Annotated in this window: 213 protein-coding genes, 5 tRNA genes, 1 other RNA gene and 1 CRISPR repeat array (2 of these 220 running past the window's edge); of the genes, 58 read left to right on the top strand and 161 right to left on the bottom strand. The window is 43.3% G+C overall.

The annotated features are described in order from the left end of the window. From der to ffs, 11 genes are all read right to left on the bottom strand, one after another. A protein-coding gene (gene der, locus LU361_RS13730) for a ribosome biogenesis GTPase Der (RefSeq protein WP_233089402.1) crosses the window boundary here: on the bottom strand, nt 1-53 show its beginning. Its footprint begins 1,345 nt before the window's first position; only the first 53 of its 1,398 coding nucleotides appear in the window; it begins with the start codon at nt 51-53; its stop codon lies beyond the left edge, outside the window. A 213-nt stretch (nt 54-266) separates the two neighbouring features. Then, complete coding sequence (gene bamB, locus LU361_RS13725) at nt 267-1,409, bottom strand: outer membrane protein assembly factor BamB (RefSeq protein ID WP_233089401.1); 1,143 nt, start codon at nt 1,407-1,409, stop codon at nt 267-269. A gap of 4 nt (nt 1,410-1,413) precedes the next feature. Further along, nucleotides 1,414-2,097, bottom strand: a complete 684-nt coding sequence (locus LU361_RS13720) for a YfgM family protein (RefSeq protein ID WP_233089400.1) — start codon at nt 2,095-2,097, stop codon at nt 1,414-1,416. 156 nt (nt 2,098-2,253) lie between these two features. Then, nucleotides 2,254-3,534, bottom strand: coding sequence for a histidine--tRNA ligase (gene hisS, locus LU361_RS13715; protein WP_233089399.1), 1,281 nt, complete (start codon nt 3,532-3,534; stop codon nt 2,254-2,256). 88 nt (nt 3,535-3,622) lie between these two features. Then, nucleotides 3,623-4,732 carry a flavodoxin-dependent (E)-4-hydroxy-3-methylbut-2-enyl-diphosphate synthase gene (gene ispG, locus LU361_RS13710; RefSeq protein ID WP_233089398.1) on the bottom strand — a complete coding sequence of 370 codons (1,110 nt, stop codon included), beginning with the start codon at nt 4,730-4,732 and terminating at the stop codon, nt 3,623-3,625. A 35-nt stretch (nt 4,733-4,767) separates the two neighbouring features. Continuing rightward, nucleotides 4,768-5,895 (bottom strand): helix-turn-helix domain-containing protein, encoded by a 1,128-nt coding sequence (locus LU361_RS13705; RefSeq protein ID WP_233089397.1) that lies wholly within the window; start codon nt 5,893-5,895, stop codon nt 4,768-4,770. Continuing rightward, complete coding sequence (pilW, locus tag LU361_RS13700; protein WP_233089396.1) at nt 5,888-6,661, bottom strand: type IV pilus biogenesis/stability protein PilW; 774 nt, start codon at nt 6,659-6,661, stop codon at nt 5,888-5,890. Before pilW ends, LU361_RS13705 begins: the two co-directional genes overlap by 8 nt. A gap of 224 nt (nt 6,662-6,885) precedes the next feature. Continuing rightward, nucleotides 6,886-8,049 carry a dual-specificity RNA methyltransferase RlmN gene (gene rlmN / locus LU361_RS13695; protein ID WP_233089395.1) on the bottom strand — a complete coding sequence of 388 codons (1,164 nt, stop codon included), beginning with the start codon at nt 8,047-8,049 and terminating at the stop codon, nt 6,886-6,888. Between the two features lie 43 nt (nt 8,050-8,092). Beyond that, a complete protein-coding gene (gene ndk, locus LU361_RS13690) occupies nt 8,093-8,518 on the bottom strand; it encodes a nucleoside-diphosphate kinase (protein WP_233089394.1) in 426 nt (141 codons plus the stop codon). Nucleotides 8,519-8,768: 250 nt separating this feature from the next. Further along, entirely contained in the window at nt 8,769-9,920 is a 1,152-nt protein-coding gene (locus tag LU361_RS13685; protein WP_233089393.1) for an IscS subfamily cysteine desulfurase, read from the bottom strand. Nucleotides 9,921-10,175: 255 nt separating this feature from the next. Beyond that, an RNA gene (ffs, locus tag LU361_RS13680) (signal recognition particle sRNA small type) lies at nt 10,176-10,272 on the bottom strand. 416 nt (nt 10,273-10,688) lie between these two features. Between ffs and LU361_RS13675 the strand changes: the two genes are divergently transcribed. Then, nucleotides 10,689-11,522, top strand: a complete 834-nt coding sequence (locus LU361_RS13675) for a 6-carboxytetrahydropterin synthase (RefSeq protein WP_233089392.1) — start codon at nt 10,689-10,691, stop codon at nt 11,520-11,522. 307 nt (nt 11,523-11,829) lie between these two features. Next, entirely contained in the window at nt 11,830-12,789 is a 960-nt protein-coding gene (locus tag LU361_RS13670; protein WP_233089391.1) for an AEC family transporter, read from the top strand. 134 nt (nt 12,790-12,923) lie between these two features. Here LU361_RS13670 and LU361_RS13665 read toward each other — a convergent pair whose 3' ends face one another. The 7 genes from LU361_RS13665 to LU361_RS13635 form a co-directional block, all read right to left on the bottom strand. Next, on the bottom strand, nt 12,924-13,379 hold the full coding sequence (locus tag LU361_RS13665; protein WP_233089390.1) for a YHS domain-containing (seleno)protein: 456 nt from the start codon (nt 13,377-13,379) through the stop codon (nt 12,924-12,926). A 1,031-nt stretch (nt 13,380-14,410) separates the two neighbouring features. Beyond that, complete coding sequence (gene prpF, locus LU361_RS13660; protein WP_233089389.1) at nt 14,411-15,589, bottom strand: 2-methylaconitate cis-trans isomerase PrpF; 1,179 nt, start codon at nt 15,587-15,589, stop codon at nt 14,411-14,413. Nucleotides 15,590-15,813: 224 nt separating this feature from the next. After that, complete coding sequence (gene acnD / locus LU361_RS13655; protein ID WP_233089388.1) at nt 15,814-18,417, bottom strand: Fe/S-dependent 2-methylisocitrate dehydratase AcnD; 2,604 nt, start codon at nt 18,415-18,417, stop codon at nt 15,814-15,816. A 188-nt stretch (nt 18,418-18,605) separates the two neighbouring features. Then, a complete protein-coding gene (gene prpC / locus LU361_RS13650; RefSeq protein ID WP_233089387.1) occupies nt 18,606-19,733 on the bottom strand; it encodes a bifunctional 2-methylcitrate synthase/citrate synthase in 1,128 nt (375 codons plus the stop codon). A gap of 92 nt (nt 19,734-19,825) precedes the next feature. Beyond that, nucleotides 19,826-20,704 (bottom strand): methylisocitrate lyase, encoded by an 879-nt coding sequence (gene prpB, locus LU361_RS13645; protein WP_233089386.1) that lies wholly within the window; start codon nt 20,702-20,704, stop codon nt 19,826-19,828. Nucleotides 20,705-20,711: 7 nt separating this feature from the next. Beyond that, the gene (locus LU361_RS13640) at nt 20,712-21,383 is read right to left on the bottom strand and encodes a GntR family transcriptional regulator (protein ID WP_233089385.1); all 672 of its coding nucleotides are present in this window, start codon (nt 21,381-21,383) and stop codon (nt 20,712-20,714) included. A gap of 690 nt (nt 21,384-22,073) precedes the next feature. Continuing rightward, entirely contained in the window at nt 22,074-23,594 is a 1,521-nt protein-coding gene (locus LU361_RS13635) for a hypothetical protein (RefSeq protein WP_233089384.1), read from the bottom strand. Nucleotides 23,595-23,677: 83 nt separating this feature from the next. On the opposite strand from LU361_RS13635, the gene LU361_RS13630 reads away from it, so the two are divergent. Continuing rightward, nucleotides 23,678-25,285 (top strand): DUF2201 family putative metallopeptidase, encoded by a 1,608-nt coding sequence (locus LU361_RS13630; RefSeq protein WP_233089383.1) that lies wholly within the window; start codon nt 23,678-23,680, stop codon nt 25,283-25,285. Further along, complete coding sequence (locus LU361_RS13625; RefSeq protein ID WP_233089382.1) at nt 25,273-26,085, top strand: ankyrin repeat domain-containing protein; 813 nt, start codon at nt 25,273-25,275, stop codon at nt 26,083-26,085. The genes LU361_RS13630 and LU361_RS13625 overlap by 13 nt, the downstream gene beginning before the upstream one ends. A 102-nt stretch (nt 26,086-26,187) precedes the next feature. On the opposite strand, the gene LU361_RS13620 is transcribed toward LU361_RS13625, so the two are convergent. From LU361_RS13620 to LU361_RS13540, 17 genes are all read right to left on the bottom strand, one after another. After that, the gene (locus LU361_RS13620) at nt 26,188-26,565 is read right to left on the bottom strand and encodes a nucleotidyltransferase family protein (RefSeq protein WP_233089381.1); all 378 of its coding nucleotides are present in this window, start codon (nt 26,563-26,565) and stop codon (nt 26,188-26,190) included. Further along, nucleotides 26,558-28,495, bottom strand: a complete 1,938-nt coding sequence (locus LU361_RS13615; RefSeq protein ID WP_233089380.1) for a DUF4132 domain-containing protein — start codon at nt 28,493-28,495, stop codon at nt 26,558-26,560. The genes LU361_RS13620 and LU361_RS13615 overlap by 8 nt, the downstream gene beginning before the upstream one ends. A 459-nt stretch (nt 28,496-28,954) precedes the next feature. After that, on the bottom strand, nt 28,955-30,454 hold the full coding sequence (locus tag LU361_RS13610; RefSeq protein WP_233089379.1) for a peroxidase family protein: 1,500 nt from the start codon (nt 30,452-30,454) through the stop codon (nt 28,955-28,957). Between the two features lie 338 nt (nt 30,455-30,792). After that, complete coding sequence (locus LU361_RS13605) at nt 30,793-31,731, bottom strand: formylglycine-generating enzyme family protein (RefSeq protein ID WP_233089378.1); 939 nt, start codon at nt 31,729-31,731, stop codon at nt 30,793-30,795. Nucleotides 31,732-31,755: 24 nt separating this feature from the next. Next, the gene (locus LU361_RS13600) at nt 31,756-31,992 is read right to left on the bottom strand and encodes a hypothetical protein (RefSeq protein ID WP_233089377.1); all 237 of its coding nucleotides are present in this window, start codon (nt 31,990-31,992) and stop codon (nt 31,756-31,758) included. Then, on the bottom strand, nt 31,979-32,458 hold the full coding sequence (locus LU361_RS13595) for a Tse2 family ADP-ribosyltransferase toxin (RefSeq protein ID WP_233089376.1): 480 nt from the start codon (nt 32,456-32,458) through the stop codon (nt 31,979-31,981). Before LU361_RS13595 ends, LU361_RS13600 begins: the two co-directional genes overlap by 14 nt. A gap of 125 nt (nt 32,459-32,583) precedes the next feature. Further along, nucleotides 32,584-35,547, bottom strand: a complete 2,964-nt coding sequence (locus tag LU361_RS13590; protein ID WP_233089375.1) for a formylglycine-generating enzyme family protein — start codon at nt 35,545-35,547, stop codon at nt 32,584-32,586. Between the two features lie 15 nt (nt 35,548-35,562). Beyond that, entirely contained in the window at nt 35,563-36,498 is a 936-nt protein-coding gene (locus tag LU361_RS13585; RefSeq protein WP_233089374.1) for an AAA family ATPase, read from the bottom strand. Beyond that, on the bottom strand, nt 36,495-38,105 hold the full coding sequence (locus LU361_RS13580; protein ID WP_233089373.1) for a hypothetical protein: 1,611 nt from the start codon (nt 38,103-38,105) through the stop codon (nt 36,495-36,497). The genes LU361_RS13585 and LU361_RS13580 overlap by 4 nt, the downstream gene beginning before the upstream one ends. Next, on the bottom strand, nt 38,089-38,598 hold the full coding sequence (locus tag LU361_RS13575) for a DUF4231 domain-containing protein (protein ID WP_233089372.1): 510 nt from the start codon (nt 38,596-38,598) through the stop codon (nt 38,089-38,091). The genes LU361_RS13580 and LU361_RS13575 overlap by 17 nt, the downstream gene beginning before the upstream one ends. Nucleotides 38,599-38,854: 256 nt before the next feature. Beyond that, the gene (locus LU361_RS13570; RefSeq protein WP_233089371.1) at nt 38,855-39,220 is read right to left on the bottom strand and encodes a hypothetical protein; all 366 of its coding nucleotides are present in this window, start codon (nt 39,218-39,220) and stop codon (nt 38,855-38,857) included. Between the two features lie 185 nt (nt 39,221-39,405). Next, on the bottom strand, nt 39,406-40,707 hold the full coding sequence (locus LU361_RS13565; protein ID WP_233089370.1) for a sensor histidine kinase: 1,302 nt from the start codon (nt 40,705-40,707) through the stop codon (nt 39,406-39,408). Nucleotides 40,708-40,721: 14 nt separating this feature from the next. After that, nucleotides 40,722-42,164, bottom strand: coding sequence for a sigma-54-dependent transcriptional regulator (locus LU361_RS13560; RefSeq protein ID WP_233089369.1), 1,443 nt, complete (start codon nt 42,162-42,164; stop codon nt 40,722-40,724). Between the two features lie 21 nt (nt 42,165-42,185). Continuing rightward, nucleotides 42,186-43,421, bottom strand: coding sequence for an ABC transporter permease (locus LU361_RS13555; RefSeq protein WP_233089368.1), 1,236 nt, complete (start codon nt 43,419-43,421; stop codon nt 42,186-42,188). 8 nt (nt 43,422-43,429) lie between these two features. Continuing rightward, nucleotides 43,430-44,746 carry an ABC transporter permease gene (locus tag LU361_RS13550; protein WP_233089367.1) on the bottom strand — a complete coding sequence of 439 codons (1,317 nt, stop codon included), beginning with the start codon at nt 44,744-44,746 and terminating at the stop codon, nt 43,430-43,432. A 15-nt stretch (nt 44,747-44,761) separates the two neighbouring features. After that, complete coding sequence (locus tag LU361_RS13545) at nt 44,762-45,475, bottom strand: ABC transporter ATP-binding protein (RefSeq protein WP_233089366.1); 714 nt, start codon at nt 45,473-45,475, stop codon at nt 44,762-44,764. A gap of 19 nt (nt 45,476-45,494) precedes the next feature. Then, nucleotides 45,495-46,757: an efflux RND transporter periplasmic adaptor subunit gene (locus LU361_RS13540; RefSeq protein WP_233089365.1), complete on the bottom strand. Its 1,263-nt coding sequence runs from the start codon at nt 46,755-46,757 to the stop codon at nt 45,495-45,497. Nucleotides 46,758-47,255: 498 nt separating this feature from the next. Here LU361_RS13540 and LU361_RS13535 point away from each other — a divergent pair, with 498 nt between their 5' ends. Next, on the top strand, nt 47,256-50,285 hold the full coding sequence (locus tag LU361_RS13535) for an ExeM/NucH family extracellular endonuclease (RefSeq protein WP_233089364.1): 3,030 nt from the start codon (nt 47,256-47,258) through the stop codon (nt 50,283-50,285). Between the two features lie 98 nt (nt 50,286-50,383). On the opposite strand, the gene LU361_RS13530 is transcribed toward LU361_RS13535, so the two are convergent. From LU361_RS13530 to LU361_RS13510, 5 genes are all read right to left on the bottom strand, one after another. Next, the gene (locus LU361_RS13530) at nt 50,384-50,605 is read right to left on the bottom strand and encodes a hypothetical protein (RefSeq protein WP_233089363.1); all 222 of its coding nucleotides are present in this window, start codon (nt 50,603-50,605) and stop codon (nt 50,384-50,386) included. 34 nt (nt 50,606-50,639) lie between these two features. Beyond that, complete coding sequence (locus tag LU361_RS13525; protein ID WP_233089362.1) at nt 50,640-51,281, bottom strand: DUF2589 domain-containing protein; 642 nt, start codon at nt 51,279-51,281, stop codon at nt 50,640-50,642. A 6-nt stretch (nt 51,282-51,287) separates the two neighbouring features. Next, nucleotides 51,288-51,824, bottom strand: a complete 537-nt coding sequence (locus tag LU361_RS13520; protein ID WP_233089361.1) for a DUF2589 domain-containing protein — start codon at nt 51,822-51,824, stop codon at nt 51,288-51,290. 206 nt (nt 51,825-52,030) lie between these two features. Beyond that, the gene (locus LU361_RS13515; protein ID WP_233089360.1) at nt 52,031-52,675 is read right to left on the bottom strand and encodes a DUF2589 domain-containing protein; all 645 of its coding nucleotides are present in this window, start codon (nt 52,673-52,675) and stop codon (nt 52,031-52,033) included. A gap of 297 nt (nt 52,676-52,972) precedes the next feature. Next, nucleotides 52,973-53,242 carry a hypothetical protein gene (locus LU361_RS13510; RefSeq protein ID WP_233089359.1) on the bottom strand — a complete coding sequence of 90 codons (270 nt, stop codon included), beginning with the start codon at nt 53,240-53,242 and terminating at the stop codon, nt 52,973-52,975. Between the two features lie 932 nt (nt 53,243-54,174). Here LU361_RS13510 and lhgO point away from each other — a divergent pair. Then, nucleotides 54,175-55,440: an L-2-hydroxyglutarate oxidase gene (gene lhgO, locus LU361_RS13505; RefSeq protein ID WP_233089358.1), complete on the top strand. Its 1,266-nt coding sequence runs from the start codon at nt 54,175-54,177 to the stop codon at nt 55,438-55,440. Nucleotides 55,441-55,603: 163 nt separating this feature from the next. On the opposite strand, the gene LU361_RS13500 is transcribed toward lhgO, so the two are convergent. Further along, nucleotides 55,604-56,878 (bottom strand): NAD(P)/FAD-dependent oxidoreductase, encoded by a 1,275-nt coding sequence (locus tag LU361_RS13500; protein WP_233089357.1) that lies wholly within the window; start codon nt 56,876-56,878, stop codon nt 55,604-55,606. A gap of 246 nt (nt 56,879-57,124) precedes the next feature. Then, complete coding sequence (locus LU361_RS13495) at nt 57,125-57,661, bottom strand: DinB family protein (protein ID WP_233089356.1); 537 nt, start codon at nt 57,659-57,661, stop codon at nt 57,125-57,127. 326 nt (nt 57,662-57,987) lie between these two features. Here LU361_RS13495 and LU361_RS13490 point away from each other — a divergent pair, with 326 nt between their 5' ends. Then, complete coding sequence (locus tag LU361_RS13490) at nt 57,988-58,692, top strand: hypothetical protein (protein ID WP_233089355.1); 705 nt, start codon at nt 57,988-57,990, stop codon at nt 58,690-58,692. A 317-nt stretch (nt 58,693-59,009) separates the two neighbouring features. On the opposite strand, the gene LU361_RS13485 is transcribed toward LU361_RS13490, so the two are convergent. Beyond that, the gene (locus tag LU361_RS13485) at nt 59,010-60,953 is read right to left on the bottom strand and encodes a DNA topoisomerase III (RefSeq protein WP_233089354.1); all 1,944 of its coding nucleotides are present in this window, start codon (nt 60,951-60,953) and stop codon (nt 59,010-59,012) included. Between the two features lie 703 nt (nt 60,954-61,656). Between LU361_RS13485 and LU361_RS13480 the strand changes: the two genes are divergently transcribed. The 7 genes from LU361_RS13480 to LU361_RS13460 all read left to right on the top strand — a co-directional run bounded on the left by LU361_RS13480 (nt 61,657) and on the right by LU361_RS13460 (nt 65,768). After that, nucleotides 61,657-62,274, top strand: a complete 618-nt coding sequence (locus tag LU361_RS13480; RefSeq protein ID WP_233089353.1) for a BRCT domain-containing protein — start codon at nt 61,657-61,659, stop codon at nt 62,272-62,274. A gap of 3 nt (nt 62,275-62,277) precedes the next feature. After that, on the top strand, nt 62,278-62,976 hold the full coding sequence (locus LU361_RS13475) for an ion transporter (protein WP_233089352.1): 699 nt from the start codon (nt 62,278-62,280) through the stop codon (nt 62,974-62,976). A 357-nt stretch (nt 62,977-63,333) separates the two neighbouring features. After that, on the top strand, nt 63,334-63,468 hold the full coding sequence (locus LU361_RS20215) for a hypothetical protein (protein ID WP_286206478.1): 135 nt from the start codon (nt 63,334-63,336) through the stop codon (nt 63,466-63,468). Between the two features lie 360 nt (nt 63,469-63,828). Continuing rightward, entirely contained in the window at nt 63,829-64,020 is a 192-nt protein-coding gene (locus LU361_RS13470; protein ID WP_233089351.1) for a hypothetical protein, read from the top strand. Then, nucleotides 63,954-64,211 (top strand): helix-turn-helix domain-containing protein, encoded by a 258-nt coding sequence (locus LU361_RS20360; protein WP_350338015.1) that lies wholly within the window; start codon nt 63,954-63,956, stop codon nt 64,209-64,211. The genes LU361_RS13470 and LU361_RS20360 overlap by 67 nt, the downstream gene beginning before the upstream one ends. Before the next feature lie 132 nt (nt 64,212-64,343). Further along, nucleotides 64,344-64,706 carry a hypothetical protein gene (locus LU361_RS13465; RefSeq protein ID WP_233089350.1) on the top strand — a complete coding sequence of 121 codons (363 nt, stop codon included), beginning with the start codon at nt 64,344-64,346 and terminating at the stop codon, nt 64,704-64,706. Between the two features lie 129 nt (nt 64,707-64,835). After that, nucleotides 64,836-65,768 carry a DNA/RNA non-specific endonuclease gene (locus LU361_RS13460; RefSeq protein WP_233089349.1) on the top strand — a complete coding sequence of 311 codons (933 nt, stop codon included), beginning with the start codon at nt 64,836-64,838 and terminating at the stop codon, nt 65,766-65,768. Between the two features lie 660 nt (nt 65,769-66,428). Here LU361_RS13460 and LU361_RS13455 read toward each other — a convergent pair. From LU361_RS13455 to LU361_RS13415, 9 genes are read right to left on the bottom strand one after another with little or no spacing between them, the layout of a single operon-like run. Then, complete coding sequence (locus LU361_RS13455; protein ID WP_233089348.1) at nt 66,429-67,781, bottom strand: hypothetical protein; 1,353 nt, start codon at nt 67,779-67,781, stop codon at nt 66,429-66,431. Further along, complete coding sequence (locus LU361_RS13450) at nt 67,781-69,532, bottom strand: baseplate wedge 1 family protein (protein ID WP_233089347.1); 1,752 nt, start codon at nt 69,530-69,532, stop codon at nt 67,781-67,783. Before LU361_RS13450 ends, LU361_RS13455 begins: the two co-directional genes overlap by 1 nt. Continuing rightward, nucleotides 69,529-70,728, bottom strand: a complete 1,200-nt coding sequence (locus LU361_RS13445) for a baseplate J/gp47 family protein (protein WP_233089346.1) — start codon at nt 70,726-70,728, stop codon at nt 69,529-69,531. Before LU361_RS13445 ends, LU361_RS13450 begins: the two co-directional genes overlap by 4 nt. Beyond that, nucleotides 70,721-71,080, bottom strand: a complete 360-nt coding sequence (locus LU361_RS13440; RefSeq protein WP_233089345.1) for a contractile injection system sheath initiator — start codon at nt 71,078-71,080, stop codon at nt 70,721-70,723. The genes LU361_RS13445 and LU361_RS13440 overlap by 8 nt, the downstream gene beginning before the upstream one ends. Next, entirely contained in the window at nt 71,077-71,721 is a 645-nt protein-coding gene (locus tag LU361_RS13435) for a Gp138 family membrane-puncturing spike protein (RefSeq protein ID WP_233089344.1), read from the bottom strand. The genes LU361_RS13440 and LU361_RS13435 overlap by 4 nt, the downstream gene beginning before the upstream one ends. Then, complete coding sequence (locus tag LU361_RS13430) at nt 71,721-72,647, bottom strand: baseplate hub protein (RefSeq protein WP_233089343.1); 927 nt, start codon at nt 72,645-72,647, stop codon at nt 71,721-71,723. The genes LU361_RS13435 and LU361_RS13430 overlap by 1 nt, the downstream gene beginning before the upstream one ends. After that, a complete protein-coding gene (locus LU361_RS13425; RefSeq protein ID WP_233089342.1) occupies nt 72,640-72,897 on the bottom strand; it encodes a hypothetical protein in 258 nt (85 codons plus the stop codon). The genes LU361_RS13430 and LU361_RS13425 overlap by 8 nt, the downstream gene beginning before the upstream one ends. Next, on the bottom strand, nt 72,890-73,174 hold the full coding sequence (locus tag LU361_RS13420; protein ID WP_233089341.1) for a phage baseplate plug family protein: 285 nt from the start codon (nt 73,172-73,174) through the stop codon (nt 72,890-72,892). The genes LU361_RS13425 and LU361_RS13420 overlap by 8 nt, the downstream gene beginning before the upstream one ends. Then, on the bottom strand, nt 73,171-73,806 hold the full coding sequence (locus tag LU361_RS13415) for a phage baseplate protein (RefSeq protein WP_233089340.1): 636 nt from the start codon (nt 73,804-73,806) through the stop codon (nt 73,171-73,173). The genes LU361_RS13420 and LU361_RS13415 overlap by 4 nt, the downstream gene beginning before the upstream one ends. A 231-nt stretch (nt 73,807-74,037) precedes the next feature. Here LU361_RS13415 and LU361_RS13410 point away from each other — a divergent pair, with 231 nt between their 5' ends. Both LU361_RS13410 and LU361_RS13405 read left to right on the top strand, forming a co-directional pair. Next, on the top strand, nt 74,038-74,442 hold the full coding sequence (locus tag LU361_RS13410) for a hypothetical protein (RefSeq protein WP_233089339.1): 405 nt from the start codon (nt 74,038-74,040) through the stop codon (nt 74,440-74,442). Continuing rightward, nucleotides 74,366-74,893 carry a hypothetical protein gene (locus LU361_RS13405; protein WP_233089338.1) on the top strand — a complete coding sequence of 176 codons (528 nt, stop codon included), beginning with the start codon at nt 74,366-74,368 and terminating at the stop codon, nt 74,891-74,893. The genes LU361_RS13410 and LU361_RS13405 overlap by 77 nt, the downstream gene beginning before the upstream one ends. A gap of 2 nt (nt 74,894-74,895) precedes the next feature. Here LU361_RS13405 and LU361_RS13400 read toward each other — a convergent pair whose 3' ends face one another. The 41 genes from LU361_RS13400 to LU361_RS13200 all read right to left on the bottom strand — a co-directional run bounded on the left by LU361_RS13400 (nt 74,896) and on the right by LU361_RS13200 (nt 101,018). Continuing rightward, nucleotides 74,896-76,179, bottom strand: coding sequence for a helix-turn-helix domain-containing protein (locus LU361_RS13400; protein ID WP_233089337.1), 1,284 nt, complete (start codon nt 76,177-76,179; stop codon nt 74,896-74,898). Nucleotides 76,180-76,329: 150 nt separating this feature from the next. After that, nucleotides 76,330-76,716 (bottom strand): hypothetical protein, encoded by a 387-nt coding sequence (locus LU361_RS13395; RefSeq protein WP_233089336.1) that lies wholly within the window; start codon nt 76,714-76,716, stop codon nt 76,330-76,332. After that, nucleotides 76,713-77,135, bottom strand: coding sequence for a hypothetical protein (locus LU361_RS13390; RefSeq protein WP_233089335.1), 423 nt, complete (start codon nt 77,133-77,135; stop codon nt 76,713-76,715). The genes LU361_RS13395 and LU361_RS13390 overlap by 4 nt, the downstream gene beginning before the upstream one ends. Continuing rightward, entirely contained in the window at nt 77,135-78,271 is a 1,137-nt protein-coding gene (locus LU361_RS13385) for a DUF3383 family protein (protein ID WP_233089334.1), read from the bottom strand. The genes LU361_RS13390 and LU361_RS13385 overlap by 1 nt, the downstream gene beginning before the upstream one ends. Continuing rightward, nucleotides 78,261-78,782, bottom strand: a complete 522-nt coding sequence (locus LU361_RS13380) for a phage neck terminator protein (protein WP_233089333.1) — start codon at nt 78,780-78,782, stop codon at nt 78,261-78,263. The genes LU361_RS13385 and LU361_RS13380 overlap by 11 nt, the downstream gene beginning before the upstream one ends. Next, entirely contained in the window at nt 78,775-79,122 is a 348-nt protein-coding gene (locus tag LU361_RS13375; RefSeq protein WP_233089332.1) for a hypothetical protein, read from the bottom strand. Before LU361_RS13375 ends, LU361_RS13380 begins: the two co-directional genes overlap by 8 nt. Then, a complete protein-coding gene (locus tag LU361_RS13370) occupies nt 79,106-79,576 on the bottom strand; it encodes a hypothetical protein (protein ID WP_233089331.1) in 471 nt (156 codons plus the stop codon). The genes LU361_RS13375 and LU361_RS13370 overlap by 17 nt, the downstream gene beginning before the upstream one ends. Further along, the gene (locus LU361_RS13365; protein WP_233089330.1) at nt 79,573-79,986 is read right to left on the bottom strand and encodes a DUF4054 domain-containing protein; all 414 of its coding nucleotides are present in this window, start codon (nt 79,984-79,986) and stop codon (nt 79,573-79,575) included. Before LU361_RS13365 ends, LU361_RS13370 begins: the two co-directional genes overlap by 4 nt. After that, nucleotides 79,986-80,201 (bottom strand): hypothetical protein, encoded by a 216-nt coding sequence (locus tag LU361_RS13360; protein ID WP_233089329.1) that lies wholly within the window; start codon nt 80,199-80,201, stop codon nt 79,986-79,988. The genes LU361_RS13365 and LU361_RS13360 overlap by 1 nt, the downstream gene beginning before the upstream one ends. 9 nt (nt 80,202-80,210) lie before the next feature. Further along, nucleotides 80,211-81,191 carry a DUF2184 domain-containing protein gene (locus LU361_RS13355; RefSeq protein WP_233089328.1) on the bottom strand — a complete coding sequence of 327 codons (981 nt, stop codon included), beginning with the start codon at nt 81,189-81,191 and terminating at the stop codon, nt 80,211-80,213. A gap of 4 nt (nt 81,192-81,195) precedes the next feature. Next, the gene (locus tag LU361_RS13350; protein WP_233089327.1) at nt 81,196-81,681 is read right to left on the bottom strand and encodes a structural cement protein Gp24; all 486 of its coding nucleotides are present in this window, start codon (nt 81,679-81,681) and stop codon (nt 81,196-81,198) included. After that, nucleotides 81,681-82,808, bottom strand: coding sequence for a DUF2213 domain-containing protein (locus LU361_RS13345; protein WP_233089326.1), 1,128 nt, complete (start codon nt 82,806-82,808; stop codon nt 81,681-81,683). Before LU361_RS13345 ends, LU361_RS13350 begins: the two co-directional genes overlap by 1 nt. A gap of 1 nt (nt 82,809) precedes the next feature. Beyond that, nucleotides 82,810-83,676, bottom strand: coding sequence for a phage minor head protein (locus LU361_RS13340; protein WP_233089325.1), 867 nt, complete (start codon nt 83,674-83,676; stop codon nt 82,810-82,812). Then, complete coding sequence (locus LU361_RS13335; RefSeq protein WP_233089324.1) at nt 83,612-84,982, bottom strand: DUF1073 domain-containing protein; 1,371 nt, start codon at nt 84,980-84,982, stop codon at nt 83,612-83,614. The genes LU361_RS13340 and LU361_RS13335 overlap by 65 nt, the downstream gene beginning before the upstream one ends. Before the next feature lie 213 nt (nt 84,983-85,195). Then, on the bottom strand, nt 85,196-86,659 hold the full coding sequence (locus LU361_RS13330) for a PBSX family phage terminase large subunit (protein WP_233089323.1): 1,464 nt from the start codon (nt 86,657-86,659) through the stop codon (nt 85,196-85,198). A gap of 8 nt (nt 86,660-86,667) precedes the next feature. Beyond that, a complete protein-coding gene (locus tag LU361_RS13325; RefSeq protein ID WP_233089322.1) occupies nt 86,668-87,138 on the bottom strand; it encodes a DNA-packaging protein in 471 nt (156 codons plus the stop codon). Continuing rightward, a complete protein-coding gene (locus LU361_RS13320; RefSeq protein WP_233089321.1) occupies nt 87,135-89,651 on the bottom strand; it encodes an SGNH/GDSL hydrolase family protein in 2,517 nt (838 codons plus the stop codon). Before LU361_RS13320 ends, LU361_RS13325 begins: the two co-directional genes overlap by 4 nt. Further along, a complete protein-coding gene (locus LU361_RS13315) occupies nt 89,651-89,914 on the bottom strand; it encodes a hypothetical protein (protein WP_233089320.1) in 264 nt (87 codons plus the stop codon). Before LU361_RS13315 ends, LU361_RS13320 begins: the two co-directional genes overlap by 1 nt. Beyond that, entirely contained in the window at nt 89,907-90,437 is a 531-nt protein-coding gene (locus tag LU361_RS13310) for a glycoside hydrolase family 108 protein (protein WP_233089319.1), read from the bottom strand. Before LU361_RS13310 ends, LU361_RS13315 begins: the two co-directional genes overlap by 8 nt. Then, nucleotides 90,437-90,958, bottom strand: a complete 522-nt coding sequence (locus LU361_RS13305) for a hypothetical protein (protein WP_233089318.1) — start codon at nt 90,956-90,958, stop codon at nt 90,437-90,439. The genes LU361_RS13310 and LU361_RS13305 overlap by 1 nt, the downstream gene beginning before the upstream one ends. 166 nt (nt 90,959-91,124) lie before the next feature. Continuing rightward, nucleotides 91,125-91,574 carry a hypothetical protein gene (locus tag LU361_RS13300; protein ID WP_233089317.1) on the bottom strand — a complete coding sequence of 150 codons (450 nt, stop codon included), beginning with the start codon at nt 91,572-91,574 and terminating at the stop codon, nt 91,125-91,127. 21 nt (nt 91,575-91,595) lie between these two features. After that, nucleotides 91,596-92,237 carry a recombination protein NinG gene (locus LU361_RS13295; protein WP_233089316.1) on the bottom strand — a complete coding sequence of 214 codons (642 nt, stop codon included), beginning with the start codon at nt 92,235-92,237 and terminating at the stop codon, nt 91,596-91,598. Continuing rightward, nucleotides 92,230-92,667: a NinB/YbcN family protein gene (locus tag LU361_RS13290; protein WP_233089315.1), complete on the bottom strand. Its 438-nt coding sequence runs from the start codon at nt 92,665-92,667 to the stop codon at nt 92,230-92,232. The genes LU361_RS13295 and LU361_RS13290 overlap by 8 nt, the downstream gene beginning before the upstream one ends. Nucleotides 92,668-92,681: 14 nt before the next feature. Then, on the bottom strand, nt 92,682-92,996 hold the full coding sequence (locus LU361_RS13285) for a hypothetical protein (RefSeq protein ID WP_233089314.1): 315 nt from the start codon (nt 92,994-92,996) through the stop codon (nt 92,682-92,684). 6 nt (nt 92,997-93,002) lie between these two features. Beyond that, nucleotides 93,003-93,452, bottom strand: a complete 450-nt coding sequence (locus LU361_RS13280; protein WP_233089313.1) for a hypothetical protein — start codon at nt 93,450-93,452, stop codon at nt 93,003-93,005. A 29-nt stretch (nt 93,453-93,481) separates the two neighbouring features. Beyond that, nucleotides 93,482-93,706 (bottom strand): hypothetical protein, encoded by a 225-nt coding sequence (locus LU361_RS13275; RefSeq protein ID WP_233089312.1) that lies wholly within the window; start codon nt 93,704-93,706, stop codon nt 93,482-93,484. A 43-nt stretch (nt 93,707-93,749) separates the two neighbouring features. Then, nucleotides 93,750-93,920 carry a hypothetical protein gene (locus LU361_RS13270; RefSeq protein WP_233089311.1) on the bottom strand — a complete coding sequence of 57 codons (171 nt, stop codon included), beginning with the start codon at nt 93,918-93,920 and terminating at the stop codon, nt 93,750-93,752. A gap of 2 nt (nt 93,921-93,922) precedes the next feature. Continuing rightward, complete coding sequence (locus tag LU361_RS13265) at nt 93,923-94,513, bottom strand: replication protein P (RefSeq protein ID WP_233089310.1); 591 nt, start codon at nt 94,511-94,513, stop codon at nt 93,923-93,925. Then, nucleotides 94,485-95,354, bottom strand: coding sequence for a Lin1244/Lin1753 domain-containing protein (locus LU361_RS13260; RefSeq protein ID WP_233089309.1), 870 nt, complete (start codon nt 95,352-95,354; stop codon nt 94,485-94,487). The genes LU361_RS13265 and LU361_RS13260 overlap by 29 nt, the downstream gene beginning before the upstream one ends. Nucleotides 95,355-95,488: 134 nt before the next feature. Further along, nucleotides 95,489-95,674: a hypothetical protein gene (locus LU361_RS13255; protein ID WP_233089308.1), complete on the bottom strand. Its 186-nt coding sequence runs from the start codon at nt 95,672-95,674 to the stop codon at nt 95,489-95,491. 366 nt (nt 95,675-96,040) lie between these two features. After that, the gene (locus tag LU361_RS13250; protein ID WP_233089307.1) at nt 96,041-96,352 is read right to left on the bottom strand and encodes a hypothetical protein; all 312 of its coding nucleotides are present in this window, start codon (nt 96,350-96,352) and stop codon (nt 96,041-96,043) included. Nucleotides 96,353-96,368: 16 nt separating this feature from the next. Then, entirely contained in the window at nt 96,369-96,776 is a 408-nt protein-coding gene (locus LU361_RS13245) for a YoqU family phage-derived protein (protein ID WP_233089306.1), read from the bottom strand. After that, nucleotides 96,766-97,191, bottom strand: a complete 426-nt coding sequence (locus LU361_RS13240) for a hypothetical protein (protein ID WP_233089305.1) — start codon at nt 97,189-97,191, stop codon at nt 96,766-96,768. The genes LU361_RS13245 and LU361_RS13240 overlap by 11 nt, the downstream gene beginning before the upstream one ends. Before the next feature lie 196 nt (nt 97,192-97,387). Continuing rightward, nucleotides 97,388-97,672 carry a hypothetical protein gene (locus tag LU361_RS13235; protein ID WP_233089304.1) on the bottom strand — a complete coding sequence of 95 codons (285 nt, stop codon included), beginning with the start codon at nt 97,670-97,672 and terminating at the stop codon, nt 97,388-97,390. Between the two features lie 2 nt (nt 97,673-97,674). Continuing rightward, entirely contained in the window at nt 97,675-97,872 is a 198-nt protein-coding gene (locus LU361_RS13230) for a hypothetical protein (protein WP_233089303.1), read from the bottom strand. A 406-nt stretch (nt 97,873-98,278) separates the two neighbouring features. Next, on the bottom strand, nt 98,279-98,581 hold the full coding sequence (locus LU361_RS13225) for a hypothetical protein (protein ID WP_233089302.1): 303 nt from the start codon (nt 98,579-98,581) through the stop codon (nt 98,279-98,281). Nucleotides 98,582-98,758: 177 nt separating this feature from the next. After that, nucleotides 98,759-99,619, bottom strand: a complete 861-nt coding sequence (locus tag LU361_RS13220; protein ID WP_233089301.1) for a DNA cytosine methyltransferase — start codon at nt 99,617-99,619, stop codon at nt 98,759-98,761. Between the two features lie 29 nt (nt 99,620-99,648). Continuing rightward, entirely contained in the window at nt 99,649-100,071 is a 423-nt protein-coding gene (locus LU361_RS13215; protein ID WP_233089300.1) for a hypothetical protein, read from the bottom strand. Further along, nucleotides 100,064-100,330, bottom strand: a complete 267-nt coding sequence (locus LU361_RS13210) for a hypothetical protein (RefSeq protein WP_233089299.1) — start codon at nt 100,328-100,330, stop codon at nt 100,064-100,066. Before LU361_RS13210 ends, LU361_RS13215 begins: the two co-directional genes overlap by 8 nt. An 83-nt stretch (nt 100,331-100,413) precedes the next feature. Next, nucleotides 100,414-100,617: a hypothetical protein gene (locus LU361_RS13205; protein WP_233089298.1), complete on the bottom strand. Its 204-nt coding sequence runs from the start codon at nt 100,615-100,617 to the stop codon at nt 100,414-100,416. Nucleotides 100,618-100,802: 185 nt separating this feature from the next. Continuing rightward, nucleotides 100,803-101,018: a helix-turn-helix transcriptional regulator gene (locus LU361_RS13200; protein ID WP_233089297.1), complete on the bottom strand. Its 216-nt coding sequence runs from the start codon at nt 101,016-101,018 to the stop codon at nt 100,803-100,805. An 87-nt stretch (nt 101,019-101,105) separates the two neighbouring features. On the opposite strand from LU361_RS13200, the gene LU361_RS13195 reads away from it, so the two are divergent. Further along, entirely contained in the window at nt 101,106-101,426 is a 321-nt protein-coding gene (locus LU361_RS13195; RefSeq protein WP_233089296.1) for a helix-turn-helix domain-containing protein, read from the top strand. Between the two features lie 498 nt (nt 101,427-101,924). Next, entirely contained in the window at nt 101,925-102,233 is a 309-nt protein-coding gene (locus tag LU361_RS13190; RefSeq protein ID WP_233089295.1) for a hypothetical protein, read from the top strand. Here LU361_RS13190 and LU361_RS13185 read toward each other — a convergent pair. Continuing rightward, nucleotides 102,230-102,550, bottom strand: coding sequence for a type II toxin-antitoxin system HicA family toxin (locus tag LU361_RS13185; protein ID WP_233089294.1), 321 nt, complete (start codon nt 102,548-102,550; stop codon nt 102,230-102,232). The genes LU361_RS13190 and LU361_RS13185 overlap by 4 nt on opposite strands. Then, the gene (locus LU361_RS13180; RefSeq protein WP_233089293.1) at nt 102,547-102,924 is read right to left on the bottom strand and encodes a hypothetical protein; all 378 of its coding nucleotides are present in this window, start codon (nt 102,922-102,924) and stop codon (nt 102,547-102,549) included. Before LU361_RS13180 ends, LU361_RS13185 begins: the two co-directional genes overlap by 4 nt. Before the next feature lie 700 nt (nt 102,925-103,624). Between LU361_RS13180 and LU361_RS13175 the strand changes: the two genes are divergently transcribed. The 10 genes from LU361_RS13175 (at nt 103,625) to LU361_RS20210 (ending at nt 111,468) form a co-directional block, all read left to right on the top strand. Beyond that, nucleotides 103,625-104,056, top strand: a complete 432-nt coding sequence (locus LU361_RS13175) for a hypothetical protein (protein WP_233089292.1) — start codon at nt 103,625-103,627, stop codon at nt 104,054-104,056. Between the two features lie 10 nt (nt 104,057-104,066). After that, a complete protein-coding gene (locus LU361_RS13170) occupies nt 104,067-104,558 on the top strand; it encodes a hypothetical protein (RefSeq protein WP_233089291.1) in 492 nt (163 codons plus the stop codon). A 143-nt stretch (nt 104,559-104,701) separates the two neighbouring features. Beyond that, nucleotides 104,702-105,454 carry a hypothetical protein gene (locus tag LU361_RS13165; RefSeq protein ID WP_233089290.1) on the top strand — a complete coding sequence of 251 codons (753 nt, stop codon included), beginning with the start codon at nt 104,702-104,704 and terminating at the stop codon, nt 105,452-105,454. Next, nucleotides 105,451-106,977: a YqaJ viral recombinase family protein gene (locus LU361_RS13160; protein WP_233089289.1), complete on the top strand. Its 1,527-nt coding sequence runs from the start codon at nt 105,451-105,453 to the stop codon at nt 106,975-106,977. Before LU361_RS13165 ends, LU361_RS13160 begins: the two co-directional genes overlap by 4 nt. An 11-nt stretch (nt 106,978-106,988) precedes the next feature. Beyond that, nucleotides 106,989-107,480 carry a single-stranded DNA-binding protein gene (gene ssb / locus LU361_RS13155; protein WP_250647683.1) on the top strand — a complete coding sequence of 164 codons (492 nt, stop codon included), beginning with the start codon at nt 106,989-106,991 and terminating at the stop codon, nt 107,478-107,480. A 16-nt stretch (nt 107,481-107,496) separates the two neighbouring features. Further along, nucleotides 107,497-108,048 (top strand): hypothetical protein, encoded by a 552-nt coding sequence (locus LU361_RS13150; protein WP_233089288.1) that lies wholly within the window; start codon nt 107,497-107,499, stop codon nt 108,046-108,048. A gap of 47 nt (nt 108,049-108,095) precedes the next feature. Then, complete coding sequence (locus LU361_RS13145) at nt 108,096-108,290, top strand: hypothetical protein (RefSeq protein ID WP_233089287.1); 195 nt, start codon at nt 108,096-108,098, stop codon at nt 108,288-108,290. A gap of 49 nt (nt 108,291-108,339) precedes the next feature. Beyond that, nucleotides 108,340-108,918, top strand: coding sequence for a nucleoside triphosphate pyrophosphohydrolase family protein (locus tag LU361_RS13140; RefSeq protein WP_233089286.1), 579 nt, complete (start codon nt 108,340-108,342; stop codon nt 108,916-108,918). A 317-nt stretch (nt 108,919-109,235) separates the two neighbouring features. Then, the gene (locus tag LU361_RS13135) at nt 109,236-109,979 is read left to right on the top strand and encodes a hypothetical protein (RefSeq protein WP_233089285.1); all 744 of its coding nucleotides are present in this window, start codon (nt 109,236-109,238) and stop codon (nt 109,977-109,979) included. Nucleotides 109,980-110,361: 382 nt separating this feature from the next. After that, nucleotides 110,362-111,468 carry a tyrosine-type recombinase/integrase gene (locus tag LU361_RS20210; protein ID WP_233089284.1) on the top strand — a complete coding sequence of 369 codons (1,107 nt, stop codon included), beginning with the start codon at nt 110,362-110,364 and terminating at the stop codon, nt 111,466-111,468. Nucleotides 111,469-111,536: 68 nt separating this feature from the next. On the opposite strand, the gene LU361_RS13125 is transcribed toward LU361_RS20210, so the two are convergent. Together LU361_RS13125 and trmJ are read right to left on the bottom strand one after the other, a co-directional pair. Next, nucleotides 111,537-111,613: transfer RNA gene (locus LU361_RS13125), tRNA-Arg, on the bottom strand. 113 nt (nt 111,614-111,726) lie between these two features. Then, on the bottom strand, nt 111,727-112,548 hold the full coding sequence (gene trmJ / locus LU361_RS13120; RefSeq protein WP_233089283.1) for a tRNA (cytosine(32)/uridine(32)-2'-O)-methyltransferase TrmJ: 822 nt from the start codon (nt 112,546-112,548) through the stop codon (nt 111,727-111,729). Nucleotides 112,549-112,730: 182 nt separating this feature from the next. Here trmJ and LU361_RS13115 point away from each other — a divergent pair, with 182 nt between their 5' ends. Beyond that, nucleotides 112,731-113,534 (top strand): inositol monophosphatase family protein, encoded by an 804-nt coding sequence (locus LU361_RS13115; RefSeq protein ID WP_233089282.1) that lies wholly within the window; start codon nt 112,731-112,733, stop codon nt 113,532-113,534. Nucleotides 113,535-113,538: 4 nt separating this feature from the next. On the opposite strand, the gene LU361_RS13110 is transcribed toward LU361_RS13115, so the two are convergent. The 6 genes from LU361_RS13110 to queA all read right to left on the bottom strand — a co-directional run bounded on the left by LU361_RS13110 (nt 113,539) and on the right by queA (nt 123,636). Beyond that, nucleotides 113,539-115,692, bottom strand: a complete 2,154-nt coding sequence (locus LU361_RS13110) for a PAS domain-containing protein (protein ID WP_233089281.1) — start codon at nt 115,690-115,692, stop codon at nt 113,539-113,541. 18 nt (nt 115,693-115,710) lie between these two features. After that, the gene (locus LU361_RS13105; protein ID WP_233089280.1) at nt 115,711-117,873 is read right to left on the bottom strand and encodes a hybrid sensor histidine kinase/response regulator; all 2,163 of its coding nucleotides are present in this window, start codon (nt 117,871-117,873) and stop codon (nt 115,711-115,713) included. A gap of 359 nt (nt 117,874-118,232) precedes the next feature. Next, entirely contained in the window at nt 118,233-119,216 is a 984-nt protein-coding gene (gene secF, locus LU361_RS13100; protein ID WP_233089279.1) for a protein translocase subunit SecF, read from the bottom strand. Between the two features lie 60 nt (nt 119,217-119,276). Further along, the gene (gene secD / locus LU361_RS13095) at nt 119,277-121,151 is read right to left on the bottom strand and encodes a protein translocase subunit SecD (protein ID WP_233089278.1); all 1,875 of its coding nucleotides are present in this window, start codon (nt 121,149-121,151) and stop codon (nt 119,277-119,279) included. A 210-nt stretch (nt 121,152-121,361) separates the two neighbouring features. Next, nucleotides 121,362-122,489 (bottom strand): tRNA guanosine(34) transglycosylase Tgt, encoded by a 1,128-nt coding sequence (gene tgt / locus LU361_RS13090; protein WP_233089548.1) that lies wholly within the window; start codon nt 122,487-122,489, stop codon nt 121,362-121,364. Between the two features lie 46 nt (nt 122,490-122,535). Continuing rightward, on the bottom strand, nt 122,536-123,636 hold the full coding sequence (gene queA / locus LU361_RS13085) for a tRNA preQ1(34) S-adenosylmethionine ribosyltransferase-isomerase QueA (protein WP_233089547.1): 1,101 nt from the start codon (nt 123,634-123,636) through the stop codon (nt 122,536-122,538). A 374-nt stretch (nt 123,637-124,010) separates the two neighbouring features. On the opposite strand from queA, the gene LU361_RS13080 reads away from it, so the two are divergent. Together LU361_RS13080 and LU361_RS13075 are read left to right on the top strand one after the other, a co-directional pair. Then, nucleotides 124,011-124,097: transfer RNA gene (locus LU361_RS13080), tRNA-Leu, on the top strand. A 658-nt stretch (nt 124,098-124,755) separates the two neighbouring features. Continuing rightward, nucleotides 124,756-126,585, top strand: a complete 1,830-nt coding sequence (locus tag LU361_RS13075) for an AMP-binding protein (RefSeq protein ID WP_233089277.1) — start codon at nt 124,756-124,758, stop codon at nt 126,583-126,585. 145 nt (nt 126,586-126,730) lie between these two features. On the opposite strand, the gene LU361_RS13070 is transcribed toward LU361_RS13075, so the two are convergent. Together LU361_RS13070 and LU361_RS13065 are read right to left on the bottom strand one after the other, a co-directional pair. After that, a complete protein-coding gene (locus LU361_RS13070; RefSeq protein WP_233089276.1) occupies nt 126,731-127,387 on the bottom strand; it encodes a TetR/AcrR family transcriptional regulator in 657 nt (218 codons plus the stop codon). 132 nt (nt 127,388-127,519) lie between these two features. Beyond that, on the bottom strand, nt 127,520-129,091 hold the full coding sequence (locus LU361_RS13065; RefSeq protein ID WP_233089275.1) for a methyl-accepting chemotaxis protein: 1,572 nt from the start codon (nt 129,089-129,091) through the stop codon (nt 127,520-127,522). 957 nt (nt 129,092-130,048) lie between these two features. On the opposite strand from LU361_RS13065, the gene LU361_RS13060 reads away from it, so the two are divergent. Then, entirely contained in the window at nt 130,049-130,456 is a 408-nt protein-coding gene (locus LU361_RS13060) for a hypothetical protein (RefSeq protein WP_233089274.1), read from the top strand. 249 nt (nt 130,457-130,705) lie between these two features. Here the strand turns inward: LU361_RS13060 and pgsA are convergent, their stop codons facing one another. The 11 genes from pgsA to LU361_RS13005 form a co-directional block, all read right to left on the bottom strand. Beyond that, nucleotides 130,706-131,275, bottom strand: coding sequence for a CDP-diacylglycerol--glycerol-3-phosphate 3-phosphatidyltransferase (gene pgsA, locus LU361_RS13055; RefSeq protein WP_233089273.1), 570 nt, complete (start codon nt 131,273-131,275; stop codon nt 130,706-130,708). Nucleotides 131,276-131,594: 319 nt separating this feature from the next. Then, nucleotides 131,595-133,451 carry an excinuclease ABC subunit UvrC gene (uvrC, locus tag LU361_RS13050; protein ID WP_233089272.1) on the bottom strand — a complete coding sequence of 619 codons (1,857 nt, stop codon included), beginning with the start codon at nt 133,449-133,451 and terminating at the stop codon, nt 131,595-131,597. A 29-nt stretch (nt 133,452-133,480) separates the two neighbouring features. After that, entirely contained in the window at nt 133,481-134,125 is a 645-nt protein-coding gene (gene uvrY / locus LU361_RS13045; protein ID WP_233089271.1) for a UvrY/SirA/GacA family response regulator transcription factor, read from the bottom strand. A gap of 449 nt (nt 134,126-134,574) precedes the next feature. Beyond that, nucleotides 134,575-135,186, bottom strand: a complete 612-nt coding sequence (locus LU361_RS13040; protein WP_233089270.1) for an alpha-ketoglutarate-dependent dioxygenase AlkB family protein — start codon at nt 135,184-135,186, stop codon at nt 134,575-134,577. A gap of 345 nt (nt 135,187-135,531) precedes the next feature. Then, nucleotides 135,532-136,545, bottom strand: coding sequence for a UDP-N-acetylmuramate dehydrogenase (murB, locus tag LU361_RS13035; protein WP_233089269.1), 1,014 nt, complete (start codon nt 136,543-136,545; stop codon nt 135,532-135,534). 17 nt (nt 136,546-136,562) lie between these two features. Beyond that, complete coding sequence (locus tag LU361_RS13030; protein ID WP_233089268.1) at nt 136,563-137,051, bottom strand: low molecular weight protein-tyrosine-phosphatase; 489 nt, start codon at nt 137,049-137,051, stop codon at nt 136,563-136,565. Between the two features lie 84 nt (nt 137,052-137,135). Beyond that, the gene (kdsB, locus tag LU361_RS13025; RefSeq protein ID WP_233089267.1) at nt 137,136-137,930 is read right to left on the bottom strand and encodes a 3-deoxy-manno-octulosonate cytidylyltransferase; all 795 of its coding nucleotides are present in this window, start codon (nt 137,928-137,930) and stop codon (nt 137,136-137,138) included. A 202-nt stretch (nt 137,931-138,132) separates the two neighbouring features. Further along, entirely contained in the window at nt 138,133-139,173 is a 1,041-nt protein-coding gene (gene lpxK, locus LU361_RS13020) for a tetraacyldisaccharide 4'-kinase (RefSeq protein WP_233089266.1), read from the bottom strand. A gap of 5 nt (nt 139,174-139,178) precedes the next feature. Then, entirely contained in the window at nt 139,179-139,610 is a 432-nt protein-coding gene (locus LU361_RS13015) for an ExbD/TolR family protein (protein WP_233089265.1), read from the bottom strand. 15 nt (nt 139,611-139,625) lie between these two features. Then, on the bottom strand, nt 139,626-140,252 hold the full coding sequence (locus LU361_RS13010; protein ID WP_233089264.1) for a MotA/TolQ/ExbB proton channel family protein: 627 nt from the start codon (nt 140,250-140,252) through the stop codon (nt 139,626-139,628). A gap of 186 nt (nt 140,253-140,438) precedes the next feature. Further along, on the bottom strand, nt 140,439-142,832 hold the full coding sequence (locus LU361_RS13005) for a DNA internalization-related competence protein ComEC/Rec2 (RefSeq protein ID WP_233089263.1): 2,394 nt from the start codon (nt 142,830-142,832) through the stop codon (nt 140,439-140,441). A 373-nt stretch (nt 142,833-143,205) separates the two neighbouring features. On the opposite strand from LU361_RS13005, the gene LU361_RS13000 reads away from it, so the two are divergent. Further along, nucleotides 143,206-143,733: a DUF2062 domain-containing protein gene (locus LU361_RS13000; protein ID WP_233089262.1), complete on the top strand. Its 528-nt coding sequence runs from the start codon at nt 143,206-143,208 to the stop codon at nt 143,731-143,733. Here LU361_RS13000 and LU361_RS12995 read toward each other — a convergent pair. From LU361_RS12995 to LU361_RS12985, 3 genes are all read right to left on the bottom strand, one after another. Continuing rightward, entirely contained in the window at nt 143,730-144,995 is a 1,266-nt protein-coding gene (locus LU361_RS12995) for a lipoprotein-releasing ABC transporter permease subunit (protein ID WP_233089261.1), read from the bottom strand. The two genes, LU361_RS13000 and LU361_RS12995, sit on opposite strands and share 4 nt — an antisense overlap. A 63-nt stretch (nt 144,996-145,058) precedes the next feature. Further along, nucleotides 145,059-145,811 carry a lipoprotein-releasing ABC transporter ATP-binding protein LolD gene (gene lolD, locus LU361_RS12990; RefSeq protein ID WP_286206477.1) on the bottom strand — a complete coding sequence of 251 codons (753 nt, stop codon included), beginning with the start codon at nt 145,809-145,811 and terminating at the stop codon, nt 145,059-145,061. A gap of 93 nt (nt 145,812-145,904) precedes the next feature. Next, the gene (locus LU361_RS12985; protein ID WP_233089260.1) at nt 145,905-147,167 is read right to left on the bottom strand and encodes a lipoprotein-releasing ABC transporter permease subunit; all 1,263 of its coding nucleotides are present in this window, start codon (nt 147,165-147,167) and stop codon (nt 145,905-145,907) included. A gap of 284 nt (nt 147,168-147,451) precedes the next feature. On the opposite strand from LU361_RS12985, the gene LU361_RS12980 reads away from it, so the two are divergent. After that, nucleotides 147,452-147,793 carry a hypothetical protein gene (locus LU361_RS12980; protein ID WP_233089259.1) on the top strand — a complete coding sequence of 114 codons (342 nt, stop codon included), beginning with the start codon at nt 147,452-147,454 and terminating at the stop codon, nt 147,791-147,793. A 45-nt stretch (nt 147,794-147,838) separates the two neighbouring features. On the opposite strand, the gene dnaQ is transcribed toward LU361_RS12980, so the two are convergent. The 3 genes from dnaQ to LU361_RS12965 form a co-directional block, all read right to left on the bottom strand. Then, a complete protein-coding gene (gene dnaQ, locus LU361_RS12975) occupies nt 147,839-148,564 on the bottom strand; it encodes a DNA polymerase III subunit epsilon (protein ID WP_233089258.1) in 726 nt (241 codons plus the stop codon). 26 nt (nt 148,565-148,590) lie between these two features. Next, nucleotides 148,591-149,031 carry a ribonuclease HI gene (gene rnhA / locus LU361_RS12970; RefSeq protein WP_233089257.1) on the bottom strand — a complete coding sequence of 147 codons (441 nt, stop codon included), beginning with the start codon at nt 149,029-149,031 and terminating at the stop codon, nt 148,591-148,593. Nucleotides 149,032-149,100: 69 nt separating this feature from the next. After that, entirely contained in the window at nt 149,101-149,955 is an 855-nt protein-coding gene (locus tag LU361_RS12965; protein ID WP_233089256.1) for a class I SAM-dependent methyltransferase, read from the bottom strand. A gap of 208 nt (nt 149,956-150,163) precedes the next feature. Here LU361_RS12965 and gloB point away from each other — a divergent pair, with 208 nt between their 5' ends. Both gloB and LU361_RS12955 read left to right on the top strand, forming a co-directional pair. Beyond that, entirely contained in the window at nt 150,164-150,997 is an 834-nt protein-coding gene (gene gloB / locus LU361_RS12960; RefSeq protein WP_233089255.1) for a hydroxyacylglutathione hydrolase, read from the top strand. Nucleotides 150,998-151,246: 249 nt separating this feature from the next. Beyond that, nucleotides 151,247-152,893, top strand: coding sequence for a LysM peptidoglycan-binding domain-containing protein (locus LU361_RS12955; protein ID WP_233089254.1), 1,647 nt, complete (start codon nt 151,247-151,249; stop codon nt 152,891-152,893). Between the two features lie 68 nt (nt 152,894-152,961). Here LU361_RS12955 and LU361_RS12950 read toward each other — a convergent pair whose 3' ends face one another. The 8 genes from LU361_RS12950 to LU361_RS12915 form a co-directional block, all read right to left on the bottom strand. Then, nucleotides 152,962-154,830: a SurA N-terminal domain-containing protein gene (locus tag LU361_RS12950; RefSeq protein ID WP_233089253.1), complete on the bottom strand. Its 1,869-nt coding sequence runs from the start codon at nt 154,828-154,830 to the stop codon at nt 152,962-152,964. Between the two features lie 580 nt (nt 154,831-155,410). Next, nucleotides 155,411-155,689, bottom strand: coding sequence for an HU family DNA-binding protein (locus LU361_RS12945; protein ID WP_233089252.1), 279 nt, complete (start codon nt 155,687-155,689; stop codon nt 155,411-155,413). A 590-nt stretch (nt 155,690-156,279) separates the two neighbouring features. Beyond that, a complete protein-coding gene (gene lon, locus LU361_RS12940) occupies nt 156,280-158,700 on the bottom strand; it encodes an endopeptidase La (protein WP_233089251.1) in 2,421 nt (806 codons plus the stop codon). A 224-nt stretch (nt 158,701-158,924) separates the two neighbouring features. After that, nucleotides 158,925-160,217, bottom strand: a complete 1,293-nt coding sequence (clpX, locus tag LU361_RS12935; RefSeq protein ID WP_233089250.1) for an ATP-dependent Clp protease ATP-binding subunit ClpX — start codon at nt 160,215-160,217, stop codon at nt 158,925-158,927. A gap of 292 nt (nt 160,218-160,509) precedes the next feature. Further along, nucleotides 160,510-161,142: an ATP-dependent Clp endopeptidase proteolytic subunit ClpP gene (gene clpP / locus LU361_RS12930; RefSeq protein ID WP_233089249.1), complete on the bottom strand. Its 633-nt coding sequence runs from the start codon at nt 161,140-161,142 to the stop codon at nt 160,510-160,512. A gap of 250 nt (nt 161,143-161,392) precedes the next feature. Next, entirely contained in the window at nt 161,393-162,703 is a 1,311-nt protein-coding gene (gene tig / locus LU361_RS12925) for a trigger factor (protein WP_233089248.1), read from the bottom strand. A gap of 162 nt (nt 162,704-162,865) precedes the next feature. Next, nucleotides 162,866-162,950, bottom strand: a tRNA-Leu gene (locus LU361_RS12920). Nucleotides 162,951-163,267: 317 nt separating this feature from the next. After that, on the bottom strand, nt 163,268-163,816 hold the full coding sequence (locus tag LU361_RS12915; RefSeq protein ID WP_233089247.1) for a helix-turn-helix domain-containing protein: 549 nt from the start codon (nt 163,814-163,816) through the stop codon (nt 163,268-163,270). A gap of 412 nt (nt 163,817-164,228) precedes the next feature. On the opposite strand from LU361_RS12915, the gene LU361_RS12910 reads away from it, so the two are divergent. Next, nucleotides 164,229-165,218: a GlxA family transcriptional regulator gene (locus LU361_RS12910; RefSeq protein ID WP_233089246.1), complete on the top strand. Its 990-nt coding sequence runs from the start codon at nt 164,229-164,231 to the stop codon at nt 165,216-165,218. Between the two features lie 8 nt (nt 165,219-165,226). On the opposite strand, the gene LU361_RS12905 is transcribed toward LU361_RS12910, so the two are convergent. Next, the gene (locus LU361_RS12905) at nt 165,227-165,895 is read right to left on the bottom strand and encodes a class I SAM-dependent methyltransferase (RefSeq protein ID WP_233089245.1); all 669 of its coding nucleotides are present in this window, start codon (nt 165,893-165,895) and stop codon (nt 165,227-165,229) included. A 432-nt stretch (nt 165,896-166,327) separates the two neighbouring features. On the opposite strand from LU361_RS12905, the gene LU361_RS12900 reads away from it, so the two are divergent. The 3 genes from LU361_RS12900 to LU361_RS12890 all read left to right on the top strand — a co-directional run bounded on the left by LU361_RS12900 (nt 166,328) and on the right by LU361_RS12890 (nt 168,792). Beyond that, nucleotides 166,328-167,173 carry a tetratricopeptide repeat protein gene (locus LU361_RS12900; protein ID WP_233089244.1) on the top strand — a complete coding sequence of 282 codons (846 nt, stop codon included), beginning with the start codon at nt 166,328-166,330 and terminating at the stop codon, nt 167,171-167,173. Between the two features lie 134 nt (nt 167,174-167,307). Beyond that, entirely contained in the window at nt 167,308-168,375 is a 1,068-nt protein-coding gene (gene hemH / locus LU361_RS12895) for a ferrochelatase (protein WP_233089243.1), read from the top strand. A 30-nt stretch (nt 168,376-168,405) separates the two neighbouring features. After that, on the top strand, nt 168,406-168,792 hold the full coding sequence (locus tag LU361_RS12890; protein WP_233089242.1) for a sirohydrochlorin chelatase: 387 nt from the start codon (nt 168,406-168,408) through the stop codon (nt 168,790-168,792). An 86-nt stretch (nt 168,793-168,878) separates the two neighbouring features. Here LU361_RS12890 and LU361_RS12885 read toward each other — a convergent pair whose 3' ends face one another. From LU361_RS12885 to LU361_RS12840, 10 genes are all read right to left on the bottom strand, one after another. Next, nucleotides 168,879-170,792: a beta-ketoacyl synthase gene (locus LU361_RS12885; protein ID WP_250647680.1), complete on the bottom strand. Its 1,914-nt coding sequence runs from the start codon at nt 170,790-170,792 to the stop codon at nt 168,879-168,881. 189 nt (nt 170,793-170,981) lie between these two features. Next, nucleotides 170,982-172,115 carry a patatin-like phospholipase family protein gene (locus tag LU361_RS12880; RefSeq protein ID WP_233089241.1) on the bottom strand — a complete coding sequence of 378 codons (1,134 nt, stop codon included), beginning with the start codon at nt 172,113-172,115 and terminating at the stop codon, nt 170,982-170,984. A 77-nt stretch (nt 172,116-172,192) separates the two neighbouring features. After that, a complete protein-coding gene (locus LU361_RS12875; RefSeq protein WP_233089240.1) occupies nt 172,193-173,815 on the bottom strand; it encodes an AMP-binding protein in 1,623 nt (540 codons plus the stop codon). A 938-nt stretch (nt 173,816-174,753) separates the two neighbouring features. Beyond that, the gene (locus LU361_RS12870; RefSeq protein ID WP_233089239.1) at nt 174,754-175,170 is read right to left on the bottom strand and encodes a hypothetical protein; all 417 of its coding nucleotides are present in this window, start codon (nt 175,168-175,170) and stop codon (nt 174,754-174,756) included. Nucleotides 175,171-175,195: 25 nt separating this feature from the next. After that, nucleotides 175,196-175,801, bottom strand: a complete 606-nt coding sequence (locus LU361_RS12865) for a transglycosylase SLT domain-containing protein (RefSeq protein ID WP_233089238.1) — start codon at nt 175,799-175,801, stop codon at nt 175,196-175,198. Nucleotides 175,802-175,899: 98 nt separating this feature from the next. Next, on the bottom strand, nt 175,900-177,933 hold the full coding sequence (gene ligA, locus LU361_RS12860; RefSeq protein ID WP_233089237.1) for an NAD-dependent DNA ligase LigA: 2,034 nt from the start codon (nt 177,931-177,933) through the stop codon (nt 175,900-175,902). Nucleotides 177,934-178,073: 140 nt separating this feature from the next. Next, nucleotides 178,074-179,093 carry a cell division protein ZipA gene (gene zipA, locus LU361_RS12855; protein WP_233089236.1) on the bottom strand — a complete coding sequence of 340 codons (1,020 nt, stop codon included), beginning with the start codon at nt 179,091-179,093 and terminating at the stop codon, nt 178,074-178,076. Between the two features lie 83 nt (nt 179,094-179,176). Next, nucleotides 179,177-182,674 carry a chromosome segregation protein SMC gene (smc, locus tag LU361_RS12850; RefSeq protein ID WP_233089235.1) on the bottom strand — a complete coding sequence of 1,166 codons (3,498 nt, stop codon included), beginning with the start codon at nt 182,672-182,674 and terminating at the stop codon, nt 179,177-179,179. Between the two features lie 638 nt (nt 182,675-183,312). Beyond that, the gene (gene ccmI, locus LU361_RS12845) at nt 183,313-184,575 is read right to left on the bottom strand and encodes a c-type cytochrome biogenesis protein CcmI (protein WP_233089234.1); all 1,263 of its coding nucleotides are present in this window, start codon (nt 184,573-184,575) and stop codon (nt 183,313-183,315) included. Further along, complete coding sequence (locus tag LU361_RS12840; protein WP_233089233.1) at nt 184,575-185,090, bottom strand: cytochrome c-type biogenesis protein; 516 nt, start codon at nt 185,088-185,090, stop codon at nt 184,575-184,577. The genes ccmI and LU361_RS12840 overlap by 1 nt, the downstream gene beginning before the upstream one ends. A gap of 491 nt (nt 185,091-185,581) precedes the next feature. Between LU361_RS12840 and LU361_RS12835 the strand changes: the two genes are divergently transcribed. The 5 genes from LU361_RS12835 to LU361_RS12815 all read left to right on the top strand — a co-directional run bounded on the left by LU361_RS12835 (nt 185,582) and on the right by LU361_RS12815 (nt 188,632). Further along, nucleotides 185,582-185,657 (top strand) — tRNA-Val (locus tag LU361_RS12835). A 45-nt stretch (nt 185,658-185,702) separates the two neighbouring features. Continuing rightward, nucleotides 185,703-185,779, top strand: a tRNA-Asp gene (locus tag LU361_RS12830). A gap of 247 nt (nt 185,780-186,026) precedes the next feature. After that, entirely contained in the window at nt 186,027-186,281 is a 255-nt protein-coding gene (locus LU361_RS12825) for a type II toxin-antitoxin system HigB family toxin (RefSeq protein WP_233089232.1), read from the top strand. A 6-nt stretch (nt 186,282-186,287) separates the two neighbouring features. Then, entirely contained in the window at nt 186,288-187,505 is a 1,218-nt protein-coding gene (locus tag LU361_RS12820; RefSeq protein ID WP_233089231.1) for an ImmA/IrrE family metallo-endopeptidase, read from the top strand. A 2-nt stretch (nt 187,506-187,507) separates the two neighbouring features. After that, a complete protein-coding gene (locus LU361_RS12815; protein ID WP_233089230.1) occupies nt 187,508-188,632 on the top strand; it encodes a beta family protein in 1,125 nt (374 codons plus the stop codon). Between the two features lie 161 nt (nt 188,633-188,793). On the opposite strand, the gene LU361_RS12810 is transcribed toward LU361_RS12815, so the two are convergent. The 6 genes from LU361_RS12810 to LU361_RS12785 form a co-directional block, all read right to left on the bottom strand. Continuing rightward, complete coding sequence (locus LU361_RS12810) at nt 188,794-188,952, bottom strand: hypothetical protein (RefSeq protein WP_233089229.1); 159 nt, start codon at nt 188,950-188,952, stop codon at nt 188,794-188,796. A gap of 43 nt (nt 188,953-188,995) precedes the next feature. After that, on the bottom strand, nt 188,996-189,220 hold the full coding sequence (locus tag LU361_RS12805; protein ID WP_233089228.1) for a hypothetical protein: 225 nt from the start codon (nt 189,218-189,220) through the stop codon (nt 188,996-188,998). Between the two features lie 41 nt (nt 189,221-189,261). Next, nucleotides 189,262-189,654 carry a recombinase family protein gene (locus tag LU361_RS12800; RefSeq protein ID WP_233089227.1) on the bottom strand — a complete coding sequence of 131 codons (393 nt, stop codon included), beginning with the start codon at nt 189,652-189,654 and terminating at the stop codon, nt 189,262-189,264. Nucleotides 189,655-189,770: 116 nt separating this feature from the next. Beyond that, a complete protein-coding gene (locus LU361_RS12795; protein WP_233089226.1) occupies nt 189,771-190,712 on the bottom strand; it encodes a type VI immunity family protein in 942 nt (313 codons plus the stop codon). An 11-nt stretch (nt 190,713-190,723) separates the two neighbouring features. Then, nucleotides 190,724-191,482, bottom strand: coding sequence for a VRR-NUC domain-containing protein (locus LU361_RS12790; RefSeq protein ID WP_233089225.1), 759 nt, complete (start codon nt 191,480-191,482; stop codon nt 190,724-190,726). Between the two features lie 217 nt (nt 191,483-191,699). Continuing rightward, a CRISPR array of direct repeats spans nt 191,700-192,399; the repeat unit is 29 nt; unit sequence CGGTTTAGCCCCGCGTGTGCGGGGAACAC. A 557-nt stretch (nt 192,400-192,956) separates the two neighbouring features. Then, nucleotides 192,957-193,097, bottom strand: coding sequence for a hypothetical protein (locus LU361_RS12785; protein ID WP_233089224.1), 141 nt, complete (start codon nt 193,095-193,097; stop codon nt 192,957-192,959). A 309-nt stretch (nt 193,098-193,406) separates the two neighbouring features. Here LU361_RS12785 and LU361_RS12780 point away from each other — a divergent pair, with 309 nt between their 5' ends. From LU361_RS12780 to LU361_RS12770, 3 genes are read left to right on the top strand one after another with little or no spacing between them, the layout of a single operon-like run. After that, nucleotides 193,407-193,697, top strand: a complete 291-nt coding sequence (locus LU361_RS12780) for a hypothetical protein (protein WP_233089223.1) — start codon at nt 193,407-193,409, stop codon at nt 193,695-193,697. Between the two features lie 13 nt (nt 193,698-193,710). Then, the gene (locus tag LU361_RS12775) at nt 193,711-194,220 is read left to right on the top strand and encodes a hypothetical protein (RefSeq protein WP_233089222.1); all 510 of its coding nucleotides are present in this window, start codon (nt 193,711-193,713) and stop codon (nt 194,218-194,220) included. A 16-nt stretch (nt 194,221-194,236) separates the two neighbouring features. Then, complete coding sequence (locus LU361_RS12770) at nt 194,237-194,686, top strand: DUF5063 domain-containing protein (protein ID WP_233089221.1); 450 nt, start codon at nt 194,237-194,239, stop codon at nt 194,684-194,686. A gap of 70 nt (nt 194,687-194,756) precedes the next feature. On the opposite strand, the gene LU361_RS12765 is transcribed toward LU361_RS12770, so the two are convergent. The 3 genes from LU361_RS12765 to LU361_RS12755 form a co-directional block, all read right to left on the bottom strand. Further along, a complete protein-coding gene (locus tag LU361_RS12765; protein WP_233089220.1) occupies nt 194,757-202,901 on the bottom strand; it encodes an autotransporter-associated beta strand repeat-containing protein in 8,145 nt (2,714 codons plus the stop codon). Between the two features lie 1,429 nt (nt 202,902-204,330). Then, the gene (locus tag LU361_RS12760; protein WP_233089219.1) at nt 204,331-204,747 is read right to left on the bottom strand and encodes a GFA family protein; all 417 of its coding nucleotides are present in this window, start codon (nt 204,745-204,747) and stop codon (nt 204,331-204,333) included. Nucleotides 204,748-204,757: 10 nt separating this feature from the next. Then, nucleotides 204,758-205,180: a MarR family winged helix-turn-helix transcriptional regulator gene (locus tag LU361_RS12755; protein ID WP_233089218.1), complete on the bottom strand. Its 423-nt coding sequence runs from the start codon at nt 205,178-205,180 to the stop codon at nt 204,758-204,760. Nucleotides 205,181-205,516: 336 nt separating this feature from the next. Between LU361_RS12755 and LU361_RS20355 the strand changes: the two genes are divergently transcribed. From LU361_RS20355 to LU361_RS12740, 3 genes are all read left to right on the top strand, one after another. Beyond that, a complete protein-coding gene (locus LU361_RS20355; RefSeq protein ID WP_233089217.1) occupies nt 205,517-206,257 on the top strand; it encodes an AraC family transcriptional regulator in 741 nt (246 codons plus the stop codon). A 77-nt stretch (nt 206,258-206,334) separates the two neighbouring features. Beyond that, on the top strand, nt 206,335-207,240 hold the full coding sequence (yddG, locus tag LU361_RS20350) for an aromatic amino acid exporter YddG (protein WP_233089216.1): 906 nt from the start codon (nt 206,335-206,337) through the stop codon (nt 207,238-207,240). A gap of 157 nt (nt 207,241-207,397) precedes the next feature. Next, nucleotides 207,398-207,910 carry an Mpo1 family 2-hydroxy fatty acid dioxygenase gene (locus tag LU361_RS12740; RefSeq protein WP_233089215.1) on the top strand — a complete coding sequence of 171 codons (513 nt, stop codon included), beginning with the start codon at nt 207,398-207,400 and terminating at the stop codon, nt 207,908-207,910. Here LU361_RS12740 and LU361_RS20345 read toward each other — a convergent pair whose 3' ends face one another. Next, complete coding sequence (locus tag LU361_RS20345) at nt 207,911-208,048, bottom strand: helix-turn-helix domain-containing protein (RefSeq protein WP_350338018.1); 138 nt, start codon at nt 208,046-208,048, stop codon at nt 207,911-207,913. Beyond that, entirely contained in the window at nt 208,020-208,337 is a 318-nt protein-coding gene (locus LU361_RS12735) for a Crp/Fnr family transcriptional regulator (protein ID WP_233089214.1), read from the bottom strand. Before LU361_RS12735 ends, LU361_RS20345 begins: the two co-directional genes overlap by 29 nt. 498 nt (nt 208,338-208,835) lie before the next feature. Here LU361_RS12735 and LU361_RS12730 point away from each other — a divergent pair, with 498 nt between their 5' ends. Together LU361_RS12730 and LU361_RS12725 are read left to right on the top strand one after the other, a co-directional pair. Next, nucleotides 208,836-209,978: a plastocyanin/azurin family copper-binding protein gene (locus LU361_RS12730; protein ID WP_233089213.1), complete on the top strand. Its 1,143-nt coding sequence runs from the start codon at nt 208,836-208,838 to the stop codon at nt 209,976-209,978. A 5-nt stretch (nt 209,979-209,983) separates the two neighbouring features. Beyond that, nucleotides 209,984-212,101, top strand: coding sequence for a serine/threonine-protein kinase (locus LU361_RS12725; protein WP_233089212.1), 2,118 nt, complete (start codon nt 209,984-209,986; stop codon nt 212,099-212,101). Nucleotides 212,102-212,199: 98 nt separating this feature from the next. On the opposite strand, the gene LU361_RS12720 is transcribed toward LU361_RS12725, so the two are convergent. The 9 genes from LU361_RS12720 to LU361_RS12680 form a co-directional block, all read right to left on the bottom strand. Next, on the bottom strand, nt 212,200-213,504 hold the full coding sequence (locus LU361_RS12720) for a type VI immunity family protein (RefSeq protein ID WP_233089211.1): 1,305 nt from the start codon (nt 213,502-213,504) through the stop codon (nt 212,200-212,202). A 9-nt stretch (nt 213,505-213,513) separates the two neighbouring features. After that, nucleotides 213,514-214,551, bottom strand: coding sequence for a VRR-NUC domain-containing protein (locus LU361_RS12715; protein ID WP_233089210.1), 1,038 nt, complete (start codon nt 214,549-214,551; stop codon nt 213,514-213,516). Between the two features lie 16 nt (nt 214,552-214,567). Then, nucleotides 214,568-215,182, bottom strand: coding sequence for a type VI secretion system PAAR protein (locus LU361_RS12710; RefSeq protein ID WP_233089209.1), 615 nt, complete (start codon nt 215,180-215,182; stop codon nt 214,568-214,570). 375 nt (nt 215,183-215,557) lie between these two features. Next, entirely contained in the window at nt 215,558-216,139 is a 582-nt protein-coding gene (locus tag LU361_RS12705; protein ID WP_233089208.1) for a hypothetical protein, read from the bottom strand. 408 nt (nt 216,140-216,547) lie between these two features. Next, the gene (locus LU361_RS12700; protein ID WP_233089207.1) at nt 216,548-219,691 is read right to left on the bottom strand and encodes an efflux RND transporter permease subunit; all 3,144 of its coding nucleotides are present in this window, start codon (nt 219,689-219,691) and stop codon (nt 216,548-216,550) included. Then, nucleotides 219,688-221,289 carry an efflux RND transporter periplasmic adaptor subunit gene (locus tag LU361_RS12695; protein WP_233089206.1) on the bottom strand — a complete coding sequence of 534 codons (1,602 nt, stop codon included), beginning with the start codon at nt 221,287-221,289 and terminating at the stop codon, nt 219,688-219,690. The genes LU361_RS12700 and LU361_RS12695 overlap by 4 nt, the downstream gene beginning before the upstream one ends. A 71-nt stretch (nt 221,290-221,360) precedes the next feature. Then, nucleotides 221,361-222,722: a TolC family protein gene (locus LU361_RS12690; protein WP_233089205.1), complete on the bottom strand. Its 1,362-nt coding sequence runs from the start codon at nt 222,720-222,722 to the stop codon at nt 221,361-221,363. Nucleotides 222,723-222,967: 245 nt separating this feature from the next. Further along, nucleotides 222,968-223,345 (bottom strand): hypothetical protein, encoded by a 378-nt coding sequence (locus LU361_RS12685; protein WP_233089204.1) that lies wholly within the window; start codon nt 223,343-223,345, stop codon nt 222,968-222,970. Between the two features lie 357 nt (nt 223,346-223,702). Further along, nucleotides 223,703-224,989, bottom strand: coding sequence for a PepSY-associated TM helix domain-containing protein (locus LU361_RS12680; protein WP_233089203.1), 1,287 nt, complete (start codon nt 224,987-224,989; stop codon nt 223,703-223,705). A gap of 186 nt (nt 224,990-225,175) precedes the next feature. Here LU361_RS12680 and LU361_RS12675 point away from each other — a divergent pair, with 186 nt between their 5' ends. The 5 genes from LU361_RS12675 to LU361_RS12655 all read left to right on the top strand — a co-directional run. Further along, nucleotides 225,176-226,444 (top strand): ActS/PrrB/RegB family redox-sensitive histidine kinase, encoded by a 1,269-nt coding sequence (locus tag LU361_RS12675; protein WP_233089202.1) that lies wholly within the window; start codon nt 225,176-225,178, stop codon nt 226,442-226,444. A gap of 81 nt (nt 226,445-226,525) precedes the next feature. Continuing rightward, entirely contained in the window at nt 226,526-227,062 is a 537-nt protein-coding gene (locus LU361_RS12670) for a response regulator transcription factor (RefSeq protein WP_233089201.1), read from the top strand. Between the two features lie 239 nt (nt 227,063-227,301). Beyond that, nucleotides 227,302-228,372 carry a radical SAM/SPASM domain-containing protein gene (locus LU361_RS12665; protein ID WP_233089200.1) on the top strand — a complete coding sequence of 357 codons (1,071 nt, stop codon included), beginning with the start codon at nt 227,302-227,304 and terminating at the stop codon, nt 228,370-228,372. 34 nt (nt 228,373-228,406) lie between these two features. After that, the gene (locus LU361_RS12660) at nt 228,407-229,654 is read left to right on the top strand and encodes an ABC transporter substrate-binding protein (RefSeq protein ID WP_233089199.1); all 1,248 of its coding nucleotides are present in this window, start codon (nt 228,407-228,409) and stop codon (nt 229,652-229,654) included. A gap of 9 nt (nt 229,655-229,663) precedes the next feature. Further along, nucleotides 229,664-230,686, top strand: partial view of an ABC transporter permease gene (locus LU361_RS12655; RefSeq protein ID WP_233089198.1) — the 5' portion only. The gene runs 672 nt beyond the window's last position; 1,023 of the gene's 1,695 nt are visible here — the first part of the coding sequence; its start codon is at nt 229,664-229,666; its stop codon lies off the right edge, out of view.

The raw sequence follows: 230,686 nt of genomic DNA, 5'->3' as shown, positions 1-230,686 counted from the left end.
AGCGTGGATTTACCAACATTAGGGCGACCCACAAGGGCAATAACAGGCAACATTTATTATCAATACCAATATGATTACGTAAATTTAGGCTACACGAATAACGATCATGCAGTTTCAAATATAGAATTATGGGGAGAGTTTAACATCAAGAGGAATTGTGTGTGAGTGTTCCAACAGATAAGCCATAAAATAGAAAACTGCTCATTCACCATTCAGTGAAGAGCAGTTTTGAAATGTTTATTCAGTAAAACAATCAAAAACGAGATTTATTGCGCGATTGCTTCAACCTGATAGGCGTGTAAAGTACCGCGATTATCCAACACATAAGCGGTATCTGCGAACACAACAATTGGCGCATTCACACCAGAACCAGACACTTTACGTCGACCTAAATAATCGCCAGATTCAGCAGACAATACGTGTAAGTAGCCCTCACTGTCGGCGATTAATACGTAATCACCCAATACCGCAGGCCCGGTTAACTTACGTCGCAGCATTTGGTCGTTGGTCCAAACCGGCTCACCGTTGGCCACGTTATGAGCTTTGACTTCATCGTTATCAGCGGTGACAAACACGGAGTAGCCGTTGGTTGAAAGACCGCGATAAGTAGAAGTATCTACTGCCCACAAACCACGACCAGAAGAACGACTGACGGCAACCATTCTACCTTGGTAGCTGGCAGCGAATAACAAGTCACCCAACATAACCGGTGAACCGTCGATATCAACCACGCGCTCTAGATCGGTTCGGCCTTTCGGAATGGCCACTCGAACATCCCACTGAGCAATGCCATTGCGAGGGTTTAAACCAATCACTTTGCCGTTATCAAACCCAGCAGCAACGATAGTGTCGGTAACTAACGGCGAAGATGTGCCACGAAAAGTCAGCAAAGGCGCCGTGTTGTCGTAGAGCCAAACTTGCTCGCCCGTTGTTACGTCAAGACCGTGAAGGCGACCATCAATGGTGTGCACGACCACTAATTTGCTGTTCAACTGAGGCGCAGATAAGACTTCGGTACTGACTGTGACTCGCCACAATTCTGAGCCATCGTCTGCATTTAACGCGATAACTTCACCGTCATAAGTACCGACGGCAACCGTTGTAGTATTGGCACCAACACCACCAGAGATGTTTTTACCAACCTTTTCTTGCCACAGTTTTTTTCCAGTCGAACTGTCAAAAGCGTAAACACGACCTTTGATATCAGCGGTGTAAGCTCGACCATTAGCTAGCGCAGGTACGATCTTGGCCGCTTTTTTATCGTCGATTTTGCCGCCAGACTTGGACCAAAGCTGATTCACTTTGATTTGCTTACTGACTTTCACCAGCGGCGAAGGCTGAACTTCTTTCGGGGTACTAGAACAAGCGGCAAGCGCAAATATCGCCAGCGCAACAATTACTAAACGCATCAACTTACTCTGCCTCTGCCAGCTCAGGCGAAATTGAACGTTGCTCAGAAAGCTTCATATCAATAAAACGACGACGATTAAAATCGGACTCAGGTAGGTTATCCAATGCGATTTGATAAGCTTTTGCGGCTTCATCGGACTTATTTTGAGCTGCGAAAATATCACCGCGAATTTCTGCGTAAGAGCTTTTTGCAGATTCTTCAGGGCTGGTTTTCACCAACGCTAACGCTTTGTCGTATTCACCCATAGCGTACAAAACGCGAGCTAATCGCTGATCAATCACAAAATTCAGCTTTTCGTTGGCGTTGTCTGTTTTTGCCCACTCCAATTGCAATTTGGCTTCTTCCAAATTGCCATCTTCGGCAGCCAGTTTAGCCATAAGTAATGCAGCACTGGTCGAATAGAAGCTACCGCTGTACTCGTCTTTGAGTTGAGAGCCTAAGCTTCTCATGCGGTCAGCGTCTTCATCGGCAATTTGGCCATTTTGGCTTTCAGAACCGGCTTCGATCATCGATTGAAATAAGTTTGAAGCACCTTCTTTTTGCGCGACTTCATGGGTCTTCCAAGATTCCCAACCAAAATAACCAGCAACAGCAACGACGACAGCACCGACGGTAAACATGCCGTTTTCTTTCCACCAGCGTTTTAACGCTTCAATTTGTTCTTCTTCTGTTAGGTGTGACGCCACACTTCTATCCTCATTTCTGTTCAATCACGAACGGTTACTTTTTATACTAAGTAATCGATCGCGATTACCAATTCAAAAAATACACTCGATGCAGCCATAAAAACCAGCTCGCTATTCTAGCGATAAGCGATTGATTTCGGGAGTATTTATTATTAATTAATGTACTTTTATTAAACTTTTAAGCTTTTCTACGACTTCACTGACCGGCAGAAATTCCTGTTCGGACGCCTGACGCAAACTTTTGAAGCCAACTTGATTATTTGCGACTTCATTTTCGCCAACAATCAGAGCCCAATCGGCACCTGATTTATCAGCTTTTTTCATTTGACTCTTAAAGCTGCCACCGCCACTGTTGTTCAAGAGTTTTAAAGACGGTAACTCATCGCGCAACTGCTCAGAGAGCTTCATGGTGAATTCATCAACTTTACCGGCAGCAACAAGATAAACCTCAGCCTGCTGATCTAAGCCTTTGGGTACAAGATTCAATTCTTCTAATAAAAGAACCAAGCGCTCTGCGCCCATACCAAAACCAACTGCTGGCGTTTCACGACCACCCAGCTGCTTGGTTAAACCGTCGTAACGACCGCCAGCACAGACAGTGCCCTGAGCACCCAACTTATCGGTCACCCACTCAAAGACGGTTTTGTTGTAGTAATCCAACCCACGCACCAAACGCGGATTGATTTTGTATGAAATACCTAACGAATCAAGCAGAGTGCACAAACTCTCGAAGTGCTCTTTGCTGTCGTCATCGAGATAATCCATTAAATTTGGCGCATCATTGAGCAATACTTGGGTTTCTGGATTTTTACTGTCCAAAATACGCAAAGGGTTGGTGGTTAATCGGCGCTTGCTGTCATCATCGAGCTGTTCTTTAAATTGGCTCAAATACTCAACCAGTGCCGCTTTGTAGTTGGCTCGGGATTCCAAACTGCCAATGCTGTTAAGCTCCAACGTAATACAATCAGAAACACCCAATTCACGCCACAAACGTGCGGTCATAGCGAGAATTTCAACGTCGATGTCAGGACCGTTGAAACCAAACACCTCTACGCCAAACTGATGGAATTGACGCAAACGGCCTTTTTGGGGGCGTTCGTGACGGAACATCGGACCGAAATACCAGAGTTTTTGCGTTTGATTGTACAACAAACCGTTCTGCTCACAGGCGCGAACACAAGCGGCGGTTCCCTCTGGGCGCAACGTTAAACTGGTGCCATCTAAGTCATCGAACGTGTACATTTCTTTTTCGACGATATCGGTTACTTCACCAATAGATCGCTTAAAAAGCTCTGTTTTTTCCAGAATTGGGAAACGAATAAGGCGATAACCGTATGACTCGAAAACGCGCTGTATTTTGCTTTCCAGGTATTGCCAGGTAGCAGAATCCCCCGGCAAAAGGTCGTTCATGCCTTTAACAGATTGTATTTTACTCAATGTTTTTCCTAACGTTATTCTTTAATCAGTGCTGCCATCACCGAAAATCGTCGGCAATGAAGAATGTATTCTGCGAATACAGATAATATTAGCTTTTAGCGATTAACTGATCCAATTCGACTTGCTTGTCTTTCGCGCGCGTACGAATCATTTTTTCCAAATTATCGACTAAATTCTCATTGGTTAGCTTTGAATCAGGATCACCGCCAACGTAAATTAAGTTTGGCTGACCACCCGCCAAGCCAATATCGGCTTCTTTTGCTTCGCCCGGACCATTCACTACGCAGCCAATAACTGCCACATCGAGAGGTGTGGTGATATCTTCCAAGCGCACTTCAAGCTCGTTCATGGTTTTAATTACGTCGAAGTTTTGACGAGAACAACTCGGGCAAGCGATAAAATTAATGCCTTTGGTTCTGAGCCTTAAACTTTTTAATAAGTCCCAGCCAACCTTAACCTCTTCCACGGGATCGGCAGCGAGTGAAATACGCAAGGTATCACCGATGCCGTCCATTAACAGCGCCCCCAAACCAACTGCGGATTTCACGGTTCCACCGCGCAAACCACCGGCTTCGGTGATGCCTAAATGCAGCGGTTGCTCAATTTGAGTGGCAAGTTTACGGTAGGCAGCAACGGCCATAAAAACATCGGATGCTTTTACCGACACTTTAAAATCCTGGAAATCGTAACGATCTAGGAATTCAACGTGACGCATCGCTGATTCAACCAGTGCATCAGGCGTGGGCTCGCCGTATTTCTTTTGGATATCTTTCTCTAGAGAACCGGCATTAACGCCAATTCGAATGGGGATATTTTTGTCTTTAGCTTTCTCAACGACAGCCTGGATACGCTTTTCACGACCGATGTTACCGGGGTTGATACGCAAACAATCAACGCCCAAATCAGCAACGCGCAGTGCAATGCGGTAATCGAAATGAATATCGGCAACGAGCGGAATATCCACTTGTTTGCGAATTTCCCCAAACGCTTCCGCAGCATCTAATGAAGGCACAGAAACTCGAACAATATCGGCGCCTGCATCCTGAATTCTTTTAATTTGACCGACTGTTGCTTCTACATCCGTCGTTTCTGTGTTGGTCATGCTCTGAATAGAAATAGGAGCATCACCACCCACTGGGACATCGCCCACCATTATCTGGCGCGATTTGCGTCGAACAATCGGAGATTGGAACTGCATAGTAAACTCTGAGTGATTATGTTTGATGGGCCTAATTATTGGCCAACTTGAAGACGAAGTGTGTTGCGACCAGCAATAGGATTGATCGCTACTGTTTCACCATTATGAAGCAAGGATACCACTCTCGCATTTCCTAGCCTAATCGCAAATGGAGACTGACCATTTACTTCAACCGATTGGCCGGAGTTAGCAACGCGAGACACTAAAACATCACCGTTGGCATCTCTGACTTCGAGCCAGCAATCACCGGTAAAGCTAAAAGTTAAAGTATCTTGTGAAGAGGTAAACGCGGTATTAGCAGGTAAAGTTTCTGTTGTCGCAGCAACACTTACCTGAGACTCATTAGAAATTACATTAACTGTATCTGACGCAATCACAGGGCTTTCGAGTGAATTATCACTGCTGCCGACACTCTCTGCAGAGCCATCAACAAGGCGAGCGCCTGAGTCTGAATTTTCTGTAATCGCTTGGTTATTTTGGTTGCTGCTGACTTGGTTATTGCTGAGCTGCTGATTGTCGAATTGAGCGCTGTCTGGCGCACTATCAAGAGAATCTACTGAATCAAGAGCATCTACCGAGGAAGGCACAGAAGAGGCATTGGCAACCAGAGGGTCTACAACCACTTCGTCGACTGTAGATTGAGTATTTGCACCAACTGAGCTATCTGTGGTTTCGATCACGGCCTCATCGCTCGGCGCACCAAATGCCCAAGCACGGAGATTATCACCCCACAGAATGTAGCCCGCAATCAACAACAGAACCACAGCACCAATAGCTAACGGCCAACGCAACTCAGGGAACGGTTTTTCAATGGGTTCTAATCGAGAAACCGGCTTGGCTTCTGGGGCTGCGGTTTCGGAATCGCCACTGATGTGATCGTATCGACGCACAATGTCATCGACATTCAGATTTAGATAACGGCTGTAGGTGCGCAGATAACCTTTGACAAAGGTGGGAGAGGCTAATTTTTCGTACTGCTCAGTTTCGAGCGCGTGCAATTTAGATTCGGGAATTTTGAGTTCATCGGCGACCCGCTCCAGAGAAACTCCGAGCGCTTCGCGAGCTTGGGACAACAAACTGCCTATTGCAACGACATTATCCGCTACGGATTCTTCGCCGCTTTGCTCGTCATCAGTTTGTTGATTCAGTGCTACATTATTCATCCAACAGACGCTTATATTCTAGGTACTCTGCCGAGTAAGGGTACAAATTTTTTAAGGCTAAGGCTAGGCTTGCCTCTTGATCTTTGTTGCCGAAAATTCTTTCCAGTCGAATTCCTAACCAAAGTGCTCTTGGATTTTGCTTGGCGACTCTGGCATAGCGATCCAAATACGACTTCGCCGCAGAATAATTTCTGTCTTTAAACTCCAATTCAGCCAACTCTAAAAGTGGCGTTCCAGAACGAGAATTCAAACGTACTGCATGCTCAAAACTCGCTTTCGCTTTTTCTGGCAAACCCAATTTTAAAGACGCTTGTCCTAAATTGGTCAAGGCCACATCGCGGCGATCATACTCCAAATTACTGGAGGCCTGCTCAAACTGGTCGTAAGCCTCTTGGTTTCGACCATGACTCGACAAAAATACTCCGTAATTATTGCGGGCAGAGGAAAATTCAGGTGATTTTTTCAGAGCTAATTTGAATTGCGATTCCGCCTGCTCCGGCTCCCCTTCTAACTGATACAGAAGCGCAGCAGCGTTGTTAACGCGAGGATCGTTCGGATTTAAGTCGCGAGCTTTATTGAGGTTGATTCGGGCGGAATCTCGACTTCCCTGGCTGATATAGCCCAACGTGAGCTGTATGCGGGTTTCAAGCGCTTTTTCTTTATCGACTACGGCATCACTGCTACTGGTCGTTGTGGTCACGCAGCCACTCAAAAAAAACGACAGTAAAATCACAAATGCGCTGCATTGAACAGATGTGTTGCTCACAAGTGCTTCCCTTTTCATCTATCGACTTCAAATAAACAATCGTAGGTGCGACTTTAACAAGACTGTACGCAGTAGCAATGGGTGTAGACTCAATTCCTTGAATTATTGATAACTTCTGCCCTAATTATTTTTATAAATAGGCGATAATGTCCGAATTAGCCCAAAATTCGTGCTATTCAAATTAGGGAACACTAATAGCACGCTGACACATTATTTTGGAACACTTAGGCGAAGGGAATAATTCTCACCGGTTCTTGCCCTGCTTTTGCGAGATAGCGCTCTTGTCGGCGAGTTTTATCGTTCACACTGCCAGCCAACTGACCGCAGGCGGCATCAATATCATCGCCACGTGTTGTTCTTACTGTGGTTGTGTAACCGGCTGCCATCAGAATGTCTTTAAATCGATGCAGCGCATTGTTGCTAACCCGCTTGTAGTTGGACAGCGAAAACGGGTTAAACGGAATAAGATTAATTTTTACCGGGACTTCACGCAGCAGTTCCGCCAATTCATAGGCGTGCTCAGGGCGATCATTCACGTGATCGATTAGCGTGTATTCGATGGTAATTTTGCGATGAGTATCGGGTAGCCCTTGAATATAGCGCTTGGCACTGTCCAGAAGCTGGGCAATTGGGTATTTTTTATTGATGGGTACCAACTGATTTCGCAGCTCGTCGTTGGGTGCGTGCAACGAAATCGCCAGACAGGCATCCGTGTATTCACCGAGACGATCTAAAGCAGGCACAACGCCAGAGGTGCTCAAAGTCACGCGCCGCTTAGAGATTCCGTAAGCGTTATCGTCCATCATTAAGTGTATGGCATCGACAACGTTATCGAAATTGAGCAATGGCTCGCCCATTCCCATCAGTACCACATTGGTTACTTTACGCGGACCTTTTACTTCTAACTGACCAAAAGATTTTGCAGCAATAAAAACCTGACCAATAATTTCCGCAGCGGTAAGGTCACGATTAAACCCTTGCTTACCGGTCGCGCAGAAACTGCAATCTAAAGAACAACCTACCTGAGAAGAAACACACAGTGTTCCACGCTCGCCGTCCGGGATAAAAACCGTTTCGATGGCACTGCCACCGCTGGCTTGAATCAGAAACTTACGGGTTCCATCTTTAGAGTCGAACTGCTCGATGACTTTCGGCGGCTCAATAACCGCAAGCTCAGCGAGTTTATTGCGAAGCCCCTTACTGATGTTGGTCATTTCTTCAAAATCAGTCACGCCAAGCTGGTGAACCCATTTTAATAATTGGGTCGCTCGGAATGGCTTTTCACCAATTTCTGCAAACCATGCTTTCAACTTGTTAGGAGACATTCCCATCAAATTGACTTTTTGGTTGTTATCGCCAGTGGTTGGTGTTTCGAAAGTATCAGTCATCAGCAAGGGCCTGGGTATCAATATACGAAAGTCGCGCGTTTAATTAACGCTCGCAAAGTTCTTCTTCAGAGAAGAAGTAAGCAACTTCACGCTCAGCAGACGCTGGAGAATCAGAACCGTGAACAGCGTTTGCGTCGATAGACTCAGCGAAATCAGCGCGGATGGTTCCAGCAGCCGCTTCTTTAGGATTGGTAGCACCCATCAATTCACGGTTAGCAGCGATAGCATTTTCGCCTTTAAGAACTTGTACAACAACAGGACCAGAAGTCATGAACTCAACAAGCGCTGGGTAGAACGGACGCTCTTTGTGCTCAGCGTAGAAACCGCCAGCTTTTTCGTCGTCAAGCTTGATCATTTTCATGCCGACAATTTGTAGACCCGCCTTTTCGAAACGCGCGTTGATTTCTCCGATAGCGTTTTTAGCAACAGCATCAGGTTTGATAATCGACAACGTTTTTTCAACTGCCATTTAATTCTCCAAAATATTCAAGAAGCAGGGATAAGATATACAAAAATTGCCCGAAACGATGAACACTTCAGCTGCTCGATTTTATCGAACAAAAGAAGGAATATCCCGAAGCAACATTTGTGTAAATTTAGCTCTATTTTTGATCAAATCCAAAAAGATCGCGGATTATACGCACTATCTGAGCCCTTGCCTACGTTTGTGACGTAAACCGAGCCCAACAGCGTTGATAAGCGTGATTAGCTGACTTGAGTTACAACTTTTTAAGCTTGCAAATGCCTTCACGAATAATCTCAATCGCTCGGTCAATCTCTTGCTCTGTGGTGAAGCGACCAAAGCTGATTCGCAAGCAACCATGCGCATCTTGATCGGACAAACCAATCGCTCGTAACACATGAGAGGGATCTAAACTTGCCGAAGTGCATGCAGAACCAGACGCAACAGCAAGGTCTTTAAACACCATCATCAATCGATCCGCTTCAAAGCCCGCGAACGCCAAGTTGGCAATATTAGGTACAGATTGTGCGCCGCGCCCATTCAACGAAACACCATCGATTTTCAATACTTCGCTAAGAAACCTGGAAGACAGAGCTGAAATTTTTGCGTGATCAGCTTTCATATCCGCCGCTGCCACAGCAAATGACTCCCCCATTCCAACAATTTGATGGGTCGGCAGGGTACCCGATCGCATACCGCGCTCATGACCGCCGCCGTGAATGAGTGCTTTAATTTGCAGTGGCGGCCGACGGCGAACATAAAGCGCACCAACGCCTTTGGGACCGTATACTTTATGGGCGCACATCGACAGCATATCGATGGACATAGATTTAACGTCGATTTCGAGTTTTCCGGCACTTTGCGCCGCATCCACATGAAAACAACAGGATTTACTCTCCAACAACTTACCTATTTCGGCAATATCATTAATCACGCCTAGCTCATTGTTGACGTGCATTAAAGAAACAAGAATGGTGTCGTCTCTGAGCGCCGATGCAACCGACGACGCACTGATTACGCCCTGCGCGTTCGGCTTTAAATAAGTAACCTCAAAACCTTCGCCTTCCAACCATTCAAAGCAATCCAATACAGCTTTGTGCTCCGCCTGAGACGTAATAAGGTGCTTGCCTTCGTCCTTGTGGTTCAGCGCGTAACCTTTGATGGCCAAGTTATTGGCTTCGGTTGCACCGCTTGTCCACACTATTTCGCGAGTATCCGCTTGAATCAAATCAGCAACCTGGCGCCGAGCGTTTTCAACGGAGGCCTCTGCTTGCCAGCCAAACATATGGCTTCGAGAAGCCGGGTTTGCGAAATTTCCATCCATCGTTAAACAATTGCACATTGCTTCAGCAACGCGTGGATCAACAGGTGTGGTGGCGGCGTAGTCCAAATAAATCGGTTTAGTCATAAACGGTGTCGCAATGGCAAGTTTCAAGTACTGACGAGATTACGAAAGAACACCCGTCGGTTTCATCAAAAATAAGTGATTGCGTAACACCAAATGGCGAGAACAATCATCGAGCTTGTTTGACGACGACTTGAATGATTAATTCATCATGTTTTTACTAATAAACACAATCGACGGTGCATTAACAGAAATAGATGTTAACAGAGAAGAGAGATATAAGAATTGTCTGGCAAGAACTGAGAATTGGGTGGCGGTCCTAACCAGCCACACCTCGGCACATGAACTCACTACTACCGTTGCTCCCTTCCGGGCCTGGCGGGGTTCGCAGCTAATCATTGCGAGGGGACCGGAGAGGACCACCATTGCGTTGAGCGGCGCATTATGGTGATTTTCACTGGACAATGCAAGCCACTACTTTGACCTTTTTCATGAGTTTTTTCTCTTTTGAATAGAAAAAAAACAAACTGTTCACAAATAGAGAGCTTTGCTCAAAAACAAGTAAGTATTTGGCCAACAACAAACCCATCACCGCTACACAATACAACCAAAACAATGCGCCAAACTTTTCATTCAATGAAAACAAATCGATCATTCAAAAATATTTTCAGTAAAAACTGAGAAATAACATCGCCGATCCATTCCTTGTGGGCAAACAAGAACCCAAACACATAAAGTTAGATTAGGCTTTTACGTGAAAGTCTTGGTACTATTCGCGCCCTGTTCGGTCCATACCCTTGTTTATTACCTAACGCTAAAACCACTGTTTTTATGTACTTATTTGTAGATCAACTTACCAATGTCGATTTCAGCTATCTAGATCCCAAACGCGGTCTGGTGGGAGAAACCTGGCTGGCCGATTTTGGCTTACAAGGTGCGCTTGATCAAAACAGCATGGTGTGCGACTTCGGTATTGTGAAAAAAACCTTTCGCCAATGGTTGGATTTAACCCTAGATCATAAATTGCTGGTACCGAGTCAATCGCCTTGTCTATCGTATCAGCTTAACGACGCTTACATTGAATTAAGTTGGAAATCCCAGCGCGGCGAAATGACACTTTCAGTCCCTGAATCTGCCATTACGTTAATTGATGCCGTTGAAATCACACCTCAGTCGGTCGCCCACTGGTGTGCTGATCAAGCGAAAAAGTTGATGCCAAATTCAGTATCGCAATTGGATATTGAATTTAATCCAGAAGTTATTTCAGGCTACTCTTATCACTACAGTCACGGACTCAAAAAGCACGACGGCAACTGCCAACGTATTGCCCACGGCCATCGCTCCACCATTAACATCTCTAAAAACGGTATTCGTGATTTTGACCTTGAACGTCAATGGTGCCAACGTTGGAGCGATATTTATGTCGGCACCAAAGAAGATATTATTTCTGAAAGCGACGCTCAGATTCAGTTTTCTTACCAAGCAGAGCAAGGCAAATTTACGCTGCAGTTACCCAAACACTGGTGCTACATCGTGGACACGGATACTACCGTTGAGCAAATTGCCAAACACATTGCTTGCACGCTGAAACAGCAAAACCCGCAAGATGAAATAAAAGTAAAAGCGTTCGAAGGTATCGGTAAAGGGGCTATTTACATTTGCTAACGCATAACACGCAATGGATGAAGCCACTCAACCAACGATAACAAACTACACGATTGCAAACCTCGCCTCACTTCACCTTGTTTTTTGTATAAACAAAACCTTACCTATCGATAAGCTTCCATTATCGGTAGCCTTGCTTTTTTTCTAGGCCCACTGATAGAGTTCGCTTGAATTTTTTGTACACCATTGATTAAGCGACGCAATTCAAGATATTAGAACCCGCCTCGTCTTAGTGTTTGCCGACATCCAGAAACAACAAAAGCGACTGCCACAGCTGCGCACGCAAGACACGAATAAAGGAAGTAACATGGTTAACAGCCTAGCCAGCATTGAATTTGCGTTGGGAGTAACAGCACCCATCTGCGTTGTTATCGCAATTGGAGCGCTTTTAGCAAAAATAGAATTTATCAAAGAAGACTTTATTAATACCGGTAGCAAACTAGTCTTCAATATTACATTACCGGCACTTTTATTTGTCAGCATTGTTAGCGCAGACATTCATTTGGACAAAAGCGTTAGCCTGGTCGCTTACGGGGTTATTTCCACGATTATTGTTTACCTGTTATTGGAAATAATTATCCCTAAAATTGTTAAAGTTCCCTCTGATCGAGGCGTTGTTATTCAAGGATCGTTTCGATCGAACATGGGGATTGTTGGGTTAGCGTATTGCGTTAACGCTTATGGTGATGCAGCCTTTCCAGCAGCCGCAATTTTTCTGGCATTCGTCACAATCACCTACAACGTATTGGCCATTATTACCCTAACCCGATGGGGCCAATCTGAGAAAAATAACGCTGGGGGAGTTTCACAGTTTTTTAAAGCCCTTGCGACCAACCCGTTAATTATGGCAATTACCGCAGCCCTCACTATTAATGCATTGTCGATTCCATTGCCAGATTTTGCGATACAATCGGGAAAATACTTTGCCCAAATGACACTGCCTGTCGCACTGCTATGCGCAGGCGCGAGCTTAAATTTAAAAATTAATAACGAATTTGGCAGCGCCGTAATTGCATCGGTGGCGAAATTACTGATTATTCCCACAGCCATTACCACTGGAGCTTACTTACTTGGCTTTAATGGCGTAGAACTTGGGATTATTTTTCTAATGACTTGCGCACCTTCGGCGTCTGTAACATTCGTAATGACCAAAGTTCTCGGTGGCAACTCCACACTGGCAGCCAACATTATTGTGATTACGACGATATTTTCATTAATAACGACAAGTATCGGCACCGCAATATTACGTCAACATCAGTTGATGTAATGTTGATAATCGATTTTTCAGATAACTGAAATCCTACTGAGCAGCCACCTAAAAATTAAAAAATAGAAATCCACACACAAAAAAGCAGGGCTTAATAAACCCTGCTTTTTATTTGAAGCCGTAGAAAAAGATACTTATAGGCTAGGCTTATTTAAAGCACTTGGCCAGTTAGACAAACCTTTTTCGATTTGTGCGTCGAGTTTACCCAACCAAATTTTGTGAGAAACAGGGTTGTTATTTAAGTAAAGTTTATCTTCAACAATGGTCCAGCTGTCTGGACGTGGTGGTGCAGTAAAACCTTTCGCAACAGCAAAAGCGCAGTAACCACCAAATTGAGGAACGTATTTTTCTGGGTTATCAATAAATTTTTGGCGGTTTTCATTGTTTGCGAAACGCCAAGTTGCACCGCCCCACTCATAAGTAATCGTTTCTGAACCCATAACCGCTGGGGCTCCAGGCTCTAATCCAAAATAGGCAACAACGTCCGCACCTTTTGCTGCACCGCGAGTTTTGTGTGAATAATATTGTTCTGTCGCAGCAGCTTGTACTGCGAAAAGTAAGGTAATTACAGCTAAAATTCGAGCTAACATGTTAGTCTCCACGATAATTTATAATTAATTTTTAAATTTATTGTGCATCAAAAGAAGTTGACGCCCCTGAAACCCCAAACTTCCAAGCAGTTTACATAGAAAATAAAAACTTCATCGCCCCAAACAAGCGCCATATAAAAAGCCGGAAATTAATACCTTTGCTTTTAACCGTCGAATTCAACTTAATAGTCAATACATCGAATTGTGAGAGTGGATCAACCAAAAGAAGTTCTTCACTAATTCAGAAATTTAAAAGGCTATTTCTTAAATTAACTATCACGAAAGAATTTCGATAAATCACATCTACAATATTTAATGAGCGATCAAAATTGAAAAATACCCGATAACACACACTGCATAAAAGTAATCTATGGAACTTTTACATAAGTTAATTTAGTAAAAACGTTTAATATTACTTTTTGTATACCTTTAGCTCTATTTGGCGAAATAACTGCCTAAAAGAGCCACCTACGAATATATTTTCAGTAGAAAAGAACTAATCAGGTGCCAATATTATAATCACAACCTAAAAAATATCGTATTTGTTGAAAAATTGAATGTGTGAACAAATTTGGAAAAATAAGAGCTATATCACAAAATTAAGAAACTCAAAGTGAGACTTTTTATCTTCGCTCACAATTCGAACACTTAAATTTCGCAAATTACAACCATTGTGATGAAAAATTAACCCCAAGCTCAAATAGTATACTTTGATTTTTAAGAGCCATTTTCTGACAAAAATCAAGTCGCATTAATGTTTAAATAAAGAGTCATTTATTAAGCACAACTCAATACGATAGGAAGTTTTTAAAAAGTGGATTTAGCATTTAAACAAATGACTATTTAACGAGTCCGTTAAATAACAAAGCGCGTACTTGGAACTTTAAAGAATAGATAGAAAAAAGATATGAGGGAAATAGAGATTAAGTTCTGGAAATAAATAAAAAGTGTTGGCAGCAAAGCTGCCAACTAACAGAGATAGAATCCCCGGAGTTAAATCGTAAATATTTGACGTGTATAAACAAAAGAAATTAGAAGCTATCGCCCGGTATTCTTACCCAGCCTTCCATTAACACTCTTGCACTTCGGCTCATAATCGCTTTGGTGGCAGTCCACTCACCATTAGCTATTTCCGCCTCAGCACCAACTTTTAACGTGCCAGAAGGATGACCAAAGCGAACTGAGTTTCGCTCACCACCACCAGCAGCTAAGTTGACTAACGTGCCCGGAATGGCTGCAGCAGTCGCGATTGCCACCGCAGCGGTGCCCATCATAGCGTGATGAAGCTTACCCATTGACAGTGCTCGAACCAACAAATCGACATCGTCAGCATTAACCGTTTTACCACTGGAAGCGGTGTAGTTCATCGGTGGAGCAACGAACGCAATTTTAGGTGTGTGCTGGCGAGTTTTAGCTTCTTCAAGATCAGTGATTAAACCCATCTTAATGGCACCGTGCGCTCGGATTGTTTCGAACATTTCCAAAGCAGCCGCGTCATTATTAATGTCATCTTGTAATTCAGTACCTTTGTAACCAATGGCTTCTGCATTAACAAAGATTGTTGGAATACCTGCGTTAATCATGGTCACACTCAACGTACCAATACCAGGCACATCAAGATCATCAATCAGATTTCCGGTAGGAAACATAGAGCCTTCGCCATCAGCAGGATCTAAAAACTCAACTTGCACTTCTGCTGCTGGGAACGTCACACCATCGAGAACAAAATCCCCAGTTTCTTGTACTTCACCGTTGGTAATAGGAATTTGTGCAATGATGGTTTTTTTGATGTTGGCCTGCCAGATGCAAACCGTGGCGATACCGTTTTCAGGAATTTTGTCGGCGTCGACCAATCCGTTGGTAATCGCAAAAGCACCTACTGCGCAAGATAAGTTTCCGCAGTTACCGCTCCAATCAACAAAAGCTTTATCAATGGACACCTGGCCGAATAAATAATCGACATCGTGATTGGGTTGAGTACTTTTACTTAAAATGACGGTTTTACTGGTACTGGATGTTGCACCACCCATACCATCAATTTGTTTGCCGTAAGGATCTGGGCTACCAATGACACGCAGCAATACTGAATCGCGAACAGAACCAGGAACCTGAGCCGCTTCTGGTAAATCTGTTAAATTAAAAAATACCCCTTTACTGGTACCACCACGCATATAGGTAGCTGGAATTTTTATCTGAGGCACTTGAGACATTGAAGATTCCTAATTTGATAAAAAGCGACAATAATGAATTGAATTGCGATTAATGTTGGACAATCTGAAGAGATAACAATTAATCAGAAGAAAAAATAGAATTTTTTAACACTTAAAAACGCAAAGAAAAGCAGTCATTGATCATTAAAATAGTTACTTTTCTTTGAGCTTTTACAGATAGAACACAAAAAGAAAAACCCGCGACCCGAAGGCCGCGGAAAGGCTTAGGCAGTATCTTTTTCTAAAAAGTCTTTCGCAAAGCGCTGTAAAACGCCGCCCGCTGAGTACACATGTACTTCTTCTGCGGTATCCAATCGGCAAGTGACCGGTACTTCGGTAACGTCGCCGTTTTTGCGATGAATGACTAATGTTAATTCCGCACCTGGCGCCAGATCACCTTTTACGTCGTAGGTTTCTGTGCCATCAATTTCCAATGTTTTACGGGTGGTTCCAGCTTTAAATTCAAGTGGTAACACGCCCATTCCAACCAAGTTAGTTCTGTGAATACGCTCGAAACCTTCAGCAGCAATGGCTTCAACACCAGCAAGGCGAACACCTTTTGCAGCCCAGTCACGAGAAGAACCCTGACCGTAATCAGCACCGGCAACAATAATGAGCGGTTGTTTGCGATCCATGTAGGTTTCAATCGCTTCCCACATGCGAACCACTTCACCTTCTGGTTCAATACGCGCAAGCGAACCTTGTTTTACTTCGCCGCTCTCATCCAAACACATTTCGTTCAACAGTTTTGGATTCGCAAGCGTTGCACGTTGAGCCGTTAAGTGATCACCACGGTGAGTCGCGTAAGAGTTAAAGTCTTCTTCCGGCAAGCCCATTTTTGCTAGGTATTCACCGGCAGCACTGCTTGCCAAAATCGCATTCGACGGTGACAAATGGTCAGTCGTAATGTTGTCTGGGAGTACCGCTAACGGACGCATACCTTTTAGTGTACGTTCACCAGCAAGGGCACCTTCCCAATACGGTGGACGACGAATATACGTACTTTGTGGTCGCCAGTCGTAAAGTGGGCTTTCCGCTTCTTCAACCGCACCCAAATCAAACATTGGAATGTAAACTTGGTTGAATTGTTCAGGCTTAACCGACTCTTTAACGATAGCGTCAATTTCTTCGTCACTTGGCCACAAGTCTTTCAAGGTAATCTCTTTACCGTCGACAACACCAAGCACGTCTTTTTCAATATCAAAGCGAACGGTACCGGCAATAGCATAAGCAACAACCAACGGTGGTGAAGCTAAGAATGCTTGTTTTGCGTATGGGTGAATTCGACCATCAAAGTTACGGTTACCCGAAAGAACAGCCGTTGAATACAAATCGCGATCAATAATTTCTTGCTGGATTTTTGGATCAAGCGCACCGCTCATACCGTTACACGTAGTACACGCATAAGCGACAATACCAAAACCGAGTTTTTCTAACTCAGGCAATAAACCAGACTCTTCCAAATACAAGCGTGCAACTTTAGAACCTGGTGCGAATGAAGATTTCACCCAAGGCTTACGAACCAAGCCCAATTCGTTGGCTTTTTTCGCAACCAAACCTGCGGCAACAACGTTGCGTGGGTTACTGGTATTTGTACACGATGTAATTGCCGCGATAATGACAGCGCCATCAGGCAATTTACCTTCGGCTTCTTCTGCTTTCGCTTTTTCTAAATCAACAGCAATACCGCGCTCTGCCAATGCAGTGGTTGGTAAACGACGATGCGGGTTAGATGGACCTGCCATGTTGCGAACAACGGTCGATAAATCAAATTCTAGAACACGTTCGTATTCAACGTTTTCTAGATCATCAGCCCATAAACCGGTGGTTTTTGCGTAATTCTCAACAAGCTCAACTTGTTCAGCTTCACGGCCGGTTAATTTCAAATAATCAATGGTTTGTTCATCGATGTAGAACAGACCAGCAGAGGCACCAAATTCTGGTGTCATGTTTGAAATGGTAGCGCGGTCACCAATGGTTAAACTTTTCGCGCCTTCACCAAAGAACTCTAAGTAAGAAGAAACTACACGTTCTTTTCGTAAAAATTCGGTAATGGCAAGCACGATGTCTGTTGCAGTAATACCAGGGTTACGCTGACCAACTAATTTCACACCCACGATGTCTGGGAGACGCATCATAGATGGACGACCCAACATAACGGTTTCTGCTTCAAGGCCACCGACACCAATTGCAATCACACCCAAAGCATCAACGTGCGGCGTGTGACTGTCGGTACCAACGCAAGTATCTGGATAAGCAACGCCGTCACGTGCTTGAATCACGGGCGACATTTTTTCCAAATTAATTTGGTGCATGATGCCGTTACCGGCAGGAATCACATCAACGTTTTTGAACGCAGTTTTGGTCCACTCAATAAAGTGAAAACGGTCTTCGTTGCGACGATCTTCTACCGCACGGTTTTTCTCGAACGCTTCAGGATCGAAACCTGGGTGTTCCACCGCCAAAGAGTGGTCAACAATTAATTGCGTTGGCACAACAGGGTTTACTTTAGATGGATCACCGCCTTGATCGGCAATGGCATCGCGTAAACCGGCTAAGTCAACCAATGCCGTTTGACCGAGAATATCGTGACAAACAACGCGCGCTGGATACCAAGGGAAATCCAAGTCGCGTTTAAAACCGATAATTTGTTTTAGAGAATCGGTTAAAGCTTCTGGATTGCACTTTCGAACCAATTGCTCGGCTAAAACACGGGAAGTGTAAGGGAGCTTTGCGTAAGCTCCAGGTGAAATGGCCTCAATGGCTTCGCGAGTATCGAAGTACTCCAACGAAGTTCCTGGTAAAGATTTTTTGTAATCGGTATTCATACTGAGGGAATCTCTAATCTTACTAATCAGGCGTTAATAGGTTTAAAACGTATTTCGAAATCAATGAATTTTTTATTTTGAAATAAATTCTAACTCTTTCAAAACCGATAAAACGACTTAATAAAAAGTGATCTAGCTAAAAGATACATTAAAAAAGGTGACTCTAATGAGCCACCTTTTAAGACCAATTAACGCTCAGAAATTGGTGCTACTTTACGAGAACCTGGGCCTGTGTATTCAGCGTTCGGACGAATAATACGGTTGTCCGCACGTTGCTCAAATACGTGAGCTGACCAACCGGTGGTACGCGACATTACAAAAATCGGCGTGAACAATTTGGTTGGAATTCCCATGTAGAAGTAAGTTGAAGCATGGAAGAAATCGGCGTTACAGAATAATTTTTTCTCGCGCCACATAACTTCTTCACAACGCAAAGATACTTGGTACAAAGTATCGTCAGGAGCATCTTGAGAAAGCTCTTTAGACCATTCTTTAATTACGGTGTTACGTGGGTCAGACTCGGTGTAAACCGCGTGACCAAAGCCCATAATTTTTTCTTTGCGCTCAAGCTTACCAAGAATTTCTTTTTCCGCTTCTTCAGCAGATTTCCAATTCTCGATCATGTCCATTGCAGCTTCGTTCGCACCGCCATGCAAAGGACCACGCAAGCTACCGATCGCACCAGTAATACAACTGTGGTAATCAGACAACGTAGATGCACATACACGAGCAGTAAAGGTAGATGCGTTGAATTCATGCTCTGCGTAAAGAATTAGCGAGATGTGCATGACTTTTTCGTGCAATTCGCTTGGCGCTTTGCCATGCAATAAATGCAAGAAGTGACCACCAATGGATTTTGCACCGGTATTTAAGTCAACACGAACACCGTCGTGGCTGAAGCGGTACCAGTAACAAATGATGCTTGGTAGCGCAGCTAACAAACGATCAGCGTGTTCGCTTTGCTCAGCAAAACTTGCTTCGGTTTCAAGGTTACCTAACATTGAAACACCGGTACGCAATACGTCCATTGGGTGAGCGCTTGCAGGAATGCGTTCTAGAACTTCTTTTAAAGCAGTTGGTAAATCACGCTTGTCTGCCAATTTTGCTTTGTATTCTTCAAGCTGAGTCGCGTTTGGTAATTCACCGTTAAACAGAAGATATGCAACTTCTTCGAACTCACAATTTTCTGCTAGATCTTCAACTTCGTATCCGTAATAAGTCAGGCCAGTGTGACCCAGGGCTGCAACTGTACAAATAGCGGTCTTGCCAGCGACTTGACCGCGCAAGCCTGCGCCTTCTAATTTTTTCTGCGCCATGATTTAAGACTCCGTTAAGTTTGCTAAATCGTCTAGGATTCAATTGCTTTATTCTGGTTGAATTTTTTATCGTTCAACCAGAACTTTAATTATTATTTATTCTTTGCGAACAACTCATCGAGCTTTTGCTCGTAGTCGTGGTAACCAAGATAATCGTACAAGTCCATGCGAGTTTGCATGTTGTCGATTTGGCTCTTTTGATCGCCTTCGGCTAGCAAAGAGCGATAAACCGACTCAGCCGCTTTATTCATTGCACGGAAAGCTGACAGTGGATAAAGCACCATATCAGCACCCCACTCTGCCAACTCAGAACAGTTGTACAACGGGGTTTTACCGAATTCGGTAATGTTGGCAAGAATAGGTACATCCAAGGCTTCGCGGAACGCTTCGTAATGCTCTTTTTCATTAACTGCTTCAGCGAAAATGCCGTCTGCACCGGCTTCAACATAGGCTTGTGCACGTTCGATAGCAGCGTCAAGACCTTCGGCTGCGAATGAATCGGTACGCGCCATTAAAAAGAATGAGTCATCGAATTTAGCGTCTGCCGCTGCTTTAATTCGATCGCACATTTCTTCTTTAGAAACACACTCTTTATTTGGACGGTGACCACAACGCTTTTGCGCTACTTGGTCTTCAATATGAACCGCTGCCGCGCCGGCTTTGATCATATCTTTAATGGTTTTAGAGATGTTAAATGCACCACCCCAACCGGTATCGATATCAACCAATAAAGGAACGTCTGTCGCGGAAGTGATACGGCGAACATCGACTAATACATCGTTTAAAGAAGTCATACCAAGATCAGGCAAACCGTAAGACGCATTAGCAACACCACCGCCAGACAAATAAATGGCTTTGTGACCAATGCGGTCTGCCATCAGTGCTGCGTAGGCGTTTATCGTTCCAACAATCTGTAAAGGTTTACTTTCCGCGAGTGCTTCGCGAAACCGAGTACCGGGCGTTTTCATCATAGGGCTCTCAATTATTTAACAATTGCTGTTCAATGTTTTCACGGGCACGCACAATATGTTTGCGCATAATTAATTCGGCGAGTTGTTCGTCCTTTTGTTCAAGCGCTTGAAATAACAATTGATGTTCTTTAAACGCTTGCGAGGAACGCGAAGGCTGCAAACTGGATTTATACCGATACATTCTCACCAAGTAATAAAGTTCTTCGCACAGTGTGTGAATTAACATTTGATTACCGCTGGCTTGAATAACACAGTAATGAAAATCAATGTCGGCTTCTGCTTGAATGTAAGCTCCGCCGGTTGCTGCCATATGATTTTCAGCAATCACCAGTAATTCTTTTAATTTGCTGATGCCTTCGTTATCAATATTTCTCGCCGCCAGTGCCGCAGCTTTACCTTCAAGCGCCTCACGGATGTGATAAATCTCAATCACCTGAGGCAACTCTAAAGTAATTACTCGCGCTCCGCCGTGTGGAACATATTTAACCAACTTCATGCTCTCTAATCGGCGGATGGCCTCACGCAGAGGACCACGACTGACGTTGTATTCTTTCGCGAGTTTAGGCTCGCTCAGTTTACTGCCCGGCTCAATATCACCGCAGACAATTGCATCGCGCAAAGTTTGGGTAATATTGCTTGCCAACGTGTTTTCGGGTGTTGCGTTATCAGTAATTGCCATTGATTAGCTCTAAATTAGGTTTCACAAAATACATATTGCCAATCATTCAACAAAACAACATTGAATCCAACCAAACACTAAGCAGTGATTTATTTTCGCCCAGCCAAGCTTTTTTATCGTTTTAATAATTTGTAGACATATCTATGAAGCCCAACTAAACATTCATGTCTTAAACAACTCAGAAACACCAAGATTGTCGACAGAATGCTTCTCAACTGTGACTCCATGCGCTAAATACTACGCCCAAGAGCCAATATTGTCTACACTTTTTAATATTAGACCTTAATCTAAGCCCATATTTAATTATAGTTACAAAAAAGTGTCGACAATTTTGACAAAAACCCCACCGCAAGAACCAATACTGAATAGAATGTCGACAATGTTAAGAAGAAGGAGCATGACAATGGCGAAAGCCATAATAGGAATTCAAGATTATTGAAAGAGTTGGAGAGAAGAGATAGAAAGATGGATAGAAAGAACGAACGGCTTGAAACGCCCTCCTTGATTCCGATACGTAAACGACACCAAAATTCTACAGCCAACGCATCATTCGGAATCCATTCCTCGATGGAATAGTGAGCCACACAATCCCATTGTTATATTTCGAGGGGCTTACACTTACACCTGAAAAAGAAAAGTGTTTAAAAAAAGAGAGTAACTCGAAGTGACTTATTAAGAATGAATGAGCATCTACAACCCATAACCCTTAAAGTTACTGACAATTTGGCAGAAGGTTTCATCCATTAAACGTACGCTTCTGCCATTTTCACCCGATTCCAACAATTCGTTAGCAATGGGCATATCTGCCATCGTTTGCGCCAGCAATAAAACAAAGCTTTCATTAAGATTAGGGCGACCTTTATCGTCGAGCTCACCTATTTCTTGGGTATCAATATCCATTGCTCGGGCTAATAAAATAATTCGCAGGGCAAAATAATTGGCACCGTAGCAAATTAGCGCGTGATCAATACGCTCACCATAAAGACCTTCTGCCAAGGCTTTTGCGATTTTTTGCCAATGCTGTTTTTCGGGTAAGTCGGCGAGAAACGCTTTGGCGACGTAATCGGCAACAGCGGTCATAAATTGATAACCAAATTGTTGCGAGATGGCAGCGTAGCCGCGCGCGTATTGTTTTTTAAACGATTCCCGCGAAGATTCAGACCATTCACCGCTATCAACCAGTTCTTGTGCCAACGGATCACTGGATTGCATAAACGATAAATAATAACTGGCGAGCTTATTGGCGACTTCTAACCCCAAAAATCCAGCGGCTTCAAATTCAAGTTCATCAAACGGAAACGGCGTTTGCGGATTTTGTGCTTTTAATTGTCGATGAGAAAATAAAATTTCTCGCAATTTAGGCACAAACAATGTCCACGAACGTGGGCACGGATAAGGCACACCGTCACGGCTGCGCTTCGGCATATGAAATAAATCCGGGTAACGCGTTAAAAATCCGGCAATACCGCCATCACCCACTTCATCAGAAAATTCCTGACACGTTCGAGTTACCCAGTGTTCTACCGTATCGGAAACTAAAAAGTTAGCAACTCGCGTTACAATCGCATTTGAGGTAGCACTTACATGAGTACCATCGCTGGTGCCGAGGTTACCGGTCGCACCCACCAACGTATTGCCCAAATTTAAGCCTTGAAAGCGATTTTCAGTCAGAATCGATAACGCCACGTTTTGAATGTTGGCTGAAGCGTTGGAGAAATCATCCAACAACAGCACCGAGGCACCGGCGTATTGCAACGCGGCTAAGCGTTTGTTGGCAACTTTGGTCATAAACGGTTGTTCGATGCCCGATTGCGTTCGAAATTGCTGCACGTTTGGAATACCACCAAAATCCACCGCTGAAACCTGGCCCGATAATTCCTGCACAACAAACAACAACTCTTTGCCGGTGGGGACAAAATCGTCACTGGGATTCATCACAAACTGCAAACCAATTAACTCCGCTACCGCTTGTGCCGCAACTCGATAACTGGTGGTTTTGCCCTGCCCCGGAAACCCACGCAAATAGGTTGGCGTTACTGTTCTGGGTAAAAACTCAACGCCGCGCAAGGTCTGCCAAGCCAGTTGGATTTTCTGATCAATCTCAACATTCACGCCGTGCGTATAAAACCGCTGGAGCATATCCAATATAAGACGATCAACAATTTGGTCTGTGGTGGCTTCTTTGATGGCAATTTCGGGTTTACTGATCATTTCTTAAACTACGCCTAGGGCTTACAACAAAAAATTTGTATGATTATACGCTTTAACCGCCGTTCGGATGACAGTCTAACTTCATGAGCCAACTGGATTTATCACTCAAACCCGCGCAAAACACCGCTAACGCCAATGGCAGAAAGGCCGTGTTAAACCGGCAAACCGCCTGGAATACCAAGCTGCAAGCACTGCGCAGCCATATTATTCAAAGCGACGAAAAAGGCTTACCGCGCTTTGGCGTGCTGTCGATTTTGGCTCGGCGAGTGCCCTTTCATCTTTACGATCACCCCGCTTTGGCGCGCATGTGTGATACCGCGTTTACCGACGGCACTCACGTTTTTGTCAATACCGAGTTCTTTAAAGAAACCACGGCGCAAGACAATCAACGAGATTCTTCCGGTTTAAAAACCCACTCCATGGTGCTGATTTTACTGCACGAACTCAGCCACATTTTGTTTCGCCACCACGCACGCTTGCCGCCGAAAGCACCGCCGTTGTTATGGGCCATTGCCTGCGATACCGCCATTAATGCCCGGCTGTTAACGGGGTATCCGCAGTTGCGACCGGGGCCAGTATTCGATAACGCCTGGGGCACCAAGCGCGATGAAATCGACACTTACTTAGGCCAAAGCGAAGAACACATTCTGAACGCGATGTGGGAAGAACCCAACGACAACGCCCGTGAGTTTGTGAATCAGCTAAAAGCCAAACTTAACGACGAATCCGAACACTCAGTAAAACCCAAAGACGACCAGCGCGGCGAACCCCAAGACATTCACAACCACATGGTGACACCAGAGCAACTCGCCAAAACTCTGGATAAAAACGGCTTGCGCCACATTCGCGATACCTTACAACTGCCCGATCCTAACGATAAACCGGCCTATCAAAACCTAAATGCCTTGTTTGAACTCAACTTAATGAACGATTTAGACAAGGCCAAAGAAATGCGCGAACTCCACCCCATTGGTCACGCCATGGCGGGAGATCACCTAGAAACCAGCTCATCGGAATGGGTGGACCAAAAATACCGCGCCCAAGTAGAGTGGAAAAATTTATTGCGGGAACTGGTACTAGGCGACGGTATTCGTTACGAACATTGCGACGAGCTGCCCAGCGATATTTACTACGTACCACCAGAACACATGCAGTTAGAAGCCCCTTTGTTTATTGGCGAACAAATGCCCGCCGCCAACGCTGGAGTTATGTTGGTCATTATTGATACCTCAAAATCCGTGAGTGTGGATTTATTGGCAACCTTTATGGGGGAGCTGGCAGGCTTAATTGAGCAAGAAAACACAAACGCCAGCCAGCTGTATTTAACCAGTGCCGACACCACTTTTCGTGGCGACATGCTGAAATTCTCGCAACAGGATTTAACCAGCCTGCCAGAAAAACTCTTACTCCAAGGGCGCGGCGGCACCGACATCACCAATGTTATTAATGAAGCCCTCCATTGGGCCGACAACCAACACGAATTTAACCCCGAAGAATTAAAAGCCATTATTTATTTTTCTGATTTATTAGATCGCCCACCTAAGCGAGAACAACTGCCAGAACATTTACCACAGTTGTTATTTTTAACGCCGCCATCACTGGCGATAAAAGCCTTTAAAAAACACATCGAAGACTTTGCCACCTTGGCAGAAATTAAAGAAGGCACCGTAGTGGATTTATGCCAGAGCTAAGAACCCAACTGGAAATTGCCGTACAGCGCCAAGATATTGATGCCATTAACCATCGGTTTAACCAAGGCGATACCGCCAACGATAAAAATCACTTAGGCATTCCAGTATTTTACGACGGTTTAAAAACCAATAACCGAGCGATTTTAACGGCATTTTTACAGGCCGGGGTTGATATTAATATTGCCTACAACCACAACGGTTACACACCGTTTATTTACGCGTGCTTGTATTGCGATAAAACCACCATTCAATGGTTGTTAGACCAAGGCCAAAATATTAACCAACAAACCGCATTAGGGGTAAGTGCCATTCACGTTGCCGTGCAACGCGACAGCGTGACTATTGCCGAATATTTGGTACAGCAAGGCGCCAATGTATTTTGCGAAACCCACCACGGCGAATCGCCATTATTAATCAGCTTAAAATCAAAAACCGGGTTAAACACGTTTAAATTTTTACTGCAATGCTATCAAGATCACCAACACAGCTTGTCCGATAAATTAATGCCGTGTTTGGCGTATATTTTTGAAAAGCAACAACCCGATGCTATTGAAGCCGCACAAGCACTGCTGCCCTTTGCCGAATCCATTCCGACGGAAACCGACATTCGCAACCACATGGCAAAACCCGGCAATTATTCTTCGTCACCACTGCGAACGTTAGAAAATACGTTAAACAGCAAACTTAGCGCGGCGTTGTTTGCATTATTGAAGGCAGAAAAATTGTCGAGACAAGCCAGAGACAACCACCAAGCCTCTGGCCTATCCACCAATTTGTGGCAAGACACTGGCGGTTTGTAATGAGAGAGAAAGACAAAAGCAAAAATAAACGTAAATTTTGTACAGTCTACTAACCAATTAAATCTTACTTAACCGCTGTTGTGCGCTTAAAAAGCGCAAAATTTACCCGGCCTCTGAATGATTAAAAACCGACACTTTATAAAGCTCAAGATAACGCTTAAAACCTGGATCGGTGGCATTTTTCTTCAAAACCAAATCCACCGGCCGAGCATAAACACTCTGCAAGGCAAGCCATAATTTCAACCAATATTCATCAAGCAGTAATGGTTCTAAACATCCGAAATCAACTAAAAAATCTACATCACTTGTCTCATTCGAGAAACGTCCATCGACGGCAGAGCCGAATAGATAGAGCTCTTGCACCCGAAAACGAATACACAAATCACGTACCTCTGGTAATTTTCGAGCGACTAAATTGGCTATATCCGGGTTAACAAGGCAAGAGTTAGTAAGGTCAGCGCTTGCAGATGAACTACTCATTGATCGAATCCATAACCTTACCGTAAAGTTTTTCGATAAAGCCATCATCCAGACCAGGTAAAAATCGAATTTTTCTGCCTTTTTTCGGCTTATAGTCAGCGACGTTGCCTTCAAACGTTAAATCGTCAGCATAAATATGACCAAAACCTACGTGAATTCGCGTTACCCCTTTCGAATTTTTAATAAAAATAAACGGCTTTTCAAACTGGAATTTATTGTCGACACCCTCAGCGGTGCATATTCTCATTAGAAAATTCAGTCGGAAATCAAATTGCGGACTCCAATACCATTTGGCAGTATTTTCGTAATTGCGCTCTTCCTCAACATCCAAATACAGCAAACTCTTAGCAACAAATAAGTCAATATCACGCATAATTTCAGAAAAATAGGTTGCGGGTATTGATTGTAACGAAATAGCTTTCTTGCCACTGACAAACTGCAAACCTTTGCTGACAATATGAGCACTGCCACGAACCTTACTGTACTCATCCAAATATTTCTCTTCCACTAAAAATTCAGCCACAAGCTGTGAATCCTGAAATTTAAAACTCACACGATCAGAATCTTCACTGGATAAACCCGTTGTTGTCCAACCTTGTGCCTTAGCCAGAGCGGCAACCGTATCCTTTTTTAATAAATAACCAGAGAAGTTCGCCATATCACCGTCAGCGATGTTGTCGCTGTCTGGTTTTCGATAAAACTCCCTAAACAATTGCTTAAAAGGTTGCTGAAGGTTATTGGCAAAATAAACACGTTGCCAACGCTCAAGCTCCTGTTCATTGGCATTAACCGGATGCCATAAGCTAAGCGTATCCTGCCCGCTTACCGCAACCGGATTATTATCAGCTCCAACAAACTGACCATCATTCCAACGGGCCACTTGCGTACCAGTGGAGCCATTGATCACCCACAATAGATTTTTGGTAGCAATGGCCATCAAAGAATTATCAACATACACCTTTGTCCAAAATGAGTAGCTCACGCTGTAATCCTGGCGGTAAACATCACCCAGTTTTTTAACCCGATCAGCAATCATCGCCTGTATAGATTTAACGTCTTTTTTAAAGCTTTTTAAATTTTCAGGAAACTCTTCTTTTAAGGATTTTGGTGGCGATACACTGCTCGTACCATCGGGCTTAATGTAAGTAAAACGCACCGATTTATGACTGTCGATTTGACAGTGCAACTTGTAACCATCGATCGTTTGGCTGTACTCACCAGTCACAGATAAATCAAACTCATTAGGCGCTAACGCTAAAATATCGTTGACACTGATATTGTTAACATCCGCCAGCTCAGCCAGAGCTTTATCAATTTTCTTTAAAATACTTTTGGTCTTTACTTTGGTTCGCAAATACAAAATTTTAGGAATGGCTTTATCAGCCTCTTTTTGCATATAGATATCAACCAAATCCGGACATTCATCGGCGTGGTCATCGAGAAACTGGGTGACTAATTCGTCAACGTCTTTAGACTCAACCAACGCACTGGCGTGTAAAAAACCACGCATGATCCGACCACCAATGGTGTTGTAAAAGTAGTTTATAAACCCGTTAGTGCAGCTTGGATTTTGAATAAATTTATCGTATAAAATCTGGTCACCATAAACATCCACCACCCACTTTGGCAGCTGACCGGTGGGCGATAAATCTTCACGCATAACACTGTCGGCGACGGCCAATCCGTAATATTCTGCACCAGCTTTAGTTTTCGACTTTTCAATACTGTGCTTAAGCCAATGCACTCCCTTATCGATAAATTCTTGTTCACCTATATCAGAAATCTTGGCACGTGCAGTTTTGTACCAACCCTTTAAAGGCGTTGCCGTTTTGGGTTTAATCTTCATAAAGTGGAGGAATAGATCTACCCACTGCTCGTTCACCACAAAGTGATCATTGGCAAAATAGATGGTGTTATCCAGTGAACTCATTGAAACTCCTATTAATATTCAAATCTTATTTCCTCCACACGTTAAAAAATAAGTACAACGAATAGGTACGATGATAAATTGATACCTGCAATCAATACCGTACCGTAAACTCAACCGTTTTCTATTCCAACGTTATTTATCTCGCAAATTTTATCTCATATAGCCACAGCTGTACCATAGTTTGGCAGCCTAAGATCAACGGGTTGATTTTTATTGAAATATGACAGAGTGAGCAAGTAATACTCAACGAGTCACTCTACGTAATTTGTAGCCTTGATAGCGTTATTTCACCAAGGTTTCCAAATCACGTTTGGATGTCGGTTTTAGAAGTTATTGAAATGCGGTGTGATGATGTGACAAAGCCTGAACCTCTTACTGTTCAATCGTTTTTTTGCAAAACCATTGTACAACGGAGATTCAGGCTTTCTTATTTATCCGAGGTGCTACTAATGCTGACAATCAATCCCCTTCTACAAACCGAACTACATCGGCTAGTTCAAACGGGAAGTAATCGTCTCGTTCAATTAATGCTTTGCGATTAAAGCGTTCTTGATATTCCGATGCCCAACGTTTACTGCGCATTTCCTTTGAGATACATGGGTCTGGATTCCATTCTTTTTCGGCGTTTATAAAGCTTTCGCAGTTATTTAACATACCGCCGAATACTTCTAATAAAATGGCCGAGCCTACCGGTCCAAACCTCTCGCCTTTGTGCAACACTTCGGATTCACGTAATACGTAGTAAAATAACGGTGTGTTATCACGCAGTGGACTTTTTTCGCCATCGGCGATTCGATCTAAACGTTCCCACCCTGGAATACCGTCCAGTTCTAAATTGGTAACCTCTATAGGATAACCGGCCGCTTTTAACGCTTTGGCGGCATCTTGGCCGGAAGGCAAACCCAAGGCGTTACCGCGCAATAAATTGCGGAATGCTAAAGCGCAATCATTCGGGCTGTTGCTGTTTACCACAGGTAACGGCAGCGATTGTAATTCATTAGCGAGTTTTTCGTCGACAGCTTTGGATAAACGCGGACGAATGCATTCATCAACATCTAACATATAGCGCCAATCGACCACCAAATCTTCTGGATAACCGCTAAAACCCAGCGTGCCAAAACGTTCGTCGAATAATTCAACATCCAAATTATCCGCATTAACCGCGTATTCAGAACGAACCAGTGTGTGACCAACACGATAAGCCGCTACGGAAAATTCCACGGGCATTGTCAGACGGCCACTTTCATCAGGATCAAAAAGAAACGGATATTCTTCGGTTTTTTTCAAAATTTTTGGCACAGCAAATTTATACACTTCGCGGTCACACAGGCGTTTTAAAAAATCAAACAACACCAACCACTGGTAGTGATACCGAGTTTCTTTTTGCGCTTCTTCAAAACGCTCACCGCCTTCAACACGTTCGTTATAAATGCGATTATGAAACCGATGAAATAACAATTGCATTTGTGCGACAAAAATATTTTCGTCGTTGCGCGGGTCACCAATTAAAGCAACGCCACCGGGCGAGCGCGCCAAATCAAAACCGTTGGGATTTACCGCTAAACGCCCTGGGCGTTCGGCATCGTAAATATGAGGGCTTGCCTCAGGACCAAAACCGTACACACAATCTAAATCTAAACTGGCAGAACGAATATTCGGAAGCTCGCTCACCTCTTTTGCGTTTTTCGGCGCATCGCGTAATCCCGACGTAGTATCTAAAGTAACGTCGTGATCAATAAATTGCGCGAAAAAGATATAACCGGCGGGAATGGGTGAATCTTCAGTGGAACCATCAAAATCATGCATTAACCCACCGGGACCACCAATAATAGCGGCTTCTTCTTCGGTTAGGGTTAAATTGGGAACGGAATCAGGAAATAATCGGCTAAATGTTGTGACTGCCACGTGACCACAACCACTGGCTTTTGATACACCATGATGCTTAACAGGGCACTTCATCGGTAAGACTCCTTGTATTAATTATGGACGACAGAAATTCCTATAAAAATAGTTACATCACAATAACAATACGTTATTTAGTATCCGAGAATACGGAGTATAGAAGCGCCCAGTAAAACACAAAAGAGAACATCAAAATACATACCCGTTATATCAGTTTTGAGTAAAAATTTTGATAAATAATGACAGCTTGGGTAAACGCTAAAGGTTGATTCAATTAACGATTTTAATAAACAAAAATTGGCAAAACACTAAATGTAATTAAGTGGCCCAATTAAATAAGAAACAGAAAATAAAAGCGGGCTCGCGGTGCAGCACCCAGCCCGCTGGGTGCAAGCCTACCGCTCGCGGGCAGCCTCTGGCTGCCCCTGCTGGCCAGTGGTGGAACAGGGGCGCACGCCGATGATGCGGCTGCGGGCATCGCGGGCGAAGGCGTAGCGGAAAGCCGACCGGCAGAGCCCGGCGTCGTAGATCCAGCAGCCACCGTGCAGCGCTGCAAGCTCATGCTCCAATGGGCCAGTTGGGTCTAGTTTAAGAGTTTTGGAATTTTTAGGGTATTCACGCTTGTAATCCAAACACCATTCCCACACATTGCCATGCATTTGGTACAAACCCCAAGTATTCGCTTGAAAACTTTTTACCGGAATAGTGCTGCCCCTTTTCTCTCCTTTAGGGAAATTTGCGTAGGATGAGTCACCATTAAAATTTGCTTGCTCAGTGGTGATATTTTCCCCGGTATTAAACGGTGTAAGGCTGCCTGCACGACAGGCGTATTCCCATTGGGCTTCGGTAGGAAAAGTTAACTCTAATGAGGGTATTAATTGATTTAATTGCTTAAAAAATTGTTGGCAATCATACCAACTCACCTGTTCTACCGATAATTCTTCTTCGGAAGTATCGTTAACTTTCTCATTTACTTCTGGGTTAAAATAGCTAGGATTCTCTCCCATCACTGCCCTCCATAAGGCTTGGGTTACTGTCGTTTCTGCGAGCCACAAGCCTTGGGTGATTTCTACAGGGTGTTGGCGTTCGTTATCTGCTCTTTCTGGCTCATTTTCTGGCGAGCCCATTAAAAATTGCCCTGGCGGAATGTAGCGCATTTTTAAAGGAATACCTTTTACCGCAAAGGTTTGCCATAAACCGTATACATCTGTGCCCCACTCCACCGCCCAAGGTGCTGGAAATTGCGGTGGTGGCCGTAATTGCCAGCGCTTTCGGGTATCGAAGGTGGTTAGATCGAGTGGGTTTTGGCTGAATTCGTATTGGTTTATGGTCATAGTTTTTAAAGATTAAACAATGTATTAATCAACAATTTTATAATTAATAATTTTTTCTAAAGGTAGTAAGCTGCTATCTAATTTACACGCTTCTTTGTACTTTTTAGCTAATTGATTTATCGCTAGCTCATACCGATAATTAATTTCTTCGTAATCGTCTTTATCGACTGTTTCAGACTGCGATAAAAACTCGTTATATTCAATGGCTCTTTCTAGCGCTTGTAAACACAACGTTAATTGCCCTGAATCAATGGTTACCATTTTTTCTTTCCTTTACTTTAATTCCCGCATTATGAGCTAGCACATCAAGTGCACGCAAATATTTTACTTCCGGCATATCATAATTAGGTGAAATGGAATAATGCCAACACTTTTTTCGCTGCATGTAGTGATCTTTTGTAATAATAATTTCCTTAGGGATAACGGTTCCTGCTGGAATTACGAGGTAATCCCAGTTTTTGTACCCAAAGATACCTTCCTTATCAACAATTGATGTACCCTTCCCTAGCTCTGCCTTTACATACCAAATACCGTTTATTTCTTTACGATTTACATCCGGATCACGAATTGAACCTGAAGGCAATTGACGCTGCTCTAAATCTGGATATAAAGGGTTAGCTCGATCATCAGCCAAATTCAAACCCCGCCAGAAATACAGAGTAGTTGTACCCCGAAATATTTTTTCCACCTCACCTTTACTAATCAAAATATCTTCTAAAGTGATCATATGAAACCTTTCTATTGATTTTAACACTATCCAAATTTAATTCGAAAAACACAAATTGAACCTTATCATAGATTGAACTAAACCAAGTTTACATGCTGGACACCATTTCTCATTTTAAATGCTTACTAATTCTCTGAATGATCTGTAATTGGGATACAAAGACGAACTCCAATACCATCGTAGCTACTATCATGATCAAGTCCCCCTCGACTAGCCGAACGACACTCACCTGCTGGGGCTCTCCAGTGCCCACCTCTCAAAATAGCCTGTTTATTGTCAAAACCACCTAATGGATTTTTTATAATACCCTCCTCTACTTCTGGGTATTTTCGAAATCCATCTAAACACCACTCATTCAAATTGCCATGCATTTGAAATAAACCCCAATCATTAGGGGCAAATTGCAAAACTTGAGCGATCTTACCCATATGTTTTTCGACTCTAAAACCTGTATAAGGAAAAGCCCCATTATAATTAAATTGAGTAGCGGTAATGTTGCCACCAAAATAGAAAGCCGACTTAGTACCAGCTCGACAAGCGTACTCCCATTGAGCTTCTGTAGGAAAAGTTAAATTTGCACCTGAAATAAATTTTTTTAGCTTTTTAAAAAATGAGTTGCAGTCGTTCCAATTAATGGAATCAATTGGTAAATTAGCCTCCTCAATGAGGCTAAGATTTTCACTATCATCAGCATTTTCATTCACATTTGGAGGAATATAACTACTTTTAATTTTTCCCATGATCACCAACCATAACAATTGAGTCACGGTAGTTTCTGCCAACCAAAACCCTGATGTTAAGTGGACCGGATGCTGGTGTTCACTCTCGTGTCGCTCAGATTCATCTTCTGGAGATCCCATTAAAAAACTACCCGGCGGAATATACCGCATTTTAAAAGACACATTTCCGACGGTAATTTTGCTAAAGACTCCATATTTATCTAGTTGTGGCGGAAAATCATTTAGCCATTGGGGGGCGTTATCGTAAACAATCACCTCAAATAAATCTCTTAGCAATAGACCGTCACTCGGATTTGGATTTCGCCACTGTATTTCAAACTGTTCTGCGGTAGCTTTTACACCCTGTGGTGTTTGTTGTATCGATTTTGCCCAGTAAAAATCATTGGAATTATAGGTTTTAAGCGTAATGGTTTCTTTTAAGGTTTTAAGTGTGTGCGTTGATCCCACGGCAAGTTTTATTTGCTGTTTACCGTTAATGTTTGAAACAGACCCTGAATAAATATTGGTATTTTTTACATTGGCAATAACCTGAGTGTTGATTGTGGGGTTTGCATCTAGCTCTTGCTGGCTAATAATTTCTAACGTAACGGTTGGGTGTGAATTTTCTGTAGTTTTGGGCAGTATTGTTGATTGTTTGGCAAGCACCAAGGCGCCGCCTTGGTTGTTGTTAATGACGTCTTTATTTAAGCGCCGATAATAGTCGTCATCTAATACCGGAATTTCCGGCACCTGTTGTTGTGTGGCCTGTTGCCAATGGTGTTTGGCAGAGGTAACCACGGTTTTTAAGGCATCAGGAATAACAGCACTATCAAAATCCGCAATATTTAACCGTAAGGCTTGGCTTAACCAAAATTGGGTTTCGTCGATAATATTTTTATTATTGTTTTGAGTTTCAGCTTCTGCTTGGGCTTTTTCAATAGATGCTATTGATTGTTGGTAATAAGTGGTCACCTCACTCTCAAGGGTTTGTTTTTTATGGTCTGTCAGTAAATCTTGAGCGTGCAGTAATACCAATACTTTAAATTCAATAATAAACGAGGTTAACTTTTTTGGAATGTTGCTTTCTATCGTTTGGCAAACCGTATTAAGCAACTCAACTCCATTTGAGTATTTACTGTTTAGCGTTGCAAACTCATTAAAACATTGATTGATTTGTTCTTGATAATCTACTACACCTTCAAACCAACAGCCTACATTTTGGCTATGCCACCAATTTACATTGGTGTGGTTTATTATTTCCAATTCGAAATCAGGACCTAGTTGAGTAAACTCAGTGCGTAAATTGCGAATGATTGCCAAACTCAAGCGATGCGGAATAAGACTTAATGCTGCCCATAAAAATTCTTTTTGTTGGTTTTCGTTTTCTATCGATAAAGCGGCTATTGTCGATAGATTCGTGTTGGCTTGGGTAAAACTTAAAGGAACGAATAAAACGGTAATGCGTTGTTGGTGTAACTTTTGGCTAAACTCATTCCAAAAATTTGCAGCGGTTTCGACTAATACTTTTTTAGGCGCGCAAATAATCACAGAGCTACCCGATTCAGGCATCGGCAGCTCGCTGTATTCGGTGATGTATTCAAAGTATTCATCAAACTTGGCGGATTTACGCCAATGGCACTGATTAACCTGCTTGGCAGATACCATTCTATGTTTGGAATTCGGTAACAATTCAACCGTTTGCGCAATACCTAATGGGCCAACGTAGGTTTGCAAGTTTCTATACAATTCTACATAGGTATCGTGAAAACAATAACCACTGTGGGTTTTATCAACGTATAGCCAAAGCTCTGCCGGTAATTTATGAGTTTGTAGAAACGGCAGCTCACCTATCGGCTGCTTTTGTGCCATTTGCACAGCAAGCTTGGGAATATCCAACTGTTGATGGTTTTGTACGTGCTCTAAAAACTGGTGTAAGCCATTTTTTACGGCCTGCTTTGACCAAAGACTGGGTGTGTTGCGGGCATCTTGCTGGAGTAATTCGTCGGTAGAGACTGGCTCGTTATCCAAGGGTTTGATTTCATGTTCCGGCTTTTCCTGTTGGGTTTGGTCTTCAACATCATGCAACTCATAGGATTCCACCACCACAATGGGAAAACTCCATGGCGGCTTTTCACGATCTTGCGCTTCGCCGCTCTCCTCTACTAAGTAGCTCGTCTGTTCTTGATCAACCAGGGCTTCTTGTATTTTGGGTGCAAATTCAGGGGGTGGTATAATATCCTGTTTGGATTTTATATTAGCGATGAATTCGTCGGGCTTTTCGACTCCAAGCGCTTTAAGCATAAACGGCAATTGGGAGTGGTCTTCGCCAACCTGGTTAATCAATTCCAATACAGCAGCGTAATCTGTCATAGCGGTTCCTTGGGGTTAATTACGCTGTTGTGTTTTTGTGATCAAATGCTGCTTTAGGGTTTTGAGTTTCATCGCTCGTTCTTTTTCTGCAAACTGGCTTAACGCGCGCAAGGTATCTAAAAATTCCGAAGTACCTGGTTTATAATCTTTCGCGTGTTTGCGCTGCTCAAAAATAAAATCAGCGACCTGCTTTACTATATCGTCAGATAATTCAGCCAATTTTTCATCGTTGGATTGATGAGCGTTATAAATGGCAATTAATTGCTCTTTGTTATCTAAGGTTAAATCTAAAATCGCACAGCGGCGAATAAACGCCATAGGCAGTAAACGTTCTTCGTTAGAGGTTACCACCACCATGTATGGGTGTTGTTCTTGACTCGCTTTAATCGGAAAATTTATATACGGACAGCTGATTTCGCCGGTATCCAGTACATCTAGTAAGGCATTGGGTAACGAAGAATCTGCTTTGTCGATTTCATCGATTAACAACACTGTCCCACCTTTCTCGTGTGGTGGTTTAATATCACCATCAACTTCGGCCGCCAACTTGTCCAGCGAATTTGGCGCAATCGCCTGCCAAATTTTTCCGGGCTTTAAAAAACGATTAACGGATAAATTTTGCTTGCTTTGTGTTCGCAAATTCGCGAAATGCAAACGCTCGATATGGTCTACGTCATACAACAAGCCTTCTACCGAAGTGTTGTATTGCACCACCGCTTTTACCACCCCCCAATCAAGAATAGAGGCAATGGCATAGGCTAGTTGGCTTTTGCCAAGGCCGGGGTCGCCACGGACTAGAAGTGGACGATTGGAAAGAAATGCTGCTTGGATGGCACCAATGTGTTGATCAGTCAGATGATAGCTACCATGCTCAATATCTTCTCTATGAAAACTAATATTTTCTGATTTTTGAGTAAATAATGTTTTTGAAGCCTCTTGATACTCACTCATAAAAATACCTTTAATACTTTTTGCACAAGTTTTCTAATAACCATCTGATGCTGATTAGTTGAAATCAGTTGAACGTTATGCCCTCCCTCCATAGTGTGGAGAACCACTAAACCAAATTTGATTTGCTCTGAAGGCTCAGCTCCCGCATTAAATACATCCATCACCTGCTTAACAGTAGACTCCCATTCTTCTTCGGTGAGAGAGTCGCCCGAGGCAAAAAAATCAGGCTTGATTAATATTCTAAAATCGGTGATTTTTCCCGTATCGTCATACTGTTCATTAACAAACAGTTCTGACCTGATATCAGACGCGACATAGTCCTTATTTTCATTCATACGACGAGCCAAATCCGAACTGTCGCGGTAATAACCTGGCATCAACCGATTTACTATTTCATAGAGTATGTTATTAAACCAATTAGAAGACTTAATCTCCTCCCTTGCTTTCGGGAGTTCAGTAATATCAAAATAATTACTCACCGAAATACCTTTTTCAGTTACGGATTCCAACTTTGGAAGAGAATGATCAATGGCTTCAGCTGCAATTTGACAAAGGAGAATTTTGTCTTCGATATTACCATTTGAATAAGCTAACTTTATTCTTAATCCATTCCGAGATGCTAAACGCATGTCGGTCGCCCAATATTTATCAATAGTTGTCAATAACAACAATGCGCATAACGATTTAATAGATTCAACATCACGCTTATTTGCGTGAAATTCTTTACCCTTTGGTTCTTCGTATGTTTGCTCGATAAAACGTATAAAAGAACGCAGCTCAACGAGATCTAACCCTGAAAAAATTTTATTTTGATTAGCATCATTCAAATAATTTTCTTTGCACCACACACCCAATGATGTTTTTAACCAATTATCAACTGCACGGTTATAAAACTTCTCATATTGGACATTTAATTGTGAAAAAACCGCAGCGTCAATAGCTTGGGAGTATTTAACAAGTTGGATCGCTTTATCCAATAATTGCTCTTCTTTATCGTCATACGACCCTACCAAAAACAATCGTTTCTTTGCTTCAAATAAATATTTGTCAAACTGAGCTTTAGGATCTGTATTCGCCGGAAGATGAAAAGCAGGTGAGAAAGACGGAGCGATAATTTTTTCATAAATTAGAGTAAGTAACTCAGCCAAATAAAATTCACCGACGACGGGTTCTTCGGAAGTAGCATCCATATCTAATTCTATGGATATTTTATCATTAAAAACATCTACACCACCTGTATAACCTAGCATTAAAAATGCTAAATCTACGCCCTGACTCACTATTAAGCTGCAAGTCAATTCCATCAAGCAGTACACACTCTTAAAATAGCTATCGGAAAGGACTAACAAACGCCTTGGAAACATTCCAATAACATCAACGAGATCCGTAATTTTGTCATTCAAATTGAGCAAATAGGTAACCTTAGAAAGCTCAAGATTATCAATGTCATTGTAATCGCCGTATTGTAGATACGACTTAGGATCAATCTGAAATTCGCTGACCTTGTTATTTTCTAAAATGACGGATATTAATTTAAGAATATATCGCTTATCACCACCAGAAAAACTAAACCACAATGGACGAGGGTAATCACTTTTTAGGGTCATTTTTTGCACCCTCTTTAACAATCACTTTCCAGCTTTGATGCTCTTTGTTAACAACCTGCTCTATGTTTTTCACAAACAGATGAAACTTTTCTGATTGATCGATGAATTTTTGATATTCACCTGAATCCGCGCGATAAACTCTCAGCTCACTTTCTAAAATTTGACAAATATTACGATGATGTAACCAACGACTGTTGTATTGGCCAGCGCTGTGCAAAGTTGCAATCGCTGAAAGGAGTACGCCCGCGCCACCAACAATATAGGTAAGATACGAATCATCGGACACTCCCTTGGCGATAAATATTCCTGTAAGAGTAATGCCGAATGAGACAATAGATTGTACCGCAAACAGTGACTGGTAAATTATCTTTGAACGCTTTGACGCTGTGTTGTGATAATTAATTTGTTCACAGACAAATTCTAAGTAAGAACTGTGTCTGTTACTGTCGTTATTATCTAATTCGGTGGAGCTTACCGTTGATCCATCCGCCATTTCGATCTTCCTTCGTGGTAAAAAACACCATCAGAATTGTTTACATATCTGAACCAAAGTTCTAACAAGTATTTTATCGAATGGCAATATGAGAGATGGTTTATATTTCTGAGATTTCTAATGCAAGGAATTGGCGACTTAATACTTTAGTTTACCTAGACTGGCAGAGCTTGACGTGAAAACTTTTAATTAATAATCAATGAAAAATTAAACGATTAAATTTTGAGCCGCCACCGCGGCTCATCCTATTATTATTCTAACGCCACTCAAACGTACTGTTTACATTCATGGGATAAAACAGTTGTCGGTAATCGGGTTCGCTGTCTTTTGCGGGTTTAAATTCAATGTTGTACGTTGATCGTTTGAATTTCTCGACGTTGGTTCTTTTTAGATCGTCTTTTTTCCAATCAATAATTTGAGATTTAACCACTTTACCGTTGCGATCAACCATTAATAAAAAAAGAATTTCTTTGTGTGACTGGCGAAAACTCTTTCGCGCGTGCGATATGGCTTCTTCGGTGTATTTAAAGTCTGGAAGTTGAGGTTTTGATGCGCATGCTGCGATAAATCCAATACAGGCGAAGGCGGTTAGGTTTATTGTTTTTTTGATAAGAGATGGCATCCCTGTGGTAGCTCCTATTGTTACTGTTTAAAACAGCGCTGGAGTATACCGTTATTGTTTCGAGGCACCAGGAGATTTGTGTGACAATTTTATTAAATCCAATAATAAACAAACTTTAGTATTAACAGCATAATAGTAACGTACATACTATTGATACCACCGAATATCTAAAGAGTTAATTAACACTAGAGCGAAACATTTTCTACTGCGCGTTTTGGAAAACTGAGTACCACACAGGTTCCTCCACCTTCGCGTTTATTGAGTACAATTTTTCCGCCGTGGGCTTCGAGAATTTCGCGGACAAGTGCCAACCCTAAACCATTACCGGTGCGCTTGGTGGAATAAAATGGCAACAACGCTTGGTTAATAATGCCTTCTTGTATGCCTTCACCTCTGTCACGCACTTCTAATTGCCAGGTGTTTTTTTGCATTTGCCAATGAATGGAAACATCACTAATTTCCGAACCGGCTTCAAGCGCATTTTTTACCAAATTAATTAATGCTTGTTCGATTTGTCCTGGGTCGAATTCCACTGCGGTATTTGTTGAATTTAATTGATAATTACATTCGAGCGCTTGGCAAATGGAATTTAAAAAGGGTTCTATCTCTGTGAGCTTTTTTTCTGGATTCGGTAATTTGGCGAATCGGGCGTAACCGCGAATAAAATCATTTAAGTGATGAGCGCGTTCTTCAATGGTATCAAACACTTTTTTTAGGGCTTCGTAATTACCGCGTTCGGCCAAGGTTCTGCCAGTGTGTGACAAAGACGATACCGGAGCCATGGAGTTATTGATTTCATGGCTCATAATGCGAATAATTTTTTTCCAGACAAACACTTCCTGTCGGTTTAACTCACGGGTAATTTGACGAATTAAAATTAAATGATGGTGCTGGCTGTTTAAAATAAATTGTGACCGAGAAACATGATAAGACTCCGTAAAATCACCCTCGATGGTGCAAATACTGTCACCCGATTTTTGAACAGCGGCATGGAGTTGCTCTGGTAATTTTTGGATCACATCTGTTAACGAAACACCATTTAAATTGCCGCCTTCGTTGAACCATTGGCTTGCCGCAACATTGGCCAAAATAATGTGGTCGTTGTGATCGCACAGTAAAACTGCCATTGGGCTGTTTTGGATTACCGTTTGCAGTAACAACTCTCGTTGAATCAGAGTTTGGCGTTCGCGCCTTAATAAGTCGCCAACTGAGTTAAGTTCGCTCGTCAATTCAGCGAGTTCTTGCGCTTTCGGTTTGTGAATTGATATACCAAATTCGTTGTCGCGCCAACTGGCAACCATGCTGGAAAGCGCGCGAATTTGTTGTCGGTAGGGTTTTTTCTCAAAATAAAACGCTAAAAACGACGCCGCCAATAATAATGCAGCTGTTGTAATCCAAAAGGCATTGCCCATCAGATTGCTGTATACAACATGATAAATGCCTAAAAAAACGACGAATATCAAAAACCAATAAACCGTACGTATCATTGTTATTGTCCGTATTATTTTTTCTTGATATCAAAGCGTTCCATTCGACGATACAGCGATTGCCGAGACAAGCCGAGCATTTGTGCGGCGTTGGCAATTACACCGTGTGTTTCGGCCAGTGCTGCTTCGATTTCGTCTTTGGTTGGTTCTTTTTTTGCTTTTGGCTTTGGCGGTGTGTGAGATTCTGTAGCACTTGATTCAGTAACATTCGATTCAGCAACATTCGATTCCGTAGCACTTGATTCCGTAACATTCGCTGATGAATTTGCTTCGTTCAGAGCACGTAACCCTAAATGCTCAATCTCTACTTTATTATTTGAACACAGCAATTGCGCGCGTTTAATGGCATTTCTGAGTTCACGCACATTGCCAGGCCAAGGGTAATTTAATAAAGCCTGCTGTGCGTTTGAGCTTAATTGTTTCTCGCCGTCTAAGAAAAAATTAGCCAGTGGCAAAATATCTTCCGGGCGATCGGCCAAGGGTGGTAATTTAAGTTCAATCACGTTTAATCGATAATACAAATCTTCTCGAAACTCACCTGCTTTTATCATTGCGGGCAAATCGGCATTGGTTGCTGAAATAACGCGTACGTTAACGGTTTTGGTTTTAGTGGAACCCAAGCGTTCAAACTGTTGGGTTTCTAACACGCGCAGTAATTTCATTTGTCCCTCTAAAGGGAGGTTACCAATTTCATCGAGAAACAGGGTTCCGCCATCTGCTGCCTCAAAACGGCCAATTCGAATTTTATTGGCGCCGGTATAGGCACCCGCCTCGGCACCAAACAGTTCAGCTTCAATCAACTCTTTTGGTAATGCACCACAGTTAACGGCTATAAAGTTGTTGTTCGGATTGACTGAATTATCGTGAATTAGCTCGGCAATTTTTTCTTTGCCGGCGCCGTTAGGCCCGGTTATTAAAATAGGAATGTCAGACTTAGCAACTTGGCACGCTAAACGAATCAGATTTTCGGTAAGTGGGTCTTGAAAAATAATGTTGTTAAGCGTGTATTCCTTAAATAAAGCGCTGCGAGTTTGGTTGTTCCGCTCTTTTAACCGCAGTAATTCTTGGGTGGAATCAGAAAGCTCTAATAAATTACGAATGGTGGTAATCAGCTTTTTATCATCCCAGGGTTTGGCAAGATAATCCGCGGCACCGCCGCGAACCAAATCTACGGCGGTTTCAAGGCTGGTCCACGCGGTAAGCAAAATAATGGGCAAATCGGGATACTGTTCGCGAATGGTGTGAAACAGTTCGATGCCCTCTTCGCCCGAGGTTTTATCGGCTTTGAAATTCATATCTTGAATGACAAGGTCGACGGACTCACTCTTTAACGCACTTAATCCGTCTTCGGGCGTGGTTGCGGAAATGGTTTGCCAACCTTCAAGGCTAAACAGTAATTCCAGTGCGGTTGATACCGCGGTATTGTCGTCAATAACCAGTAGCTTTCTGTCATTCATAGATATTCATTAATGTTTTCGTTATACACTGCGCGTAGCAACCGCTGGCTGAACATTCATCGCTCGCATCGCCGGTGCACAAACCGCTATCATGCCCATTAAGATTAACAACAATGCGCTGCCTAATAAGTAACTCATGGGTAATTTCGAGAGCGAAAACGCAGTTACTAACCAATTATTTAATGCCATAGCCAGAATAGAACCAATAATAACGCCAATGCAAGTAATGATCAGATTTTCAGTTAAAAAGTACGTTAATATATCGAATTTAGTGGCACCTAGAGCACGACGGGTACCAATCTGTTTGGTTCGTTGGGTTACCCAAAAACTCACCAGGCCGATGATGCCTAAGGCGTTGATCAATAACAGCAATACAATCACAATCGTTAACGTTGTGGCCATTCCTTTGTCGTTTCGGACAAAAACTTCACGAATATCAGAAAATGGTCTGGGCGGCCGTATAACGCGTTGATCATCAAAATTCGATAATTCTGTTTGGATATTTTTTACCAGATTGTCGAGTTGGCCGTTTTCGGCTCGAACTACGTAGCGCGAAAATTTACCAAATATCGGCTTATGGGGTACGTAAATTACACGGTTAAAGATTGGTTCAGACCAGCCTCTCCAAGGCGCTTTAATGTCATTAATTACACCAATAACTTCAGCAAATTTAGGGTTCTCAACGCCACCGTACCAGATCTTTTTGCCCACAACTTCTTCTGGATTATTTAAATCAGGAAATAAAGTAAGAGCCAAATCAGCAGATACAATACAGACTGGAGGTTCCAACTCATCCGATAAATAATAATAAGATATTTCTTCAGAACGAAAGCTACGCCCTGCAATCAGGTCCACCCCCAGTGTGTCTACCAAGGTTTCATCGGCAAAATAAAATGCAGAACCAATCTCCACACCTTTGTAATCTGATTGAGAACTGACTCCGCTTGACCAACCGGAATTAGACAAAGGCAAAGAATTAGTCGCCATTGCAGAATTAACACCCGGTAAGCTTTTAAGAAAGGCTAAATCATTGGCTATGGCGTTTTCCATATTGTAGCTGTCCGACAAGCTGGAAAAGCTAATCATTAAGGTATTATCTTCATCAATACCTGATTTTACTGAAATATTGTCGAGGCGTTGATTAATGATAAACAATGAATTAACAATAATTGCCAAGGTTAACGCCACTTGTGTAGCAATTAAAACTAGCCCTACCGGGTTTCTAATCAATGTTTTGAAGATCGGCTTAATATCCATAGTAACCTCTACTGTGACTTTAACTGACGAGCTGGGGTAATTTGGCAAATCCGCCAGGTCGGATATAACCCTGAAATCAAACTCGTTATAATGGCGACTGCAAAAGCAAATAATGAAAGCTTGAAATCTAAATGCGTAAGTACGGCGATGTCGGGCGAGAAACTGCGAACCATCAATAAACCAAGCCACGCTAAAGCCAATCCTAAAATTGCTCCAACAATACCCAAGGTGGCCGATTCTATTAGGTGCTGATAGAAAATTTGCGCACGACTTGCCCCAAGTGCTCGACGAACACCAACATCGCCCGACTTTTTGAGAAATTTTGCCAGCATTAAACCTACAGTATTTAATAAGCAAACGATCAGAAACGCGCCGGACAACCACAATTGAATATGTGTATCGTCAGTTACAACTTCACGAACTTCCAACCAGTCCATCACATCAGTTATTTGATTATTTAGTGGCCGAGGAAAACGACCTAGATTTTTTTGATCGATAACATAATTGTCTATAAATTGCTGGTATTGTTGTTTATGATCTTCATCTTCTAGTTGAACCCACATATTAATCCATACACAATCAGATTCTAAATAACCTTCGTAGCTTGCTGTTGGCAATGGTTTCCAACAGCTATTATTACCAGCCGGACGTAGCTTTAAAAAATCATTAAGAGTAAACGGTAAATAGAAATCTTCCGTATCGCCAAAATCTTGAGAATTAACTAAGTCATAGTATTTCGGTCTTGGTGCAAAATCATCTAGGACACCAACAATTTTGTATTCGTGATCGTTCAGCCGAAAATATTTTCCAACGCTGTTTTCACCACCAAAGACTCTTTCGTTCATGTCTTTACTTAACACAATCACTCTATTGCGTTGTTGATCATCGCGCCGAGTCCACGCCGATCCGTATAAAAATTTCGGTTCGAACATCGGGAAAAAATCACTGTAGGTTACTAATCCTTGTGCTCTCAGCGGTTTTATATCTGGATTTTCAGGCTGTGCTGCCATAATCACACTAAAAAAAGCCGTCTGATAAGTGGCTTCTTTGGATTCGGCTAAAAAATGGGAATCCCGATACGTTAGGTGTGGTGGTGGTCGATTATTCTCATCGTCCCACGCGCTATCTGGCGCCCAATTATCCAACTGCACTGTAAACAGCTTGTCACTTTTATGAGGGATTGGATCACCCGACATATAGTGGAATACAGTATAAGTCGTCATAAAAGCGCCAATACCTAAAGCAATGGCTAATACCATTAATGCGCTTAGCCAAGGATTGCCTTTTATACTTTTTAGAGACAACCAAAAATAATATCGAATCATGATATTTCCCTCGAATTAAGCGGTTTCTGCTGTGCGCTCTACGTTGTCATTGTTAAAAACGGTTCGCAAATCGGTAACTTGTCCATCAATAACATGAACATTACGACGCGTTCTTGCCGCTAATTCTGGGTCGTGGGTCACCATAATAATGGTGGTGCCGTTGGCATTAATGCTTTCTAATAATTCCATCACTCCACGAGCCATATTGGAATCAAGATTTCCTGTCGGCTCATCGGCCAGCAACAATTTTGGTTCACCCGCGAGTGCACGCGCAATGGCAACACGCTGTTGTTGTCCGCCGGATAATTCCGACGGAAAATGCTTCATTCGCGATGCCAAACCCACCTGTTCTAATGAGGTTTCAATGCGTTGTTTGCGTTCTTTGGCAGAAAAACCGCGATAACGCAGAGGAACATCCACATTATCAAACAGATTTAAATCCGGAATTAAATTAAACCCTTGAAAAATAAAGCCAAGTTTTTCGTTGCGCAACGCCGAGCGTTTACGGTCGGATAATCCGGTAAGTTCGATGCCATCCAATTGATAACTGCCTTCAGTGTGCTCTTCTAATAAACCGGCAATATTCAAAAATGTTGTTTTGCCCGAACCGGAAGGGCCGGTTACCGCCACAAATTCGCCTTCATCCACCGTAATACTGAATTCGCGTAGCGCGTGAGTTTCTACCAAATGCGTGCGATAGACTTTACTTAAACCATTCATTTTTAACATGATATATACCTTAATTTTTTTAATTCAGACGCACGCGGTCGGCGTTATTGAATAATTCGATACTAGAAATAACCACTTTGTCGCCAGGATTAAGCCCCTCTAAAATTTCTACTTCGGCAACGTTTGAAATTCCGGTTTTAATCGACAGACGTTCTGCGTAATTTCCTGCCACTAAATAAGCGATTCTACCGCCGCCATCGTTCATAAAAGGACCGCGCGTTAAAACCAGAGTGTTATCGCGTGACTCTAACAACACTCGTGCTTGTAAACGCTGGTTTTGGCGAAGCTCTTGCGGGAGTTCTTCATCAAAACGAATGCGTGCTGCCACTAGGCCGTCGTCAACTTGGGGGGAAATCGACGCAAGGTGACCGCGCACTTGGGAATTCCCCATTCGGATGATTGAATCTAAGCCAGTGCTTAATGCGTCAGCGTATATTTCTGGAATTTGTGCTTCTAGTTCCAATTGGGTTAAATCCACGACACTTAAAATTCCTGCATTGCTGGCAATAACGGCTTTTTCATCGACCATTAAATTACCCACCATGCCGTCAATGGGTGAGACAATATTTAGCGCCTCAACTTTTCGAGCCAAATCCGCAACCAGCAATTCTTGCTGACGTAATTCTAATTCGCGTACTTCTTGTTCAAACTTCCAGCTGGCTACGTTTAAGTCAGCTTCTTCTAACGCATGAGCGTATGCGATTTCTGCGCTGGTTAGTTCGTCTTTGGATTTTTGATAATCCACTTCGGTAACAGCGCCTTTTTCCCACGCTTTTTCATTGCGTTTTTTCTCGCGTTTTGCGGTAAGTAATGTTCGGCGCGCTTCTTCCAATTCTTTTCTGGCGATTAAATCGTTTTTTTGGTTTTCAATGGTCTGACGTTTTACTTCTATGCTCAATCGATCAAGAATGGCTTGCTCTTGTTGCAATTGATTTTGTAATTCGGGACTTTCAATAATTGCAACTATTTGATCTTTTTTAACCTGCTCGCCCGCTTTAACGTTAAAACTGACAATACCGGAATTCGACGAATACAAAACCGGGCTAAAACCGGCGACGACTTTTCCGTTGACCGAAACGTCACGCACCAAATGCCCGGTTTTAACTTCTGCAATGCGCAAGCGATCTAAATTCACTTCAGGTGTTGTGTCTATAAAGCGATTAAAAGTAAATCCGATTGCAACAATAACGGCAAACGCGATGGTAGCCATAGTAAGCCATCGTTTGGTGTTGTTTTTTTGGGCTCCAACGATGTGGTCTTGTGCTGAAGTATCTTTAATCATGTGTTCACCTTTGAATTGATACTGGTGAGATTGCACACGCTGTGCCAAACAACAAACGATTAAATTTTGCCTTTAAAATCAAATAGTTAAAAATTACATTAATTATTTTGTCTGCTTGGTACAGTCCGGACATTCAAACCCGGACAGACTATTTATAAGTTCGGACACAATCGGACACTTGCGGACACAACTCTGTACAAACCTCGGCAAAAGAACATGTCGCCTACGTAATCATAAAAACTTTTATTACTAAAATAATTTTTTAATCGACGGCTAATCGTTGATTCGATATAAACTAATTTGCAATTTGCGTCACTTTTATGTGATTGCGGCAGATTAATCACATTCGCTTCACAAGCCTATTTTTCCGGTTTTAATTCGCTATACTGCCGAGCCATATATATCTATTTCGTTATATTCTAATATTTTTTAGCCTCTCAGCTTTTAAATGTCTGCCCATTTCCTCACTAACAAAGCCCTAGAAAGGTACTCAACATAATGAAGAAAAATCACTTACTTGCTGTACCCATGTTGTTAGGCGCGAGCTTTGCCGCAAACGCTAGCATGGTAATCACTGGCGCCTATGATGGTCCGTTGGCCAATGGTTTACCGAAAGGAATCGAGATTTACGTTACCGAAGATATTTCGGATATCACGCTTTACGGAATCGGCTCAGCCAATAATGGCGGCGGTAGCGACGGTGAAGAATTCACCTTTTCCGGCACCAGCATTAGCGCGGGCTCTTATATTTATGTGACTTCCAACATTGTTGGGTTTAGCGATTATTTTGGCTTTACACCTGAGCATATTTTTGAAACGGGTTTTGCCAACGTTAACGGCGACGACGCGTTCGAATTATTTGAAAACGGCCAAGTCATTGATGTATTCGGAGAAATCACCATTGATGGAACCAACCAGGCGTGGGAATACATGGACGGTTGGGCTTACCGAATCAATGACACCGAAGCAAACGCCGGTATTTTTGACATCAACGATTGGTCATTCAGTGGCCGCAATGCCTGGGATGGCGAAATCACCAATGCCAGTGCCTCTGTTTCAATGCCAGTCGGTACATTTAGCGCCGGTAGCACAACGCCTCCTCCCCCACCGCCACCATCAACAGCGGCACCGATGACAATTACCGCAGCGTTCGACGGCCCTTTAGCTCGCGGCTTACCCAAAGGCATCGAAATTTATATCGGCCAAGACATCGCCGATTTATCCATTTACGGAATAGGCTCAGCCAATAACGGCGGCGGCACCGACGGCCAAGAATTTACCTTCCCAAGTATTGCCGTAAGCGCTGGTAGTTATATTTACGTAACCTCCAATATTGCCGGCTTTGATACTTATTTTGGTTTTACTCCCGGTGTTATTTTTGAAACTGGGGTTGCCACCATTAATGGCGACGACGCGGTAGAGTTGTTTGAAAACGGTCAAGTGATTGATGTTTTTGGCGAAGTAAATGTTGATGGCACCAACCAACCTTGGGAATATTTGGACGGTTGGGCTTACCGAATCAATAATACCGATCCTAACGGTGGCACTTTCGCAATTAACGATTGGTCGTTCAGTGGCCGTAATGCCTGGGACGGCGAAACCAGCAACGCAACCGCTGCCTTCCCACTACCGATTGGTACGTTTACATCAACCGGTGGCAGTACAACACCACCCGTTGCCATCGGTGCGTGTTTTGATCCGGCCACATTAATCAGTTCGGTTCAAGGTTCTGGCGCAACAGTTACGGGTACTGCCGACGTTGTTGTTGAAGGTATTGTTACCGGTATTCGCGGCACAGGATTTTTCTTACAAGAAGAGCCCAGCGATTCTGATAATAACGCCAATACCTCTGAAGGTATTTTTGTGGTCGGTACTCCAGTTTCAGGCCTTACCGTTGGCGATGTTGCTCGAATTTCGGGGACGCCATCGGAATTTTTTGCCAACAGCCAGCTGACGTTAATCGAGCAATTGGATTGTGGCGTTGCCGCTGAAACAATTTTGCCGGTGTTTATTCCGGTTCCTTTCGAAGGAATTTTCGACTTAGAAACTGTGGAAGGCATGGTTGCTTCGGTATCAAACGCAACGATTTTCAGTTTGGATAATTTCACGCGTTTTGGTGAAATGTTCTTAAGTGACTCCGTAAAACGCACGCCAAGCGATGTAGCCGTTCCACTAAGTCCAGAATACGACGCTGCCGTAACAAATTTAACCGCTAATATTATTTTAATTGAAGATAATAACGGTTTAACGTTCCCAGCTGAAATCAGCTATTACTCCACACCAACATTCAACGGCCTGAATTACGATAACGCACCGCGCGTGGGTGATTCTGTTTCTGCGACTGGCCCAGTCCAGTTTGCGTTCGGTAATTACCGCATTAATCCGACACAATCGACATTCAGTATTAATTCAACCCGCACACTAGCGCCAGAAATTGTTGCCGGTGATGTTTCTATTGCGAGTTTCAACGTGCTTAATTACTTTAACGGTGAAGTAACAAGCAATGGCGTAACGTTTGATTTCCCAGAAAATCGCGGCGCAGCCAATGCTGAAGAATTCGCGTTGCAACAAGCTCGAATTATTGAAGCCTTGGTAACCATTGATTCTGACGTTGTCGGTTTGATTGAAATCGAAAACGACGGATTTGGTAATGACAGCGCAATTAAACAACTGGTCGATGAATTAAACGCACGCTTAGGCGCAACGATTTATGATTACGCGCAATCGAATGACACAAGCATTACTGGCACCGACGCCATCAGTAACGCGGTCATTTATAAGCCAGCAGTGGTTACGCCTGTAGGGGCACTGGCAGGCATTCCTCTGCCGACACAAGAAAATGGTAATCGTACGGTTCGCCAGCGTAACAGTTTAGTACAAACCTTTACTCACAATGCCACGGGTGATCAATTCGCGGTTGTGGTAAACCACTTTAAATCAAAAGGTTCGACGTGTTTTGAAGATGACAACAGCCCAACCGAGCTGGATTTAATTCAAGGCAGCTGCGGTGCGTTCCGTGTTTCAACAGCAATTGAATTGGGTAATTCATTGGCGGCTATGAATCTTCCTGAGAAATTATTAATTCTTGGTGATTTAAATACTTACTCGCAAGAAGACGCACTCGCCATTCTTACCGATTACGATCCGGCCACTCGCGGTTACACCATTACTACGGCGGTTAATACAGAGTTAGACAACGGCAATTCTGTGCCGGTTACCAACACCTTTGGTTATCAATCCGTTGCTAGCGCGTTTGATCCAAACAATTTCTCGTTCTACTTCTTTGGTGATGATCAAGTCGGTTCGCTCGATCACATTTTAGCGTCGCCTGCGGCGTTTAATTCTGTGGTGGATTTAACCCATTGGAACATCAACAGTATTGAATTGTTTGAATTGACTTACGACCGCGCACTGGCGTTTTACAACCCGGCCAACGGCGATTTAATTGATTTCACCACTGTTGGGCCATACCGCAGCTCTGACCATGACCCCGTCATTGTTACCTTGCAGTTAGGTACGCAAAACTAGCCGAATCTATAACGGCATAACTCGTACAAAAAAGGAGGCTTCGGCCTCCTTTTTTAGTGTTAATGTAACTGTATTTGCAATTAACTATACGTTTGCAATTAGTCAGTATTTTGCGCCTGGGACAAACTCTCTTCTTTCAGTTTTTCGAATTTTTCAAACGCCGATGTTACGGTTGATACGCTTTTTGGATCGTCCAATGATATCGCCACAGTACAATTTACATTCGAGCACCGAAAACTTCCTCCGGACAACAGCTGCGTGGATTCAATTAAAATATCAGATCCGCAATCAGGACAGGGAATGGAATGATGGAAACTCATGGTTGCTCTCCGTTGTTTATCGTTAAAAATTTAATTATTCATCTGAGTTTTTATCATCGGTTGCTTTTAATTGAATGGGTGCAATACCTTTTGCAAACATATCGATGATGGTGGTAATACCTTTGGCCAGCGGCAACTGCCCTGCTTTCATTGTAATTTCGTAGCGAGCAGAAGAATTGTCCTTAACGGCACTACTGCCAGAGGATTCGGATTTTCGGGACCTAGCGAGCGTGCCGTGCATTTCTACTGAAAATTTATCGGATTCATACGGGCTGGAAATATCACCCGTGGCTTCGTTTTTCTGCTGCGACTGAGATTTGTGAATGTATTCCGTTGAGTTTTTTACTTCCATTTCGAACGCAACGTTTAATTCCTGCACAGCAAGAGAATTCATAGGAATGAGCGTCATCAATGGAATCGAGATTTCCATGCTGGCCTTTTTGTCGGCCAAGCTTCCGTCGGCATTAACAACGCTGCGTTCTAAATTGAAGTTAAGCATTTTTGGTCGCAGTTTACCGTCGACGGAATCAAAACAGGTTGACAGCAAAAACTGAGTTTGTGATCGGGCAAGCATGGCGTTGGCATCAGCGGTGGCTTTTAAAGGCGCACCAATAAGTGCTTTTAATGGCAAGCCACTGAAATCTCCCGCCATGACTTTTTTGGGTTCATCAGCCATTAGCAATTACCCTGGAATTTGGGCACGCAAGGCCCGCTCGTAGCCATCAATGACTTTTTGCAAACCTTCGGGTGATTCACTGGCCTCGATCGTTAACTCGATGCGGGTATTACCCACGGGTTCACCCGATTTGAGCCAGCTTTTTTGGGATTTGGCAAAATCGACTTGAATGTTGCCTTCTTTATCAGAGCTGACGTTCATTTCAGCGGTGAATTTTGCCTGGGTCACTTTCGGCGTGCTAATCGGTGAAAGCACAATTAAAGGCACTTCTACTTCGACGATTTCTACACTGTCTTCTTTACGAACCGGAAATTCCATAGAAACCGTTTTGGGCTGATAACGGCCACCGGTTTTAAACTCGCGAACAGGTTGATGTTGACTGCCGTCAGTGTGATCGTCGGCTTCATCAGGAATTGGCTCGCCTTTTTCATCAACCTGATAAAAGAATTTTTCCAGATGGCGAATGCCATCGGCCTCAACGGATTTAGCGGCATCATTAATGCTTTTATGAATGGCCCGTACAAGAGATTCAAATTTAATCATGAAACTCGTATAACCCCCAACACACAATTTACGGCAATCATAACACAGCTGTGCAGGTACGATTGTAATGGAATATAGAAGATACCGTTAAGCTTAAAATGATTTGCAGCTACAGGTAAACGCAAATTTGTGTTAATAAAAATATTACGCACCTGAAACGAAACCGCAGTTAATTAAAGAACAGGTGCGTAGTGTATAACGGTTGGTTAACCGTCTGTTGTGGTGGTAGTTGTTGAGCTTTCAGGCTTGAGCATAATCGGCGCAACGTTTTTGGTAAACGCGTCAATAATAGTGGTTACACCCTTCGGCAGTGGCAGTTGCCCGGCGTGAACATCGACTTCGTATTTTGCTTGATTTGACGCCTCGTAATGTTCTTTGGTGGATGACTTCGATTTGGAATCGTAAGACACTGAAGCATGCGCTTCGACAGAAAATAAACCGGCGTTGTATTTTGCTGTGATGTCAGCAGAAGCCGCAAGGCTTTGCTCTTTCGATGTTTCTTTGTCGGTAGAGTGTGAGCTTTTTACTTCCATTTCGAAGTGAACCTTAACGTCGTCAACCGCTAAAGAATTCAATGGAATAATGGTCAACAGCGGTAAATCGAATTGCAATTCTACCGGCGTACCGGCGGTACCGTCGGGTTTTACAACCGAGCGCGTCATTTTAAACGTGATCATTATCGGCGTTAATTGGCCGCCAGAATCTTTATCGAAACACGTCGACAACATAAATTGCGTCTGCGATCGAGCCATGCGCCCGTTAGCATCTGTTGCAGCATTGAGTGGAGCAGAAATTAAAGATTTGATGGGAAGCCCACTGAATTGCTGGGCCATTGAAACTAAACCAGTCATATCGCCACCTTTTGAATATTTTTATAGAACTGCGACAACCAGAGTCTGTTTACGGTAAAATTTTCTGCAATTAACGTGCGCTGCTTCGATTTCGATAACAATACGTCAAGAGATCTAAACATTACCGCTCAGATCAGAATTAAATGGATAGGATAGGTATGATTACTCTGTGTATCCTGACATTGAATCAACCATAACCTTACGTTCTTTCAATTAACGCCGCAAGATTCACCGAAGAATAAATCCTACTTAAGTGCAAATTTTATTATTTCTAAAGCTAAGGACTGAATTAAAGGTCTAAGATAGAGATCGAATTGAGTGCAATCTGGCGCCTTTTTTTATCAGTACGTTCACGGCGAAACGTTGGTGTTCACATATGTCTTCAGGGCCTAAAGATAAAACAGAAACGTCATCGCTTTGGTAAGCTTTTGGTGGCACCACAACAGGAAAAACACTGGGACGAACAAAAAGCTCAGTCGTTGTTTTGCGATTTTTAGTAGAAAAACGCAACAAATAGGGGGTTAATTTCTGAGAAAAAGCCTTTTTAACCTGGAGAAAAATTCCCATTTCAGTTTCCTAAAAAAGAAAAATAAGCCCGGTAGGCATTTTAAATACAGAAATATACCCACTAATTAAAGCAATATAAACCGTCATCTTGTAATTTGTTGTTGGTGATTTCGATTTATAATAAAACAGCCCATTGTAGTTTTAATTAATTCTATAACCCGCCGGAATTAATAAATAAATTGACCGACTGGTTATCACCCATGTTGTTTTGGCAATAACAATTACCAAACTAATTACCGCACACATGAGTTTTAATGGCTGTTGTTGATAACAAATAGTAAATAACAAACAGTAAATACCGAGCATCAGCTACCGATGAAAAAGGTAACACAGGCTCAGATCAGTGAATACCTGTCTGCTGTCTAACTGACAGTATAAACAGAGGCGAAAGTTAGCTTGGCTTTGTAAGTGTTCACTGTCTTTCAAAATTCGGTTTTATCGGTAAACTGAAATTCCATAACATGTGTTTTGATATCAGAAAGGTTTAACGTGAGTTTTTACAACCTGGTAGTTTTATTGCTCTATCGGCATAAAAGAATCGGGTCATATTTTTTGAAATAGATGAAAACACAACGCCAATTCACGATATTGTTTATGTCGAATAAAGGTTAACCGTTCAAAGTAAACCGGTTATTACCCGCCCTATTCTTATAATGTGGTTGTATGTCATGGCAGAAAACTCGATCACCATTGCATTTAACGACACAGATGTTTATATTTTTAACCACAGCAACGTACAAGCGCTATCCATTAAACCTTTGGCTAATTGGTTGATTTTTCTGTAGATTCTAAGTTGACATTCCAAAACTGAACAATCGCACAGCGAAAACTTAGTTGTTCCCGAAAGTTAGTCGCTCCTAAAAATAGCTGTTCCTAAAAACAAGGAGAAACTGGAACCCTTCAAATACCAAAGGAATCAGAGGCTCCTGACCATGCATAGCGAAAACTTCGATTATTTAATTATTGGCGGCGGAATTGTTGGTTTATCGACCGCAATGCAACTCCAGCAGCGCTTTCCCAATAAAAAAATTGCCGTTATCGAAAAAGAAGCACAAGTCGCGCAGCACCAAACCGGTCACAACAGTGGTGTTATTCACGCCGGTGTCTATTACGCTCCGGGCAGCTTAAAAGCCGATTTTTGCAAACGCGGTGTTAAAGCCACGATAGATTTCTGCCAGAAAAACAGTATCCCATTTGATCAGTGCGGCAAGCTGATTGTTGCCACCAATGAAATCGAACTTCAACGAATGCAGGCGTTGTTCAGACGTTGCCTAAAAAATGGCATTGAAGCTAGCTTACTCAGTAAATCCGATTTAAAAGAGCGCGAACCTAACATTGCAGGCTTGGGTGCTATCATGGTGCCGAGCACAGGTATCGTGAATTATTCTGAAATTGCCAAGGCGATGGCACAAACTTTCGAAAGTGCCTCGGGCACATTAATTCTGAATTCGGAGGTTACGCAATTAAAAGAAGATTCAGAATCCATCACCGTACATCTTCAAAATCAGCATAAAACCCACGTCATTCAAACGAAATTTCTGGTTTCTTGCGCAGGCTTAATGGCCGATCGCATTACCAAAATGCTCAATATTCCTACGGATTTTCAAATCATTCCCTTTCGCGGCGAGTACTATGTACTGCCAGAAAAATACAATCGCATAGTCAATCACCTAATTTATCCGGTTCCCGACCCCGATTTACCCTTTTTAGGCGTACATTTAACACGCATGATTAACGGTACTGTCACCGTTGGACCGAATGCTGTTTTAGGGTGGAAACGAGAAGGCTACGGAAAGGTTAACATCAGCGTTAAAGATGTTGCCGATATGATGTCGTTTAAAGGTTATTGGCAGGTTATTAAGAACAACTTTAAAACCGGGCTTGAAGAATACAAAAGCTCTTTATGGAAACCCGGCTACCTCAAACGGGTTCAAAAATATTGCCCTGATCTAAAACTGGATGACTTACAACCCTATCCAGCAGGTGTAAGAGCACAAGCGGTATTAAGCGACGGCAGTTTAGTGCACGACTTTTTGTTTGCCCAAAGCCCACGCAGCTTGCATGTGTGCAATGCGCCCTCGCCTGCGGCAACGTCGGCAATTCCAATTGGCGAATACATTGTCGATAAAATTACCCAACCGAATTGCACCGACAAAACAAACACTACCAACGAAAACAAAAACGTCGAACCCGCTTAATATTTCGACGTTTTATATTTCTATATTTTATGTTTTATATTTCTAGGTTTTACACACGTCAGATACGACATTAAATACAAGCTCAAGCACTCAATGGCACAGACCGCCGATCTGTGCCACTGAATTTATAGAATCATTGAGTTTATACAGCAAAGTTATCCGATTATTCGGATTTAAGTTTTCCTATTTTCAGAGTTTTCATCACAAATTTTTCGTATAACGGCTCACTCACGCCGGATTTAATTTTGTGCAGAAAATATTTTTCGAAACCTACTTTGGCAAGGTGTGCCCATTTGCCGCCTTTCATCCAGCTTACGTTTCTAGGAGGAATTTGCGGCATGGCAACAAACGCGATGCCTGTGTCTCCCATGTCGGCCAAACAAATCGCGTTCCAGGTTGCTTTTTTGGTTGGTTCTTTTCCGTCCAAGCACGCTCGAATATTATGCGCCGTAGCAGTAACCATACTCTCGATCATAAAGCCGGTTTTTGGCACACCTGTTGGTACCGGTGTTGGTTTTGGTGGCGCAATGGCAACCGCTACACCAATACCCCAAATGTTATTAAACGTGGGATTACATTGGTGGTCGTCAACTACAATAAAACCACGCGGATTTACCAAACCTTCAACATTGCGAACCGCATCAATGCCGGTAAACGCAGGGAGCATCATCGAATAATCAAACGGAAGTTCGTGTCGTTTTTTCTCTTGGCCAGATTCATCGCACTCAATAACGTGCATGATGCCGTCTTCTACTTTGTCGACTTTTGCGTTGCAAATCCAATCAATATGCCGCGAACGCATCTCAGATTCCATAATCGATTTACTGTCGCCCACGCCATCTAGCCCAAGGTGTCCCGCAAACGGTTCTGAGGTAACAAAGGTCATAGGAACTTGGTCACGAATCTTACGATTACGAAGATCTTTATCCATGATAAACGCGGCTTCATAGGCTGGGCCAAAGCACGACGCCCCTTGCACCGCACCGACAACCACCGGGCCAGGTTTCTTAACAAACTCCAACCATTTATCGCGCGCTACTTCGGCGTGATCAATATGACAAATGGATTGGGTAAATCCGTTGGGGCCCAAACCGTCAATTTCATCGAAGGCCAACTTAGGACCGGTTGCAATAACCAAGTGATCGTAGCTTAAGGTTTCGCCGTTTTCGAAGGCGATTAAATTGTCTCTCGGGTGAACCTCGGTGACCTTGCCAACTTTAAAATCAATTTTGCGCCGCTTAAGCGGTTTTTCTATCGCTACGGTAATTTCTTCTCGCTTACGCCAATCCACCGCTACCCAAGGATTAGAAGGAATAAAATGATAATAGTCTTTGTCACTGACTACTATGATTCGATCTTCCGCACGGGCCAGGTCTTTCATTTCATAGGCCATTGGCAGTCCACCAAGCCCTGCGCCTAATACCACAATATCAGCCATTATTTTAGTCTCATCGTTAATGAAGAATCATACTATTTCAGATTATTCTAATTCTAATATAACTAATATAAAAGAGCTTATACTGTATTTTCATAAATTAAAATTTTCTTAATTATTTGGGCGCTACCTGGCAGATAGGAAAACAGTCACAGTATTAATGAGAAAAAATTGCTAGGGCTTGTGAACAATAAAAACACAAGCTCACTGGAAGAAAAGGATCAACAATACAGAACCAAAGATATTGGCTTAACGATCCAATGTAGGAATGTCCATTAACAAATCACTGACAGCAATATTGATTCCGACCTCAGAAAACAACGCCGATGCCCTTCCGCGATAATAGGTTTGCGTGTTGAAAAAGTGCAGCAACAAGTGACCAAACAACTTGGTATTCTTTTCGCCGCGCACGGTTTTGTAGGTCATTGGAGACGCAACAAGGTTATCTGACAATTCTTGAACAAACTGGATAATCATGGCATCGATTAAACGACGAATTCGAGACAGTTCGTAGAAGTCTTCGTAGAGCACAACATCGGGAGCAGAAGGATTATCCAACGATTGAACATACTCCAACGAGCTGAGCTTAGCTGGATGCTGTGAGAATCGCTTGAGCCAGATGGTGTCGCTCACCAATATATGATTTAGTGTACTGATTATTGAAGTGAATGTTTTATTGTTGTTGTGGGGTAATTGTTTTTCGGCAAGTCGAGAGGCAGCGTCGTAAATATCGTTATTCATTCGCTGATTGTGATTCGCCAATAGCCGAAAATAAGACAAAGGCATTGTGCCTCCTAATGTGTCAGAAATAATACATCAGTGCCTGGAAATATGAGTGTAGATGAAACCCACACATTCCGAAACCATATTTAACGTCTCTGATTAAAATTAAACCAATTAATAGACAACCAGAAAACAAAGAAAGTGTAATTTAATACCGATTAAATACTTAGTCATTAAAGTAAACTAAACGTAAATTCAGGGTAGACCACTCAGAAATTTTAAACATTAGTGCAAATTGATGGTTACATGCATTCAGTTACAATACTCCAATAATTTGGATTTAGACCATTGATTAACATCGGTACTGTAAGACCAGAGTAGATTTAAAAATGAGCCACATAAACCTATTAAAAAACACATTTTTCAAAGCTTCGCTATCAGCATCGTTAATTTTATTGACAGCGTGTTCATCATTACCGCAATCACTGGTGGGTTCATCGCTGAGCGAAAAATGGATGAATCCAGAACCCGACGAAGGTGTATTATTTGATAATCACACAAAAGATTTGGATTTTTACATCACGTTTAAAGCCATCAATAACGATGAACTGCCAGCCGCCAGCTGTTATGAAATGGAGTTTATTAATCCTCATAAATTAAAAGACGTGGCATACAGCGATTGGCAAAAATATTCCGCCTCCTGCGAAGCCGTAAAAGCATTTTTTAAAGCGCCGGAAAAATCCAAAAGCTATTTTCCAGAAACCTTGGAACAAATTAATATTGCAAAACTTACTGCGGCAGCAAACCCTTATATTGGTGAAGAAAGCCTAGAACTCATCCAAAAAAAATCGCCGTTAATTAATAAAGATAAAACTGTTAAAATATTAGAAGAAAACAAAACACTGGTTTCAGATGAAATCATACAATCGCAATACGTACTGCTTGCCCGTGGCGACTTTAATTTTGACGGCTACGAAGATTTATTTTTACGCATTGATTGGACATTAATTGACGACAACTTCGAAGACTCCGACTGGATAGTTATCAGCAAGCGTTCACCCGGAGAAAAACCTTATTTGTTGTGGCGCCAGTAAACTGCCGTCACACAGATATACGGCTTAAAGTTTATAGAATTTTAAGCCGGATAAACGCTGCGAGTTTTAATTACGATTTGTATAGAGGTACGGTAGAAGTACGGAAATGAAGGAATTCGGCAATAGTGGCTTGATATTTCGGTTTTGAAATTTATCCTTTATAATGTATGCGTGTACCCTCTTAAATTAGGCAACTAGAGTAGGTGGCTTCGAACCACTTGGTCGGCTTAAGCTTATTTAACTCGGTTCACTACTGGTAGAGCCTCGGATTGTGATTCCGGTCGTCGAAGCCTAGATAATTCCGGTATTCGCCATATTCAAGCACTAGCTTTCCGTCGTCTTCGTTTTCCCGTGGAAGGTTTTTTTCTTACCCAGCTTTTAGTGCCCTTACCAGCTAAGCCATCAAAACGAACTTGGCTCACCTCATCGATAAGACTGGTAAGGCTTTGTACCATCGGCGTCATAAAGTGGTCGTAACGCAATGCGCGTTGGCTGATACTTTCTAACTGAGATTCCCATTGAGCGGTCATATCGGGTGTAACAACACACTCAGGAAGCGCCTGAATTAATTGTTTACCAATATCAGTTGATCGAATTTCCTTACCTTGTCGTGCAAGAAAGTTACGCTTAAATAACAGCTCGATAATTCCAGCCCTTGTGGCCTCGGTACCTATGCCGTCGGTTTCACGAAGGATTTTTCGAATTTCGGGATCGGTTACGTAACGGGAGATTCCTGTCATTGCCGACAACAGTGATGCATCATTAAAACGTTTCGGCGGAGTCGTATTTTTATCGAGAATTAATGCATCAGTACACGTGACTGAGTCACCCACTTTTAATGTAGGCATCTTGCTTTTAGCGTAATTATCGTCTTCTTTGTCGCTATCTTTGGATTTTGTGCTATTGAGTAACGCTATTTTCCAGCCTTCTTTAACAACTTCTTTTCGCTTCGAGATAAAAAGGCCACCCTCAACAATTGAATCAATCTGTATTTGTCGGTAATTAAAGTGATCGAGAAACTGCATTAAATACTGACGAGCGATTAAGTTATAAACTTTCGACTCTGTTGCAGATAACGTTGCGCCGGACTTTTTGCGAGTAGGAATTATGGCATGGTGTGCATCGACTTTTTTGTCATTCCAAGTTTTGGATTTTTTCTGTGTATCGGCCTGATTCGCGATACTAGTTAAATTCCCATCAACCGATGTTATCGCCGCAATAACTTGATTTGCTTCTTTGAAATGATCTGCAGGAAGATACCGATTATCCGATCGAGGATAGGTAATTAATTTGTGCTTTTCATACAAATTTTGGCAGGTATCGAGTACCTGTTTTGCACTCAAACCAAATAACTTTGCCGCATCAATTTGCAACGCGGATAGGTTATACGGCAACGGCGGAGCTTGCTTTTTAAGCTCATCAGAGTAATTGGCAATAGCACCGGTTTTATTGAGCACTCGGGAAGCGACGTTTTCAACCAGCTTACGAGATAATACGCGATTTTCTTCGTCCATATAGGGCTGACAAGCGTCACTCGGTTTCCATTTCGCTTTAAACGTAAAACCCTGCTCGGTTGTTAGACTTATTTCTAATTCATAGAAAGGTTTGGATACAAAATTTTCAATCTCCAAATCACGCTTAACGACTAAGCCTAAGAGCGGAGTTTGAACACGGCCAATCGATAAAACTCCGCTAAAACCAGATTTTTGACCCTGCACCGTACACAGCCGAGTCATATTCAAACCATACAACCAATCTGCACGCGCACGCGCCAACGCCGACGTTGCCAACGGTATAAAGTCAGTATTATTGCGCAGGTTTGCTAACGATTTTTTAATAGACGCAGGGTTTAAATCACTGATAAGGCAGCGCTGCGTTGAGGCTATTTTAGATTTGGAGACGCCACAATAATTAATGACCTCATCAATTAAGAGCTGACCCTCGCGATCAGGGTCACCAATATTAACTAATACATCCGCTTTTTTGATGAGCTTTTTTAGCGTAGTGAATTGTTTTCGGGTTTTGGATTTTACCTCTAATTTCCACGACTCTGGAATGATTGGGAGGTGATCAGAGTTCCATTTTTTATAATCTGGATTATAAGCTTCTGGTTCAGCTTGTTCGAGCAAATGCCCGATGCACCAACTAACGACATCACCATTGCCCAACTCAATAAACCCATCACCGTTTTTATAGGGTTTAGGCAACGCCTGTGCAACTGCACGACCTAAGCTCGGCTTTTCAGCGATATAGAGAATCATTGAGGGCCTCAAATGAATTTTTAACGTTGATTATCGTTAACTTTTTTGTCAGTGGTTCGCTTTGAGGCATAGCTTGGGTTCGTCTTTTATACCATTAAATCGATTCAAATCACGGTTCTTTATGAACCTGCAAAATACCAGTCAACCACCCGACCTTCAATCCGTACTGAATTCAGAAAGAAACACACAATACTGTTTATTTATACAGTATAACACTTTTATAAACATATCATGCACCATAATTTCATATAAAATTGATCATTTACGCACACTTTCGATCAATTAAAATACACTTAAGCTAAATTTCACTCTAAATAGGCTGCGGCTTCTCAATACCCTTTCCAATCAATTATACTGTTTATATATACAGTATAATTGGTATTTCCGCTCCAAGAGCTTAACCTGTACAAAAATTAACCTACACTTTCTGCGTATAGTAGAAGATATATATCATCAAACTGACACTTCAATGTATAAAAATCGATCAAAAAAAACGCCATCAATTTATCGCGAATTAATTTTTCAGGTGAAGTGTTAAGCCTGTTCTCAGCGTTATAAATACAGATAATGTATCGGCTTGTGTTTATTAAATAGTTGTAATACACGCCAAACCCGCTAAATCCAACAGGGTCCGCAAAGAGAATTAACGTTCGGTTTTATTTATGATCCAGGCATCACTAATATCTAGCAAGGAAATTAACGAATGGATTTTTCACTATTCACTCGATACAACAGCAAAGGAATTCAAGACCGTCAAACAGACACACTAATTGGTTTAGCAAAGGGATTGATAGCCGATGGCTCCATCAACCAAGCCGAAGTAGAATTTTTGCTAACCTGGTTGATTCAAAACTCTTCAACTACTGAGAATCCAATAATTATCAATTTACTCGACAAAGTTAAAGATATTCTCGAAGACGGTGTCGTAGATCAGTCAGAAGCGCAAGAACTTTTTAACATTCTACTTAAAATTTCTGGGGACAAGTCCGAAATAGGCGAAATCTGCAAGAGCACGAACCTACCAATTGATGAGCCACAACCGGAAATAAATTTCCCTAACAACAAGTTTCTACTCACAGGAACTTTCGTATTTGGTACCCGTAAGAAGTGTGAGGAGAGAATTAAAGATCTCGGCGGGGTTATTTCTAAAAATGTGACGTTAGACTTAAATTACTTAGTTATCGGACAATACGTTACCGATAGCTGGGCACATGAAACATTTGGTCGTAAAATTGAAAAAGCCATGGAGTATCAAAGCAAAGGTGCTCCAATTGTCATTGTAAATGAAGACCATTGGGACAGTGAAATTTTAAAGAAGTAAGTTATGAGTTCTACGTTTATTGCAGTTCGAAATATTCTAAACACCCCAGAACACGGTATAGGTAAAAAATTTGCTTTAACGATACAAGTACTTATTATTGTATCGTTAATTAGCTTTTCAATTGACACATTACCCAATCTTTCAAGTACTACAAAATCAGTATTAGACATCATTGAATTGGTTACAGTACTCATCTTTACTGTTGAGTATCTGCTTAGACTAACCACCAGTGAACGTAAAGTAAGCTACCTATTTAGCTTCTACGGAATTATTGATTTAATTGCCATACTGCCTTTTTATTTAGCAACCACAATCGACTTACGGGCAGTTCGCATATTTAGATTATTGCGACTCATTCGAATATTAAAACTACTGAAGTATAGCCGAGCGATAAATCACTTCTCTGCAGCGCTAAAATCAATAAAAGAAGAATTAATTTTATTTGGTTTTATGTCTGCAATTATGTTGTACCTATCAGCCGTAGGAATCTACTACTTTGAACACCAAGCTCAACCCGAACTCTTTCAGTCAGTTTTTCATAGTTTATGGTGGGCAGTCACAACATTGACTACCGTTGGTTACGGCGACATGTACCCCATCACAGTAGGCGGCAGAATATTTACGTTCTTTGTACTAATGATTGGATTAGGCATTGTTGCCGTTCCAACTGGATTAATTGCTTCGGCGATGAGTAAAAATTAAATATATAATGAATTTGGCGCGACATACGCAACCATCACGAGTTTAGAAAAATGGTTAAAAACTCGATTGTCTAATTTTAGAAACATTTGGCACAGCAAACCAACTAGAAAGATATATGAAATGGGCAGGTATAAATCCACCATCAGGATTAAAAGTAAGTAATACAAGAAGACGTTAACGTTTGGGCAAACATAAGCTTTGATTTTGTTTGGCTGAAATTAGAGTAAAAAGCTGTTGATACTGATATCGGTTTACTGCAAGTGATTTACGTACAAGAGCTTTTAGTCTTTACAGACAAATAAAACGATAAAAGAACCTGCATCCGATAACCCAAAAAATAAAACCAACGCAGTAAGCGTGGAACATTTTTTATTAGACGATTCGCGATTTATTAGACACTGGGAATTTTTAGAAACGCTAGGTACCGCACGAAATGGCACACCCGGAGGGATTCGAACCCCCGACCAAGTGGTTCGAAGCCATATCGTCTGACAAATGAGATTCATAAGTTATTGATTTATAAGGAATTAAAATTACCGATTGACAGGTATTTGTATATAAATGTACGCAATTGCACTCCACCATCACGCGAAACTCACGGCGATATTTGATTGCTTTTTAAGCTTAATGCCGGGCTTTGGGGAGTGTATCACCTGTATTGCACCTCATTTAACAGCCATACAATGTGGCGTATAGTTGAGCATTATCACTGTATATTCATACACGTATAAAAACTGAAAGATTGATAAAAATAAATTACAGTATCCTCATACAAACTAGAACAAAGTTCTTGCGCGAACTAGAACTCTGTTCTATAGTTACATCATCAAACAACGAGACGGAGAATCGAAAATGCTTATTAACGATCTTGAAGGAAAAGTAAAAGAGTTCGCAACAGCTTGCTTTGACATGAACAGTATTGAAGAGTTAGAAGCTCCTCATGCACCAGAGAATGCCGATGAGTCTGACTGCGCAGAATGGGGCATTACAGCCGAAGAATGGAGCCAGGCAATCGAGGCTGCGCTAAACGAAAAAAAGCAGTAATTTTTGAGAGGGGGCGCGAGTTGCTCTCCCTCTCTCAGCCTGAGCTTGCTAAAGAGCTGGGTTGGTCATCGAAGCAAGTTTCAAATATCGAAACAAGATCTCGTCCCCTGCAAAAGCAAACTTTACTAGCCATAGAATGCCTACTCAGAAGAAAGGGACTCTGGAATAAAATTAATACTCAAGGATCATAAACCACAATATCAAAATTTCTGTGCCCTCTCTGCCTGGATGATCCACCTGTGGTGAACCCCAAAGCATTTCTAGTGCTCAAATGTTAAGCTTTTGATCAACCTTTGTTTTAATACATATTTTTGGGATTATTTATGTGGGGCAGTATTAAGAAATATAGAGTTGAGTGGGCGCTTATTGCATTGGCGTATTTAACAATGATCATACCTGGCTACTTCAAACCGGACATAGTGCTGGAGCCAATAGAGGTGTGGTATCAGAGGTCTGGAGCGCTAGTGGTAATGCTCGCAATAATGGTGGAGTTTAGACTTTCATGGGAATCTCATTTTAACCAATATTTCTCAAGACCTAATGACGGCGACTTCAGTAAAATGGTGGAAATTTGGAATGAGGAGGGTCGCCCACTGAGTATCATTCATGTATTTGTTAACATTCTTTTGGTTTGGGGTACTATCACTTGGGCCTATGGCGACCTGATTCACCCATTGATTTTCTAATCCTGCCAATTTGGATCAATAAAACGTAACAAAATCAATGGTCTCGGGGCAATTATAATTCCACTTCAATATTTGCCCCCTACCACAAAACTTCTTAGCATCACGAAAAACCCAATAAAAGGTGACGTGATGAAATACCTGCCATTAATACTCTCAATAATTTCTGTAAATGCATTTGCGATTAGCCTAAATGATTGCACCCTCTCAGAATCCCAAGAAGAGGACAGTATCGCTGAACATTTGTGGGGCGGCCCTCTTGATAATTCTGAGCTGTTCGAAAGGCGCGCCTATGTGTTTTCCTACAATAAAGAGCACCTGGTCCCTCGTTGGGCCGCATGGCATGCCACAAAACCCTACCGCGACACACCTAAACGAAAATCACGCTGGAGTACATTTCGTAGAGATCCAGAATTAACAACTGTATCAACCAAAGATTATGTTGGCTGGTTTCACTCTGATGACAACTTTGCCCGCGGACACATAGTTCCGTATTTTATTTCCGGTGGCGATCGAGATCATGACGGTTTGGATGCAGAGATTGAGGAAACGCTAGCAGTAGAGGACATCGACGATGCCTGCACTGTATTGGAGATCAATTCAATGGCAAATATCGCCCCTCAGTATCACAGCAGATTCAATGGGCAACCTGGATTGTGGTGGCTATTAGAGTCTGACGTTAGAAATCTAATCGATAACGGTAGAGACCTGCAATTGCTCGCCGGTACCGTATTTATTGATGATGTGGAAGTGGAAAAGATTGGTAATAGAGAAAAGTCCAAAAGCAAATGGAAAATTGGCGTGCCACATGGATTTTTTAAAGTTGTCGTTGATCCCGATCGAAATGAGGCAGTGGCATTTCTATTCGATCACTCGGGCGATGTTGAGGGTGGCTGCTCGATTGATGATCCAGCAAACAAATGGCCGTCTGAGTGCATTGTGTCAATTGATGTAGTTGAGGCAGCAACGGGACTGAGCTTTTTTTCTGAGATCGAGGAGGGCAAGAAATTACTACGAGAATCGAGCACAAAAGGCACCTGGCTTGAGTGGCTGGGGATTGAGTAGTTAGAAAGGTTGGGCGGAGAAGCTGCCACCTCTTCCGCCCAGAATACGGTGCACGCGCGATAGGAGATCAGACGGAACCGTAGATTGAAATGTAACACATTGAGTTAAATCTAAAAATACTTTTTATAGCCAACCGCCCCGGATGAAAAATATTTTAATATTTAAATTATCATCTTTATTACCAAGGGTTCTTAGTAAAATTTCTTCTTAAAAATTTATTAAATATAAAAATTCCAGAATCAAATGTACTGTCAATAGCCATTAAAAGTTATAAGTTTTTTACACTAAGCAAAATGGTTATAGACGGAAGGCTGTACTTTTCTTTTTCTTTACCTGCAAAACCAATTGATTTCTTGACATTGGGCAGCGACTAATCATTTAATTATATGCGTAACATGAAGGCTGCCACCATCTGTTACGTTTCTTTTATTACATCTAAGCGCGAGCGTATAGGAGATCAATATGAAATCAATTCTGTTATATTTCATGAGGCTCATGCGGAGCTTATGGCCACCGCCCACAACAATCATCCCGCTCTTAATTCGATCATACATATTAGTGAAGGCACTCGTTTGCTTATGTATTCGAATTTTTAAAGACTGGATTTAAAAGAAATTTAATTTTTAATTCGAGGTGCTCTTCTTGCAAAGGGAGAGCTATCTACAATCTTCTCTCTGCATGAACCGTAAATGAAAAATCAGAAATTGACCGACTTGTAGAATTCCCGTTAGTGCCAAATACAATTATGCCGTCAGATCCAGCCTGTATCGTTATCTGTGTTGATGTCCACAATATGATGGCGCCATGCTCTGAGCTGTAATCCGATAAAACAAGTTCCTGTCCCACGCTGTATCCATCGCGAGCAACAAGCGCACGAGCGACAATCCACGCCCGAGTTGGCGCACCTCCTAGCCCGTGGTTAAACGTATATCTACCGCGAACCGCATAAGCAAATGTTCGGGAAAAATTACGATGCATTAAATCAAGTTGGTCAGGTGCAACAAATGCCGTGACATTGGAATAATTTTGCACCTCAGAATTTGTCGCCTGCCGAGGAATATCGCTAGGTCGCGGGATTGCGTCGACATTAAATCGATTGCTTATCTGAGAGGGTGTGGCGAACGGTGGCAAATCTCTCGGCCTTAAAAATGCAAGCGCAGTCGATCGAGAATCAACTTGAGCAGCGCTTGCGAATGGCGGTAGATGCGCTGGCCGTAAAAATACATCCAGCCCGGACCGAGAATCCACCTGTGATTGTGTTGCGAATGGGGGCAGTTGGTCAGAGGTGATATAGGCGCCTGAATTTAACCGCATCATCACCTCATTGCTTGTGGCCTGTCGAGGGACGTGATTCGGCCTCATGTACGCACGCACACTTGATCTGCTCGCAGCCTCTGCCGAGGTAGCCTCCCTGACCGCCCCAACTAATCCAGATGTTGCGCCCGGAAGCAATCCACGGTCAATCTGGTCGACAATTCTGCTTGATGGCGTTACCGGTATTTCAAACCGGTTTTGTTCGGCATTATAAATAATAGTAACTATGCGATTTAAATCCTGAGCATTTAGCTGATTGCCATTACTCAAGAGAATCTCTCGATTACCCAAGCCAAAAGCGTTTATTCGAGTGTTAACGCCAACCAGCGCGTCTGTGCGAAATGTTAACGCCATCCCATCAAAATAACTCTGCGGCTTTTGTTGTTCGGGAAATGGATTGCTTAACTCAATGACAGAGCCGTTTGTGGTTACCGAAACAAACTGGCCTCGACCTGCGATCAACTCAAGCAAAACCTGGAATCGCTGAGAGTTGATTGCTGTGTCCGCGCTCCCGCTGGGTGCCAGACCAACAGCCACTAAAAATGAATCCAGGAATCCTAAAAAATCGTCACCCCAGGCTGTGCCGACAGGCGTTCCTCTCGACACATCGCTCTGCCGATCTTTAAAACTTCCGTTGGGATATTCTGGCGTTGGTAGCGTGGCTCGCTCACCATATGCATCAGATAAAGAATTAGCCATTAATTAGTACCGTCGTTGTATCCGTTGAATTTAACTCCATGCGCGATTGGCAGAATTTGAGCCCCAAATAAATCGAGTATTAATTTTTCGATTCTCGATAACGCATTGGAAAAATTCAGAGAAAGTGATCGATCGCCATTATCGATAACCGTGCAAGTGTTACTTGGAGCAATAATATTTGCAGCAGTGATCAAGCTGTCAACCGTTGTATTCGAATTATTTTTATGAATTTTTGCTCGAATCAATATGCGAAATAATCCGTCGAAAAAATCGATTGATGTATTGGCAAATATTGGCTCAAATTCAGATTCATCGCCGCCAAATTCGTCACCATCATTACCAAACTCAGTGTATGCAGTTTCAATAACTGCCGACACTGCGCGCGGCAAGACAACGATTCGGCCGATCACATTAAGTGCTTCGCCGCCAACGAAATCAATTTCGTACGAGCGTCGAACCTCTTCAATTTTTCTATAAAGTTTTTCAGCAATCGTGGGGTTTATTTGTAGCCATCGCTCAATGTTTGGTTTGCCGCGATACTGAGCGTAGTTTCTATTGGGAAAATTTGGATTTGAAACCGGCTCCACTTCTGGAGTGGGAAAATCCTCGAATGTATTCCCACCTATTACCACTGGATCTGGTTCTGGCTCCGGTTCAGGATCGGGCTCTGGATCAGGCTCCGGCTCGGGTTCTGGTTCAGGAGTCGGCTCCGGGTCGGGAAGTGGCGGCGGAGGCTCGGCTAGACTGGCCTCGATTCGATAGATTGTTGATCCAAACGTTACATAGAGCCCGCCACTGAATACGACTAGCGGGGCGGGTCTGCCCAGGTTGCTGGGCTGTCTATTTCCAACGGAAAGTGATTTAAACTCTTTAGAATTAATATCATAATATTCCAGTCTCGAAATCGATCGACCAAATAAAATTCCATTGAATTCGATAAAGTTCGTAATGACATTTTGACCGGGCTCACTTGAGCCGATAGCGCCAAATGATTCTCGCGGTATATTCTCCAGGTCGGTCAGCGGGTCACCGATACTGCCGGCTTTTCGAATATTTGCCGTTGGAGTTAATGAGCTAAAAAATTCTCGGCGATAATAAGCTCCAGCGGCAACAAACGGGAATCCGTCATCATCAATTGAATCGGTCACAACTAATTCAAAATTACCGCCAGATCCAGCGGTTAAGAATTTTTGATAGTGGTCGTCTTGGTAGGGCGCAATTCTGAAAAATCCGCTTAGGTCATCCGAGTATTGCAGAGCGCCGTCTGACTCTTGAACTCGCGAGACAAATTCACCACCAGTCCACCGCACACCATCGGTCGATTCGAATAGCCGCCCCATTCCCTGAAATTGAGGGTCAGTTTCAAGGCCGACTGCAATAATTCGGTCGGAACCAACCGCAAAGTTCATGAATCGCGTCGATGATGATTCTAGATCATTGGATTTCTCCCAAGTCAGCCCATCATCAGAGAAATAAAACCCATGGTCCGACGATGACCGGTTAAATTCAGACTCAGCAATAAATCCAATCAGGCGACCATTAAATGAAGCGAGCCCGTTAAATTCTCTGGCATTGGGTATGTTTGCAGTTAAAAATGCGGAATTCTCATCAACACCCAATCTGATCAGTCGAGGAGAGCTTGACGCAGACTCACCCAGAGAAAAATAGAGGTTTCCGTCAAATACCGCGGCATGCAGATACTCCGCTTCGAAAAATCTATTAACAAATGATGAGGTGTAATTAATCGTCATTGAACAACGCTCACAATGATATTGGCGCGAGTCCAGCGGGAGGTTTGGTTGTACTGGATTGGAACTACTTCACCGGACGACATGCCGTTAACAGTGAGTGATTGAATTGAGCTATTTCCAAAAGCTCCGATAATTTGGTTGATTGGTGTACTTAATCGAGATACGGGCACATTATCACCAATACCAAAACCGCTAGTATTAAATCCATCCTGTATTTCATTGGCATCGATGTAGCGCAGTATGGAATTTTCGATAAGGTTAGAGGCTGTGCCTGGAAGAGTTCCGTCGTTATCCACAACTATCCGCACCTCCATATCCGCATACAAGGGGCGGCTAAATAAAATATCAGTAAATTGTTGCGGGTATTTAAGAGACTGGACGCGCTCAATAATTGGGGTGCCCGCTGCGAAAAGTGGCGACCCGGCCGAATGCTTGGAATAAATCGCACGGGCAATTTCCGCATTATTTCCACCATCAACAATGATGTAGGTTCTGCCAATGGGTACACCGTTCGAATCAATAGGATCGACCGTGATGTTGTGATTGGCAACAACAGATCGAACGCCAGTAACCGCAAAAACCTCGCCAATAATTGAGTCGAGCTGTCCGTCTGACGGTCTACCCACAGTCAATTGCCGTTCTCGACGAAGAGACGCGTTGCTTTGTCGACCTCTTCCGGGCGTGGCGGGCTGTATGTTTGAAACGGATTGCCAACCGCCGGTCACCGTGATAATTCGGGTTACAGTACCGGGAGGCGCTTCAATTGCACCTAGCGTGGTCGCCGTCGCTGTCACCACGCCAAACCCACCTGAAATGTTCACATCTCGATTGGTGGACCAGCGTGTGCCATCCTCTGACTCTACCAAGCTGCCCTCTTCGATCGTGGTTCCATCAACGCCGAAAACACGAATTTCAACCGTACTGAATGATCCTAAATCGCGCTCCGTTCCGGTTAGAGAGCAAATAGTATCAAGGTCTCCGTCTCGGGCTTGGCTCGGATCTTTGGAGTTGTAAGCCTGTTGAAGAGCCTGGTCGAGTATAGAAAAAATTTCGGCATCGCTCGCCGCTTTTAATCCATCCGGTGTTGACGAGTCTAAGTTCCAATTTGGATCAATTTCTCGGTAGAGGGCGATCTCTTCTTCGAAATATTCATCCTGGGTTTTTAATAAATACCCATTTGATAAAACATCAGCCATTAGGCACCTCATCCAAAGTCAACGACAGCTCGCCAAACTGCGTTAGCACACTGGCAAAAATAGAATACGTTCTTGATTGAACATCAAAGGTAGGCTCGAATCTCAGCACCTGAATAACGCCTTGAGTACGAACAATTCGAGTTTTTAATATTGCGTTAATTTCATCGGGGTTGGGGTTTTTAACTAATATTCGCTGAAACCAAGGCGTGCCCTCGCTGACGTCTCGAAAATATTCACCAAGAAATAATTTCCAGCGAGTTCTAATTGTCTGTGCAACCTCGTCGATGCCTGAGATAAATTGCTGGCTGGAAGTTGCGATATCACCATCAGGGGTGAGTCTGCGTACAGTCATGCGTTTGCTGGGTCCGTATTGCCTGATCCGCGATCCACCCCGCCGTGATTGTGGCTTTCACCAACATCAATATTGTTGTGAGTAAACGAATCGGCGTTAACATTAAAGTTGTTGGCGTTAACGGTAAAATCACCGGTATTAAATTCGGTGTAGGAGGAGCTGAATTGAATTCCACCGTCGCGCTTAAGCCAGATAAATTGATTGCCTGATTTATTCCTCAACCGAATTCCATCATTGGCATGGTTGGAAATCTTATTCGGCTGAGAGCGTACGCCCGGAAAAAACATTCCATCATTAAAGCCGTGGGTGCCGCGAATTAAGTTATCAGCAAGCCCGCCGCTATTCTTCCAATTATCAATGCAGCGCTGAGAGAAAAATACAACGCCCTCGGTATTGGGCAATATTTGATTCTCGATAAAATAATCGCTGTCACCGTAAATAAACACAGGCACATTAATCAAAATATCATGCGGGACTTGTTCGCCATCAATGCGCTGATTAATCCCTGGTTGAAATTGGACGTATTGAGTTTCTGGGTCAAACGCCTTTACGTGTCCAACTATCGATGTATTCAGATCTTTGATCAGTTCCAGAAATACAACCCTGTGCAGTTCTGTAGGATCTATAAGTTTAGTATTCATTAATTGGGGCGTATACACTCAAGATTGGTTGTGTACAAATCACCCCAGCTATCACCAGAGTGCTTAATTCTGAAAACTTTGTATTGTCCCGATCCTGCATTTGCTGGGACATCCTGCAAATAGAGATTACTAAAATTAAACGTTTTTAATCGAGACTCGACTTCAATTAAATCATTAATTTTAATATCGGGAGAAAGCCGTAAATTTACATCACATCCAATTTCAGTGATTTCCGGTATGCCTTCCATGCCGGTGAGGTAGCTTACCCTTCTGACACTGCCCTCTCTTGGCTCTCTGGTTTTTGTTACAACTAACTGGCCTTGATCTTCTATGTACGTAAAATCGAACGAGCGAGCCAGGATGTTCAATTCTCTTCTTGGATCAGCATTTAATCGTCTGCCAGATAGAAAAACTGGATCACCCGCAAAAGAGTTTTTGTTAATGATTAATTCCAAGCCCATCGCATCGGCGCAAAACTCAATGGCATCAACTACCGTTGAATTATTGGGTATGGTTTTATTTAAAACCCCGGCTATTGCCCCGCTTCCTGCGATAATTTGAACCACTCTGCTTGGTGGGTCATACGTTAAAAAGGCGTTGCGAATACGGCCCGAAAAAATAGAACCAAAGTTATCAACGTAACCGGCGGACAGCTCAATAACCTTTCCTGGAATTGCTTTTCCGTTTGAGTCCCTAGCGGGGGTTGAATTCAAAAGCGTTTGAACCGATTGTTCCGATAATCCCCAGATTTTTAAATCAAGATACGAATTAAAAGAGCCTGCGTCGAGAATAACATCGAAGGTTATTTTAAACTCTCTGGGAATGGAAAGTAAGCTATTTTGCGTGTTTTCTCTGGGATTTAAAGGGCTAATAAACGGCGCACCATCCAGAAAGATAGCCCACCGCCGACCAAAGTAATTAGACATTCACACCGCTAATTATTGATTGATATTTTTTAAAAGTGTTATCCAGGGTTTCTTTGATTTTCGGATCAACGTCCGCCAAAGCTTCACCGGTAATATTTAGGCTACCGAGCTTAACCTTGATTTGACTAAAGGATTCAAGCTCTGACAAATAATTTTCTTTTTCAACCATGCCGCACTCATCAAACGCTAAAGTGGCATGCATTAAATTTTCAATTGCTCGGCATTGCGAAAATGCATCTCTATTATTCATTGGGTACCCATATTAAGCGATTATTAATTCCAAGATTGGTAAACGTGGTGTCATCACCAATAAAAACAAGAGAGCCGATTCCTAAAAATCGACCTCGCGTCAAATCGACACCAGATTCCAACATAAGACCGGCGGCAATTAATTCTTGCTGGCGGTATAAATTCATAGACCACTGCCCAGACTGGACATAATTTAATTCAAATGTAATTCGAATTCGGCCTAGTGAGACATCAAATTGCTGAAACGGAATTCCAGCGGTGAGTGGTATTTCCATCATAAGAAAATGCCCAGCACGTCGTTAACTTCTTCGTTGATTGTTTCACCAACCTCGCGAAGAGAAACTAAACCTCTATTAACTCGATCACCAATGGAGGTTGCCGAGGGTTCGCTCATATCCGTAGTGGGCCGCTTTATGCCTGTTCCCCCCTGCTGCTGTATTCGGCCCAAGCGCGGCAACTCTTGAAGCTCGACCTGAAAAATCAACGCTCCTTCATTGTCGATATCGTTGGTACGGCTTACCTTCACAACCGACATGTTTACCAGAGTTATATCACCGGTAACGACATCAAACTCCTCGCCACTCGCCCAAAGGTCCAACAATAGCGAATACATAGCCTCAGAAGTTCGAGTTTCGGCGGGTCCAGATAAAAGCCCAGCAGCCAATCCAAGGCCAAGTTGAGCGGCGCCATTCCCAATTAAATCGCCGATGCTGTTCTCAACAATATCACTCAGCAAGCCAGTGAAATCGGTCGCCGATATGCGCAGCGGGTTATTTGATAGTCCACCGGTCATTGTCCATTTAATGGGCGACAGCACTCGGTGATCAACAACGCTGACGCCAGATTCGGCGGTGTAGCCAGTTAATTGCGCCTCAGCATTCACCGTCTCCTCAAGTACAGCATCAAACATTAGTGAGCCTAATTTGGGTGACTCACGAGTTAATAGTGTCGTTATAGGCATAAACTAAAGTGTTAAATTGAGATTGGTCTAGCATTTACTGATAATTTTTTCATTAAAATCAATGACTTATAAAATTCGCGCCTAAGGCGTAAAAGTTCGATCATGAACATTTCCCGGATCCCTCTTTCTTCCATACAAGTCTTCTTATATCTTGAACCTTTATTTTGGACTGAGGTTAGCATGGACAACAAACAGCCTGTAATTCTCGTAAAGCTAAACGAGGATCAAATTAAGAGGGCCAAAGAAGCAAATGGACCGAGACTAAGAATTACTCACGCTCTACTTTGCGGTAAATATGGTCAAATTTTTGGAACCGAAAACCAATGCAGAAAATACTACAACTCCTGGGGGCCGAGAAAACTTTTTCCGCACATTCTTGGCGACGCCTACGAGACGGACGACCAATCAATATCCAACTACGAAACAACCGATGAGCTGGTAACAGTCCTCATTAAAGCTAACGACCCAATTGAAAGAAAAATGCAGTTCGAAAAGATCGGCATCGACTATGACAAATGGGCCGAAAATGGAGAAATTAAGACAAAAAAACGATCTCTCCTATCAAGAATATTTGGGAAAAAGTAAATACCATATGAAAAATTCGATGTTTAAAAAACTAGCATTAACTATTTGCGCGCTGCACCTTTCAGTCTCCCCTGCTCACGCCGGACTTGAGGACACTTACCTCTGTGTAGCCGAGCAGTCCACAGGATTTGCCAAAGAGGATGGAGTCTGGAATACAGCTAAATTTAAAGTCGACGAGATTAAATACATCCTAAAGCCTGTAGACAAAAGCAGCCCTCGCTACGATAAGAGTGTGCCATTTTCTGCAACAGAAATCGGGAAAGACAAGCCAGATTACTTATGCCGGGTATTTTCAAAAAAATATCCGTTTGGCTTGTACTGCCTTTCCAACAGGGGCTCCTTAACTTACTCGTCCGAAACAGGCAATTACATACGGACCAACACCACAGGCTATTGGACTAAGGAGTATGACACCCCACACATTGAAAGAGGCAAGTGCTCCAAGCTATAAAGCTAATCAACTGGAGATCTAATATCCTCAATTACTTTGGCATTCATCTGTCTTATGTGCGTATCGATGATGGTTTTAATTTGCTGCCCATCCAAATAAATATTGTTTTGGATAGGCACCTTGTCATTAACTGCTTTAACTACGATTTCAGGGATTACTATTTTTGGCGCTTGAGCTGCCTGTATATCCTGAAAAAGTGCCTCTGGACCCGGCACCATATCTGACATGATGTTTGGGTCTAGTGTCTCCGTTTCATTCGGATCATGACCATTGAGTACGGCAGAGAACTCTATCGGGTCGACCTCTGGAGCTGCTAGCGCCGGCACATCGTCAAAATCGCCATTGGAGTAATTTAGCCCCCCGTAGATTGTCGGATTTTCCAGTGACTGCTCATACAGATCTTGGGCTCTTAGATTTTCTTTTGCTGTTTCCGATCCGAGAAATGCGGCAGCATGATCAAAGACACTAAACACGTCATCATCAGACGGCAAGAATGGTGTCGTTATATTTGATCTTGCATACGCCTTAAATGGGTTATTGGCAACCTCCCCTATCGCCTCCCGATTTTCATCAAAGAATTTATTAACATCGCCAATAAAACCCGTTAATGAATTAGCCAAATTATTACCAATAATATCGGATACGGCACCGACGTTTTGTTCGAGCAACAATACCGCATCATTGAATGCCGCTGCATTTTTTGTCATTTCATCCGTTATCGGCCGAACCTCTTGGAAGTAATCAATAGTCGATCGAACATTTTCAGAGCCGCTAGCAAGGAACAATTGGCTTGCCTCGGAAAGCCCTAGAGCTTTGGTAATTGCATTTACGCGTTCAGCATTATCAAATTTACTAAGCTGATCAGCGATTACCAAATAAGCTTCAAGGCTATTTGTCGCCTCGCGAATCGGCGCTGTACTTAGCCCCAAAACATCTGCGGCATCCCTGTATTGCCCCGATAAAATTTCCTGCCGAAGATCAGCAATGGTTCTTAGCTGAGAAATAGCCTCTCCCGGCGCACCATTAAACCCCTGCAATGCAGCATCAAGCGCGGAAACTCCGCTAGCCGACACGCCAATAGTTTCAGAGAATTTCCCAAAATCATCGTTCCGCTCAGCGAAATCAAATGCCAGATTTTTTAATCCATTTACCGTAAAGGCGCCTGCTAATACAGCGCCTAAACCTTTCGCTTTGCCAACAAGAGAATCAAGACCAGACTCTGCATCTTTCGCCCCTTGGTTGTCGTAGTCGTAACCAAGACCAATTACAAAATTGTCGATTTTCATTTTACTTCATCTCTTTAATCGCATCTTCAAGCACGTAATTAAATAACATTACGTCTGCTATCGAATAAGTGCCATTGTTTAGCTCAGACCACGAGCAAAGCGGCGGGGAGTAGTTAGGAATTCCCAGGCAAGGACGCATTAAGAAGTAATTTACTGGACCGCGCTTGAGCTTGGAGGGTTTATGCCTTTTTTTGCGTTGTCCAGCGATATAAAAAAATCTTGCAGGTTCACCCGTATCGCTTCTGCAAGCAAGGTGTAAAACATGTCGATCTGCCCCTGAAAGAATTCGATGCCCACAGGCTCGCTTTCGCCACTCAGGTGAATTCGATCAAACACAAGAGATTTAATTTTCATTAAATTATCTGTGCCAATTGTTATCAGCGAGCCTTTAATTAGGTTAACGTCGATCGCGTTATCAGACTTTGAGCTGGAAAATGCAATTCTCCCACCGGCCACCTGAATTAACTCAGCCTGCTGCACAGCACTCGCTTGAGGAATATTAAACGTTTTGTCTTTAATAGTTACTGATTCAATCATTCGTTGCCGCCTTTAGTTGCGTTCCATAGGTTAAATTCAATAGTAAATTGGTCATCCGAAATATTGGGAGCCTGACCACCGCGACCAACAGTGCCGTCGTTGGTGATCACGCCTTCAGTGCCAATGGATTTTTCAAGCGTTCCAATCTGCACTCGGGTTAAGCTAACTGTTGCGCCAGAGTTAAATAGCCCCTGCAAAAAGGAGGCGTCTGAAGTTCCTGGCATAACATTAATGGTTATGGTGCGCCCCGGATTATCTCGCTTAGTTTTAATTGCATTTTTGTTTGTCCCGCGCTTCATTGCATTTTTAGGGTCGATTGGCGCATCCGTATACGGGGGGTCACTCTCGCCCCAGCCTGTAATTTCACGGCCATTAACATGAACAATATTGCCGGAGGGAGAAAAGTCTGTTAGAGCCATTAGAAAATATCCATTGTTAGGTTAACGCCGTGAATTGCTCCGGCAGGAAAAACCAACTCACGCATAGGCGCTGCGAGTCGATCGCGACGATCTTCGTTGGGTATCGATAAGATGTCTTCTGGTTGAGTTAAAATCTCGTATCCGCGAGTGAATCGCTGTAAGCCGGTATCGATATCGGTGTATTGGCGCTCTCCGAGATAACCGTTAGCAATGTACTGCTCGCCAATCAGCTCGCTTTCAGAAATTAATAGCTGCTGCCCTGAAATAGTTTGCGGTAATTTATTCGGCTGATTTGCAATGGTGTTATACAGTCGAACTTTTTTCGCATTAATGTAAGCGTCAAGATCAACGACACTATCGATGTATTCATCAAAGGAGGAGTGAGTAATTGAATTAATTACCCGGCCATTGTCGGTTTGGCCTTGCAAATCCACTACACCATAAAAACCGACTTTTTTCGCCTTCATGGCTTTTACGGCGGAACTTGATAAACTTTCTTCTTGCACGCCCGTTAATTTTTTATATTCACCGGTGATAGTTGAGGCAGCAGCGCTGTAATTCACTGAGGCAAACCAGGGCGCCAAGGCAATGCCGGCGTAGGGATCGGTTGCGTGCGTAAATGTATGGGTGCGACGGAACCCTTGACTTGTAAATTCGCTGGCCATATCCGTGGTTGTATTAATGTCACGAATAGCTGCGGCGGCATCACCGGTTTGGCAGTTGATAAAAAAACTGTCATTGGCAAGATGCCAATCAGAAATATCACCGACCATTGCACCATTGCTGTATACGGATGCCGTAAAAAATGTCCAGTACCAATAAAATTTGTCCCGAGCCTCATTGAGAACGTCGGCAATATTGGCCTCATCTTGGTCGTAGGTGTAAACAGTGACTTGTCGACCGCGCGGGATATTGCCAAACCATCGATTTAACGCCTGGTAGGTTTGAGTTCCGGTTGCGTAATCTGCGCCTGACTCTGACAGACTGGAATACACGCGTCTATCACCTGGCGATACTCCAGACGGGGATTCGCCGCTAGGAGAAAACATGGTCGCAGAGCCGAAATTAGCGAAGCCAATCCCGGCCGGATTAATTCGCGTTGTCACTGGGATGAGTTGATCTACACTAACGCTCATTGAGGGTTCCTGTATCGATTAATGTTTCTTGGTTACCTACAGTCAAACGAACGCGCTCAATGTAGTTAATTACATGAGGGTTGGATGTTTCGTACGTGAGGTAAATGGATATTTGCGATCGAGACTCTTTTCTGTGAGCCTGCAACGCCGTTAAATTTCTGATATCACTGGTGTGGCTCCAGCCTAACTTGTTGAGAATTAACGCACCCATGACATCGGAGCGATAATTTGCGTCGAGTAATAGTTTTGGAAATTCGAGCGCATCTTTTCGATAAAAATTAATAGAGCATTCCGCGATTATTTGGGCGCGAACATCTTCTGTTAACACATCGCCTTCGCACTTATAAACCCGCCGACCCTTGCCCCACTTTCGAATACTCTGTGTCGGCTGAATCGAACAGTAAGAGCCTTTCGGGGCATCATCATTTGGATTTGCAAGAATGCAGTTAGGAACACCGGTCACCGCTTTAACAATGGGCGAAATGATGTTGAATATTTCTTCGTTAGTCATCGATTTTAGAGATGGTGATTTTGCAGCGCTTAGAAGCTAATCGCTTATCCATGACAATGGCTCGATATTTTCCGGTGCGATCTGACAGCTCCCAAAAATCACCATTTTCAATATCAAGCAGCGGGCCGGAACGAACGTAAATATTTAAAACTTCAATGGTTCGCTCGCCGCCCGACTCAATAAAATTAATTTCTTTGGGTGTAGCCGGTCGAACTTCAACGTCTCTAATATCAAGTTTACTTTCTGGTAATTTTCCGCTGTTAACTTGATTCTTTGGTGTTCGAATTGCCCGCACCAATTGCGAGTTACGGTCAACGTGCGGATTATTCAGTGGAATCATTTTTGCCATGCACCTTGTAGGTAATTGACCCCCTAAGCTCTCCATCTTTAATCAGCGGGTTATCCTTGCCCCCTTTTCTTTTAATTGTTTCAGGAGTGTTAGGAGGATCTCTTAAATCAGTCATGTAAACTTGCGCAGCGGAAGCCGCTAGACCGCCAACAGCCTCTGCGATTTCGTCTGGATGCTGCCCGCTTTCGAGCCCAGTCGAGATGGTTTCGGAGTACTTTTTTAAATCCTGGGAAACGCCGACATCCAACCAGGGGCGAGCTGGCACAATGTCGGTACCAAAATGGTGAGCTGCGCCCAACTCGGCATTTGACAGCTCACCATCAGGTCTGCCGCCCTCCTCTTCATGAATGCCAATCGTGATTTTATTTTTTGGCTCACGCTCAGCGATAAATTGCCTTAGGCGGTTTTTTATTTTCTGAGACCCAGCAGTAGAGACTTTAATCATACGACCAAAGCCCCTATGCCTATACGCTTTTTCAGTCGCAAAAATTCTTGTCCGAACTGCGTTGAGCCTAAAAAAGCGCTGTCTTGAGTTGTGGCCGGGGCGACGGCATACGATGTAGATTCATCACCAACGGATCGAGACGAGACCTGCAGGGCGGGTGAGGCATTTACACTTTTATTGTCACTCGCCCCATTAGGGTAATTTACTGTTAGCCAGTGCGCAGCAAAGAAAAACATTCCTCGCTGCTTGCTGGATCGATTTTGATAAATACCCCAACGCTTGCCGCCTGTCTCCGTATCAGCCTCTTCCAGTGCAATTTGCAGCACTGAATTAGGCCAAACCGAAGAGTCAGAAAATAACGCCTGTCTCGCCCGAAAGTCTCGGATGATTTGAGGGGTTATATCTAACATTATTTCTTTTGAGTCTTGGCTGGTGGGTCTTGCTCTACTGCAACCAAATCGCCAATATCCAGCATTTTTTTAACGAATGGCAATTCCTTAGCTTTGTCATCAACTTCAACCAGATCACCGGCCGGCTTGATATCGTACTTAATTGGCTTGTCTTTCGCGGTTGCAGGCGGAAAATTGATTGAAATTAATCGGCGAGAATTATTTTTTAGAAACATGAAAACTCCTTATTGGAAATCTCGATAGTGAGCGGCGACCGGGTAACGAATCTCGACACCACCAAATTTATATTCAGCCGGAACCAGTACAGTAAGACCGTCAGGCTGAGGCGTCAGTGAGCGCCACGGCATGGGCATACGCATTGTTAGAACTTCAGGGTCTCTCACGTACGCAATCATTCGATCGACACCACCAACACCCCCTTCTTCGAGCTCCAAAAGAGGCTTTATATCAAGGGGTTGGTTGGTCCGAGAAGTAAATAGGTTGTTCTTTTTGTAATACTCAAGAACAGTTGTATCCGTGCCTGTGTCCATTTTCTTTTCGGTAATAATTGCCCACCGATCAGATGATAAGAGCTGTGTATCTGGAATTTGCGAATTCGCAGTATTTTTCCATACGCTACGCAATTGCCCGTTCATTTCGGATACGATTTCTTGACCTGTAGCGGCCTCCCAGTCTGTAATAATTGCATTATCAAGAGGCACGTTAGGATTGTTGATTAATCCCGTTATATCGCGCTCATCATCACCGAAAAATGCAACCTCCTGCGCGTGCTCCTGGAAGCCACGGAAGGACATTTTGCCTTTAGTTGCATCAACCGGAATGCGCAATTGCTGTGATTTTCGCAACTCGTCCAGAGAATAACCGTAGGAGTTACCACCATAAAATACCGGGATTGTATTTTTCTGAGATTCAATATCCGATCGGGGCAAGTCAGACGCGCTGGCGCCAACAAACTTACCAGACGTGACTGCGTCGTAACTAATATAGGTTACCTCGTCCACCCATTCAGGGTCTGAGGTGTCAATAGGGATGTACTCTTGGTAAACAATGTGGCGGTACTTAACCTCATAAATTTTTTGCTCAAGGTTTGATAATTGCGAAACAAAAAAACCAAGTCCGTCGTCAGCAGTGTCGATATGGCGACCAGCATCGTAAGTGTAACTTTGGCCCGTATTATGATCTGTAACAGTAACTAGCATTGGCATTAGATTAACCTCCTAACCCTAAAGAAATTTTAACTAACTGCCCCGGAGCCGCTTCACCCAAGAATTTAGCGTTCGGAATTTGCACGGAAGCTGTTGCCCCGGTGCCAGCAGCGTTAGAAAAGTCGCCCGTCTGAGTTTCGCCAACCCGCAAAAACACAGGGTCACTTCTTGTTACTGCGCTTGCGGCGACAACCCAAACAGCGCCAAAACTGATGGCTGTAAACTCATAATTTGGAACCGCGCCACTAACAACGCCGTCACGATGAGCGCGGTTTAATTCGTACATGACAACGCCGCAAAATTCTGCCGCAGTAGAAGAACTTGTTGGAAGCTCCGCGCCTATTTCAGTGCTGGATACCACTCCCTTTCCATAGGCAATCGGCTCATCAGAAGTGTTCAACTTCGAAACTTTATTGCAAAGCTGTAAATCAACCGGCATGCCTGCGTAAGCGGAGTTGTGCGTAGTGGAGTAGCTTGTTTGTACTGGCATTACTTGTCCTTCCAGGCGGAGGTTAATTTTTTCTCAAATGAATCACGGAACTCACTGGCTTTTGCAGGCTTGATCTTCTCTGCATCGCCAGCTAAGCGACGATACGAGTCATTTGCTTTTTTCTTTTCTTCCATGTCTTCGTCCGACTCCTCTTTTTCTGCTTCCATATCGAAAGCGGCCGAAATGTATGCGTTAGATTTAGAATCCCAATCAACAGATTCACGAGCGATAGAGAGCGCAGCTTTTTGAATTTCAACAACATCCAAGCTGTCACAAGAAAATTCACCGCCTGCAATTTTTTTTGCTGTGTCGCGAACTTTAATAATCTCGCCCATTCGCTTAGCAATAGCCGCATCGGAAGATTTTTTCTTTTCCTCCTTTAAATCCTCCTTCATTGCGTCCTTTTCGGCTTTTTCTTTTTCCATGCCCTCTTCCATGTCGGACATTTTGGACTTCATGTCTTTGTTTTCTTGTTTTAGCGATTCAATCTGGCTATTAATTTTCATAGCTGCAGCTTCGTCCGCGACCTCGACCTGAGTCCCTGAGTCGAGCGTTACAAAATATGGCATTTTTTTATTGCCTCCTGGTTTGTTGTCAAATAGTCGAGCTTGGGGACCAGCCCTAGCCGCATCTACCAGCGCAACATGATTAATTCGAATGTCACGCTGAATAAATTCGTAATCCGCGCCCTCTGGCACGTTGTTATCATAAAAAGAGGTGTAACCGGCGCTGAGTTGGACTTTGCCTTGCTCAACAGCCTTAATAGCTGCCTTGTCTTTAATGATTAAATCGCAGACAACAAAATCGCCGTCTGTAGAACCGACGCTTTCCGCATGACCAGCGGAGACTTTTTTGAAGGTTTCTGTGTCAACCATTTTGGCTGGATGCTCAATGGTGACATCGACGCTTTTGTAGGTGTCTAACGACTCCTGCTTAAAAACTTCTTCTGGTGGCCGGTACACGCGAACAATGTCATTTGGATTGCGATCTTTTAAGCCAAGCTCGCTCGCTAAATATTCCTGAATGCCCGTCCTTGCGACGCGCCCAGGAACTCGTAAATAGCCGTTATCCAAATAGACACGCTCCGTAATTACATACGAAGCGCGATCATTAACTAAAATTCTCATATCAATTTATTTCTGAGGGTAATACCGGTTGTGCAATGCATCGACACTGATAATCATGACCTGGAAATATCGGTTGACCGCTATCGCTGAGTGGTAATTCGTCATAGCGATAAATGCCAATTCCGTATTTGGTTTTTCTTTTTGCGATGTTGCGATGTCGACTTCTAACACGGATATCTTTTGAGTCGATCCAGCGGAAATACTCAAATCCCGCCGACAGGTGTCGACGCTTGCTTAAATCAGCGTTTAATTTTGCCGTTTGGTCGCGAGCAATAAACTTTGCTCTATTTACTGAAACGCCATGCGACTGAATTAATTGCTTGGCGATGATCGTCGAGCGGTTACCGGCTCGTACATTTGCAGACACAACAGATTCGACGTTATCCAAATATTGAGAGGAAATGGATTTAATAAGCCGCACATTATCGCTCACAGCCTCTTCCATGTACGCCCTTAAATCAGGTTCCAATGCATTAATGCCGAACCTATTTAAATCCTCACGAACGCGCCTTGCATTGATTTGGTTTGTTTCGGTTACAAACTGCAAAGCCAATTGTTCGGCAAGTAATTCAAATTCAGGGCTTACCCAGCGCTCTCGAATTGGCCTGATTGAGTCGCCACTTAAATCATCCAGTGTGATAATTTGAGGGTTTACACTGTCTGCAATTACGAATTCATTTTCACGACGTTTTAATTCAGGAATTAGAATTCGATTTATATCTTCCTGAATTTGATTTATTAATGAGCGTAGGCGCGCACGAAAACTATTTTCACTTTGTCCAGATGCCTTTATGCCTCGGGGTTTACGCTTCGTTTGTAGCTGGCTCAGCAGAAGCGCCTGGCTCGGACTCTGTAAAATCAAATTCATTTAGCAACTTTTCTTCGGCGGCTAGAACGTCATCATCATATTGGTAGTGTTCTTGCGCCTGTAACTCACGTTTAACCTGGACTGAACTGGCAACATTCATATCCATGTACATTTGGTGGGTTTGCGCTCGCAGCTGACCGGCTTGAGCGGTTTCCAGTTCATTTGGCTGGGCCAATGGATTCCACTCGTAATCAAAATCATCAGGAAAATCACCGAGCGCCGATCTCACCATGACCTCATCGAGATCACGCATGGGAATTTCTAAATCATTGGTTTGGTGAGAACGAATATCGTCGTAATAGGTTTTTAAATCACCTTCACCCGTGGCATTCATGCCTTTTGCAGAAGTGCCAAACAATTTGGTTACCGGTATTTTTGCCGCGCCAGAAATCCAAATCATCAGGGTTTCCAATACAGGAGCAACACCCGATAAATTTAGCGTCATTCGGTCCATGGTTTCATCACCATCGAGCAGAGCTAAATTAAAAATGGATTTCATCATTTTAAAGAGCTGGTATCGCTCTTGTATTTTTTCGTCCTCCTCGCTAGATAGCGCATCAGCCAGCCCTTCGCGAGTGATCGTGTCGATATTTGCCTCATGCATTAATTCAGCAATACCGTTTTTCGCAGCAATGGCATCGGTGACCTCCTCCATCGCCCGACGAAGAACGGAGTCACCCCAACCGTTTGTTTGGTCTAGCTGCCGCCTTGGTAATTTGTACCCCTCAAACCTAACAACATGGCTGTGGTGAATTTGTTGTTGCCCACCCCACACGGTATAAAACTCTGGCTTAAGATAATTTCTGGCAAGCACGTCGTGCGTGTTTAGCGTGTGTGCACCAAGTTCAAAACGGTCGAATACTAAGAGTCGCTGCAAGTCGCCCTTTTTTACCTGACTGATTTTTAGTGGTTTGCCTAGATCCTGGCCGGTAAGCATTAATATTCCGCCACCACCAAATAGCCGACCCCATTGAACGGCCTCTTGGACGCTGGACATAACACACAAGCGTTTTTCCTCACGCTGTATCTCTTCGGCATCCTGGCATTTAATGCGACGCCATTCACGCGTCATATCCTTAGCGGGAACATCAACGATCTGAGAGGCTATCCAACTTTCCTGATAGGCTGCGTCCAATTGATGCCAATCATTTAATATTCCATAGGCCCAACGATTGTTGGAGCGCTTTGTTTGCCCCTCAATCATTCCAGAGACAACATTACGCAAGCCGTCCATGTGCGCACGTACGCGAGTGCGCGGCTTGCTGTCTTTGGCGAGCTGGTTGTAATTATTCAGCTGAGTCACCATGAGAATTAAACGAGCACCGGCAATCAGAAGAATCCAATTCTCGCGGCGGCCTTACCTTTGGCATTGGGGTTTTGCTATTAACCCCTGGCAAGCCGTAATGCTTCCGAGACTCACTAACAATTTCACTCTTCGGCATAGGGGGAATTTTTGACATGATCGCCCACCCTGTTTTTTTAGGCTTAAAAACAGCTATGAAAAACCTTTTAATAAAATTCATAGCATCGACCCAATAGAAGCGGGTAATTTAGGTGTAGAGGTCATCACCATCGCTTCTGCAATATTCGGTGATGGCTGGCCGGTTCTTTTTTCCATATGGTCTTTGTCTTCAACTTTTTTCTTGCTGTTGGTTAATGACTTCATCCAAATAGGCGTCGATAGCTCTTTAGCCATTTTGTTGAATGTGTCGTTATCGTCGATGTCGAAGGAGATCATATCTTTAGGGTCAATATCATCTTCATTTAATTCGATGAATCGATAAGTGTTGTATACCTGCTGCGAAAACCGAGCCCATGTTTGAGCTTTTAAATTGGTGTACATTTCACCGTTGGTTTTTTTGGTACCAGGAATTTTTGCATCAGGGCGATAAACCGAATTACCTGCATTAAAGCCCTGTATTTTTAGCTTTTTGAGAACCTGCTCTTCATGAGTCATTTTCTCAGCTTTGTATTCTTTGAGCAGTTCTTTCTTGGCGTCTTTAACGAAGATATCTACTCCATCACCGTAGCCACCGCATTCATCATAAATAAATGCTTGGCCTTGCTTGGCCAACAAAAAGGCCCGCTTACTTGCCTCTCTCAAATCAGGCGACTTTAGCCACTCATCAACATGAGTAAATATATTTCCGTCCCGATGCACAGCACAGTTATAGTCTCGCCCTTGTCCGGCAGGGTCATAACCGACAATGCGGCGCCCTGTTTTTTTCCAGCGCGGATCGTTTGAAGTAAACCGAGCGACTTTGATCCAATCCAACTGAATAATGGCATCGTCACCCGTGCCTTTTGGCACCCCTTCCCATATGTTGTCGTACTCAGACTTGGGTAGAGTTTTTAGTGCGTGTAACCGCTGCTCGTTTAGGTGATCAGGAAAATATTTGTTATCTCGCCAATTTACCTTTTTGACGATCGCGCCGTCAGGCGTATAAACAATAAATCGCTGATACGTATCGTCCAGCTCATTGTCTGGGTTGAACAAGACAATGATGGCTGGATGGGGTCGATTTTTGGGTCGTATCGACGGCAGAAGAATATCCCATGATTTCTTGGAAATATTTTCCGCCTCTTCACACAAAACAATATCAACATTGGAAATCGACTTGATCGACTTAATATTGTTTTTAATGCCTTTGAAAATAAACTCAGAGCCATTAAGCCCTACAATTTTATTTTCAGTGATCTTGAAGAATGACTCTAAGCCACGAGCCTTAATACAGTCTTCAATCTCATTCTTAATTGATTCGTCAATGGAGTTTTGAAGCTCACGCGTGACGAGAATTCTTACCTTGCCTAGAGTTGCCTCAACTACTAGCGCATCAGCCCACTGATAGGTTTTACCTCCACCTCGACCACCATAATTAATGTGGTAGGTAATACCGGGCTTTAGGATGGATCGAACCGCAATAATTTGGTTCGATTCCGTTATAAAATGATCAGCAAACGCCCTCTGAGGAAACCAACTCAAACACCCCATTAATCACCGTCGACACCTGACTTGATTTCTGAGAATGGTACTAAATCACCGGTAGCGGTAATGTCCTGTTTATCCGCCAAACCAAGATCGCGAGCAATGATATTCGGGTTCAATTGTCCAGCGGCTGCACCTTCAAACTTCTGGGTGTAGATAACCATTTTTATCCAATCCGTGACTTCCAAAAAATCGGGCTTTTCGCAATAGTTATCCCAAGTGCCTCGACTAATTTCTAGCCTGATCAGCAACCCCTCAATGGTGAATGCTCGCAATTTAGCGAGAGGCACATGCTCGTTCATCCCTTGAAACGAACAAACTTTATCTTCATACAGAGGGTTGTCATGACACCAGTTAAAGTAATCGATTGCACCCTCTTCCAATTCGTCAGGAGATTCGAAAATAGGCTTTCGGCCGTGACTTGATCGCTTCTCCCAGAACTTATTTCCAGGCTTAAATTTAGTGTCTTCTGTCATGAGGTATGAAAATCAAACTTGAGGCGACTGCTCTCAGAATGCACAAGCACTTGGCCTTCTGGACGCTCTGCATCGAATACGATCAGGGTTAAACCCGTACCGGATAAACTGCTCGAAATGCCACCAGGGAAATCAAAACTTAAAACCGGCACTTCTCGACCATTCAAATCGAGAATATTTTCAGCCTGTATTGATCCGCCCGTTTGGTCACCGATAATGACTTCGCCGTTTTGGTCTTTTAGTTCAAATCCAGAGGCGCGGTTAAAATCAATCGCTTCATCAAACTGGGAAAATTCAACGTAAACCTGGTTGTTTCTGCCGGGGTCAACAAAAATTGATTCTTCATTAGAAAATGGATTTCTTAGCGTAACTTCATCGGTGTGAATGTTGGGTATGGTTCGTTCCCCACGAGCATCAATTACAGTGATTTCTAGTGTTTCGGTTACCGGTGGGTTAATGCCATCATCTGCAATAATGTCGATAGTGTCTTCTTGGATGAGAGCAATGTCGTATGCAGGGGCTCTTAGCTGCCATTGGTTATCGCCCGCACCGATTAATACGCCTTGACTGGAGGTTGGAGTGCCGCCATCAAAATTAATAATGGTGAAATTGGTTACCAGTGCTTGACCGTCAACAATGCGTATCGGACGAATAGTAATTCTTGGAGCGGGCTTTCTGGATACCGTGATCACTTGATTTAATGGTGCTGCGTCGGCCAGCGTTAATCGAATTCTATTTTCGCCTTCTGCCAATGTTCCGATGTTGTGACCGGTTGCATTGGTGCTTTCTAGCCAATCGATAATTTGTTGGTTGGAGGCATTAACGGTCGCTTCTTCTGCAACGGATAAATTCAGCGGGCCCGGATCGTCGATTATGTTTTCCAGAACGTTTTCAATGGTTAAATTAATAGCGTGATTAATTAGGTCAAAATCATTGCTTGCGGTAATTGTTAAAACAGCGCTTGGGGTCTGCTCAAAATCAATGGTATTTGGAATCATCAAATTGTATCCACTCCCAATACCATTGGGCGTTATTGTGGCGCCCTCCAGTCCAGATACTCGCACCTCTCGCGCATTGGGAATATTAACTACCAAAGCCGCACCTTGATTTTCCGTTACCGTTAATGCGGTGGGCGCATCAGTGGTAATGGTTTCATCAATGCGTAATGTAGCTGTTGAGAAATACCCAAACCTAACGGAGTTTGGTGTGGCATTGTAACTAAACCCAATGCTACCCGTTTCATCCAGTTGGACCTGTACCTCTCTTGGCTCAGGAGGCACAGAGGCGGATTCTATGGTTTCCAATGCAGTTACTAAAGGCTCGTTGGCAAATGGGTCTACTGAAATACTAAAATCGGTCAGCCTGGAAGGCGACCCGTCTGGGTCTCTCGCACTAGTAATTTTCAGTAGCGCAGTTCTATTTGCGTAACTTGGACCCGCGCTGACTCTCACGCGGCCATCTGGAGAGACGTCGGCAACAAATGCTTGATAGGTGCCTGCTGCATAATGATTTGCATCAGGAATATACTCATGCGCATTTAGGTAGTCCGGTATATTTGCGGCCGCAGGAACCCCTTCAGAATTCGCCGTTCCTAATCCTTGCCACGTTACATTTGAGCCCGGAATAACTCGACCATTAATGTCTCTTAGGTTGTTTGCTGTTCCCGTATCACCAACTAATGCATTTGTATTTGCTAATGCCGTACTTGGTACAACTGAGTTATTTACTGTTACGGTAGTGATCAGTGCTTTTGGTACAGGTTGGAATTGAAAATTAGGATTGCTTTTAATTCTTTCTGCAATGTAGCTTTGCAGAACGGTGATGCCTTGTGGTCCTGGGTGAATACCGTCGACCAATGGATCGACAAAATAAATTCCTTGCTGGTGAGCCTGAAATGATGCGGCATGCAAATCAATTAAGGGGCGCCCGGCGTCGAAATCATACCAGTTTGCGCTAAACTCTCTGGCGAACTCGTCTACCAACTCACGGTAAACAACGCTAGCCCTGTCTTCGCGAGTTAGTGCTAATACTTCCTGCTCTGCATCGTACGCGCGAAATGTGATCGTAGGGATGATAATTTCAACGCCAGCACTTTGAAGCTTCTCACACAGCCTTCGAGTAACCGCGCGAAATTCATCAATCTGAAATTGAGACCAACCGCCTAAAGAGCCATCCTCATTTACGATTAAATCATTGTTTCGAGAGATGTTGTTGCCCCACCAGTGGGCCAGCATGAAATGCTGAAATGATGACCCGTTGATGCTGCGAATAAATTCATCAACCTGATCTTCAATCAATCCGCCGGATGCAGTTTGTGTGGGGTCGTTGTAGAGTGCCGAGCCACTTACAGCAAAACTTCTAAATCCGGCGTTAATATTTTGGGATCGTAACGCAGTTAGAAAATCGCTACCCTCGTAGGTGTTGTTTGCGTCATCGTCTCTACTGGTGGTCTGGTCTAGTACCGAAGCGCCGATGATTGCCAGTCGTAATGGAATTAAATCAAATTCTTCCATCAACTATCACCCATCTCTTTTTTAATCTGTTTTGCCTTGAGAATATTTACTTTAATTGCGGAGGCACCAACAAGCGCACTCACAATCATCCCCACTAGAATGCTCAGCGTGCTAGCGTTATCAAAAATAAATGGGGAAATAGAGCTGAGAAAACATACGGAAACAGCAAATATGGATTGCATTACTCTGTGGGGCTCATCCATTGCATGGGCGCGAAATGTTAGCCCCATAAAGGTTAAAAACAGAATTACGTTTTTATGCACGAACGACTCGTCTTATCCAGCCGTAGAAGTATTTTTTGCTGGTTTCACGGTTTTCTACGATCTCAACGTATCGTTCCGTCAACAAAATTTTATACCGGCTAACAAAATACTCATCAACAGCGGTATTGATAGCGCTCAGGGTATTTTTGCCAATAACTCCATCATCTTTGGCCCGCACAACTCGCTGAGCGATCTTAGCCGCTGCACCAACTCCCATATTGACAGAAAAATTAAAGATAATGTTTGCTATGCGCGATGAATGGATTTCATCACAGCGCAATTTATCCCAAAATTCCTTTTTGTAAAAAGCTTTCACTAGCCCAGACAAATACTCATCTGACTCAATTTTATTGCAGAAATTAGCCGTTTTTTTAACTTTGTCGATTGTTACCCACCCTTCCCACATAGGGAAGTTTTTACGGCTAATGCCTTTGAAGGTTTCACCGCCTGGGTCATCAGGGTCAAATACGTAGCCACCCTCGTCCTTGAGGAGGTGGTCGTAAGCTTTATCAAAATTGGACATCAACTAGAACCTTTTCGTGGAATTGCATTAGAAATAGAATCAACGCCCTTTCCGATTTGTCGGAGACCGGCGTATGCCCACGGCAACGCAAGCAGAAGCAACAAAACTTCTGAGGTTGGATTTTCGTGCAAAAATATATAAACGAATGCTGCAATTAACGAGGCCCATGATTGACCAGGGCGAGTCCAGCGCACAAATCGATCATCCGCTTTATCTCCGGCACGAATTGTTTCCTGGGTAATGGAGTGGCTCTCCATTTCGTATTTTTCCATTACTTCAATATGATTCTGAATGGAAACCTTTTCCTCTAGCTCAATTTTTTTCAACTGAATTAGAAGCTCCGGGTCTTGCTTTAATTTTTCTAGCGCTTCTTCTGGGTCATTGGTGCCAGTTACGCGAGAAATAATAGCGGCACCAGCAGCAACGGCACTAGGGACCTTCCCGGCTAGCAGTGAGCCAATTAACTTACCACCATCACTGGCGTTGGATTTAATCCACTTTCCGACGTTGGACCATTTCATAAGCAAATTTCAGACATAAAAAAGGCCGCAATTAAGCAGCCGAAAGATAAGAAAGAGAACGAATAATACAAAGGAGTAAGCACTTTGGGAAAAATCCCAACATACAAAAATCATAGAAAAAAACGTAACCCCTGTCAACCTCGACACTGTATTAAATTCAATGTTTTTAAATACAGTTGTCCGCTTCTTTGTGCCACCGTGTTAGCCAACCTAAAATTAACGAGACTTTTGGCCCCCATGTTTTTTGGTAGGCTTGCCGTGATATTTCCAGCATGCGACCTTTGTTAGTGTCAGTGCGAAAACCTGGATTTAGAAACTCATCTACTGCGATACGGGCTAGATCGCGCTCTCGGCCATTCAGTTGCCAGTTGTATTGCGCTCCATGAGCGACGATGCGATCCTGAACATATACTATTAACTGGTCGAACGCGCCGGCATCTTCATTTCGAGCCCGCATCAACAGCTTGGCTGGATGTGATAGGTTGCTAGACTCCCTGTAAAATTTAGGCGGATTAGAGTATTTGTGATTCTGTGACTCTGTACCGGTGGCAGTTAGCCCGTCATTAAATCGATAGGAGGTAATTTCTTGTTGAGGTTTGAGTATCGTGGTTGGCATGGTTACCTCGCATTGAATTTATTACAGATGCAATCGCTTTTCTAAGATTCGAACTTTCTTTCTGAATATCCTTGCAATCCTTTCGAGGTATTCACGGTTATACCCAGCCAGTTCATTATTGGCTTCCAACTCCAATACAGCGTCCAGGTCGATTTTTTCAATTAGATTCTTGCGGTAGGCGGATCTGACAGAAACCCCTTTGGCGACATTCAGCTTTTCGCCGCCATTGCAACTTTTGCACTGCTTGTGAATGTTCTTGAGGTTAAATCGTAGCTGCTGAGCTGCACCGCGTGATCGATAATGTCCAGCATCCCAAACACCACCATGCTTATAGCCCTGCTCTTGCTCAACCTCTAAATTTGACTTTCCGCAACTAATGCATGGCCGATAATAATCTCTTAGGCGAACATACTTGTTTACAGCTGATTGAGCCTCATCAGTTAGCTTGGGTATAGTTTTTAACGCCTTCTTCTTTTCACGAACAGCTTTGCGGCGCTCCTGAATTTGCTTTTTCTTTGCTGTGTTAATCTTCCTTCTTGCCTTCTTAGCTGAATACTCCGCAGCACATTCAATGCTATGAAAATTTCCAGCAGGTAATTTCAGCATTTGTTCTCTGGGGAAGTACTGTTTGCAGCCTGTGCATTTCAAGGTTGAGTTAGCCATCTACAAACTCGCCCCTGCCTTCCAACACCAAACCCTGTTGAGCAAAATGAACTTGCATCGCTGTGAGATAGCGCTTCATCTGGTCTTTGCTCATTCGACTGGTAACCGGTAACACATCCATCATTTTCAGTTTTTGCTCGTAGGTGTAACGACCTTGCTTTAATAGCTCCAGGGCATCGTTAAATTCGGAATCCTCAACTCTTAGCATCGGTACGCCAAAATGATATTTGCAATAGCGTTTGGCTTCTCCAACTTGTAAGTGAAAAGCTTTTTCAATTTCCGAATACCAAACGTGACTAAGGGCGTTTTGAGAAAGACCACGCTTGCCGCCGACTTTAATTTCAATCTCTAAGTATCGCTTTAGACCGAAAGTTTCTTTGATTTCGGCCAGCGCTTTATCTAAGGATTGGTCACTATTTACTGTTAGCATTATCTAAAACCGCTTTAACCTTTTAGGCACTTCGGCTTATCTGGCGTGTATTCGTATGCATGAAAACTACTAGGGTTAAATATTACAGTTTCATATTCTACCGGCTCCCGAACATCTGCAATTCCTACATCAACAGCCAAGGCGTGCGCCTTATATTTGAGTTTTTTTACGTGCATTGCCTGCCAATTTGTATCGGTGCGTGCCTTTTCAGACTGCTTTGGCGACAATTCAGGGTTACTGGATTTTTCAGATAATTTTTTAAACTTTTTAGATTCTTTTAAAAGCTCACATACTACAGACTTAAATTCTTCAAGCTCTTCAATGTTCATTTCTGGTCACCAACCTTGCGCATAAGGGTAAAGCTCAAAATTAAGCGATTCAATTGATCTAATCACTTCTCTGTACTGAGCCTCAAAAATCAAGCACCCAGCCTTAGCCTGACTAAAATAATATGGGCAGCTCTCATCAACATCGGAGGATTCCCTTATTTTTTTAACCAGCGGCTTTAAAAATAATGTAGGAATTTCAGCTTTTGTCTTATTTGCAGGTGACCATGATCGGCTAGCATCCACTTCCGAATCGAACAATTGATAACGAATACCATAGGCATGATAATTAAAAAAACTACGATCCATAGCGAGCTCACGCTCCATTAAAGTGTCACCAAACATCATTTTACTTGGCACAGGCCACGCAAGATCTCTAATTCCCTGCATCATTAGAGTATCGTCAAAATTGATCCCTTCCGGTAAAGACCACTCGTTACTTTTGCTTTCTTTCATCATTCCCCTCTAATCTCCAGATGGTTAAATGACTAGACATCACCCCGTATCAACCTTCTCATCTCTGGCATCCAAACGTCATAGCCTTCCGTGCCGTAATCTCCCTGATCATTCCACCAAGATTGCAATTCATCAGCAGCTCGGGTAAGCATTTTTTCTAAATCTTTCATTCGTTCAAATGTTTCGACCAAGACGGCAGGATCTCTATCTAGCGGATGAAGCTCAATATCACGCTTAACTTTTTCGCCTAAACTCATCGAATTAATCTCCAGCAGCTAATAAGGTATGATTTCTTTTGTACTAATTCTCATCACTCTTCCCTTTCAGCTCTTCAATAAATGGACCGTCTAACATGCTTTCACCTAATGCCTGCTCCACAACGGTTAATGGAGGCTTGTTATCTTTAGGGTTTGATTCGAAATCACCATCAACAAATATTTCTCTGAATTTATCTTCGAAGTGATCATCCATAATTATTTCTCAAGTAGATCACGAATAGAATCCAGCTCGCTGAGCGCCAACTCTTTATTTCGCTGAGCCGTGGTTATAGGTTTGTGCTCGACGCGCTGTGTCTTGGGAATCTCAAACTCGTAACCTTGGAGAGCTTTTTTGCAATTATCGGCGTATACCTCTTGAAAGTATTTGAATATTTTCGATTCTTGCTCGTTAGCCAAATCAAAAAAACCAACCTCTCTAGCCGTTACGTAAATAACTGGATTGCTCCACTCTCGAATATCAGCCCGTTTGCCGCTTTCAGTGCTGGCAATTCGATACGCTTTCAGTGATGACGGCAATCCAATATCTTCTGGTTGAGTTCTGCACCAATCTGCAAACTTGTGCGGAGGTGGCATGAACGGATTTTTCTTTGAGTCTTCACGAGCACGCGCAATTCCGATATCCAACATTTCCCGAGTGGTAATCTTGTTTTGCACCACAGCAAGAATAAATTCTTTTTTGTAGCCAGCAAGACGGCTCTCATCTCGCAATTGAGAGTATCCTGACGGATAAATCGATTTTAGTTTTGCAAGATACTCGTTAGCCAAAGCCTCCATTGCTGATTGCATTTCCGAGTTCACGGTTGAATTCTGGGTCGTCGAAAATGTCGGTAGATTGCCCTGGCTGATTTGGTTGATAACTTGTGTTCCGTGCTGCATTGCGGTCACCTGCTTTTTTGTTTCGGTAGTTTAATTTTGCATTTAGCGCTCCGTACCAGCTCTTGTTAGTTGCATCCCTAAGCTCAAGATCTAGCTGGTTTAGCTCTGTAACCAAATCGAGGTTTGGATAGGTTTTTAGAAATCTATCGTAATCTCTCTGGTTGAGTTTAATTCTCGATCCACAGTACGCATAAATCTTGTCTGAATTTTTTGGAGGATCGACGGCTTTGCCGGAGATAGGTTTTTTATTATCTAATCTATTCTTATCTAATCTAATCTTATCTGGCCGGACTTCTTCGGAGTTATTCGGAGTTTCTCCGAGCGGTTCCGATTCCATCTGAGTTTCTACAATTTTTTCAGGAGCCTTCGGTAATTCTTCCGTATTATTCTGAGTCTTCCGTGAGGTTAGCTTTTTTATCAGCTCCTTGATTTGAGGGTTTTTAGCGTTGGTATCATCCAGGCGCTTCGCCAACTTAAGGCAAGTGATTTTATTGTTCACCATCTCAAATAGACCGAGATCGCAAAAATAACTAAGAATGGATTGAACTTGAGATTCTTCGATGCGCCATTCGTATGCAATGGTTTCTGCATCTTCTTCAAGTTCAAATGAAATGTTGTCTTTATCGACGGTGCCGGCGATTTGCTCTACGCAATACCAGTACAAGCCGAATCCTGTTAGACCATACCGCTGCTTCACCTTTTTTAGCTTGGCATCAGTACTAGCGTCAGTGTCGTGTTTAAACCAGCGCACGCTTATCTCCTGCATTTATCTGGTAATACGTCTGTACGCGTCCTGCGTGAATAAATCCTTGAGGTGTATTTGGAGGGTGTTCTACTGACAAAGCCCCAATGAAGGGGCTGAAGGAAATGCAAGATAGTCAACGGCTATTCATTATGACTTTCAAGAAGTGTTATTTTTCTTATTTTTGCGTTCGGCTCACTCTCTAATAGAATTTCTTTAGCTTCATCTTCGCTAAAGTTGTCAGTAACAACAGTGGATGTGTGCATCGAGAAACCAAACGAGGTTTCATTTGTTAGGTTTTCTGTCCACTCAATTTCCCATTCAAACATAATTAATTCCTGCTGATTAAATTTAAACTTACAGTCTTCTGCACCGACTTAGCCCCAATGAAGGGGCGTATTAATGATTATTGTGTGCAAAATTTAAATGTACTTTTTAACCCATCGCCTAACAGTTAACTCGCAACCGCTCATCATTGCGACTCCATTAGCCAGCCCAACGTGAGTCGATCTTTTCCCGCAGCAATCACAGCGCCTTCTACTAGTTGAGGGAGTCTTACCCATTGTTCGCTTGTCTAAATCTGCATCCGCAATAATCATTACCAATAACTCCGGCTAATAGTTAAATTTACAACCTTTTGCACCGACTTAGCCCCAGTTAAGGGGCTTGATTATCTAAACTAAATGAGAGTGCCATTATTTTCCCGTTATTAACACGGTGTTAATTTTATCTTGAAAATTTCTGAAGTAAGTTTCTTTCGCTTTTCTTTTAGCTAGATCAAAAGCCTCACGAGCCGTTAGCCATGGTAGCCCATTGGCTGTAAACGGGTTTGGAGCATGCCAATACGGTTCCCAATAATAATTATTTGTCGAGCCGTCAAAAACAATGCTTTCGCCACGCTTATGCAATTTCTTTGCGCGTTTTTTTGAAATTTTTCTGTATACGCCAATATCAAGCATTAACTGAAATTCTGAGGGTAAGGCTAAATTGTAAGAAATTCTAAACAAGATGACTCTCCAATAATTACCGTGCACAAGCATCAATTTTTTTAGCCACTCCAATCCTAATAGCTGCGTCATGCACTATCAGGATGTCATTGCCATAACCCCAAGGGTTTTCAAAGCCGTTCGGAAGTACAGGCCGAAATCTCCAAGCGGACAATCTCTGTCCATGCATAATAAATTCGCGAAGAGCTATAATTAATCCTTTGAGCGTCCCTCCTCCCGAAAAATTTTTCCATTCTTGGTTATCGATATGGGTATAAACTTTCTTTTGCGTCCACTCATCAACAAGAAATACTCGCCCATGCTCAGACAGAACAAATTTTGCAATTACGCCATTGTTATAAAAAAACCGTCGCCCACATCCAGAAACTACTTCTATAAACTCATTGGCCTTTTCTAGCCGCTCCAGCTTTTCTTTATTTTTCATCTTTGCTCTCGCCCATAGCCGCATCAATTGCATCATCTAAATCGACGCCATTTAGAACTACGTTATCTGGTGTTTTTCCTGCGAAGATTCCGCCGTTATTGATAGAGTGAACATCGGCTTGTCGTAAAAATCTATAGCGCTTCGCGTCGCGCTCAAGACTATCAATTACAATATCCGAGTCACCCTGTATTTCCAGGAAATCGTCTATCGCATTGTTCATCTCTTTACGCATATCATCAGCAATATCGTAGGTTCCTCCAATTCGCTGAAGAGAAAAGGCCAATTTTCCTGAGCAACTTTTTAGGATTTTTAATTCACACTCCAACTCTTCAATAGCTTCTTTGGCAAGCTTTAATGGGTCGCTGTGACCCATTCGCTCAGAAAACCACTTTTTAAATTCGTTTGCTTTGCTCATCGACTTATTCCCAATCTTCAAATTTATGACCACAATCTTCACACCGCATGTGCCACGTAGTAACCTGGGTTTCATCGTCATACTCGAACCCAGTTATTCTTACTAATTCGCTCATGCATTCAGATTTAGGACATGTAATAATATCTGTTGCTATATCGCTCATTGCGTCTAAAGGTGTCATTGGTTTAATCCTGGGTTATATTTCTGTCGGCCTAACACGGCTAATAGCCGTATCACGAGATACATCACCCTCTATCAACCCAGACAAAACATCCTTTTCCAATTGACGGCCAAGCTTAGATTTTTCTGCCCAATATTTATCGTATGACGCGCTATCAACAAGTTCAGCAATGCGGCCAGCACCAATGATCGCCCCCTTATAGGTGCCCGAACTAATCTCATTCGCTATCTGAATAATGCGTTGCGCAATACCACCGCGACCTAAGATTTCACCAGCCTTGCGCTTTTCCTGTATCTTCATTGCTAAACTCCCCAAATCCATACCAAAAACGTTAATAAAAATACTGAGTTTAAAAATATTAAAGCTCGACCAAGTGGTGTCACTTTCATTTTCGAAAACCCCACCCGAAGATCTTTTTTAAATGCCAAGCAAAAAAATATTATCGCAAGTAGTGCCATTAGAGCGATCAAAATTATTTTTAATACTATAAAGGTGGTCATTAATTATTTCCTAAATCCCTCGACGCTCGCCGAGGGATTCACGAGTTCCAATTTTTAATCTCTAGAATACTATTTCGCGTTACCGTTACCCTAGCTAACCGTATTCGTCTATGTAGGGCGAGCTCACCGGAACATAGAATTTGAATTTCTTACTAATTTCGTTTTGAACGCTGGGTAACTGGATGGCGAAATTTAGTAGTATGAAAAATAGGATCACTTTGCGCCCTTAAAAAAATACGACTTAATTTTAGGTCCGTATTTATTAAGAAATATTCCGATATAATAAATTGAACCCCAAAATAACAACAAAAATACAATTGGGATAAACAATATAATTTTCCCTTTTGTGGTAAACTTGTTCCAATCTGACAGCTTCTTGCACTTCCAGATTAGGGCTAGCAAAACCCTACGCTTTCTTGCAATCCATTTTTTCACTGTTCCCCTCCTGGGATATTTGCAATTTTAATTTTTTGTGTGAATCCAGAACCCATTTCAATCGGCTCAGCTCAGATTCTAGATATTGAATTAAATGGTCGACAGCCTCTAACTTTGTCTTGAAGTAGCGCACAATAACTCCTCCCGCCTCTAAGGTGGGTGTATTGCATTTAGTATTGTCGCTAACTTCAACCAAAGAAATGGTTTCCATTACCGGCTCAACGCGCCAGAGCTTCACTGTGGTCTCGCTTTCCTGGGGCAATCTATTTTCCATTGATAGTTTTCTCGATTAGGCGCCAATAAACGGCTATTAGTCCTAATGTGATTCCAGCACTAGAAAATCCAATTGGTATTAAATTGCGCGGATCTAATGCAATGGAAACATTGGCAGCAATAGAAATAACGACAACCCAAATTAGCAAGCTGAGGATTAAGAAAAATAGTTTTGGTTTCACTTAAGAGCCTCCATAGCTACTTCAATGAACGCTTGCGCTTGCGGTGCGACGATAGCGTTACCATAACCGCGCAATCGTCCCACTCTGTTGGCAGGCCTATGAGCCAGCGGGAATGTGCCGGGTTCAATTGGCCGATATTTTCCGTCTCTGCAAAAAATCCACTCGCAGTCATCCCAGAAACTTGTTGAGCCACCATTGGCAATCCGCTCCTTGGGTCTGGCGCTAATTTTCCGCGCTTCTCCGCGTCGTTTGCTCTGGTGGTCGGCCAGGCAGACAACAGAGCTGCCTCGATTAAATTTGTGCCCCACTGCCGCCGATGAATGTTTTTGCTCGGACATCGATGGTTGTTTGCTGTTGTTGTAGGCCATCCAATACGCTCGGTCTCGCATGTGCGGAGCACCGACGCTCGCAGCCGGAAACGGCACACACCCATAGGCGTAACCCATCCCTTCCAGGTCAGTTTGTACAGCGTCGAACCACGGTTCTGTAGTTTTGCTCGCAACCTGCTCTCCAAAAATGACTGGAGGCTTGCACTCGTTAATGAGTTTTGACCAGGCTGGATACAGATGTCGCTCGTCGTCGAACCCGTTTCGTTTTCCTGCGTTACTGAATGGCTGGCATGGGCATGATCCTGTCCAAACATGTCGATCGTCTGCCCAACCTGCGTTTCGCAATACATATGACCAAACTCCAATACCTGCAAAAAAATGACACTGGGTGAATTCTTTTAAATCATCAGGCGAAACATCCTTAATGTCTCGCTCGTCAACTTCGCCTGGTGCGATTAAATTTTCTTTAATTAATTCGCGTAACCACTGAGCGGCAAATGGATCGATTTCGTTGTAATAAGCTGCCATGGTTTATTCCCAAATATCACCGCTGTTATTTAAATAGAATCTGTAGCGTCAATATAGTCTCTTGGGTTCACGCTAATGGTTCGGACGGACTTATAGTTGGTCGGCTTAAACTCTTTTTTTACAGCATCAATAATGGACGCCCGAATAATTTCGAGTCTTTCCTCGGAAATTTCAAACTCTCCAAGCTGATCTTCGCATACGTAATATTCATCGAGATACTCGTAAAGCTCTTCTGTTAATCGGTCCATAGCGCTGGTCGCGGCTGCATCATAATCAACAGGTAGAGGCTCCCAGCATAAAACCTCTATGCTGTCGGGAATCTCTTCTTCTAAACCAAGATTATCAAACCATTCGGTAACAGCCGTTTCGATTTCTTGTGCGGTTAAAACGTCGATTTCGTCAACCGAATAATATGGGTAGCCATCAATACCTCTATCGGGCATCCTATCCATTTTTTTTATCCCTCAAGAGAGTTTCGATTTCCGCCTGGACCTTTGATAGAACAAACTGAATTATTGCGGCAAATATTGCAGGATTTATTGTTTGCCCTGGGCGCAAGCCAAATTCGTTCACAACCTCTTCATTAACCATTACGCGCTGGCCCTGCCAAATAACAAAATCTACTTCTCCGTTATCCATTTTGCGCTCTGCCTCGGCTAGCATTTTTATGTGCTCTACGCTAAATGCATTACTAGAATCAAAATTATCCATTCTCTTATCCTTCAAATTTATCAATAAATTAATTTCGGGCTGAAATTGGTCTAATGCGCTTTTATTTTCAGGCTATAAATTAATTAGGCCGAGAGTTTGCACATTTCCGTACTGTTGTTACTCGATTCGATTTGAGACGATACTCCTGCCAGCAAAGCCGCTTCTTTTAACATTCCACGACGTGCTGCGCTGGCTAGTGTTTCAATGTCACCGATTGACCTTTTTAAAAATTTAAACTGGTCTTCGGTTACCTGAAATTTAATTTCAATGTCCTTTTTTTGGTTCATTTTCATCCTTGAATATTGAGGTTTATATTTTGTTTTGAATAAATATAGAAAGTCGACACACTCTTATCTTTGTGTCGTATTGTCACTTTGATGACTCGTTTTAAAAGAAACTTAGTAATTCTTTCTGTCACCAAATAACTGCCAACACATGAAATTAAAATCCATATGAAATAGTTCATTTGGGTTTAACCTGGCGGTGGGAAAACATCGTCGATAGAGCATGATGCCCCCAGTTTATTTAACTGAGAGACGATGATTCGCATATCGTTTAGCTTGGGTTCGCGGGAGCCAGTTTCGTAATTAGAAAGTCTTACCTGACCTTTTTCCCATCCGCATTTAGTTGCGAGTGCTGTCTGGCTGATTCCGAGCTTTTCTCGGTAGGCCTTAATTTTATTGATCATTGGTCACCAACAAATAAAACGTTTTGTTGTATTTAACAAAACATTTTGTTGTTAGTCAAGAACTACATTTTGTGATTTTATCCGCCCATGAAATACAAAGACGCAATAAAACTACATCGTAAGAATTTAGGGCTTACCCAGGAGGAGCTGGCCAAGCTGGTCGACTGGACTCAAGCCAGGCTTTCTAATTATGAGAGAGGGATTCGTGAGCCAACTCAAGATGATTTGGAGCTATTAGCCAAGGCTATGAATTTGACAATGATTGAGTTTCTTTGCTTGGAACCTCAAAGCAACAAGCTAACTGCTCAAGAGAAGGAGCTTTTGACGATTTCTCGACAACTGCCAAAATCCGTTCAAGCGCTCCTACTTGATCTTGCTCAGAACCTTGCAACAAAACAGTCTTCTTAATCACAAAAGCCATTACCTCCAAGCTGGATTCGTTTAGATCTTCCAATAAATTAGAAATATCCTTTGCAGTCTCCATTTCCATCATAAAACCTTTCAAGCCAAACCGATTGAATAATCAAACTATCCTCCGACCTATACAAACTCAATCTCAAAGTTTAAAAAAGTGCAGTTTTTAAAACTGCTGTCGCGTAAATAGTTATCAATTCCATAAATGTGAATTATTGTTCCAATGGCGATGATTTTATTGAACAATTATTAATAGTCAAACTGGTACAAAGTCAGGAATTTTATTTTTTAGAGGCGGGAACTTTTTGTGTTTAGCGTATGGAGTGCAAAACGCAAACGACAGAATGCGGGCTGTAGAGTAGGTTTTTTGCACTTTTTGGCACAGGTAGGTTTTTCTACTGATTTAAAAGTAATGGTTTTTACAAGTTTTTAATATAAATTGATCTATCAATTGGCGCCTAAATCATCTTTTGTGGTTATAATTAGTTCATTATGGAACTGGTTCACACATTACAGGCGGCTCGGAAAGCAAAATTTCGCAGCATTTCAGAGGCTGTTGAGGCTCTACAAAAAGCCGGGCTGACTATAAATTATCACCGTTACCGCCGACTCGAAGCTGGGGCGTGGCCGAAAGAAGACGAAGCGCGCGCCATATCAGAAGTTTTTAATATTAGATTGGGTATGCGATTGGCTGAGGATGAGTTGGTCGCGGAGTTTATTAGGCTGGTCCCCCTATTAGACGATTCCAATAGAGGATTGATTCGAGCGGCAATTAGAAGTTGGATTGAGGAGCTGGGTTAGTCTTGATCCACGCTTGGAAGCAAAAACCTCAGCAGTCCGCGCTTGGCCTTTTTTTGCCCTTCTTTTGAACAAAGCTCGTATAGCTGATTGACGTTTTTTAAGCCTGCCTGACTGGCAATGCTTTTCAAAATTTCGCCGCGAAATGGCTCATTGTGTGGCGACAAAGTGACCTTCCTGAAAGTAGCTTTTCCCTTGCTGTCTAAGTCTGTTCTCACCCACTGTTCATGGCCGGTCGCCTTTTGAGGACGCTTCTCAAAGCCTGCAGCAGCAAGCCCCTTTTGCACCTCCCTGGCAGATAAAGGGGTTTTTCGGGTCATACCTTCGTTCTAGAGTCCAATAATTCTGAAATGTTTTGAATAAAAGAAAGGCCGGAATAGCCCTTTGGTGCATTCGCTTTCGGAGCATCAGGCTTGGCTGAAGCTTTAGACTTAAGTCCAGCGGCAACCCTTAATAGGTGATAAGTGACTCTTTGGGAGAGAGGAGCCTTTCTACTTAGAAGGTACTCCATGTGCTCTTTATCTTCCCCCAGCACCGCGTCTTCTACATACTCAAGGACTTGGCCCTCTAAGGATTCTTTTGCTTCCTCAAGAGAGCTTCCTTGCGCTGCAAGACAAAAATCAATGCATACAGCAACCCACAAATCACCCTCACGCTTAGCGTAACAGCGAATCGATTTATTAAAAGATGTCATGTTGTTCTTCCTGACCGATTAAGCACTTTAGTATAATTATCGACCGAAATACGGTCTCTTTACGTGCTACGGATTTAAAAATTATAAGCTCTATAACTTTTTAATAATGTATAGAAGCAAGAAAGGGGATAGATTCCTTCTATCAAACCTTTAAATAACTATAGACAGTTAAATTTGTAGAAAAATACTTTTGTATAAAAATATTTTTGAGCATTTCCGGTAGGTTACCGTATAAGTTAACTTAAAGTGAACCTAAAAATTTAAAACCTGTTAAAAAACTGTGTGCATAAAAAGGATAAGAATTTTTGAGTAAGTTTTTTAGCGAAAAAATTCATAAGACATACAACTAAAGTGTGCAAAAAATCACTCTAAATTTTAGCCGCTAAAAAGAAGTCTACTTTTGCACAGGTTTTCCTAATTTTTATCCCCCCCTTCCCACCAACCCCAGACTTAACCCCCTAACTCCCAGACCTAACCCCGGACCTTTGGGTGCACCTGAGCGCTTATTCATGGCTAGCACCTATATAAGGATTTGAGGCGGCCAGCTATTTCTACAGGCGGACCAATAGCTTTTGCTTATTAAGCATAATAAAACCAATTGTTATATTTTCTAAGAAAATACAACATTTTGTGTTTACAGAAATACAACGTTTCGTTATATTTACATCATACCAACGAACAGCAGCCAACAGGTGCAGTTATGAACCTCCAGTGTCGAGTGGCCAGTGAAACGAATGCCCACGAATTCGCAGTTAGTGCAAATGAAGCTAATTACGAAGCTCAATTATCAGAGCTTCGCTCAGAATTTAAGAGTCGCTTAATTATTGATGACTCTATGTCATTGGAGGAAAACCTAAACCTGAATATTCATATCGAGTATGAAAAATATTTTGATAACTCGTGTGAAGCAGAAGAGCTGAAAAAACAAATTGGCAAAGATTTATTTTCAGCGCTTGAGGATATTGCCAGTCAATTTTTTTGCTGGGCTAGCGACAACCCAACAGAAGGGGCGATCGCAAGCAGTAGCTCAGGTTCACGAATGAATTGGTTTATTAAAAACCTTGAATTGGACTATCACGCTGATTTAGGTGATTTAGAAATTTTCTGGCTAAAACATTTACTAGGTTATTAAGGTGAAAAAAATGAAACAAGGCCAAGTGTTAGAACAGCAAGCAGATGGCGTTTTTATTCCGGTAACTAACTGCGAAATTGAGCCAGATCTCGATACATCTCTGGCGCATCTGGCTTGGATTGGTGTGCAAGCCACGGAAATCTTGAGCCTCAATAACAATGATTATTCCAAGGTTGATTTTGAAGCATTCACAAACAACATCACCTTTGATGAGCGAAAAACGCTAAACAACTGGTGTGACAACAAAAAAATTAAGCGCCTACCCTGCACTGCCAATGAAAAAGAAATGATTAAATTAAATTTTCAGCATCGCGAAAGTTGGGCAAGACAAAAACAGGTTGTTGAAAAAAAATTTATTGACCGCTACGCAATGTCATTAATTCGGGTTTACCAGGAGTTAGATAACCGCTATGCGGACTCCTCGTTCGACAATGATTCACTTCCAGATTGTATTTTGATGGATCGCATTTATTTGTCGATTTCATCATCGTTAAAAAAATAACGAACACCACTACCAGGAACGGGTAGTTAGCACGCCGAAAAGGAACCGGCAAACGGACCCCTAACGGGGAAATTAACAGGGAAGCCATGAAGGCGAGAAAAAGCAATGGATGCCAAGGAAGGCATACGGGTAGGTGATTATTTATGAATGAAGTAGCCTCTACACAGGGTTCATACCTGAATCCATCAAATTTTCAGGAAGCCTGGGAAATGTCAGAGTTCATGGCAAAAAGCTCAATGGTTCCAAATAGCTATCAAGGTAAGCCAGCCGATATTTTAATTGCCATGCAAATGGGGTATGAGGTTGGTTTAAAACCAATACAGGCCTTACAAAACATTTCCGTAATCAATGGCCGCCCTTCTATCTGGGGCGATGGATTACGCGCACTAATTATGTCGGCAAGCGACTTGATCAACATTGAAGAAGAATTTAATGATGGCACCCAAACGGCACGCTGCGTAATTGTTCGTCGAATTAATGGGAATGACATCACGTTTTGCGGCGAGTTTTCAAAGGCGGATGCTGAAAAAGCGGGACTCTGGGGAAGAAATACCTGGAAGTCCTACCCTAAGAGAATGCTTGAATGGCGCGCATTTGGTTTTGCCGCTCGAAATGCTTATGCGGACAGGCTTCGTGGAATTCAGTTAGCCGAGGAATCTCAAGACATTCCGACCCAAGAAAGAAACATGGGGTCGGCTCAGATTGAGGAGGTGCCCGAAGAGCCAGATGCTGATTTGGAGCGCTATTCAGAATCTGAATTTCAGAAAAATTTGCCAACATGGTCTGAACTGATTGAGTCGGGAAAAACCAGCCCTGACCACATTATCTCTATGATAAGCAGTAAGTTCAAATTAAGTGAAGATCACATTGAAGAAATTAAAGGTTTGGCTCAATGAAAATTTTAAATTTGGTTCAAGGCACAGATTCCTGGAAGGCTGCTCGCAAAAATTATAGAACAGCCTCAGAAGCATCAATCATAATGGGTGCATCAAAAAACGTTTCTCGCAATGAATTGCTCACTATGAAAAAAACCGCCACTGAGCAAGAGTTTAGTGATTGGTTTCAAAAAAATGTTCTTGATAAAGGTCATGAAGTTGAAAAAATGGCCCGCCCTATCGCCGAGCAAATTATCGGTGAGGAGCTGTTCCCTATTACCGCTGCAGCTGATGATGACACCATGCTCGCTTCTCTGGATGGCTCAACCATGCTGGGCAATATTATTTGGGAGTGCAAGCAGTGGAACCAGGAGAAAGCCGACCATATTTCTCAAAGCAACCAAGTGCCAACCCAAGACTTTTGGCAGGTAGTGCACCAACTAATCGTTTCAGAAGCTGAAAAATGTTTATACATGGTTACTGATGGTGAGCGTGAAGTTCATGTTTGGTTTTCATTAAATAATGATGACATCGCCACGCTCTTGCATGGCTGGGAGCAATTTCAATACGATCTGGATAATTTTGAAATTAAGCCAGAAAAAGAAGTTGCTGTAGCCGACACCACTGAAAACTTTCCAACACTGTTTGTTGATATTGAGGGTGCAGTAAAAGAAACCAATCTAGAAACGTACAAAGAGGCAGCGGCGAAGCGAATAAAATCAATTAGCACCGACCTAAAAAGCGATAAGGATTTCGCAAATGCAGAGTCGATGGTTAAATTTTTAACTGAAAAAGAAAAGGAGGTCGAAGCGGTAAAAAAACAAGCTCTTGCAAAGACTAGTTCAATTGATGATCTATTTAATACAATTGATTATCTCAAGGAAGAGATGCGCTCTAAGCGGTTGGAATTAGATAAGCTTGTCAAGCAGCGAAAGAAAGATATTAAGCTTGAAATTGCGCAAGGTGCAAAAAAATCTATTGATGAGCATATCGACAGTCTTAACAAGGAGTTGGGTGGCGAAGCTACTTTGCCATCAATCTCTTTTGATATTAATTCGGCGATGAAAAATAAGCGCACGATCGCCACATTGCAGTCGGCGGCAGACGATGAGGCTGCGCGAGCAAAGATTGAAGCGTCGAAAGAGTTTCATCGAATCAAGGAAAATATTGCCTTGATTAATAAAGCTGAGCACCCAGCCCTATTTCAAGACAAAGCAACACTTGCCCTTAAGGAAAAGGACCATGTCGTTGCAGAAATTAATTTGCGCGAAGCTCGATTCAGGAAAGAGGAAGCTAAGCGCAAAGAGGAATTAGCCCAAGAAAAATCCATCTCTCAGCCGGAAGTTGTAGCAGCTAAAAAAGGTTCTGGCTTTTCTAGTAGTAAAACTTCAGCCACAAAAGAAACTTCTGCACCAGCATTCAATTCAACACCCAAGCCTCGTGATGAAAAAATATTTATTTGCGTTGCTGAAAAATTCAATGTTGAGTTTTCAATTGCAAAAGCTTGGGTTTTAGGCATCGAAAAAACAACAACGGCGGCGTGAGGTAATTCATAATGGCACGCGGAATAAATAAAGTAATTTTGGTTGGTAATTGCGGTCAAGATCCAGAAGTTCGCTATATGCCTAATGGAAACCCGGTAGCCAATATTAGCATTGCAACCAGTGAGTCATGGAAAGACAAACAAACTGGGCAGCCTCAAGAAAAAACTGAATGGCATCGCGTTGTCTTTTTCAATCGCTTAGCCGAAATAGCCGGTGAATACCTACGGAAGGGGTCACAGGTTTACATCGAAGGCTCTTTGCGAACACGTAAGTGGCAAGATCAAAGCGGACAGGATCGCTACACAACGGAAGTTGTAGCCTCGGAAATGCAGATGCTGGGCGGTAAAAGTGAACAAGGAAGTTCGCAGTCGCAGCCGCAGCAACCACAACAGCAGTCGTCACCGCAAAATAATCAAAATAGTTACGCAGCAGCGCATGGTGGCGAAGGATCGCCTCAAGCGGCGAGTAACTTTGATGATTTTTCCGATGACATCCCGTTCTGATTAATTAGGAGTGTCCATGACTACCGATCAATCATGTATTGATGCATACAAAAAACACCAGAATTTAAAAATTGCCGCCATGGAAGTCGGTGTTAGTTGGCAAAATTTATATGTGCGCCTCGTGAGGAATGGAATTCCTGTAATTGGAAATAAGGAAAAATATGGCAGTGAAAAGGACAAGTTAGCTGCTAAATCAGAAAAGGATTTTCTGAAATATGTTCCAAGCGCAAAGGACTGCAACAAAGAAAAATTTCAATCGAAAATTGACTTTAGTGTGCGCGAGCTATCAGTTGATGTAAAAGCCTCAACACTGAGGAGGTCCAACAAGAAATGCAAAACGCGGCGCTGGGCATTTTCAATAAAGAAGCAGGAGATTATCGCCGATTATTTTGTTTTATTTGCCTATGACGACAATATGAAGATTAAGCATTGCTTTTTATTGCCGGGCGAAATTGTTAGAAAAATGTCCACTATTAGCATAAGCGAAGCTGGTGGAAAGTGGATGGACTTTAAAATTGAACCAGAAGAGCTTGATAGCTTTTTCTCAGATGTTTCTTTGCATCATTAACTCGCGAAAAGCCTCTCTGTTTGAAGAGGCTAACTAAGGGGAGCACCATGTCAGCCAGAATTTCATCGGTAACCATCACATTTGCTCATCCTGATGGCTCAGAATGCGAAACTAAAATTTTCGAATCGGATAGTAGCGTTGTGATTTTCGATGGCAATGACTCAGTAGCTATTTATCCAAAAGCATGGCCAGAAATCAAAGACCAGATTGATTCAATGATTAAAAACATTGAGGAAAGTTAACTCGCGCTAGATCCCCCTCTTCGGAGGGGCTTTTTAAACAGGAATAGCCATGAACGAACAACAAATTAATCAGCTATCAAAAGAAATTTTCGAATTTAATAAATCAGTTGGCTGGTGGGACGACATGGATCGCCCTGTTTATCAAACCCTGCAATTGGTCTCAACAGAAATCGCAGAAGCCACGGAAGGCGCGCGTAAAAACTTGATGGATAACCACCTGCCACACCGAAAATCAGAAGAGGTTGAGCTGGCCGATGCATTAATTCGAATTCTTGATTTTGGTGGTCGGTATGATTTGGTTTTTGTCGAAAAGCCAACGCATGTGTCTTTTTTAGAAATTGCTAATGATGTGAAATCATTTTCTTGCGTGTCTGAGGTTCACTTTTATTTAAATGTGCACTTAGTTAATTTCAGCCAGGTGTTTTCATATTCTAGAAATCCAAAAATAGACTCAATGTATCGCATTGTAAATGATAAGTACTCATTTCTAATTATGGCAATTATTGAAACTGCAAATTGCTATAGCTACGACTTATTCGGCGCAGTACTTGAAAAATTCGAATTCAATAAAACTCGCGCGGACCACAAGCGTGAAAATCGCGCAAAAGAGCACGGCAAGAAATTTTAACTAAACACCTAATCACGCGCAAAACCGATGCGCTAGCTCTCTAATGAGTGAATGCCAAATAATATTCTGAGGGCCTCAAGATGCAGAATGAGCCAAGATGTATAGTTTGTGGAAACCTATTGGATGTATCAGCATGGTTTAACATACAAGACTGTGGAGATCGCTCTAAAGAACAGGCAGGAGCGGAAAATGAAGTTTGCTCTGATGAATGCTTACAAACTTACACCGATGAAAATAATTAGAATTTGAGCCAAGTTGATTACGAAAAAACACCTAACCCCTTTAGCCCCTACGGGGGCATTTTTTAAGGAAAGAACATGAGTTTAATTACTACAAAATTAGATGTGTCCACAGTAATTGTGGATGGCTATGCGAAAAGCAAAATTGATGGCATCCCAACAGAGTTATCGCCAAGTGAGTCAATCGAATTGATTCGCGTTGAGTCCGATAAGCGTTTTGGGTTTGTTGATGACTTGGCATTTAAGCTGTTCAATAAGCGCTTTAGCGATGACGTCCCCTATTTGGATTTATTGAGATCATCAATTGCCCCCAAGGATGATTCAGCAAATGACTATGATTATGCATCTCGTCAATACATTGAATCTCATATTGAAATTGTAGAAAGCTGCTTGAGTCATTTAAATTCAAGTTTACAAAATATTGATTTCGATTTAGATGACACAGTATTGCCAGCCTCTAAACTTGGCTGGGATTTTTATCGCTACGTTACTGCAGGCTCCGGTATATTTTCTTCGCCCGAAAGAATCGAACAGAAAATTGATTGCCTGGCCAATTTATTTGAAGTTTCATTATCAGAAGATAAGTTACACCAATTTATACTGGTGTTAATTAGCGCCCTAAAAACAAATATTATGACAGCCAGCCACCGGGGGAGAAAAGACGAATATCAGGTGTTAATTGAAGACTACCTCGACAACTTCGATCCAGATATTTGTTATTTTGATGATCGATTGTGTGATGGAGTTATGTTTGCTATTCGCCCGAACGATAATTGGATTATTTTCGACCCCGAAATTTCAAAATTGCAAAAACAACAGTAAACAAATCATCATGGACGATGAAGAATACACAACCAAAATACACCCAACAGATATATTGTGCGTTGGTATTTCAATTGGTTTTGCAGCCAGTTTGATTTTTGTTTATGTATTTATTTAATTCGCAAGGAAGCGTGAATTAACCCGCTATAGGGATAGGCGGTTGAGAGCATGGAGGCTAATTTAAATTCGAGATATTTATGGATTTATCATTAGCTGTAAAAAAAGGTGAGGCGCCCGGTGTTATAGGTGTTGGTCGCCGCTCGTTTGAAAAATACATTTTGCCGCTTGTCACAGTACATCAAATGGGCAATACAAAATTAATTGATCGCACCGAACTGCAGGAAGCGTGGGAGCGATACAAACAGAATCCACGGAGTAACAAGTGCAAAAAGGTGTCGGGTACAGTCTCAACAGTAAGGGCTTCTACGTCATCGATAAACAATACCTCGGACAGCGAATTTATGAAACGACTCGATATCGCAAGGGCCAGGAAAAAGAAGTAGAGGCATTAATTAGAGAGTCAATGACAGCAATTTATGAGGCGGATCGCCGAGGTGTTCGCCCTAAAATTACCTGGGGGGATTGCGCTGTAGAATATTGCGCTCGAAACCAGGATCAAAAGCAAATTAAAAATTTTGAGAAGAAATTAAACGCCCTTTACCCACACATTGGTCACATTGAAGCTGAAAAGATTCACAGAGATCATCCGGCAGTAAAAAAATTCCTTGAAATTAAAAAAGCCAACGGAAATAAAAACGTCACTCTAAATCATTTCATTGAGGCTATATCAAGAGTGTTAACCGCTGCAACCAAGTGGCGTTACGACTGGTGTGATTTAACGTGGCTTGAAAGCGCCCCTGAATTTGAACGGTTTTCAAGTGATAAGCGCCTACCCAAGCCTATTACTTGGCAGAATCAAGAAAATCTACTTAGGAATTGCCCGCCGCATTTAGCTGACGAAATAATTGTTTATGTAAATACCGGCATGCGAGACAGCGAGTTAAATAATTTATCATGGGATCACGAACTTGAGTTGCCAGAGGGCGTAATTCCTGGAGGGCTTGCTTTTTACATCCCAACAAAGAGCACGATTAAAGACAAAAATCGAGAGCGGCTTGTATTAATAAATACTGTTGCCGCAGAAATAATAAATAGAAAACGCGGCGATCACCCCAAATATGTTTTTACTTATAATGGAAGGCCTAAAAAGTCCAGCAACAATAGCGGATTTAAGAGGGCTCGGGATCGGGCATGCATCGATGTTCGCATTCATGATCTAAGACACGCGTTTGGTAGCCGATTAAGAGAGGCTGGCGTGGACGAGGAGACTAGGCAAGAGCTTTTGGGTCATAAGGGGAAATCTATAACAACCCACTACTCTATGGCCTCGCTCAACATTTTATTTGCAGCGGTTCAACGAATTACGCTGCCGCCAAAAGTTGAGGCAGTATTGGATTTGGATAATTTTCGCAAAAAACGTACCGATTGAGGTCACGCGAAACTCACGAGTTAATTTTTGGGATTTTAATAAAATGTATCGTAAGTTGTTGATTTTGTTGGCACACCCGGAGGGATTCGAACCCCCGACCAAGTGGTTCGAAGCCACCTACTCTATCCAGCTGAGCTACGGGTGCGTGGAGAGGCTGCGAACAATACCAGTACTTTTATTTATACGCAAGACTTAATAGAAATATAAAAGTACTGGTTTTGATGTGTTTTGCAAATAGGGTTTCAGGTTGTGGATTCTTTATTCTTTCGGGCTTTCTTTGGCGTTATTTTCTTCCAGTTGCTGAATTTTTGTGTCGGTGTGGTAAATGTAGTTTTGGACTGAGGTCAACATACCGCGAAGAATATTGAGTTCCATCTCGTCCATGCGAACTCGGTTGTAAAGACGACGAATACGGGTCATGGTTTGGCGTGGATTGCCGGGCTCTAAAAAGCCAAGACGCTCTAAGGTTTTTTGCAGATGCTCGTAGTAGGCTTCTACCATGTTGGTATCTACTGGCGGTTGGTCCCAGTCGTCAAAGTGAACCGGGGCGCCGTTTTCAGCATTCAGAGCTGACATTCTAAACTCGTAGCTCAACACTTGTACGGCTGTGGCGAGGTTTAGGGCTGAGTACTCGGGGTTTGCCGGAATGTGCACGTGGTAGTTGCACTTGTGCAGCTCTTCGTTGGTTAAACCGCGATCTTCTCGCCCAAATACGACGGCAACGTCGTGGGTTTGTGTTTCGGCGTAAGCTCGGTCGCCAAACTCTCGGGGAGTGAGCAGTGGCCAAGGAATACGTCGCTCACGAGCGGAGGTACCCACCACTAATTTACAATCGCCGATGGCCTCATCTAGGGTTTCAACCACTACTGCGGTCTCTAGGAGATCAGCGGCGCCTGCGGCACGCCACACAGCAACATCGGAGGGGAAGTCTTTGGGCGAAACTAAGTACAGTTGCTTCAACCCCATATTTTTCATGGCGCGTGCGGCACCACCAATGTTGCCAGGGTGGGTTGTATCAACCAAGACGATGCGTACGCGGTTGAAGGCTTCGGAATCATTGTTAGGTTTAACTGTACTCATGGATGCGATTTCAATTGGCTATTCGAACAAGGCAAGCTATCTCGGGCGCATTTTGTCCTAAAATAACTTTTTAAAAAGGGCGCGAAGTTTAACAGTAGAACTGGTTTACTCCTAGGCCCCCTGGTACAATCTCGCCCCTTTTTTGTTACCTTCTCAACTAATTTATACCAGCGAGTCGCCTTATGGAACCAATGCTCAATATCGCCCTTCGCGCTGCACGAAAAGCAGCCGAGAAAATTGAACGAGCGCTTGAACGTGTAAGTGTCATCGATATTGAAGAGAAAGGCCGAAATGATTTCGTGACCGAAATCGATAAAGCAAGTGAGAAAGAAATTATTTATCACCTTCGCAAGGCCTACCCTGATCACACCATTATTGGTGAAGAATCCGGTTTTTTGAAGGGTGATAATCCTGACTACGAGTGGGTTATTGATCCACTGGATGGCACCACCAATTTCATCCACGGAATCCCACATTTCTCAATTTCTATCGCCTGTAAATTCAAGGGTCAGTTGCTCCACGGTGTGGTGCTTGATCCGGTTAAACGCGAAGAATTTACCGCAAGTAAAGGTAAAGGCGCAGCTCTCAACGGCCGTCGCATACGTGTAACGGACCGTCGCGGTTTGAATGGCGCTTTGATCGGCACTGGTATTCCTTTCAGTGGTTTCGCCCTAGAGAATATGACGCCGTATTTGCGAGCACTGGAAGAAATCGCGGGCCAAACTGCCGGTATTCGTCGCCAGGGTTCTGCCGCACTCGACCTTGCTTATGTTGCCGCAGGTCGATATGACGGTTTCTGGGAAATGAATCTTAAAGAATGGGATATCGCCGCAGGGATTTTGCTGGTTCAAGAAGCCGGTGGTTTAGTGAGTGATTTCCGTGGCGGTAACGATCACCTATCGTCGGGTCACATCGTTTGCGCCAGCCCAAAAGTCTTTAAGCCTTTGCTTCAAATAGTTGGCAAACACATGAGCCGAATTGGCTAATGCGTTAATCGTTAACCAATTGCGAAGCAACTACGGTTAACTGTTCGACGTCTAATGGCTTTGGTAGCAGGTCGCTAAACCCTGCTTCTAAAGCCGATTGAATTTCCTTCCTGCCATGAATTTCTGATAACGCCACCACCGGAATATTTTGGGTGTTGGGGTCACTTTTTAAGATTTTAATAACTTCGTAGCCGTCAATTCCCGGCATGTGCAAATCGTAAAAAATGATGTTCGGAAGTAGATTTCTTGCTTTGAACAGCCCTTTTATTCCTTCATCGGCAGTTTCATATTTTAGCCCCTGAAAATTCTTAAAATACGTACCCAACCAATTGCGGCATTTTGAGTCGTCGTCGACGAACAAAACGGTTTTATCTTTAAACAATTGATTATCAAAATTTAAGAATTTAGAGATCTCGACGCTTTCAGAGGTGTCCGAATCATCGACCACATTTTTCTCAATGGGTAACTGAATTTGAAAACAACTGCCCGCACCCTCTTCGCTGTCAAATTCGATATTTCCGCCCATTAACTCAACGAGTTTTTTACAAATCGCTAAGCCAACGCCGTTTCCGGTGGGTTTGGCGAGGATATCTTGCTGCTCTGAAAACGGCTCGAACAAATTGGCTTGTACGGATTTTGGAATACCGCGACCGGTATCGCGAACGGATATCACTAAAAATTTATTGGCAGTTTCTACCAAACTGACAATGACTCGACCGCCACTGCGGTTATAAATCACTCCGTTACTGACCAGCTTGATCAGCGATTGTTTTAAGCTCGCTCTGTCAGCACGCACGAAGGCATTTTTTAAATGATGCGGTTCGAAATTTAAAGAAACCGACGACTTTTTTGCAAGATCGGTACATTGGGAAAATACTTCTTCAATCACACTGTGAATGGGAACAGGTCGAATCGAGACACTGGCTTTACCGGCTTCGATTTTCGACAATTCCAGCACATTGTTGATCAGGCGCAGCAATTGGTTGCCAGCTCGACGAATCTCGCTGATATTTTCTTTTTGATCGGTGGTCAGGTTTTTTGCGGTATCGAACAATTGCGTAAATCCCAAGATGGCATTCATGGGTGTTCTTAGCTCGTGACTCATACTCGACAAAAATTCCGACTTCGCCCGATTCGCGTTTTCAGCCAATGTTGTGGCTTTGATACTGCGAGCCTCGGAGCGCTTTAGCTCGGTAATGTCGACATTGGCGCCGGACATAAACTCCACTTCGCCTTCACTGTTGGTGAGAACGTCGCCCCGCGTGCGCAACCACATCCAATCATTGGTATTGTTTAAGATACGATATTCAATGTCGAAAGGCTGAAATTTGTTCAGCTTGCCAGTCATTTCTGACTCGACCTGATCGCGATCTTCTGGGTGAATGCGCTCTAGCCAGCGGCGCATCTGGCCACGCCCCATATCGGAATCTTTTTTCGGGAAACCCAACATGGCCCAACAACCCTGGGAATAGCTTAATTTCTTTTCAAAGGTGTTCCACTCCCAAACGCCATCGTTGGAAGACTCTAAAATGCGACGAAACCGAGCTTGGCTGTCTCTGAGTGCGGACTCAATTTTTTTCTCTTCGGTAATATCGTAATTAACGCCGGCAAAATAAATAACGCGATTATTTTTATCGCGTATGGAACTGGCCTCGGCTTGCACCCAGCGGTAACTGCCATCGCGATTGCGCATTCGATAAGCGGCGGAATATTTGGTGTTGTTAGAAAAATGATCGCGCAAGCACTTGCGGAGTTTATCTTTGTCGTTTTCATGCACAAGGGTAAAAGCTAGCTCGATGGTTTTTACTCGATCGATGTCTTTTTCTTTATACCCCATCGAATCCCATAAATTGCCAGGAAACACGCGAAAACTTTCTTTTTCTAAATTCCATTCCCAAAAACCAAACCCGTCGATGTATTGCATTCGGGAAAAGCGTTCAGACATGGATTGAATTTCATGCTGAATTGAGTGTTGACCCACACCGGGAATGCCGGGAACCATGGGCGGCTGCAATCCGGGAATGACAGGAACACTCAATGAACCACGATGATGCGCCAAGGCGTCAGGAATGGAGGTACCTTTCGAATAGGAATCTCTGGCAACGCGAATTGCTTCTTTTAAGCGATCACTGGATTGGGACTTTTTGTCATCAGCCATGATTATCAAGCTCAACGATTATTGAACCGTTTTCTCTCCGAATAAGTTTTCCAACAAACCAATAATTTGTTCGATATTCCAAGGTTTGACCAAATAAGAATAAAACTGTGGCGCATTGTTTATATCTAAAAACTCGTTGTCGCTTCCGTCAGGATGACTGCCCGATGGCGAGCCCTGCCCTTGAGTGTCTGAGGGTGAGCCAGTAGCCGCATTATTTTCTTTGTTCGCATTAAGCCGGTTGTTTAATTCTGCCGATTTATTGGTGGATAAGGCGACCACGGGAATATCGGCAGTACTGGGATCATTGCTCAAAATTTCTAGAAGCTCGTGACCGTTAAAGCCGGGAATCTCCAAATCCAGTAAAATAAGATCCGGTAAAATTAATCGCGTTTTATAAACGCCCAACAAAGGCTCTTGGGCAATTTCTAATTCGATGTTGTTTACGTGCCGAAATAACTTTTCCATTAAACGGATATTGGCGGGATTGTCCTCAATGTAGAGTACTGTTTTTGGCGAGGAAACACTTAAATGGATTTTTCGTTCTTCGGGCATAATTTTTCCCAGAGAACTCGGATCACTTTCTGCCCAATCGTCACAACGTTTTAAATAAATCTCGAAACAGCTGCCAACGCCTTCTTGGCTGTAAAAACTGATGTCGCCGCCCATCATTTCGATTAAGCGCTTGGTGATGACCAAACCAACACCACTGCCTTCAATTGCGGTTTTTTCCGCACCCAGACGATTAAACGGCTGGAACAATTTGTCTTTTTTGTCTTCTGAAATGCCGAAACCGTTATCTTCAACACTGATGCAAATTTCGTCTTCGTTGTGAAAAAACACATTAATGTTGACCCAACCAGACGGGCGATTGTATTTGATTCCGTTACTGATTAAATTTAAAAGTACCTGTTTTAATCGCACCCGATCACACTCGGCAAAAAGCGGCTCGGTGTCTCCGGTTTCAGCGGTTAATGTAACGTTGTATTTGTTTGCTTGCGGATGGCTGAGAGTAATGCAATCTTTAACAATTTCCGACACTAAAATGGGTTCGTTCGCCAGGGTAATGTTGCCGGATTCAATTTTTGATAAATCCAAAACGTCGTCAATTAACTGAATGAGATGCTCACCCGCTTTGCGCACTTCGTGCATGTTATTGCGTTGATCATCGGTCAAGTTATCGTCGTATTCGAATAATTGCGCATAACCAAGAATCGCATTCATGGGCGTTCTTAGCTGTTGGCTCATTCCTGACAAAAATTTTGATTTCGACAAGTTGGCTTTTTCAGCCTGATCACGGGCATTTTCAAGTCGTTCTTGCGCAAGCTTGATTTCGGTGATGTCGATATTGGTACCGGAAATCAGCACCGGTTGTGATTTCTGATTAAATTTTGCGTGAGCCCGCGTGCGAACCCAACGATAAATACCATCGCGGTCGGCAATTCGGTAATCAAAATCCAATGCTTTTCGGTGCGTCAGGCAGTCTTTGACTTCAACCTTAAACGCTTTTAAATCTTCGGGATGAATACGACGCATCCAGGCCGTAATTGTCGATTCTCCAGGCTTTACCAGCTGTTCGATGGACTTAAAGCCTAAATGGTGCAAAACACGATCGGAAAATTCGACTTTTTTATCTTTCGCGCTCCATTCCCAAATGCCGTCGTTGGAGGCGTTCATAATGCGTTGTAAGCGCAATTCTGCGGTTCTTAGTGCTTCTCGCGTTACGCGCAATTGAGAGGCGTCGAAAATAACACCAACAATATTAGTGATGCGATTATTTTCATCGCGCAACGAGGTCGCCATGGTGGTAACCCACATGTACTCGCCGCACTTTTTAAGCATCCGAAAACTGAAATGAATGGGAGAATTGTGATACACGTGTTGGCGAACAATGGCCAATGCGCGATCAAGATCGTCGGGATAAAAGAGCCCGCGGATTTCAGTAGCGTGCTCGATCGCGTCCATTTCCTCTTGGGAATAGCCAGCATCCAAGCACAGTTGTCCGTGGCAGTGGAACGTCTGATTCGTGTAATTCCACTCCCAAAAACCGAAGCCGTGAATATCGACCAAACAGCGGTATTGTTTAACTAACTCAATTTGCTCATTCGTCAGTTGAAGATGCTGTAACCACTCGATTTTCTTGATGAGACTTTCACGACCAGTCTGTCCCTCTGGTATTGCCATAAACGCCATCTCAAAGATTTGTAATCAAATAAATACAAAACAACCGCTAGCTTATACGGGCCACAGGCGTGTTGGCAACGGCAATCCTAAATCAAGTGCAGGGGAAAAGAGATGTGTTCCAAAAATTGAATAATGGCATGGGTTTTAGAGCCTGGATTTTAGGAAATGTGTTTTAAGGAGCCTCTGACTAAGAAAGTGATTTTTGGACAAAGGCTGAGATTCTAAAAAGAGATCTTGAGGAAGAAGTACAGAGAGAATGGAAAAACAAGAACAACCGTTTACGCTAAAACAACATCTTAACGGTAATCAGGTGAAGCCCAAACGACCTCACCTGATACCAATGTCTTAAAATATACGATTTAGGGCATTTCTACTTCGTCTAGATCAGAGCCTTCCTTGACCGGCTCCATCAGATCTTGAGTAGTGATGTTCATCAACATCAAAATATTGGCAGCAACGTATATGGATGAATACGTACCGATCAAAACACCAATAATCAACGCAATCGAGAATCCGTGAATCAGCTCACCCCCAACTAGGAACAACGCAAGCAATACCAACAACGTTGTCAAAGAGGTGACTAATGTACGGCCAAGGGTTTCGTTGAGAGAGATATCAATAATTTGCTCAGGTGTTGCCTGGCGAACCTTGCGGAAGTTCTCACGGATGCGGTCGGCAACAACGATGGTATCGTTCAGGGAGTAACCGATAACCGCGAGGATCGCAGCGAGTACGGTCAAATCGAACTCTAAGCCAAGCAATGAGAAAATACCCAATACGATCAAAACGTCGTGAATCAACGCCACAACAGCACCCACTGAGAACTTGTATTGGAATCGGAAGGCAACGTAACCCATAACAACGAGCAGCGCGAAGATCATTCCAAGGCCGCCGTCTTCTTTGAGTTCCTCACCTACTTGAGGGCCTACGAACTCAACGCGTTTGAGTTCGACGTCATCGCCATCGGCTTCTAATACTTTCAGAATTTTATCGGATAAAGAATCCGTTTGCTCTTCGCCAGCGCGCTGTTTTGGTTGCTCAGATTCTGAACCTTGAAGGCGAATAAGCACTTCTGTATCAGCACCGAAATGAACAACAACGGCGCCGTCAAAACCGGCGTCGGAGAGCTGACCTCGAATTTGGGTGAGATCTGCGGACGTTTGGTATTCCACTTCAATTTGGGTACCACCGGTAAAATCCAAACCGAATTTAAGGCCATTGACCGCCAAGGAACCAATGGAAATTAGGAGTAATAAAACCGAAAAACTCATAGCAATTTTTCGGAAAGACATAAAAGCGATACCGCTTTTTTCCGGCGCTTTTTGTGCACTTGTCTCAGACATGCTGTAAACCTTTATGAGGCCCGAACGATTCGAGCCTTTTACTAAATTGAATGAGTTGAATTAAATCCAAAGTTTTTCGACGCGACGACCGCCGTAGATCATGTTAACGATGGCTCTTGTCACCATAATGGCACTGAACATCGACGTTAAAATACCGATCGATAGTGTTACCGCGAAACCTTTCACCGGACCCGAGCCAATACCGAACAGAATAATCGCAACAATTAAGGTTGTGATGTTGGCGTCCAAAATGGTGGTAAATGCTCGCTCAAAACCGGAATTAATGGCCGATTGCGGGGGCAAGCCATTCTTAATTTCCTCACGTATCCGCGAGAAAATCAGCACGTTCGCATCCACCGCCATACCCACGGTTAACACAATACCGGCAATACCTGGCAAGGTCAGTGTGGCGCCAAACAGCGACATAATCGCAATCAGTAAAACAAGGTTTGCGGTCAACGCGATATTGGCAGCAAGGCCAAACACGCGGTAGTAAACCAACATAAAGATCAAGACAAAACCAAGACCCAACTGAACCGATAGCACACCCAATTCAATATTTTCAGCACCCAACGAAGGACCGATGGTACTTTCTTGAACGAAGAACATCGGCGCAGCCAACGCACCCGCTCGCAAGAGCAGTGCAAGTTCGGAGGCTTCAACAGGGCTGTCTAGACCCGTAATTCGGAATTGAACACCGAGAGCGGCCTGAATGGTGGCAAGGTTAATAATATTCTTTTCAATCACCCGCTGATTGGTGATAACTTCGTTGCCCTCTTCATCAATGGATCGTTTTTCAAGGGTTTTGTATTCAACAAATAACACCCCCATGCTGCGACCAATATTCTTCCAAGTAGCGCGGTGCATTTTTGAACCGCCATCACTGTCGAGCGTGATGCTTACTTCGGCTTGTCCGGTTTGTGGATCAATACCAGGACGCGCATTTGATACGTTTTCACCAGTGATGATCACTTTGCGCTCCAACCAAGCGGTTCGAGCAAAGTTTTCACCCTCTTCTGGGCGGAATTCGTATTGTTCACGCTGTGAGGCAGGTGTATTGCTTTCGGCACCCAAACGGAATTCGAGGTTTGCCGTTTTACCGATCACACGTTTGGCTTCTGCGGTATCTTGAACGCCGGGCAATTCCACCACGATTCGGTTGCGACCTTGGCGTTGAACCAGCGGCTCACTAACACCGAGTTCGTTAACACGGTTACGCAGTGTCACCAAGTTTTGAGAAACAGCGTAGTCTTCAATTTCACGAATGGAAAATTCAGACATGGTCAATTGAAGGAAGAACTTTCCGTCTCTTTCTTCGGTAGCGATGATCAGATCAGGGAATTCAGATCGAGCCACGCTGATTGCTTCTTCGCGCTCGGCTTCGTCGGAGAAACGCGCTTCAATCACGTTATCGGCAGAAACAAGTACACGGCCTTCATAAAGAGCACGTACTTCTCGCCATTTTTTCTTCAGCTCGTTGGCGTTGGTGGCCTGGCGTTTATTAACGGCATCTTGAGTATCGACTTCCATTAAGAAGTGAACACCACCGGACAAATCCAAACCGAGTTTCATCGGTGTTGCCGCCAGTGATTGCAGCCATTGCGGCGTGTTAGACGCCTGGTTCAGAGCAACAACGTAATTTGACCCCAGTGCTCGTTGAACGGCTTTACGTGCTTCTTTTTGATCGTCGGCGGACGCCAACCGAATTAACACAGCACGTTCTTGTAACTCCCCACCAAAATACTCGATACCGCTTTCTTCAAGCGCTTTTGACGCCCGGTCGAGATCTTTTTGAGTAATTTCTAAACCACTGGATTGACCTGAAACCTGAATGGCAGGGTCTGGAGCGTAAAGGTTAGGGGCTGCGTATACCAAACCCAAAACAATTACGAACAGGATGAGAATATATTTCCACAGAGGGTAGCGATTGAGCATCAGATACTTTCCATAGGGTTTTAGTACAAAAACCTTTTTATACGTATTTGGCTGGATCAGCCTGTCAATTTAAGAGAACTTTCGTCCTCGTTCACCAGGGCCGGCATTATAAACCCCATTAATGATCGCTTATATAAAATTAGGTTTAAATTTTTAATATCAACCCTTATAAACGGTTATTGATGTTTTATACCAACTGGTTTTCAGAGATTAATTAAACTTTTTTGCAAATTCAGGGCGGTCTATTTTTTGTTTGTCATAAAATTGTTTCGCAAATTCCATTAAATTTTGGTTTTCAATTGCCGTTCTAATGTCGGTCATTAGGTTCTGATAAAACCGTAAATTATGGATTGTGTTTAATTGCGCACCCAAAATTTCACCGCATTTATCCAAATGATGCAGGTAACCGCGAGTGAAATTCTGACAGGTATAACAATCACATTCTTTGTCTAATGGCTCAGTACTGCCACGATGTTTGGCGTTTCTAATTTTGATAACGCCTTCACTGGTAAATAAATGACCATTACGGGCATTGCGAGTGGGCATAACACAATCGAACATATCAACACCGCGAATAACCGCTTCTAAGATATCTTCAGGCTTACCAACACCCATTAAATAGCGCGGTTTATCTTCAGGCATCTTTGCCGGTAGATAATCTAGGACCGAAATCATTTCTTCTTTTGGCTCACCAACGGAGAGACCGCCAATGGCGTAGCCATCAAAGTCGATATCGCGCAAACCGACCAACGATATTTCCCGCAAATCTTCGTACATACCGCCTTGGATGATACCGAACAGCGCCGATTCACTCATTCCGTGGGCCTCGCGGCTGCGCTTAGCCCAACGCAACGACAATTCCATCGACTTGCGCGCTTCGTCGTGAGTCGCCGGATAAGGGGTGCACTCATCGAAAATCATTACCACGTCAGAGCCGAGGTCGCGCTGAACTTGCATAGAGCGTTCTGGATCGATAAACACCTTACTGCCGTCAACGGGCGAATTAAAAGAAACGCCCTCTTCGGTAATTTTGCGCATTTTGCCTAAAGAAAAGACTTGGAAACCGCCAGAATCGGTCAATATCGGCTTGTCCCACTGCATGAAGTCATGCAAATCGCCGTGATTTTTAATGACTTCTGTGCCCGGACGCAGCATTAAATGGAACGTATTCCCCAATATGATGTGAGCGCCAATTTCTTTAACGTCTCTGGGCAACATGCCTTTTACGGTGCCATAGGTGCCTACAGGCATGAATGCCGGTGTTTCTACGACACCGCGCGGAAACGTTAATCGGCCGCGACGCGCTAGACCGTCGTCACAGTCGCGCTCAAACTTCATAAAACATTGTCTTTGGTCAGATTCAGTCACTTCAATAACCCGCTGTTCAATTCTTTTCTGTGGGATCAGTCTTTTGTTCGGTTTCAGATTGAGCAATTGGCTCATTAATGGCGTCGGGATTTTTGGTTAAAAACATCGCGTCGCCATAACTGAAGAAACGGTACTTCTCTGCCACCGCTTCGGCGTAGGCCGCCATCGTATGCTGATAGCCAGTAAAGGCAGAGACCAGCATAATTAACGTTGATTCCGGTAAATGGAAATTAGTCACCAAGGCATCAATGCAGCGAAATTCATAACCCGGGTAGATAAAAATATCGGTATCACCGGTAAAAGGTGCAATACTGCCGTTTTTACTGGCGGTTTCTAAGCAACGGACGCTGGTGGTACCTACCGCGATCACTCGCCCACCCGAAGCTTTCGTGGATTTGACGAGATCACACAGAGATTCATCAACTTCCATCCATTCACTGTGCATCTGGTGATTGTGAATATCATCAACCTTAACAGGCTGGAACGTACCGGCTCCCACATGCAAAGTCACAAAGCCAAGGTTAACGCCTTTATTAGTTAACGCTTCCATAAGGCTATCGTCAAAATGCAAACCCGCCGTTGGCGCGGCTACGGCGCCTTTTTTATCATCGCGGCTGTACACCGTTTGGTAGCGCTGACGATCGTCGCTATCGTCTTCTCGCTCAATATAAGGTGGCAACGGGATGTGACCGACTTCCTCTAACACTGTGAGGACCGAGGCATCGTCGCCAAAATCGAGCTTGAATAAGCTGCCTTCGCGGCCTTCAACTTGTACTTTGTATTTTTCCCCTAACGTCAATTCTGCACCGGCTTTTGGGGAACGACTGGAGCGAATATGAGCCAACGCTTTGCGGTCACTGATAATGCGTTCAATCAATACTTCGACTTGTCCGCCGGTACTCTTGTTGCCATAGACTCGCGCAGGAATCACCTTAGTGTTGTTAAACACCATAAGATCACCTGGTTGAACCAGGGACAGTATTTCTTTGAATTGTCGATGTGTGACTGACCCGGTTGGGCCATCAACGTGCATCAATCGGCTGCCAGCACGTTGCTCAGCAGGCTTTAGGGCGATTAACTCATCGGGGAGGTCGTAGTAAAAATCTTGTCGGCGCATTTTATAAGGGAGAAAACGACTCAAAAGCGGGCAAGACTACCGAAAAAATAACGTCTTAGCGAGTAGATAATTTTGAAGCACAGCCGCGAAAACTCGACTCAGACATCGCCGTCAAAACCTGAATTTACACTCCAGTGAATTGCACATGGGATTATAGGTGTGTTGAATTCAACCAAAACTGCATAAATTTAACGCTTCAAGACTAAAGCTTGGCCAAGTTGTCACTTCTTGAAACAGTAAAGTGAAATAATTTTAGAGAGTGGTTGACGGGAACAAAAGCCTAGTTATAATACGCGCTCTTTCACGCAACAGAGCGTAAACAAAAGCCTAATGCTTTGTTTATAAAGAAAATTTTTTCTCTGTTAGCTCATTATGCCAGAGTGGTGAAATTGGTAGACACAGGGGATTCAAAATCCCCCGCCTTAACGGGTGTGCCGGTTCGAGTCCGGCCTCTGGTACCATCTTACAAGTTAACGGACGCTAATGAATTATTCAGTGTCCTGCAAATGTCTCATTAGAAATCCCCATATCTAATCTTGCTATACATTTGAGTATTTCCAATACATTCAGATTTCCTGTGCTTGATGTTTTTCCAAAAAATCCTTAGGCGAACCCATTCACTTTTTTGCCTCCATGTAATTGCCCCCCTCTCAACTTCGCACGTCATAAATTCTAGTCATAATCGCCTAAAATAACTGCTCACCAAATAGAAATGTGAGATCGCATTCATATTTATTGACACTGCTACAAATGCTGTGTTTTCATCCAAACATGAGCTCATACTCACCTTTAGATAAAAACATAACAATAAGGCAGAGAAAATGAAGACCAACAGAGAAATTCATCTGAGTAAGTGTAATTTAACCTCAGCAACTGCAAGAGGCATTGCATCTTTAAGTTACATTCAATTTATTAATTACGCTGAACTAAAACCTGTTCGAAGTAGGAATTTACGATATTCATTCTATAAAGCCTGTGGCGACTGCAATTGCTAGAGAGCCAGTGCACAACAATATAAATAATAATTAATCACGCATTCCCTCTACAAAAGCTTCCCAACAAACCGCCCTATTTCGTTTGTCCTGATCGAGGGAATGCTGAAATAACAGGAATTTTCGTATGAATGACGTAAACACAATTTATCAGGCAGTAAAAAAGTCCAGTGAATTACACGACGCTCACACCGCATTTACTTTGATAACCAAAATAAAACCAAACTTTTCCGAAAAAACGTACAACTATTTTGAGTTTTTTTCCAACTTAAAGCGCGCTGCTCGATTATTTAAAGATTTATCAGAAAACAAATCCAAAGTTGTAGTCTCAACTTTGCTACCTAATATTCCTCAACACCAGATTGCTTTGTGGGGAGCTGAATGCATTGGTATTGCCAATCCGTTGAACCCGCTTCTTTCAGTTGAAGCGATCACCGAGCTTTTATTAAAGGCCAACTCAGATATTGTATTATCGGTAGGACCTACTCCAGGAATTAATATCTGGCAAAAAGCTCAACAAGCTGCTGCAAATGTAAGGGAAATCAGCGGTAAAGAAATTAAGTTGTTATCGGTATCTGTATTACCAACTGCGATTAATGTTGCAATGAAATTAATCAGCAAACCACTTCCTAAACCTCTTCGGCCAGAAATGGTACTTAATGATTTTGACTCGCTTTTGTTAAAGTACAGCGATGAAGAATTACCTTCTAGTTGGCTGAACGGCCCAGAAGACACGGTAGCGTATTTTCATACAGGCGGTACTACGGGCACGCCCAAACTGGCGAAGCACAGCAGTAAAAATCAACTTGAAAGTGCAAGACGCGTATGTGAAGGTTTTGAACTCCAAGCAGCTGAAACGATTGTAAATGGGCTCCCACTTTTCCATGTGGCCGGCGCTATTGTTAACAGTCTCAGTGCGCTTATATCGGGATTAAATATTATTTTACCTACAGTAAAAAGTTTTCGGGATCCTAATGTTATTCAAGCGCATTGGAAAATAATTGAGTACTACAGAGTTAATATTAGTGGCGGTATACCAACTTCTGTTGCGTCTATGTTATCTGTCCCCTTAAATGGATCTGATACATCCAGCTTACGCATAATGTCTTCGGGAGGAGCGCCAATTCCTGAAAACTTGTATGCGGATATTAGAGCATTAACCGGGGTTGAACTCTATTGCATATATGGAATGACTGAAACAGCCGGTTTTATTTCTATGGCCAACGTGAGTAACCCGATAGTAAAAGGAAGTGCTGGAGTAGTCGCTGAAAGCTCGGGAATTCGCATTAACGGATCAAGCGGTACAACCTGCGGTGGAGAAGTTTTGGTCAAGAGTGAATCCGTATTTTCTGGCTATTTAGGTGACGAAAAGTCCGCAATGAAAGATGGCTGGTTACACACCGGAGATCTGGGTTATATCGATAGCGACTCGAATTTGTTTATTACAGGAAGAGCGAAAGATTTAATTATTCGCAGTGGCCATAATATTGATCCTGCAATGATAGAACATTGCTTAGAGCAACATATTGGTATTGAACTGGCGGCAGCTGTTGGCTGGCCTGATGAATACGCAGGCGAATTACCCGTTGCTTTTGTTCAATTACGCGAAGGTGTTAATGTGAGTGAACAGCAACTGCAGGAATTCGTTAATGACCGTATTGATGAACGACCAGCATGCCCTAAAAAAATATTTATTTTAGATAAGCTACCGGTTACTACTGTAGGAAAAATACACAAACCAAGCCTTAGAGAGAAGTCGACAGCTGCGGCAATTAAAGAATTACTCAATAAAAAGTTTGTTGATAAAGAGCTTACCGTAAAAGCAGCAATTAACAGCCAAGGAAAATATAACGTGAAAGTTCACACCCAAGCCGTCGATGAAAGCTTTAACAAGTCCTGCGAGCACTTATCACAAAAATTGGGCGTCATTATCGAAACAAATGCCTCCGAGGCGTAAAAATAAATTACGAAATCAATTCTGATAAAAAACGAGCACGTTAAACATCTTCTTTAACAGCAGCCGTTTGGGAGTGTGACCACCAGTGGATGCTAGTGCGTAAGTGACAATATAAGCGCTGGCATCCTTTAATAAATTATCTTGGTTATTCTATAGTCGAGCTAAAGCAACCATCAGTTAACAAAGCGTAGCTAGCCTTCTTGTGCCATTCCATACGCCTTTTATAAGCCGGGAAATCCTGCTTACAAGAAGATTCTATAGAGTTTTGGGCTTCGTACATGTAATTGGCTAGATCGATTAAATCATTATTATCCAGTGTGGTACCTAGATCCGTCATCATTCGAATGAAAAATTCAGAAATAAATTGATTATGCTTATGTTCAAGTTCCTTTAACTGAATCGACCATTCGGATGCTTTAATTAATTCAGCATGAAGTTTTAGTTGTTCAGGAGTTGTTATCAGCTCAGAATAAAAGCGATCGATCATTTGCCAGAGTACTTGATTACGCATCGGAATACTTTCTATGGAAGAAACTTGGACTTCATCCAAAATAACAAGCAATTTACTTTCAACACTTTCACGCCATTCATTGATCAATTCAGAAAAAATAGCCTGCTTATTAGGAAAATATTGATATATAGAGCCAATAGACATACCAGTGGCCTTAGCCAAAGCGTCTGTCGTAAAATAATCGACGCCTTCCTCAACGAGCATTTTTTTGGCATGAGATAAAATTTTATCAAATTTTATTCGAGACCGTTCTTGTTTTGGTTTTTTTCTAGGTGAAAGCGCAGTCTTCATAAATGCCCAAAATAGATAAAAATGACTTAAATTTTAATCTATTTATTTTACGATGTCTTTGATTGTTACTCATCAAATAAATCTATCCAATGATAGAAAAGCTAGGAAGCAATTGATGAGAATAATTTCAAATCACTTGAATCGTTCTACCAGAAGAAACTGTTTTTCCGCCAGCTCAGACATTTGATTACTTAAATCCGAGGCCTTTGTTGCTTTCTCATGAGTTAATTTAGCAATATCCGAAATATTTTTGGTATTACAGTTAACTTCATTCGCCGAACTCGATTGCTCTTCAGCGGCCGCAGCTATTTGATGCGACATTTTTTCGATACCAAGAACTGATTCAGCAATTTGCGTTAACGCATCATTGACGTTTCCGATACGCTCAACACTGCGTGAGGACGACTCTTGGCAGGCATTCATACTGGTTACTGACGCCTTAGTCGCCTCTCCCAATTCTTCAATAATCGCCTGAATGTCTTGCGTAGATTCCTGAGTGCGCTGAGCCAGCGAACGCACCTCATCGGCAACCACCGAGAAACCACGCCCCTGCTCTCCGGCTCTCGCAGCTTCAATCGCTGCGTTCAGCGCCAACAAATTGGTTTGGTCAGCAATAGAGCGAATCACATCGATAACACTGGCAATTTTTGCACTGCCTCCCGACAGGTTTTCCAGCAAAGTCGACAGGTCCGTTACTGTTGCTGACAACACTTCAATTTCATTATTGGCCTCGACCAAGACATTCTCGCCTTTTTTGACTTCCTGCATGGCGTCTACCGTAGCGTTACTGGTTTCTGAAACGCCTCTTGCCACTTCTTGAACCGCCACCGCCATTTGACTCATGGATTCTGCCACTTGAGCGGATTCGTTTTGCTGAGAGTTCATATTATCTAACGCCGCCTCTGCTTCCGTTTGCGCGCTGGTAGATTTTTCATTGAGTTCTCGGGCCGCCTCGTTAAACCGCCCTAACGCCGTTCGTAATCGTGCTTTTTGCATTAACGTGGCAAACAGCACTTCGCCATAGGCGTCGCTTCGGCCAGTGTAAATGTAGACAGCAATGGGGTCGTTACTCAGGCGTCGAGATTGATCGAGAACCTGATTCAACGGCATCAATGCAACAACCACAGAAAAAACACCGGCAACAACACTCGCAATAACAGCCATACCTACTGACAAGGCAGAAACGTTCTGAACAACAAACAAACCACACAACAAGACAACGAAAATACAACTGGCACTTAAAACGTAATTCTTAAATCGATCCCATACGCTTGAAAAGAAAGGAATTGCGGAACTGCCATTTTTAATGCGCTGATAGGTCTCAATTGCTCGTGTTATCTGCTCTCTAGACGGAGCCACGCGCACAGATTCATAACCCACCACTTGTCCTCGCTCAGTCACCGGCATCACATAGGCGTCGACCCAATAATGATCGCCATTAGCGCAGCGATTTTTAACCAATCCCATCCAGGGTTTGCCCGAACGTAAATCCTGCCACATCTTTGCAAAAGCCTCTTGCGGCATGTCCGGGTGGCGGACGATATTGTGGGCTTGGCCCAGCAACTCAGCCTTGGAATAACCCGCAACCTCGCAAAAGCGATCATTACAAAACGTAATGACACCTTTTGTATTGGTTGATGTGACCAACTGATCATTGGCGTTGAGACGTGCTTCTCGCCCCGTTACAGGTCCTGTCTTTCTCATTGGAAACCAAACCGATCGCTAAAAATGAGTAAATGAAATTTTTGTAATCAGCTTGTCGGCCAGAGGCAGAAACTTTGAAGGGAAAAGACCCGATGATAAATTATTCATTGTTCAAGAGATGCTGAATGACGCGCGTTTAAGCCATTTTAAAAAGTAAAATTTTTAAAATGCACCGCTCAAGTACCTAGAACCAACGAACGCCACAAAAATGACTGTAAATTATTTTTGATAAAAAGAAATCTGGATAGTTAATTTTAGAATATTTTTCTCTTCTTTTTTCTCAATTTATACAAAATCAATTGGGGCCTACACCATAGCTGGAATGTATAAAATTGAATATAATGGCCCGACAAATACGCAGTCGTTTTACCTATTCGCCACGATTAAAAGATGCCGATGCAAAAGACTAACGGTGCAATCAAGCTTTAAGGACGAATGGGGTAAGCCGGTTTTATACGGGAAATAAATTATATCAATTACCGAACTTTTCCGCAGTCAAGGTAATCTGATCAACTCATCCAGTCGAAATGATAAATTTGTAAACCTTATTCCATACCCATCATTCTCAAGGCCTGCTAACGTTAGTTTCGAAGTAAAAACATGACTAAGGCCTAATTCACGCTATATCAGAATCCCTAGGTTACGATTAATGCATTTTTAGCTTTTTGTGGTTGATAATTCTCTACTTTGGAGAAAAATAAGATTTTTTACCTCTTGAAGAAGATTAAAGCGACACAATTTTAACAATTCGATACAGAACCGAGAGTACAGGCCGATAACTCATACAGTAACCTTTGCGGTAGGTGAGCTAGCATCAATATTGCTAGAAAATAATAGTCGTAAGAATTACGACACTGATAAGGCGAAGATAAATTTATTGAACTCTCATTAACTATTCGGTTTAGTCCAAATTTTGTGATTTCGGACGTCCTATAACCAAACGAGAAGTAATAACCCATGGCATGTAGACCACACCCAACCGGCGGACACAGAGCTTATAAAAAAATCAATGGCGTAGAAGTTCAAGTCTACTCCAGGGATAAATCAGTTGCAGAAGCTAAACAAAAAGAATTGGACGCACTCGCTGCCCTAAAGCCCGCCCGAGTTTTTTCAAAATGCGGTCGCTTAGTAGGGTTTAGGATACGCAAGCACCATAACGGTGGCATTAATATGGAAATGCAGTTAAAGAAAAAGCGCGGCACAAAGAGTTTGTCGGCAAATACATTTGAAGATGTGTGGCAATGGACCAAAGAAAATTGGAAATTTGGGCATGATCTTACCACCCCTGATGTCGCCAGTTATTCAAACGAGTTAAAAACTGCAAAGCGTTTGTACTTAGATGACCTTGCGGATATTACTGGTTGATACTGATTTAAAATACGTAAAAGTGCTTAACGAACTTTTTACCCTCTTTTTATTGACGGTAATTTGCAGCAAGTTTGTAAACACTAAAAATGGCACTGCACAGGAATATAATTTTCCACAGCACTCATTAATAAATTAAGACTCTGTATTAGCGAGGCGCGGTACTATCAAGGAGTTCACCCTCAAGGCATTTACCATATTCATTTACCACAATGTGTAAATACCAAGGTACTGTACTGCAGCGCGCCTTTATTCAGACGCGCCAGGTTTGGATGGTTTTAAATCTGGCCATGCTGCTTTAAGGTAAATCACCATCGACCATAAAGTGAGAATGGCCGCTAAATACAAAGTAATGTAACCAATCCAGGTCATTGTCAGATTCACACCTGGACGAAACAGCAAAAGAACAATAATGGAAACCATTTGGCAGGTGGTTTTGATTTTACCAATGTTCGAAACCGCCACATTTGCTCGCTTACCCAATTCTGCCATCCACTCACGCAACGCGGAAATAACAATTTCCCGCCCCACAATGACTACAGCTGGAATTGCAAACCACGCACTGGCGTGAACTTCTACTAACAAAACAAGCGCTGTCGCCACCATCAACTTATCAGCGACAGGGTCTAAAAAAGCCCCAAAAGGGGTTGACTGGTTGTATTTTCGAGCGATGTAGCCGTCAGCCCAATCGGTAATAGCAGCAAGAGAGAATATTAACGCAGAGGAAAGAGCGCTGAATTGAAACGGCAAGTAAAATACGAGTATCAATGCGGGGATTAAGATAATTCGTAGCAGTGTAAGTTGATTTGCAAGTGTCATTCAAAAATTCGGTAATCAGTGGATCAATGTATGGTAAACAAGTTTTGTTACTAGGGGGCGAATTCTAGAGAGTTAATGCCCGAGTAGCAAAATTTACTCACCTAAAACCTTCCAGTGCGCTGATTTTCTTGTCTAGGATCACTCCATTTCAGGCGGTAACTGGAAGGTCAATGTGGCGATAAGTATCGATTAAAACTCACTTAACCGATAAAAATACAACTGTTCTCATTTAAAACCCTGGCAAAAGCACACTTAGCCAGTCGCCTATCAACCAATGTCGCCAATGTTAAGTTTTCTCACATTGACGAACGCTCAGGCGTTAAGACATTCTCAATGTTTGGTAAATCTCTTCAGCTAAATTCCGACTAATCCCCTGAACCTTGGCCAAATCTTCGATGCTCGCCGCTTTAACCCCCTGCAAACCGCCAAAGTGTTTGAGTAGCTCTTTCCGGCGTTTCGCTCCGACTCCTGGCACAGACTCAAGACTGGAGGTTTTTCGAGCCTTGTCTCGCCTCTGACGATGGCCGGTGATTGCAAAGCGGTGAGCTTCATCGCGAATCTCTTGCAATAAATGCAATGCCGAAGACGTCGAATCTAAGGTTATTTCAGAGTTACCGCCATCGACGATCAAGGTTTCAAATCCAGCCTTGCGAGTGGTGCCTTTGGCAATACCAACCAGTTCTACATTGTTAACGCTTAACTCGGATAGCACGTCTTTAGCGACGTTAAACTGCCCTTTACCGCCGTCAACCAGCAAGATGTCTGGCATTTTGCCTTCACCTTCACACAAGCGCTTATAGCGGCGCTCCAGAGCTTGGCGCATAGCGGCGTAGTCATCGCCTGCGGTAATATCGTTGATATTGAAACGGCGATAGTCTGACGGATTAGCGCCACCTTCATCAAAGACAACGCAAGAAGCTACCGTTTTTTCACCTGAACTGTGGCTGATATCGAAACATTCCATCCGGGCGGGCAGCTCCGGCAATTGCAAAGCATCTTGCAGAGCTTCGTATTTTTGTTGCACTTTTTCGCGATTATTAACGCGAGAGATAAGATTTTGCTCAGCAGATTGATTCGCCAGCTGCAACCACTTCAAACGCTGGCCACGCACATTGTGCTTCATGATCACCTTGGCCGATCGCAGTTGTGCGAGAGCATCGGCAACAATATCAGCGTCTTCAACCGGATGGGGTAACAGCACTTCGGCTGGAATTTCGCGGTGAGTATTCGCAATATAAAACTGCGGTAAGAATGCGGCTAAAACTTCACTTTTTTGCTGATCCAGTTTTTCTTTTGGAAAATAACTCTTACTGCCGAGAACTCGACCGTTGCGAACAAAAAGTACGTGAATGCAGAAACCACCGCGAGCCTGACTGATACCGAATACATCCATATCGCCCTGCTCACTTTCCACCACTCGATCAGCCTGAATTTTTCGAAGCGAGGCGATTTGATCGCGAAATACAGCCGCTTGTTCAAACTCTAAATTTTCCGATGCTGATTCCATACGCGTGGCCAGCGTAGTCATTAATTCCTGATTATTACCGTCAAGAAACATTTCTGTGAATTTCACGTCTTCACCGTACGAGTCTTTATTGATCAAGCCAACGCAAGGCGCGGTGCAACGATTGATTTGATACTGCAAGCAAGGTCGCGATCGATTTTTAAAAACGCTGTCTTCGCACTGACGGACACGAAATGTTTTTTGAAGTAAATTCAGACTGTCTTTCACCGAACTGACGTTAGGAAATGGGCCAAAATAACGGCCTTTCTTTTTCTTTGCGCCGCGATGCAAAGAAATTCGCGGAAAGTCATCGTTAGAGGATAAAAATATATAGGGATAGGATTTGTCGTCGCGCAATAAAATATTGTATGGCGGACGCTGTGATTTGATCAGGTTTTGTTCAAGGATGAGCGCCTCAGTTTCGGTCTGAGTTAGCGTCACTTGAATACTGGAAATTCGTTTTACGAGCGCTTCGGTTTTCGGTGTTAATCCGGTTTTGCGGAAATAGCTGGATAACCGGTTTTTTAGATTTTTTGCTTTGCCGACATACAACGGTTGACTGTTGTAATCGTACATTTGGTAAACACCAGCGCCTGTGCTCGTGCTCGCCAAAAATCGCTTATGGTCAAATGTTGTGCTTTCTAAATTGGAAGTCTCGCTCATGCTCGACATGATACATGGAAGCCGGCACGCAATATAGGTTACTCAATCTCAACATCTAAAACGCCGTGCTTAACCGCCAGTAACGCAAGCTCTACATCGCTGTTGATTTCGAGTTTATCGAATATGCGGTAGCGGTAACTGTTGACCGTTTTTGGGCTGACGTTAAATGTGTTGGCTATCGCCTGAGGCTTTTGTCCATTGGCAATCATCAACGCGGTTTGAAGCTCCCGTTCGGACAGTTTTTCAAACGGTGTGCTTACGTCTTTTGCATAACTCTTTAAAGCCATTTGCTGAGCAATATTATTGCTCATGTAATGCTTGCCCGAGTATACCGAACGAATGGCGTTGACCATTTCATCAAGATGCGTGCCCTTGGTGATATAACCATAAGCACCCGCCTGCATCAATCGACTGGGATACATACTGTCGTCTAACGCAGTCACTGCAATAACCTTGAGCTGATCATGGGCATTGAGCAATTTTTTCGTTGCTTCTAACCCGCCTATGCCAGGCATTTTCACATCCATTAACACAACATCTGGCTTTAACTCACGCGCTAGGATAACGGCTTTCTCGCCGCTTTCCGCTTCACCAACAACGTCAAAACCGTCGATGTCACCTAGCATCCTAACAAAGCCAGTTCGCACTAGATCGTGGTCGTCTACCACTAATATTTTAATCACTTAATTGACCCCAGAACGCAAAGGTTATGTAACCCAGAAACCTGATTTCGACCAGAGAGCCATCCATCTAACGACACCTTAAAGTTTCTCAAAATGTCCAGCCTAACTAGGTTACATCGAGAAATTTATAGAGTCTATTTTTCAGGTTAATTTAGTTGTTATGTTTTCCAATATAACGTGTTTGGCTATTAAAACTGTATAAATCAGAGACGATTTAAACGCTTTATTTTGAACCGTTTTCATAATTAAAACTATGAGTTTCTAATTTTAGAAATTGGTTGCATTGGTATAGTTTTATCTTCGAAGGCAACCAACTTATTTTAAACGTCTTCAATACAAATCTTTGTTCAAGAAAATGAATCGTAACAATCGGAACAACATTTTGAATAAACATGTTTATAAGTTTTTATTTTATTCATTCAATCATCATTTAGTTCAATTATTCAAAATTAATTACCCTGAATAATTAAGCGAAACGTTAAATTAATTCGAGCACTAACGGATTCCTTTGTCTTCGGAATTTTATGCAACCAATATTTTTGTGTTGGTCCCGACATAACTAAAAGCGAACCGGGCTCAAGTATTAATTCTATTTTAGCGAGATCCCTTCGAGTTCGATGACGCATTAAAAATTTTCTTGGGGCTCCCAAACTTAACGAAGCAATGGTAGGAAACTTTCCAAGCTCGTCTTCATCATCTGCGTGCCAATCTACACTGTCGGAACCATCGCGATAAAGGTTCGCCAGCACACTGTTGAACTTACATGCTGTATCCGACTGAATGTCATCACGCAGCTGTTCGAGTTCATCAGTCCATGGGTTAATCGGCAAGTCGACGCCAGAATAACCGTAGCGAGCGTATTGATCACCGTACCAAGCATTCAGTCGCGGAGTTAAAACTTTTCTTCCCGCAATTGTGATAACAGACTGGTCCCAATTTAAATGTTCCAGCGCTTTGACAAGCTGGTCATGCCGATTCGAACTTAACCAATTGGGCCAATATCTAAGCTCGGCATCAGGACAGTCAATCGTTTGCCAACCACCAAATAATTCACTTTGCATTGTTGTAATCGAACGTAGTAGCCAATGATACGGCGGCTCTCACCGATTTAGATAACATACGCAATTATCACTTATACAAACTGAATAAAAAAACTAAAAAACAAAACTTTTATCTATTAGTACTTTAGTTAGTTAGCATACTCTTATACTAACTTCGCAAATAGCTGTCACACCTGACTAATATAAATATTTTCTAAGTAAAAGAAAAATTCAAAACTTTTATTAAATTGAATCATGTAAAAGGTACAAATTAAAAATAATAGTGATAATAGACAAATAAATATCTCAACTGACCATTACATTATTGGTCAATATTAAAAGTAAATCCGGATTAATAGAACACTATTATATAAAAACAGGCTCAGGTTCTAACTCAACACCAAATTTGTCGCGAATATCATCTTGGAGTCGATGCGTAAATGCGACAACATCTTCACCAGATGCGTCACCAAAGTTGACCATCACTAACGCCTGTTTCTCGTGCATTCCAACTGGGCCAATACCACGCCCCTTCCAACCGGCACGATCGAGCAGCCAACCAGCGGCCAACTTAATCTGACCGTCAGGCATTGGATACCAGACGATATCGTCAAATTCTTTCTGAATTGCTGCAAATTGACTCTCTGAAACGATCGGGTTTTTAAAAAAACTGCCGGCATTGGGAAGAAGAGATGGATCAGGAAGCTTCGACCGACGGATGAAGCAGATGCGATCGTATATCTCTTTTGAAGCCAAGGTGTTTTGATCTCTGTCCAGAAAACAATCCTTTAACCCGGGATAATTCAGAACACAGTGATTTTCTTTAAAAAGTTCGAGTGTTATTTCTAAAATAATGTACCGATTTTTCCAATCGTGCTTAAAACGACTATCACGATAGGAAAAACGACATTCTTGGTTTGTTATCGTTTTTATTGCCAAACTATCGACATCAAGGACTTTAATTTCGATTAATCGATCTTTTATCTCAACACCGTAAGCCCCTATGTTTTGCACAGGCGCTGCTCCTACCGAACCTGGAATAAGAGCAAGATTTTCTATTCCAAAAAAACCATTGCTTACGGTATCGGAAACCAATTTTTGCCAAGACTCGCCACCCGCCGCACTGACAAAATGCCGCTCACCCTCAGAAAAAAAATGAACTCCAGAGAGCTTATTAACAATAACTGGGCGCTCGGTATCGGCGGTAAAAATGGTATTACTGCCCCCACCCAGGAGTATAAAATCTTTTTCGCGCAACAATACGATAAGCTTTTTTAACGCCTCAACCGAAGCGAATTCATGAATTTCAGGCGTTTTAGCGTCGATTGCGAAGGTATTGTAAGGCTTCAAAGACTGCGCGGCTTGTGATTTTTGATTCATCTTTTTTATCAGAAAAGTTATTTCGAGCGTTCTGCAATATGGGTTATCAAGCCTTGGCTCGCGTCTTCAATTAAATCCAAAACATACTCAAAACCTGACTCACCACCGTAATAAGGATCGGGAACCTCTCGCTCATTCGAGTGGCCAAATTCCAAAAATAAGCCTAAATGCCCATTAAAGTTTGCATGCTCACTCATCTGTTTTAGATCAGATAAATTCGCCTGATCCATTGCCAAGATATAATCAAATTTAGAAAAATCCTCTTGGCTAACTTGTCGGCCACGAAGCACCGACAAATCATAACCTCTTTTTCTACCGGCAGCCTGGGCTCTGGAATCTGGCGCTTTACCAACGTGCCAACCGCCGGTGCCGGCAGAATCAATAGAAAGCTCCAGGGAAGAATTTTCGTTGTGTCGATAATCTTCTAGCAATTTAGTAAATACGGCTTCTGCCGTAGGAGATCGACAAATATTGCCAAGGCATACAAAAAGTACGGATACGCTCACGTTTAACACGCCACCTAAGAAAAGATTTAAAAATTATTATTAAATATACTAATCAGACGTATAAATTTAACCGTCTGAGTTAGATTAAGACAAATATTTTCGAATAGAATCTAAATCCTGCTGGGTATCAATTCCCCCTGGAACAGCAAGACACGCTTGTTCGACATGCATCTTCTCACCGTTGTGCAAAATTCTTAATTGCTCTAAACACTCTGTACTTTCAAGAGGTGCCATTGGCCACTGGACAAATTTTTTCAATAAAGACACTCGGTAGGCATAAATTCCAATATGTCTCAGTAACGTAATATTTTGTCTCAATTCTTGAAACACTTTTTCCGAATCTTCCTGAGCGAATGAATCAACAGGGAACTTAGAAAATGCGTCTCTCGGCCAAGGAATTGGGGCGCGGCTGAAATAAGAGGCAATACCTTCGGCGTCACAAACAACTTTAACAACGTTAGGGTTTAAAAATACATCCAACGCTTCGATTTCTTCTGCCAACGTTGCCGAAGAAGCACCACTTTGGAACATATTCTTTGCAACTTGATCGATTACTTCTGGCGGAATTAAGGGTTCATCACCCTGAACATTGACGACAACATCGGAATCGCCCAAACCTAATCGCTCTGCGGTTTCCTGCAATCGATCCGTTCCGGATGGATGATGCTCTTGTGTCATAACCACATCGCCGCCAAACGATTTTACGCAATCAAAAATCCGTTGATCATCCGTTGCCACATAAACCGAAATCGCCGAACTTTTTTTTGCTTGTTCGTAAACGCGCTGAATCATGGGTTTGCCCAAAATATCGAGCAACGGTTTTCCAGGTAATCGGGTTGAAGAATATCGAGCAGGGATTATTACGGAGAAATTAGACATAAATAAAAACGGCGTGGTTATAAAAGGACGGATTCTAAAGACTATTAACTAACATTCATTGGGTAACTGATATCACCTAAGACTCAGAGAACTCGCGTTCATATTTATTAATCTTCGCATCCATTGACTGGATCGACCGATCAAATAAATAACATTCGCTCGCACCCTATTGGGCTAAAAGTTTACCTCAAGATAAACGGAATTACTCTTCGATTCTTGTGCATTGTACAGTTCTTATTCTATTTATTAACTGCTTGGTAAATTCGGGGTCGAGATCGGCTTTCACTTTTAGAAAATACCAATCGGATTGAAAAAACGATCCACATTTAACCGCATCTTTTTCGGTCATCACTAATGGCCGAGTATTACTGGAAAAATCCGCTTGCGTGTAATTGTAATGATCGGGAAAGGATTGCGCATCAAATGCAACATTCAAAGACTTAAGCGTTGCAAAAAATCGTTGCGGGTTACCGATGCCAGCAATAGCGAGATAAGACTGATCTCTTGGCAATTCATCCAGAGCAATGCCGGATTCAAGGTTTGTAGACGGCTTAAACAGCTCCCCCACGGATTGCCAATACGCTGGGGAAATTTCGAATGAAAAATGCGGGTGATTCGCTAAACCATCAACACTTTTCTTGCCGTTGGTTAAAATAAAATCGACTGAATCCAACCGAGCTAAGGGCTCTCGCAACGGTCCTACCGGTAAACAATGCCCATTGCCGAAACCTCGGCTTGAATCGACAACCAGTAACTCAATATCTCTGGCCATGGCATAGTGCTGTAAACCGTCGTCACTGAGCACGACATCCACATCGTGATTTTGACACAAAGCCGTCACAGCTTGCGCTCGCTGAGGATCAACGACCACAGGAACACCGCTAGAAAGCGCGAGCATTTTAGCTTCATCGCCGCTTTCGCTCGTATCAGTTGATGGCAAAACTTCCAGCGGATAGTTGTCGGAAGCACCACCGTAACCACGAGAAACGATACCTACTGAAAAGCCCTCGCGTTGAAGCGACTGGCATAGCGATAAAATTAAGGGGGTTTTGCCCGTTCCGCCTACCGTAATGTTGCCAACGACGATAACAACAGGGCCCGTTTTCGGCGTGTGATGATCGGAACTTCGTTTTTTGATATGGCGTTTTATCAGTGGCTCAACGGGGAGAAATGCATACGTCCATTTGCTGCGGCCGTACCAACTGGCATTAACCGCTCGCTCAATAAGCATCTTAAAAGACATATCAATCAGCTATCGGAAGATTCACTGACTGGCGCTTTCGTTGTGATACTCAAATGGATAAAACCTAACTGCCCAGCAACGTCCATCGCAGTAACCACCGCTTGGTGCGGTGTATTAGCGTCGGCGGTAATGAGTAGCGGTCTTTCTGTATCGCCCTCGGAAGTTTCTGTGAGCGCTCGTTTAAGCGTCGCTAATTTTTGATTGACCAACGTATTACCGTTGATGGAATAGCTGCCATCTTTACCAATCAATATCTCAATGGTTTGCGGCTGCTCAACAGCAGCATTGGCCGTCGCCTCCGGCAAATCTACGGTCAGATGAGTTTCTTTGGTAAAAGTGGTGGATACCATGAAAAATATTAACAGCAAGAAGACCACATCAATGAGTGGTGTTAGGTTGATGCTGTCTTCCCCTTCGTTTTGGCGTCGAAACTTCACGTGATTACCTAATGACTAGACAACTTTAACATCAACTTTACGATCGCCATGAATGGCATCGACTAACTTTACGGCTTCTTGTTCCATCGTCACCACAAGGGTGTCGATTCGGCGTTGATAGAATCGATGCGCCATCATTGCAGGAATAGCCACACAAAGCCCGGCCGCGGTAGTAATAAGGGCTTCCGAAATTCCGCCAGCCAGCGCGCCTGCATTACCAGTGCCCTGAACCATAATTGCGGTAAAGACATTGATCATACCGATGACCGTTCCCAACAGACCGAGCAAAGGCGCAACAGCAGCAATAGTGCCGAGTATGCCTAAATATCTTTCCATGTCGTGGATGACTTGATTGGCAGCTTCTTCGATGCTGTCTTTCATCACGTCACGACCATGACGGGAATTACTGATACCAGCGGCTAATATTGCCCCCAAGGCTGAATTTTGTTTTAGACGTTTTAGAGATTCAGCATTCATCTGCTTTTTTTGGAGCCCGCCCCAAACTTCACCCAATAAATGCTTGGGCGCAATTTTCTCAGGGGTTAATGTCCAGTATCTTTCTAAGACAATTCCGACAACGGCTAACGAACACAAAATTATTGGCAACATTAGCCAACCACCAGCGGCAATTATTTCAAACACGTCAAATAGGCTCCTAACCAAAAACTGAGCTAAAGTCAGAACATCTCAAAATAACAAAACTGCCAATTGAATTTCAGTGATACGAACGTATAAATTCGTCAAAATATGTTGAGAAAACAGTCAATTGGCAAAACAAACATGCTTACGGCGAACGACTTTAGCACACGCTTTGGCTTGAGCCCACGCCTATTCTGATGAATGCCAAAAACGGCGATGATTTTTGCGACTTGCGTATATTTGCCAGCCAAGATCCTTATCAATCGACAGTCGAATTGCTCCGTGATGGGCGGTATTCCAAATTTTTGTCTGTGGTAGATATTTATTAATTCTGGCAGCCACATCCTCGGACGGATGGCGGTAGCGATTGCGATAGCCTGCACTAAAAACAATATGCTCGGGCTGGGTGGCTAACAAAAACCGTAAACTGGAAGACGATTTACTGCCGTGATGTGGCGCAATAAGAACATCGATATCAGGAACACCCTTGCGTACCAATTCCCACTCAACGGCTTTACTGATATCACCCGCATGCATGAGTGTTAAATTCGGTGCACGAATCAGCAAAACACAAGATTTGTCATTCGAGGGAATATCAAGATTAAAGCGTTGTTCGGCAGGAGGCCAAATCACTTCAAAAGCCACGGAATAATCACTCTCAGAATTGGACCACAACCAAGACTGACCACGCTCACAAAAATCTGCCGGAATATCAATTCGACTCGGCTCGCCCGAGACAGTGTTACGAATGTCGAACTGCTCCGCTAAAGCAATTAATCCCGACGAGTGGTCACTGTCTCCGTGACTCAACATTAAATAGTCGATGGTTCGCGTGTTGGACTGTATAAGATAAGGCGCAATGACCTGCTCCGCCCGAGAATAGTCACGCCCCAAAGGTGGGCCCGTATCGTAAACCAACGTGTTATTTCCTACGCGCACCAAAGAAGCCGTGCCCTGGCCGACATCAAAAAGTAAAAACTCAAACTTTGATTCATTCTTGCTTGAGCCAAAAAGCACAATAAAAACAGAACCTATAAGAAGACATTTCAACCAAGGTGAGGTCAACGGTATTAACGCGACCATTAGTGATGCAATCGCCAAACCCCAGTGCCAAGCAGAAATATCCAGCACAGCGATGTTTAGAAATCCGTCTGTGTAGAGACCAGGCAACCAATCGTTTAATTGGCCAAAGAGTGTTTGAGAAACGCCCAATCCCTGCCAAAAACCAGCCATAAGCCAAACGAGGATTTCGACAAATACATCTGTCACTGCAAAATTATCTGCCGCTACGCCCAACAAACTGGTGACCAACACCCAGGGAACAACAACAAAACTCACATAAGGAATGGCAACGGTGTTGGTCACGAGTGACGACAAACTTAGGCCCTGAGTGGTTACACCCAATGGCAGAGCCATAAATAAGAAAATCGTAACCTGTAGCCTTAGAAATTTGGCGAAATTTGATCCTACATGATAGCTGTGTAGGCTACTGAGAATAATCGCTACCACACCAAACGACAGCCAAAACCCTGAGCTGTGTGCCGCAAGCGGGTTCAACAACAAACAAATCAACATGGATAACCAGTAGCCAAGCCAAACCTGCTGGTAGCGCCCTGTCGCCAAGAGTAAATTAGCCATCGTGACCATCACAAACGCGCGCTGGGTTGGCAAACTAAAGCCAGCAAGCAGAACGTAACCCAAACAGATAACAACGGAGATCATCGGCGCCAGCCAAACCGGGTAAATTCCGGTTTTCCAGCCAATTAGCTTTGCGCAAACGTGACCTAAAAAATACGCGAGAGCCGCGATAATCCCAACATGTAACCCCGAAATGACCACCAAATGCAGGGTTCCCGTCGATTGAAGAAGCTGCCATTGCTCATCGGTAATTCCAGATTTCTCGCCAATCGACAAGGCAACTACGGAACCAACCAACTGCGGATCGTGTATGTGCGATTGGAAAAATTCATTAATCTGCCAACGCAATCGATCAACCCAATTGCCCTCTGAACGGTGGTTGATTGCCAAAACATCAACAACATAACCGGTGGCAATATAATTGTGACTCAACAGCCATTGTTGAAAATCGTAGCCACCGGGATTGATGTTTCCCCGAGGTCGTCGCAAACGCACAGAAAGGCATAGCTGATTGCTCGGTGATAAGTTCGATAGAATCTCTTTGAACACTCTTTTTTGACTGTCATCGGCGTACAAACTCGACCAAGACAAACGAATCTTCCCTTCAACCGGCAAAGCATCCGTTGTTTCGCATTGGTTATCATTGACTTTGATACGGGTATCCATATCGAAGGTCACTTTTACCTCTTCACCACTGCGTTCGTGCTTCGCGAAACCGGAAACTGCGCCTGCCAACGTGATTGTTTTAAGCTCAAAGGACGTAGGTAATTGTTGTGAAATCAGTCGACCAGCCAAAACAATCATCAAGATTGTGCCGAGCCCAAATGCCAATGAAACCCTAATTACTAAAGAAGGTCGAACAACCGTTAGAAATCGCTGCGATGGGACAAACCGGGTAGCGTAACCCACTGCTACAACCACAATTGCTGTCACTATTATTGTCACTAGTGTCGCTGTCAGTGACGGCAGTTGAGGTAAATAGCTGGTGAAAACCATCCCAAACACGAGACAGATTAAGAAAATTAGCACGCGATTAATGTTGAGTATCAATTATGAATATTAATACTTGGAATTTTAACCGCGCTCGTATTGTGAATTGGATGCTCAAAAAGAAAGTATTTATTCAACATTAAATATTTCTGAAATAAACCAAAGTCTAATATTTCCGCGACGGTTAGGCTGCCAATGTGCAAAATACGATGGTTGCCTGAAAAATGATGTCAGTTTCAAATAAACGTTCAAATATGATTATCAACAGTAGAGCGTCATATTTTTTCAGTGCATAATACGCGCCCCTGTTATAGCCAAGATTTTACAAATGGCGAAGAAAATTTTAAAACGCTGGATGCCTGACCCCGCCAAAATCAAAGCTATTCCTGGCTTTTCTTTTCTGGGTGATATTCTCCACGACCCCAACTTATTTCATTTGAATCGGCATTCTGTATCGGTTGGATTTTTTGTCGGTTTATTTTGCGCCCTGCTGCCGTTTCCTGGTCAACTCTTTGTCGGCGCTGTACTAGCGGTAATTTTGCGTTGTAACTTGCCAATAAGCATCGCACTTATTTGGTTAAGTAATCCACTGACGTTCGGCCCCATATTTTTTGTCACTTACAATATCGGCACTTGGATATTAGGTTCACCCGTACACGAATTCCAATTGGAAATGAGCTGGCGCTGGATTACAGAAGAAGTAGGAAAAATTTGGGCGCCACTGTTTGTTGGATCTATTTTAAGCGGTTTAGTGTTGGGCACTCTGGGTTATTTTTCTATGCAGCTTTTTTGGCGCTGGCATGTAATTCGGAACTGGGAACGCAGAAAAAAAGAGCGTTCCAAACAGGAAAGTTAATCGTATCTCAAAGCTTCTGCGGGTTGAATTTTGCTCGCTTTCCAGGCCGGATAAATAGACGCAAGAAAACTGAGCACCAAAGCAACAATGGCAATAAATACAATATCTTGCCAACGGTTATCAATCGGTAAATCACTGACTGGATAAATGTCTGAACGCAGTATATCTGTACCACTCAACTGCTCAATTGCCACCAACAAATGCGGAGCCACCCAACTCAACCCCAAACCAACCAACACGCCGATGCCTGTTCCGAGTAACCCCACCACACTGCCTTGAACCATAAAAATTCGCAGAATGTCGCCAGGGCTTGCCCCCATCGTAAGTAAAATTGCAATATCGCCTTGTTTTTCAACCACGGCTAATACCAATGTCGAAACAACGTTAAATACTGCGATACCAATAATTAACACCAACAGCAGAGAAACTAAACTCGACGACATTTGAACGGCGTGATACAGATTGCCGTGCGTACGAGTCCAATCGCTGGTGTAATAACCGTAAGGTAATTGGCGAGAGATCCCTGAAACCACCCAAGGCGCATCAAAAAGATCGTACAAACGCAATCGAATGCCGGTTACGGTGCCTGGAATAGTGGTGAGTTTCGAAGCCTGATTGAGCGACATCACGCCGAGCTTATGATCAAGCTCGGTGCCAGTTTCGAGCAAGGCAATGATCTTTAGCTGAACCACGCCCGCAGCTTTGGCCCGGCCATTAGGCTTTGGCGCAATAAAAGAAACAGTATCGCCGACCGCGACCGATAACTTCTCCGCAAGTCCTTTTCCCAGCACGAACGAGTTAGGTTCTTGACCTAAACGTTGCAGCGTTTCAAAGTGAAGATAATCTGTGATGTGGGATACATCGGCCTCCAGCACAGGATCAACTCCGTACACCAACGCGGGAATCACAGTTTTACCGCGGCTGATCATTCCCTCTAGATGAACAAAAGGAGCTGCTGCTTCCACCCTCTCATAACCGGGAAGCGCACTGATGCGCTCGATTTCCTGCGGCCAATTCTCGATACCGTCGCGATGAAACAGCGAAGCCTGTGGTACAACAGACAGTATCTTGGTGCGCAAATCACGATCAAATCCGTTCATAATTGCCACCACTACCACTAACATGGCAACGCCTAACACCAAACCAACCGTGGATATGCCAGAGATAAAACTGACCAGCTGACTGTTGTTATTGGAACCGCCAAATCGGCGTCCGACAAACCAGGCCAAGCGAGCAGAAGTAGTGGGTTTTATGGAATTCATTAAAAACTGCAATCCAGAACACAACGATTAATTTGAGTGGGCATAACTTTTAAACGAGCACGGTTAATGGTGCAGCGGATCTTGGTGATGCAATTGACCGTCAGCCAAATACAGAACTCGATCTTGCTCCAGCGCCAACGATTCATCATGAGTAACCACAATAAAGCTTGTTCCTAACTCGCTATTCAGCTCTTCCATCAGTTTTTGAATCGATTCTGCTGTTTTTCTATCGAGGTTTCCGGTGGGCTCATCCATAAGCACACACGCAGGCTGCGCGACTAACGCTCGAGCAATTGCCACTCGCTGGCGCTCGCCCCCAGACAATTCCGAAGGTTTATGATTGAGACGCTCAGACAAACCCACTCGCTTCAATAACTGAGCAGCACGGTCCGATGCTTCAGATTTCGAGTGCTTGCCAATAATCAGCGGCATAATCACGTTTTCTAACGCGGTAAACTCAGGTAACAGGTGGTGAAATTGATACACAAAACCCAGGGAACGATTTCTCAGTAAGCCTCGAGATTTTTCGTTCAGATCGGCAAAATTATTGCCCAATAACACCACCTCTCCTCGCGATGGCAAATCCAGCCCACCCAATAAATTCAATAAAGTTGACTTACCGGCACCGGAAGAGCCGACAATCGCTACTGATTCGCCTTTGTCAATTGAGAAGTTAACATCAGACAAGACTTCAATCGCCTGAGGACCATTGGAATACACTTTTGACAAATGAGAGCAAGTAAGAACAGACGCCGACGAGCCTGAATTATCTTGAGTCTGGCTTCCCTTATCGGAAGCGGATTGAGATGTCTTCAAAATATTAACCTTACATTACGCCCACAAGTTTAAGTATTTCCAGCCCATTGATTATTGAGTTTTTATCGCGCTCTAAAAACTACATTCCGAAAATCATTCATACCTCAGCGCTTCGGCCGGTTGAATTTTAGATGCCTGATAAGCCGGATAAAGCGTTGCTACGATAGACATCAATAATCCAGATACCGACACAATCACAACATCATCCCACATAAGAACAGACGGTAACTTAGACACAAAATAAACGTTGGGATCAAACACTTGTGAGTGTGTTACACCTTCCACAAACTGCACAATATCGCCAATAAAGTAGGCGCACAAACTTCCGAATACCGCGCCTATAGTAATCCCGATAATACCTACTGCTGTACCTTGTGTAACAAAAATGGCCATTACTTCTTTCGAGCTCAAACCCAGTGTTCTTAACACGGCAATATCTGAGCGCTTATCGGAAACCATCAACACTAAACTGGTAATAATATTAAAAGCAGCAACCGCAACAATAATCATCAAAAGACTGCCGACGACTATTTTTTCCATTTTCACCGCCTGAAATAAACCGCCTTGGGTTTTACTCCAGTCTAAGACCTCAAGATCACCACGTTGAACATCAGACAAGGAGGACTGCACGTCTTGTAACGTACGATTGGCCGTGTACAAATCAGTTGTCGCGATTCTTAAACCTTCGGCTGCTGCGGGAAAACGGAATAATTTTTTGGCATCGTCTATATGCACCAGTGCGAGCGATTGATCTTGCTGAGCGCCTATTTCAAAGACGCCAACAACAGTCATTCGTTTTTGGCGAGGAAAAATACCGGCCGGAGTCACATTCACTTGGGGGAGAACTAATGTGACTTTATCACCCGTGCTGACACCCAAATAACGAGCAAGCAATCGACCGACAACAATTCCGTAATCTCCCGACGTAAGATTATCCAACTGTCCAACCAACATTTTGTCGGCAACGGAAGACACAACACGCTCTTGTTCTGGAAGAACGCCTTGAACCTCAACACCTTGTATACCAAAGCTTCGATTCAATAAACCGTACCCTTGAATATAGGGTGCCGAGCCAATAACGGAAGGATGTTGATTCACCACCGCTTGCACGTCTTGCCAATTGCTGATGCCTTGATCAGAGCGAACAAAACCGTGGGGGACGACACTGAGGATTCGTTGCTTTATCTCTCTGTCGAAGCCATTCATAACAGACAAAACAACAATTAATGCAAATACGCCAAACGCCATTCCCAATAAAGAAAATGAACTGATGAAAGAAATAAATTGATTACGACGTTTTGCGCGCAGGTATCGAAGACCAATAAACGACGATACTGGAAAAGAAAGCAATGTCATTTACTGAGTAATACCTTAGTTTGTTCGATAGCGGGTAGTAATATTTTGCGGATTATTTTTCATCTCAATGCACCGATTTTTGGCTAGAGCCTACTACGTAAATGGGCGTTGCGTAGATAAGCATTGAGTAAAAATGAAAAGTTGAGAATTGTGAACCGTTTGATTTAACAATCTCTGTCGATAACTAACATTCCACTTTTCTCATGCTAACATAAAGCTAGTTGGATGTTAGAATTTCTATAGAGTTTCCAATAAGTTAATCAATTATTTTAAAGTGTACTGTTATGGCCACCAGGACTCATACAATCTCGTTATCCAATCCCAAATACAACCGACGTATTTTCGCCCCGGTGCTCAGTGTTTTTATTGCAATGCTACTGCACTCAACTACCGCTTTTTCACAAACGGTTGCTATTCCCGTTGGCACGCAGGGTCAAAACACAGAAGTTGAAGTTCCAACATTAGGTATGAGCATGGAATTTGTTCGCAGTGCTTTTGGCCAGGCAAACAGTGAGCAAGGGCCGGTTGGCAACCCGCCCATCACTATTTGGCATTACGACAACTATCGAGTTTACTTTGAGCACTCCATCGTGATTCACACCGTTATGATTCACTCGGGAAGTTAATCAACCCAATAGCTGATCAGAGCACTGGCGTTCATTGATGGCAAACTAGGCTTTATCAAGCGAACGCCAGATTACGGAATCGCCCGAGCTTTTCGCAACAGAATCCAGCGTTTGCTCATGCAAAGACATCTCAGATTGAGTAGCAAACAGCACTGGAGTCGGTGTTCGCGTAGATGGCAATCGACGAATTGACGAACCGCCTTGCACATTCCCACTTTCTTCTTGACCGCTTGCACTCAACCCCAATGAGGTCTGACCACCGGTCATCAACAAGTAGACATCCGCTAAAATCTCGGAGTCCAACAATGCGCCGTGCAGCTCGCGGGCGGAGTTATCGACAAAATAGCGTTTACACAACGCATCCAAGTTATTCTTTTGGCCGGGATGCTTTTCTCGCGCTAGCGCTAACGTATCGATAACCGAACAGTAGTCGGTAACGCTGCCAAGGTTGCGGTTGAGCAAACCAAATTCGTGATTGATAAAGCCGATATCAAACGGTGCGTTGTGAATGATTAACTCGGCACCTTTGATAAATTCTAAGAAATCTTCTGCAATTTCGATAAATTTCGGTTTATCTTCGAGAAACTCGTTGGTAATACCGTGAACGTCGATCGCTTCTTGCTCTACTTCACGCTCAGGGTGAATATACTGATGATAGTGGTTATGAGTCAGTTTTCTGTCTACTAACTCGACACAACCAATTTCAATAATGCGGTGGCCCTGCTTCGGGTCGATACCAGTAGTTTCAGTATCTAGAACTATTTGTCTCACGTAGGTTTTGCCCCAAAATGTAAAAGCTATTGACTCGTTAAGGTCTCAATACCCAAATTTGCTAATTCGTCAGCGATCTCGTTTTCTCTGTGACCAGCATGACCTTTAACCCAGTGCCATCGAATCTCATGACGCTGATTAAATTCATCCAATTGTTGCCACAGATCTACGTTTTTGACAGGCTTTTTGGCAGACGTTTTCCAACCATTTTTCTTCCAATTGTGAATCCACTCGGTCACGCCTTTGCGGACGTACTGCGAATCTGTTGTTAGATCGACTGAACACGATTCTTTTAAAAGCTTCAACGCTTCTATCGCGGCGGTTAGCTCCATTCGATTATTGGTGGTGTTTTGTTCACCGCCATGAATGGATTTTTCAGTGTCATTATAACGCAGCAAAGCGCCCCAACCACCGGGACCCGGATTACCTTTACAGGCACCGTCGGTGAAAATCTCAACGTTTTTCAAATTAAGTCCAAAATAGAGTTTTCTGTAAATAATGTAGGAATCAAAAAACTGCCGTTTGTTTTTAGCAGCTTACTTCTTGGCGGTTACTCGGGCGGATTCTGGAAATCTAGACGCCGATTTACCAACGGAGAAACCAGGAACCGCTCGACCTAAGCTCCAATTTTGTTTGATTGGAGTAATCGGGGCGATCTGCTTTCTTGCAATGATCATATAAAACCCACCAATGGGCGTCATTATCGGGGAACCTAACTTATCAAACCACTCCGTGTGTCTGAGAAAAAAGCGATTATTGACCGGCAATCGAAAAAAACCCCGTTGCAGTTTGAGCGGAGTAAAGTCTAAAAGGCGCAGCCAATCGGTAACCCTTGAGATTCTGATAGCGTGAGACTTAACTTTCGGATCACGTATAAACACTCTCGCCAATTGACGATAAACTCCCAAAATACTGTACGGATTAAACCCGATAACCACCATATACCCGTGCGGCGTTGTAACTCTGGAGGCTTCACGCAACAGACGGTGGGGGTCTTTGGAGAATTCTAAAATATGATGCAACAAAACGACATCAATGGATTCATCGGCAATCGGAAGGTGTTCAAACTCCGACATTGCGGTGTAGACCTTTCCATCAGTAGCCAACGGATGCAAGCCAAAGCAATGATTGATTTTGCTGTCGCCGTAAAGCTTCGCCCGCCGATCTGGGCTCAATTGCATCAAATGGTAGCCAAACAGGTACGAAAGCGCTGTATCGAGCATCTCTTGCTCGGCGCGCATTAAGCTCGAACCCAACGGTGATTCCAGCCATTCCTCCAAAGCCGGAGCCAATTCTTCGATGTCACTTACACCAAACCACCGCTCCAACCACTGACGCATGAAGTCAGGCAAGATCGACGTGCTTTGAGCGAAGAAATGTTTATCTGACATACACAATTATCAAATCGTGATTGAACATTGACGACTGTGTGATCCGTATCGTGTTAATTTAGTCACAAAATCACCTATGAATAGAATTTTGAATACTTATACTTATATTTATTACAATCATATAAAGTAACTATCGACTATTGAAATCGTGAATACAAGGGTTTGCATTACTTTTTGTTGGTACCCAGCAACCCCCGAGGAGAAGCCATTGAATTCTTTGACAAAACATCAGCCAAGTGCCATCACAGAATTAAATAACGTCACTGTTCGACCTATATTGGCGTACTCAGATAACTATATCTGGCTTATCGAAGATAGCCAAAGCAAACAATTGTGGTTAGTTGATCCAGGTGAAGCCACCCCTGTACTTAACCAGTTAGAAAGTTTTCCCGACCACACACTTGCGGGAATATTGATCACCCATCATCACGATGATCACATTGGCGGGATCAACAGCCTCCTAAATAAATACCCGGATACTCCTGTCTTCGGCATCCAAAGTAAGCGGGTTCCTCAAGTGACTGTGCCTGTCACGGAGGGAGAATCACTATCGCTCTCCCCCAATGTCACCTTAGAGGTTATATCGGTTCCGGGTCACACTCGTGATCACATCGTTTATTTCCGACCAGACGATCAACAGCCGTTACTGTTTAGCGGCGATACTCTGTTTGCCAGTGGTTGCGGCCGCCTTTTTGAAGGTTCACCCTCCGACATGCTCAGCTCACTCAAAAAGCTTCGCCAACTTCCTTCAAATACGCTGGTATTTTGCGCCCACGAGTACACTACGAGCAATTTAGCCTTCGCTGAAGCCGTGGAACCCAACAGCGCAGAAATACAACAGCGCATAGCGTCAGTTAATCAACTCAGAGAAAACGATCAACCTTCTATACCTACCGTCCTATCAACGGAGTTCGACGTTAATCCGTTTCTGCGTTGGGATCGTCCAAGCGTGATCGACAAAGCCTGTGAATTGGCGCAAGTGAAAAATTTGACGGAAGCTGAAGTATTCACAGAAATTAGAAAATGGAAGGATCGTTTTTAAGAACACCTAGGTCCAAGCAACAGTTTCTTTAGTGCTTTAACTTGTATAGCCGTAGATAATGTGATTTTTAATCACTTATAATCGTAAAAATGTGACGGCTATACACTTTTAGAAATGATCGATGCTTTGAAGCTCTATTCCTTCAACCGACGACTCACCTCTAAGCTAAGCCTGCCGAACTCAACTTTAACTACGTACTGAGAACTTTATCTCGCCCCAATAAATATAAATAGGACGTTTCGTTTTCGCATGCCCAGATTTCGAGTACTCGCCATTAATATCGCGCTTTGTTCTACATTAATTGCGTGTCAAAGTATTAATACCGATAAATTAGCCCACCAATCCAGCAGTGACATAAACGATGAACAGAATTTATCGGATAAAGTTGTTGGAGCAGACCAGTTAACTGAATTCGGACCTGATAAACACTGCTCTATTGAAGAATTCTCAACGGATGGATTTGAATTAACAGGAACAACCGATCTTTGGGAACGAATTCGTAAAGGCTTTGAACTCCATGAAGTCAATCACCCTCGAGTTGAAACTTATCTGGAGTGGTACATCAAACACCCCAAATATTTACAGCGCGTTGGTGAACGTGGCAGCGCTTATCTCCATCACATTACCTCTCGACTTGAAGAAGAAAATCTCCCTCTAGAACTCGCCCTATTACCCATTGTTGAAAGCGCATTTGATCCTTTCGCCTACTCTCACGGTCGAGCCGCAGGAATTTGGCAATTTATTCCGGGAACTGGAAAAGCCTACGGCCTGGATCAAAACTGGTGGTATGACGGACGCCGCGACATTGTCGCCTCAACCGAAGCTGCAATTCGCTACTTAAAATATCTCAATAAATTTTTTGACGGCAACTGGTTACACGCACTTGCCGCATACAACTCAGGAGAGGGAACGGTTAAGCGCTCTAAGCGAAAAAATCATCGTGCGGGAAAACCAACCGATTATTGGTCGCTAAGATTACCCAAAGAAACAGCCGCTTATGTGCCTCAGCTCCTAGCTCTTTCTAAAATCGTCGCAGATCCAGATAAATACGGCGTTACTTTGTACCCTATCGAAAACAAACCCGTATTTGAGGTTGTAAAAGTCGGAACGCAAATTGACTTATCACAAGCAGCCGATTTAGCAGGTATTTCTATCGATCGGCTTTATAAATTAAACCCGGGTTACAACCGATGGGCAACAACGCCAAACGGCAATAATCAACTTGTCATTCCGATTGAAAAAGTCGATATATTCACCGAAAGGCTGTCGCAGTTATCACCTCAAGAAAGAATTGGATGGGAGCGGTACAAAATTGTTTCTGGTGACTCACTGATTAAAATTGCAAAGAAATTTAATACAGACGTCTCAACACTCAAGTCGGTAAATAATATTCGCAACAATACTATTCGGGCTGGAGACGCATTAATGATTCCAGTTGCGAAGCAACCACTCAATCAATACACCCACAGCCAAGCACAAAGAACCACGCGAAAGCAAAGCTCTTCACCAAGCAATAAATCTCAGAAAGTTATTTATACGGTAAAAGCGGGGGATAGTTTTTGGACAATTGCAAAAAGATACGGTGTAAAGGTGAGAACTCTTGCAAGCTGGAACGCAATGGCGCCAACTGACCCTTTGCAGATCAATCAAAAGCTCGTCGTTTGGACCCACGCCAAAGTCAGCAACAGCAATTCGAACTTAGCGTTTAATCACAACAGCGATACCATCAGAAAGATTCACTACCGCGTTAGAAAAGGTGATTCGTTGGCAAGGATTGCACAAAAATTTAATTTAACCGTGCAAAAAATTAAAAGCTGGAACCAGGTTGCTCACAATAAATATTTGCAGCCCGGAGACAAACTCACCCTGTTTGTAAATGTAACGAATCTACAGTAATCCCAAATTACAGCCATAAAAAAAGTCGCCATAAAGGCGACTTTTTTATTTAACGTATTTATTTTTTGTTATTCAACGTTGGCAGCAGCAACAATGGCTTGACGAATATTTGTCAAATCAGAGTTTCCAAACGCTTGCCCAAGTTGTGCATTCACTGCCGCTAATTCTTGCTCAGATACAGACGTTAAATCACCTGCTTTTACAGAGCTGAGGCTGACCAAAGCAATATCGCCGGAGGTTAACTCAACCTTGTCAACAATTGGCGCATCAGCAGGTTTAGCTAAGCCAAACACGCCTTCTACCAATTCACGAGATAACTCAACATTTTGACGCTGAATATCTCTGGCTTCTTCAAGCTTGTATTCCATTGCAGTGGCCAATTCAGAAAAATCTTCGCCAGATTTGATTTTCGCTAGCACTTCTTCGCTTTGCTGCGCAAGCAACTCACTGGACTTAGCCTGCTTAACAGACTCAGCGACCGAATCTTTAACATCGTCTAAAGGCATAACTGCTTCAGGAGTATGACTGGTTACACGAATAACAACAGAAGAATCATCACCAAGACTGATAATATCGCTGCTTCGGCCGGAGCCAATTAATTCTTCGTTAAATGCCGCGTTTACGATTTCGGCATTGCCCGCTAACCCAACACCACCTGCAGAGGTGAATGGTTCTGACGTCCAAAGAGTTAATTCTAGGTCTTCAGCAACTGTAGATAAGTCAGATACATTGAACGATAAGTCTGCTAATGCCTCGGATTTATCAATGAATCGTGCTTCTGCTTCTGTTTGTTTTAAACGTTGAACAAGTTCAAAACGCATCTCTTCAAAAGTAGGTGCAGGCTTATCTTCGATAGCAGTGAGTTTAATAATATGGATACCGAAATCGGTTAATACAGGACTCGACACCTGACCGACTTCTAACTCTAACAACGCATCTTCGAATTCAGATACAAATGACTCACCCGATGTATAACCCACATCACCGCCGTTTTCTTTAGAGCCGAAATCTTGAGAAAACTCTTTCGCCAATACTGAAAATTCTTCGCCAGCATCCAGTCGAGATTGAATAGTGTCGAGTGTATCGTTATAGGTATCTAAAGACGGATCGAGAAGAATATGCGAAGCACGTCGTTGAGTGGTAGCTTGATACGTTGCTATTTCTATATCGTATTCAGCAAGCAAGGTTTCTTCGTCAACTTCAAAATCTGCCACTAAGTCTTGAGCATTCAACTCAATCGCTTCGATAGTGATTGTTTCAGGAGACAAATAATTCAGCTGATTTTCATCATAATAAGCCTGAATTTCTTCATCACTTGCCTCAACAGACGCTAGAAAATCGTCTCGCTTCAACAGAACATAGTCAAAGTCGCGCGTTTGCAAACCTAGCGCGGTCAAGAAATCTACTTCTTGCTTGAGCGCGAAGTTGGTTTGTCCAACCGCTACCGAAAATTGATTTAAGGTAACTTCTTCAGACAACAAAGATTTGTAGCCAGAAACGGTGTAACCAGTAGTTCGCAAAGCTTGAATAAAGCGATTGTTGTCAAACTCACCATCGATTTTAAAATCGGGTGAATCAACAATAATACTGTTCAGTTGTTGTTCGCTGGCCGCTAAGCCAGATTTGTCAGCGGCCTGAATTAAGGCTTTTCTTTGAATTAAGCTTTCAAGAACCGGTTGGCGTAAACGCTCATCGCTCAAAAACTCGGGTGGTAAATTGTCACCCAACTGAGCAATCAGTTGACGCTTTTGAATCTGAACAGCCTGATCTAACTCAATGCGAGTAATTGGCTCACCATTCACTTCAGCAACAGGTTGCGTGGTAGGGTTTTGAGTGAACAATGACTCAATACCAAAAAGCGCGAAAGGAATACAAATTAGGCCAACCAAAATGATGGCAACAGTCCCTTTTAAATTATCGCGAAATGATTGCAGCATGATAATTACCGTATTGATGTAGTTCAGTTAGAACTACCGTTTCAACAAAACTAAATGACAAAAAAAAGGCGCACGCAGTGCACCTGTCCTACAATACTATTCAAACATAAGTTTGTTATGTGTTTGTGTATTAAAGCAACCATAAAGTTCACTTAATACTACAGCCTGTACAAACAAAATAACTGAAAGCATTTTTGTATTCGTTATTGATCGGAAATTTATCAACAAATTCCGTCTATCCCTAACTTTGGCTCAGTACAGCTTACAAACACATTTGCTTTATACACAAATAAAGCGATTACTTTTAACCCTAAATACAACGCAAATATTTAACTGGCTTATCTTAAATTCCAGATTAATTCTTATATAAACCATGTTTTGAACAATGGTTATTATAATGTAGCTTATTACGAATACATAAGAGTCAATAATAAACTTAAGTGCCAACGCATTTGAAAAGGCGTATGACACAAGTCACTTTATAAATACAAGAACAAATAGTTACGGATAACGGTAAAGATACGCACTCAAATAGCTTTAAAAAAGATTGAGAGCATACCTTTAGAAATTTTGTATTTAATTAAGAAGGGTTAACAGCGTCTTTTAATGCTTTACCAGGCTTAAAGCTTGGAATCTTAGCCGCTGCAATTTCAATTGGCTCACCAGTCTGTGGGTTACGACCAGTACGAGCTGCTCGGTCTTTCACAGAGAAAGTACCAAAACCAACTAATACGACCTGATCGCCATCTTTCAGAGCATTGGTAACGGTATCTACCATTGCATCCAACGCACGACCAGCAGCTGCTTTAGGTATATCTGCTGATGCAGCAATGGCTTCGATAAGCTCTGATTTATTCACACTTTACCCCTCATTTTGATTGATCTTTACTTTTATCGCTATACATACTTGCTAGCAAAAACACCACAAGCCAGTATTTACACGGGCTTCAGCGAGAAGGCGTTTTATACCAACAGAGATTTACAGGGTCAAGGAACATACACATTAAAACGGTAAAAATCCGTAAAACTCTATATATATCGAGCAATAATTAATTTTTCTGTTGAACACATCAGAAAAAGTTAACTGAATTAAAATTGTTACTTTATTTACTATCAGTAAAATTCGACTGTTTTTCGCTCATTAATGAGAATTCAAATTCTTACTAAAAGCACCAATAAGATACATTAATTTAGAAATGGGACTGGCTATTGAGAAAAACGAAAATGTCGTGTGACAAAACCCGTACTATTTTTAAATTATTTTTATACAAACGTACAATTATTTTTATTGGGCTAGCATTTAATATTTCGATGAATGCTCAACAGCAATGACAACGAAAACAAAAATAAGTAAATATCGATAACAAACTAGATGTAACTTTATGTAAACAACGGGAGGATTAACTCCCGTTGTTCATTAAAACATTATGACTGCAGTCAAAAGTTGACTCAGTGTCGACTTGCCGGTTCAACACTAACAGAGTCTTTGCGCTTAGCTCGCTCTTCCAATGCTTGGTATTCTTCATCGGAAAAAGGCTCAGGCAAGTGAGTTAAAGCAACTTCTAACACTTGATCGATCCACTTAACAGGCTTAATAACCAAATCGGCCTTAATGTTGTCCGGGATTTCTTTCAAGTCTCGCTCATTGTCTGCAGGAATCAGTACGGTTTTGATTCCACCACGATGCGCTGCCAACAATTTCTCTTTTAAGCCGCCGATACGAAGTACTTCACCACGCAGTGTAATCTCACCTGTCATAGCAACATCGGCTCTAACAGGGATATTTGTGAGAACACTTACCAACGCAGTGCACATCGCAATACCGGCACTAGGACCGTCTTTAGGCGTCGCACCTTCAGGCACGTGAATGTGTAAGTCGGTATTCTCTGAGTAGTCTGGGGCAATCCCGAGAACTTGAGACCGAGAGCGAACAACCGTCATGGCCGCCTGGATAGACTCCTGCATTACATCACCCAGAGAACCGGTTTTAACCAATCTGCCCTTACCTTTCAGTGATGCCGCTTCAATGGTTAACAGCTCACCACCCACTTGCGTCCAAGCCAAACCGGTAACCTGACCGATTTGATTTTCTTCCTCGGCAACGCCGTAGTCGAATCGCTTAACGCCTAGGTATTTCTCAAGAACGTCACTATCGACCTCAGCACAGGAAGCGGACTTGTCTTTCACGTGTTGCGTAACAACCTTTCGACAAATTTTGGCGATTTCGCGGTCTAAGCCACGAACACCCGCTTCTCGTGTGTAATAGCGAATTACATCTCGTATCGCTGATTCGGTAATGTTTATCTCTTTAGCTTTAAGACCATTGCGATCAATTTGCTTTGGAATCAGATACTTAGTCGAGATATTTACTTTTTCATCTTCGGTGTAACCCGGAATTCGAATAACTTCCATTCGGTCAATTAAAGGACCAGGAATATTCATCGAGTTAGATGTACAAATAAACATCACATCAGACAGATCATAATCGACCTCTAAGTAGTGATCGTTAAAGCTGTTGTTCTGCTCTGGGTCTAACACTTCCAACAACGCAGAAGCGGGATCACCGCGATGATCCATACCCATTTTGTCGATCTCATCCAATAAAAACAGCGGGTTTTTCACACCAGCTTTTGACATTTTCTGGATGAGTTTACCAGGCAAAGAACCAATGTAGGTTCTTCTGTGGCCGCGAATCTCTGCTTCATCGCGAACGCCGCCTAAAGCCATGCGTACAAATTTACGGTTGGTTGCGCGGGCTATGGATTCACCCAATGAGGTTTTACCAACACCGGGAGGACCCACCAAACAAAGTACTGGGCCTTTTATCTTGCGAACACGTTTTTGTACCGCAAGATATTCCAATATGCGCGCTTTAACTTCTTCAAGGCCGTAATGATCTTTCTCTAAAATTTCCTCAGCGCGAGTTAAATCATTTCTAACTTTGCTGCGCTTTGTCCAAGGAACATTAAGCATCCAATCGATGTAAGAGCGCACTACCGACGCCTCGGCAGACATAGGCGACATCATCTTGAGCTTATTGAGTTCTGCCTTGGCTTTCTTCTCAGCTTCTTCAGGCATGCCTGAATCGGCGATTTTTTGCTCCAGATCTTCAAGCTCATTGGGTTCATCGCCCATGTCACCAAGTTCGCGCTGAATGGCTTTCATTTGCTCATTTAGGTAGTACTCGCGCTGACTTTTTTCCATCTGCTTTTTAACACGGCCGCGAATTCGCTTCTCGACCTGGAACAAGTCAATTTCTGCTTCGATTAGACCTAAAATGTGCTCTAGGCGCTCTCGCACACCCACCATTTCTAGAATCTCTTGCTTCTGATTCAGCTCGAGAGACATATGAGCAACGATGGTATCTGCCAAACGGCCCGGCTCATCGATGCCAGACAGAGAGGTCATAACCTCGGAAGGAACTTTCTTACTTAAATTAACGTACTGTTCAAATTGACTGAGTGCGGTTTTAACCAGAACTTCGCCTTCGCGCTCTGGAACATCCTCAGGAATTAAGTACTCAACGTTGGCTTTGTAGAAATTACCTTCACTTTCAATATCGGTAACTTTTGCTCTCTCGCCGCCTTCGACCAAGACCTTAACGGTACCATCAGGGAGTTTTAACAGCTGAAGAACGGACGACACCGTTCCTATTTCAAACAAACGATCAGGTGTTGGATCGTCGTCAGAGGCGTTTTTCTGAGCCAACAATAAAACTTGCTTATCAGTCGCCATTGCTTGTTCAAGCGCTTCAATTGACTTTTCACGGCCAACAAACAACGGGATCACCATATGCGGATAAATCACCACATCCCTTAGAGGCAACAGGGGAAGTCCGCGGCTGATATTTTCTGAGCTAGCTGAAGACATATATCAATGCCCCTCTTTTTATATATTCACAGTAATTCATCGAAAAAGACATTCCTGAGTTCTTTGGGCAAGCTAGACAGAATACAAGTCCAATAGAAAAGATATCGATGAAAATTTTGAATGCTATTTACGAAAAAGGGCCGAAAACGGCCCAGGTATAATATTAAAATGTATCAGTTCAGCAGTGGAATACCCGGTAACTGCTTGGGGGAATCCCCCTTCAGTTAATCATCCGAGATAGCTTTTTGAGAGTTATTCTCATAAACCAAAAGCGGTTCAGACTCGCCGTTGATGACACTTTCGTCTACGACAACTTTGACAACGTTTTCACTTGAAGGTATTTCGTACATCGTATCAAGCAACACGTTTTCCATAATAGAACGCAAGCCACGAGCACCAGTACGACGATCCATCGCTTTTTGAGCAACAGCTTCTAGCGCTTCTGGACGGAAATCGATCTCGACACCTTCCATACTGAATAACTTGCCGTATTGTTTCGTGAGCGCGTTTTTAGGTTCAGTGAGAATCTGTACTAAAGCTTCTTTACTCAATTCTTCGAGCGTAGCGATTACCGGTAAGCGACCGACAAACTCTGGAATTAAGCCGTATTTAACCAAATCTTCGGCTTCTAACTCTTTCAGCGCTTCGCCAAAGTTCTTGTTGTCTGAAGTGCTTTTTACCTGCGCACCGAAACCGATTCCGCCTTTTTCGGAGCGGTCTAAGATGACCTTGTCTAGACCTGCAAAAGCACCACCACAAATAAAGAGAATGTTAGAGGTATCTACCTGCAAAAACTCTTGCTGAGGGTGTTTACGGCCACCTTGGGGAGGAACAGATGCTACCGTTCCTTCGATCAACTTAAGCAACGCCTGCTGGACACCTTCGCCAGACACGTCACGAGTAATCGATGGGTTGTCAGACTTTCTAGAAATCTTATCGATTTCATCGATGTAAACGATGCCTTGCTGTGCTTTTTCTACGTCGTAATCACACTTTTGAAGTAGCTTTTGAATAATGTTTTCGACGTCTTCACCGACATAACCTGCTTCGGTAAGCGTGGTAGCATCAGCAATGGTAAAGGGAACATTGAGTAATCGGGCAAGGGTCTCCGCCAGTAGGGTTTTACCGCTACCGGTGGGGCCGACCAGTAAGATGTTACTCTTACCCAGTTCAACTTCGTCTTTGCTCTTTTTATTGTCAGAGCCAATTCGTAGTCGCTTGTAGTGATTGTAAACCGCGACAGAGAGAACTCTCTTAGCACGTCGCTGACCAATGACATATTGATCAAGTGTTTTCGCGATTTCCTCTGGAGTAGGAAGCCTATCGGAACTACCTTCTGCGTTGTTTTCTTGGATTTCTTCGCGAATGATATCATTGCAAAGATCGACACACTCATCGCAGATAAAGACAGAAGGCCCAGCAATCAGTTTTCTGACTTCATGCTGACTTTTCCCACAAAATGAGCAATAAAGAAGCTTGCCATTCTGATTGTCTTTATCATTACCGTGATCGGACATTAAATCACTCCATTTTTTCAACTAGTATCCAGAAAGATGCTAGCTTTAAACTGTTTTTGCAAGCCTTTGACTAAAAAATATATCAATTTAATACAATCAAAAGCAAAAGCCGCAGCTCTCACATTAATTAGTTAAGTTGGTAACAAACCATCAAAACTTAAAGCCCCTAATCTTTAAAACAAATTGTTCTAAACACCATTATTTGGGGCATTCATATACAAATAATAGATGATAATCAGCGGCTCACGCGTAACTTTCATTATAGATAGGTTTGGACAACCAGTTACGAGAATTATTCACCAATACGGCTTTCCATGACGGTATCGACCAAACCGTATTCAGCAGACTCAGCGGCACTCATAAAGTTGTCTCGCTCAGTATCTGCAGCAATCTTCTCAATTGATTGACCAGTATGGGCAGACATCAACTCGTTTAAGCGGGTACGAATGTTCAAAATCTCTTGCGCTTGAATGTGGATATCAGACGCTTGACCTTGAGCACCACCACTGGGTTGATGAATCATGGTTCTGGCGTTAGGCAGGCAGTAACGCTTACCTTTGGCGCCGGCGGTTAACAAGAACGCACCCATACTGCAAGCCTGACCGATACACATAGTGCTCACGTCAGGTTTGATGAATTGCATTGTATCGTAGATTGACAAGCCTGCTGTGACAGAACCACCAGGACTGTTGATGTATAAATGAATATCTTTATCAGGATTTTCTGCTTCTAAAAATAGCAGCTGAGCAACAACCAAGTTAGCCATGTGGTCTTCAACTTGGCCAACAAGAAAAATAATTCGTTCTTTTAACAAACGCGAGTAAATATCGAAAGAGCGTTCACCACGAGCGGTTTGTTCGATTACTACAGGAACTAAGCCAGAATTAACGGCGGCAATGGAATTTGGGGTAAGGATGTCTGACATATTAACACTCAATTCACTGACTATAGCGCATCAGAATGAAGCGCGCTTTTTCTCATGCACTCTTATGGAGTAACGGTTCGTGAAACGTAAATCGTTTACCAGCTTAACCCGAGTTTAAGAGATATTCCAGCAATGTATTAATATTTAGTGACAAAAAAGGCCGCTAATAATGCGGCCTTTGATCAAAAATCACCTTTATAAACAAATAGTTATCTAAACGCTAAAATAGACACACTATTTGGAAGGCTAATTATTGGTTAGCTGGTTTGATGACTTCTTCGTAACTGCTGTCTTTCTCTTCAACATTCGCTTTAGAAAGAACGAAGTCAACAACTTGGTCTTCAAGAACAACAGACTCAACACCAGCAAGCAATTGCTGATTGCCGTAGTAGTAGTTAACCACTTCTTCCGGCTGCTGATAAGTAGAGGCAATTTCATCAACCATTGCTTTTACTTTGTCTGCATCAACTTTGATTTCTTCAGCTTGTACGATTTCGCTAACAATCAGACCTAAAGCAACACGACGCTCAGCTTGCTCCTGGAACATAGTGTCTGGAAGCAAAGACTTAAGATCTAAATTCTGTGCACCACCGCCAAATTGCTGGGCAGTTTGCTGACGCAACGCATCAACTTCACCGGCAATCAACGCTTTTGGCAACTCAACTTCATGAGCGTCAACAAGCTTGTCCATTACTTGAGTTTTGAGCTTATTTTTAGCAGCGTTTTTCAGCTCACGCTCCATGTTGTTTTTAACTTCTTCACGGAACGCTTCTTCGGTTTCTACTTCAGTACCGAAATTCTTGAAGAATTCTGCATTAAGCTCTGGCAATTCTTGTTCGTTTACAGATTGAACAGTAACTTTAAATTCAACTGCTGCGCCTTTAAGATCTTCTGCGTGGTAATCTTCTGGGAAAGTCAGTTCTAGAACCTTCTCTTCACCAGCGCTCATACCAACAACGCCATCTTCGAAGCCAGGAATCATTTGACCAGAACCTAAAACAAGGTCTTGACCAGTTGCAGATCCGCCTTCAAACGCTTCTCCGCCTTTGGTACCTTCAAAGTCAATAACGACTTTATCTTCGGTTTTAGCAGCGCGCTCAACAACAGTCCAAGAAGCTTGTTGCTTTCTTAAAATGTCGACCATTTTATCTAGGTCAGCATCAGTCACTTCAGCGTTCAGCTTAGTGATGTCGTAACCTTCAACGCTGTTAAGAGTTAGCTCAGGGTAAACTTCAAAGGTAGCCACGTATTCGAAATCAGCGCCTTCTGCGATTTCTTTAGGCTCGATTGCTGGTTGACCAGCTGGCTTTAATTCTTCTTGCTGAACAGCTTCTGGGAAGGTTTTGTTGATCAGGTCACCCATCACTTCTTGGCGAACGCCAGCACCGAAGCGTTGCTTAACTACTTTTAGAGGTACTTTGCCTCGACGGAAACCGTTAAGCTGAATGGTTTTCGCTGCTTCTTTTAAGCGTTTTTCTACTTCACCATCCAATTGCTCTGCGGGAATACCCACAGTCATTTTACGCTCTAATCCTTCGGTGGTTTCGATTGAGACCTGCATGTTGATCCTCTAATAACTTGAACTCACAACCAGGAAGGAAACGCTCAACACACCTTAGCAATTCTTGATATTAGATTTTTCAGAAAAGCGATGCTGAAAATTCGGTTGTGAGAATATGACTAAGCACAAGGTGATACCATCAGCTTGTGCAAGAATTCAATATGGTGCGGACGGAGAGACTCGAACTCTCACACCTTGCGGCACCAGAACCTAAATCTGGCGTGTCTACCAATTTCACCACGTCCGCTTTGTTTCATTTGAAGCTATTCTATCATAAACCATTGATTTGGCTAGATATTTTTTTAAATTTCTGCGCTTTGCCTCAGAAGCGGAGCGCATTGTGCCACAGGAATTTAGAGGGTTCAACACTCAAATCACAGCGAATTGCATTTTTGTAAAAATTCTTTCATTTTGCTGAATTAATCGTCAACTACACCAGTAAAAATGCAGAAAAATCTATCAATTCGCTCAGACATCAATCACACACTAAAAAATAAAATTTAATCTAATTCGCAACCTTTGCTTCCCGAGAAGGATTTGTAGGTCAAAAAATGATAATGAAGATTATTTATTTCTATTTTCGGTCTTAGCGATAGCTGCAATACAGCCTACTGAGCCCGAATTTCTAATTCTAAACCCACGACCAACAGCAACATAAAAGCCATCGCCAGGGGCGAGCGTTTTAGTTTCTGCGCCAACGGTTATCTCAAGCTCTCCATCGAACACCACACCGGTATATTCTTCGGGCGATTTTATCAGCTCTTCCCCAGAATCCGATCCCGCCGGATAGAATTGCCACATTAACGACAGAGCACGTTTGGTTTTGTCTGCACCGACCAACTTTGATACATAAACACCGTCACCTATATCGGGCATATCGCAGGCTCGATAAAACGCATTGGTTGATGACTCCAAATCCAACCCAAAAAAATCTTCCAGTGAAATTGGTACGCCATCCAACACTTTTTTTAGCGACGCTACCGATGGGCTCACCCTGCCCTGCTCCATTTGCGAAATAGCACTGTTGGTAACATTCGCCCGGCGAGCTAACTCTCTTTGAGACCAACCATTAAGTTTACGAATTTGCTGTAAACGCTCTCCTACATCAGTCACTCTGATCATTCCCTATTTAGATGGTATTGATTTGAAAACATCTATCTAGAAATCATTAAAATCTTACGATTTACTTCAATCCAAATACCGCGAGCTTTAAAATCAACCCGATCAAAAGTAACCGCACCTGTTTTTACAGAAAGATTCCCGTCAATGTAATAATTTTTAGAGCGCACATAATTATGGAGCGCAACGTTTATAGCAAATAACAACATGAAATAAAAAACCATCATAAACGATCATTAGTGAAATGATTCATCCATTGGAACCCAGCCCGTTGCCAGTAAAATATTTCACGCAAACTTCTAGGATATTCGTGCTAATGTACTGTTCACTTTAAAAACATACAAATGTCGCAGAAAAAAGTCTCAGACAACTTTCTCTCAATCTCCCAATCGCCGTTGTTGAATTTATGCAAACAATCTCATTTGTGCTTTGCTCAGATATGTTAGCGTCTAGCGCTACCCTTCCCATGGAAATGCTTAAAGCCGGGGAAAGTTTTGCCCGCGCTAAGAACCGGCGTGCATTAGAACTTAATATTCAATCGGTTGCGGATACGAAAGAACCCATTAAAACCCGCTCTGGCTTTTCTTTGGTCGCTGATCAACAATTTAAAGACAGCCCCGAGAGCGATATTATCTTCTTACCGGCTTTGTGGCGGAATCCCAGACCAATTATTCAATCCAATGAGTCCATTTTTCCCTGGCTAATTGAACGCGTTCAAAATGGCGCTACCGTCAGCGCAGTAGGAACAGGCGTCTGTTTTTTGGCAGAAGCGAAACTGCTCGACGGAAAAGCCGCGACCACGCATTGGCATTATTTTGATCAGTTTCAAAAATATTACCCAAGCGTAGACCTAAAACGGCAATACTTTATAACGCAATCGGGAAATATTTTTTGTGCTGCCAGTGTTAATGCCCTCGCCGATTTAACCGTTCATTTCATTCAACGCCTCTATAATCAGGAAGTTGCCAATCACGTAGAAAGGCATTTTTCCCACGAAATTAGACGTTCTTATCAAGAGCGCGGTTACTTCGACGGAGAAATCAATCAACACCCAGACGAAGACATTGTTCAGGCACAAATGTGGCTGCAGGATAACTACGGCAAAGACATACAAATCAGTGACGTCGCCGAACGCTTTGAAATGAGTGTGCGATCGTTTAATCGGAGATTCAAAAACGCCACCAATAAATCTCCGCTCCAATATCTGCAAGAAATACGCATTCAGGTAGCGAAAGATTTGTTGCAAACAAGCAACTTAACGATCAGCGAAATCGCTTTTAAAGTCGGTTATTCAGATATGGGACATTTCACCGGCCTGTTCAAAAAATTACTGGCAACAACACCCAGCGAATATAGAACGACTGTTCGGGCAAAATTATTCCGGGCAAAAATTTAAGGCAATTATTACGCATCACCAGTGTCTGTGTTCATACCTTTAAACAGAACGACATCACTGCCAATAAATTCGACATTCACCTGCCACTGATTCGCAAGATAACGAAACGTTTGCTCGTGAAAAAAAACGATGTGTGTCGGATCGTTTTTATAGTGCCAACCTCGAAATCGTTCCGCGCTGAGCCAACGTTTGGTCATCACACCGAGAATACCGTTCGGTTTAATGCAGCGCTTTATTTTTAACAACTGGTGCCAAGGATCGGCCAAATGCTCAATCACTTCCGTAGTAACCACAAAATCGTATTTTTTATCGAACACCGATTCATCAGAGAAATAGTACTTATCGTATATTGATACATCGTGTCCGTAATCTCGAAACATACTCGCCAATACCGGCGCTGGCCCACAACCAAAATCCATACCGACTGAATGATCGCCAATCACCTCCAATACTGGCGTTAACATTCTGGACAAAAACTGGCGATAACCGTCGTCTTCAAACGAGTTCTCGTGTTTGTCGTATTCTTCTTTTTCGTGCTCGTTTGAGAGCTGGTATTCAGCCGGTACATGGACGAGAGAGCAGTTATGACATAAAAAATAGCGTCGTTTTTTGTCTTCCTGAAAGAAGACTGTCGCTTCGCTACACAAAGGACAAAGGTTATGTGAGGAAGTATTCATAAAGAGTGGCGAATCCGTTGTTTGTGAATTCATGGTCTGCGAATCCATGGTTTGCGAATCCATCGTTTTCCAGATAGCGGCCCGACAGATACCCTAATGGTACGATTGATCACATATTGAATCATATTCTGGGAGGCCGACCATTCATCAGAAAGATTTGACGGCACTATAGGGCCAGAGAGTAAACTTTTGTTAGTACTTTTTGTGATCGAATTACCAGATAATTAGACCGTTCAATTAAAATTCAGAATAAGTAAAGGAAACTCTGATATACACAGCGTGGCAACTTGCGTATTTGTGCTCAGCCGAGTGTTGCTAAACTTAAGCAATTGGCACGAAGCATAAACATAAGCGCATCAGCTGTGCAGAGCTGTTAGAACTGATCATTACATAACGGCAATACGATAACATTTGTCGCTGGAGGATAAATTTATGCGTCTCATCATTGGTTTGGCATGCATGGTATTAATGAGCAGCCTAAGCTCGTTCTCTTCAGCCGCATTGAGCCCATCATTTGAAGCTGACCGCTTATTGTTAGAAGCGGAAGACTTAATCGAACAAAAAAAGTACTCTCAAGCCCAAGACTCACTCAGCAAAGCGCGAACATTAAGACGCGAATTGCCGTCGCAATTCTATTTCTTACAAGGCCAAGTTTCCCAGGCGTTAAATCAACCCGCCAGAGCGCTATCGGCGTTTGAAACATTCATAGAGCAAGCGGGCAGAAATGCACCCGAATACTTTGAAACCCTCAGATTAATCACAGACCTCAAAAATCAGTTAAAACAGCCTAAATCCGCCAATAACACTAAACAAACCCCAAAAGCAGAACTCATTTGGTCTGATCAACAGTTGTCTTCCGACGACTACTACGAATACCTTCAGTTTCTTTATCAAACCGACGACATCTTAGCGGCAATTACCCAGCATATTAATAACTTGCTGAGTTTCTACCAATATGGGGATACCTCAATTTTATCGTCCAGCCGCATTGAAGGCGCCCATCGACACAGCATATCCGTTAAGCTGCCAGACACAGTCATCACCAGCACACAAGACCTCAATCATCGCAAAAAACTGACAACCAACGAACGATTTTCGGTCTACGGCTTAAATCCTTACCTCAAATACACCTGCAGCCTGCAAAATGCCAGTTGCCGCCTGTTTCATCCAAAAACTGGATTAACCTGGTTGGAAATCTCAGATAACGAACCGGCCGCGCAAGAATTGACAAGAGCAATCTCTTCATTAATGCGATACCTCCAACAGTACCGTTCTTAGTCTTATTATTTACCGGCATTTGAGATTCTTAACAGAATTGATATCGATAAAGCTCAGACGGAATTATTCAGTCGCTTATAAACCTTTATCGAATAAATTTCGTATAATGGCTTTTTTGACTCCAATAAAAGCGCATGAAATACATTAACTCTGATAAGTTTGACCACCAACAAGACGAAAAAATTGGGGTGTTAATAACCAATCTCGGCACTCCCGACGCACCTACTCCCAAAAAGCTGAAAACCTATCTTAAAGAATTTTTATCAGACCCCAGAGTTGTGGAATTTCCCCGATTTTTATGGTGGATGATTTTAAATTTCATTATTTTACAGATTAGGCCCAAACGCTCAGCGCACGCTTATGAAACCGTTTGGACCGAAGAAGGCTCACCGCTGCTGACCATCACACAAGCCCAGCAAGAAAAGTTACAAGCACAACTGAGCGATTACCACGTTGAATTTGCCATGCGCTACGGCAATCCTTCGGTTTCGTCAAAAATACAATCAATGATGGAATCGGGCGTACGCAAGCTGCTGATTTTGCCGTTATACCCTCAATACTGCGCGGCAACCACTGCATCCACTTTTGATGCGGTCGCCAAAGATTTTACGCAGCGGCGATGGATTCCCGAACTGAGATTTGTAAACCACTATCACGATCACCCGCTATACATTCAGGCGTGTGCGGAACAAATCCAACAATTTCAACAAAAAAACGGCGAACCAGATTTACTGATTTTATCGTATCACGGTATACCAAAACGTTATCTAACCAACGGTGATCCGTATTTTTGTGAATGTCACAAAACATCACGCCTGATCGCACAAGCGTTAGGTCTCAACGAAAATCAGTACAAAACAACATTTCAATCTCGTTTTGGCCGTGAAGAATGGCTGCAACCGTATACTGACGAAACCATGAAGTCTCTGCCTACCGACGGCGTCAAATCAGTGCAAGTATTTTGCCCCGGCTTCTCAGCCGACTGCCTTGAAACCATTGAAGAAATAGCGGTAGAAAATAAACATTATTTTATCGATTCAGGCGGTGAGAAATTCGATTACATTCCTGCGCTCAATGCCGAGGATAATCATATTCACGCATTAACTGAAATTGCCAAAACGCATTTAGAAGGCTGGCAAATTCAAAAAGAAGACAGAGCTCAACAAAAATCCGCTGCAAAAAAACTTGGCGCAACAAGCTAAGCAAACGCAATAACCTAGGCGCTAAAATTTATGTCAAACCCAATTCATGAAAATGCCAAATGCTTGTTGATCATGGCTCATGGAAGTCGGGCTCAGCAGGCAAACGATGAGTTCGCAGCCATCGTTGAAAAGATGAAACCACTGCTGGCGTCTTATCAGCACGTTGAAGCAATTTTTTTAGAGCTGTGCGAACCCAGCATGAAACGAGCGGTAGAAAAAAATTACCAACTGGGCTTCAGAAAATTTGATATTTACCCGATGTTTTTCAATAAAGGGAAACACGTTGGAGTAGACATACCCAATCAAATTGACGCCTGTTTGGCAGAATTTAAAAATACCGACATCAAACAGCTGGATTATTTTGGAAGCTTCGACTCATTTGCAGACTCTATGGTTAAGCACATCGAACAACAGTGATTAGCGTTTTGTTCTTAGAACCAGCGCAATAAAAAAGCCAGCTAGAAATGCTGGCTTTTTTATTGGAATACAACCAAATACAGAGATTAAGTCATATCATCGTATGGGTTATCTGTAGCCAACGGAATCGTATTTTTGAACCCAGGAATTTTAATTTCTTCCTGACTGATTTCAATTTGCGACTCATCAATCATGTCTTGACCAAACTGATAAATAACCTGCAAATCACCACCTAAAGCAGACTCGTTATACTCATTGGCAGAAATTTCATTCGCTTCTTGCTTGCGCTTGGCTTCAAGCATGCGATTTTTACCGTAACGCTTTTCAAGCATTGCTGTGGTTTTATCAGGAGACAAAATAACCGCAGAGGCATTTGCACCGCCAAAGCCTTTGGAGTTTACGAATGCGAGGTCTAAATCGCCTTCAAAGTGCATATCTTTCAAGAATAAATTCAAACGGTCTTGGTAAACATCGTCTGCAATATTGTCAGCCGTTCGAATACCAGGAAGAATTTTGTGCTTGAACATGCCCAGTACAGAATTCACCTGATCACCACTGGCCGGTGCCAACGAGTGACCCAAGAACGCTTTAACAGCTACGGTAGGCCAATTGTGGATACCAAATGCTTTTGCGACAACGTCGAAAATTTCGGATTCCGATTCTCGATTCTTAGGCGTACTTGAACCGTGAGCCAGCAGAATACTGTTACGCTGAATTACATCGTCGCCAAACCAACCGCGAGCACCAGCTACCGCCTTCGCAAGTGTCAGGAAGTTACCAGGACCAGGCGCAGAGATGGACTTCTTGTAACCATCAGCGTTGAGATAAACACCACCAACAGAGCCGTGAATGATAGCGCCAAGCTCCATGGCTAACTCATCGTCCATCAAAATCGTGTACTGACTGGATTCAGCAATCGTAAATCCACAGTTGTCAGAAAAAGGACGGCTAGAGCGCGAATGGTCAACAGTATCAACACCGTAGAGCTTTTTCTGAGCGTCTTCAGTGGCGAGAGCACCCATGGTTGAATAACCGTCGATAATTTCGCTGGTTACCGGCGCTTCACATCCACCAACAATCACAACACGCTTGCGTCCACTGCGAATTTCGTCAACGCCCAAACTCAGGTTATAAAGATAACTCGCACAGGCCCCAGTCATGGAGCCAGAACCACCGACGTTACCCAACACATACGCGTTGATAAAATCGGTGGTCATAGAATTAAGACCTAAGATTAAATTTTTCGTCGAAACACGACCGCCTTTAAGCCTCGATTGCAGCAAGCCGCCCACGCCGTATTCATCCAGCTGAGCCATAATATTGCTGGAGAACACACCAATTTCATCAGGTGTTACCGATGAGGTAATCGTTTCCCAATCAATGCCCATTGAACGAATAGCATCAGAGGCACCTAAAACGGCCATCTGCAATGCGCGAGGGTGAAAACGAGAATTGTAATGACTGCCAGGATCGAACCCACGCGGCAACTGACCCGCAGATTTCACCGGGAAGTTACGGCTGCTATCCACTTTAATATCGTGAAGCTGATCAGTGCTGACGGTAACTTCGCCTGAGTCTTCGCTCAAGATTTGCCAGTTTTCAGGCAACGGCTCAGGAAGATCACGCTTTCGCATTTGAAACTGAATAGGTTTACCTTCAGCTCCTTTTAGATTCGCATTTCTTTGCCACTTTAGATTGTCAGGGTCAAAGAACACATCACCATCAATTCGACGAATAAGGGTATTATCAACAACCTCATTGCGAACCTTGGCTGCCAATGCGGACTCAGAAAGTCCGGTTTCACCATTGAATGAATAAGCGCCTTGCTCTTTTGTAGCAAGGTTCATTAAAACAGCCAAACCCGCGACGGTTTTATCCGCCTCGCTAGGATTGATGCTGTCGAGTACTAAACGATTATACGCTTGGTGAAATGAGGAACGACCTGCTGCGTTGTAGCCACCGAAGCCGACAATGACTGGCAAACGGGTTATTGCTTTCATCTGTCTAATCCACACCAGTTTGGGGTTATCTTAAAGTTAAGCAAAGTCTATTGCTCCGACCAACCTTTCTAAACTGGCTTTTTGGACAAAACTTGAGGTTTATCAGCCACAAAGACGCCGCTAACCGCCCGAGACATTCCTGTCAGTATGGGCCGTTATAAAACCAACTGATATTGGTTAATTTTTGGATTAATCTTCAAAAAAAGATTCAATTTTCTGTTTTTCCCACATTGCGTCTTTATAACCGAGCTCCATTAGCGCTCGGCAATATTTATGGGAAAACAACACGTAACTGGCCAACGCCGCCCCACCCGCTTTGGCCGTCGCTCCCGACGAACGCAGGAAAAACTTCATTGAATTCGGTAAATACCGCACATGTCGGCCAGCGATTCGATCCAACTCTTTGCTCGGAGAAATGGAAGCCGTCTCGATGACCTTCGCCCTCGCGTGTTTGAGACGAATATCTTCTGGAATTAATGACACCAACTCATTGATGTGTTCGAGATGTCCGAGATCCGAATCCATCGAATCAATAAACGCACTGTTCAACAGGTGACCAACCATTTGACCAACAGATGGTGAATGCCTAACGATTGGACGTTTACCCCACTGCGCCGGATTACGATTATTACTCACCCCAACCACAAAAATCTTGCTCGCCCCCAAATGCAACGCTGTGTTCAGTGGCGACAGCTGTCGAATGGCTCCATCCCCGTAGTAAACACCTTCAATATTGACCGTCGGAAAAATGCCTGGAATGGCCGAAGACGCTAACAAATGATCGGCGTTCAATTCGGTCGGCACACCGACCTGATGAAACTTCCTCCATTTGGAAATTTCAGAACGGCCTTGAAAAAAACTGATGGATTCACCGCTGCCGTAAGCCATAGCGGTAATTGACACAGCCTCCAATCGATTCGCCTTAATGGCCCGATTTAAGTTGGAAAAATTAATGTGACTTTGAATCAAAGACCGCAGAGGCGAGTTATCGAAAAGAGCAATGGGATTAGAATCGGAAATACCTTGGGTTAAAAACGAACCCGCCACACGGCGAACACCTTTTGCCATATCAATCCAACCAGACTGAATAACTTTCTCAACCGATAAATTATTCCAAATGGTATACAGGTCAGATACCGACCGTTGAAAATTGCCCGCATGACACGCTAACGCAAGTGCATTGATAGCACCGGCAGAGGTGCCGCATATAATGGGAAAGTGCGGTTGCGAACTGCTGCCCGCAATTTCGCTTACCGCACGTAAAACACCAACTTGATAAGCAGCTCTCGCACCGCCACCGGATAACACTAACGCTCTTGACATGGACGCCGTCTATTACTTCTATCGTTAATTTAAACCTTTCAAACGCAAATCTCTATTCAGACCACAATCACCAAAAATTACGAATTATTATTCTCTGAATTTCTGTTACGCAGTTCTTTTCTCAGTACTTTACCAACATTGGATTTCGGTAATTCTTTACAGAATTCAATAACACGCGGGACTTTGTAACCTGTCAGTTGCCCGCGTAAATATTGAATCACCTCTTCTTCGGTAAGCTCACTGTCAGTTTTAACAACAAATAATTTAACCGCTTCTCCCGCTCTTTCATCGGGAATACCAACAGCAGCCGCTTCCTGAATATTAGGATGCGATACGGCAATATCATCGATTTCGTTGGGATAAACATTAAACCCTGAAACTACAATCATGTCTTTTTTACGATCGACAATACGAATAAAACCGGATTCATCGATGGTTGCTATATCGCCCGACCGAAACCAACCGTCTTCATCCAATACTTTTGCGGTTTCATCGGGGCGCTGCCAATACCCCAGCATGACTTGAGGACCGCGAATGCACAACTCACCGGGTTCGTTTGCCGCCGTAACATCGTTGTTTAAATCCACGGTTTTTACTTCGGTATTAGGCAACGGCAAACCAACACTTCCAGGAACAATATTGCCCGGAATATTGGCACTCACCACCGGTGAGGTTTCGGTTAAACCATAGCCCTCATTGGGCTGGCAACCCGTAACCTCCTGCCAACGTTTAGCGGTGGTGCTCGATAATGCCATTCCGCCAGAAGATGTGATTTTTAATCGGCTGAAATCCATCGCTAAAAAATCTGAATTATTACACAGCACTTTAAACAGGGTGTCTAAACCAACAAAGCCAGTAATTTTTAAATTTTTTAACGCCTTAACAAAACTGGGTAAGTCTCTTGGATTGGGAATTAAAATATTATTTGCGCCACGGGTTAATAAACACAAACAATGAAAGGTAAATGCGTAAATATGATAAATCGGCAGCGGACACACATAGATTTCGCCTTTGCTATCAATACCTTCGCCTAAGTGCTCAATAATTTGGTCAACGTTGGCAACCAAGTTATCGTGGGTCAACATGGCCCCTTTTGAAACACCCGTCGTACCACCGGTGTACTGCAAAACTGCAACGTCAGTGCTATTAATCGAAACAGGGTTGAATTCGGATTTCTGTCCCAAACGCAAAGTAGATAAAAATTGAGTTGAGTTCTCAAAATTCGTATCGGGCACCATTTTTTTGATGTGTTTAACGGCCCAGTTAAGAACAACTCTTTTTAGCGGTGGGTGTAAATCGGCAACTTCGGTGATAATGACGCTTTCGACAGCGGTTGTTTTTATGACTTGCTCTGCAGCAGTTGCGATATTTGCTAATACAACCAAAGCCTTCGCACCAGAATCTTGTAACTGATGCTTTAGCTCTCTCGGTGTATATAACGGGTTTGTGTTAACAACAACCAATCCCGCCATTAAAGCACCAAAAATAGTAACGGGGTATTGCAATAAATTAGGCAACTGAATGGCGATTCGATCACCCGGTTGTAATTGGGTGTTTTTTTGAAGGTAAGCCGCGAAATTCTGGCTGTATTGCAGTAATTCGGAATAAGTTAACGTACGTCCCATGCAGACAAACGCTGGCTGATCAGAGAATTGGTTACAAGAACTGACAAAAACATCGATAATCGTTTTATTGGACAATTTCAAAATTCCCGTAAGTTATGTGACGTGTAAACTAGAAAACGTTCTTTATTATTAACGGAACCCCTGACTAATCACCCAATGATTTAACGCACCGCCGGCAATACACAAATACGCTATTTATGCGATCAGCTTTAATTTCAACCACTGTTAGATTGTCATTATTAGTCAGCGATTAAAAGTGTGAACCACTACAGACTTAACGTTCGAAAGAATTCTTAACGCATTAAAAATAAATCAGCGTTTCTTATAATTTTACGTATCAAGACCGTATATTTTTATTCGCTGCCTATTAGCAAAGTCTAAACAGAATTCCAGATTATTCAAGCTATTTAAATGGCAGAGTATTTTATGTTCCCAATTCAATACAACCGTATTTATCTGGCATTAGCTGCTACTGAAATGAATGATAACTGTGGAGAAAACCGAAGAGAAAGAAAGGAAAAACATTATTAACGATATAAGTTAACAACAGCTAATAACAATAGAAACAGAAAGTGAATACAAAGCAGACTTACCGCGAAGAAACAGGCAGCAGAATTTATCGAACAAAAAAGCGTGATGGATGTGAAAATTAGACGCTAGAATTTCGTGAATGATGCATCAAAGATCATCACTCACAATGAATTATTTCCCTTTAGCTTTTTCAGTAATACGATAATCAAAGCTGCCAAACACGCAAGAATCAATATTAAAACCAAAAACAATAAGCAGATTAAGAAAAAGTTACGTACTGCATAAACGGGCAAACCCCAACCCCAGACAGCGAGTGCGACAAAACTGCCAAGTGCGACAACACCCAGCAAAGCGGTGGTGGTGCGTTTAAATTTGCGTTTCAAAGTGAACAAGTAATCTGCCTACTGCAATAAAATAATAATATAAAACGTTGCTGTTTGAGCTTAAATTATAATCTAATTTGTACAGTTTATTTAAGACGCCTAAAAAACATCTTCCCGTGACCACTCACACTGAACCTGCATATCACCAGAACCAGGCTCGTGATAATCGCCACTGGTTTCCCAAGTAAACGTGTGTGTTCCCGACATAACCGTTTCTAAATGCACTTTTGCCGATACCCAATACATTTTGCCAAGTAACTGTTCAAACTGGGCGATCCAACTTTGCCATTCGTATTCAATACCGCGATAAGAAGCACCAAAATGAACAACTTCGTTATTGATTGGGCCTTCATCAAGTTGTTTTATTTCAGGTAACGAAAACATTTCTCGGGCTAAAAATTGCCAATCGTCAGACGTTGGTAAACTTTGCATTGCTGCACGATTGGTTTGCCTACGAACAGGATCTTTTCGACGGGTATCAACGATACATCCATAGACAAAGGACTCAAATTCCAAAGCTGTACACTCTCTTATTTTGTTATTAAAAAATCCACCAACCGTTGCTGTTTAATCGCTTTTCACAACGCGGCAACTGGCTTTTGTATCTCGCGGATCGATCAGCCACTCGGCGTGCCACCTGTTTCAGCCAATCTTTACTGGCATAGGTTCGACGATTATAGCCACCATGACCTTCATGATACGCTAAATATAAAGCGTAGGTGTTTGATAATGGAATATTACTGAGTTTTTGACTTTGTTTGTTGTACCAACCGACAAAATCGATGGCATCATCAAAATCATCGCGATCAGCGCCACCCTTACCTGAGGATTTTTTATACCATTTCCAGGTGTCGTTTTTTGCTTGAGCATAACCGTAGGCATCACTCGGACGAGGCCCTGGGAAAATCCAAAGAATTTTTTTGCGTTTAGGACGAGCCTTGGCAACAAACCGGCTCTCTTGATACATGATTGCCATCATGGTGGGAATGGATGAACCCCAGCGTTTTTGCGCTTTTTTGGCATCTTTATACCAGCCGCGCTTCTCGTCGAAAATATCACAAATATTTTCCGTATGAACCGGAGGCGTTGAGGTACAAGCTGACAACACGCCAACACAAAAAACAACCAACAAAATTCGTAAAGGCATTTAAAAACCCTTTCTATTGAATCGATGTTCCTATTACACCAAAAAATAGTCGAGTTTTTAAATGCTTTCCCAGGGAATCACGCAATAACGTTCACTTATTATTCAACAGTAATTCCGTGAGAAGACAACAGGGCTAAGAATTCCTGTTCATCGATAACATTAATGCCTAAATCTTGTGCTTTGGTAAGCTTCGAACCCGCCCCAGGACCGGCAACAACACAGTGAGTTTTCTTTGACACGCTGCCAGAAACTTTAGCGCCCAACGCTTGCAAATGGGCCTTCGCCTGATCGCGAGATAACGCTTCCAAGGTGCCGGTAACAACGTAGGTGGTATCGGTCAACGGCAATTCGTCTTCGGGAATGACCTCAACGTCTTGCCAGTGAACACCGGAAGCGATGATATTGGCGACCAATACTTGATGCTCTGTTTGCTTAAACCATTCTGCAATATAGTGCGCGACAATCGGGCCAACATCGTTGATTTCTTGCAGCTCTTCTTCAGTTGCTTTGCCGATTGCGTCTAAGTTGCCCAACGCATTGACCAAGTTACGAGCAGTGGCCTCTCCAACTTCACGAATACCCAGCGCGTAAACGAAACGCGGCAAAGTGGTCTCTTTACTTTTTTCAACGCCATCAAGTAAATTCTGTGCCGACTTCTGCCCCATTCGCTCTAAATTAGAAACCGCCTCGATGTCTAAGCTGTAAAGATCAACCACGGAGTCAATCAGCTTCTCATCCACCAATTGCTCAACCAATTTATCACCGAGACCGTCGATATCCATCGCTTTTCGAGAAGCGAAGTGCTTAATGGCTTCTTTCTTTTGCGCACCGCAAATCAAGCCACCAGTACAACGAGCCACGGCTTCGCCTTCAACCGCTTCAACGGGCGAATCGCAAATTGGGCAAGTTTCTGGGAAAATGATGTCTCGGGCGTCTTCGGGGCGACGCTCTTGAACCACCGATACTACCTGTGGAATGACATCCCCTGCGCGACGAATGACTACAGTATCGCCAACTTTTACACTCAAACGCTCAATTTCATCGCGATTGTGCAACGTCGCGTTCGACACCGTCACACCGCCAACAAACACCGGTTCCAATCTCGCCACGGGAGTTACCGCACCGGTTCTGCCAACTTGGAACTCGACATCAAGCAATTTAGTTAGCTGTTCTTGCGCCGGAAATTTGTAGGCAATCGCCCATCGAGGTGCACGCGAAACAAACCCCAACTCAGCTTGTAACGCCAGATTATTTACTTTGAAGACAATGCCATCGATGTCGTAAGGCAAGCCATCGCGCAGCTCGGTCATTTTTTTGTAGTACTCAACGCACTCAGACAAGGATTTAGCCACCGCCATGTGCTTGTTGATTCGAAATCCCCAAGAATTCAACGCGTGCAGCACTTCGGTATGGCTGCCAGGCAACTCGCCACCTTCAACTAAACCAACACTGTATGAGCACAGCTCTAACGGGCGCGTTGCCGTAATGCTGCTGTCGAGCATTCTCAAACTGCCGGCGGCGGCATTTCTGGGGTTCACAAACACTTTGCTGTCTTCAAGACGGGCCTGCTCGTTCAGCTTTTCAAAGCCGTCTTTTGGCATGTAGATTTCACCGCGTACTTCCAAAACGCTCGGGTAACCACTGCCGCGAAGTTTCAACGGCACGGAACCGATGGTTCGCACATTCTGAGTAATGTCTTCGCCATTTTGGCCGTCGCCACGAGTAGCGCCGCGCTCCAAAACGCCGTCACGGTAGATCAAACTAATCGCAATGCCGTCGAGCTTGGGTTCACAGGCGTATTCGATATCGTTATCTGACTTTAAGCGCTCTTTAATACGTCGCTCAAAATCACTCATATCGTCGTCGGAAAAAGCATTGTCTAACGACAACATAGGCACTTGGTGCTGGACGGTGACAAAGGCATCCAACGGTTTGTCACCAACCCGCTGTGTCGGAGAATCGGCGGTGATCAGCTCTGGGTTATCGCGCTCAAGCTGTTTTAACGCCTGAAATAAGCGATCGTATTCGGCATCGGGAACAATAGGCTCATCGAGAACATAGTAGGCGTAGTTGTGTTGATCCAACTCTTCTCGCAATTGATTAATCCGTTGTTGTATCTCTGTGATATCCATGAAAACCTGTCCGATTCAAATGCACGACCAGCCGCCCCAGTTAAAATGACAGCTGCACCGATTCGCGAAAATAAAAGAATGATTACCCAGCACAGTGCGAGTAATTTGGCATCGTTCGCACCGTGATGAATTAGAAATGATTAGTGGGCGTGAGTCAGCCGCTTTCGCTCAAAATCGCGAATTCGTTGACGATAATGCTCAACCGTTTGCTGGGTAAGTACACTGCGATTTTCATCTTTCAGCTCACCACCCCAAGCTTCGGCAAGGTTGGTTGCGGTTCGGTACAACAAATCAAACGCATCCATACTTTTTTCAGCACACGGTAACGCCAAAAAGAAGCTGACACCCGGTGTTTGGAAGTTGCTCATCTCTTTAATGTTGAAGGTTCCTGGCATAACGATATTTGCCATACTGAACAAAATGGGCTCTTTGCCAGCAACATCTCTGTGGCGATGGAAAATGTTCATTTCACCGAAACGCATACCTTCATCGACACAGCACTCAAGCACTTCTTCACCCGAGAAGTAATAACCTTTGGGCGCCATAATATTGATGACCAAAACTTCATCTGGTTCGGAGTAACACGGGTCGTCACCATCGCCAAACTCTGGTTCGATTTGGTTTGATGGAACATCATCGTCAATGTCTGAAACAAGGTTATCGTCTTCCAATTTTGGCGAAGACTTTGACATAGATTCAGTCACAAAAGGTTCGGTCGCAGGAGCACCAGTCGCAGGAACATCGGTTTCATCAATGTCGTCCAGCTCACCCAAGGTCGGTTCTGCTTTGGGTTTGTTTTTATCGCCGGGATCGTTCACCGAATCCATTAACATGGGAACGGATTCATCCAGGTTGAGCGTAACCTGCTCAGGAATACGAAAACCGCGTGTGGTTTTGCTCGATTTGTAGGATTGTCTAACCTCTTGGTTGAGTTTCTCTGCGGTGGATTCATCTCGCTGGCTCACCACGCGTGCGCCACCGGTGGGCAGTTCGCTGCCGTATTTTTCGAGTTCTGCCTTGCTGCCGCCAACTTGAACGTTGGAAGACACCTTAATATTGTCGCGACGCGCACTGCGCATTCGCCTTATACCATCAAGGACTACGACTAATATGGCGACAGCTACAATGAGCGTCAGCCATTCTTTTACGCCGAATTCCATAGGTTTATTCGCCTCTTTCTGCCTTTTATACCGATCTCAATAAACCGGACTTAGTAATAATTGTTATTGAACTAACACTAACGTTAGCTTGCTGCGAGCTCCGCCGCCTCTTCTACATCGACCGTTACCATTCTCGACACACCCGGCTCATGCATGGTGACACCGAGAAGGTTTTGCGCCATTTCCATCGCGCCCTTGTTATGGGTAATGTAAATAAACTGCACCTGGGCACTCATCTCCTCAACCATTCGCGCGTATCGACCCACGTTGGCGTCATCGAGCGGTGCATCAACCTCATCCAACATACAAAACGGCGCCGGATTCAAACGGAAAATCGAAAATACCAAAGCAATGGCAGTCAGTGCCTTCTCACCACCGGATAACAAGTGGATGGTGCTGTTTCGTTTGCCCGGAGGGCGCGCCATAATGGCAATACCGGTATCTAACAGATCGTCGCCGGTAAGCTCCAAATAAGCATGGCCGCCACCGAACACTTTTGGAAATAATTCCTGCAATCCCGAGTTAACTTGATCAAAGGTTTCTTTGAATCGAGTTCGGGTTTCCCTGTCAATTCTACGGATTGCATTTTCCAGCATTTCGAGGGCATCACGCAAATCGCTGTCTTGTCGATCAAGATAGTCTTTGCGTTCCGATTCCGCCTTAAATTCGTCGATGGCTGCCAAGTTAATCGCACCCAATCGAGAAATTCGCTGCTCAATGGTCTCAATTTCTTGGATCAGCTCTTTCTCGTCCAGATCATCTGGTAACTCGGCCAGAGTTTCTTCGAGCTGGTAATCGTCTGCCTTGAGCTGTTCTAACGTCGATTCACGCTTGGTTTCTAACTCACGCGCAATCAAGCGAGCTTTTTCGAGTGTTTCGCGAAGCTCAGCAATAGTTTGCTCAATCTTTCCGCGTGATTTTTCATACTCACGCAATTGGTGCTCGACATCTTGTACTGCTTTGCGAGCGCTATCGAGCTCTGATTCTACCGTTAACCGCTTCTGTAACAGCGCTTCTAATTCGGTTTTTTGATCATCCGCTGGGTCTTGGCTATTTTCCAAGCTGTCGAGCAAGGTTGCCCGACGTTCACTGGCGCGCGCGTGTTGCTGCTCGGTTCTCGCCAACGAAGCGCGAATGGAATCGAGCTGGGTTTTTAGCGACTGATATTGCATCGCCAACTGATGCGATTTGTCTTTGTTTTCCCGCGCTTGGTTTCTCGCGTCTTCCAAAGTTTGGCGAAACTTATCACGCTCTGCCAGCAAGGCTTCCCGAGCGGAACTGTCACTTTCCATCGCCTCAATGGCATCTTCAAGGATAGCGCGCGCTTCTGACAAACTTTTCGCTTCTTGGGATTGCTGATTTAACGATTCGGTTACTTCCTGCTCAACACGTTGACGGCGAACCAAGATCTGCTCAATTTGAACCTGTTGTGCGCTCAGTTGCGCGCTTAACTCACTTCGCTCACGGTTGTGTGTGTCTTGGCTGCGGCGAATGTCTTCGCGTTTCACTTCCAGCTCTTTGACACCAGACAACGTTGACTCCAGTTGATTAGCGTATTCATCCGCCAATTCCTGGTCTTCTTCAAGCGCTTGATTCAGTGCTTCTAATTCTTGCTGGCGGGCGAGCACACCAGCGCCGGCATCGTGTTCTCGTTTAACCTTAATCCAGTTTGGACCCAACCAAATGCCATCGCGGGTAATAAGCGATTCATGCGGCGCCAGCGTGGCGCGCTTCGCCAATGCGTCATCTAAGGTTTCTGCAACCAAAACTCCGGCTAACAGTGCAGGCAAAGCATCACTTCCGGTAACAAATTCAATAAGGCCAGCGCTACTCGAATGACCGGCCACTTTTGCATCCAAAAGCACAAGATTGCCGTTATCAAATTCCGCTAAACTTGCCGCTAAAGCGTCGAAAGAATCTGTCGCGACTGCCTGTAAACTTGCGCCCAAGACTGTTTCAACGGCCAGATCCCAACCGTCTTTTACCTGTACTTGCTCAGCAAGCTTTGGCGCAGACTGCAATTCATTGTCTTTCAACCAATGGTCGACCACCTCGTTGGAGTTATTCAACGCCGCTTGTTGCAACGCTTCTAACGACGACTGACGCCCCTTTTGGGTTTGGATTCGAGCGCGGACTTCATCCAACTGATTGCGCAACCCTTCAACACTTTGCTGTTTGGTTTGCAGCTCTTCAGCCACGGAATCCATGTGTTCCGTTAACTCTTCACCCAACATTTCTTGTTCTGCGATTTTTTCGCGCAGAATTTCCAAATTCTCTTCGCCTTCAACAGAAGACAAACTTTCTTTTTCGTCTCGCAAACGCTCAATGCGCTGATTCAATCGGGTTTGCACTTGCTCTAAGTGCTGAATTCTCGATTGCTGCACTTCCGCCTGCTGACGCGGTGCCGCCGCCGACTGGTTGAACTCGTCCCAACGAATTTGCCAAGTGCGCATCGACTCTTCCGCTTCGGTGAGCGTTTCACCAGAGACTTCTTCGGATTCTGCCAGCAATTCAAGCTCAGGCTCGATTTCCATCAACTCCGCTTGAATGATCTCAGAGCGCTCGCTGTCGGATTCCAAATGTTCTTTGGTTTCGGTAAATTCTTGTTCGGCTTGCTGTAGATCCGCCTTTAACTGACGGGCACGTTCTTCCGTGTGATGAATGCTCTGCTCGATTCGCGCAATATCATTGCCCAACGAATAGAATCGACCCTGAACTTCGTTAAAGGTCTCACCAACTTCGGAGTGGCGAATGCGCAATCCTTCGATTTGTGTGTCGGTTCCTATCTGCTCCGTGACCTGAGCTTCAACTTTCAATTCGAGTTCGGTGATTTCGGCCGCTTTCAATTCGGCCTGAGCATTGAGGATTTTGTAGCGAAGTGCTTGCAACCAAGCTTTTAACTGACGTTCTTGCTTTTTGAATTCGGTGTATTTCTCTGCTGCCTGAGCCTGGCGTTCCAAGCGCGACAACTGCCGCTCTAACTCTTCGCGTAAGTCGGTCAGTCGCTCCAGGTTTTCGAGCGTACGACGCATGCGGTTTTCGGTGTCTCGACGTCGTTCTTTGTATTTAGAAATGCCCGCGGCTTCTTCAATAAACACGCGCAGCTCTTCGGGTTTAGCCTCAATCAGTTTTGAGATCATGCCCTGTTCAATAATGGCGTAACTGCGCGGGCCAAGACCGGTTCCCAAGAACAAATCCGTAATGTCTCGACGCCGACAACGATTGCCGTTCAAGTAGTAATTATTTTGCCCGTCACGGGTAACTTTTCGGCGAACAGAAATCTCGTTATAGCTGGCGTATTCACCAACGATGGTGCCGTCACTGTTATCAAAAACCAGCTCAATACTTGCCTGACCAATAGGTTTACGATTACCAGAGCCGTTGAAAATAACATCGGTCATGGATTCGCCGCGCAAATTCTTTGCTGACGACTCCCCCATTACCCAACGAACGGCGTCAATAATATTGGATTTACCACAACCATTAGGGCCAACCACCGCACACAAGTTACTTGGAAAGTAAACAGTAGTGGGATCAACAAAAGATTTAAAACCAGCAAGCTTAATGCACTTGAGCCGCATAGATGTTTATTTCACTCTTCAAAACTCTGAGAACTTTATTGCTCAGAGAAAATTAAAACCTGTCTGCTCGATGTATTCGCTTCATCAAATCACATAACGCACCGAGATTTATTCACTCAGTGGCTTTGCTGTATTTTTGAACATCGACAACGTCTAAATGTTGTATAAGCGCTCAGGAATTCGCCGAAAATTATTGGGGGCGAAAAATACCTGACAAAAACCCAACTGCCAACAAGCACTCGTCCAGCAAAACGGGAAAGCCTCGTAGATACAACAACTTAGAAGAACTTGAACTCGAAATGTTGTGGCGCGAATTTTAACGTTATGACGCCTTAGCGACTATACTTGATTTATTGTTAGGTGACGTTTTTATGACTTTTTACTCAGTTAAGATTAGTTTAGCCAAAATCCACTTATAAAAGGCAAAATTTTGACAGTTTTTTACGAGTAAATTAGAGGTTCCTGCAAATTAAGAGATGCCTAACGTATGATTGCTCAGATTTTGAGCCCAACCACATTTAATCCCTATGACACTTGTACTGGATGACACTTGTGCCGATGAACCATCGTTTCCTATGATCATCGGCACAAAACTCATTTCTGAACTGAGTTAAAGACTAACCGGTGGTAAATCCGAATCAATTTACCGGATTACTGATAACAATATTAAATGCTTCTGTGAACTGACTCTGATTAACTGGACCGACAGCGCCCTGCCAATCGCCCGCTTTAGCCGTAGGACTGCCATCAACGCTCAAACGTGCCACCAGTTCCAACTCAGGAAAGCTGGTCAAATTCATATTGGGCACCATCGCCATAGATTCATCCAAGGTAATTTGGGTGGGCAAATCCTGAGCTTTAATTCGGGCGATTGCTAAAGGTACTTTCGGGCCTTCCCAGGCGCGAGCGTAAACAAAAACAATTTGTTCTGGATCACTAGGGACGTCGTCTGCAAGTGCGACATTGAGCACCACTTTGGCAACGTCATCAGAGCCCGGCTCGGTTGCCTCTACAGGGCTTTCACCGCTTTCGGCCAACAAACGTTTCGCATTGGCGATGCCAGCACGCAGATTTTGCGCATCATTGCTGTTGCCCATCAAACCAACGGCTTTGGTCCAATGATCAATGGCTTCTTGGAAACGGCTGCCTTCAAACGCAGCAATTCCGGCCATACTTAACGCCAAAGTGTTCTCAGGCTGAATGTCCAAAATTCGCTTAATCAGAGCTTCGATTTCAGGAATCATTTGATTGCCTGAAGCAAAAAATACGGTTTGGGCAAATTCCGCCATGATTTGCGGATCATTTGGACGGCGATTCAGAATTTCCTGGTAGGCGCCAATTGCCCCGCGGTAATCACCGATATCAAAAAAATTACGCGCTAGCATGTAGCGGTTTTTCAAATTTTCAGGGTCGTTTTCAAGCAATTGCTCAAGCTTGGCAATTAAGTCACGAGTTGGCTTCGTGTCTCTTTCAGTACCGGCACGAAATGCCTCAATAGCGGATTCTTCTTGAATCGCCATCAAATCACGCAGCTCAAGGTTCTCAAATTCACCCACAGACAAATAGAAGCTCAGCGATAGCGCTGGCACCAAGACCAAAGAAATAATCATCACCGGTTTGCTGAAGCTTTTACCGGACCGAGTTTTACCGGATTCCTGATTGTCTTCCAGCAAGGCCCGATCGAGATCGGCTTTTAGCTGCTTATAAACGGTTTCATCGATGTCTTTGTTTTGAAAGCTCTGTTCCAATTCTTCCAAATGACTTTTGTAGAGCACAACGTTTTCAGCTTCACGATTGTACTCTAGCGATACGTTACGCTCGCGGTTGCGCAATAACGGCCAAGCGACAAACAACGCCGCAAGCACCGCAAGTGCTGCGACTGATAACCACAAATTCAGCATTAATCTTTTCCGTTGAGTTCCGGGTTTTCTAACATTGCTTTCAAACGCGCCTGTTCGTCGCTAGAAAGCTCGTTAGATTCAGAGGAAGGTGATGTAGATGTACTTGGCTGGGAAGGTTTTGGGCGTCGGCCAAAAATAATGAGCGAAACAACCACCGCGCCAATCAGTAAAATCGCCACTGGAGCAAACCAAAGCACATAAGTATTCGACTGTAAGCGCGGCTTATAGAGAACGAAATCCCCGTAACGAGCCACCATAAAGTCTTTGATTTCGGAATCCGACTTACCTTCTTTGAGCAAACGATACACCTCACGGCGTAAATCCTTTGCAATTTGGGAATCTGAACCGTTCAAATTCTGGTTCTGACACTTTGGGCAACGCAGCTCATGAACCAACTGCTGATAGCGCGCCTCCTGCTCAGCGGAATCAAATTCGTGAATATCCACCACAGAAAACGCAGCAGATGCGTAAAGCACCACAAAAAACATCACTAAAGGTCGAAAAGCCTGAAGCATCAATAAAAACCTTCTAGTTACCTAATGTCTGAAAATTGACGGCAATTGCCTTTTTAAATCTAGCTGAAATCACAAACTGCGTGAGCCGACGAAAGACTCAACAGCCAACCGGCCATACACCACAGTTTTAGAATCAATTCACAACCAGATCAACGAGACAAAATCGAGTATAAGCCTATCGAATATGAATCAACCAAGCGTAAGACAATCAATTAGAAGATCATCAACTTACCTGGCCTGCGCATTTAGAAACTCATACAAAATTATAAGTTCAATCAAAACCTTGTTTGAAAAAAAGGCCTATATTCAAGTGCGGCGATTATAACAATCCCCGACACAAAGACCATCAAAGCGCATCCTAAACCCTTGAATTGATTACTCTTCGAACAAATGTCATCAAACTCAAGCAGTATTTTCTAGTTAAATGATTTTTATGAAATTTTTTGTTGACTCCCAAAATATAATCCGTATTATACGCGGCTCCTGACGAGGGGTGGTTAGCTCAGTTGGGAGAGCGACGGCCTTACAAGCCGTAGGTCACAGGTTCGACCCCTGTACCACCCACCACTTGCCGAACGAACTACCCGGCAAGTTGGAATGATCGTCTGTAGCGGACCGGTAGTTCAGTTGGTTAGAATGCCGGCCTGTCACGCCGGAGGTCGCGGGTTCGAGTCCCGTCCGGTCCGCCACTATTCCAATAGTTAGTGGGGTTTTGAGGAAGTTTTTACTCCTACCCAACTACCTACCCAACTTCGGAAGAAGTGATGGGAACACATCTAAATGATGCCTTAAAAGGTCGCTATTCAGCGGCCTTTTTTCGTTTTGGCTCCCCGAATATTCAATCAATCCCCCAATTATCTAAATTTCCCAATTTGGGAGGTTGCATTAGTTGTGCTCGTTGTGCATAATTTTCCCAAATTGGGAAATATTAAAACTATGCGACTTGTAGGAAAGGAAAAATTACACCAACTGATACGCACGGACGACTCGGCGCGTACTTGGTTGTGCGCATGGGTCACAGAACTCGCTAATGCGAACTGGAAGCACCCTACGGACGTGAGTCATCAATTCCCAAACGCCCAACAGTCAGATACTGGGCATTTCATTTTTCCTATCGCTAATTGCGACAAAGAGGTTTGTATACAAATTGCGTTTCAACAAGGCATTGCCGTTATCACCGGCTTACAGTGAAGACAGATGATGGAAGCTAAGGTAATCCGTACAGAAGAACAATATTCAGCGTACCTTGATGAGGTTCAGGCTCTAATTTCTGAGGCTCCCAAGCTGAATTCTAAAAAGAGCGAACGACTTGAGCTTCTTACTGTTCTGCTGGAGGCTTATGAGAATTCAAAATACCCAGTAGAAAGCCCGGACCCTATCGACGCCATTCTGTTTCGTATGAATGAGAAGGGTTTAAAGCAAGCTGATCTCGTTCAATATTTTGGTACGAGTAGCCGTGTTTCTGAGGTTTTGAACCGCAAGCGCCCTTTAACAGTTCAAATGATACGGGCTCTGACTATAGGCTTGGGCATCTCTGCTGATACCCTCGTTGGAGCGTCCCTCTCGGATGTGCCTACGAAAAAGGGAGCTGTCGAATGGTCAAAGTTTCCGATTAAAGAAATGAGTCGCAGAGGCTGGATTGAGAATATTGGGAAAGCAGCCAAAAACAACCTTGAAGAAATCGTTAAAAACTTCATATCAGACTCGGGGTTGGAGTTTGGTGCTGCGTCCTTTAGAAAAACATTCTATGGTGATGCAGAAACCCCAACTTCAAGATATGCACTCTATGCTTGGTTGGCCCGGGTGATTCAAAAAGCTAGGGAGAGAAAACCAGAAGTTGGAGAATTTAATCCCGAAGAGTTGTCAGCAGGCTATTTGAAAGAATTGGCTCAGTTGAGCCGCTTTGACACTGGTCCTCTGTTGGCTGTTCAACAGCTAGAGCAGTCTGGCATCACAGTAATAATTGAGCCTGCCCTAAAAGGGACTCTTTTAGATGGGGCAGCATTAAAAGACTCAGACGGAGCTCCCATAATTGGGTTGACGCTTAGGTACGATAGGCTCGATCACTTCTGGTTTACCTTGATTCATGAGGTGGCCCACATTTGGAAGCATGTTGGCGACAACGAAGCATTTTTAGATGACTTAGATTCTTCTTCAGAAGATCGAAAGGAGGCCGAAGCCAACCGGCTGGCTACCGAAGCCTTCATTCCTAGAGTTCAGTGGCGAAGAAGTGACGCTTACACAACACCCAATAAAGATACGATTGAGCGTTTTGCAAGAGATTTGAAAATTCATCCTGCAATAATCGCAGGACGGCTCCGAAAGGAATCAGCAAATTATAGCCTGTTCTCCGATATGGTGGGACAGAATCAAGTTAGACAACTGTTTTCATCTGGTGAGGAGTGCGAGGTTTAAGTATGAATCCATCTTATTTTCCTATCTTGAAGGCAAAAGACGCTGAGTTTGATGCACTTCGTAAAGCGAAGCCAAATGTAGTTCAAAATATGGTGCCGCTATTCGAGATTCCCCGATTTAACTCCGATCTAAAAAGATACCAAGACAATCCTCACGCAAAAGCTACGTTCTTCTCTGAGTTAAGCCAAAAAATTAGTGAGCTTCGACCTGGGATGTATGCAATGTTCGACACCTACCACTGGAAAAACCCTGGTGAGAAAGTTGAAACTGGTGAGCATCATTTGTCTTACATGTACAACGCTTTAAAAAGCGACGGAGTGAACCCTGTTCCAGTTGTGGGGTACGACCGTTGGGATGATGAAGAATATCGTCTTGCGCTAAAAAGCATCTTGAAACTGCACACAGGTATAGTGTGTATCAGACTTGAGCGATTTGCGTTTGATGATGTTGGTGATCCAGAGCATTTTCATGAAAGGCTGGTAGAGATCATCAATTATCTTGAGATTAACCCTGCTAGTTGTCATGTGATTCTCGATTTTGAGGATATGAGCACATTGCCAATAGTCGATATTTTTGAAAGTTTTGACTCTCTGTTTACCCAAATTACCAATTATGGTTTTTCATCATATTCGGTGGCAGGATGCTCGCTCCCTAACTCAATCGATAAAGCCGTCAAGAATAAAGATTCAAGCGGAACTATTTTGAGAAGAGAAATGTTGCTTTGGAAAAATGCTCGAAAGCAATACCCAAATTCTCAGATTTATTTTGGTGATTATGGAGTGCGCGGCCCTAGTACCGGAGAAACTGGCTTTGGCAATACCAATGCCAAGATTCGCTACACCATCAACGATGAGTTTTATATTGTTCGAGGACATGTGATAAGGAAGCCGGTTGGTGGTTTCCAGCACTGTGACCTTGCCCAGAAGTTGATAAACTCTGGACATTATCTCCATCCTGATTTCAGTTGGGGGGACGCTGAAATACAGCGGTGTGCAAATAGAGAAATTGGTGGCGGCTCGACAACTTGGATTAAGATCGACACAAGTCATCATGTCGCTTATGTTGTCGCAGAAGTTGCTGAGTTTGAGAGAGTAGAAGCTGCCCGAATCGCTACTGCTACAGTTTAGAAAGGTTGCCACCTTCGCCCTCTGACCCTCATAGACGCCGGACAGCACCCAGAGGACTCCGGTGGCAAACCTTAATTGGAGAAGCCGCCCCGCCGTCTATCCAACGAATGGACTTTGACGCGTGATGCTCGCTAGATTCAAACGAGGCAGCTTCATTCGGTTTAGCGGACCTTCGAGTTGGGCCGCTTGTAAGCCTTGTTGATCATTCCTTGTAGTTGAGTTCCGACAGTACCGCGCTTCATTGCCTCTATGCGAGAAGTTCGCTGGGCTTTGCGCTGCTGATGAATCGCTTTAGCTTTCCTGAAATTACGTTGAGCCATTGTTACGCCTCCTCGGTTGATGTTTCTTCGATTGAGCATTGAGCTAACTGCAATGGGAGAGGTTGGTAACGGGGCCAGCTTTACCCCAGACAAACTCACGGTCAGCCGCAATAGCTGACTTATAGGCGAGGGTTGCCTCGTTGAGTTTGGTGTTTACTTCGGCGTGCTCTTTACCCCATATTTTCTGGGCAAAATCACCGGCGGCAAACGGCCTTTGATCCCGCTTGCGGCGATCAACTACCGTTACAACCGAAGCGACTAGCGGCAAGTCATTTGTCGCAATCGCGGTTACGGCAGCGGTTCCCAGTTCTACCGGGTCAGCACCTTCGAGCTGTAATTGATATTGGCAAGCGTCCCCATAACGTTAACCATAAGTTGACCATCTGGGGTGTAGGTATCCACTGCAAGGTTTCGAACAAATAATACGACCTTGAGTGGTTCAAGTTCAGCCACCAGCCCAGCAAGATGTTGGAGGCTTCGGCCGAAACGGCCTAGCGCCATCACCACAACCATGTCCAACTTGCCTAGAGTTGTAGCTTTGATTATTGAGTCCAGCCCCGGGCGTTTATCACGGTCTTTCCTACCACTTATTCCTTCATCCACACACTCGCCCACCACTTCATGCCCGCGCCCATCTGCCCAATCGCGAAGTGCGAGAAGCTGGTTTTCCACTGTCTGGTCTTTAAAAACATCAACAAACACACCACATTTTTTAATTTGCTTATCACATTCGCAATACGTTATGTGTAATCAACATTAGGATGCTTAAAAAAAAGAGTACTGCAACGCATTGGCCAATAATTTTTTAACAAGCTAAATCAAACGCCATCAAAACGAGACAGCCAGCGTTGAGTAAATGCATCGTCATCTATACCTGCGGGATCATCAAATAAAGAGTCAGAGTCGTTGATTTCAGCACGCGTCGGTTTTAACGCACGACCTAAATTAATGTATTCTTGCGGAATAAAATCATGAGAACCAATTTGGGGAATATTGCCTGCTTGGAAAATAACACCGTTACTGTATAGGCACGATAAGGTCGATTGGCCTGCGTTCGATAACACGGCTTGTGCCCCACCGGCTTTTTCTAGAATGCGATTGGAAACTGCCGTTAGAAAAGCAATGGATTTAGTGCCTTCACGAAATTGAATTCCCGTTGTTGTTAAATTATAAGCATTACAACAAGGGTAATTAAATAACTGCGAGCCTATCACTGTATGTGAAGCCCTCATTCCGCCAACATTAAAAGGTTCAATAAAACTCGGACCTGCATAGGCATGTTCAACTTCCATGGCATTACACATAGAAACAAATTGCTGAATAAAGCCATCAAGGCCGATTTGATCAAGAAAAGAAAATGGATAGGTAATCAATAATTTGCCCAAATAATTCTGTCGTTTTGCTTTAATGCAATAGCTACTCAACGCCCAAAAATTAGCTTTATCCTCTTCCCAACCCGCCTCAATTTCATAGCCTGCGTCAGGGTCTACCATTGCTTCGATCAATGCGGGATCAATATTTTCTCCGGGCTTTAAACGGCGCATAACTCGATCGTTGGCAACAGCATAGCTGCGAAATTGCCCTTGAGCTTGTGTTAGATAGGCTTGCACGCAATCGGCCATTGCTCGAACACGACCGGGCTGACCGGGGCCACCAATATAAAACTCCATTGCCAAACCTAAAACGGCCGATGGATTGCCACTTCTCGGATAGTAGACAACAGGCTCTTGTGTGATAGTACTGTAATCAAATGTTGGCATTCTGAACTTCCTTAAATAATCTGGCCGGGGTTTTTGCAGTTACAGGCTGCCTCCCTATCTTGAGGTTGTCCTCCAATGCGGTAGATGGCGTAATTCTTTCGTCCCCCAGCAATTTCTTCATAGGCTTCATCTTGCCTTGTATCTCTGCGATCTTCTTTAAACTTATACTCTATTACCTTTTCTATATTATCAACCGTAAGCGGTTTAGCTGGATTCTTCACGACAGTTAAATCCGGCCTACGAATATAACCCTCACCCGGCTGGTAACCTTCTACCTCTTTTATGCGAGCCATCCAATTATGCGATGGCTCCGTGTAGTCTGGATTGTTAGGGTCACGGTGCATGAGCGGTCTCGGAATGCCATTGGTTGCCAATCCCATATCGAAGGATACCTCAGACTTATACCGGCTTTTATAATTCATCGCCGCATCGGCCGTCGCATAAACACCATGAACACAAGCTTGGTAGAGGTTTTGATCCGCTGATCCTTGGTTTGGGTATTGATTGCAGCAGCACGCCACACTGCATATGACTGATTGATCCAGTGCCGCTTGTTTTTGGGCGGGGTCGGTTGGAATATCGGATTGAGCTTCGCTATTGGCGAGTTCTTCTCGTGTGGTTTCACCCGAGACCAGTTTGTTCTTAAAGTCTTTAATGACTTCTTCGGCTCGTTTCTGCGCTTTTTGGATTTCTTCGTTTATACGAGCGGCAATGCTCGCCATCTCGTTACCCGTAAAACTTTCTAAACTAGAAACTATGGTGCAAGACATAATATGCCCAACACACGAATCCTGACATTGTTGACTCATAGATTATTCAGCACTTGGCGTTAATTAATTTATTAACTGATAAAGTGCAAGGTGAATAAAATTCGTCGCTCTGACAGATTTATCAGGCCGGACCGACAAGGAAATTATTTTATGAGTTTTAAAATCCCCGCGTATGCGGGGAACACCACAGTGGTTTTAAAACTTTCGTTACCGGAACCGGTTTAGCCCCGCGTATGCGGGGAACACAGAGACGAAATGTATTTGGTTGTGTTGGTTATCGGTTTAGCCCCGCGTGTGCGGGGAACACTGAATTTAAGTTTTTCTGACAGGTTCATTTGTCGGTTTAGCCCCGCGTGTGCGGGGAACACTGTTGAGTGGTCTAAGACTGAATCCAATGGCACGGTTTAGCCCCGCGTGTGCGGGGAACACTCAAAGTTTAGGTGTAAAAACTGCCATGATTACGGTTTAGCCCCGCGTGTGCGGGGAACACTTCAGCACCAGGATCTAGATTCACTATCATTTCGGTTTAGCCCCGCGTGTGCGGGGAACACCTGACTATTCTACTTACTTTACTACTACTACCCGGTTTAGCCCCGCGTGTGCGGGGAACACTCAATAGTGCCACAGCCTCAGTTTTTAGGTCGCGGTTTAGCCCCGCGTGTGCGGGGAACACTTCTCTAGAATAATTTGCTAGATCATTGTTTGCGGTTTAGCCCCGCGTGTGCGGGGAACACCTCGGTGGAATCAAATTCAAATTTCACCATGCCGGTTTAGCCCCGCGTGTGCGGGGAACACCTCAGAATCTTTATTCTGCTGGAGAGTCACAGCGGTTTAGCCCCGCGTGTGCGGGGAACACCAAACAATAGTCCAAATAGTATCCTGTCGAGACGGTTTAGCCCCGCGTGTGCGGGGAACACTCTTACTGTATCTAATTGTTTTTAAAAGGAAAATACCACCCTGTTTTTTCTACCAACTATTACACGGTTTTTTGCTGAAAAAACACACAGAATTTCTGCACTGAATGCACTGCACATTTGGCACAAAAAACAATCAAGCAGGCGGTGTTCCGTGCTATCGACCTTAAGCAAAATGATGCATTATTAGTACAGATAATGACGACTTTTAAGTGGCGTAAATAGGGGAAGTTTTGAGACTTGCGCTTAGAAAAAGCTTGGGACAAAAGACGCTCCGGCGTACCATCATCACGTTTAACCATGATTGATACTCACTTTGTCAGCTGTGGTTAGCTGCTTTTGGGTATTGGCTCACTCAGTGGAAGTAATTGTTTCTTTAAAACTTTTCAATAAAATTACTTAGCAAATAACATTTTTGTCAGCATTAAAAATGCACGATCATCACGCTGTTGAAAAATACGTAATTAAGATAACTACTTTCAAGTGTTACTGAAACCTTTCCTGTTCTACCTTAATTTTTTTATTTCAACCCGACAAAGCCAAAAGCAATCTATTAATAATCAGATTGAAGTTCCAACTTCGAACTCCCAAAAAACATACAATACCGCTTTCTCAAACACTCCCATTTGGAATTGTTGAAGTACTTCTTCATGGTCTTGGTAATAGTTAGGCAACTCGTCATCCCAGTAGGGATACTTCAATTGAAAAAGCGTGATCCCGGAACTATGGTAATGTGCATAATGAATATTATTCATCGTTCTGATAGAATTAGCAGGTAACACGCCCTCAAATACCTTTTCTATCCGCACTAATTGATAAATTTTAATTCTTCTCTCTTTTAACTTAAAAGCCCACGCCTATGGGAAAACCGGATTAATCGGCTTACTATAACCACACTATCTAATTATCGGAAATACCTATAAATACAGAAACCTGAGATAAGAATGAGACCAACAATAATTCTAGCCTTATTGCTATCTGGGTGTTCATCTATTAATACAATGTGTGAATTGTCAGAACAAGAAAGAAGAATCCTTGAAATTAATACCCATGATTTTTTGCATCAACCACAAGGTGGTCAATGCAACAACACGGTGGATGGTCAACCCTATTCTTCAAAAGAGCTACCAGATCTGTGTTTAGTAGTAACACAACAGTCTGAAAATGACTATTGTCCTCCAACAATTGATGGCGAGGATATTCTTATTTATGATCCAGAAACACTGAAGCCAATCAGCGTTATTGCTTTTCCCGCGCCAGATTGGTACATAAAAGACTTAAAGAAGAAAGGATTACTTTAAAGGTCAAACCAATATGAAAAATCGTCGCCCAACCATCCCAATTGCTGATTGGAAATTAGCGACTGACCTAAAATTAACTCGCGAGATTCAAAACCAACCGGGAACACCTACTTATAACTGCAATTGTACATGGTGCCAAAACTGGGGACATTACTCAGAAATTATATTTCCAGAAACAATACAGCAACCAATCAAAAGAATTGGTGTGGCGCTAACCAAACCCACTGAGCTTTATCCGTATAAGATAAACAAAAATGGAGTCAACGTACGTGCCATTTATCATGCTGTAGGCAAAATTTTGGAGGGACCGACACATCAACAATATACAGATTTAGGTAAATCTCTTTTCTACACAACTGTTAGAGAGCAACCGCATTTAGCTCTGACAATTTTGCCTCAAAGTCACTCGCAGGAAGAAGCTCCAATCCTTAAAACGCGTTCCAACTCAGAATTAATCCGCATTGACTTACGTATAGAAATACCCCACGAGCTACTAAAAAACCAACAAGCACTATTCACTTGAATCACCCATAGAATTTATGAATATTAGGCAAAAAATCACAGAATTTGTTGGGTTTGTTCTCAATGACAGTCATAACGAAAGTGATTTAAACCAACTAATACAAAAGCTCGATGAGCTACCTCTTCTTGTGTATTGCGCAAAGTTTGAATTCGATCCCGAAGACTATAACGATCCTCCAACAGCAAACTACAGTGACACTCGAAAAACGATTAACTCCAAGTTTCCTGAGCTAGGACTGTATCATTCAGCACAATATACCGATGACTTAGAATGTACTGGCGAATTACTGCTTGGCGATGCTGTGGACGACCTGGCTGATATAGTCGGAGATTTATTAGAAATAGAATGGTATTTTGAAAACACATCTGATGCTAACGCTCTATGGCATTTAGAAATGAGCTACAGAGGGCATTGGGGAAATCATTTACGCGAACTACAACTGTACCTTTACAGACATCATTATTAATTATTCACAATATACCCAACAAAAAAACCCCACGTACGTGGGGTTCAAGATTTATCAACTGCGTGTTTACTTAAAATTCAATTTGGTATCTCAAATTAAAGACGTTTGAGCCGGTATCACTGAATTTGCCTTGATAATCAAAGGACAGAGAATGTTTTGGTAAAAAGTAATACACCGCACCTAAATCAACATCAATTTGAGCATCTGCGCTTTCATCCACTTCAACGGGAAATGCGATTCGGTTATCAGCAATAATACTTGCTCGAAGATCGTCACGATCATCGGACAACTGCTGGCTTACACCAATGTCTGCGCGTAAAAACAAGCGACGACTGTTGCTGAATTCGTAAGAACTCAAAACGCTAATGCCCGTTTTAATTCGGTAAAGATCGGCGTCATAACTTTCGATAGATAAAGCATCAATTGCACCTTGTTCGGCAAAGGCATCTTGGCTGTAAAAACTGCTGGATACGATGGCGTAAGGTGAAATTTTAGCATTTCTTACTTGCACTAAATCGTAGCTCGCACCAAGGTTAATACCGAATAAATCTCCATCGGTATCAGCGGCGACAATGCCCTGTTGAGTTTGACGATCAATATCGTAGCTTTGAGAGGAATACACAAGGCTACCAAAAATATCCCATTTTTCAGTCAGAGAATATCCGGCAAAACCCTGAAGAGTTAATCCACTTTCGACATCAACGTCGCCGGTATTTGCATCTAAGTCTCCGTCAAATGAGGTGATGGTACCACCTAAATGAAGGGTATTTTCGAATACGTAATCGATACCCAAAGTGCTGGAATTTAACTGTCCGTCGGTACCGGAGTCTGCACCGTCAAAATCGGCGGTATTAACCGCAACAATACCTGAAAAGCTGCCAGCGTCTTGTGGATTAAGCAAACGCGAGCGCGCTAAATCCAAACTTTGGCTGTTGGTTTGAAAACCGACGTCAGCTAAAGATCCGAAAAACTCCGGCGCAAACAGCGATAAATTTTCACCAATATTACCTGACTCTAACGCGGTTCTTAAAAAATTACCGGAAAGTTGGCTAGAGCGAATTTGATTGTCGCCGTTATCCAATTCAGACACTGCAATTAACGCATTTGCTACGGCACCAGTATTAACGGAATTTCCAAGCTCACGGAATGTGCTGTCGGCGTTATTTAAACCGGTAAAAATTGCTTGCCCGGTATCCAAATCGAAAACAGCCGCCGCGTTGGAAGTAGCTTGTTGGCCGTTATTGAGTCCGTCGGAATCAAACAACACTTGTGCAAAATTACCATCAACACTGCGGGTGCCGCCGGATAAATTGGTTAATAAATTATAAACGGTGCCTGCGGTTTGTGGCGAGTCGGCATCATTAACCAGAGTTAATGTGCTGGTTGCCCCTAAGGTAATTGTTCCACCGACTCGTACTTGGTCTGCGGTAACGCCGCCAGTCTCGGGTGAAATAACTTCCAGTTCAAGATTGCCATTTTCAGTAAAATTACCGCCAATGGTCACCAAGCCCGGTGAGTTACCTGGTGATAACACACCAGTATTGGTGAAGTCTCCGGTAAAGGTAAGATTACCGCCAACGGTAGAATCGGTATTATTAACAAATGCGTCAGTTTCAATTGAACCCGCACCGTTAAGCAATGCGTAATCGAGACTTTCGCCATCGGCCAATATTAATGTGCCATCAACGGTAATTAAATTACTCGCTAAATTCGCCGCTTCACCGATAATAAGAGAACCGCCTTCATCAACCTGAATATTGTCGTTTGCGGTAATACTGATATTATCAGTGAGTTCAATATCAGAACCCGAAGCAACAGAAACATTGGCAAATTCCGTATCGTCATCACCGCCCAGAACCAAGGTGTCTCCGGTGACCATTAAATTGGATTCATCAGAACCAACAATAGAACCGTTAAATTCACCGCCGTTAGTGACGATAAGATTATTGCCGTTGGTTGCTAAACTTCCGTCACCCAGTAATCGTTGAATGGTTTCGTCGCCGCCAATTAATGACAACAATCCCATGCTCGCAACATTAACCGTTGCAAGATCATTGAGAATTTCTGATTCCGCCAAGGTTAATACACTACCCGCACCGATATTAATTAATTCAGCGTCTGAGTTACCACTGAGAGTAACGTCGCCATTTGTGTTCACCACACCGGCACCAAGATTGGATTCAACCACTGTGCCGTCATTTAAATTATAAGTAGCCGCCGTTAACGTACCCTCACCTTGCAACAAACCGCTATTGTTTAACACAGCAACAGTATCGTCGGAATTTACGACGACTGTACCGCTGTTGGTTAAGCGAGTGTTATCAGATAGTCCTGAACTGTTATTGGTGAGCGTTGCCTCTTGCGAAACATTCACGGTTTCTGTCGATAAACTGGCGTTATCTTCCAGAATTAAACTACCGGAATTAATTTGAGCTGCACCCGAAAATGTATTTTCTCCGCGCAGAGTCAGTTCTCCGTTGCCCTCTTTGGTTAATGCGCCGGAGCCGGAAAGACTTCCAGAGAAGTCGCCTGCAACAACCGATAATACCGAGTCGTTAATCAGCTCAACGTCTCCCCTACCCAACAAGCCATTGATCCAATCACTTTGCGTTAATTGCACTAAGCCGTTTACGGTTACATCAGCACTGTCAGCAAAACCCGCGCTTTCATTAATTAATATCGCGCTATCGGTAACGGTAACCGAATTCGTGGCTAACGCACCGTTTTCAACGATTTGCAAAACACCCGATTCCACCAACGCTTGTCCGGTAAACGTATTACTGTTGGATAAAACCAGAGTATCGTCTGAGGTTTTTATAACGCCCCCAGTACCAGAGATTATTCCGTCGAAATTACCGCTATCAACCAATAATTGGGAATTGGCTGTCGCTAATTCTCCCGCACCGTTTAAATTACCGATTTGTTCATCGCCACCGAGAACCAATTGAGCACTTTCTGCAATGGTTAAATTGACAGAATCATTTAATCGCTCACTCGCACCCAGCGTAGTAACGCCAGATTGAACCATAAATGTTTCTGTTGCGCTGGTACCATTGACACTGACATTACCGTTAGTGGTAACGCTTCCGTTGCCTAAATTCGCGTTAATAACCGAACCATTATTTAGAGCAAACCCATTGGTGGCCTCTAAGGTAAATTGATCGTTGTTGATCGTGCCGGTATTCACCAAGTTAGCAATGCTGTCGTTGGAATTTAAATTAACGGTACCGTCGTTGGTTAAGGTTGTGTTATCAGCAAGACCTGAACTGTTGTTCGTTAAAGTTGCTCCTACGGCAACATTAACCGTATCGGTCGCTAAGCTTGCGTCATTCGAAAGCGTCAACGTGCCCGCATTAATTTGCGCAGGACCAGCAAAGGTATTGCGATTGGTTAACGTGAGCGTACCATCAGAAATTTTAACAATATCGCCAGCGCCTGAAATATCGCCGTCAAAATTTCCGTCGTCAACAATTAATCGACTTGCAGAGGTGGCTAATTCACCTGCACCCAGTAAACCGCTAATTCGTTCGTTACCGCCCAAAATAATTCGCGCGTTATCGGCAATGGTTACATCGACTGCATCGTTTAATCGCTCTTCGGCACCTAAGGTAGTCACACCCGATTCAACAATAAAGGTTTCTGTTGCACTGGTTCCATTCAAGGCAACAATACCGTTTGCAGTAACAGCACCCGTACCAAGATTGGCGTTAACCACCGAACCATTATTAAGATTAAAACCGTCGTTTGCTTCTAACGTGAATTGATCGTTATTGATGATACCGGTGTTAACTAACGTTGAAATCGTATCGTCTGAATTTAAATTAACGATGCCATCATTATTTAACGTCGCGTTTGCGTCTAAGCCTGAACTGTTATTGACCAGAGTAGCGCCACCGGCCACAGTGATAGAATCACTCGCCAAAGCACCCTCATCGGTTAGGGTTAACGTACCCGAGGTAATTTGCGCAGTGCCGGTGAAAGTATTGTTATTGGTTAGTATTAAATTACCACCGGAGGTTTTAATAACATCGCCATTGCCAGAGATAACACCGTCGAAGTTACCATCATCAACACTTAATACGCTGTCGGCAGTGGCCAATTCACCAGCGCCAAATAAACTCCCGATTTGTTCGTCACCGCCTAAAGTCAATTGCGCAGAATTATTAACGGTTAGGTTGACGGAATCATTTAAGCGCTCGCCAGCACCTAACGTAGTCACACCGGATTCCACTAAAAATGTTTCAGTTGCACTGGTGCCATTTAGTGCAACTGTACCGTTTGTGGTAACCGCACCAGAGCCTAAGTTTGCATTAATCACTGAACCATCATTAAGCGCAAAACCGTTGGTCGCTTCTAGCGTAAATTGATCGTTATTAATCGTTCCAGTATTAACCAACATTGAAATCGTATCATCGGCATTTAAATTTACCGTGCCGTTATTGGTTAATGTTGCGATGGCGGCAAGACCCGAACTGTTGTTGTTCAAGGTTGCATCGTCAGCAATATTAACGGTAGCGGTAGCGAAAGCGCCGGAATCAATCAGTGTTAATACACCAGAATTAATTTGCGCCGCACCAGTAAAACTGTTGGCGCCAGAAAGCGTCAGTTCACCCTCGCCATTTTTAATTAACTGGCCGCCGGTACCTGCGAAAATACCACCGTCGGCTATGGCACCAGAAAATGTGGTGTCTATTTCTTGGTTAATGGTTAACGCACTTGCGCCAATATTAACGCGGCCCGAACCCGTGAGTCCGTCGATGATTTGGTCGGATTCCGACGTGTCGAAAATTGCTCCGGTATTTACGGTAACGGTACCGGTATTTTCTAGACTTCCTGCTGTAGCAAGCGCAAGCGTTCCTGCATTAATAACCGTGCCTGCGGTAAAAGCATTGGCACCAGCAAGTGTCAATACGCCACTGCCGGATTTTATGATGCTGCCACCGTCGCCATTGATACCGCCTTCAAATACAGTATTGTTATCTTGATTAATGGTGAGTTGGGTAGTGCCAATTTCGAGTTCACCACCGCCCTGCAAGCCTGCCAATGTTTGATCGGTTGCAGCACTGATATCGAAAACACCGTTAGTATCAATATTAACTGCACTTCCGCCCGATAAACTGCCGTTTTCAGTTAGTACCAAGGTTCCGCCAACAATGTCGGTCAAACCGGTATAGGTATTTTCGGCATCGAGAAATAAAGTCCCTAAATCGCCATTGCCGTTAACGGTAATACCACCCGGTGCGTTGCCGTCAGAAATAACACCACTGATTAACGCCGTGCTGCCCTCGTTTTGATTACGCGAAACATTAAGCCCTAAATCCGCGCCGTTAAGGATAATATCGTTGGTGAATTCAACTTGGCTGTCAGAAGAGTGAGAACCAAAATCCAAGCTTCCGCCCAAAGGTAAAAACGCACCTTGGCCCACGGTTAAAGGAATACCGGCCGATAAAGTTACCGTAAGATCATCGCCGAGCGCGGCAAAACCGCCTGAGCCAGAAAAGCCTACCGACCCAACGTTAAAGCCAACCGTGCGATCAAAAATACCGGAAGTTTCTAAAATACCGCCAGCGATATTAATTCGGCTACCGGCATTAATACCCACACCGTCGTCAGCGCGCAGCACACCGCCCGCGAGATTGGTTTCCCCAGTAAAGGTGTTTTCGCCGTTAAATTCGACCAAGCCGCTGCTGATGGTGACACCACCGCCTGAGCCTTCACCGTTGGTGGCAGAAGAAAAGCTTGCCACACTGTCATCGGCGATGGTGCCGTTAAAGGTCTGAACGTTACCCGCACCTGGGTTTAAATTAACGTTTGCACCAGCGGCAATAAATAAATCGGTACCAGCAGCCTCGCCCGCCGATCCCATATTAAGGCTCGAACCGGCTGCAACTACGTTGTTATCGAACAACGCATTACCGGTAATGGTTAAGTTGCCACCATTGGCAACAAAAATAGCGCCACCAAAACCGGAACCACCGTTGCCACCAATGCCCAAACCGTTTGAGCCGGTGCCACCACCGAAGCCTGCAAAACCACCATCGCCCGCTGCGCCTGAGGTAGAGTTTCCGCCGCTGCCTCCTTCACCACGGGCACCGCCCGAGCCACCGCCAGCACCGAAGCCGCCAAAACCGCCGTTGCCGCCGTCCCCACCAGCGCCACCGTCGGCGGCACTGCCAGAATTACCGCCGTCGCCGCCATTACCACCAGGGCCGCCGCCAAAGCCAAAAACACCATCACCACCATCGCCACCTACACCGCCGTTGCCGCCGCGGCCAGAATCCCCGGAAGCAAACAGCGCCTGAGAACCGGCAAATACCACACCGGCAGCAACCAAATTTGCCGCGGCTGAGGCCGTATCGGCGATTGCAAATACCACATCACCGGGATCAGGGGCTGGGAACAATCCAATATTGGGGATGGCCGATGCTGCCAAATTCGCAGCCGCCAATACGGTTTCGCCCACAGCGAACGCTAAATCACTGGCAACAATTGGGTCAAAAGGTAGGCCATTACTGCCATTGCCACCATTGCCGCCAGCACTACCGGCGCCAGTTCCACTTGATCCATCGCCACCATTACTGCCATCACCACCATCACCACCATTTAACGCAGCAACCGCAAAACTGGCGTTATCGCCGTTATCTCCGGCAGCGGGTGCTGAGCCGTTAAACAAACCATTTAAAGAACCACCAAAAGACGTGGGAGGAATCGAGGTAAATCCATCAATGGCACCGGTACTTGCTGCATCGACCACAATCACACCAGTCGCCGAATTAACCGACGTAATAGTGCCGGTTAAATTGGGACTGGAAAATAACTGGCCCGTTGATAAACCCTCCGTTCCTCCTGCGACCGTTATGGTTGTGGTATCGCCACTGACTTGAGAACTGACAACGGGAGAAACGGTAAAACCATTGGCCAAATCTTGGGTTAAATTATTTGAGAGCTGAATTTCAGTTTCGTTAAATTCATTTTCTGAGATGGATAAAATTCGGGTTCCCGCTGGAATTCCTGGGCCAGAAACTAAAAATCCCTCTTGAATTTGAGCATTTGGGTTAGCAAGGGTGATAACACTTTCACCCGCCACACCCACCTGATTTGCAGCGGTAAAACCGTCTACCTCTTCGGGATTTTCCAATGCCGTCGATAAACCCAGGGTTAAACCGTCTTCACTGATAGACGTAATGGTTGTGCCTTCGGCAATGCCATCGCCACTGATCGACTGCCCCGCCATTAAGCCATCAACTTCCATCGATAACGTCAGCGAATTATCCATCGCCGTAGTAACACTTGATGACGTTAAAATACCGATACCATTACCGACAAATTGCTCAACGTTTTCCGTTGTAGGAATACTAATTTCAATAGTGGTTGTGATTTCACCGGTCATTGGATCGGGTTCGGATTGAACAATATCGGTGATTTCAGTGCCTACTGAAATTCCCTGCCCCGAAAGTGATGTGCCCACCTCAAGCCCACCAACCGCTGCCAGTGCTTGCATTTCATCAGCACTGACCACAGTGAATGAGGTTTCCCCTTGAACGTTAGTGAGACCTTCAACAATAAAACTTTCAATAGCATCGCCCATCGGCGCCATTAAAGTAATGACCGTGCCATCTTCGCTGATTTCTTCGATAACCGTGCCTTCAGCAATACCGCTTCCTGAAATCACCATACCTTCGGCGAAAAAAGGATTGGCTTGATCCAACATGATTTGGTTGCCATTAATACCCATCATATCTTCGATGATGACAGAAGCAGTTCCTTCCGTGGTTGGAATAACACTGACTTCCATTGACGAACTGGAAACATTAATCGGAGAAAAATTAACTGAGGCGCCACCGCCTCCTGTGCCGCCTACCGCTGCATTACCGATAAAATTAACGTTATCTAGCGTAAGCGAAGCACCGTTATTAACGAAAAATACGCCCCCTAAACCCGCGCCACCTCCAGAACCTTCACCGCCCTGAGTTTGAAACCCGTTAAACGTGGAATTGGAAACACTAAAATTACCGTTATTAAGAAAAAAGCCCGTTGAGTTTTCAGGATTGTTGGGGGTAATAACTTGGCCTGCGCTATCAAACAACTGGGCACCGTTACTTAAAACTTGTCCTGGCTCTAGAGTTTGAGCATGCAACGGCACACAGGAAATTGCACTGGGCAGTAACGCAACATACAGCGGACGCAATGGCAGATTTGGGAAACGAAGAAACACTGGATACTCCTCCTTAAGTGTTTAACAAGTACATTGTTCTGTCCGTGAAAAATACATCTATATTTTATTAAAATATTCCAACGTACTTTTTCACATCATTCCGTTTGGAATACACACAAAAACAACACAATCTTTCAATTATTTAATCGATCAGAATAAAACCAATAAAAAAAGTATCTGTTTTATTTTTAGAAACCGAATTCTCTACATGACAGTTTTTTATTGATTAAAAATTAATAACCAATTAACACTATCGTATTAATGAAAAACGGTAATATGAGACGCCACCTAAAAACCATTACACCAAATTACACCAACACAAAATTCGAGGTAATTATTTAAAGAAGCATTAAGACACTTGCAGAGCTCAATATTTTATGGCTGTTTAAAATGAAAAATAATTGTAAATTTATTATTTTGGCACTTGCTTAAAATGAATTATTCATCAGCAATAAAATAATTTTTAAAGTTAATTAAAAATTGAAAGCATCAACTAATCACCCATACAGAGCAGCCTGCTGATAAAATATACGGCTCAGTATTGACGAAAGTGATACTGGTTAAGGTGGTATTGATTAAGGTGGTATTGGTTAGAATGGCATTCGTTAAAGTGTATCGACTAAAGCAGCATAAAAAGATGGAGAATAGATTTTAAAGCGAGGATTAGTATTGCAATAATGATCAGTGTTTAGCTGGAATACAACACTTTTTAGATGGGAGATTAAATGATTTATATCAAAATAACAGATTGCTTTGTATCGCAAATGCCGACTCGAAAACCATTACATTATTTGCAATTAAAACAGGAAAATTGGCAGTACTGTTGACTAACTGACAATGTAGACAAGATATTAAAATTATTAACCCGATAGAAATAAAGCAAAGATTAATTCAATCAACCTATTCATCATTGGGCCGTACAAATAACGTCCAGCATAATTATCTGGCTGGTATCCGTACTCTACTCCATAAACCAGTAAACTACCCAGGACCAGCGATAATAAAGCCAACAACAAATAGGTAACTGCGAAAAATTTAACAGCTTTTTCGAACATAATAACGCGCAGAAGAATATCGCTTAGAATTAAGCAGTACCGCACTAGCTTACCGATATAATTTAAGATAGATTTTATCTAAATTAAAAATACCTTAGATACTCGCTCTTTTATATTCGCAACTAGCTAGGGCCTGTTCACACTAATTTAACCGCACCTGTCGCCCCTTAAACGTGTCAGTCTAGGCGTGAGGAGTGCAGTTTAGCGCGCTAAATAAGCGACGAACAACAACGAATGGCGTGTTTTAGGGGTGACCCTAGGGGCTCGGCGTATTTTTCCCGTATTTCGTGTTGCAGTTCGTTCATTTGGAACAACCAAATCACACTCACTGCGCCTAAAATACGAAAAAATACGCTCCAGCAGATGTGATTAAATTAGTGTGAACAGGCCCTAGGTGGAAACTCACTAAATTGCGGCAACGCATCTGTGATTTCATACCAATCGGCCTTCGAAGCCACATGCATATGTGCTTGTGGTAATAATTTGGGGCTGCTATTTAAAGCTCCGTACCTCACATGTACCATACCGGTTGTTGATTTTTCCCCATAAAGTGTGGAACCGCATTGGCCACAAAAACAGGAGACAGTCTCCTTGCTTCGCTTATGTTTTTTTACAAATTCTTCGCCTTTAACAATCGAAAAATTAGCTTTAAAAATTCCGCCAATAGCCGTTCCTGTTGCGCCAGAAGATTTTCTGCACAGGGAACAGTGGCAATAACCCGCATAAACAAATTGATCTTCAACACTGAATTCAACCTGTCCGCACACGCAACTGCCCGTAATTGTCGTCATATCAATACCTTTAAATACCTTGTAAAAGCGCTAAAAATTTATCCACGCTTTTATTATCTATATTTTTCAGCAACGACTCCGACTTATTGTCGAGCGTCACAGACGCATGCTTAAACAGTTCTTCTCCCGCTGGAGTAATTTTCACTAAGCTAACCCGAGCGTCTCTTTCGTTAATCTCTTTTGTGACAAGACCTATCTTTTCCATCGGCATGAGCATTCGGGTTATTCCCGATGCTGTTCGCGCCAAAGACTCGGCAATATCGATACGCCTGAGCGCGTGGTTAGGAGCACTCATAAGAGTATGCAACACCATGTATTCCGTTAACCCAATACCATGAACAGCCCCCAAACTGTTATCCAGATGTTTAGAGACAACAGTCGTTTTCAGCCACAAACTCTTGGTAATTTCGCCATATTTTGATTCTAGAGCCATTAGGATATCCTTTCTTAATACTTGATTACTCAAGTATATGTGAAGATGTAATCCTGTCAATGGGTTTTTGAGTGTTAAACCTAGAATCAGTTATAACAACAGAAAGATGGACTTATAGATGATGGGAAGTAACAAGAAGGTAAGACTTTTGCCATCGGTATGCACATGAAAATAATCCTACATAAGCCGATTCACCTAGATGTAACTTATTCTGCTAACCGCCACTATATTCAACGACAAATTAATAACCTAAAGCTCAATCTAGGCATTCACTCCCAGGTAACATAATGCTATAAAATCAAACATTGATGCTTACAGTCATGATTGGTGCTAAAAGTGATCCGTTCTATAAACGACAACCCTTCCATAAGTCTACGCAGCTATTGCAGTGACGTTCACGTTCACAGCCACGATTATCACCAATTGGTGCTACCGATCACTGGAAAGCTGGATATGTGTGTTGATGAGAACGAAGGTTATGTTTGTCAGCAACGTGCGGCGGTTATCGCACAGGGGCGAGATCATGGGTTTTCATCCGTTGATCACAATCAATTTCTAGTCGCTGATATCCCGTCAATACTTGCACCAGAATTAAAGGAATTACCCAGTTTTATTAAGCTCGATGAATCACTGTTGCAGTACAATCATTTTTTGCATAGATCGTTAATGCAGGGACAAACTCACCACAATAGCCAACGGCAAATGTTGGTATTGTTGGTACAATTGCTAAAAGAACGTTTTTGTACAACTAAACCGATTGATCACAGAATTCAATCTGCGCAGAATTATATTGATCGTTATTTTAATCAAACAATCACCTTGGCAGAAATTGCGGCCATTGCACATTTAAGCACTCGCCAGCTCAGTCAACTGTTTAAAGATCATTTCAATACCACACCACTGAGCTATCAAATAGAAAAAAGAATGCAGCATGCCCTGCACTTACTAGAAACCAGTAACGCTTGTATAGAGAGCATCGCTGAATCGGTAGGTTATAAAAACTTGTCTGCTTTTAGTGATCGCTTTAAAAAACATTTTGGATGCTCACCAAAACACATTCGCCAAATCGACAAATAACTCCGCCAGATTGACAAAAACACGGCCATACGGAGCCATTAAACTCTCCCGGATTCAAAAAATTCCGAGGCACTACTGTGAGTACTACCCACCGCGCAACACTAATTGGTTCTGTTTCTATTATTTTGTGGGGCGCACTGGCATTATTCACTCGCCTCACAGGTGATGAGATTCCACCGTTTCAATTAATGGCAATGACCTTTGCGATTGCTTTTTTACTGATGGCAGTACGGTGGTGGCGACAAGGCCATTCTGGCTTGCGGCATATTAAACAACCCGCGCTCAGTTGGATGATTGGTATTGGTGGATTATTCGGTTATCACTTTTGTTATTTCTCTGCGATGAGTAAAGCACCTGCTATTGAAGTCAGTTTACTGGCTTACTTGTGGCCTCTTTTAATTGTTTTATTTTCCACCTTGTTACCCAACACTACTTTAAAACCGCACCATATTGTCGGTGCCGTTATCGCATTTGTTGGCTGTTGGGTACTGGTGAGTGAAGGTGGAAACGGTTTTAGCCTTGAATACACAGCCGGTTATTTACTCGCTCTCACCTGTGCACTCATTTGGTCAATCTATTCCGTTACCAGCCGTTTAGTAAAAACCGTCCCTACCGACGCAGTGGGCTGGTTTTGCGCGTTAACCGCCCTTTTGGCTTTTGTTTGCCACTTACTGTTGGAAACCACAGTTATGCCAAATACGACTATTCAATGGATGGGAATCGTCGGTTTAGGATTGGGGCCGGTTGGCATCGCTTTTTTCACTTGGGATTACGGCGTAAAGCACGGCAATATTCAATTATTAGGCACACTCGCCTACGCTACACCCTTGATATCGGTTTTGTTATTGCTTGCAATTGGCGAAGGAAACTTAAGCATTGCTTTGGTTATCGCCTGCATAGCTATTGTGAGTGGCTCGTTAATTGCCGGTCTTGCAGATAAAACAACTGGCCGCAATACTAAAACGGTAGAATTTAATGAGTAGTATTAATTAACTGAATCATATTTAACTTAACCTGATTCAAATCGCACTCGATTGCTATCAGTAAAGTTTTGAACAACGACTCTGTAAACTTTTTGACATTTCCTCCCACAAAAAAATACTACACTGAGTGAAATCCATAAGATTACAGGGCTGTATTATGAAAACATTTACAGATTATCTTATCGAATACGCAAAATACCATCGTGATCGCCGAAATATTGTAACGCATATGATTGGTGTACCGATTATTGTGTTTTCAGTAATTCTGCTTCTCTCACGCCCTTCATTAGAAATTGGAGCTGCAACGGTTACTCCCGCTCACTTAGTTTGTCTAATGACCGTAATATTTTATGTGCGCTTAAATGCAATGTTTGGTTTGTACATGGCGGCGTTGTTTGCATTGGGTATTTATTTGGCCAATGTCACTTTAAGCTTGCCATTAATTTTTTGGTTGTCTATCGGATTGTCACTCTTTTTTATAGGTTGGGTAATACAATTTATCGGCCATTATTACGAAGGCAAAAAACCGGCATTTATGGATGATTTGATCGGCTTGTTAATTGGCCCGCTATTTGTATTAGCAGAAGTGTTTTTTACGGTCGGCATGTACCAACAACTGCAAAAAGACATTGAAGAAAAAGCAGGTAAAGTAAAGTTTAACTACTCGTAATTATTGATCATGCAAGAGTAATTCGTTCAACTTTTCAGGTTGCGTGATGATAACGTGCCGATACCGCGTGCTGATTAATCCCTCGGATTCGAGTTGCTTAAGCAATGTATTAACGCTTTGCCTTGAAACACCTAACATTTGAGCCATATCTTCTTGCGGCAACCGCAATTTCGCCAAACCAAGTACCCGGTGGCAGATAGGTCAATACGGATTCTTTGCCTTGATGGGAACAAGTACTCACTCTTATAACGCCCTCCAAAACACTATAAAGCGCTTCGGTATTGTCGTCTTGCTGATGAATTAAGATCTGATCTTCGACCAATTGAAGTTCAGTAGCACGCTCAAGCAAGCGATCAGCGTATAAGCTAGGTAACGTTCTAAACCAATCACTGTGCAGCGGTGGCACCAGTGAAGTATCAAGTTCCATAACTGAAATGATGTCCCCTCGTACTGTTACCGTATTTGTATAAAAGACCGTTTACTTTAGATAAAACGAAATTAACCGCAATTCCAAATTTTCAGTAGCCCATCAATTGATTAAAAATTTACTCTATTGTCTACAACCCCCACGTTAAAGAACTACGGACTATGATAAAGTGATCGTTTAAAGAAGGAGCCTCTGATTAACCTCAACATTACTCAGCGTGATCTCAAGCGTTCAGTTGCAAGGCGCCGTTTGTAATTAATGGCGTTAGTCCTTAATAAAAATGGCAACGCCGCAAATGTGCGCTTGAGACCGCGCCTTTCAGGGCCTGCCAGTTTTTCCTGCTCATTTCGTTTAGGAAAAGGTTGTGCTTTTTCGATTTAACCCGTTAGATCTTCAAAAGCACACCTTAATCAGAAAAACTGGTTGGCCTGAGTGATCTTGAGGTTAGTCAGAGGCTCCTATACTAATATCCCGTGAGTGATTACGCAGAATTTTGATATGACTAACCTAAATTTACACACCGTTAAAAAGCCATTACTGTGGGCTGGTAGTCTTATAATTGCAACCGCAAGCGGTTGTGCGTCTTACGATTTTAGGCAGTATATACCTGGCGCAGATAGAATATTTCACCCAGAGAGCGAGGCCGAAGTTGGCCCTGTGTTGACCGAATCCGGCAGTCCGGTAGAGGTGGGAGCGGAGCTGAAGCCTGAGCAAAACCAGGAACAACCACAACCGAACAAACCAACGCAACTGAGCCAAGCTGAGCCATTGCCTGCTGCCAAGCAACCAGAAATTACTAAACCCCAAGTTACTGAATCCCAAATTACAGAACCCAAAGTCACAAAACCCGCTATCACAAAACAAGAAACTATCCAGCAAGAGACCATCGAGCAAGCACCAAAACCTGCGCAAACACCTACAAATAATAAAAGTTCAAAAACGGTTGAGCAATTAGCCAACAAGCAACCAGAAAAGCCATCATCAGCCGTTGCTAAATTGGCACCCAAGCCGGTTCAAACTAAAACCTATTCTGTTTCTGGCAAGGTCAGTTTAATCGCTAACGGTAAAGCCATTGATTCGGAAGGAACCGTGATTACGGTAGAGCGTAACGACGGCTTGTCATTGCATTCGAGCACGGCAACAAGCGAAACCTATTTGATTGATATGGAAGAAAAAACGTATCTTCCTGGCCAAATGGTAATTCGCAAAGGCGATACGGTAAGTTTCGTTAACAAAGATGAAATACGCCACAATGTATTTTCTTCATCGGGGAAAAATGCCTTCGATTTAGGCACCTACGGCGCGGGATTACAGCGTGCCGTTACCTTAAACGAACAAGGTATCGTTAAAGTGTACTGTAATATTCATCCAAAAATGGCAACCTTTGTCGCGGTTGATGACAAAGGCCGATCGGAGGTTGCGGATTCCAATGGCATCTTTGAATTTAACCAATTACCTGCCGGTGAATACACATTAAAAGCCTGGAATGTTCGCGGTGAAGTGAGCAAGAGTTTTATCATCAGCGACAATTCTCAACACCTAAATATCACCATTGACACATCAAGTTACGTTGCCGAAGAACACACCAATAAATTTGGCAAAGAATATTCGAAAAACTCGGTTAACAACGAATTCTATTAATAATTATGAATTGGATTTATAGCATACGCACAAAGCTGTTTGCATTAGTTTTTATTGCATTTTTTACATTAATTGCAGGTACTTATTGGCAAGTTGGTGAAAAAGCCAAATCCGTTGCCGATACCGTGATTGATCAATCGTTAACACAGTCAAGCAAAATATTAGAAACTCGAATTGATAGCCGTTTTCGTTTTATTCAAGAAATTGCAACCGGGCTTGCGCAGGATGGAAGAATTCTGCCGCTGGTTTACGATCAAGATACGCCTACCCTGCAAGATTTAAGCTTGGAATTCGAACGCACTTACGAATTCGACATTTTATTTTTTATGAATTCTCAGGGAGATATTCTTGCACGCACAGACCAACCACAAGCCATTGGTGTAAACCTTGCCCGACGCAGTGCCCTTTTCGATTCTGCTTTAAACGGGCAAATCACCAGCGGTTTTATTATTAGCAACAACCAATTAATGCAAACCGTTGCCGCACCTATATTTGATAACGTGGCGTCAGATTTAGTACGCGGCGTAATTGTTATTGCCTACGAACTTTCACAAGAAACCGCACAAGAAATTGTCGCATTAACCGAAAGTGACATCGGCTTTTTTGTATTTAATCGCGATAATAACCGTGTTATTGACGGCGTTAACCTAAGCTACATGACCAACACCAATTTAGCGCAGAGCTTATCGGCCTACTTTGATAACGATAGCGCTCACTGGAACCAAATTATCGAGCAAGAGACCAACGATTTTCGAACCACACTGATTATCGATGATGCCCCCTATCACAGCGTTATCCGTCGTATCATCAGCAGTAATGGCAACGCTCTGGGATTTGCCGTAGCAACACGTTCCGACGCAGAACTCAAGCAACCGTTTATCGACATTCAGAATACACTGTTGGCCGTGGGCGGCATGTGTTTGGTGATTGCATCTATTTTTTCGCTGTTTATGGCTTTAGGTCTTAGCCGCCCGATTATTCGTTTGGTTACCATAACGCAACAAATTCAAGAAGGTCTTTATCCAGACAGCAAAGACTATAAAAATTCAAAAGATGAAATCGGATTATTGAGAACCGCATTATTAGACATGGGCCAAAGCCTTAAAGATAAAGCCGAAGTTGAAGCATACCTGGCCGATATTGCCAACGAACTGAATGACGAACGAATCCAATTGGACGAAACCCATTTAAGCGAACATAAAAACGGCGGCGATACCGTATTAGCCAAACCGGCGAATGAAGAAGACAAAACGCTTATTAACCAATCAGCTCCTACTCAGAAAAAAGACAATATCGGCAGCATTATTGATGGTCGCTACAAATTACTTGAAAGCTTGGGTTCGGGAGCTTTTGCGTCGGTTTTTCTGGCGCACGATATGGAATTGAATGATCGCATCGCAATTAAAATCATTCACTTAAATACCATCAAACAATTCGACGAATTTAATTTTAAAGAAGAAATTCGTCTCGCCCGAAAAATTACTCATCGAAACATTGTCAGAACCTTTGATTTCGGCCAATGGCAAACCAATTTCTACATTACCATGGAGTACGTTCAAGGAATCGATTTAGGACAATTGATTCGCCGCCAGCGCCATTTAGACGATCAAATTGCTTTAGGTATATGTAAACAGATTTGTACCGCAGTAATGGCCGCGCACCAAATGGGGATTATTCATCGAGACTTAAAACCATCGAACATGATGATTAATCGCCAGGGTATTTTGCAGATTATGGATTTTGGTTTAGCCAAGAAAATTCAAAAAGAAAATAACGATAAAAACGCGGACAATAAAAACAAGCAAATTATGGGTACGCCCAGATACATGGCTCCTGAACAATTTTTGGGTAATGATCAATTGGATGAGCGTACAGACGTTTACGCTATTGGTGTGATTTTTTACACCATCTTCAATGGAATGCCACCCTTTAGCGGCGCAACACTAAAAGACATTGCCCAAAAACATTTGCACGAACAACCACCCCAAATCATAAGCCGAAATTTACCTGAAGGATTTGCCGATATATTAGAAAAGGCATTGGCAAAACAACCCAACGAGCGGTACCAATCGGCACGAGAACTACTTGATGCGGTTAACCACATTACTGCCGTATCGCATTAATTTTTTGCCTGATTAAGTTTAAGAAAATAATTGAATCTAAAAACAATCTGCACTAGCCAGCATTTTAACAATATTCAGAATGCTGGCAGTATCCATGGTTATTCGACGATGTCATCGTCGTCCACCCAATACCAAATAACTTCGTCACCATAAACACTGGTTTTTTCGACGGGCAGTTGCTGGCCTTGCTCAAAATAACGAGCACTAGACGGGTTACCTAACGCTGGCGAAAACCACAACCCGCCTTTTGGCACATCTTCACCTGGTTTAGCAACAAAAATTCCTTCCGGTACAGGAGAAGTTTTAACGCGTTGATACAGCCAATCACTGTGTTTATCAAACCGCCTCATCCATTTAACGCCGCTCAACACATCAAAACGTGGATTGGGATCGTCCGCCCAGGTATCTAAGCTGGTTAACGACAACTCGTCACAGCGAATGGGTTTTATTAGCTCGTTGGCTTTTACCAACAATTCTGGCTTGCCTTTACCAACAGGGTGTAAATCCAATTCGCCGAGCTGTATCCACAGACCATTAATACCTTCTGGGTTATGATTGCTTTTCGGATAAGGGAAAGCAGTAATCGTAATGTCTGGATGATCCAGTTCAGCCCTGACCTGGTTTTCTGTTTTACCCAATTTATTTAACCAGTAGGGAGACAACATAAAACACCAAGTGGGTGTGCGAATTCCGGCGCCTAAACTACTCGGCATAGCAGGTCTGTCTGGTTCTTCATGTGTGTGGTAATACATAAATAATTGATGATCGATATCCATACCGTAAAAATAATCGGCAAGAACACGTTCTAAAGTTTCTGCCTCGTAGTTACCCATTATCCCTAAAGGACCACTACTGACCTCAAAGCCGCTGTAGCAATGTTCCGGCTGCAAGCGCTCAATACAGGAATTAACAAACTGATGCCACCGCTCTTTATTTTGATTGTACCAACGATGACGAAAAACCATTTTTACAGCGGAATACTCTGTATATGGGTCGTATTCAACAATGCCGTGAATGGCCCATAATGGTGTTGCTGATGTACTATCACAGTCTGTCGCGCCAAATAAAAAGTCATCTTCACTAGACAAACTGTCTAATGCGTCTTTCCTCATATCAATAGAACTTCTTTTGTCTCCTACTTTTAACCAAGTCTCGGTTTTATTCTTAAAAATCTTCGCAAATGGCTCATCAACAAGTTCAGAAAATTCCGCATATATATCAAGAATATTATTTGCCACCTCAAGAGATGAATCCATATCATGATAAATATAGAAACTAATAAATGGGCAAAGACCATAGTCCTCATCTCCATTACCAAATAAAGATAAAAAATCATTAGAGGTCGTGTCTTTAACCAATTCGGATATTTCGTCTGGTGGTATAAATATACTTGCTGTGCTCATATTAAAATTCTATCTACTTTTGCCACTATTACGATTCTTGTTAGCGTTACTACTCGAATTATCATTAGCTTCTGTACTATCTTCTGGAAAACGAAACAATGCAATTCTTCCTCCAGAATTAACTGCGTTATCGTTAAATTTATTCAACGATAATTTATCCTTTACATCTTTTGACGCATTTAACAGCCTATGATAATTTATAATTTGCTTGGTCTTAATTTTATCTTTCGGAAACTTTATTTCAACAATGGCAAATAAATTTTTCTTACCAACCGGCTCTTTACGATAATCAGGGATAACAAGATCAGCGCTGATACTCCCTTTAGCTCGATGCGGCGCGGGATAAAATGGATTTAAATCATAACCAACTCGTTTCAACTTAGTACCAAATTCCATTGGTGGATCTTTAAATGGCTCAAAACTGCCTCGTGCCCTCTTTGATCTCCCACCTGGCCCAAATGAAACTTCGGCCTTTAAAGGGCTTTTCCAATCCACACCGTAATCGATAAACTCAAAAAGAAAGCTTGCCGCCAATTGCTTTTGCCGAACAATGATAAATTCTTCCAACTCTATATCTGCCAGAGTTTCAAATCCAGCACCGATGAGCTTTTTGATAATTTCACTTTTGGCTTTAACAGCTTTTTCAAGAGATATTCCCTTTTCTTTTCTACGAACGGTCAATACCGGCATATTATCGGCTTTCTCGCACACTTTACTGATTGCCTTTCGAAAAGGTATCGACTGTTTGATCGCTCTTTTAATCTCTGGGTCACCTGAACCCACTCTACCAGTTACTGTGGTTGGCCTTACATCCATGTTAGATAGAGCTTTTAAACCAGAAACTTCTTCCCGGCCTTCAATATTATCCTCAATTTCTTCTTTAATAGATTTGAAAATTTTATCTAACTCTTTTTTAGCTTTCTCTAAATCGTCTGCAAAATCATCAACCGCGTCAAACACTTCTTCTAACGCAGAGTAGGCCTCATAAACTGTTATGGCGGTGGCTACCACCTGAAATAACGCATAGGCAACAAATGGAACCGGCATAAGTAATCACCTCAAATTAAGTCATACTAACGTCGGCTTCAGACTGGGTTTTAGCAGCTTCGACCGCCGCATCTAATTTGCTCTGCCAATCTTCTGTGATTCTTTCGCTCTCACGCATGATCGACTTGTAAGCCGTTATCCGTTGAATAGAATCGGTTTCGATGCGCTCGGTGTAACCCAGTGCATCGGTAGTGCCATAACCGAGTAAAGATCCGGCCTCGGATCGGATTTCATAGTAATAGCCTTCAAAGGGTCGGTTGTCGGTTTTGTATAAGATAAATTCACCCACGTAGGTTTCCAGCGGGGCGACCTTTTCTAATTGCGGATCATCGCCAATTAAAACATTACCGGAACCGGTACAAACCAAACCACCACAACTGATGGCATCTAACACGCGAGCTGCCGGTCTACCATTAATGTAAACACTGCCAGAACCCTCAGAGATAGATCTTCCGTGCGGGGGACTTTTAGGTTTTGCGTGAGGAAGGAGTGAATCGCCTTTTCGAGCGGCGGGTTTACCATTAATTAACACATCGCCACTGCCAGAAATAATAGGTGTCGGCGGCCAGGCGCCGTGGTTAGAACCCGTATCACCTAAACGGCCGGCAGGCTGTCTGCTTTTAGACCCCATAAGCTACCCTGTATTATGTTCAAAAATATTGAGCGAATAACAGTTGTAAAACACACTTATATAAATGTGTGTTGAATTGGCAAGACGAACACGCTAGAAATAGAATATCTAAGTAAAATTAATAAAAAAACAGAGGAATATAGCTCGAAATGTAAAAGCAGAAGAACAACTTGAATCAATTCACAAATTTACGTTGAATGACGCGACACATGAAATTAATAATTATATTAACGTTGAAATAATCCCATAAATATCTATGCAATAAACTTTAAAAAGATAAATTTTATTTTAAAACCACATATCGTATATTTCTTTTCTCTATATAAAGAGCAAACAGAAATTCAGCCCAGCTATTCACAGCCAGGCTGATACATATTATTTCAGTGTTTCTAAAATCAATTTTAAATCCCCAAACGGCAAGGTAATTTCTTTACCAAATTCATCTCTGGGAAAACCAATATCATAATATTTATCCAACGCCTCGAAGGGATCTTTTACTTCACAGCGCCCTACCCGTTGAAAATGGGCATTGGCAAAACCAATGGTATTGCCGAATTTTCCGTCTTCACGCCATTCTTTCCAATGACCGGCGCCGGCGTTTTTATCGGAACTAGTAACAATTTCCCATTCGAAGCCATCGTGACCAACATCTTCGGCGTAGTCACCGTGCATAAAGATTTGATCACCTTCTTGTGTGGCGATACCGTTCCAATTTGGGAAAGTATCAGACACCCAATAGTACAAGTAGTGAGTACCGCTTACGCCAATATCGTAAAAACAAATACCTTGAGTTGCCAGTTGCACATGGCCTGCACTTGAATCTAAATAAGCAGTCACTTCCCAACGGTTGCCCTCGCTGGTTAAATTGGGGTTGTAAGTAGATTGAGCACTAACATAATTTGCAAAAACAAGAATTGCCGCAGCACCTGTTACTTTTAACACAGTTGGCACATTCATTTATCTTTACCTCGCATTTAATTGTGGGTTTTATAAAAGCTAAATGGAAGATACTGATGAAACTTGCTGTGCGATCGCAGAATCAGGCTAACAGAAATATTTATCAAAATCCAAACAGACGAAATAACAGTTTCTGATATTACTCGGGTTATTTTCTACAAAAATATTAGTAGGAAAATAGCACATATAAATCGTTTATCTAGATGTTAAATTTATCTATCACCCACAAAAAAGCCCAATAAATTGGCATGATTTATTGGGCTTAAATAGATTATTACGAATTTATGAAGAAATACGGTTAGAGTATTAGCGATAAATTTTATACAGCCATAATTTTAATGAAAATATAAATTCAGCATACAAATACACTCACATACTTATCAGATTATAATTATGTTCGTATGTCTTTTAGTTTTTCGTTTGTAATAATGTTTTAGAACGTGCGATAAACATTGAATACACCACCGGCAACACAAACAATGTTAATAACAGCGTTGTTATCATTCCACCTACCATCGGTGCGGCTAACCGACTCATCACTTCTGAACCGGTACCAGTACCGTATAAAATAGGAATTAAACCAATGATGGTGGCACCAGCAGTCATGACAACGGGGCGAACACGAAGACTAGCACCTTGAGTGATTACTTGGCGAATAACAGTTTTATTTTTAAAATTATCGGCAAATTCTTGACGGTTTAAAAAGTCTGATTTCTTTATTGCCTGATCTAAATACACCAACATAATCACACCCGTTTCGGCGGCGACACCGGCCAGCGCAATTAAACCAACACCGGCAGCAATAGAGAAGTTAAAATTCAATAAATACATCAACCACAAACTACCTACCAACGCAATGGGTAAGGTGCCCAACAATAAAATCACATGGGGAAAAGAACGAAAATTTAGGTAAAGCAAGATAACAATAATCCCAACAGTTAAGGGAATAATATAAGTTAATTTTTCTTTTGCTCGCTCAATGTATTCAAATTGTCCAGACCAGGTAATGGAATAACCAGCGGGTAAACTCAGTTGCTCATCAAATAACGCTTTCGCCGAATTCACATAGGTTCCAATATCAACGCCAGCAACATCAATAAACACCCAGCCGTTAATTCGCGCATTTTCACTTTTAATACTGGGCGGGCCGTCTTCAATTCGAATATCGGCAACATCAGCCAAGGCAATACGTTGGCCGGTTTCGGTCACTATTGGCAACAATTCCAAGCGTTCGGGTGAATCCCGATAAAATTGCGGATAACGAATATTAACCGGATATCGCTCTTGCCCTTCTACGGTTTGGGTTACGTTGGTGCCACCAATAGCGGCCGAGACCACCTGTTGCACATCGGCAATGTTTAATCCGTACCGAATCGCTTGTTCGCGTTTAATATCCACTTCTAAATAACGGCCACCAACCACACGTTCGGAATACACCGATGCAGTACCAGGATGATCTGCCAGGGCCGTTTCTATTTGCATACCGATTTTTTGAATCACATCAAGATCAGGGCCCGCTATTTTTAAACCCACCGGGGTTTTAATGCCGGTAGCCAACATATCAATACGAGTTTTAATGGGCATGACCCAAGTGTTGGTTAACCCAGGTACTTGTACTAATTCATCAAGTTCACGTTTAATGCTTTCTAGGGTTACGCCGTCACGCCATTGATCTTTATCTTTTAACTGAATAAAGGTTTCAATCATGGTTAATGGCGCGGGATCAGTTGCGGTTTCTGCTCGACCCACTTTGCCGAACACAGATTCAACTTCGGGCACAGTTTTAATAAGTTTATCCGTTTGTTGAAGGATTTCTCGTGCTTTACCGATGGATACGCCAGGGTAAGTTGTTGGCATATACATTAAATCGCCTTCGTTTAGCTCGGGCATAAATTCGGAACCAATTTTATACATTGGCCATAAACCGGAGGCGAGAACAACCACGACGATGCTTAATGTTATTTTAGGGTAATTCAACACAGTCGATAATAGCGGCTGATAACAACGCACTAAAAAGTGATTGATCGGATTTTTCTTTTCAGAAATAATTTTGCCACGCACAAAGTAACCCATTAATACGGGAATCAAGGTAATGGCAAGCGCTGCGGAAGCGGCCATCGCAAAAGTTTTTGTGTAAGCCAATGGCGTAAACATCCGCCCTTCTTGGGCTTCTAGTGTGAATACCGGTAAAAAGCTCACGGTAATAATCAGCAAGCTAAAGAATAATCCTGGCCCCACTTCTGATGCCGACTGAACAACTAATTGCCAACGTTCTTCCACTGAACCTTTAAAATTTTCTAAATGCCGATGGTAATTTTCGATCATCACGATAGCACCATCAATCATTGCACCAATGGCAATGGCAATGCCACCTAACGACATAATGTTGGCATTTAACCCCTGCCAATTCATTACCGTAAATGCCACCAAAATACCCATCGGCAAACTGATAATTGCTACTAAAGAAGATCGCACGTGCAGTAAAAAAACAACACAAACCAGTGCAATCATTGCGATCTCTTCGATCAGTTTGTCCCACAAATTATCAACCGCATCACCAATTAATCCAGATCGATCATAAACGGTGACAATTTCAACTCCATCGGGAAGGCTCTTTTTAAGATCTGCTAGTTTGGCTTTTACGTTATTAATGGTTTGTTGCGCATTTTCGCCAAAACGCATAACAACAATACCGCCAACAGCTTCACCCAAACCGTTAAGTTCAGCAACACCACGGCGCATTTGTGGGCCGACACTAATATCGGCAATATCCTGTAAAACAAGCGGTGTGCCATTATCACTGACGCCTAAGGGAATATTATTTAAATCCGATACCGATTGCAGATAGCCCGAGGCACGAACAATGTATTCAGCCTCAGAAAGTTCAACAACGGAGGCGCCAACTTCTTGGTTGGCTTGTTTGATGGCGTTTTCGATGTGCGCAAGAGGAGTATCAAATGCGCGCAGTCGCTGCGGATCCACTACAATTTGGTATTGCTTTACCATGCCGCCAACAGTGGCAACTTCGGAAACGCCAGCAACCGATTGCAGTTCGTATTTTAAAAACCAATCTTGAATTGAACGAAGCTGGCTGATGTCGTGTTGTCCGGTTTCATCTATCAACGCGTAAAGATACACCCAACCCACACCGCTAGCGTCTGGACCGAGTTGCGGTACCGAGTTTTCGGGTAACTGAGAAGACACTTGATTTAAATATTCCAACACTCTAGATCGAGCCCAATACAAATCGGTTTTATCGTCGAAAATAATGTATACGTACGAATCACCAAAAAAGGAAAAGCCTCTCACGGTTTTCGCACCGGGCACCGACAGCATCGCCGTGGTCAGCGGATAAGTAACTTGATCTTGAACGACCTGCGGAGCTTGTCCTGGATAGCTGGTTTTTACAATAACCTGCACATCGGATAAATCCGGAATGGCATCGATGGGTGTATTTTTGATTGAATACACACCCAACATAGCAATAATGACGCTGAGCAATAAAACCAATACCCGATTTTTAACCGACCAAGCAATAACATTAGCAATCATTGTTGACCCCCAACCTTTTTATTTTCCATATCTTGGTGGTTCGCATGACTTTCAGAATGCATCGCTTCAGATTCTTCCATGAGCTCAGAGGTATTTTTAATGCTTGGCTCTATAACAGTGGAGGGAGTTTTATTGATAACAGACAATAAGAAATATTCACCGCCCGATAAAGCAAACTTAAAGTCTAACGTATCGCCACGGGTAAAATCTTGCGTGCTAAAAGGCGGCTCTAGATTAAAATCAATTGTTGCCGCAGGCCAACGCCAATGTTTAATTGCGTTGTGATGAATAGTTACGGTGTTATTCTCAGGATTAACATCCAATACTTCACCGTGTGTGGTTGCCACAGAAGGCTTGCGTTCAACGTCACTGTCTAGACGACGAAAATCCGAAGTTTTGCTGGATTCGGAATCCAATAAAAATTGCGCCGAGGTAACCACTTTTTCACCTTCAAAAACGCCAGAAATTATTTCTGCGTACTGATCGGTAATTTTACCAAGCTGTACGGCCACAGATTTAAACTCACCGCTCTCGTTGGCGATAACCACACGATTTTGCTGCCCAGTGCGAATAACCGCTTCAATAGGCACGCTCAGCAGTTCTTGCGTGGCTTGCGTTAAAATAGCAACCGAGGCAAACATATTGGGTTTTAATACGTGCTCGGGATTGTCGAATTTTAACCGTACCCGAATCGTACGCATTGTTTCGCTGAGTACCGGGTAAACATAATCGACCTTACCTTGCCATGTATATTCCGGTTGGTAATCCACTGTCATTGTCACCGGTAAATCTGATTTAGCAGCGTCTGATTGACGTTCAAATAACTCCGCCTCTACCCAAACGGAATCAAGATTAGCAATGCTAAGCAAGGTTAAACCGGGTTTAACAAAAAAGCCTTCACGAATGTTTAGATTGTCGATAATTCCCGATTGCGGTGCGTAGAACACCACCGTGTTTTCTATTGCTTTTGTTGATTTGATTCGCTGAATAAATTCATTGGATAAATGCAATGCCCGCAAGCGCTCTTCGGCCGCGTTAATCAAACGGCGATTGTTGCGATTAACGGCAATCAATAATTCTTCCTGTGCGGCTACTAATTGCGGTGAATACAAAGAATACACAGGCTCTCCTTTTACGATGGGATCACCGCTGGCTTTGATGTACAGTTTTTCAACCCAGCCCTCGACTCTTGGGTGCATGTGAATCAATTTATCTTCGTCGTAGGTCACGTAACCCACAGTATTAACAGTATCGGATAACACGCGCTTTATCGCCCGAGAAGTACGCACACCAATGTTATTAATAATTTGAGAATTGATACTTACCGTACCCACGCTTTCTGGAACGTCTTCGGCATACACAGGAACCAAATCCATTCCCATCGGCGACAAACCCGGTTCGTCCCGAATAAAATTAGGGTCCATCGGGGCAACCCAATACAAAGGCTCGCTTTTATCAGACGTTGTCAATTCAGTGTGGTTATGTTTTTTGTGATTATTCATAAATACAAAAACCAAACCAATCGCGATGCCGCAGATAAATACAGCAACGTATTTGAATAAGTTGGAAGATATTTTTTGCATCTTGTTTTCGCTCATTATTACTAACCGGTTCTTACTGGATCGTTCTTACTGGATCGTTCTTACTTGGGAACTATTCTGCTCGTAAACTAATGTTCGGCAGCTTGAACGGTTAGATAATTCAGTTCGGCCATTAAATGGTATTTTTGCTGTTGAATATTGATGTATTCAATTTGAGTGTTTAACTCTTCGATTTTTGCAGTTATTGCTGCGGTTAATGAACTTTCACCGGCGGAATAAACGGATTCGGTCGACTCGGATATTTTTCGTAACTGTGGCAATAATTGCTGTTGATACAACTGCTCTTTTTCGATAATTTTTTGATATTGAGCCATCGCCGAATAAAACTCTGACATCGAACTCAGAACGTATTGATCTATTCTTAAGCGTGCAGCCGACGCATTTTCATGGGCATCAATGACCGATTGGTCTTGGCGCTTTTTGGTAAAAACTGGCAAATCGAATTCAACACCCAACGAAATAAAATCCGCTCGGCTGTTGCCGACTGGGTCATTTTCTCGGTAACCGTATTGGGTGTTTAATGTCCACGCGGGTTTGTATTTTTGTTTTTGTAGATTAACTTCTTGAGACTTAGCATCATATTGCTTTTGCATTATCGCCAGCACAGGGTGACGCTTGATCGCTTGCACCAGCTCCGCTTCGGATAGATCAAACGCAGAAATAAATGAGGCTTCTATTTCAGGCAGATAAGACGAAACATCTTGACGCAGATTTTCTTCTCTTGCTGTTTCTTCTTTCAACGTTATTGAACTGTGGCGCTGGAGAAGATCGCGAATGATTTCTACGGAAACGTATTCACTCAATAAGGCAGCAGTTTTGGATTTTTCTGCGGCCAATCCAATAATGCGATTATCGAATCGCAGCAGTTGCAGTTCTGCGGCTAAAAATTCCTGCTGGTCGACGCCACCAATGCCACTGGCATAACCTGAATGTACCGTGTCGATCAATTGCTCAAACAAAGTGCGGTCGTTTTTTGCCAATGAAAGCGCCCGGTGATCTGTTAACAACCGGGTCCACAGTTGAGTGATATCTCGCCTAATTTCGGCGGTTCGGTTTTCTGCCATCAACGGATACTGATCGCCGTAGAGCCGTTGAATTTTGGCGCGATAGGAACGAGTTTTACCACTGGGAAACTGTTGACTGATACCCACTTGAAACTGAGTAAAAGGTTCTTGATTGGTATCGAAGGTATCCAGCGGTAAATTTGCGTAATTCACCCGCAACTTAGGATCTTGCAGCTGTCGAGCAGAAACACTGCGCGCATTGGCTGCGTTGTGCAGATGATCCAGCTGTTTTAAATAGGGGTCCTGATGAATAGCTTGTTCAATCAAGGCGTCCAGGGAATCAGTGTTCAGAGAATTGGCTTTCAACGGGTTACAAACGAAAATAACGTTAAAGGCGAAAACAACACACGCAGTTATTCGAGACATTATTAATAATCACATCACTGGGCGGCACTGCCTCTCAATGGGTTTATTTCAGCGCGTAACGTCTGTATTTATCGCTATTTTTTTAACAGCCACACCCGCAAAAAATCGCGCTGTGCTTTAGCAATAAACATCATCAAAAGAAGAATAAACCAACCGGTAAGACAGGCGCCGAATCAATACTGTTGATGACAAGGGTGTTTATTCAACACACATTGGCAAATTTTAGGCGCAGCTTGAGTGTGAGATTAACTCTGTGGAGGACGGAACAATTCCGATAAAAAGAAAGAGATCGATTCGGTAAGATAAAACGTCACGTAATCGGCAAGACTGTGTATTTCGAGTTTAATGGTGGTACCAAGCAACGAAAAATGAACCGAACAGTATTCAGCATCGCACAGGGATTCGTCGTAACAACACGACATTGATGAAGAACTAGCCGTGTCCGATTGATCGTGGCAATCGCTCATTGAAGGATCAAGCATCATGGAAGAATGAGCGTTCTGAGAACCGTTAGAAGCATCGGTGACTAAAAAGTCGGTACTGGCAGAAACAGCAAAGACTTGCGCTACATACACAAGAAGCGTCATTAAGATAAAACTTTTTTTGACGATTGCCGGATTCATTTCACTCTGCCATTGAGCGTTTCAAGTGACGGTTTTTAATGGGCTATAAGTCTCAACGTAAACTCGCAGACTCAGACGCATAAATTAATAGTACACATAAACTACTGATACACAAAAATTCGTGCGTACAAGTTACTACTAATACAAAACCTACAACTTAGTTTATAAACTTGATTCACAATACTAACTCGCTCAACACTCAACGGCAAGCTGGCATTATTTAGAAACTCTTAAGTCAAAGTGTAATCTTGAATAAAAAAAGCCACCGATAACGGTGGCTGTCAAGACGTCAAAATCATAGAAAACTGTGGTTACTTTTTCAGTATCCAGAGTCTTCGTTTATTCTTTACTAAGTGCCTACTGTGCTAATCCTAACCACCGTCTTGCCGGTGGCAGATGCCGTAGTACCACAAACTCAACCAAGAAGATGGTTACCACAGAGACCAACAGCAGCGGCAATAACAACGAGGACACAACCAACACCGCAATCATCGTATTTGCAATCGGCTGGCCCGTGGATTTGGGTGCACCCAACGCACCTTGCGGTTTGCGTTTCCACCACAAAATGAATCCGCTCACCGACATCAAAACCAATCCCAAGGTGGTTAACACCCCCAGGGCCAAGTTAAACCATCCAAACAACTGGCCTTCGTGGGCGGCAATGCCGTAACCGATGATCTTGTCGACCATTTTGCGTTCGCTGAAGGCTTGGCTGCGAAGGGTTTCACCGGAGTAGCCATCAATCCAAGCGTCGGCTCTTCTCGGACGATTTTGCGTTTGCGAGGATACTTTCCAACTGTTGTGGTGGGCATTATCTACCGACAACATGACCGGATAATCAAAATTCAATGCCACGGCTTTTTGGTAAGCAATCTCGTCGATTTCGGCTTTTTCGACAGAATTAACGTGCCAATGAACGTGTTCTTTTTTGGCTCCCGTGCTCCAATCTTGCTGAACGTGGGATTCGATCACTTTACGAGTTTTCTGGAAAGCACCGCCCCAACCCTGAGTCCAAGGCAGGCCGCTGATCAACAAAAACAAAGCTAAGATCGAAATCCAAAAACCAATCACCACGTGCAAGTCTTTCCAGAAACGTCGACCTTCTAACGATAAGCGCGGGTACAAAACCCCGGCCATGCCACTCGCGTCTCTGGGCCACCAAAGAATAATCCCGGTAACAAACAGAACAATCGCCCAACACGCGGCTAATTCGACAAAATAAGAACCAATGCTGCCGAGAAATACGGATTCGTGTAAGTCTTTTAACAGTTCGGTAAATAAGCGATCAAATCGAACGATGTCGACGATTTCTAACGAATAAGGGTTAACGTAAACAAAATAGCGAATATCTTCGGAAAACACGCTGACTCGAACGGCGTCGTTGTCTTGCTTGGGAATTCGATAGCGGTGAAACAACGTGTCAGGAAACGCACTCTGTGCCGCGACAATGTGATCGTTGACCGATTGGCGTTCACCAGAGACCGACAAATCCATGTAAGAGGATTCGCGAAACGATTCAATTTGTGGCTTAAACAGATACAAACCACCAGAAACTGCCAAAAACAACACAATCGGTAAGCACAATAGGCCAGCGTAGAAATGCCAGCGCCAAACGCAGCGATACATTACCTGATTCGCATTCATAAACTCTATATCCTAACCACGACAAAGCATCGACCATTGATGCACATATTTTCAGTGTCTCAGGGTATAAAATCACGGCGATACTTCACCAGTGACAAAATGTCGCACAGGCAATTGCTGGTTGATCCGCACCGAGAAATTTTTCTATAGTGCGCCAATACACGAACAGTTGAGCGGAAAACCACATTGATTTTTGGACTACAGCATTCGGCGTCAGAAAATGATTTCAGCGTGACGCGCAATATCTTGTTACTGCGGTTAGGACTGCTCCTGCTGTCGGCAGTTATCCTAACCATTTGCTCGGTCTTTAATTTGTTGCAATTTGAATGGCAACAAATTTTGATTGTTTTAATCATGACAACGAGCTGGTCACTGTTTTTATTAATCAATCAAAATTGGTTGAGCGGCAGTATCCATCAATTTCGAGAACTGGTGGTGGATATTATTTGGGTAACCGCCGTTGTTTATATTACTGGCGGGACATCAAACCCCTTTATTTATTATTTTCTTGTATTAACCGCCATTGCCGCCCTCACCGTTCAACCGACAATGGCTTGGGCTATTTCCATTTTAGGCACAGGTTTGTACACGGCCATATTAATTTTGGATTCCCAACAACATTTTGAACATTTCTCTTCTGATTACCGCATTCATTTAATTGGTATGTGGTTGAACTTTGTGGTCAGTAATTTGATTATTTGCTTCTTCGTGATTAAATTAATGACAACTCTGCGCAAACAACAAACGGAATTAACCAAAGCCCGAGAAGAAAATTTAAAAAACGAACAACTGATTGGTTTGGCAACGGTGGCGGCATCTACCGTTCATAATTTAGCGACGCCGATTTCAACCCTGAAAATTCTCGCCGACGATATGATTGAACAACAGTCGATCCCCAAACAATTGCGCGACGATGCGCAAATGATGCAAGAGCAAATTGACCGCTGTTTTTCTACCATGAAAAACCTTTCTTCGCTGGCACAAAACAGTGAAGACCTTCACGACACGCCCGTAAATGACATCTTGGATTTTTTGAAAGAACACTATTCGCTATTACTCGGAAAATTCAAACCCGAGTTTCTCGATATGTGTACAACCCGCAAGGTGATTTACACCAACGATTTGCTTCAGTATGCATTAATCAACTTAATTAATAATGCGATTGAATCGGCGTCGCAATCGCCGAAAGTGGTTTTTCAAAGCACCGATGACCACTTGTTGATTCGAATTTCCAACCGCAGCAAGCTGTCGGAAAATCAAATTACTGAACGCTGGGGTAAACCCAAATCGTCCACCAAAGAAGCGGGCTTGGGAATTGGTTCTTTCTTGGCAAACAGCACGATAGAAAAACAAGGCGGTTTTGTAAAAATGGAAGTGAAAAGCGTGCAACCCAACAGCGCTGACAACAACGAAAAAGTCATTATTGTTGAAGTTAATTTCCCGTTAAACCACTAATATTTTAACGGCCTGTTTTAACTGTTTATAACCACCTATTACTATCTATTATTACTACAGCTACCGATTGAGTTGCTTATTATGACCCACAAGCTCATTTATTTAGAAGACGATTCAGCGTTAGCGTTTGTCACCAGCCGCTCGCTCACGCAAAAAGGTTATCACGTTGATCACGTGGAATCGCTCACGGCGTTTAAACAGCAATTCACGCAAGATAAATACGACTACGCTCTGTTGGATTTAAAAATAGGCACCGAAAACTCACTCGAACTGCTGCAAGACATTGAAGAACTGAAACAAATCCCCACGGTTATTTTATCCGGTTATGGCACCATTCGTACCGCCGTCAAAGCGATGAAACTCGGCGCGGTTAACTTTTTAACCAAGCCTGCGTCTATTTCCGATGTTATTTCTGCCTTTACAGAATCAGCACCCGCCTACACTCCCGAACAAACCGAAGAAATTGCCCGACCGTCGCTGAAAAACGTTGAATGGGAAACCATCCAAGCGGCGTTGGACGAAAATAACGGTAATATCTCGGCCACCGCGCGACAATTAAAAATGCACCGCCGAACCCTACAGCGAAAGCTTCAGAAACGTCACATTGAGTCGAATTAGCGGGACTTGTTATTAGAGTTAGCAGGGCTATTTATTAAAATTAGCGGCACTATTTATTAAAGTTAGCGGCAGTTTTCATCAAAAGCTGCTCAAAGTCATTAAAAGTTCCTCAAAGTTTCAGAAATTATCGTTAAGATTTGCTGTCTTGTAATCAAGCGCTCCAGCAATTGGGCTGATGTGCCAATGGCTGTTTTCGTTTACTGAGTACGATTGTTTCAATTTCTATTGGGGATAGGGTTTTGGAATCCATATATTACGTCATTTGCTGGCACTGCCACCGCCGCTGTAAACACTGCTATGAAGACAAATTTCACCCCTACATTCGGGATGAATTAGAGCAAGTTGTTGAAGAAGCCATCACCAATTTCCCTAAAATTATCGACAATCTGCCAGACTCCATGATGTATGACGACTGGCATCACCCCGATGAACAAGGCCAGCCCGTGCAGCGCAAAGGCCGTATTATCCTCTCTGGCGGCGACGTTTTAACTGATCCGGTGCGCGAACCGGTGCTGTATCCTATTTTGGAAGCCCTTCAAGATAGATACCGCGATACCGGTGGCGTCAACATAGTAGTACAAACCACTGGTGATTTAGTAACTCCCAAAATTCTGCAAGAGCTTTTGGATCGCGGCCTTTGGATGCTGTCTATTGCTGGCATGGACGATTATCACGTTGGCCTGCAAGGAGACAAAAAGTTTACCCTCATGGACAAACTCCTGGGGTATTTTAACGACTTCGGTATGGTGGAATCGGGCAGCGAAGAAAATGTGCATTGGTTTGACCAACAAGGACCGGTATACAGCAGCTTTGGGGCAACCGACGATTCTTGGATTGGTAAGCTCTGGCCACGCGGTCGAGCTTGGGAAAATAATCTCTCCAAAGCCACACTGACCGACAATTTTTGCAACGCTTGGTCCGGCGGGCTCAATTTCTTAGAATACGGGAAAAGCGGTTCGGAAATATCTATTGATCCTACCGGAAATTTCTACCCCTGCTGTATAAAAACCGCCGCACCCCTGGGTAATTTAACCGAAGAGCCGCTGCAAACCATTTTGGATGATTTGCAAGGATTGCCCGAACTGGAAGCCATTAACGCCGGAAAACCCGAACGCATGGGCCTTTCGCAAGGTGTATCGGTCAGTGATTTTTACGGCAACTGCCACACTCAAAAACCCAACGGCGACGACTACAGTAATCTCTGTATTGGCTGCGACCAATTTTTCGAACACCATCTTGGCGATATACTAAAACGCAAACGCGCCGCACGCTTAGCCCAACAACGCGGCCTAGTGGCCATCAATGCTTAGGCGTTAACTCTTTTCAACGTAAGATCTTTGTACTATGTATTTTCCGAGCATTAAAAACACCGTCTTATCGGCGGTGGTCACAGCAGCTATTAGCCTTTTTTCTTTTACCGCCAGCAGTGCCGACAACCAATCAAACACGCAAGATTTTCAGCTCAACGATTGGTCCTCGGTAGAAAGCGCCAGTCACGGCGGCACCCTCTATTTTAATACCTGGGGAGGCGAGCCGAAAATTAATCGCTACATTCAATGGCTGGGAAAAGAATTAAAAAAACACCAAAATATTACGGTTAAGCACGTAAAACTTGCCGATACCGCAGAAGCTATTTCTCGCATAATTGCCGAAAAACAAGCGAACAATACCCATGATGGCTCCGTCGACTTAATCTGGATTAACGGCGAAAATTTCGCTGCGTTAAAATCGGCCAATTTATTGTACGGACCTTGGGCCGAATCCACGCCCAATTTTTATCTCACCAATCCCGATAAAAACCCTGCGGCCATTACCGACTTTACTGTGCCTACCGAGGGCTACGAATTGCCCTGGGGAAAAGCACAGCTGATCTTTTTCTACGACGCCTCGCTAACCCAGTCGCACCCGCGCTCGGTATCAAACCTGCTGCAATGGGCAAAAGATAACCCCGGACAATTCACCTACCCGAAGCCACCGCAATTTTTAGGGACAACGTTTTTAAAACAAGCACTGATTGAATTAGTTACCGACAAACAAGCCTTGTACGCACCGGTAAAAGCCGCAGAATTCACCCAGTTAACAGCACCGTTATTTGATTTCTTAGACGCCCTTCATCCACACTTGTGGCGCAAAGGCAAAGTCTTCCCTAATTCGGGAACCGAATTAAAAAGCTTAATGGCCGACGGCGAATTAAGTTTAGGATTCTCGTTCAGTATTCAAGAAGTCGCTTCTTCCATCGCCAATTATGAGCTGCCAGAATCCGTTATGCCTTACACGCTCGATGGCGGCACGTTGGGCAACTACAGTTTTTTAGCGATTCCGTTTAATTCCCCCAACAAAGCCGCAGCCTTGGTTGCCGCGAATTTTCTACTGTCACCACAAGCACAAGCCAGAAAGCAAGATCCTAGCGTTTGGGGAAGCAGCACGGTTATCGACTTAGAACAATTAAATGAGTCTGACAAAAAACGGTTTCAACAAAAAAACATCCCCGGCATGATCCCATTGCAAGAATTACCACCGGCCATTCCAGAGCCTCACCCCAGCTGGGTAGAGTTGCTGGAACAAGCCTGGCTCAAACGATACCAAAGCTAGTTTTCTTCGATGTCGAACACTAAGTGGCTGCCGCGTCTCAGCCAGATTTTTTTGTACGGTTTTGCCGGTATTATTATCTCTGGCTTAGCAGCGGTTTTTTTTCCGGCATTTGGTTGGCTGCCTGCGTTGGGTGGAACAGAGTTTACGCTTGATCACTGGATAGCCTTTTTTCAATCACCGGGTATTACCAAAAGTATTACGCTTAGTATCACCACTGCTCTGCTCACCACGGCAATCAGTGTTGCGTGTGTGTTTTTATTTTTAGCATCAATCAGTGGTTCTAATTCGCTGATTCAAAAATTCATTTTGCGTTTACTAGCGCCAATATTATCCATACCCCACGCGGCCGCAGCGTTTGGGTTTTTATTTTTGTTTTCTCCGTCGGGCTTAATCAGCCGGTGGCTATCACCCGAATTAACCGGCTGGAACAGACCGCCGGATTTACTGACGGTGCAAGATCCTTGGGGCCTTTCTTTGGCCGGTGGTCTTATCATCAAAGAAATCCCTTTTTTATTATTGGTTGCCTTTTCAGTCTTACCGCAAATCAATGTCGATAGAAGTTTAAAACTGGCTCGCTCTCTGGGATACCACACCACCGTTGGCTGGCTTAAAGTCATCGCACCGCAATTATACCCATTGATACGCATGCCTATTTTTGCCGTGCTGGTGTTTTCTTCCTCCACCGTCGATGTTGCTCTCATACTTGGCCCAAACCTACCAAGCACACTGAGCGTTTCAGTGACGCAATGGTTTAATGATCCCGATTTAAGCCAGCGTTTTATTGCCTCAGTCGGTGCTGTGTGCCAATTAATGACTACTTTGGTAGTTTTGGGTATTTGGTGGATCATTGAAAAAATAATCCAGCGAGGATTTTCATCTTATTCTGTGAATGGTGAGCAACACCGTTTCGCCGTTATTGCTGCGTTTGTCGGTAGATTATCGGTGGGATTAGTCTTCATTATTAATATCGCGGGAATTTTTGTTCTTATTATTAATAGTATTGCTGGGTTTTGGCGCTTCCCGAATAACTTT

The organism is Sessilibacter corallicola (genome assembly GCF_021290925.1).
GTDB classification, from domain to species: Bacteria; Pseudomonadota; Gammaproteobacteria; order Pseudomonadales; family Cellvibrionaceae; genus Sessilibacter; species Sessilibacter corallicola.
The sequence above is the reverse complement of the archived record's forward strand: the minus strand, read 5'-3'. Positions and strand labels throughout refer to the sequence as shown.

Excerpts from the sequence above, each read along its gene's own strand:
- LU361_RS13390 (WP_233089335.1), bottom strand. The coding sequence starts at position 77,135 with ATGGCTCTAACAGACTTTTCTCCCTCCGGCAATATTGTTCATGTTAAT.
- smc (WP_233089235.1), bottom strand. The coding sequence starts at position 182,674 with ATGCGGCTCAAGTGCATTAAGCTTGCTGGTTTTAAATCTTTTGTTGAT.
- LU361_RS12690 (WP_233089205.1), bottom strand. The coding sequence starts at position 222,722 with ATGTCTCGAATAACTGCGTGTGTTGTTTTCGCCTTTAACGTTATTTTC.
- LU361_RS12660 (WP_233089199.1), top strand. The coding sequence starts at position 228,407 with ATGTATTTTCCGAGCATTAAAAACACCGTCTTATCGGCGGTGGTCACA.
- LU361_RS13310 (WP_233089319.1), bottom strand. The coding sequence starts at position 90,437 with ATGTCCAATTTTGATAAAGCTTACGACCACCTCCTCAAGGACGAGGGT.
- LU361_RS12725 (WP_233089212.1), top strand. The coding sequence starts at position 209,984 with ATGAATTGGATTTATAGCATACGCACAAAGCTGTTTGCATTAGTTTTT.
- LU361_RS13495 (WP_233089356.1), bottom strand. The coding sequence starts at position 57,661 with ATGCCTTTGTCTTATTTTCGGCTATTGGCGAATCACAATCAGCGAATG.
- LU361_RS13190 (WP_233089295.1), top strand. The coding sequence starts at position 101,925 with ATGGAACTGGTTCACACATTACAGGCGGCTCGGAAAGCAAAATTTCGC.
- LU361_RS13075 (WP_233089277.1), top strand. The coding sequence starts at position 124,756 with ATGAATGACGTAAACACAATTTATCAGGCAGTAAAAAAGTCCAGTGAA.
- LU361_RS13170 (WP_233089291.1), top strand. The coding sequence starts at position 104,067 with ATGAAACAAGGCCAAGTGTTAGAACAGCAAGCAGATGGCGTTTTTATT.
- LU361_RS13640 (WP_233089385.1), bottom strand. The coding sequence starts at position 21,383 with ATGGCAATTACTGATAACGCAACACCCGAAAACACGTTGGCAAGCAAT.
- LU361_RS13670 (WP_233089391.1), top strand. The coding sequence starts at position 11,830 with ATGGTTAACAGCCTAGCCAGCATTGAATTTGCGTTGGGAGTAACAGCA.
- LU361_RS13520 (WP_233089361.1), bottom strand. The coding sequence starts at position 51,824 with ATGATTAAATTTGAATCTCTTGTACGGGCCATTCATAAAAGCATTAAT.
- prpB (WP_233089386.1), bottom strand. The coding sequence starts at position 20,704 with ATGATGAAAACGCCCGGTACTCGGTTTCGCGAAGCACTCGCGGAAAGT.
- LU361_RS13040 (WP_233089270.1), bottom strand. The coding sequence starts at position 135,186 with ATGCAAAGTGAATTATTTGGTGGTTGGCAAACGATTGACTGTCCTGAT.
- LU361_RS13630 (WP_233089383.1), top strand. The coding sequence starts at position 23,678 with ATGAGCCAACTGGATTTATCACTCAAACCCGCGCAAAACACCGCTAAC.
- LU361_RS13285 (WP_233089314.1), bottom strand. The coding sequence starts at position 92,996 with ATGAACATTGAAGAGCTTGAAGAATTTAAGTCTGTAGTATGTGAGCTT.
- LU361_RS13705 (WP_233089397.1), bottom strand. The coding sequence starts at position 5,895 with ATGAATAATGTAGCACTGAATCAACAAACTGATGACGAGCAAAGCGGC.
- ssb (WP_250647683.1), top strand. The coding sequence starts at position 106,989 with ATGGCACGCGGAATAAATAAAGTAATTTTGGTTGGTAATTGCGGTCAA.
- lpxK (WP_233089266.1), bottom strand. The coding sequence starts at position 139,173 with ATGTCTTTTAAGATGCTTATTGAGCGAGCGGTTAATGCCAGTTGGTAC.
- LU361_RS12735 (WP_233089214.1), bottom strand. The coding sequence starts at position 208,337 with ATGGAACTTGATACTTCACTGGTGCCACCGCTGCACAGTGATTGGTTT.
- LU361_RS13140 (WP_233089286.1), top strand. The coding sequence starts at position 108,340 with ATGAACGAACAACAAATTAATCAGCTATCAAAAGAAATTTTCGAATTT.
- LU361_RS13415 (WP_233089340.1), bottom strand. The coding sequence starts at position 73,806 with ATGTTTGATGCTGTACTTGAGGAGACGGTGAATGCTGAGGCGCAATTA.
- LU361_RS13575 (WP_233089372.1), bottom strand. The coding sequence starts at position 38,598 with ATGGCGGATGGATCAACGGTAAGCTCCACCGAATTAGATAATAACGAC.
- LU361_RS12755 (WP_233089218.1), bottom strand. The coding sequence starts at position 205,180 with ATGGCTCTAGAATCAAAATATGGCGAAATTACCAAGAGTTTGTGGCTG.
- LU361_RS13255 (WP_233089308.1), bottom strand. The coding sequence starts at position 95,674 with ATGTTTGAATGGGAAATTGAGTGGACAGAAAACCTAACAAATGAAACC.
- LU361_RS13550 (WP_233089367.1), bottom strand. The coding sequence starts at position 44,746 with ATGATTCGATATTATTTTTGGTTGTCTCTAAAAAGTATAAAAGGCAAT.
- tgt (WP_233089548.1), bottom strand. The coding sequence starts at position 122,489 with ATGAAGTTTGAGCGCGACTGTGACGACGGTCTAGCGCGTCGCGGCCGA.
- LU361_RS13440 (WP_233089345.1), bottom strand. The coding sequence starts at position 71,080 with ATGACTGTACGCAGACTCACCCCTGATGGTGATATCGCAACTTCCAGC.
- LU361_RS12740 (WP_233089215.1), top strand. The coding sequence starts at position 207,398 with ATGAAAACATTTACAGATTATCTTATCGAATACGCAAAATACCATCGT.
- LU361_RS12820 (WP_233089231.1), top strand. The coding sequence starts at position 186,288 with ATGATGGAAGCTAAGGTAATCCGTACAGAAGAACAATATTCAGCGTAC.
- LU361_RS13205 (WP_233089298.1), bottom strand. The coding sequence starts at position 100,617 with ATGAACCAAAAAAAGGACATTGAAATTAAATTTCAGGTAACCGAAGAC.
- LU361_RS13110 (WP_233089281.1), bottom strand. The coding sequence starts at position 115,692 with ATGGCTGATGACAAAAAGTCCCAATCCAGTGATCGCTTAAAAGAAGCA.
- LU361_RS12760 (WP_233089219.1), bottom strand. The coding sequence starts at position 204,747 with ATGACGACAATTACGGGCAGTTGCGTGTGCGGACAGGTTGAATTCAGT.
- clpP (WP_233089249.1), bottom strand. The coding sequence starts at position 161,142 with ATGTCAGACATCCTTACCCCAAATTCCATTGCCGCCGTTAATTCTGGC.
- LU361_RS13385 (WP_233089334.1), bottom strand. The coding sequence starts at position 78,271 with ATGAGCGTTAGTGTAGATCAACTCATCCCAGTGACAACGCGAATTAAT.
- LU361_RS13515 (WP_233089360.1), bottom strand. The coding sequence starts at position 52,675 with ATGACTGGTTTAGTTTCAATGGCCCAGCAATTCAGTGGGCTTCCCATC.
- LU361_RS13160 (WP_233089289.1), top strand. The coding sequence starts at position 105,451 with ATGAAAATTTTAAATTTGGTTCAAGGCACAGATTCCTGGAAGGCTGCT.
- LU361_RS13150 (WP_233089288.1), top strand. The coding sequence starts at position 107,497 with ATGACTACCGATCAATCATGTATTGATGCATACAAAAAACACCAGAAT.
- LU361_RS13435 (WP_233089344.1), bottom strand. The coding sequence starts at position 71,721 with ATGAATACTAAACTTATAGATCCTACAGAACTGCACAGGGTTGTATTT.
- LU361_RS13115 (WP_233089282.1), top strand. The coding sequence starts at position 112,731 with ATGGAACCAATGCTCAATATCGCCCTTCGCGCTGCACGAAAAGCAGCC.
- LU361_RS13425 (WP_233089342.1), bottom strand. The coding sequence starts at position 72,897 with ATGAATAATAGAGATGCATTTTCGCAATGCCGAGCAATTGAAAATTTA.
- LU361_RS12880 (WP_233089241.1), bottom strand. The coding sequence starts at position 172,115 with ATGTCAAGAGCGTTAGTGTTATCCGGTGGCGGTGCGAGAGCTGCTTAT.
- LU361_RS13500 (WP_233089357.1), bottom strand. The coding sequence starts at position 56,878 with ATGGCTGATATTGTGGTATTAGGCGCAGGGCTTGGTGGACTGCCAATG.
- hemH (WP_233089243.1), top strand. The coding sequence starts at position 167,308 with ATGAAATACATTAACTCTGATAAGTTTGACCACCAACAAGACGAAAAA.
- LU361_RS13290 (WP_233089315.1), bottom strand. The coding sequence starts at position 92,667 with ATGCTAACAGTAAATAGTGACCAATCCTTAGATAAAGCGCTGGCCGAA.
- rlmN (WP_233089395.1), bottom strand. The coding sequence starts at position 8,049 with ATGACTGATACTTTCGAAACACCAACCACTGGCGATAACAACCAAAAA.
- LU361_RS13365 (WP_233089330.1), bottom strand. The coding sequence starts at position 79,986 with ATGTTAGATATAACCCCTCAAATCATCCGAGACTTTCGGGCGAGACAG.
- LU361_RS13350 (WP_233089327.1), bottom strand. The coding sequence starts at position 81,681 with ATGCCAGTACAAACAAGCTACTCCACTACGCACAACTCCGCTTACGCA.
- LU361_RS13135 (WP_233089285.1), top strand. The coding sequence starts at position 109,236 with ATGAGTTTAATTACTACAAAATTAGATGTGTCCACAGTAATTGTGGAT.
- zipA (WP_233089236.1), bottom strand. The coding sequence starts at position 179,093 with ATGGAATTCGGCGTAAAAGAATGGCTGACGCTCATTGTAGCTGTCGCC.
- LU361_RS12685 (WP_233089204.1), bottom strand. The coding sequence starts at position 223,345 with ATGAATCCGGCAATCGTCAAAAAAAGTTTTATCTTAATGACGCTTCTT.
- LU361_RS12715 (WP_233089210.1), bottom strand. The coding sequence starts at position 214,551 with ATGCCGGTTCCATTTGTTGCCTATGCGTTATTTCAGGTGGTAGCCACC.
- LU361_RS13380 (WP_233089333.1), bottom strand. The coding sequence starts at position 78,782 with ATGACTAACGAAGAAATATTCAACATCATTTCGCCCATTGTTAAAGCG.
- LU361_RS12980 (WP_233089259.1), top strand. The coding sequence starts at position 147,452 with ATGGCCACCAGGACTCATACAATCTCGTTATCCAATCCCAAATACAAC.
- LU361_RS13485 (WP_233089354.1), bottom strand. The coding sequence starts at position 60,953 with ATGATTCTCTATATCGCTGAAAAGCCGAGCTTAGGTCGTGCAGTTGCA.
- LU361_RS12795 (WP_233089226.1), bottom strand. The coding sequence starts at position 190,712 with ATGCCAACATTTGATTACAGTACTATCACACAAGAGCCTGTTGTCTAC.
- LU361_RS12730 (WP_233089213.1), top strand. The coding sequence starts at position 208,836 with ATGACTAACCTAAATTTACACACCGTTAAAAAGCCATTACTGTGGGCT.
- LU361_RS12865 (WP_233089238.1), bottom strand. The coding sequence starts at position 175,801 with ATGCCTTTACGAATTTTGTTGGTTGTTTTTTGTGTTGGCGTGTTGTCA.
- LU361_RS12770 (WP_233089221.1), top strand. The coding sequence starts at position 194,237 with ATGAATATTAGGCAAAAAATCACAGAATTTGTTGGGTTTGTTCTCAAT.
- LU361_RS13270 (WP_233089311.1), bottom strand. The coding sequence starts at position 93,920 with ATGGATGATCACTTCGAAGATAAATTCAGAGAAATATTTGTTGATGGT.
- LU361_RS13510 (WP_233089359.1), bottom strand. The coding sequence starts at position 53,242 with ATGGGAATTTTTCTCCAGGTTAAAAAGGCTTTTTCTCAGAAATTAACC.
- LU361_RS12950 (WP_233089253.1), bottom strand. The coding sequence starts at position 154,830 with ATGCTGCAATCATTTCGCGATAATTTAAAAGGGACTGTTGCCATCATT.
- LU361_RS12900 (WP_233089244.1), top strand. The coding sequence starts at position 166,328 with ATGCGTCTCATCATTGGTTTGGCATGCATGGTATTAATGAGCAGCCTA.
- ccmI (WP_233089234.1), bottom strand. The coding sequence starts at position 184,575 with ATGCTGAATTTGTGGTTATCAGTCGCAGCACTTGCGGTGCTTGCGGCG.
- LU361_RS12905 (WP_233089245.1), bottom strand. The coding sequence starts at position 165,895 with ATGAATACTTCCTCACATAACCTTTGTCCTTTGTGTAGCGAAGCGACA.
- LU361_RS12815 (WP_233089230.1), top strand. The coding sequence starts at position 187,508 with ATGAATCCATCTTATTTTCCTATCTTGAAGGCAAAAGACGCTGAGTTT.
- LU361_RS12700 (WP_233089207.1), bottom strand. The coding sequence starts at position 219,691 with ATGATTGCTAATGTTATTGCTTGGTCGGTTAAAAATCGGGTATTGGTT.
- LU361_RS13245 (WP_233089306.1), bottom strand. The coding sequence starts at position 96,776 with ATGAAAAATAAAGAAAAGCTGGAGCGGCTAGAAAAGGCCAATGAGTTT.
- LU361_RS13615 (WP_233089380.1), bottom strand. The coding sequence starts at position 28,495 with ATGAGTTCACTGGATAACACCATCTATTTTGCCAATGATCACTTTGTG.
- LU361_RS20345 (WP_350338018.1), bottom strand. The coding sequence starts at position 208,048 with ATGTTAGGTGTTTCAAGGCAAAGCGTTAATACATTGCTTAAGCAACTC.
- LU361_RS13265 (WP_233089310.1), bottom strand. The coding sequence starts at position 94,513 with ATGCAATCAGCAATGGAGGCTTTGGCTAACGAGTATCTTGCAAAACTA.
- LU361_RS13525 (WP_233089362.1), bottom strand. The coding sequence starts at position 51,281 with ATGGCTGATGAACCCAAAAAAGTCATGGCGGGAGATTTCAGTGGCTTG.
- LU361_RS12695 (WP_233089206.1), bottom strand. The coding sequence starts at position 221,289 with ATGAGCGAAAACAAGATGCAAAAAATATCTTCCAACTTATTCAAATAC.
- LU361_RS13475 (WP_233089352.1), top strand. The coding sequence starts at position 62,278 with ATGAGTTCTACGTTTATTGCAGTTCGAAATATTCTAAACACCCCAGAA.
- LU361_RS13635 (WP_233089384.1), bottom strand. The coding sequence starts at position 23,594 with ATGATCAGTAAACCCGAAATTGCCATCAAAGAAGCCACCACAGACCAA.
- pgsA (WP_233089273.1), bottom strand. The coding sequence starts at position 131,275 with ATGACACTTGCAAATCAACTTACACTGCTACGAATTATCTTAATCCCC.
- LU361_RS12995 (WP_233089261.1), bottom strand. The coding sequence starts at position 144,995 with ATGAATTCCATAAAACCCACTACTTCTGCTCGCTTGGCCTGGTTTGTC.
- ispG (WP_233089398.1), bottom strand. The coding sequence starts at position 4,732 with ATGCAGTTCCAATCTCCGATTGTTCGACGCAAATCGCGCCAGATAATG.
- LU361_RS12825 (WP_233089232.1), top strand. The coding sequence starts at position 186,027 with ATGCGACTTGTAGGAAAGGAAAAATTACACCAACTGATACGCACGGAC.
- tig (WP_233089248.1), bottom strand. The coding sequence starts at position 162,703 with ATGCAGGTCTCAATCGAAACCACCGAAGGATTAGAGCGTAAAATGACT.
- secF (WP_233089279.1), bottom strand. The coding sequence starts at position 119,216 with ATGTCTGAGACAAGTGCACAAAAAGCGCCGGAAAAAAGCGGTATCGCT.
- LU361_RS13175 (WP_233089292.1), top strand. The coding sequence starts at position 103,625 with ATGAACCTCCAGTGTCGAGTGGCCAGTGAAACGAATGCCCACGAATTC.
- acnD (WP_233089388.1), bottom strand. The coding sequence starts at position 18,417 with ATGAATACCGATTACAAAAAATCTTTACCAGGAACTTCGTTGGAGTAC.
- LU361_RS13675 (WP_233089392.1), top strand. The coding sequence starts at position 10,689 with ATGTACTTATTTGTAGATCAACTTACCAATGTCGATTTCAGCTATCTA.
- ndk (WP_233089394.1), bottom strand. The coding sequence starts at position 8,518 with ATGGCAGTTGAAAAAACGTTGTCGATTATCAAACCTGATGCTGTTGCT.
- LU361_RS13580 (WP_233089373.1), bottom strand. The coding sequence starts at position 38,105 with ATGACCCTAAAAAGTGATTACCCTCGTCCATTGTGGTTTAGTTTTTCT.
- LU361_RS12810 (WP_233089229.1), bottom strand. The coding sequence starts at position 188,952 with ATGGCTCAACGTAATTTCAGGAAAGCTAAAGCGATTCATCAGCAGCGC.
- LU361_RS12790 (WP_233089225.1), bottom strand. The coding sequence starts at position 191,482 with ATGTCTTGCACCATAGTTTCTAGTTTAGAAAGTTTTACGGGTAACGAG.
- LU361_RS12710 (WP_233089209.1), bottom strand. The coding sequence starts at position 215,182 with ATGGGGTCTAAAAGCAGACAGCCTGCCGGCCGTTTAGGTGATACGGGT.
- LU361_RS13180 (WP_233089293.1), bottom strand. The coding sequence starts at position 102,924 with ATGACATCTTTTAATAAATCGATTCGCTGTTACGCTAAGCGTGAGGGT.
- LU361_RS13395 (WP_233089336.1), bottom strand. The coding sequence starts at position 76,716 with ATGATTGAATCAGTAACTATTAAAGACAAAACGTTTAATATTCCTCAA.
- lhgO (WP_233089358.1), top strand. The coding sequence starts at position 54,175 with ATGCATAGCGAAAACTTCGATTATTTAATTATTGGCGGCGGAATTGTT.
- LU361_RS13600 (WP_233089377.1), bottom strand. The coding sequence starts at position 31,992 with ATGGTAACCATTGATTCAGGGCAATTAACGTTGTGTTTACAAGCGCTA.
- LU361_RS13000 (WP_233089262.1), top strand. The coding sequence starts at position 143,206 with ATGGCGAAGAAAATTTTAAAACGCTGGATGCCTGACCCCGCCAAAATC.
- LU361_RS13360 (WP_233089329.1), bottom strand. The coding sequence starts at position 80,201 with ATGTTTCTAAAAAATAATTCTCGCCGATTAATTTCAATCAATTTTCCG.
- LU361_RS13685 (WP_233089393.1), bottom strand. The coding sequence starts at position 9,920 with ATGACTAAACCGATTTATTTGGACTACGCCGCCACCACACCTGTTGAT.
- LU361_RS13235 (WP_233089304.1), bottom strand. The coding sequence starts at position 97,672 with ATGAAGATACAGGAAAAGCGCAAGGCTGGTGAAATCTTAGGTCGCGGT.
- LU361_RS13060 (WP_233089274.1), top strand. The coding sequence starts at position 130,049 with ATGGCATGTAGACCACACCCAACCGGCGGACACAGAGCTTATAAAAAA.
- LU361_RS13570 (WP_233089371.1), bottom strand. The coding sequence starts at position 39,220 with ATGCCATCTCTTATCAAAAAAACAATAAACCTAACCGCCTTCGCCTGT.
- LU361_RS13625 (WP_233089382.1), top strand. The coding sequence starts at position 25,273 with ATGCCAGAGCTAAGAACCCAACTGGAAATTGCCGTACAGCGCCAAGAT.
- LU361_RS13420 (WP_233089341.1), bottom strand. The coding sequence starts at position 73,174 with ATGATGGAAATACCACTCACCGCTGGAATTCCGTTTCAGCAATTTGAT.
- bamB (WP_233089401.1), bottom strand. The coding sequence starts at position 1,409 with ATGCGTTTAGTAATTGTTGCGCTGGCGATATTTGCGCTTGCCGCTTGT.
- LU361_RS13200 (WP_233089297.1), bottom strand. The coding sequence starts at position 101,018 with ATGATCAATAAAATTAAGGCCTACCGAGAAAAGCTCGGAATCAGCCAG.
- LU361_RS13540 (WP_233089365.1), bottom strand. The coding sequence starts at position 46,757 with ATGATTAAAGATACTTCAGCACAAGACCACATCGTTGGAGCCCAAAAA.
- LU361_RS13220 (WP_233089301.1), bottom strand. The coding sequence starts at position 99,619 with ATGGCAGCTTATTACAACGAAATCGATCCATTTGCCGCTCAGTGGTTA.
- LU361_RS12910 (WP_233089246.1), top strand. The coding sequence starts at position 164,229 with ATGCAAACAATCTCATTTGTGCTTTGCTCAGATATGTTAGCGTCTAGC.
- LU361_RS13565 (WP_233089370.1), bottom strand. The coding sequence starts at position 40,707 with ATGATACGTACGGTTTATTGGTTTTTGATATTCGTCGTTTTTTTAGGC.
- LU361_RS13455 (WP_233089348.1), bottom strand. The coding sequence starts at position 67,781 with ATGGCTAATTCTTTATCTGATGCATATGGTGAGCGAGCCACGCTACCA.
- LU361_RS13545 (WP_233089366.1), bottom strand. The coding sequence starts at position 45,475 with ATGTTAAAAATGAATGGTTTAAGTAAAGTCTATCGCACGCATTTGGTA.
- LU361_RS13605 (WP_233089378.1), bottom strand. The coding sequence starts at position 31,731 with ATGACCATAAACCAATACGAATTCAGCCAAAACCCACTCGATCTAACC.
- LU361_RS13450 (WP_233089347.1), bottom strand. The coding sequence starts at position 69,532 with ATGACGATTAATTACACCTCATCATTTGTTAATAGATTTTTCGAAGCG.
- LU361_RS12955 (WP_233089254.1), top strand. The coding sequence starts at position 151,247 with ATGCCCAGATTTCGAGTACTCGCCATTAATATCGCGCTTTGTTCTACA.
- LU361_RS13325 (WP_233089322.1), bottom strand. The coding sequence starts at position 87,138 with ATGACAGAAGACACTAAATTTAAGCCTGGAAATAAGTTCTGGGAGAAG.
- LU361_RS12885 (WP_250647680.1), bottom strand. The coding sequence starts at position 170,792 with ATGAAAGCAATAACCCGTTTGCCAGTCATTGTCGGCTTCGGTGGCTAC.
- LU361_RS12985 (WP_233089260.1), bottom strand. The coding sequence starts at position 147,167 with ATGACATTGCTTTCTTTTCCAGTATCGTCGTTTATTGGTCTTCGATAC.
- kdsB (WP_233089267.1), bottom strand. The coding sequence starts at position 137,930 with ATGTCTAATTTCTCCGTAATAATCCCTGCTCGATATTCTTCAACCCGA.
- LU361_RS13560 (WP_233089369.1), bottom strand. The coding sequence starts at position 42,164 with ATGAATGACAGAAAGCTACTGGTTATTGACGACAATACCGCGGTATCA.
- LU361_RS13305 (WP_233089318.1), bottom strand. The coding sequence starts at position 90,958 with ATGAAATGGTCCAACGTCGGAAAGTGGATTAAATCCAACGCCAGTGAT.
- LU361_RS13065 (WP_233089275.1), bottom strand. The coding sequence starts at position 129,091 with ATGAGAAAGACAGGACCTGTAACGGGGCGAGAAGCACGTCTCAACGCC.
- LU361_RS12680 (WP_233089203.1), bottom strand. The coding sequence starts at position 224,989 with ATGAATGCGAATCAGGTAATGTATCGCTGCGTTTGGCGCTGGCATTTC.
- LU361_RS20360 (WP_350338015.1), top strand. The coding sequence starts at position 63,954 with ATGGGGCATTACAGCCGAAGAATGGAGCCAGGCAATCGAGGCTGCGCT.
- LU361_RS13345 (WP_233089326.1), bottom strand. The coding sequence starts at position 82,808 with ATGAGAATTTTAGTTAATGATCGCGCTTCGTATGTAATTACGGAGCGT.
- LU361_RS13430 (WP_233089343.1), bottom strand. The coding sequence starts at position 72,647 with ATGTCTAATTACTTTGGTCGGCGGTGGGCTATCTTTCTGGATGGTGCG.
- LU361_RS13405 (WP_233089338.1), top strand. The coding sequence starts at position 74,366 with ATGACAAATGGGCCGAAAATGGAGAAATTAAGACAAAAAAACGATCTC.
- secD (WP_233089278.1), bottom strand. The coding sequence starts at position 121,151 with ATGCTCAATCGCTACCCTCTGTGGAAATATATTCTCATCCTGTTCGTA.
- LU361_RS13480 (WP_233089353.1), top strand. The coding sequence starts at position 61,657 with ATGGATTTTTCACTATTCACTCGATACAACAGCAAAGGAATTCAAGAC.
- LU361_RS13530 (WP_233089363.1), bottom strand. The coding sequence starts at position 50,605 with ATGAGTTTCCATCATTCCATTCCCTGTCCTGATTGCGGATCTGATATT.
- uvrC (WP_233089272.1), bottom strand. The coding sequence starts at position 133,451 with ATGTCGAGCATGAGCGAGACTTCCAATTTAGAAAGCACAACATTTGAC.
- LU361_RS13445 (WP_233089346.1), bottom strand. The coding sequence starts at position 70,728 with ATGGCTGATGTTTTATCAAATGGGTATTTATTAAAAACCCAGGATGAA.
- LU361_RS13280 (WP_233089313.1), bottom strand. The coding sequence starts at position 93,452 with ATGATGAAAGAAAGCAAAAGTAACGAGTGGTCTTTACCGGAAGGGATC.
- LU361_RS13070 (WP_233089276.1), bottom strand. The coding sequence starts at position 127,387 with ATGAAGACTGCGCTTTCACCTAGAAAAAAACCAAAACAAGAACGGTCT.
- LU361_RS13335 (WP_233089324.1), bottom strand. The coding sequence starts at position 84,982 with ATGGTGACTCAGCTGAATAATTACAACCAGCTCGCCAAAGACAGCAAG.
- clpX (WP_233089250.1), bottom strand. The coding sequence starts at position 160,217 with ATGTCCGATCACGGTAATGATAAAGACAATCAGAATGGCAAGCTTCTT.
- LU361_RS13295 (WP_233089316.1), bottom strand. The coding sequence starts at position 92,237 with ATGGCTAACTCAACCTTGAAATGCACAGGCTGCAAACAGTACTTCCCC.
- LU361_RS12720 (WP_233089211.1), bottom strand. The coding sequence starts at position 213,504 with ATGAGCACAGCAAGTATATTTATACCACCAGACGAAATATCCGAATTG.
- LU361_RS13230 (WP_233089303.1), bottom strand. The coding sequence starts at position 97,872 with ATGACCACCTTTATAGTATTAAAAATAATTTTGATCGCTCTAATGGCA.
- LU361_RS13165 (WP_233089290.1), top strand. The coding sequence starts at position 104,702 with ATGAATGAAGTAGCCTCTACACAGGGTTCATACCTGAATCCATCAAAT.
- LU361_RS13225 (WP_233089302.1), bottom strand. The coding sequence starts at position 98,581 with ATGGAAAATAGATTGCCCCAGGAAAGCGAGACCACAGTGAAGCTCTGG.
- lon (WP_233089251.1), bottom strand. The coding sequence starts at position 158,700 with ATGTCTTCAGCTAGCTCAGAAAATATCAGCCGCGGACTTCCCCTGTTG.
- LU361_RS13400 (WP_233089337.1), bottom strand. The coding sequence starts at position 76,179 with ATGAAAATCGACAATTTTGTAATTGGTCTTGGTTACGACTACGACAAC.
- LU361_RS13105 (WP_233089280.1), bottom strand. The coding sequence starts at position 117,873 with ATGGCAATACCAGAGGGACAGACTGGTCGTGAAAGTCTCATCAAGAAA.
- LU361_RS13410 (WP_233089339.1), top strand. The coding sequence starts at position 74,038 with ATGGACAACAAACAGCCTGTAATTCTCGTAAAGCTAAACGAGGATCAA.
- LU361_RS13240 (WP_233089305.1), bottom strand. The coding sequence starts at position 97,191 with ATGAGCAAAGCAAACGAATTTAAAAAGTGGTTTTCTGAGCGAATGGGT.
- LU361_RS12775 (WP_233089222.1), top strand. The coding sequence starts at position 193,711 with ATGAAAAATCGTCGCCCAACCATCCCAATTGCTGATTGGAAATTAGCG.
- LU361_RS13195 (WP_233089296.1), top strand. The coding sequence starts at position 101,106 with ATGAAATACAAAGACGCAATAAAACTACATCGTAAGAATTTAGGGCTT.
- LU361_RS13595 (WP_233089376.1), bottom strand. The coding sequence starts at position 32,458 with ATGATCACTTTAGAAGATATTTTGATTAGTAAAGGTGAGGTGGAAAAA.
- LU361_RS13370 (WP_233089331.1), bottom strand. The coding sequence starts at position 79,576 with ATGATTAAAGTCTCTACTGCTGGGTCTCAGAAAATAAAAAACCGCCTA.
- LU361_RS13275 (WP_233089312.1), bottom strand. The coding sequence starts at position 93,706 with ATGAGTTTAGGCGAAAAAGTTAAGCGTGATATTGAGCTTCATCCGCTA.
- LU361_RS13590 (WP_233089375.1), bottom strand. The coding sequence starts at position 35,547 with ATGACAGATTACGCTGCTGTATTGGAATTGATTAACCAGGTTGGCGAA.
- LU361_RS12670 (WP_233089201.1), top strand. The coding sequence starts at position 226,526 with ATGACCCACAAGCTCATTTATTTAGAAGACGATTCAGCGTTAGCGTTT.
- prpC (WP_233089387.1), bottom strand. The coding sequence starts at position 19,733 with ATGGCGCAGAAAAAATTAGAAGGCGCAGGCTTGCGCGGTCAAGTCGCT.
- LU361_RS13620 (WP_233089381.1), bottom strand. The coding sequence starts at position 26,565 with ATGAGTAGTTCATCTGCAAGCGCTGACCTTACTAACTCTTGCCTTGTT.
- trmJ (WP_233089283.1), bottom strand. The coding sequence starts at position 112,548 with ATGAGTACAGTTAAACCTAACAATGATTCCGAAGCCTTCAACCGCGTA.
- LU361_RS13210 (WP_233089299.1), bottom strand. The coding sequence starts at position 100,330 with ATGGATAATTTTGATTCTAGTAATGCATTTAGCGTAGAGCACATAAAA.
- LU361_RS12705 (WP_233089208.1), bottom strand. The coding sequence starts at position 216,139 with ATGAATGTGCCAACTGTGTTAAAAGTAACAGGTGCTGCGGCAATTCTT.
- LU361_RS12965 (WP_233089256.1), bottom strand. The coding sequence starts at position 149,955 with ATGTCAGATAAACATTTCTTCGCTCAAAGCACGTCGATCTTGCCTGAC.
- LU361_RS13300 (WP_233089317.1), bottom strand. The coding sequence starts at position 91,574 with ATGCCAACCACGATACTCAAACCTCAACAAGAAATTACCTCCTATCGA.
- LU361_RS13460 (WP_233089349.1), top strand. The coding sequence starts at position 64,836 with ATGAAATACCTGCCATTAATACTCTCAATAATTTCTGTAAATGCATTT.
- LU361_RS13585 (WP_233089374.1), bottom strand. The coding sequence starts at position 36,498 with ATGAGTGAGTATCAAGAGGCTTCAAAAACATTATTTACTCAAAAATCA.
- LU361_RS13610 (WP_233089379.1), bottom strand. The coding sequence starts at position 30,454 with ATGAAGTGCCCTGTTAAGCATCATGGTGTATCAAAAGCCAGTGGTTGT.
- LU361_RS13185 (WP_233089294.1), bottom strand. The coding sequence starts at position 102,550 with ATGACCCGAAAAACCCCTTTATCTGCCAGGGAGGTGCAAAAGGGGCTT.
- ligA (WP_233089237.1), bottom strand. The coding sequence starts at position 177,933 with ATGGATATCACAGAGATACAACAACGGATTAATCAATTGCGAGAAGAG.
- LU361_RS13375 (WP_233089332.1), bottom strand. The coding sequence starts at position 79,122 with ATGATTCCACTGAATAATCCGCACGTTGACCGTAACTCGCAATTGGTG.
- LU361_RS13145 (WP_233089287.1), top strand. The coding sequence starts at position 108,096 with ATGTCAGCCAGAATTTCATCGGTAACCATCACATTTGCTCATCCTGAT.
- LU361_RS13535 (WP_233089364.1), top strand. The coding sequence starts at position 47,256 with ATGAAGAAAAATCACTTACTTGCTGTACCCATGTTGTTAGGCGCGAGC.
- LU361_RS13555 (WP_233089368.1), bottom strand. The coding sequence starts at position 43,421 with ATGGATATTAAGCCGATCTTCAAAACATTGATTAGAAACCCGGTAGGG.
- LU361_RS13665 (WP_233089390.1), bottom strand. The coding sequence starts at position 13,379 with ATGTTAGCTCGAATTTTAGCTGTAATTACCTTACTTTTCGCAGTACAA.
- LU361_RS13320 (WP_233089321.1), bottom strand. The coding sequence starts at position 89,651 with ATGGAAGAATTTGATTTAATTCCATTACGACTGGCAATCATCGGCGCT.
- LU361_RS13465 (WP_233089350.1), top strand. The coding sequence starts at position 64,344 with ATGTGGGGCAGTATTAAGAAATATAGAGTTGAGTGGGCGCTTATTGCA.
- queA (WP_233089547.1), bottom strand. The coding sequence starts at position 123,636 with ATGCGCCGACAAGATTTTTACTACGACCTCCCCGATGAGTTAATCGCC.
- LU361_RS12840 (WP_233089233.1), bottom strand. The coding sequence starts at position 185,090 with ATGCTTCAGGCTTTTCGACCTTTAGTGATGTTTTTTGTGGTGCTTTAC.
- LU361_RS13355 (WP_233089328.1), bottom strand. The coding sequence starts at position 81,191 with ATGCCAATGCTAGTTACTGTTACAGATCATAATACGGGCCAAAGTTAC.
- LU361_RS13340 (WP_233089325.1), bottom strand. The coding sequence starts at position 83,676 with ATGAATTTGATTTTACAGAGTCCGAGCCAGGCGCTTCTGCTGAGCCAG.
- murB (WP_233089269.1), bottom strand. The coding sequence starts at position 136,545 with ATGAATCAAAAATCACAAGCCGCGCAGTCTTTGAAGCCTTACAATACC.
- LU361_RS13490 (WP_233089355.1), top strand. The coding sequence starts at position 57,988 with ATGAGCCACATAAACCTATTAAAAAACACATTTTTCAAAGCTTCGCTA.
- LU361_RS13470 (WP_233089351.1), top strand. The coding sequence starts at position 63,829 with ATGCTTATTAACGATCTTGAAGGAAAAGTAAAAGAGTTCGCAACAGCT.
- LU361_RS13215 (WP_233089300.1), bottom strand. The coding sequence starts at position 100,071 with ATGGATAGGATGCCCGATAGAGGTATTGATGGCTACCCATATTATTCG.
- LU361_RS12890 (WP_233089242.1), top strand. The coding sequence starts at position 168,406 with ATGTCAAACCCAATTCATGAAAATGCCAAATGCTTGTTGATCATGGCT.
- prpF (WP_233089389.1), bottom strand. The coding sequence starts at position 15,589 with ATGTCTCAAGTGCCTCAGATAAAAATTCCAGCTACCTATATGCGTGGT.